The organism is Paenibacillus sp. FSL H7-0323, from assembly GCF_038002725.1.
GTDB lineage: Bacteria > Bacillota > Bacilli > Paenibacillales > Paenibacillaceae > Paenibacillus_AQ > Paenibacillus_AQ odorifer.
In genome coordinates, this window is the sequence record NZ_JBBODB010000001.1 from 4,843,973 (window position 1) to 5,074,658 (window position 230,686).

A 230,686-nucleotide genomic window follows, 5' to 3' on the forward strand; every position below is an offset into this window, starting at 1 on the left:
CTTGTGCTGGCCAGACTCCATGATCATACGGTTATACTCCGGTATTTTACCAATTCCCTTCTCGATAGCTCCCCAGGTATTGGTGTTCGCATAAATCGGAAGATCGTATTTACGGGCCATGGCCCCGAGTCCCTTGATATGATCGGAATGTTCGTGTGTAACTAGAATCCCGTCTATATCATTACCCGTTAGTTCACGCATGGCCAACAGCTCATCGATCCGCTTGGCACTAAAACCTGCGTCAATCATAAGTGTTGTCTCCCCGTTTCGTACCACCGTTACATTGCCGGTAGAACCACTGGACAGTACTGTAAATGAAATCCCCATTTTCCTTACTCCTTCTACTCTGTTGTCTTAGGACTGATGATGTCCGCACTAATAGCATCCACATAATAGGCATTGCCGTTCTCCAGCATAAACCGCCACATCGGCGAAGCTACCTGACTTTCCGAGTTGAACAGCTCACCGTAATATCCCAGCTCAATCTCCTTCACTACGGAATCTGCCGGGAAATACTTCTCTATCAAACTACTAAGTGCTTGCGATGCTGGAAGCACCTTCTGTTCTTTATCGCTGCTGCTTGTCCCTATTTCAATCTTCGGCCAGCGGTAAGCTACGATTTTTTGATCACTGTTAATCAACTCTAGCCTAACACGGAACAACGACCACTGATTTTGAACCAGCGGATGAAGAACGAACTTCCCAACCTCACTTTCCTGTGAATCAAAGCGATAATTGGAAATGTCAGGAATCTTATCCTCAAGCGCCTTGCTAAGCTCTGAGAAGGAAGAATAGATCAGCTTGCTGTCTATAGGTACATCTAATTTAATTGGTGGTTCAGTCTGCTCTTCAGCAGAATAACGATAAGTAATGTTAGGAAGCTGCGGGGTAGAAGCCGGAATGGGACACAATACACGAATCCCTTTCTGCTCCATTACGGCTTGGGTCTCAGCAGACAGGGAAGTAAAATCAAGATTAGCACTAACCTGATCGCGTAAATCGACCCACAGCTGGTAACATAGCAGCAGATTCAGACCTAAAAAGGCGCAAATCAGTACATTTTTAGCTCTTCCCCAATCCATACCCGAACCTCCTAAATGTTATATGAACCACTTGCCCATTAATTCAAAGTAAGCACGCTGCCATCACTAAGTGTAACTTTCCAGACAGGTATCAGCTCCAGATGATCTTCCTTCACCTCAGGCACATAAGCAGGCGTTAAATCCTTCACTGCCGAAGTTTTACTGACCAGAGACAACCTATACTCCAGATCCGCACCTCCAGATAGCTCCACTACCTTTTTTACGGCCTTACTTTCATCTATATAGATTAGAGAACGTTCATAAGAGGATACTGTTCCCTGCTGCAGTTCCAGATTTATTACACCATACTGTAATGATGAATGGCTCATTATCGGATAGGAGCCGTACGGGTAGGAGCCATAATATTGTTGAAAAGAGACCTTTCTCTCCTGTCTGCCTTCCTCTGTAGCCTCCAAACGGTAAGTCCCATTCCATCCGCCATGCTGGTTCACAAATTCTACAGCTTCCAAAGCATCCTTGGCAGGGGTACTTTCTCCAGCTGGAAGAGCCGCAGGGTCGCTATAGCTCATCCAGTTCTTACCCTGGTCCACCTGAAGGCTTCGTTTGCTGTCCGTATAAATCTCCGAGCCGTTTTTCTCCCGGATATATCTAGTACTTCCAACATCGAAGAAAAGATTACTCTGCATTTGCTCTATGGTGTACATCCCGGAAGGCATGTCTACCTGAACCAGAGAAATCTTACTGTCTGGCACATAATAATCCCCGCTTACGGTCTTGTAAGGCGTCCAATTCTTACCGAAATCAACATGCTGCTGCACATCCTGAACCGTTAAATCCGCTTTTGCCGCTTCGTATATGATGTCGCCTCTCGTACTGAAGAAAATAGCATGGGCCTTGGAATCGTTCTTAATGTTATAGATCCAAATGCGATCGATGCTTTCTCCTTCAAAAAGGGAATCTGGCGATAACTGCATCACCCGCTGCAATAACGTTACCGGAATGCCCGCTCCGAACGAAAGCTCAATCCCAGGATTCTCATTGCGGATCTTATCCCAATCATAATCCTGTACCGAGTGCCGCTGAAAGCTTTCAAAGCCACGACCTTTTAAGCGATTCATGATCAAGCTATAGAACGTAGAGTCCGGATAAAAAAGCGTATGCTTGCCTTCCCCCATATGGATGATCATTTTGTCAGGGTATAACAGGTTCTCTACCTTCTCTTCCGGACCCATATTATCTGTCTTCACATACAGGTTCTCAGAAAGCACCGCAGAATCAGCACCAGGCAAGCGGTAGATCAAATAATAGCTTTCAACCAGGCTTCCGAGCACGAGCAAGGCTAGAATGCATGATTTGATTCGTTCCTTCACGCCTCACTCCCCCTTTGCTCGTTCAAAGGCAGGGTAAAGGTTACCTTTGAACCTTCATTTAGCTCGGATTGCAGGGAAATGGAGCCTCCATGTGCCTTCACAATTTCCCGGGCAATGGAAAGGCCAAGTCCAGTGCCTCCCATGTTCCGCGAACGTGCCTTATCCACGCGATAAAATCGTTCGAAGATCCGCTCGATATCTTTTTTCGGAATCCCTATCCCCGAATCACGTACAGAAATGGAGAGCATTCCATCCTCATTCTTCAACGCTTCCAATTCAATTGTACCGCCTTCTGGCGTATATTTTAGCGCATTGGAGACCAAATTCCCCAAGACCTGGTCGATTTGATCACGATCAAGCCACGCCGTAGTAACATCTTTGCGGACCCTTGTACTGATATCGATACGCTTTTGCCGAATTTGAAAAGAAAAACGATCCGCAACATCCTCCAGCATCTCGGTAATATCTGTCTGCTGAATTCGAAGAAGAGCTTCCTTGGAATCCAGACGGGAAAGATGCAGTAAATCCGTAACCAGACGAATCATCCGTTCCGTTTCGTTGCGAATCACCCCAACAAACCGAACCGCCAGCTGCGGATCTTCAAGTGCTCCATCATCCAGTGCTTCAACATAGCTTTTAATAGTGGTAAGTGGTGTTCTTAGCTCATGCGAAACGTTCGCCACGAACTCCCGGCGTGATTCCTCCAGATTCTCCTGTTCGGTGACATCCTGCAACACAGCAATTGTGCCGGCAATGCCACCCTCACGACGATGAATCGGAGTAAACGTCACTCTTACGATATTAGAATCTTCTCCACCCATATGGGTCAGATGAAGCATTGCAGATTGGGCATTGCCTTTAGCCAGAGATCCGCTTTGTTCGTAATCTAAGCCCAACAGTTTATCTAGAGGAGCGCCTTCCGGCAACGGACCTTCATTTCCGAGCATCAACGCTGCCCGCCGATTCATCAGAATCACTACTCCGTTCTCATCTGTAGCCACAACACCATCACTCATGTTCGTCAGAATAGAGGTAAGCTTCTCCTTCTCCTCTTCATTCTGCGAGAGTGCTTCCCGCAATCTACCGGTCATATAATTGAACGCCTGACTGAGTTGTCCAATTTCATCATTGCCCAATACGGGCATTTTACGATTGAATCGGCCTTCAGCGACCGCCGTAGCATGCCTCGTCATTTCCTTAATAGGCTGCGTGATAGTGTGCGCCAGAATGACGCATAAAACAACCGTTAACGCTAGAGCTAACAGCAAACCTGAGATAAATACACTATTGATCCGGCCCATCGTGGCGTATAGATCCTTCATGTCAGCAGCAATATAGATTGCGCCCACTACCTTGTCCCCCGAGAGCACAGGCTTAGCCACAACCTTTTTCCGCACATTATCATCCGCAATAATATATTCCTCGTTATCACTGATGCCCTGCAAGGCCCGATTCACAACTGTCTGGGTGTTACGCTGCCCGACATAATCATTCTGCGAGGGAACAGAAGTGGTGATGATTTTGCCGCTGGCATCCAGTACCTGAATTTCAGCCCCGTTAATGTACAGATTATTGACCATCCCGCGCAGACTTTCCACAGCCGTTTCCTCATCAGCCGTTCCAGCCTCACTACCAAATTTATCAGCAGTCAGGATGGACAACATCTCAGCACGTGCTTTAAGGTCCTTGGTGAAATTATCTGTTAACGAGTTCTTCATCGAGCTGACAAAATAAACCCCGATCAACTGCATAGCTATCAGAATCAGCAACACGTAAATAATAATAAGTTTTGCCTGAATTGTCCGGATAAAGGACCGCCACTTCATCACAGTCCTCCATTTTTAGGGCTATGCATCAAATAGCCAAGTCCACGCCGAGTATAAATATATTCGGGCTTGCTGGGGTTCTCCTCAATTTTCTCTCTTAGACGACGGATCGTCACATCAACGGTCCGCACATCACCGAAATACTCAAATCCCCACACTGCCTGCAGCAAATGCTCCCGAGTCATCACCTTACCGGCATGTTTGATCATATAGTAGAGCAGCTCATATTCACGATGGGTCAAGTCAAGCGGCTCCCCGCCCTTATAGACCATATACATATCTGTATCTATAAACAGATCAAAATGATAAATGCCCTGCTTATTCTCTGCTGGTTCACTCGCCATCCCCTGTGGTGACGGTTTATGCTGTCTCCGCATCTGGGCTTTAACTCGGGCCAGCAATTCACGTGTACTAAAAGGTTTGGTCACATAGTCATCAGCACCAAGCTCCAGGCCAAGTACCTTATCAATCTCTCCGTCCTTGGCTGTAAGCATAATGATAGGAATGTCCAAGTGCGCAGAACGCACCTCGCGGCAGACGTCCATGCCATCTTTGCCGGGCAGCATAAGATCAAGCAGCATAAGATCGGGCCTTTTGGACAATGCCAGCTCCACTGCGCTGTTACCATCAAAAGCACAAATAACCTCGTAGCCTTCTTTTTCTAAATTAAATTTCAATATATCAGCAATAGGCTGTTCATCATCTACTACCAGAATCGTTCCCATCTGCATGTCCCAGCTTCACCTTCCTATCCTTACTTAATGATCATTCCTTTATTTTAACATACCTGTCTAACCGTCACATCCTACGAAATAAGCAATCCCCCTGCCCAGCAAAAAGAAACGGCTTTGCCGTCACTCGTAGATTAAAAAAAATAAAAACCGCCCGATTAAAATCGAGCAGTTAAAGGATTAAGTATGAATTATTGCAAATACTTCATTGGATTTACAGCAGTGCCATTCTTCCGAATCTCAAAATGCAGATGTGTACCCGTCGAACGTCCGGTGCTACCCATTACGCCAATCTTGCCACCCTGCTCCAAGCGTTGGCCTGTAGAAACCGAGATGCTTTTTAAATGACCATAATAGGTCTGGTATCCGTTGCGATGATCCACAATAACTACATTCCCGTATCCATTCTGCACCCCTGCAAAGATTACGGTCCCGGCATCAGAAGCTTTTATATTCCGATTGCTAGATACCATATCAATACCCTTATGGGCACGGCTCCAACGCTCACCGAAGCTACTTGTCAGGGTTGCCCCGCTTACCGGCCAACTGAACATGCCTGTTCCTTCACCAACAACCTTCGTTCCCCGATAAACAACTTCTGGCAGCGAGGCTTTTATAACGGTCTGGCCTAACCATTCTTCTTGAACAACCATGCCATTTTCCTTTGTTACCCGATACTCCATTTCTTTAAGTCCAGTTTGTCCTGGACGAACCACTTTGCTTTTGCCTGCCGCTAGCTGATCGCTCGAACGCACAACCACTTCCGGCTCAGTCACTATCTGCTCAGTCACTTTTTCCACAGTTACTACTGTAACATCTGGTTGGGGTACCTTCAGCTTCAGTGTATCTCCAATCTTCAACGTCAGCTCTTTCACGTTAGGGTTGTTACTATAAATCTCTTTTTGGGTGATTTCAAACCGTTTGGCAATCCCCGAAATCGTATCACCCTCTTGAACGGTATAAAGAAGAGGCGCCTCTTTACCTTCAGTAAGTGTCTGGACCGCTGCCTCCACATCCAACACTTTATTAGGATCTGCTTTGATAGGAACGATAGAAATATCTTCACTAATCTCTACCGACTCTACTTGCTCTGGAGCCTTCGCTTTTGCAGCAGATGAGCTGGAAGCAGCCGTTCTTGTTAGCTTACTAGCCGTCGTTGCTACTTCTGCTTGTGGGACATAATGATTTTTTACCCCTTCGAGCACAGCATTAGCAGTTTCCTGATCCTTAACTATGCCAACGGCCTTGCCATCTACCATCAATTGGACGCCTACCGCATAAGCTTTCAGCATTCCATCTAGTTTAGTAAGTGTCGCCTCACTATCAACTTCTGGCTTGTATGCCTTCTGCTCTTCTATTGTTATGCCCTCTGTTTGCAGCACCATGGTTGAATTCGGATATTTCTCCTGATATTCTCGTTGTTTCTTATCGTATAGCTGGTTAAGCTGCGTCTGATCGGTAAGTCTTCCGACTTCTTCGCCCTTCACCAACACTTGATAATAGGTAACCGTGTTAGCGGCTACATACTTTTTCTCTGCTCCAACCAACACCGTAGCTAGAAGCACAAGGCCGACAGATCCCAAAATCCAAGCACGCCGAAATCTGCGAGTACCTTTCTCTTGTTGAAAGTGTTTGGAGTCGTGATCGAAATTGTGGCTCTGTTGAACATTCGCCTCGGATTCTGCTGGATGTCCATCCTGCAGCTTGCTCATCCGACGCATGAACTTAAATCCCTTCATGAAACTCTCCCTTTCAGTCCGCTTTTACTTCCGACAAAAGCGGCCAAGCTAATTGTACGACCTCGATTATATAGATTACGTCCATGTAAATTTCTGCGTATACTAGTGCTTAATTCCTGCTTCTAATGAACCTATAAAAAGGCTGTTAAGGAGGTTACAAAAATTTAACCTCTTGAGGTCCTTGTTTACTGTACCATAGCTTAGAGAAAAATTTCAACTTTAGACATGACAAAAAACCCGCCAAATACGCGGGTTTTTTGCGCAAATATGAAATTTTAACCTTTTTCTTGTGTCTATAAAGTGACAATTATAAAAGCTATTGCGTAGATTCTGTAGTTGGTGTAAGCATTTTCATTATGCTCTCATATTCGTCTGCATCAACATATTTTGCAATTACCTGTTGCAGCTCTTTAACCTCATCTTCTGTTAATCCATCCTCCATCGCTGTTGAAATTTTTGCCATCTCATCCTGGGGTAGTTTGGACATCAAAATATTGAATATATTTACCTTCTCTTCCGATGGAAGATTATCTTTGAAGTCACTGAGTGCCTCAGGTGTCATTACTAATTGTTGGTCACCAACACTTCCACTTCCGTTATCAGTTGAACTTTCGGTTGTAACTTGCCCCATAACTGGCAAGGCATCAGTCGGAGTATTATCATCTACGGGCTCGCCCTTGCCTTTAGCTGGCGAATCCGTGCTTTTGTCGGTCTCCTTGCTAACTGTACTCCCTGTGGTTACTTCTTTATTGGCTGTATCCGAGTCAGATTTGTTATCCATGCCAATGATGCTCCGAATCATTCCTCCAAATCCCGGACCGGGAGTATTCACTTTAATATCGAAGCTAGCCAGTACCGACTGAATATAAGCATTTACAACCACGCCCGTTGTTAGAATTGAAAGAGTGCTGGCAAGTACCACAATCAGACATACGCTAAGTGCTCGCTTCACGATCTTCATCTTCATTTCTCCTCTCACCTGTGTTCAAGTCTATCTGGTAGATCATGTACATGTTCTTCTATACATCCAGTATTGACTAGAACCGGCCTTGGGAAACGTCTAGGTATAAATCTAGGCCCCAAAAGAGAGAGAGATAGTCCTCAGAACAAAAAAAAGAGCCTCTAACGAGGCTCCTTAGTATAACTAGGTTTTAGATATAAATTGGCAATACTTGATTCGTCTGCTCACGGTTACGACCCACTGAGAAGATAGCAATCGGAATACCTGTAAGCTCAGATACACGTTCAACATATCTGCGTGTATTTGCTGGAAGATCATCCAACGTTTTTGCAGAAGTAATATCTTCGCTCCAGCCTGGAAGCTCCTCATATACCGCTTCACATTCTGCCAGCATTTTGAGGCTAGCAGGGTAATGAGTAATTACCTCACCACGGTATTTGTAGCCTGTGCAGATCTTCACAGTCTCAAGTCCGCTAAGTACATCCAGCGAGTTAAGAGATAGCCCTGTGATTCCACTTACACGACGAGCGTGACTCACAACTACACTGTCGAACCAGCCTACACGGCGTGCACGTCCGGTAACTGTGCCATATTCATGACCTGTTTCACGGATATAATCACCTGTTGCATCATTCAGCTCTGTAGGGAACGGGCCATCTCCAACACGAGTGGTATAGGCTTTTGCAACCCCAATAACCTGTTTGATTTTGGACGGTCCCACACCAGAACCTATGCACACCCCACCGGCAGATGGGTTGGATGAAGTAACAAACGGATACGTGCCTTGATCGATATCAAGCATTACTCCTTGCGCACCTTCAAACAACACTTTGCGATCCGCATCAATGGCATCATTAAGAATAACAGAGGTGTCTGTTACATAATTACGCAGCACTTCTGCATATTCCAGGTATTGAGTCAGAATCTCTTCTACGTTAAGAGCTTCGGCACCATAGACCTGCGTAATCACTTGGTTCTTCTCTTGCATCAAGGGGCGGAGTCTCAGTTCGAATTCCTCAGCGTCCATCAAGTCAGCAATACGGATACCGTTGCGTGCTGCCTTATCCATATAACAAGGACCGATACCTTTACGTGTAGTACCAATCTTGTTCGGACCCTTACGGTCTTCTTCGAGAGCATCCAGCACCATATGGTATGGCATAATGACATGAGCACGATCACTGATCACTAAGTTCTTAGTATCAAAACCGTTCTCATGAATATAATTAATTTCTTGGATCAAGGCAGCCGGATTAATAACCATTCCGTTACCAATTACACAAGTTTTCTCTTTATAAAATACACCCGAAGGGATCAAGCTGAGCTTAAACTTCTCACCGTCAATCAGAATCGTGTGACCGGCATTATTGCCCCCTTGATAACGGGCGACCACATCTGCACTTTCCGCTAGAAAGTCAGTGATTTTCCCTTTACCTTCGTCTCCCCATTGTGTTCCCACGACGACTACCGTTGACATGTTCATTCCTCCGTAGGTGCTACTTAGCACCATTATTTTTCATAATATGGACCCTATACGTCATTCTTATGTACGTGGCCCTCCGGACGCCAAGCAGATTTAACCCGCTAAAGGACAATTCTCAGTGTAACAGCGGTTTTTTTCAAAGTCAAATAAAACGAACGATTACACAAAGAAATGTGCAATCGTTCGGGAATTATACATGTCAGGTTTAACCAGCAAATGGTTCCGCATGTGCTCGCTCGTAGTTAACGAACTTGTTGAAATTTTTAAGAAAGACCAGTTCTACCGTGCCTACGGGACCATTACGCTGTTTAGCTATAATGATCTCAATAATATTCTTCTTCTCCGTATCCGCATTGTAATAATCATCACGATACAGAAACGCAACAATATCGGCATCCTGCTCGATAGAACCCGATTCACGCAAGTCACTCATCATTGGACGTTTATCCTGGCGCTGCTCTACACCCCGGCTTAACTGCGACAGGGCAATAACCGGCACATCTAGCTCACGGGCAATCTGCTTCAGTGTACGAGATATATCCGATACTTCCTGCTGACGGTTCTCTCCGCCTTTACCGCGGCCCTGAATGAGCTGCAAGTAGTCGATGACGATCATGCCAAGTCCTTTTTCCTTCTTCAGTCTCCGGCACTTTGCACGAATATCGGTTACCGTGATACCTGGTGTATCGTCGATATAAATCTCCGCTTCAGATAGAGACTGAATACCCATCGTCAGCTTGGACCAATCATCATCACTCTTGAAGTCACCGGTACGCATAATATTGGCATCTAAGTTGGCTTCAGCACAAATCATCCGCTGTACCAGCTGTGGCGCTGACATTTCCAGACTGAATATCGCAACAGTTTCTTTAGCGCGTACTGCCACGTTCTGTGCAATATTCAGGGCGAATGCAGTCTTACCAACAGATGGACGAGCCGCAACAATGATCAGATCGTTACGTTGGAATCCGTTAGTCATATGATCTAAATCCACAAATCCGGTTGGGATACCTGAGGTACCCCCCTTATTTTGATGAAGCAACTCAACCTTGTCGAACACTTCCATCAAGACATCGCGGATCGCAATAAATCCACTGCCGCTCCGCCGGTTGGAGATTTCAAGAATGCGCCGCTCTGCATCACTCAGCATATCGGCTACATCTTCACCGCCAGTATAACCTTCGCTCACAATTTGCGTGGCTGTGCGAATCAAACGGCGCAGCATGGCTTTCTCTTCGATAATCTGGGCGTAGTATTCTACGTTAGCAGCAGTAGGCACGGCATGCGCCAGCTTAGCTAAGTAGCTAACCCCACCAATATCTTCAAGCTCTCCTTTGTCCTGCAGTCTGGACGTAAGTGTAACAAGATCAATCGGCTGGCTCTCTTCTCCGAGCTGCACCATCGCCTCAAAAATCATTTGATGCGCTTTATCGTAGAAGTCTTCGGTATTCACCCGTTCCATTGCAGTAATGAGCGCTTCATCCTGCAACAGAACCGCACCAATTACCGCCTGCTCGGCTTCAAGATTCTGCGGGGGAACCCGATCGAAAAAGAGATCTCCACCCATGTTACTCCTCCGTTACCTCAACCTTAAGTGTGGCCTTTACTTCAGTATGCAATTTTACGCTTACTTGAAATACTCCTATATGGCGAATTGGCTCACCTAATTCAATCTTGCGCTTATCAATAGTAATTCCTTTGGTGGAAGCCAGTGTCTCAGCAATCTGTTTGCTTGTAATAGCACCGAATAAACGTCCGCCTTCACCTGATTTTGCTTTCATTGTCAGTGTTAGCTCGTCAAGCTTCTTACCCAATTGCTGTGCTTCTTCTTTTTCGTTATCTTTACGGCGTTGTTCAGCAGCCGCTTGATTCTCCAGCGTCTTCACGTTACCTTCCGTTGCCGGACGAACCAATCCACGTGGCAATAAGAAGTTAGAAGCATAACCTTCGGATACCTCTTTAACCTGACCTTTTTTACCTTGACCCTTAACATCTTTTATGAATATGACCTTCATTCGAATAACCCCTCTTTCGATTCGATTTCAGCCAGCACCTGCAGTAATCTGGCTTCTGCTTCTTTACATGTTCCTTCAAGCTGTACCGCGGCATTGGACAGATGCCCTCCGCCGCCTAATTTCTCCATCACGACCTGTACATTCATACGTCCTAGTGATCGGGCACTAATGCCAATCAGGCCGTCAGGCCGCTCGCTGATGACGAATGAAGCGACTACGTTGGTCATCCCAAGCAGCGTGTCCGCAGTCTGAGCAATAAGAAGCTGCGGAATTTTCATGCCTGGTGCCGTAACTACGAGCGCGATTTGGTCATACACCATCCGCGCATGTTTGATAATTTCGGCTTTGGAAATATACTCCTGTAAATCCTCCTTGAGCATGCGCTGAATAAGTACGGTATCGGCACCATTCCGGCGCAGGAAGCCTGCGGCCTCAAAGGTACGCGACCCCGTATGAAGCGCAAAATGCTTCGTATCCACCGTGATCCCCGCTAACAACATTGTAGCATCCAGCGGACTGATCTTTACCTTCTCATGAATATACTGAAGCAGCTCTGTCACCAGCTCACAAGTCGATGAAGCGTATGGCTCCAAATACACCAATACAGCATCGTTAATGAACTCTTCACCTCTGCGGTGATGATCCACCACTACAATTCTGCTGGCATATTGCACTAACCGCGGCTCCATCGTCATAGACGCCTTATGTGTATCCACAACAATTAGCAGGGTATGCTCTGTCATGATCTGTAGGGATTGCTCCGTTGTGATGAATGACTTATACAATTCATCGTCCTTACGAATCTGCTCCATCATGTTAGTTATCGATGGATTAGGAGTCTCCATCACAATGCTAGCCTCTACATTATACATCTGCGCAGCCCTTAACAGGCCGATTGCAGCACCCACAGCGTCGATATCCGGTGTCCGATGACCGAGGATCAGCACACGATCGCTCTCCTGCATCAGATCCCGCAAAGCATGCGCAATGACCCGCGCCCGCACTCGGGTACGCTTCTCAGCAGCATTACTCTTGCCACCGTAGAAGGATAACCGTTGGCCTGCTTTTACAGCCGCCTGATCACCACCTCGGCCAAGCGCCATATCTAGACTGGATTGGGCCAATGCCCCTAATTCACTTGCAGAGTCTGCGCCAAAGGCCAGACCAATACTCAGTGTCATGGGTACCTTAAGATCAGCAGTCATTTCTCTGACTTCATCTAGAATCACGAAGCGGCTCTCTTCCAACGCTTGCAGGCTACGATGATTAAGCAGCATTAGATAACGTTCCGAGGACAACCGCCGCAGATAAACCTCAAACTGCTTACTCCATTCAGTGATTTCACTCGTCACCTTAGCAATCAGCGAGGTTCGCTGTTGATCATCCATCCCTTGAGCAGATTCATCCAGGTTATCCATCATCACTATGCCGATCGCCAGCTTCTCATCCTCATACCGCTCACGTAACACCACAAGCTCAGTGATATCATACAAGTAAAGAATACGCTCACTCGGAATAATGACAGCTTGATAAAATCGTTCATCCACGGTGATCTCAAGACGGGTGTCATGGAGCACACCTTCTTTGGCGACCTCCCGCTTACCCGCTGCAGCACCTGTGAAAAAAGACTGCATATCAGGCAATAATTCTTGCAGTGATTCCCCGACTAAAGACTTGCGTGCGAAAATATCGCCGGCATAGCGGTTATTCCATTCCACCGTTCGATCCTCGCTAAACAGAATGATTCCAAGCGGCAGCATGCTGACTGCTTCGCCCTCTACCCGCTTAATGCGGAAAGATAGCCCATTAATATATTCCACCAGATTACGGCGGAACGAGATCTCCGCTTTCAACATATAGAAGCATAAAGTACCTGAGAGAAACAGGCCGGCGACCCCAAGCGCCCAGTTATAAACACTGACAATTATAATAAGGACCAACAGCAGCATGAACGCCCATACGGTATGATAGCCGTGCCAGCGTCTTTGCAGAAATTTAGGCATGAACTCTCACCCTATCGTTTCGATTTGGTCACATACTCCCGCAGTGGGAACGCAAGATCAATAATACCAATAATGCGCAGCGGCGGCAGTAAAATAACCGGTATCGCTAACAAAACGGCAGACATCTTGTTCCATTTGCGTTCATGCGCCAGGAAGAAGAAAAATCCGATGGCCTGAATCATAAAGCCAATTCGCAGCAGTGGCAGAAGATTGGCAGAAATCATGAGGATGAAATTGTTCTCCGACCCTGAGAAGAAGAGCTGTAGAACAACACCAATCAGATAGTACCAAATAAACGATCTCGAAAGTCTCCATTCACGTGCAGGCTTCATCTTAGGTACTGCATAATTCATACTGTTCAGAATCGGGCGGGCAATAGAATGCGTAATCACAGCAATCATGAAGGAGCTTACGATTAGAGTCATAGGGATCATTTGAACCGTCATATGACTTATCTTGTTTACATCCTCAGTTGAAAATCCAATATCAGTGAGCAGAGGATTGGTAGTTCCGAGCTCAGACAGAGGTGAATTAACCATTTGCAATACATCGTTCACATAGGTAGACAGGTCAAAATTAAATAATGCCGTACCCAGCAGCAAAAGCAGCAGGAACTGTGCAAGAATCGTAACCGTACCTGCAATCACGGTAGACATGGCCGGGGCATGTCTTTTATACCAGCGCCCCATAACCAGAGCCGGTATTAAGAAATACGCAGCTATCAACAGATAAATTGGTGTAATCAAGCCTACAATCAGCAACACCGGCAATACATGCAGCACAAATTGTCTCGTGTTCAGGGTAGTAAACAACACTACTGCCGGAACAATCATAAAAAGGGTAGTGATGATGAGGAGTGGAGTCGTTAAACTAAGCAGCAAAAGTAAGTATGCTACGCTCCAAGCCACAGATGACCAGCGAAATTTCAACAGTATTCACCTCTTACGCATATGTTCTTCTAAAGCAGATATATCTTGGTACCAATCTTCCAGTTGATGCCCTTCCTGCTTGTGCTTTCTAAGCTTCTCCAGTAGCAAGTCATCTAAAGAACGATAAGGAATCCCTAGTCTGCGGCCCAAAATATAAGAGCTCATAATCAAGCTAGCCAGACTGTCACCGACACGGGTAGTACTGCCTTCCCATAACGCTTTAAATAACCTTGAAACTTGATCAATCACTTCGGTTTTCAGCCATTCAATTACCTTGGCGCGCTTGGCTACATCCAGATCCTTCGGCACATTGGACACGTCTCTCTACCTCCGGCAAAAAGCTTTATTCTCCATTATAGCATAAAAAATTCGGTGTCACACTGGACGCCCCGCGCCCCTTAAGTATGCTTCAATCCATGCTGACTATGCCTCTTTTTGGAGAGGAGCTTTCTTTAAAAAAGACCCGCATTCCGTTATCGCCGGAAATACAGGCCTTGTTCCGATAGCTTCTATAACCGCGAATACACTGGGACTATAATGATTCCTGTGATTGTCTTGTTACAAATTTCTCGCAATATTCTATGACTTGACTCCGGCGAACAATTCCAATAAACCGGTTCATATCATCGACCACAGGTACAAAGTTCTGCACCTTAGCCAAATTAATTAGATCTTCCATATCCGCATCAATTGAGACCGGCTTGTTATTCATACGTAATGGAACGTCCTTCAGCAAAAATTTTGAAGCGTTCTCAAACGAAACCTTACCCTCCGACTCTTTCATGTACCAGAGCAGATCACCTTCCGTTACCGTGCCGGCATACTCTCCATTACGGTTAAGAATCGGGACTGCTGTATAGCGGTGAAACTCCATCCTCTCAAGCGTTTGGCGCAGCGTAGAATCGAGCGTTACGCAGGCCACCTCCTGTTTCGGAAGTAAAAAAAATGCAATATTCATCTCTTGATCCTCCTCAAAGAGTTCCGAAGGAATTACGGTTCTTTAACTTCCTTTTACTGCCATGCCAATGTGATTATACGTAGCAGCTAAATAATAGTTCCAACTCATTATAACATGAAGACAGTAAGCAGCAGCCATGAGAATGTTTATGGCTGCTGCAATTTATTTATATGAGTTTAGCTTTCCAATTAGAATTACTGCGTAACTGCTGTTGCTTTGGGCTCGAGTGCATTACTTGCTTTTCCCGGCTCAATCAGTTGATCTACAGGTGTTCCTGCATTCATCCAATTATCAATCAGCGCCTTAGCTTCGCGCAAGTCCTCTTCATCAACGATATCATAATAAAGTCCGTCAATACGTTTTCCTTCGCCCATTACCGTAAAGCTTGAGATATCCATATCTTTGCCGCCCATAAATTTCTTGGCCAGACTAATAATCATTGAAGGCTCAATATCGGTCTTAAAATTATCGCCCATAATATCCAGCAGCTTAGGAATATTGCCGATTTGGCTGATCGATAACATTTTATTAGCTACGACATCAATAAAAACCTGTTGGCGTTTGGTCCGGTTAAAGTCACTATCTTCACGGTAGCGTGTATAGTTGAGTGCTTCTTGACCGTTATAATTCGACTTTCCACCCTCGATCGTAAACTTTTCATGGTCCTTACCCTTGTTTACAATGTCCTTCTTGATTGGCAGCGGAACGCCTCCAATAGCATCAACGGCATCCTTGAGCCCTTGAAAGTTAATGGTGGCATAATACTGAATATCATGCTCCAGCAGTGCTTCCAGAGTATCCTTAGCCATTTGCTGCCCACCAAAAGCATAAGCATGGGTAATCTTATCTTTTTTATTATCGTTATGCCCAATAATCTCGGTATACGTATCACGTGGAATAGAAATAAGCAGAATTTTGTAATCCTCAGGGCGAACAACAGCATACATCATAGTGTCTGAACGTGCGGTTTCATTGTCGCGTTGATCAGTCCCGAGCAGCATCAGCGAGAATGGATCGCTTTTGTATACAACCGGCTCTGGCTTAACCTTATTCTCATCCTTAAGTGGCTGGTAAGATTCTTCTTTCAGCTTGCTTTCTACCCGATCGGACAAAAAGAGGTCAAAGGCTAATACGGCCAAAGAATTCCGAAACAGAAAGCCTCCCGCTATAACAACGACGAGAACAATTAGCGCAATGTATCTTTTCTTTATTTTTTTCATCTTTGATTCCTTCTTTATTGTAGAATAATTACACATACCATATATTTACAATGCCTCCTGATCGTTCTCAGGCAGTCATGGTTTTATTTCTCTCGGCGGCGAATTTACTGTCCCTTATTCCATTATCTTATTGTCCCCCCTTTCAGGAAATTCGGGTCATTCTAAATTATAGAAAAAAGTTTTTTTGCGTTTCTAAAATAATATGGGATAAAACAATATTTCTATTGTAATCACTAAATGGATAAAAAGAAACAACAAATACCGACATGAATAGGGAAAAAGCACCATACCAAGTAATAATTACTGGTATGATGCTCCAAATTTAACTTCGAATTCCAAGGGCATGTATAATATGTTTTACCCGTTCTCCATAATGTAAACCTCGGAAAAACCCATAATCGAACAATTTAGCAGCACCCTCAAATCGGCTGCCATAGGTCTCTGCCCCCATAACGACCGCAATAAGCCGGTGCCCCTCTCGCTGGGCTGATCCCGCAATACAATATCCCGTCTGGCTATCATATCCAGTCTTCAACCCATCTGCTCCATCGTATGCGTAAGCGCCGCCCATACCTGGAAGCATAAGGTTGCTATTACTAACATATAACCCTTTATCCTTTAATTGCATCTGAGTACGACCGGAAATATTCAGTACATCAGGATGATTATGGATTAGCGCAGCTGCCAATTTGGCTGTATCCCTCGCTGTCATCATCGTCTGGCCACCGATATGCGTAGGCTGACGAATGATACCAAGATCCTTGCTCGACAATCCAGAGGCGTTGGTAAATACCGTATTAGGAGATAAACCTAAACTACGTGCTCTATCATTCATCATAAGTACAAAAGAATCCTCTGATCCTGCCATATATTCTGCCAATGCAACTGCAGCATCATTAGCAGAATAGATGGTAATGCCTTCGAATAGCTCCCTTACTGTATAGAAATCTCCTCGTTTTAATGAGAGACTCATACCTCCCATTTGACTGGCGTAAGCACTAATAGGGACTCTATCCTCCCACCTAAGGGTTCCAGAGGTTATGTGATCCAGCACAATCATTTCAGTCATTAATTTAGACACACTGGCCGGTGGCATAGGCACATCGCCGTTTATATTGACCCATATGTCTCCACTATCCATATCTAGCAGCACTGCTGAACCCGCGTCAATATCCGGTTTAAAGCCCAGCTCGATAGGCCTCCACACCGTAATTAAGACAACGACTATCAAAGCTGCACCAGCCCATATCAATATCCGTCTCTTCATCGTTGTCATCCTCCATAATATATATGACGAATGAAACAGCAATTTGATTTCACTTTTTGCGTAATTTTTTTTATTTTTTTTAATTTAGTCCTTTATCCACCATTTATTAGGCTCAATTATGGAGCCCAAAGAATCAACACGCACACCTTGTAGACGTTTATTAACAGCAGTAATGCTTTCTCTTTCCGCAAAAAAGATCATTGGAACCTCTTCATTCACTAGCTTCTGCCATTCATAATAGATTTGTTGTCGATAATCTCTATCATATGCCTTCATACTTGTGCCATCGCGAATCAATTCTTCATTCCGCTCCGAGGACCAACGTGGGTAGTTCCACAAATCATTCTCCCTCCAGAGACCTGAAGGATCAGGATCATTAGCTAATCCCCATACCCCGTTAAACAACTCAATGGACGGATCATCAGCCTCTACTGCTTCATAGAAGGTATTGAGCTCTTTTAACGCCCCACCATTAAGCTGCACATCGAGTCCCACATTTCGCCAATCCTCCAGAATAGCAGCAGTTCGTAACTCCGCTGAATGACTGCCTAGCATAGAATCATAATGAATAACTAACTTTTCTCCTTTTTGATCCTCACGCAGCCCATCTCCATCAACATCTACAAAACCAGCCTCATCAAGCAGCTGCTTCGCTTTTTCCGGATCATAGGGATACGTATTAATCTGACTGTCAGGGATCTTCGCCCAGCTTGCACTGGAAACCGGAGTTTCTATAGGCTTGCCTAACCCATGAGAAAATGATTGAATGATCCCCTCCCGATCAAGTGCATAATACATCGCCTGACGTAATCTTTTATCCGCAAATTTAGGGTTATCCATTACGATTTTTTCAGCTTCACTATCCCAATACCCAAATTTAAACCCTATATACTCATAAGCAAGCTCATTTGATTGTAAAATATTAATATTATCGAGTTCGCTCAGCTTTTCATAAGTATCTCGTGGGGCATTCTCTATATCAATTACGCCTTGTTCAAACAGGCTGATGATTTCCTTGTCATCAAATACCTTATACAACACACCATCCAATAAAGCCTTACCTTTATAGTATTGATCAAAGCGCTTCATCTCCACCCGCTGGCCAGGTTCAATAAGGCTCACCTCAAAGGGGCCAATCCCAATCGGATTTTTTCGCATCTGATCACTCTCAGGCATATCCTTAACAGCGACTCCAGTATAATATTTTTTATTCATCGGATACGGCCATAGATTATCAATCGTATTTACGCGGGCAGCTGTCATTGTTATTTTCAAAGTATAAGGATCTATAACCTTAAGACCTGTTATATTCTTCGCCTCACCTTTATGATAGGCTTCTGCACCTTGAATCATTTCCACACTATAATAACGCGATCCGGTGTAGTCTGGACTAGCAATAGTCTCCATCGCAAATTTCCAGTCCTCTACGGTCAGTTCATCTCCATTATGCCAACGGATTCCCGGTTTAATTTTAAAGGTAAATATTCTATGATCCTCGGACTCCTGCCAAGTGGCGATATTAGGAACCGTTGATAAATCATCATCTATCGTAAACATGGCCTCAGTAATAAACTCCAGCACATGAAAGTCATCTTCACCTTCATAAAAAGCAGGCTCAAAGAAGCCCATAAACGGCGATGAGTATCCATAAGTAACTACTCCGCCAGTCTGTGGCTTTTCGACCACCTCATTGTGATGTAAAGATAATGAATTACTGCTGGTACCTGCTCTGCTGCATGCTGACAATACAGTAGTCATCACGAGCATTGTTAACAAGAACCCGCATATCTTCTTATTCTTCATGTGTTCCTTCCCTTCTCTAGTTGAACGTATATCTACATATAAGCTATGGAATAAATATTTACTGTAACAAAGTTTTAGAATGGTTACAATAACTTCTAAGCTTTAGGCCTATACTCCTGCTTGAATTTACGCATATTTCATAGTATTTATAAAAAAAGAGGGACCTACCTCATAGGCAGATCCTTTTATTACATTATTCTTCATCCTTATGCGTAATTCTCAGGCCTTCGACATGCTTACGCTGCATCAATTTCCGCTTTTTACGGGTATCCTTGCTCTCAAAAATTATATCAAAGTCATATTCCTCAGGATACAGCTCATCTTTGGATAGATATGGTTTTAAACGTTTATGATTAATCCGCATTTTTTGCTTCTGGATCATCACTCCGACCATTCCTAAGTGATCTCTTTTCTCATAAACAATGCCTATCCGCCCTAGTGAAGTTACAAGAACAGCATCACCAATTTCATATTGGGTCTGCTTCTCCTTATCGCTCAGTGATTCCGCAGACTTTTCTTCTTTTTCAAAATCCTCTATAACAGGTGCAGTCTTCCCTTTCTCTCCCTCTTTGCTAAAAAGACTTGCCCATGCCGACCCATCACCTTTCTGCAGCCTTTGCTGCTGCGCCTCAACGATCTCCCACGATCGCTTGATAACGTTATCCTGGATACCCAGCTTTTTGGCAATTTGCAGAGCGTAACTCTCCCCCGCTTCTCCGATAGTCAGACGATACAACGGCTGCAGCGTTTCTTTGTCGAATTCCATTCTTGCATTTTGAAAACCGGCTGTCGCAGCGGCAAAGGCTTTTAGCTCATTAAAATGGGTTGTGACGATAATATTGGCCCCTTTACGGCTCAGCTCTTCCAGAATGGCGATTGAGAGGGCGATTCCTTCACCAGGGTCTGTACCTGCCGCCAGCTCGTCAATGAGCAGCAGCACCCCTTTAGAGGCATCTCTCAGCATTCCCTCAATACTCTTCATTTGTGCCGAAAATGTACTGAGTGATTGGGCCAAACTTTGTCCGTCTCCGATTACACTGATCACATCCGTAAAGACCGTAAACTCACTCCCCTCCTCGACCGGAATCAACAACCCGGATTGAGCCATGAGGGTCAGCAGCCCGAGGGTCTTGAGCACCACCGTTTTCCCGCCTGTATTTGGACCTGTAATGATTAGGGATTTATATCCCTTCCCTATCTCCAGGCTAATTGGAATCATGCCCTGCAGCATGGGATGTCTGCCTCCGTTCATCCTTAGAAAACCCCTATCATTTAGAGTAACCTCAGATGCTCCCAGCGTTCTTGCATATTTTGCTTTGGCAAAAATAAAATCATAGGTGCCTGTAACCTCGATATTTAGGCGCAGTGCAGTTTGTTCCTGTTCTACCATGCTGGTCAGCATACTGAGGATCACAGCTTCTTCACGCGCCTCTTCTCCTAATAACAAATCCAGCTCAATCTGCATGGAGGCGATCTCATCTGGTTCGATGAACACCGTCTGTCCACTTGTGGATTGATCAAGTACCGATCCCTTTATTTGCTTATGATACTCCCGCTTTACGGGGATAACGTAACGTCCACCACGCTGACTATAAATATTCTCTTGCAAAATCGATTGATGGCGCGACATGATCCCGTCAATTTTTTTATGAAGACGTTCTTTAGCTACGCCAATCCGTTTACGAACCCGCTCTAACCCCTTACTAGCTCCATCATCAATCGCCCCAAAGCGGATACAACGATCAATTGCTTCCCGCACATGATTTAATTCCAGCAGCGAGGAAGCATAAGCAGCAATCCGGGGAGCACTTTGCTCTTTAGAAGCCATATATTTGCGCAATTGACTACAGCTCTTTAGAAATGTAGCCACTGCAGTGAAGTCTTGCTCACTGTACAAATATCCAGTCCCCATTAGTGACATGATCCACTCAATCCCCTCCAATGAAGGAATCGGTACACTGGACCCCCGCTCGAGCAGTTCTTTAGCTTCAGACGTTTCCTCCATCGCTCTTTGAATCGAAGGTAAATAGGTCATAGGCATAAGCTCTTCTACAGTTTTCTTTCCTACATAAGATACCGCATGACGGCTAAGCTCGGTTTTAATAATTTCGTATTCCAACGTGTTTAGACTTTGTAAATTCACAGCAAATCCTCCTTATTGATCTAACTTTTTTTGGAACTAAATCTCCCTAACGCAAAAAGGACAAAGAATGCCACTATGGCAGTCCTTGCCCTTCTTTTTGAGCTATTGTTCTCTGGCGTCTTAAGGTCCCCATAAAAGCCAGGGTGGCCGAAAAACAAAAAAACCGTGCTCTAAGAGCACGGTTAATTACAAAGAGAACAACAGCCGTAAAGAGGCCATATGACGCTTCGTGTGTTCTTAACTAAATCATCCACTGTTAGGAACAACAGACCTCTGCGCGAAACGAACTCAAATAGAGCACGTAAACGCCAAAAGACGAGCCTGCTAAAGCCTTCCTAATCCAGTGTTATGAAATTGCTAGTTAAGAACGGTCACCAACATCAATATTTCCCCTTTTGTTATAGGATAGCTGTAATTTAACACATTCCAGATGGAACGTCAACGTAATCCACACGCTGGCTTTTCACAACAAAAAAGCAGCCGGTTTCCCGACTGCTTCTATAAAACGTCCTATTCCGTTGTGTAAGGAAGCAACGCGATTTGACGCGAGCGTTTTACAGCAATGGTAAGAGCGCGTTGGTATTTTGCACTTGTACCCGTTACACGACGTGGCAAAATCTTTCCACGTTCGCTGATGAACTTCTTAAGAAGTTCAGTATCTTTATAATCAATGTGAGTAATCTTGTTCACAGTGAAAAAGCAAACTTTTTTACGCTTGTTACGTCCACCACGACGTGCTGGTCTTTTGTCGTTGTCAGCGCCTTCTCTTGGTTTAAAAGCCATATTCTTTTCAGTCCTTCCTAATTAAAATGGCAAATCATCATCCGATATATCAATCGGTTTACCATCGCCCGAAAAAGGATCTTGAGTATTGTTGTTACGCGAGAAATTATTGTTGTTATTTCCGCGTCCAGCGTTACCACCGCCACCATATGCTGGCTCTTCAGGCATACTACTTGCACCACTTGAAGTATTTCCACCTTCACGGCTTTGTGAAGATTCCAGGAAACGAACATTATCAGCAATAACTTCAGTTACGTATACACGTTTACCTTCGTTATTCTCATAGTTCCGCACTTGGATGCGTCCTTCCACTGCTGTCAGACGACCTTTGCGCAAATAATTGGCACAGGTTTCTGCTAGCTGTCTCCAGGTAACAACCGGGATGAAGTCTGCCTCACGTTCACCGTTCTGGCCCGTAAAGTTACGATCTACGGCAAGCGTAAATTGAGTTACGGCAACACCAGCGGGAGTATAACGAAGTTCCGGGTCACGGGTCAACCGTCCGATCAAAATGATACGGTTCAACAATTCTGGTCCCCTCCTTTAGAGCGATTCATTACAAAGCTTGTCAAGATCTTAAGCAACGTCGTTCGTAATGAGATAACGAATAACTTCGTCAGAAATCTTCATAAGACGTTCTAATTCAGTAACTACTGCAGGTTCTGCATTGAAGTTAACCAAAACATAAACGCCATCACGGAATTTCTTGATCTCATACGCAAGACGGCGTTTACCTTGCACTTCGTGCTTTGTAATTTCCCCGCCATTGGAGATGATGCCTTGGAATTTATCGACTGCTGCTTGAACAGCTTCTTGTTCAATGTCAGGACGAATAATGTACATCACTTCATATTTGCGCATAATTTTCACCTCCTTATGGTCTGAGGCCCCTAATCACGTCAGGAGCAAGGAACGAGCACAAACATAGACTCGCACCTGATTAATATACCAAAACGAGCAGCAGAGTGCAAGCAATATTAATACCGGACAACCTTCCACCCTCTTTTTACATGAAAAAAACCCTACCTGCGCACAATAATCGGTGAATTCATCTGCACTTAAGGAAGGAGCGATAATGATGGGCGAAAAGACAGAATATGAAAAAGGCGACAAGGCCCCCAATCCAGGCATGTATACAGAGGTAGGTGAAGCGCGAAGCTTCCATACCGAAATTCAGAATCCACAGCATATTAAAATGGAAAAAGGAGACACCTTCCCCGAGACCAGTAACAAAAATCGGAAGTGGAAAAAGGTTGAAAAAGCACGTGTACATTAAATAAAAATAAATGTGTATAAAAAAAACGACATTACACATACTATACTCAGGCAGTACAAAAGAGAGGTGTGGTTCCGTTGGCCGTCGTAGACGAACACAATCACAGGATATCTGATTCAGCATCTATTGTTAGCTGGGAATAGTAGTGGGTTATTGTCTAAAAAGCAGTAACCTCAGCAACGCCTAAATCACTTTAGTCGCTATATACAGAGAAATTCCAACATCATTGATGTACTGCCTCTTGAAGAAGGACCCGAAAGGGCCCTTCTTTTTGCATGTTATGATCTTTTGCAAACAGCTCAGTGGACACAAAAAAACCTCCGTTACAGGAACGAAGGATTCATTAAAATGTTATATTATGCTGAGTGGCGGAGAGGGTGGGATTCGAACCCACGCACGCTGTGACACGCCTAACTGATTTCGAGTCAGCCCCCTTGGGCCTCTTGGGTACCTCTCCGCAGCAAAAATAATTGTATCATGCAGACATGCCATTTGCAAGCTTAATTATTGTCTGTATTTCCCTCTGCAGAACGCAGTACCTTCTTCATATTCTTCTCGAATTTCGCCCGGGGAATCAGAACACTATGCTGACATCCTGTACACTTAATGCGGATATCCATCCCCATACGAATGATCTCCATCTCATTAGAACCGCAAGGGTGCTGTTTCTTCATCTGTACAATATCTCCAAGCTGAAAAACTTTACGTTCCACTACCCTTCCCCCTTTTTCCCCTCTTGTGTAGCTGCGATTTGGCGTCTTGATCCAGTGTCAGGCGTATCCGATACTTCCTGCTCATTTTCTGTTTTTTCCAGTTCAATTTCAGCCTTTGCTTCTTCTTCTTCTGCCTTCAAACGCGCTTCCTCTTCGGCTTGAGCAGCTTGGGCCTGCTCTAGACTGCTTAGTTTCTCTAGTGCCTGCTTAATATCATTCTGAATCTGTCTCTCCGCAACCTCTTTTGCATTAGGTAAACAGCTAGCCGCTATACGAATTACATATTCCGAAGTACTCATGGACTGTATACCGAGCACATTAGGATAAGCAAGAACATTAGAGTTACGCTCTTCTATTCCTTTTAGCGCTTCTCCAATCAAACCTAGCGTGGCCTCCAAGCTCCGCTCCATTTTTACAGGAACATCAACTACAGCCAATGCATTCGAGAGAGAATAATTGGTTACGTTCGTGATTAATCCATTCGGGATAATAAATACTTCTCCCGTTGTGCTTAACAGTCTGGTTGTTCGCAGTCCGATTAATTCTACCGTTCCTTTATAGGTCCCCGTTTGAATTACATCACCCACTGCAAATTGATCCTCTAAAATAATAAAGAAACCTGTAATAACATCCTTCACCAAACTTTGTGCCCCAAAACCCACTGCTAGACCAAGCACACCCGCTCCAGCCAACAATGGTGCCAAATCGAAGTGGAACTCAGAAAGCACGAGCATGATCATCACAAAATTACAGATAACTGTCACTACATTTTTCATCAATTCCCCAACCGTAGTAAACCTTCGTGTGTTGGACAGAAGTCTGCCACCGGTTTTACGCTCAAGCGAACGATCAATAATATTAGAAACAATTTTAATAATAACCCGGGTTAAGAGAAAAATAACAAGAATCCGTAGACCCGCAAATAATACATCCGCCCACATATCAGCATCGGTAAACCAATTCCACACCTTATCTTTAAAGCGAATGGCATCTTTTAATGTATCCGCACCGGGTGTATCAGCCTCCAGTATCCACATATTCATCGCATGTACTCCTCCCTACCCCTAAATCAGTATGTAGTTCTCGTTGTGTTTTCCGTAGATGCCGCGTATTTCTATTTCTTGCTCAACTATAATTCTTTTTACCTCTTCCAGCGCATTTTGAAAAAACTGAATTGAAATTGCACAGCCTGCGGTGATCTCCTTCGGAGTTGGAAATATATCAATTTCTATTTCAGCATACTCAAGCAGCATTTCAGCACGAAGCGCCTGCTGGGTGGAGTCAAACGCTATTAACATCTCATCCTGCATATACGTCAAGCCTCTCCATAGGTTTATCGTCCTATCTCTTGCTGCTGGAGTATAAAACCCCTCTTCTATCCATATACTAGATACCAACAAATAGAATCACCCTTAGAAAGGAAGATGGTATGAACTCCTCATCCAAGGCTACAGCAGCGCAAGAAACGTCCTGTTTAAAAATATCACATACAGATCCCGATATCTATTCCGCAATTACTCATCGGCTACTTTTTCACTTTTCACGCACGCGTCCAGAGACTCAAATTATCGTCATCTGTGTAGGCACTGACCGCTCCACCGGAGATTCTCTCGGTCCTCTTGTTGGTACTGCATTATCCCGTTTTCATAGTCCATTGTTTCATTTATACGGTACCCTTGAAGAACCGGTTCATGCCGTCAATCTTGAAGAGACTTTGTCTCTAATTAATGAAAAATATAATAACCCGTTTGTCATCGGAATAGATGCCTGCTTAGGTCACTCTACTAGTGTTGGCTGCATCCAAGTCGTTGAAGGTCCCCTCAGACCAGGGGCTGGCGTAAATAAACAATTGCCGCCGGTTGGAGATATCCATTTGACTGGAATCGTTAATGTCGGCGGCTTTATGGAGTATTTCGTATTGCAGAATACACGGCTAAGTCTAGTCATACGATTATCTGATATTATCGCTACAAGTCTATATTCTGCTCTAAAACAATGGAACCTGCATGCTACTTCTGCTGCAACGCGAGAGTTATAACTTCTTTTTCTTCAGGCGATAAGGCATATTGTGATTCCCCATTTTGCATAGGCTTGGAGTAAATATATGAGTTCTCACGATTATGAAGGCTGGTTAATACAATGCCACTGCTATTGTCATCCAGAATAGCCACCGAGAAGCTCAAATCATTACCACGTTCACCGAAGGCATTATAACGCTTCAGAGCGATATTTGACTTCATGCCGCGGATTTTGACTTGGGTAGCTTCTATCAACGCTTTTTGCTCACGTTGTTCTTCTTCCAGCATGTCGCTTTGGTTCTTCAGATCAACCAGAAGGCCTTCCAGATCCTCCACACCGCTTCCTGCCATCATGGCCTCATATTTGCGCCGTATAGTCCGCAGCTTAGCTCCCTGGGCGATTACAGTCACTATCAATACTAGCATAATTACTACGAAACCAAACACAAACCACTGCAACTGTTCATTAATTAATTGATTCATTTCAGACATGAATGGACCATCCTTTTTATTTATCTGCTGCGGGCATCAGCCATATAACTCATCCATAGCAGCTAGCATTCTGCTTATATTATGCTCTGTTGTATCTACGCCTACACTCGCCCGAACAGCACCACTTTCTAGTGTATCAACAGCCTTATGTGCCAGTGGGGTACAATGCATACCCGCTCTGACGGCTATTTTATACTCACGATCTAGACGGTGGGCTATATTCGCCGATTCTTCCCCATCCACTACAAACGACACAATTCCAGTTCTCGGAGCCCCTAATGTGGGCCCTAATAGTTTAATGTTTGGAATATGGGACAAGCCCTCCATCAGCAGTTGAGTCAGCTTCCACTCTCTTTCGTGGATAACGTTTGTCCCTATCGATTTTACCTTTTGAACACCAGCTAGTAAACCAGCAATTCCTACCGCATTTTGCGTTCCCGCTTCATACCGATCTGGGCGAACAGAGGGTTGTTCACTATTCTCAGATTGACTGCCTGTCCCTCCATGCACTAAGGGCTCGAGATCCAATTCAGGTGATATATATAGCCCACCAGTCCCTTGTGGTCCAAGCAATCCTTTATGCCCAGGAAAAGCTAATAAGTCAATATTCATCTTTTTCACATCAATATCAAGCGAGCCTGCACTTTGAGCAGCATCCACTAGAAATATAGCACCGTTTGCTTTAGCTAGATCTCCGATTTCACCAATAGGAAGTATACTACCTAGTAAATTGGAGCTATGATTACAAATTACCATTTTAGTGTTTGGTCGAAACGTTTTGCCCAATTCGTTCAAATCCAATTGCCCTGCTCGATCCACCTTCAGATAATCAACACTTATCCCTAGTGACTTACGTAAATATTCCAAAGGTCTCCGCACAGAATTGTGTTCAGTCATTGTAGAGATTACATGATCCCCTGCTTTGAGCGTACCTCTAATCGCCATATTTAATGCCATCGTAGTGTTTTGGGTAAACGCTATGTCTTGTGCATTAGAAACCCCAAACAACTCCGCCAGCAAACTCCGGGCTCTCACCAACACCCGTCCGCTTCCCATGGCCAGCGAATAATTCCCTCTGCCAGCATTTGCTCCCGACTGCAAAGCATTCATCATCGCAGCTGCCACCTCTGGAGGTTTAGGCCAGGACGTAGCCGCATGATCCAAATATACGAAGTCTTCCATAACCCCGCTCCTCGTCCCATACTCTTTTTCATTAAGAAGAAACAACGTTGTCGCCCTTTATTGATAATAACCTTATCTGTAGAAAATATAAGAATAATATTCAGCTGCACTTTATACATCCTTATATTTTGAAAAAACATACCCCTACTCATCCGATTACGGATAGCTCAGGATATGTTCTCTTGGCATAGATACCCATTTAGTTACCCAATAATTCTAACAATCTTTCTAAGTCCTGCGCACTGTAGTAATTTAGTTCAATCTTCCCTTTTTCCTTACCTTGTTTTATCTTAACCGTTGTTTTAAACCGTTCACGTAATACTTCCTCTACATTATCAATATAGGGATCACGTTTAACAACTTTAATCTTTGTACCGTTCGTTGGCTTTCGATCCAGATTTTTCACTGTTTCTTCAAGCTCTCTTACGCTCCATTGCTGTTCCACGCATTGTTCAGCCAATTGTTTAATAACTTCCGGATCTTTCAGGGCAACAATAGCTCGTGCATGTCCCATAGACATTGTTCCACGTGAAACATATTCTTTTACTTCTTCCGGTAAAGTAAGCAATCTTAGGAAGTTAGCGATGTGTGATCTGGACTTTCCAACTTTAAGTGATAGCTCTTCTTGTGTGAGTGAAAATTGATCCATCAAACCTTGATAAGCAACTGCGATTTCCATTGCATTTAAATTTTCACGTTGCAAGTTCTCAATCAGGGCGATCTCCATGACCTGTTGATCACTTAGATTTCTTACGACTGCTGGAATCGTAGGTTTACCACAATATTGCGATGCCCGGAATCTGCGTTCACCGGCAATGATTTCATACCCCTTCAAAACACTCCGTACAATGATCGGTTGAATCACGCCATGTTGTCTGATGGACTCAGCCAATTCCTGGATTGCTTCTTCATTGAAATCCTTGCGTGGTTGATAAGGGTTAGCCCGTAATTGAGCTAATGGGATTTCTACTACCTTATCATCTTCATTAATAGATAAAGAAGGAATCAGAGCATCCAGACCTTTTCCTAAACGTTTACTCATAAGAAATCACTTCCTTTGCCAACTCTAAATACACTTCTGCTCCCTTTGAGCGAGGATCATAAGTAATAATGGATTGTCCATGAGACGGTGCCTCACTTAAGCGGACATTCCGAGGAATGATAGTTCTGTAAACTTTTTCCTGGAAATACTTTTTAACCTCTTCGATGACTTGGATCCCTAGATTCGTACGGGCATCCAACATGGTTAATAGTACTCCCTCTATTTTTAAATGCGGATTAAGATTTTTTTGTACTAGACGCACGGTGTTTAAAAGCTGACTCAACCCTTCGAGCGCATAATATTCACATTGAATCGGAATGATTACCGAATCAGCAGCTGTAAGGGAATTGATCGTCAAAATCCCAAGGGATGGAGGACAATCAATGATGATGTAGTCATAATTATTTTTAACCGCATTTAGGGCTTTTTTCAATTTCAACTCTCTGGAAATCGTTGATACTAATTCGATCTCCGCCCCTGCTAATTGAATGGTCGCCGGGATGATGTGCAGTCCTTCATTTTGAGTTTCAAGTATCGTTTCTAGAGAATTTACTTCATTAATGAGAATGTCATATATACAATTCGCTACGTCCGCCTTGTTGATGCCAACGCCGCTGGTAGTGTTACCTTGAGGATCGATATCAACTAGAAGCACTCTTTTTCCTAATGTAGCCATACCGGCACCTAGGTTCACAGAGGATGTTGTTTTACCGACACCGCCTTTTTGATTTGCTATGGCAATAATCTTGGACACTAATTTCACCTCGAATAGTTAGGAAGAATCTTCTCGTAGATCGCAAGTACAAACGGCCAAACTATGTTACTTTATATGAGCTAAAACTCTAAAATGCAGGACTGAGCAATACATCCTGGTTTAAGTCACACAAAAGGCGGCCAATCACTTTAAGGCCGCCTTCAGCTTTTGAAACAATTTATCTTTTGGGGATCTGGATTACAATCTCGTAATGGTCACCACGGTCATTTTCTGACGTTTTGATTTCCATACCTGAGCCTGACACCATATCAATAGATTGACGAATTGTATTAAGAGCTAGACGAACATCCTTGGTATAGGAGACCCGTTTTGACTTTTTAGTTTGCGAAACTTGTTTATAGAAAGCAATACGAGCTTCCGTCTGTTTAACATTTAATCCTTTTGCAATAATCTCTGCCAAAACTTTTAATTGCATTTCCACACTATCCAGTGATAAGAGTGAACGCGCATGTCTTTCGGAAATCTGACGTTCCATCAACGCTGTCTTAACCTCTTCAGGTAAGTGGAGTAAACGAATCTTATTCGCAATAGTCGACTGACTCTTGCCTAAGCGTTGTGCTAAGCTTTCTTGTGTTAATTGATGAAGATCAATTAACTTCTGATAAGCGACAGCTTCTTCTATGGAGGTCAAACCTTCACGCTGTAGATTTTCTATGAGCGCAATAGATGCAGCCTGAGAATCATTGAACTCACGGACAATAGCAGGGATCGTCTCTAAACCAAGCTTTTTAACTGCCCGCCAGCGCCGTTCACCTGCGATGATCTCATATATGGAATCTCGCATACGTACAACAATAGGCTGAATGACACCATGAGTTTTAATTGTCTGACATAACTCATCAATTTTGTCATCATCGAATATAGTCCGTGGTTGGTAAGGACTGCTAACGACCTCATGAACTGGTATTTGTTTGATTTCTTCTCCGCTGCTCCGCTCGTTAAACCCAAATAGCTTGGTAAATTGTTCTTTCATTCCGTTCATAACCACCTAATTTCGTTATAGTACGATCTTCTTGACCTTCTTCACGGAAAGCATATCGTACAGCAATCTAAAACATTCTGATATTATGGAATTACCTGTAATGAACAGGCATCATAATCTCTCCTTCTTTCGAACAAGAGTACAGAGAAGGAGTTATATACAAAATTAAAGTCTACTATGCTATTCTATCACTTTTCTCCACATAATCATATTCTCCGTAAAGACCTATTTTTCCTGCATTTTTACAGGTGCAACAACCAAATCAGCTTATAAATCTAATTTTTATCTAATTTGATATTTATCGATTTTTGTTATCATCATCTTCATAAAAAAAGAGCATTCCCTTTGTTCAAAGAGAATGCTCCTAAAGGAACTTTGAGTATCGGCAATGTTTCACGTGAAACATTATTTTATCAATGGCATTTTGGCAGGAATTCCCGCTTTTCTTGGGTATTTAGCTGGTGTTGCTCCTGTCTTCCGGATCATAACAATATGTCGATCCGACTCCTCCACTGGTAAGCTGAACGACTCCACTTTGCTGAGTTCAGCACGAAGCTCTTTTAAGCTGTACTTAGCTTCGCTTAATTCCTCTGAGGGATCGCTGCCCTTCATTGCAGCGAACACCCCATCTTTGCGTGTGAAGGGAAGACAAAATTCATTCAATAAAGACAGTCTTGCTACCGCACGTGCTGTAACCAAATCATAGGCATCACGATGAGTGAACTTGCGCGCGACATCCTCTGCCCGCCCATGGATCAATTGTACATCAGTTAATCCCAATGTCGTACTTACATGCTGCAGAAATGAAATTCGTTTATTGAGCGAATCAACAATCGTTAGCTTCAAATGAGGAAAACATATTTTAAGTGGGATTCCTGGAAACCCAGCTCCTGAACCGATATCTGCGAGATTGGTGATCTCGTTAATATCAAGGAAAAAAGCTAATGAAATAGAATCATAGAAATGCTTCGTATATACCTGCTCTCGCTCAGTTATACCCGTGAGATTCATTTTTTCATTCCAGGTTACGAGTTCCTTATAATACAGATCAAATTGTGCTAACTGTTCTGCTGTAAGGGATATGCCTCGTTCCTGTAATAGTTGTGTGAATTGAACTTCCGTATTATCCATAGCTTATCCTTTCGCCGCGGTTACCCGGTTGTAATGCTCAAGATATACAAGAAGAATGGAAATATCAGCAGGTGTAACTCCCGCAATCCGAGAAGCCTGCCCGATAGAGATCGGGTGAATCTTAGTCAGCTTCTGCCGCGCTTCCATCGCTAATCCATGGATTTCATTATAATTAATGTCATCTGGAATTTTTTTCTTCTCCATCTTTTGCAGGCGCTCCACATGTTGAAGTTGTTTTTCTATATATCCGGCATATTTAATTTGGATTTCTACTTGCTCCTTCATTTCTGCATCCAGCATCTCTGGTGATGGTGATACTTGATCAACAAAACTATATACAAGCTCTGGGCGCCGCATCAGAACAAGCAAATTACTGCCATCTACAATAGGTGCCGATTCATATTGCGCTAGTACTTGGTTTACATCAACAGGTTTAACCTTTGTTTCTTGCAGACGAACAATTTCACGCTCCACCCGTTCTTTCTTATCTGTGAAGTTATCGAAACGCTCCTGTGTGATCAAACCAATGTCATAACCGATAGGTGTAAGTCTTAGATCTGCATTGTCATGGCGAAGCAACAAACGATATTCTGCACGTGAAGTAAGCAGACGGTAAGGTTCATTCGTTCCCTTAGTCACGAGATCATCAATGAGTACACCAATGTATCCCTGTGAACGATCTAGGATTACGGGTTCTTTGTCTTGCACTTTGCGTGCTGCATTAATTCCAGCCATAACCCCTTGGCCTGCTGCTTCCTCATAACCGGAAGTGCCATTGATTTGTCCAGCAGTGAACAGACCTGGAAGACGTTTGGTTTCAAGAGATGGCCATAGCTGTGTAGGAACCATTGCATCATATTCAATAGCATAGCCGTTACGCATCATCTCTACCTTTTCCATACCAGGAATGGAACGTAAGATAGCTAGCTGTACATCCTCAGGAAGACTAGTGGACAGACCTTGTACATAGTATTCCGATGTATTTTTTCCCTCTGGCTCTAAAAAGATCTGATGCTTAGATTTATCACTGAATCTTACGACCTTATCTTCTATAGAAGGGCAATAACGTGGGCCAGTTCCTTCGATAATACCTGTGAACATCGGCGCACGATGAAGGTTATCATTAATAATCTGATGAGTAACCTCAGAGGTATACGTTAACCAACAAGGAAGCTGTTCGTTATCGGATGATTTCGTTTCGAACGAAAAGAATTTCGGTTCATCGTCCCCTGGTTGAATTTCTGTCTTAGAGAAATCGATCGTATCACGATGTACACGTGGTGGAGTACCTGTTTTAAAACGAACCAATTCAAACCCAAGCTCCCGTAAGTTCTCAGAAAGCTTGACGGATGGCTGTTGATTGTTAGGTCCACTTTCATATGTTAGCTCACCCATAATCACTTTACCACGCAGGTAAGTACCTGTTGTCAGGATAACAGTCTTACTATGGTATTCGGTTCCGGTCTTCGTAACTACACCTACACAACGTCCATCCTCAACGATTAAACGCTCAACCATCCCTTGACGAAGTGTCAAATTAGGCGTTTTCTCCATAGTTTCCTTCATTGTATGTTGATAAAGGAATTTATCAGCTTGTGCACGTAAAGCATGTACAGCTGGTCCTTTACCTGTATTCAGCATACGCAGTTGAATGAATGTCTTATCTATATTGCGGCCCATTTCTCCGCCAAGCGCATCAATTTCACGCACTACATGTCCTTTGGCAGGTCCGCCTATGGACGGATTGCAGGGCATGAATGCAACCATATCCAGGTTAATTGTGATCATTAACGTACTGCAACCCATCCGGGCTGCAGCCAGTGCTGCTTCACAGCCAGCATGACCAGCGCCAATGACGATAACGTCATAGTTGCCTCCATCATAACTCATGTCCTGTTTCCCCCTTGAAATTATAATAAATCGTGAATCTTATTTTCCTAAACAAAATTGTGAGAATATTTGGTCTAACAAAGAGTCAGCTGCAGTATCGCCAATTATTTCCCCAAGCTGTTCCCATGCGAGCCGTACATCGATTTGAATCATATCAATCGGTATATACTGTTCTGCAGCATCGTATGCATCTTGAAGTGATTTATAGGCTTTTTTGAGCAGGGCTATATGTCTCACATTACTCACATATGTCAAGTCACCCGATTCCAGCTTTCCACCAAAAAAGAGTGTCGAAATGGCATCTTCAAGTTTGTCTAGACCTTCCTCTTCCAGAACGGACATCGGTACAATGTTAGACTCTTCAAAAAATGAGAGCAACTTATCCTTATCCAGTTTGGGCGGTAAGTCCATTTTATTCATGATTACTAGGCACTGTCTACCGTGGATTTGTTCCATCAATGCCAATTCATCCTCATGCAGCTCTTCATTAGCATTCAGCACAAGTAGAATCAGGTCGGCGTCACTAACTGCCGCTTTGGAGCGCTCCACCCCAATTTTCTCAACAACATCCATCGTTTCACGAATTCCCGCTGTATCGAGCAGCTTAAGCGGTATATTATTTATCGTTATAAATTCTTCTATTACATCACGTGTTGTTCCTGGAATATCTGTTACAATCGCTTTGTTATCACGCGCTAATGCGTTTAGCAATGATGATTTACCAACGTTCGGACGTCCGACAATAGCTGTCGTAATCCCTTCACGAAGTATTTTTCCTTCATTAGATGTCTTAAGCAGCTTTGTTATTCCCTCCATAACCTCACTGCTTTTATCTTTAATAAATTCAGCTGTCATGGATTCTACATCATGTTCTGGATAATCTATATTCACTTCAATATGAGCCAGCATCTCAATAAGTGTATGGCGTAAAGCATGAATTCGATCCGATAAGGATCCGCTAACCTGTTTTAAAGCTACAGAAAAAGCCCGGTCAGACTTAGAGCGAATCAGATCAATAACAGCCTCAGCCTGCGATAAATCGATACGTCCGCCCAAGAAAGCACGCTTGGTGAACTCCCCCGGCTCGGCTAACCTTATCTCCTGCTGCAGAAGTAAGTCCATCACTCTTCTTACAGAAATTACACCGCCATGAGCACTGATCTCTACTACATCCTCTGTCGTAAAAGAACGTGGTCCTTTCATAACGGTTACCAACACTTCTTCCATCTTCTCTCCGTTATCAGGACTGACGATATGTCCGTAATGAACGGTATGCGATTCCGCTTCAGTTAATGGAACTCGGCTACGAAATAATGGTGCCACTTGGGAAATAGCCTGTGGGCCACTTACCCGAATAATAGCAATTCCTCCCTCGCCTAATGCCGTCGATACGGCAGCAATGGTGTCACTAAGCATGCTGTTTTTCACCCCAAAACTTATATTTTTTGAATAGAAACGTTCTTTTATTTTTAAAAAAACAATGACCCCTTACATTGGTCAAGGAGTCATTGCATCCATATAGTCTTTACTTCAAGGTTATAACGACGCGGCGATTTGGCTCTTCGCCTTTACTGAGGGTACTCACTTGCCGGTGATCCTGTAACCTGGAGTGGATAATCTTGCGCTCCTGAGGAGACATTGGCTCCAATACAACCTCTTTACGAGTGCGAATTACACGTCCGGCTAAACGATCAGCCAGCTCTTCAAGCGTTTTTTTACGGCGCTCACGGAAGTTCTCTGCATCTAACACAAGCCGTATAAAACTGTCGGAATAACGGTTAGCTACAATATTAGCCAAATACTGTAGAGCATCGAGAGTTTGTCCTCTTCTGCCAATTAACAGTCCCAAATCTGGACCGGAAATTTGCAGAATCGTGGATTCCTTGGTGTGGACGATTTCTACCTCCACTTCGAGCCCCATGCTCTTAGCGACATCCACAATGAAATGAACGGCTTCTTGGTAAGCTTCCTCCACCGGTTGTCCGGAATCTTGGCGTGGCACACCGCCGATGGCCTCCTGTTTGCTCTCTCTTGCTGACTGTTGAGGCAGTGACGGAGCACTCGCCGCTGATGCCGGTGCGGCTTCGGCTATCAAGGTTAGTTCAACCTTGGCACCTTTCGCACCGATCAATCCCAGGAATCCTCTTGATGGCTGCTCAAGTACGTTGACCGTTACCCGGTCCTTTTGAACTCCAAGCTGGGTCAGTCCCCGTTCTACAGCTTCTTCAATGGTTTTCCCTGTTGCGACGACTTTGCTCATTTTGACTTTTTGGCTCCCTTCGATGACTTGTTGCCGCCTTTGCTCTTCGGAGCAGGACTGGAGTCATCTGTACTTTTTACAGCACTTGCGATTGCCAATTTGTGTTTATCGTTGTTGCGGTATAAGAAGTAGTTCTGAATAATAGTGTAAAGGTTACTGTACACCCAGTATAATGGCAAGGCTGCAGGGAAGTTGTACGACATCACGAAGATCAGAACTGGATAGATCATCATCATGAACTGCATTGGCCCTTGTTGTTGCACTGGGTTCATTTTGGTCATCATTCTAGTTTGAATAAATGTTGTTAATGCTGCTAGCACTGGCAAGATAAACAGATGATCCGGTTTACCTAGCTCCAGCCACAAGAAGGTATGCTCCCGTAGATGTGGATTATAGTAGATCGAGTTGTAGAGAGCGATAAAGATAGGCATTTGTACGATCAGCGGTAAACAACCCGCCATTGGGTTAACCTTATTTTCTTGGAACAAACGCATTGTTTCTTGCTGCACCTTTTCAGGTGTGTCTTTATATTTTTTCTGGATCTTTTGGAGTTCCGGTTGAATGGCTTGCATTGCACGCGAGCTCTTCACCTGTTTAATAGTAAGCGGAAGAATCAACGTGCGGACAATAATAACCATCACAAGTACGGCTAAACCATATTCTCCGTTAAACCAATCTGCAAACTTGTCCAAGGCAATGGCGAAATAATACACTACATTACTTTGCCAGAAGCCTCCATTCTTCAAATCCTCCGTAGTGTGCGTGACAGCAGTCGACGGAGCGCATCCCGACAGAACAGCTAACGACAACACCATTACCGTGATGAGGAGAAACCATTTTCCTCGTCTAGTCTTCATTAGAGACACTTCAAAACCCCTCTCTTAAACATTCCATTCCACCGTAAATCATACCATAATTATGAATACAAATAAACAAGCCTCTTAAGCACCCTTTATTTGCGGGAAGCCTTGAGTAGCTTGGCTTTACGAAGCACATGCAGCACACTTTTTTCGAGCTCTGCATACTCCATGGAAAGCGCTCCTTTTCTTACGATAAACACCATGTCTAAGCCACCTGCAATCTCAGGTTCATGGTGACGGACGATTTCCTTAACTAATCTTCTCATACGGTTACGGACAACCGCGTTTCCGACCTTTTTGCTAACAGACACACCTACTCTAAATCGCTCTACCTCTTTTTTGCCAAACCAATACACTACAAATTGATGATTCGCAAATGACTTCCCATGGCGGTATACACGACTGAAGTCGGCACGGTTTCGTAAACGTAACTTTTTGTGCACGGGAATCTCCTTCATAAAAATCCGGTTTAAGTGTCCCTCCGAATTTTTTCTTCTAATAGTATAGGCATTTGCAAGCAGCCATAAACGACTACATTTGCTGTGCTGAAATTAAGCTTCTATATATAGTAGGAAAAATAATTTCAACTTCTCACAAAATATTTCTCAATATACGTTAAATAGCCCCGCAAAGTGTAGCTAGCGCATTAAGCGAGATCCTAGACTTTTGCAGAGCAATAATAATAAAAAGCAGTAAAAAAAGACCACCGCAGTGGTCCCTTAGTGGCCTAACTTACGCACTCAAAACTTTTCTGCCTTTCAAGCGGCGAGCTGCCAGCACTTTACGGCCGTTTTTCGTGCTCATTCTTTTACGGAAACCGTGAACCTTACTACGTTTGCTCACATTTGGTCTAAATGTCGGTCTCATAATTGCACCTCCCTTACAGGAACTTAATTACTGTCATATAAGCAGAAACGGACTAAGCCGTCCTTATAGTAGGGACAGTATCTACAAGAATCATCATTTTTATATATCGAGACATATCCTTACAGAAAACACCTTTATATATTTAAACATATTTTATGAGCAAAAGTCAACCTAGTAACCGGCTTGTTCCTCCCCCTCAAGCTCAGGTGTTTATCCACAACTCTCCCCAGGAAAAAAGTAATCCACAAGATATGACAGTTATCCACCTGTGATCAAAAAATAAAGTCGACTACTCACAGTTGAGCACAACCTGTGTATAAAATTATCGAACCTTTGGCGTAAAGTGTCGAACCGTAAACAAATTATCAACAATATGTAGTGGTGTTCCTAATAATTGTACACAAGTGCTTGAATTTGTGGATAAAATAGCCCTGCTCATTGAAAAACAAGGGGCGTTTTGCTATGATGGTATTACTTTTGAATGTGAATAGATTTGTTTGTTCTCTTAATTATCAACAAGCTGTGGATAAAGTTGTGAACAAATCAAATTTATCCATATTTTTTTGTCTCTTCATATTGCCTACTGGGGATAAATATCAGCACCAACCTATTTTCTTCGACATTTCCACTTCATGGCTGATGCCACATTTGGAAGATTTAAAGGAGTGACAGTCTGTGGACAGCCATACTTCCGAATTATGGCAGCAAATTTTATCGATTATTCAAACCAAATTAAGCAAGCCGAGCTTTGATACCTGGTTTAAGGCTACTAAAGCGATAACCTTCAACTCCCAGGTTCTCATTATCTCGGCACCTACAACGTTTGCAGTAGAATGGCTGGAAAGTCGTTACACCAAACTGGTAGGAGCAACCGTCTACGAAGTCACAGGGAAACAAGTGGATGTAAAATTCGTGATTGAAGAAAGCAAGCCGCCTGAGCTTGTGGTTCAACAATCCGCTCCGACTCCCGTAGTATCAAGAGAAGAAGCACAAACGCATCTGCTCAATCCAAAGTACACTTTTGACACCTTTGTAATCGGCTCTGGGAACCGCTTTGCGCATGCAGCCTCACTGGCAGTGGCCGAAGCACCAGCCAAAGCATACAATCCCTTGTTTTTATACGGTGGTGTAGGTCTGGGCAAAACCCATTTGATGCACGCAATTGGGCACTATGTCCTGGAACATAACCCAAATAACAAGGTAATTTACATCTCGTCTGAGAAATTCACGAATGAATTTATCAATTCGATCCGTGATAACCGCGGTGAAAGCTTCCGTAACAAGTATCGTAATGTTGACATTTTGCTTATCGACGACATTCAATTCCTCGCTGGAAAAGAGTCTACACAGGAGGAGTTTTTCCATACTTTCAATGCGCTCCACGAAGAACGCAAGCAAATTATCATCTCCAGCGACCGACCACCAAAGGAAATTCCCACACTGGAAGAACGGCTGCGTTCCCGGTTCGAATGGGGCTTGATTACGGATATTCAACCACCAGATCTGGAGACCCGGATTGCGATTTTACGCAAAAAGGCTAAGGCAGAGAACCTTGATATCCCTAATGAGGCCATGATGTATATTGCCAACCAGATTGACACCAATATTCGTGAGCTTGAGGGTGCATTAATCCGGGTAGTTGCTTATTCTTCGCTTACCAACCAGGATGTAACCACTCATTTGGCAGCTGAAGCGCTCAAGGATATTATTCCTTCCAGTCGTCCCAAGATGATCACCATCGCTGATATTCAGCAAAAAGTCGGAGAATACTACAATTTGCGCCTTGAAGACTTCAAAGCACGCAAAAGAACCAAAGCCGTAGCGTTTCCACGTCAAATCGCAATGTATCTATCCCGTGAACTAACGGATTATTCGCTGCCTAAGATTGGTGAGGCTTTCGGAGGACGTGACCATACAACCGTAATTCATGCGCACGATAAAATTACACAGGCATTAAAGGTCGATCAGGAGTTGTACAAAGTGGTAAATAATCTTGCGGAGAAAATTAAAAATCCTTCCTAAGAGGAACAAAGAGCCTATACACAATCTATACACATGTGGGTAGGCTTAATTTTATGCTGTTTGGTGGGGTTATCCACATATTCGTCGCCCCTACTACTAATACTATTAAATAACTATAATAATTCATCATGTAAAGACGTGTAATTAACAGACTCAAATCCATCGAAATTCCCAATTTTTCAGCTAGGAGTGAAATCATGAAAATAAGCATTCTTAAAAATGAGCTCAACGAATCCATTCAACACGTATCCAAAGCTATATCCAGCAGAACAACAATCCCTATTTTGACCGGTATTAAACTGGAAGTTAGCCATCAAGGCGTCACATTAACTGCAAGTGATACCGATATTTCTATTCAATCGTTTATTCCAGCAGAGAATGACAGCCACACCATCGTGAAGATAGATCAGCCAGGAAGTGTTGTCCTTCCCGCTAAATTTTTCGTCGAGATTATTAAGAAGCTGCCCTCCAAAGAAATCCACATGGAAGTAAAAGAAGGATTCCAAACGTACATTTCTTCCGGATCCACTGAGATTCAGATGGTAGGTTTAGACCCTGAAGAATTCCCAGTGTTACCGAGCATTGAAGAGAATGACACGATCTCTCTACCAGGTGATTTGCTGAAAAATATGATTAAACAAACAGCCTTTTCTATTTCTACCCAAGAGACAACTCCGATATTAACGGGTATACTATGGAATCTGAGCGACAATGAGTTTAAGTTTACAGCGACTGACCGTCACCGCTTGGCAACAAGAGCTGCTAAACTTGAAGGCACGGAAAATGTCAATTTCGGAAATATTGTTATTGCCGGTAAAACCCTTAATGAGCTCAGCAAAATTATCCCTGACCAAAATATGCTGGTTGATATTGTCGTTGCGGATAATCAAGTACTCTTCAAAATCGACAAAGTACTGTTTTATTCACGGATCCTAGATGGGATTTATCCTGATACTTCTAGAATTATTCCAACAACCTACAAAACAGAACTAACTTTAGATACAAAAAAATTAAGCGAATCGATTGATCGTGCTTATTTGCTGTCCCGGGAAGAAAAAACAAATATTGTTCGTATGCAGACGCTTGATCAAGGCGGTATTGAAATTTCTTCAAGCTCATCAGAGCTGGGTAAGGTTCGCGAGGAACTTGAAGTCATTGATTTCAAAGGTGAACCTCTCAAAATATCTTTCAACTCGAAATATATGCTTGATGTATTAAAGGTCATAGAGAGTGAGCAGCTCGTTATTGCATTTACAGGGATGATGAGTCCGATCATTTTGAAACCACTTGACCAAACCAATAGCTTGTATATCATTTTGCCTTACCGTACAACAAATTAATGCCAACATTCATGAACATGTGGATAAGTGGCTGAAAGGATAAAAACCATGAAAAAAATACTTATCCACAGTGGATACATTAAGCTGGACCAATTTCTGAAACTCGCAGATTGTGTATCCACAGGTGGAATGGCCAAAGCTTTATTGCAGGAAGGTCACGTATTGGTCAACGGAGAGGTAGAGGAACGGCGCGGCAGAAAACTTTATCCGGGTGACAAAATCGAAGTGCAGGATAACGGTACCTTTGAGGTTGAAGGCGGAGGAGTAAAAGAGTAGTACGCTAGGGGAGGAACCATTTCGTGTTTGTTAAAAATATCGGTCTGCAGCATTATCGGAATTACGGGCTGCTGCGTCTGGAGAGCCTGGGCGATGTGAATCTGATTCTGGGTCAGAACGCCCAAGGCAAAACAAACCTCATGGAGGCATTGTTCGTCCTGGCGATGACCAAAAGCCACCGCACCTCTAAGGACCGCGAACTTATCTCCTTCGATGCCCCCGGAGATGCAGCTCAGATCGTTGCCGAGGTGGAACGCAAGTATGGCGATCTCAAGCTGGAGCTCACCCTATCTGCCAAAGGTAAAAAAGCCAAGATCAATGGTTTGGAGCAGCGGCGCCTTAGTGAGTTTGTTGGATCTCTGAATGTGGTCATGTTTGCACCGGAAGATTTAGAGATTGTAAAAGGGACCCCTGGTATCAGACGGCGTTTTCTTGATATGGAGATCGGCCAAGTCCAGCCTAGTTATCTATTTCACCTACAGCAGTATCAAAAAATTCTCTTGCAAAGAGGTAATCTCTTAAAGCAATTATGGGGAAAAGAGGCTGCAGGGAAAGAGCTTCTGGAAATCTGGGATGCTCAACTTGTAGAGCATGGTGTTAAAATCGTCAAAAAAAGGAAACAATTCATAAAGAAGCTGCAAATATGGGCTGAAAGCATTCACCGGGGGATTACGAACGGCGGAGAAGAACTGAAATTGCTCTATGTCCCCTCTTTCGGCGATCGGGATGAGGAAGATGAAGCTGTCTTATTAGACAATTTTATGTTAAAGTTATCACAAACGAGAGAACAAGAAATCAGGCGCGGCATGACGCTGACGGGTCCCCATCGGGATGACCTGTCCTTTTTTATCAACGGAAGGGAAGCTCAGGTCTACGGTTCTCAAGGACAGCAGCGTACCACGGCTTTATCGCTTAAGCTGGCGGAAATCGAGCTGATCCATGAGGAAATCGGAGAATATCCTGTGCTGCTTCTTGATGATGTTTTATCCGAGCTTGATCCTTACCGCCAGACCCAGCTTATTGAAACCTTTCAAAGCAAGGTACAGACATTCATTACCGCTACCGGAATTGAGGGTCTGAATGCCGATAAATTAAAGGGCGCCAGCCTATTTCATGTTCATGATGGAAAAGTTGAGTTATAAAAGAGCGGAGGACGATCATGTATATTCATTTGGGCGGGGAGAAGATCATTAGGTCTTCGGAGTTAATTGCTATATTTGATATTTCGATTGAGAAATCTTCCAAGGTATCTAAGCAATTCGTTATTCACTCTGAGCAGGATAAGAAGCTTGAGCGGATTGGCGAAGAGGAAGCAAAATCTATTGTCGTAACTAAAAATATCGTGTATTACTCCCCCATTTCCTCCTCCACTCTTAAAAAAAGAGCCAAAATTTTGCTCGAAATATAACTTGCATTGGGTAACAAAGAGATAATCAGAAAGAAGTAGGTGAAGGCATGTCAATGAATCAACCGACATATGATGAGAGCCAGATTCAGGTACTGGAAGGGCTGGAAGCGGTTCGGAAACGTCCGGGCATGTATATTGGTTCGACTAGTTCTAAAGGTCTCCATCACTTGGTATGGGAGGTCGTCGATAATAGTATCGATGAGGCACTCGCAGGTTATTGTGACCGGATTCAAGTGATTATACATGAGGATAACGCGATCACTGTTATCGATAATGGACGTGGCATACCTGTAGGTGAGAATGTAAAGCTTAAGAAGTCGACGCTTGAAGTCGTAATGACCGTGCTGCATGCAGGCGGTAAATTCGGCGGTGGCGGATATAAAGTTTCCGGTGGTTTGCATGGCGTGGGTATCTCTGTAGTGAATGCCTTGTCTGAAAAGGTCCTTGTTAAGGTCAAACGTGACGGTCATATCTACCAACAGGAATATAGACGTGGTGCACCGCAGTATGACATCAAAATCGTTGGCGATTCAGATGAGACAGGAACGACTACAACCTTTCATCCGGATCCTGAAATATTTACGGAAACCACAGTTTTTGAATATTCGACACTGCTTACTCGTATTCGGGAGTTGGCTTTTCTTAACAAAGGAATCGAGCTTTCACTTCATGATGAGCGGACGGATGTCACCAACGTGTTCAAATACGAGGGTGGTATCGTTGAATATGTGAAATATTTGAATGAGAAAAAAGAAGCACTACATGAGGATCCGATCTACGTGGAAGGCTCACGCGATATGATCCAAGTTGAAGTGGCTCTCCAATATAACGATTCGTATACTGAGAACATCTACTCTTTTGCGAATAATATTAATACGCATGAGGGCGGAACGCATGAATCCGGCTTTAAAAGTGCGCTGACCCGTATCATCAACGATTATGCTCGTAAAGCGGGAGTACTGAAGGATAGCAATTCGAATCTGACTGGTGATGACGTGCGTGAAGGATTGACAGCCATTATTTCTGTCAAAATTCCAGATCCACAATTCGAAGGTCAAACGAAAACTAAGCTCGGAAATAGTGAAGTGCGGGGTATCGTAGAATCACTGTTCGGAGAGAAATTACAAGAGTTCCTGGAAGAAAACCCAGCAGTGTCACGTCGCGTTCTTGAGAAATCACTTTCCGCTTCGCGCGCGCGAGAAGCTGCTCGTAAGGCACGTGAGTTAACCCGTCGGAAGAGTGCGCTTGAAGTCAGTGCTCTGCCTGGTAAACTCGCCGACTGTTCATCCAAGGATGCCTCGATCAGCGAACTATACATCGTCGAAGGTGACTCAGCGGGTGGATCGGCTAAGCAAGGACGGGATCGCCATTTCCAAGCGATTCTACCGTTGCGTGGTAAGATCCTAAACGTTGAAAAAGCTCGCCTTGACCGTATTTTATCTAACGCCGAGATCCGCGCCATCATTACGGCTTTGGGCACAGGGATCAGCGATGACTTTGACTTATCGAAGGCTCGCTACCATAAAGTCGTTATTATGACCGATGCCGACGTCGATGGAGCCCATATTAGAACGCTATTATTAACGTTCTTCTATCGTTACATGCGGAAGCTAGTAGACGCGGGTTATATCTATATTGCACAGCCTCCTCTCTTTAAGATTGAGCGCAATAAGGTTATCCGCTACGCAGGCAGCGAGAAGGAACGCGATGATATTATCGCTTCTTTTGGAGAAAATGCTAAGGTTAACGTCCAACGTTACAAAGGTTTGGGAGAGATGAATGCAACCCAACTTTGGGACACAACGATGGACCCTGAGACCCGTATGATGCTCCAGGTTACGATTGAAGATGCGATGCTGGCAGATAGTATTTTTGATACACTTATGGGTGACAATGTTGAACCAAGACGTGACTTTATCCATGAGCATGCCAAGAACGTTAGATACCTTGATGTGTAAGAACAATATTTAATACAACCTCCGGCTTCTATTCCTAACGGAATGAGAACGCTGGAGGTTCTTTGATTTCAAGCTTTTTTTTAGGCTCTTGTGGATTGTTTATTGCGGGTCGAATAAGGGGATTTTCTTGCTTTTACACGTCCATAGGCTACGGCATAGCGATGTATTTTACGATAGATTGATTTATCAGGAAATAATTTGAATACAGCAATGGACGGAAGAGTGTTGACTTCCAGAAGCCACATATCCAGATGTTGATCCATGGCAATATCCAGACCAATCTCTTTGATTCCTGGATAGGCAGATTGAAGCTGTGTCGCGATTTGTATACCCAAAGCTTTTAAGTGATTGATCGTAACTAGGACTTCAGAGGGCGGCATATAATTTTTTAGTAGAGTACTTACGGAAAGGATACTGCCTCCACTGTGATAATTGGTGACGATTTTTTGAGGGGCAGCTACTCTTCCAAGCATTCCTGTTGTTTCCCATACTCCTGATGGAGTCTTTTGGGTAAGAACCCGAAGATCAAAAGGGCGGTCTTGATGACGCAGAAGGTCAATCCCTTTTTGAATCAAATAGGTTCGATTCTGAATTCGTTTCTGTAAGTTCTCATACAGCTCTTCTGGTGAGAAAAACACTTCCGCAGTCTTCCCATATCTTAAAATATACAAGATCTGTTCTTCAGGCTCTTCTTTATTAACGTTATCGAGGTCGGTACCGTGTTCAGCTTTCTGTTTGCTAGTGCTAAGAGTTACAGTACGCTGCTCAGCTCTCATTACACCGATACCATAACTTCCTCGATCTGGCTTAATATAGACCATTGTATATAACGCAAGCATCTCCTTAAGAGCATTGACATCGAATTTACGGGTATCAGGCACATATTGCAATAGAGAGTGATTTTGAAGGATGACTTTCGTTTTAGCCCATTTGCTTGGGACGCGTTGAATCTTCATTATCTTCCTCCTTATGAGTTTTGTGCAGGAATAGGTCCTTTGGGTTCCTTGTTGTAAAAAATGCAGTGGCAGCATAATCTTTGACAGCTGAAAATCAGGACAAGCTACCTAAACAATGGTATAATATAAGGATATGGGGTTATGCCTTATCGAACGATATTAGGATAATAAAACCGTGTTTCTTGTCTTTACAGTCTATGTAGTAAAGATATTTGCGGAAAGGGCAAATACCCTGATAAGCGCAAAAAGAAATCAATATTAGAAGATAAAAGGCTATCATGTTTAATTGTGCTACTTTTGTGAAAGTAATATAATTAAGGGTAGCGGTTTTTTAACTGAAGGAGGTCCAGCAACTCATGGCTGAACAAAATAACCCACAAGTCAAAGATCGGGACATTGGCGTGGAAATGCGTGAATCCTTTATGGATTACGCAATGAGCATCATTGTTAGCCGGGCTTTGCCAGATGTGCGGGACGGACTCAAGCCGGTTCACCGACGCATTTTGTTTGCGATGTCGGAGCTTGGAATGTCTGCGGATAAGCCTCATAAGAAATCTGCAAGAATCGTCGGTGAGGTTATCGGTAAGTACCACCCTCACGGTGACTCAGCTGTCTATGAAACAATGGTACGGATGGCTCAGGATTTCTCGATGCGCTATATGCTTGTAGACGGTCACGGGAACTTTGGTTCGATTGATGGTGATATGGCCGCGGCGATGCGGTACACAGAAGCCCGTCTCTCCAAGATTGCAGGCGAAATGCTTCGTGATTTGAACAAAGAGACAGTTGACTTCGCACCCAACTATGATGGTGAAGAGAATGAGCCGGTTGTATTGCCAGCCCGTTATCCGAATCTGCTCGTAAATGGGGTATCTGGTATTGCTGTAGGTATGGCTACTAATATTCCACCGCATAACCTTGGTGAAGTTATCGATGGTGTGCAGGCGATGATTAAGAATCCTGATATCACGCCAATGGAATTGATGGAGTTTATCCAAGGTCCGGATTTCCCTACGGCTGGATATATTTTGGGTCGTGAGGGCATTCGTCAGGCTTATCGTACGGGGCGTGGTTCAGTAACCATGCGTGCGAAGGCAACGATCGAAGAGAACAACGGCAAGGCTCGCATCATTGTGCATGAGCTTCCATACCAGGTTAACAAAGCAAGATTGGTTGAAAAAATCGCAGAATTAGTACGTGAGAAACGGATCGAAGGTATAACGGATCTTCGAGATGAGTCTGACCGTAACGGTATGCGTGTAGTTGTTGAGATGAGACGCGATGTTAATCCAAATGTAGTATTAAACAATCTATATAAACATACTTCTATGCAATCCACATTTGGGATCAACATGCTTGCCATCGTAAATAACGAGCCGAAAATTCTTAATCTGCGTGATGTACTTTATCATTATTTGCAGCACCAGATTGAAGTTATTCGTCGTCGTACTATATTTGATCTTAAAAAAGCTGAAGCACGCGCTCATATCTTAGAAGGTCTGCGCATTGCGCTTGATCATCTGGATGAAGTGATTGCGTTAATCCGTGCTTCACGGACAACTGATATAGCCCGCGAAGGATTAATGAGCACCTTTAGCCTCAGTTTAGAGCAGGCTCAGGCTATCCTCGATATGCGGATGCAACGTCTGACCGGTCTGGAACGGGAAAAGATCGAGAATGAATATAACGAATTGATCGTTAAAATTGCAGAGTACCGTGAAATTCTGGCTAACGAGCATCTTGTACTGGAAATCATCAGCAACGAGCTGCAGGATATCCGCGATAGATATTCTGATGAACGCCGGACAGAGATTACGGTTGGTGAAGAAAGTATCCTGGATGAAGACCTTATTCCACGTGAAGAGGTTGTTATCACTATTACACATACAGGATATATCAAACGTCTACCTGTCAGCACCTACCGCAGTCAGAAGCGCGGAGGTCGCGGAGTCATGGGGATGGACACCAAGGACCAGGATTTCGTGGAGCATCTCTTCGTGAGTAACTCTCATAACTATCTGATGTTCTTTACCGATAAGGGTAAAGTTTACCGGATTAAAGCTTATGAGATCCCAGAATTGGGCCGTACAGCCCGGGGGACGCCAATCATCAACCTGATTCAAATCGAACAAGGTGAGAAGATTAGTGCGGTAATCCAAGTGGAAGATGGCGATAGCGACAAATATTTATTCTTTGCTACCCGCGAGGGTATCGTGAAGAAGACGCCTCTTGGGGATTATAACAACATTCGTAAAGGCGGTCTTATTGCTATTAATCTTCGTGAAGAAGATTCCCTAATCGAGGTTAAGCTGACTGATGGACAGCAAAATCTCATTATCGGTACAGCTCGCGGAATGTCGATTACGTTCTCAGAGAATGATGTGCGTTCTATGGGACGTAGCGCGACTGGCGTTAAGGGCATTACGCTTGACGGTAATGACCATGTCATTGGTATGGACTGTGTCGATAAGGAGCTTGAGGTTCTGATTGTTACTACCAAGGGCTATGGTAAACGCACACCAGCCGGTGATTATCGTTCCCAGACTCGTGGCGGTAAAGGGATCAAGACCATTAACCTCACCGATAAGAATGGTCCTGTAGTGGGTCTTAAGGTCGTTAAGAAGGATGAAGACTTAATGATCATTACGACTAGCGGTACCCTGATTCGTACCAGCATGGATGGAATTTCTACTATGGGCCGTTATGCTCAAGGGGTTAAGCTGATTAACATCCGTGAGGATGACGCAGTAGCTACCCTGTGTAGAGCTGACAAGAACGAAGAGGATGAATCTGAGGAAGTGGAAGGTCTGGAAGGCTTGGAAGGGCAAGAAGGCCTGGATGGGCAAGATACAGTCGAGGAATCTGGCAATATTGATCAGCCTGAGATCCTGACTGAGGACGAAGACACTGACTTAGAATAGGTTGAATTCAAAAAAGAGCAAGGGCTTCTTTTACAGAAGTTCTTGCTCTTTTTGTTGCTATTTGAATGACCGATGCTTATAAAAATAAAATAAATATTTTGAAAGAATAGTTTTCACTGCACTAGTGTCTTCCATTTATCCGTACTATAATTAGCCAATAGAATCCTATAAAGTACTAATTTCTCAGAAATTATCTGTCTTATCAATGTGAGGTAATGCTGGGTGTACGGCTTATAGAAATTAAGGGGCTGAGTATATGCCAAATATATTGGTTGGAGAAGTTAAAGCAGGCTCAAAGATAATAAAGGATGTAATTACACCTTTAGGGGGGACTTTATTCACTAAGGGAAAAATATTGCTCCCTCGTGATCTAGATATTTTACAGGCTTTTTTGATTGGGCAAGTGGAAATCGAAGGTGACCAAGGTGAGGCGAGTTCGGATGGAGCCAAAACAACAGCTAAGCAAGCTTCCCCTAAAGCTGGAGCCATTATCAACGAATCGATGTTGGCCAAGACTAATTCTCCTCTACATGATGAATACGATAAAATGCTCACTCTTATTAAGAACAGCTATCGATCGGTAACGGCAGCTTCACTTCCTATTTTTGAGCTTCGCAGTCAGTTAGAGACATTAATAGGTTATTTGAAGGATTATCATGTCTTGAAGTTTACACCGCGCACTTTAAAATATGAGGATTACAACTATCACAATGCTGTGTTGTCCGCGTTGACCTCCTATAAAATCGCTCAGTGGTGTGGGTACCCACAAAAGGATTGGATGCAGATTGCTTTTGCAGGATTATTACATGATATCGGCAATGCAAAAGTAGACAGCTCACTTTTACAGAAACCGGAGTCACTTAACAATAGTGAAATAGAAGAGGTTCGCCGACACACTACATATGGTTATCAATTATTACGCAATGTTACAGCGATTAATGAAGGGGTAAGACTTGCCGCCTTGCAGCATCATGAGAAGATTGATGGCTCTGGTTATCCATTGAAGCTGGACGGCAGTCAGATTCATTTCTACGCTAAAGTAGTCGCAGTAGCAGATATATTCCATGCTATGACCTTAGAAAGAGCCTACAGAAGAGCACAGTCTCCTTATTTGGTACTAGAGCAGATTCTGACGGAAAGCTTCGGTAAACTTGACCCAGTGATTGTGCAGACGTTTATACAGAAGAGTACTGATCTCTTTAATGGCACTAGAATCAAATTAAGTGATGGCCGTCATGGGGAGATTATCTTCACAGATCGCGCAAACCCTACACGTCCGATGGTTAAGATAGAGGAAACAATAGTTAATTTGATGTTGGAACGTGAATTGTATATTCAAGAGATCATTGCTTAGGGCGGTACAAAGGAATAAGGCTGTGCTAGCCATTATATATTGCAGTATTGAGGCTTTTGGCAGCACAGTCTCTCATTTATCTAGTGTATTTCAAAAAAACTCTTGCAATGCAACTCCATACATGATATATTCTAAGTCCGGCCAAGAAGTACACATGCCGAGCTCGAAAAAGAAGTTAAAAAAAGAGCTTGACATTAAATAGCCGAACATGATATAGTATAAGAGTTGCTGCTGAGACATTAAACGGCGCCAACGAGAACTTGATCTTTGAAAACTGAACAACGAGTGAGTGGGAAATCACGTAAGTGAAATCCAAAATTAGAGAATTAATTTTCTCGTCAGATGTTTCAAAATGAGCATATCGCTCTTTTCAATACTAATTGGAGAGTTTGATCCTGGCTCAGGACGAACGCTGGCGGCGTGCCTAATACATGCAAGTCGAGCGGAGTTACTTTGAAAGCTTGCTTTCAAAGTAACTTAGCGGCGGACGGGTGAGTAACACGTAGGCAACCTGCCCTTCAGACTGGGATAACTACCGGAAACGGTAGCTAATACCGGATAATTTCTTTTTTCTCCTGAGAGAAGAATGAAAGACGGAGCAATCTGTCACTGAGGGATGGGCCTGCGGCGCATTAGCTAGTTGGTGGGGTAACGGCCCACCAAGGCGACGATGCGTAGCCGACCTGAGAGGGTGAACGGCCACACTGGGACTGAGACACGGCCCAGACTCCTACGGGAGGCAGCAGTAGGGAATCTTCCGCAATGGGCGAAAGCCTGACGGAGCAACGCCGCGTGAGTGATGAAGGTTTTCGGATCGTAAAGCTCTGTTGCCAGGGAAGAACGTCCGGTAGAGTAACTGCTACCGGAGTGACGGTACCTGAGAAGAAAGCCCCGGCTAACTACGTGCCAGCAGCCGCGGTAATACGTAGGGGGCAAGCGTTGTCCGGAATTATTGGGCGTAAAGCGCGCGCAGGCGGCTATTTAAGTCTGGTGTTTAAACCTTGGGCTCAACCTGAGGTCGCACTGGAAACTGGGTGGCTTGAGTACAGAAGAGGAAAGTGGAATTCCACGTGTAGCGGTGAAATGCGTAGATATGTGGAGGAACACCAGTGGCGAAGGCGACTTTCTGGGCTGTAACTGACGCTGAGGCGCGAAAGCGTGGGGAGCAAACAGGATTAGATACCCTGGTAGTCCACGCCGTAAACGATGAGTGCTAGGTGTTAGGGGTTTCGATACCCTTGGTGCCGAAGTTAACACAGTAAGCACTCCGCCTGGGGAGTACGGTCGCAAGACTGAAACTCAAAGGAATTGACGGGGACCCGCACAAGCAGTGGAGTATGTGGTTTAATTCGAAGCAACGCGAAGAACCTTACCAGGTCTTGACATCCCTCTGAATCTGCTAGAGATAGCAGCGGCCTTCGGGACAGAGGAGACAGGTGGTGCATGGTTGTCGTCAGCTCGTGTCGTGAGATGTTGGGTTAAGTCCCGCAACGAGCGCAACCCTTAACTTTAGTTGCCAGCAGGTAATGCTGGGCACTCTAGAGTGACTGCCGGTGACAAACCGGAGGAAGGTGGGGATGACGTCAAATCATCATGCCCCTTATGACCTGGGCTACACACGTACTACAATGGCCGGTACAACGGGAAGCGAAGCCGCGAGGTGGAGCCAATCCCATCAAAGCCGGTCTCAGTTCGGATTGCAGGCTGCAACTCGCCTGCATGAAGTCGGAATTGCTAGTAATCGCGGATCAGCATGCCGCGGTGAATACGTTCCCGGGTCTTGTACACACCGCCCGTCACACCACGAGAGTTTACAACACCCGAAGTCGGTGGGGTAACCCGCAAGGGAGCCAGCCGCCGAAGGTGGGGTAGATGATTGGGGTGAAGTCGTAACAAGGTAGCCGTATCGGAAGGTGCGGCTGGATCACCTCCTTTCTATGGAGAATCGTTCTCTGCAATGAGAACATTCAAATCGGAAGCTAAGCTTCCAAAACTCAGGTTTAGGCCTGTTACTCACTCGTTGCTCAGTTTTGAGAGTTTAAGCTCTCAAGTAAGACTTGATCCTTGAAAACTGGATACCGAAACGAATTTGCGTTTTAGAACATCTTTTAGCAACTTGTGTAAACAAGTAAATGTTATTAGTGAGATGATTCCAAAGAGAATGTCATCGTATGATATTTTCCTGCGGAAAAATCAAGGTTAAGCTAATAAGAGCACACGGAGGATGCCTAGGCGCCAGGAGCCGACGAAGGACGTGGCGAACAACGAAACTGCCTCGGGGAGCTGTAAGCAAGCTTTGATCCGGGGGTGTCCGAATGGGGAAACCCAGCTGTGGTAATTCGCAGTTACTCATACCTGAATACATAGGGTGTGTAGAGGCAGACCAGGGGAACTGAAACATCTAAGTACCCTGAGGAAGAGAAAACAATAGTGATTCCGTCAGTAGCGGCGAGCGAACGCGGAACAGCCTAAACCTAAGAGCTTGCTCTTAGGGGTTGTGGGACGTCTCACATGGAGTTACAAAGGAATATGGTAGGTGAAGAGGTCTGGAAAGGCCCGCGATAGAGGTAAAAGCCCTGTAACCTAAACTGTATTCTCTCCGAGACGGATCCCGAGTAGTGCGGGGCACGTGAAACCCCGTATGAATCCAGCAGGACCATCTGCTAAGGCTAAATACTACCTGGCGACCGATAGTGAAACAGTACCGTGAGGGAAAGGTGAAAAGCACCCCGGAAGGGGAGTGAAATAGAACCTGAAACCGTGTGCTTACAAAAAGTCAGAGCCCGATCTATGGGTGATGGCGTGCCTTTTGTAGAATGAACCGGCGAGTTACGTTTAACATGCAAGGTTAAGCCGAGAAGGTGGAGCCGCAGCGAAAGCGAGTCTGAATAGGGCGAATTAGTATGTGGACGTAGACCCGAAACCGTGTGATCTACCCCTGTCCAGGGTGAAGGTGCGGTAACACGCACTGGAGGCCCGAACCCACGTACGTTGAAAAGTGCGGGGATGAGGTGGGGGTAGCGGAGAAATTCCAATCGAACTCGGAGATAGCTGGTTCTCCCCGAAATAGCTTTAGGGCTAGCCTCGGTATAAGAGTAGTGGAGGTAGAGCACTGATTGGGTGCGGGGTCCGCAAGGATTACCAAGCTCAGTCAAACTCCGAATGCCATATACTTATTGCCGGGAGTCAGACAGTGAGTGCTAAGATCCATTGTCAAAAGGGAAACAGCCCAGACCATCAGCTAAGGTCCCCAAGTGTGTGTTAAGTGGGAAAGGATGTGGAGTTGCACAGACAACCAGGATGTTGGCTTAGAAGCAGCCACCATTGAAAGAGTGCGTAATAGCTCACTGGTCGAGTGACTCTGCGCCGAAAATGTAACGGGGCTAAACACACCACCGAAGCTATGGCTAGATACTATGTATCTGGGGTAGGGGAGCGTTGTGTAGGGGTTGAAGGTGTACTGAAAAGAGCGCTGGACACTACACAAGTGAGAATGCCGGTATGAGTAACGAAAAGATCAGTGAGAATCTGATCCGCCGAAAGCCCAAGGTTTCCTGAGGAAGGCTCGTCCGCTCAGGGTAAGTCGGGACCTAAGGCGAGGCCGAAAGGCGTAGTCGAAGGACAACAGTTTGAAATTACTGTACCACCGTAATCCGCTATGAGCGATGGGGTGACGCAGGAGGGTAGTGACGCGGACTGATGGATGTCCGTCTAAGCAGTGAGGCTGATGTGTAGGCAAATCCGCACATCGATAAGGCTGGGCTGTGATGGGGAGCGAAAATTGTAGTAGCGAAGGTCATGATCTCACACTGCCAAGAAAAGCCTCTAGCCAGGAGAAGGTGCCCGTACCGCAAACCGACACAGGTAGGCGAGAAGAGAATTCTAAGGCGCGCGGAAGAACTCTCGTTAAGGAACTCGGCAAAATGACCCCGTAACTTCGGGAGAAGGGGTGCCCCGGTAGTGTGAATAGCACGAGGGGGCCGCAGTGAAAAGGCCCAAGCGACTGTTTAGCAAAAACACAGGTCTGTGCGAAGCCGCAAGGCGAAGTATACGGGCTGACGCCTGCCCGGTGCTGGAAGGTTAAGGGGAGTGGTTAGGGGTAACCCGAAGCTATGAACCGAAGCCCCAGTAAACGGCGGCCGTAACTATAACGGTCCTAAGGTAGCGAAATTCCTTGTCAGGTAAATTCTGACCCGCACGAATGGCGTAACGACTTGGGCGCTGTCTCAACGAGAGATCCGGTGAAATTTTAATACCTGTGAAGATGCAGGTTACCCGCGACAAGACGGAAAGACCCCATGGAGCTTTACTGCAGCTTGATATTGAATTTGGGTACGATCTGTACAGGATAGGTGGGAGCCGTAGAAATCGGAGCGCAAGCTTCGGTGGAGGCGCCGTTGGGATACCACCCTGATCGTATCTAGGTTCTAACCTAGTACCCTTACCGGGTACGGGGACCGTGTCAGGCGGGCAGTTTGACTGGGGCGGTCGCCTCCTAAAGAGTAACGGAGGCGTTCCAAGGTTCCCTCAGAATGGTTGGAAATCATTCGCAGAGTGCAAAGGCATAAGGGAGCTTGACTGCGAGACCTACAAGTCGAGCAGGGACGAAAGTCGGACTTAGTGATCCGGTGGTACCGCATGGAAGGGCCATCGCTCAACGGATAAAAGCTACCCTGGGGATAACAGGCTTATCTCCCCCAAGAGTCCACATCGACGGGGAGGTTTGGCACCTCGATGTCGGCTCATCGCATCCTGGGGCTGAAGTAGGTCCCAAGGGTTGGGCTGTTCGCCCATTAAAGCGGTACGCGAGCTGGGTTCAGAACGTCGTGAGACAGTTCGGTCCCTATCTGTCGTGGGCGCAGGAAATTTGAGAGGAGCTGTCCTTAGTACGAGAGGACCGGGATGGACGTACCGCTGGTGCACCAGTTGTTCCGCCAGGAGCATGGCTGGGTAGCTACGTACGGACGGGATAAGCGCTGAAAGCATCTAAGCGTGAAGCCCCCCTCAAGATGAGATTTCCCAATTAGTAAGACCCCTTGAAGACGACGAGGTAGATAGGTTGGAGGTGGAAGTGCAGCAATGCATGGAGCTGACCAATACTAATCGGTCGAGGGCTTATCCTATACGTAGAATGCAGATTCGTTTCGGATTCAGTTTTCAGGCATCAAGCCTGTAACACGCTTAGAAATTCATTCTCACTTCTGGTGAAGAACCGAATTTCACGCGGCAGCGTCTGTTTCACAGACGCATGTTTGGTGGCGATAGCGGAGGGGTTCCACGCGTACCCATCCCGAACACGACCGTTAAGCCCTCCAGCGCCGATGGTACTTGGACCGAAGGGTCCTGGGAGAGTAGGACGTTGCCAAGCACGCAAGACCACTGTTGATTAATCGACAGTGGTCTTTTTGTTATGTATATTTACTTAAGGATTGTTGCAAATTAAATTATGTTTGACAGACTAGAGTGTTTAACCCATAATACAATTCATACTAAACATATAAGAATTATAGGGGGAGCGAATTATGTCGTACTTTAGTGTATCTATTAAGAAACCGATTCTGTTGGGGGCAATAGCAGTTTTGCTATTGATGTTAATTGCAGGGTGCTCGGGGTCTAATAATAAGGCTGATTCAAATAAAGAGGCACAGGAAAGTGCGAGTCCGGCAACTCAAAGTCCTCAAACTGCAGAACCTGCAACGGGAGGGACTTTCGTCTATGGACGACCTGCTTCTGTAACTTCGCTGGATTTGCATAATCAGATTACGTCCAACAATGCTTTTGCAATCGACAAAGTTTTTGAATCATTAGTCGCTTTTGACAGCAAAGGTGAAATTGTAGATTGGCTTGCTAAGTCACATAATATCAGTGAAGATGGTCTGACGTATACATTCGAGCTTCGTGATGGGTTGAAGTTTTCCAATGGTACGGATGTGACCGCAGAAGATGCTGTATTCTCTCTTGAGCGGCACTTGAAGGTAGGCGGCCCGCTGGCAATATCCGCAAAGGTCGACACAATCAAAGCGCAAGATAACAAAACGCTTGTTATTACACTTAAAGAGCCTTATACACCATTTATCTCGGAGCTATCTAATTTCTCAAATGGTATCGTTCCTAACAATTTCGGGGGAGTATCCGAAGAGGAATTCTTCAAGAAACCAATCGGTACGGGACCTTTTGTTGTTGAAACATGGGACACTGCTGGTGATCTGACCTTCACTAAGAATACATTCTACTGGCAAGAAGGTAAACCCTATATTGATAAGCTCGTTTATAAGCTGATTGAAGATGACAGCCAAGCGATTAACCAGCTGAAGGCTGGAGAAGTTAATGCTATTGAATCTTTGGCTCTGCAAAATGCCAATGAGATTAAAGATGGGGCTGACACTAAAGTAGTTACTAACGGTAGTTGGGTGACAGAGCAATTGTTCTTTAATACGTTGGATGAACATTTTTCTGATGTGCATGTCCGTCGCGCTCTGGCGCTGGCGCTTGATCGTGAGGGCTTGACCAAGGCGCTAACCTTTGGTTATGCACAAACAGCAAACTCATTGCTGCCAACAACGATTCCTTATAACGCAAATGATACAATCAAAGCACTGAACTTTAATATCGAAGCAGCCAAGGAGGAGCTTGCCAAATCTGCCTTCCCTAATGGCTTCACTACCAAATTACTTGTAGCATCCGGTAATAGCACAAGAGCTCAAGAGGCACAAATTATTCAGGCAGCGGGCCAAACGATCGGGATTAAGATTGAGATTGAATCGATTGAACTTGCCACTTTCCGTGAACGTTTCTTCGCATATGATTTTGCGGCAATGCTGAACAGCGGCCAAGCGGATTCCCCTGAAGCGAACTCAATTATTGCTTTCCAGACCGATCCGGAAGGCTTCAGCAAATCATATTGGACGCATTATACAAATGATGAAGTAACGAAGCTTCTATATGAGGGACAAAAAACTGCGGATGGAGATGAACGTGCACAAATCTATACTAAGCTGCTGCAGACCCTTGCTGATGAAGTTCCTTATATTCCGCTTTACTATCCAGATGTTTTAAAAGGTATTCGTTCTTCAGTTGACGGTCTCGTTGTTCTACCAAACGGCAGTGCCCGTTTCGAAGATGTCCGCATCAGCCAATGATGAATCCTAAGCAGGTGTTAAATCAACCGAAAGGAAGCAAGGGTTCTTACAACTGGCTTTTGATATCTCTTATAAAAGCATTGGCAGTGATCTTCTGCGTAATGATAGCGGTCTTTTTCATCATTCGAATCGTGCCGGGAGATCCAGCAAAAATGATTTTGGGAGAATACAGCACCCCTGAGGCGCTCAAGAGTATGCATCATACTCTTGGGCTGGACCTCCCTTTATGGGAGCAATTCATCCGATTTGTGAAGACGCTGTTTACTCAAGGAGATACTGGAAACTCCATTATTATGGGGACATCAACAAGAGAGTTGATTACACAACGGGCCCCTGTTACTTTGCTGCTCATCGTGATGGCTTGTGTGTTGGCGATTTTCGTATCCCTTCTGCTCGCTACGGTAGCCGCTACGCATAAGGATAAACTGCTGGACCATTTGATACGTATTTTTCCTACAATTACTCTAGGTATGCCAATCTTCTGGGTTGGCTTACTTTTAATTTTGCTCTTTAGTGTCCGGCTTGGCTGGTTCCCTGTTGGGGGAGTAAGTGAAGGGTGGGTCGGAACCTTGCATAGTCTTGCACTTCCAGCAATCACTGTTGCTTTTTCACAGGTTCCTACGCTTGTTCGTTCATTAAGAGCGCAGATGCTTGAAGTGTTAGAATCGGATTTTGTAGTCACCCTTAAGGCTGCGGGCATACCAAACAGGGTTATTTTATTTAAACATGTGCTGCGCAACTCTGCTCTTCCTACGTTAATGCTGCTGGGTGTGAATATTTCTTATTTAATCGGAGGCACCTTGGTCGTTGAGCAGGTATTTGGAATTAAGGGAATTGGCAGCTTATTGTTCACTTCAATTTCGAAACGGGACTTTCCGGTTATTCAAGGAATAGCACTTTACTGTGCGCTATCTGTTGTGATCATCAGTCTCTTGATTGAAATCATTTCCTGGTGGCTTGATCCCAGAACGAAAGGAAAACAATGAAAACTATAAGACTAGACTCGCGATTGTATGAAGACGGTAAGATAACAAGTGGCTTAAAGCGAATTTGGAATACCCCATCACTTCTAGTGGGAATTATTATGTTTGCAGCTCTTATTCTCTTGACTGTGTTTATACCTTATATAAGTCCTTATGACCCCTCTGAGCAAAATTTGAGTGCCTTTTTACAGCCTCCGTCAGCCGAACATTGGTTGGGAACTGATCAATTAGGGCGTGATCTGTTTACCAGACTGGTTTATGCAGCGAGGACTGATTTGAAAATCATGGTCTTGGCAGAAATCATTCCCTTTTGCACAGGTGTATTTCTAGGAATGCTGGCAGGATATTACGGCAAATGGATCGATACAGTTATTACGCTGTTGTCAGATACATTCATCGCCTTTCCTTTTTATCTGATCGTTATTATCGTGGCTTTTGCCAGTGGAGCAGGAGAACGAGGCATTTATATTACTTTTATCTTTGTAGGATGGATTGTCTTTGCCCGTGTCGTCAGAGGTCTTAGTGCTTCTTTTCGTAATCAGGAATGGGTGGCGTCCGCTCAAACCTTAGGGCTACCAGGAGTGAAAATTATTTTGCGTCATCTCCTGCCGAATGTACTTCCGCAAGCCGTGGTCGTCCTTATGACAGATATGATTGGATTGCTTGTTGCCATTGTTACACTCGGGTATCTTGGTATCGGCATTACACCGCCAACTCCTGACTGGGGGACAATGATTTCAGATGGACAGCCCTTCATCACTACAGCTTGGTGGCTCTCGGCCGTTCCGGGATTTGCAGTGGTGTATACGGGGATAGCTTTGTCGCTCCTAGGTGATGGTTTGGCAGACATATGGAGGAAAAAATAATGTCTATACAACCCATTTTAGAAATAGAGGCGCTATCGCTGGCAGCTAAGTCAAATGAGAGATTGGTCAATAATGTTAGTTTTTCGCTGGGTAGAGGGGAGAGTCTGGGATTAGTAGGTGAATCGGGATCAGGAAAATCGCTTACGCTGCGTGCAATTTTAGGCTTGCTTCCAAATGGTGTTGAACAGACTGGTGGCACCATTAAAAGTGACGTAAGCAGTGCGATGGTATTTCAAGATCCAAGAGGTGCGCTTGATCCGCTCTGTACGGTTGTCAAACAACTGGCTGAAGTTGTGTATTACAGACAGAAAGTAAGCCGTAAGACTTCGCGGGTAATTGCACTGGAACTGCTCGAAAGGCTTGGTCTCCCCGATTCATTGAAGAAAAAGGACCGGTATCCGAGTCAGCTGTCAGGCGGTCAGTGTCAACGGGTAGTCATCGCTCTGGCACTGGCGTGCAAGCCAGGCATACTTCTCTGTGATGAGCCGACAACGGCACTGGACGTCACGGTTCAACGGCAAATTATTGAGACGATCACGAGCCTCCAGCATGAGCTCAGTTTTGCCATGGTATTTGTTACGCATAACCTAGCGATTGCAGCAAACTTGTGTTCACGGCTATGTGTAATGAAACAGGGACAGATTGTTGAGCAGGGCAATACCCTTGATATTTTGCGAAATCCGAAAGACCCTTACACACAGATGCTGATTGATTCGGTGCTTCCTTTGCCAGAGCTTGAAGGGAGTAGAGACTCATGGAATTAGCCTTACAAATAAAAGATTTAACTGTTCATTATGGCGGCTTTACTGCACTGGATCATATCAATCTGAATCTTGAGCAGCACACCACCCTTGGGCTTGTTGGAGAATCCGGATCAGGGAAATCTACGCTGGCGCGAGTAATTGCTGGACTGATTGCCCCAAATGAGGGACAGATTCTGTTGGGAACCCAAGAATTAAAAAAGAAAAGAAGCCGTGAGCAGCACAAAACAATCCAGATGATTTTCCAAAATCCAGATGCTTCGCTAAATCCTAAACATTCGATTAGGCAAATTCTTTCCGAGCCCTTATTGTTTCATAAAATAGTGGGGCGTACAGATGTTGAACAAAGATGCAAAGAGCTTTTGAATCAAGTTCATTTAGGACAAAAGGCGTTAGACAAATTCCCGCATGAATTTTCCGGCGGCCAGCGTCAACGGATAGCGATCGCTCGTGCATTAAGTGTTGAGCCAAACATCCTGATCGCGGATGAACCTACAAGTGCGTTGGATGTATCTGTGCAGCTTAGTGTGCTCGAACTGTTCAATACGCTGAAGGCTGAGCTTAATCTCACCATGCTTTTTATTTCTCATGATCTAGGAGTAATCAATGCAATTAGCGATACGGTAGCAGTTATGCGGCAAGGAAGGCTCGTGGAGCAGAGTCCGCGGGACCAATTCTTCATCCGTCCTAAACATGAATACAGTTATGAGCTGTTGTCGGCGGTTCCGAAAATGCCAAAATAAAGTACATCAGGAGGTTTTTTTATGAACCGAGAACATAAAGGATACGTGCCACTTTCACTGGCTGAGTACAATAAGCTAACACATTTAATTTCCAAAGTCTTGTTTACTGAGCACCCTCCAGTTATTATTCCGGCTGAGGCAATCCTTGGAATCGAGGCGGTAGCCGCCGGAATAGCTGCACCCGGTCGAACCATTGTAAATATAGTAACAGGTCCTTATGGAAGTTTATTTGGAAAATGGCTTGAGCGGGGTGGAGCAACGGTTGTTGAAGTAAAGGTTCCTTTTGATGAAGTGGTCACTAGCGACCAAGTTGCTTCTGCGATTAAGGAGTTTAAACCTTGTGCCCTTTCTTTTGTTCAAGCTGAAGTGGTTACTGGAGGCTCTAATCCTGCTAAAGAAATATTTGAAATTGCAAAAGAATTCAATCTAATTACTGTGTCGGACTCCGTATCTGCGGTTGGGGGGGAGGCCCTGCTGGTGGATGAATGGTCCGTTGATTTTGCAGTTATAGGTGCGCAAAAAGCCTTAGCTGGACCCAACGGTGTTAGTGCCGTAAGTATTTCTCCACGTGGCTGGGAATTTCTTGAGTCGAATGAAAATGCTCCACGCAATTCTATCTTATCCTTGCTGGATCTGAAACCATCACTTGGAGACGCCGCGCCATTGCGGGTTGCCCCAAACATTCCTACGCTGGAGGCTAGAGCCTTGACTCAAGCTTTGACACGAATTGAAGAAGAAGGATTGGATCAAGTAATCAAACGCCATGAGCGAGCCGCAGCAGCTGCTGTAGCTGGTATTAAATCCTTGGGGCTTGAGCCTTGGCAAAAGGACAGCAGACATTATTCTACGCTGACTACAACGGTGCGGATTTCTGGAAAGCAAGAGTTGCGGATTGAGCAGCCTATAGGCATTGTGGCTCCCGGAGACGGAGAATTATTTGGCCATCTTCTACGGATCAACCATTTTGGAACGAATGCTGAGCGGCAAAGTGTGGAGAAGGCTATATCCACGCTTGCCGAACTGTTGAAACAAGACCCAGTTCAGGCATTAGCAGCTGTTCGGCTGGCATGGGGGGAATGAAGATGATTCATAAGCATCCAGAGCTGCAGACGTTCAATGATATTTTTATAGCAGGTATCGAAGGCAGACGTTTTGATGTCGTGATAAAGGATGGGCGTTTTTCATCCATTACTGAAGCGGAGCCGCATCAAGTAGAGTCAAATCTTGCAGGAACAGATCTGTGGCTAAGTCCGGGTATTATTGATCTACATACGCATTTAGCTTGGACAGATTTTGACCACTCTGATCAATTGAAGCGCGATGCCAACCAGATCGAAATTATGCAGGCACAAGCTTTTGAAGCTACTCTTAGAACGGGTGTAACGACTGCCCGTGATGCAGGTGGGATTCTGCCGAGCACAGTGCAGCATCTTGTTCAGCAATATCAGCATCCATTAAGAGTGCAGACCAGTAGCGATATGATTGGAGCAGCAGATGCCCGTGGTCTCAAGCATTTAGAACAACGCATGGCGGAAATCTTTGCTACAGGAGCGGGTTGGATAAAAATCATGGCCACAGGCGGGCTTGGAGCACCTACCGAGAAAGTCGTTGACCCGATCTTTTCTGAAGAAGAGTTCTCGTTCATTGTTCGTAATGCACATGCCCATGATAAGAAGGTACTGGTTCATACCTGGGGCGGAGTGACGATAGACTGGTCCATCCAGGCCGGCGTGGAATCAATAGAGCATGGGATGTTTCTAACTGAGGATCAGGCAGGAAGACTTGCTAACTCGCGGGTAGCGTTTGTACCCACCACATCAATTTATCGTATTGCTGCAGACCCAAAAGGCGTTCTAGCGTTGAACCCGATCATTTGCGACCGAGCTGCCCGCGCTGCCGAATGTCATTCCAAGGCCATTCATTATGCAAAAAGAGAAGGCGTTCGTATTGGATTCGGTACAGATTATGCCACACCTGCACTACATGGCTATAACCTTCAAGAACTGGATACATTGATTGATTATGGCTTAACTCGGAGAGAAGCGTGGCAGGCTGCGACTAAAAGTGCTGCAGATATTCTGGGGAGCGGTAACGAGCTGGGACAAATTGCAGAAGGTTTTATTGCAGATGCTGTTGTTTTCAAAGTGGATCCATATGAAGCGCACAATGCGGAGGCACTTCGAAGCAATATCATTGCCGTAATTACTGGAGCGAAGGAAGCGGAATTAATCTAGAATCGTCTAAGCTTCTTCTAAAAAACAACTGTTATCTTCTGCAGTTGTTTTTTTACTTTCTAGATAATTAGATGATAAGGGGAGGTAGTTATTATAATACGATAATACATAGATGATGTTTTATGCTTTTGATTATATATAAAAAAACTCTTGCAATGCAACTCCATACATGATATATTCTAAGTCCGGCCAAGAAGTACACATGCCGAGCTCGAAAAAGAAGTTAAAAAAAGAGCTTGACATTAAATAGCCGAACATGATATAGTATAAGAGTTGCTGCTGAGACATTAAACGGCGCCAACGAGAACTTGATCTTTGAAAACTGAACAACGAGTGAGTGGGAAATCACGTAAGTGAAATCCAAAATTAGAGAATTAATTTTCTCGTCAGATGTTTCAAAATGAGCATATCGCTCTTTTCAATACTAATTGGAGAGTTTGATCCTGGCTCAGGACGAACGCTGGCGGCGTGCCTAATACATGCAAGTCGAGCGGAGTTACTTTGAAAGCTTGCTTTCAAAGTAACTTAGCGGCGGACGGGTGAGTAACACGTAGGCAACCTGCCCTTCAGACTGGGATAACTACCGGAAACGGTAGCTAATACCGGATAATTTCTTTTTTCTCCTGAGAGAAGAATGAAAGACGGAGCAATCTGTCACTGAGGGATGGGCCTGCGGCGCATTAGCTAGTTGGTGGGGTAACGGCCCACCAAGGCGACGATGCGTAGCCGACCTGAGAGGGTGAACGGCCACACTGGGACTGAGACACGGCCCAGACTCCTACGGGAGGCAGCAGTAGGGAATCTTCCGCAATGGGCGAAAGCCTGACGGAGCAACGCCGCGTGAGTGATGAAGGTTTTCGGATCGTAAAGCTCTGTTGCCAGGGAAGAACGTCCGGTAGAGTAACTGCTACCGGAGTGACGGTACCTGAGAAGAAAGCCCCGGCTAACTACGTGCCAGCAGCCGCGGTAATACGTAGGGGGCAAGCGTTGTCCGGAATTATTGGGCGTAAAGCGCGCGCAGGCGGCTATTTAAGTCTGGTGTTTAAACCTTGGGCTCAACCTGAGGTCGCACTGGAAACTGGGTGGCTTGAGTACAGAAGAGGAAAGTGGAATTCCACGTGTAGCGGTGAAATGCGTAGATATGTGGAGGAACACCAGTGGCGAAGGCGACTTTCTGGGCTGTAACTGACGCTGAGGCGCGAAAGCGTGGGGAGCAAACAGGATTAGATACCCTGGTAGTCCACGCCGTAAACGATGAGTGCTAGGTGTTAGGGGTTTCGATACCCTTGGTGCCGAAGTTAACACAGTAAGCACTCCGCCTGGGGAGTACGGTCGCAAGACTGAAACTCAAAGGAATTGACGGGGACCCGCACAAGCAGTGGAGTATGTGGTTTAATTCGAAGCAACGCGAAGAACCTTACCAGGTCTTGACATCCCTCTGAATCTGCTAGAGATAGCAGCGGCCTTCGGGACAGAGGAGACAGGTGGTGCATGGTTGTCGTCAGCTCGTGTCGTGAGATGTTGGGTTAAGTCCCGCAACGAGCGCAACCCTTAACTTTAGTTGCCAGCAGGTAATGCTGGGCACTCTAGAGTGACTGCCGGTGACAAACCGGAGGAAGGTGGGGATGACGTCAAATCATCATGCCCCTTATGACCTGGGCTACACACGTACTACAATGGCCGGTACAACGGGAAGCGAAGCCGCGAGGTGGAGCCAATCCCATCAAAGCCGGTCTCAGTTCGGATTGCAGGCTGCAACTCGCCTGCATGAAGTCGGAATTGCTAGTAATCGCGGATCAGCATGCCGCGGTGAATACGTTCCCGGGTCTTGTACACACCGCCCGTCACACCACGAGAGTTTACAACACCCGAAGTCGGTGGGGTAACCCGCAAGGGAGCCAGCCGCCGAAGGTGGGGTAGATGATTGGGGTGAAGTCGTAACAAGGTAGCCGTATCGGAAGGTGCGGCTGGATCACCTCCTTTCTATGGAGAATCGTTCTCTGCAATGAGAACATTCAAATCGGAAGTTTAACTTCCACAATCTCAGGTTTAGGCCTGTTACTCACTCGTTGCTCAGTTTTGAGAGTTTAAGCTCTCAAGCAAGACTTGATCCTTGAAAACTGGATACCGAAACGAATTTGCGTTTTAGAACATCTTTTAGCAACTTGTGCAAACAAGTAAATGTTATTAGTGAGATTTTTCTTCGGAAGAATCAAGGTTAAGCTAATAAGAGCACACGGAGGATGCCTAGGCGCCAGGAGCCGACGAAGGACGTGGCGAACAACGAAACTGCCTCGGGGAGCTGTAAGCAAGCTTTGATCCGGGGGTGTCCGAATGGGGAAACCCAGCTGTGGTAATTCGCAGTTACTCATTTCTGAATACATAGGAAATGTAGAGGCAGACCAGGGGAACTGAAACATCTAAGTACCCTGAGGAAGAGAAAACAATAGTGATTCCGTCAGTAGCGGCGAGCGAACGCGGAACAGCCTAAACCTAAGAGCTTGCTCTTAGGGGTTGTGGGACGTCTCACATGGAGTTACAAAGGAATATGGTAGGTGAAGAGGTCTGGAAAGGCCCGCGATAGAGGTAAAAGCCCTGTAACCTAAACTGTGTTCTCTCCGAGACGGATCCCGAGTAGTGCGGGGCACGTGAAACCCCGTATGAATCCAGCAGGACCATCTGCTAAGGCTAAATACTACCTGGCGACCGATAGTGAAACAGTACCGTGAGGGAAAGGTGAAAAGCACCCCGGAAGGGGAGTGAAATAGAACCTGAAACCGTGTGCTTACAAAAAGTCAGAGCCCTATTAATGGGTGATGGCGTGCCTTTTGTAGAATGAACCGGCGAGTTACGTTTAACATGCAAGGTTAAGCCGAGAAGGTGGAGCCGCAGCGAAAGCGAGTCTGAATAGGGCGAATTAGTATGTGGACGTAGACCCGAAACCGTGTGATCTACCCCTGTCCAGGGTGAAGGTGCGGTAACACGCACTGGAGGCCCGAACCCACGTACGTTGAAAAGTGCGGGGATGAGGTGGGGGTAGCGGAGAAATTCCAATCGAACTCGGAGATAGCTGGTTCTCCCCGAAATAGCTTTAGGGCTAGCCTCGGTATAAGAGTAGTGGAGGTAGAGCACTGATTGGGTGCGGGGTCCGCAAGGATTACCAAGCTCAGTCAAACTCCGAATGCCATATACTTATTGCCGGGAGTCAGACAGTGAGTGCTAAGATCCATTGTCAAAAGGGAAACAGCCCAGACCATCAGCTAAGGTCCCCAAGTGTGTGTTAAGTGGGAAAGGATGTGGAGTTGCACAGACAACCAGGATGTTGGCTTAGAAGCAGCCACCATTGAAAGAGTGCGTAATAGCTCACTGGTCGAGTGACTCTGCGCCGAAAATGTAACGGGGCTAAACACACCACCGAAGCTATGGCTAGATACTATGTATCTGGGGTAGGGGAGCGTTGTGTAGGGGTTGAAGGTGTACTGAAAAGAGCGCTGGACACTACACAAGTGAGAATGCCGGTATGAGTAACGAAAAGATCAGTGAGAATCTGATCCGCCGAAAGCCCAAGGTTTCCTGAGGAAGGCTCGTCCGCTCAGGGTAAGTCGGGACCTAAGGCGAGGCCGAAAGGCGTAGTCGAAGGACAACAGTTTGAAATTACTGTACCACCGTAATCCGCTATGAGCGATGGGGTGACGCAGGAGGGTAGTGACGCGGACTGATGGATGTCCGTCTAAGCAGTGAGGCTGATGTGTAGGCAAATCCGCACATCGTTAAGGCTAGGCTGTGATGGGGAGCGAAAATTATAGTAGCGAAGGTCATGATCTCACACTGCCAAGAAAAGCCTCTAGCCAGGAGAAGGTGCCCGTACCGCAAACCGACACAGGTAGGCGAGAAGAGAATTCTAAGGCGCGCGGAAGAACTCTCGTTAAGGAACTCGGCAAAATGACCCCGTAACTTCGGGAGAAGGGGTGCCCCGGTAGTGTGAATAGCACGAGGGGGCCGCAGTGAAAAGGCCCAAGCGACTGTTTAGCAAAAACACAGGTCTGTGCGAAGCCGCAAGGCGAAGTATACGGGCTGACGCCTGCCCGGTGCTGGAAGGTTAAGGGGAGTGGTTAGGGGTAACCCGAAGCTATGAACCGAAGCCCCAGTAAACGGCGGCCGTAACTATAACGGTCCTAAGGTAGCGAAATTCCTTGTCAGGTAAATTCTGACCCGCACGAATGGCGTAACGACTTGGGCGCTGTCTCAACGAGAGATCCGGTGAAATTTTAATACCTGTGAAGATGCAGGTTACCCGCGACAAGACGGAAAGACCCCATGGAGCTTTACTGCAGCTTGATATTGAATTTGGGTACGATCTGTACAGGATAGGTGGGAGCCGTAGAAATCGGAGCGCAAGCTTCGGTGGAGGCGCCGTTGGGATACCACCCTGATCGTATCTAGGTTCTAACCTAGTACCCTTACCGGGTACGGGGACCGTGTCAGGCGGGCAGTTTGACTGGGGCGGTCGCCTCCTAAAGAGTAACGGAGGCGTTCCAAGGTTCCCTCAGAATGGTTGGAAATCATTCGCAGAGTGCAAAGGCATAAGGGAGCTTGACTGCGAGACCTACAAGTCGAGCAGGGACGAAAGTCGGACTTAGTGATCCGGTGGTACCGCATGGAAGGGCCATCGCTCAACGGATAAAAGCTACCCTGGGGATAACAGGCTTATCTCCCCCAAGAGTCCACATCGACGGGGAGGTTTGGCACCTCGATGTCGGCTCATCGCATCCTGGGGCTGAAGTAGGTCCCAAGGGTTGGGCTGTTCGCCCATTAAAGCGGTACGCGAGCTGGGTTCAGAACGTCGTGAGACAGTTCGGTCCCTATCTGTCGTGGGCGCAGGAAATTTGAGAGGAGCTGTCCTTAGTACGAGAGGACCGGGATGGACGTACCGCTGGTGCACCAGTTGTTCCGCCAGGAGCATGGCTGGGTAGCTACGTACGGACGGGATAAGCGCTGAAAGCATCTAAGCGTGAAGCCCCCCTCAAGATGAGATTTCCCAATTAGTAAGACCCCTTGAAGACGACGAGGTAGATAGGTTGGAGGTGGAAGTGCAGCAATGCATGGAGCTGACCAATACTAATCGGTCGAGGGCTTATCCTATACGTAGAATGCAGATTCGTTTCGGATTCAGTTTTCAGGCATCAAGCCTGTAACACGCTTAGAAATTCATTCTCACTTCTGGTGAAGAACCGAATTTCACGCGGCAGCGTCTGTTTCACAGACGCATGTTTGGTGGCGATAGCGGAGGGGTTCCACGCGTACCCATCCCGAACACGACCGTTAAGCCCTCCAGCGCCGATGGTACTTGGACCGAAGGGTCCTGGGAGAGTAGGACGTTGCCAAGCACATTAAGCCATTGTTGATTTATCAGCAGTGGCTTTTTTGTTTTTTTTGGACAAGAGTGTTATTCGAAGGGGAGTACAACATCTGAAGGGGCTGTAATTGAGTGACATTTTTGTTACCGACGCTGAGGTCGATACAAGTATAATAGATAAGTGCAAATAATAAGCAACATCTCTAATACGAAGGAACTACTCATAAATTCTAACTTTGAATTTTCTTGTGTCTTTAGATGCATTGTGGAGGTAAGGAGGATTTAAGGCATGAAACAAACAAGAATTATTAAGATATTAATTTTTTCGTGTATAGTAGCTTTAATACTGGCAGGCTGCGGTACGAAAGCGCCCAGCTGGGATGCTTTTGAGGGTGCGCTAAACGAGAAAAATTTCCCTGTGCCCCAAGAGGCGTACTCACCAGACCAGACTACGACAAACGTTGCTATGGATTATGTGCGTTATTCTTTACCTGGATTAAAGGAGAAGAACGGCATCCCAGAGGAGTATATGGATACTATTAAGGCCTGGGGATGGGTTGAACAGGAAGAGGAGAATACCGATTCATCTGGTGTTTTTCAGAAGGATGGAGTAACGGTTCATTTAACAGTGCATGATGATTATTTTATAGTTATGATTCCTAAAGAAAAGAAGGCCTTAATTAAAGGTCTTAAGACAAAATAAATAATCGCCGTCCTTTATGGATGGCGATTATTTATTTATATGCGAACACAGGTTAACTGTACTCTATTGAGAGTAATAGGAGGCATCGGATGGATTAAACTTCAGCATGCCTTCCTTGTTGCGTTGATTTATTTTGAACAGTGTATAGAGACGGGGCAGTAAAAGCCACAAGTGGCAAATAATCAGGGATACTGTAAATGCCGGTGGTGACCAAAAAATAAAGAGAGCTGCAATACAAAGACCAATATAAAAATTATGTAACTGTACTTTACGGAAAATGCGGTAACTAATGTGTTGATCTGGCATGAAGCCAAGCCACGGGATTTTAAATGAGATGGACCATCTTTTTGAAATAGGATGCCCGGAGATTAGAAGTACTGAGCGTGAAATAACATATTGAACCCAGAACATAACCGGAGCAGCTATAATTAAGTAGAGAATACTCCACCAAGAAAGAAAGACTGTCTCGAGCACAAGGACCAAAAGAGGGAGCAAAATATAAACACGCAGCAGAGGTGCCGTTAGATTAATTTTTTTGATTAATTTATATTGATAGAATGTAGCAGCGCCTTTGGTGTTGGGTTCCATATAAAATAGACTAACCTCCTCACAGATTCATATGTTCTTAATATCGGCGAATGAAAGCATTTTATTAAACTATGGGCGAATATTCACCGATATAGGGGCAGCGGAATATATATAATACACGAAACGAAGGATATGAAAAAACTATGAAAAGGTTTAAAATGATAGAAGGTGTATCATACTGTTCTTAAAAGAGTCAAGGTGGGATGGTTATGGAACAGCAAACCGGGCAAGCTTGTATCATTTGTGGGCAGGAAAAAGAAGAAGGTATTGTGATTGTCTCGCATTTTATTTGTGAGGATTGTGAGGCAGAAATGATCCGTACCGAGGCAGAAGATGCTAAGTACCGTTTTTTTATTGGCCAGATGAAGAAGATCGGATTGCAAAAGAACGCTTAAGTAGAGTAACTCTGTTAATTGATGCGGATAAGAGAGCAGTCTGGATGAAAGATATAAGGGCTGCATTAGAGATATTCATATACGGCTTCCTCGTTGTTTAAGCGGGGGGAGCCGTTTTGCTGTTCAGTCAGATGCTTTTATGAGGAAACATAGGAGTTTCTGAATATTTACGTTAAAATAGAAGGAACCCTATGGGAAGGAATTTAATATGAATAAATTACAACGATGTAGGGCACCTGTATACGAAATGCTGGAGCAATATAGAATTGTGGGTAATATATCTTATCATGTGCCGGGACATAAAAATGGAGCGGCATATGACGGCGTAGAAGGCGCTGGGTTTCTAGATGAGGTCATGAAGTACGATGTTACGGAGATTACCGGTACGGATGATCTTCATCATCCTGAGGGAGTCATTAAGGAAGCACAGGAGTTGGCTGCGGATTGCTTTGGAGCAGAGGAGAGTTTTTTTCTAGTTGGCGGAAGTACGGCGGGTAACCTGGCGCTGATTCTAACGGCTTGCCCCGAGCCAGGAATGATTCTGATTCTTCAACGAAATGTGCATAAATCAGTGATTCATGGTCTTATGTTAGCTGGAGTGAGGGCTGTTTTCGTCGAGCCGCTAATTGATCCACTCAGCGGCTTGGCAGTAGCGCCGGCGGCAGAAGCTGTTGAGGCTGCACTTGCAGCCTATCCGGAAGCCGCCGCTGTATTTGTCACCATGCCCAATTACTACGGCATGGGCAGTGACCTTGCGCCCCTCGCGCGTATTTGCCACGACAGCGGTGTACCGCTGCTTGTCGATGAAGCGCATGGGGCGCATTACGGGCAGCACCCGGCACTGCCTGCCGGGGCGCTTGCTTGTGGCGCGGACGGCGTAGTGCAGTCCACGCACAAGATGCTCACTGCGATGACCATGGGCGCTATGCTGCATGTTCAAGGGCAGCGGCTCGACCGTGCCCTGCTCTCGCAGCGGCTCGCCATGGTGCAGAGCTCCAGCCCATCATATCCTATGATGGCGTCGCTTGATCTTGCCCGGCGGCTGCTGCACAGCCGGGGCAGCGATGCATTCACGGCGGGGCTGGCCGCCGTGGATGTCCTGCGGCGCGGTCTTGCCGAGCTGCCGCGCTATGGATTGGTGCAGCCGGCAGAGCCGCTGCACGACGGTACGCCGCTGCATAAGGCGGCGTACGAGACGCAGGACCCCTTCAAAGTCGTCATTTATGACGCCACCGGGGTCCTAGGCGGTTTCGAGCTGCAGCGCAGGCTCGAGGCTAAGGGCTGTGTGCCGGAGATGAGTGACGACCGGCACGTAGTGCTGCTGTTCAGCCTCGGTTCGAAGGCTGAAGATGCAGCAAGGTTATTGCAGGCGCTGCGGGAAATAGAGTCGGAGGATACATCCGAATCACCGCACACCGCTGGCATTTTAGAATCTCAAAATATTTCCACGTGGAACAATTTGAATGTTTTACAAATCTCAGCACCCGTTCCCTTCTCTTTGAAGCCGGTGTCAGCCAATGAGGTAGAAAGTATTAATCTTGAACACAGCGTGGGGAGAGTAGCTGCAGAAATGGTAATTCCCTATCCACCAGGCATTCCATTATTATATCCGGGTGAGGTCATCACAGATCAGATACAGCAAAGACTGACTGGTTTAGCTTATGGAGGCGCGAAGTTCCAGGCTTGTGCTGATCCGGTCTTACAGCGTATTAAGGTATACAACATTCAGAAGGGCGGAGAAGTATAAGTGGGCAAAGAAGGTTTCTTCATAACATTAGAAGGGGGCGAAGGCTCCGGAAAAACAACGGTACTGGGCAGAGTAGCAGCATATTTGCAGAATCGGTCCATGCCCTATCGAATTACACGTGAACCTGGAGGCATAGAAATCGCCGAAAAAATTCGCTCTATTATTCTGGATCCTGCCCATACTGCAATGGATGCACGTACTGAGGCATTGCTGTACGCTGCATCAAGAAGCCAACATCTCGCTGAAGTAGTAGAGCCAGCTCTTAGAGAAGGGCTTACAGTCCTCTGTGACCGCTTTGTAGACAGCAGTCTCGTTTATCAAGGACATGCAAGAGGATTAGGTATGGAAGAGGTGTGGAGTATTAACCGTTTTGCTATTGGAAATCGCATGCCCGATCTAACCTTTTATCTGGATGTAGACCCTGAGATTGGATTATCACGGATTGCGGCCAATCAAGATCGCGAAGTCAATCGTCTGGATATGGAGAGTCTTGCCTTTCATCAGAAGGTTCGTGAAGGTTATCATTTATTAATTAAGGCGAATCCGGAGAGAATAGTAGTTCTTGATGCAAACCGCCCTATTCATCTGGTAGAACAAGATATCGTGAGAACTCTTGAAGAGAGAGTATTAAAGGGTTTTTAGGGTGTTTTGTCTAATATAATAAGAGAAGTGGCATATAACTAAGCGTTTGCTTATGAAGTGAGGTTACTACTAAGAACACATTAAGTAGTAATACTCCATAAAACTTTTTTGGGAGGGAATGCGAAGATGAAGTTGATCATTGCAATTATCCAGGATAAAGACAGTAACCGGTTATCCAGTGAGCTAGTAAAAGCCAATTTCCGTGCTACCAAACTCGCAAGTACAGGTGGATTTCTGCGGGCGGGAAATACGACATTTATGATTGGGGTAGAAGACAGTCAGATCGAAGCTGTATTGAACGTTATCCGTAACAGCTGTAAAGTGCGTGAACAACTAGTCACTCCAGTAACTCCGATGAGTGGCACGACGGATTCCTATTTACCGCTCCCTGTTGAAGTACAGGTCGGTGGCGCTACTGTATTCGTGCTTCCTGTAGATCGTTTCGAACATTATTAAGTATAATATAAATGAGTAAGTCATTTACAAAAAAGGGGCGGTAGATAACCTTTGAAGATCAATCCGGGATATAGGCCCTTAAAGAGTGAGCTTCCAAATGCAGAAGGGGCTAATAAGCCTGTTCAGCAGAAATCGTTCTCTGACGTTTTTCAGCAGCAAGGTGAACAGAAAACCAAAGATGAACTAAACCGCCAGATCAAAGAAATACAGTCACAAGGCGACCGTTTATCTAAGTCTATGACCATTCGTGAACTCACCATTTACCGGATGATGATCAAAAGGTTTCTGGAAGAAACCGCTCGTAGAGGCGTTATACTGAAAGAGACACGTGGATGGGATAGACGTGGGCGGGGTAAGCGTTACAAGCTGCTTGAGGAAATTGATGCGGCTTTGCTATCTATGGCAGACGATCTGCTGAATAGTGAGCAGGGCCGAATAGATCTGTTGGGACGTGTTGGAGAAATTCGTGGGTTGTTAATCAACCTTTCTTTTTAAAGTTTTGGGAGGAAATTATGCCTTTTCATGATATAGTAGGCCAGGAGCATGCTAAACGGCTACTCCAAAATGCCTTGCGCAAGGATGCTGTGAGCCATGCTTATTTATTTACAGGACCAGCAGGCAGTGGACAAATGAAGACGGCGCTGATGTTTGCCCAAGCAATTTTTTGCACGGAAAGCAAGGATGACGCCTGTGGCGAATGTCTAGAGTGCCGAAAGGTTGAGCATGGAAACCATCCTGATTTGTCATTGCTGCAGCCCGACGGTGCAAGCATAAAAATAGACCAGATCCGTGAGCTGCAGCGTGTCTTTTCCTATCGATCTGAGGGTGTGAATCCAAAGGTTTATATTATAGATGGGGCAGACAAAATGACGGTACAAGCTGCCAATAGTTTGTTGAAGTTTCTGGAAGAACCGCCAGCTCCGGCAGTAGGAATCCTAATATCTGATAATAGTCGTTCTTTATTGCCGACGATTCAGTCACGGACTCAGCGGATCCCATTTAGTCCGTTAAATCCGGATATTATGCTTCAAGCGCTAGCAAGTGAGGGTGTGCCGATTCCCTTAGCTCGATGTGCAGTATCACTTAGTTCGGGACTTGATGGTTGCAGGGAACTTTTGGAACAGAATTGGTTTGCAGAAATGAGAAATCTAGTGTTACAATTAGCTAAGGAGTCCTTAAGCAAGGGCAGCTCCACGGTAGCAACTGCCGGGCAGAAGCTGTTCAAGACTGGGCTCGCTGAACATTTGGATATCCTTTTCAGCATGTTCCATCTATGGTTTAAAGATATGCTCTACTTCCTGTACCGCAAGCACGAAAGTATCGTTTTTATAGATCAGTTAGACTTTATTTCCAGGCATGCCCGTGGGCGCAGTGCGGAACAATGGGTGGCTTATATGGGATATGCTGCAGAGAGTACTAAGAAGCTGCGTTCCAATGCCAATGCCCAGTTGTGTCTGGAGCAGTTCTTAATCCGACTGGAAAGTTAAAGGATTAGCAATGATATATCCTCCGGATGTCGCTTTACCTGGAAGTATCGTTTTAACAGACGAGGAAGGACAAGCATGGATCATCAGGGAGCGGACATGCCCATAGGTTCCTTTTACCGGCAAACAAGGGGGTTAATTTTTGTACAGCGTAGTAGGTGTCCGTTTTAAAAAAGCGGGTAAAATATATTATTTTGATCCACTTGATTTTCCGATTGAACGAGATCAATGTGTTATTGTTGAGACAGCACGTGGGGTGGAATACGGTAAGGTTGTCGTAGGCAAAAAAGAGGTGGAGGAGTCCGATGTTGTACTACCCCTCAAAAAAGTGATGCGTATTGCCGGAGAAACCGACGCACGCGTTGTTGAGGAGAACAAAAGCGCCGCTAAGGAGGCTTTTACCACCTGTTTAAATAAAATACGCGACCACGGTCTCAAAATGAAGCTCGTAGATGTAGAGTTTACTTTTGACCGTAATAAGATTATATTTTACTTTACGGCTGAAGGACGCGTTGACTTTAGAGAATTGGTTAAGGATCTGGCAAGTATTTTTCGGACCCGCATTGAGCTTCGGCAAATTGGGGTACGTGATGAAGCTAAGATGCTAGGTGGCCTTGGACCTTGTGGACGAGTGCTTTGCTGCTCCTCTTGGTTAGGGGATTTTGAACCCGTATCCATAAAAATGGCCAAGGACCAGAACCTTTCACTTAATCCGACGAAGATTTCCGGACTTTGTGGACGTCTGATGTGTTGTTTGAAATTTGAGCATGACAATTATGAGAGTGTAAAGGAAGAAATGCCAGCGGTCGGCAAGATTGTCGTGACCTCATTGGGGGATGGCAAAGTAGTAGGAATCAATGCCGGAAACCGTACGGTTCATGTACAGTTGTTTGAAGTGGGCAAAGTTAAGGAACTTCCAATGGATGATGTTGTCGTCAAGTAAACCATATAAGGTTACTTTCGGGGTGGAAACTTGGAGAAGAAAAATATATTTGCACACATGCAGGATATGGAAGCGCAGATGGAAACGATGCGCGCCAATCTTGGAGAATGGAAACAGACGGTAAAAGAACTGATGGAAGCTAACCAGAGGTTAACTCTGGAGAATGAACAGCTTCGCAAAATTTTAAAGCGGGATGCACCTTTGGATCCTACCGTAGATTCTGCGGAGGCGGAAGCTCTTTTAGCTACCGGAGAGGGAACAGAAGAGGTTGTCGGGGAAGGTTATGACAACTTGGCTCGACTTTACCACGAAGGCTTTCACATCTGTAATGTTTATTTTGGACATTTACGCACGGAAGGTGACTGTCTGTTCTGTCTTTCTTTTCTTAATAAATGAGGATATCCAGCCGTAGGAGATTAATCCTACGGTTTTTTTTGAATTTTAGCCCATAGGCATATGGCTTTGAAGCAAGTTTTTCTCAACAAAACCTTTAGGAGATTATTACATGACGAATTCTTTTAATGATATATCTGTCCCCTTGTTACCGACGGAGCGGGTGGATGATTTACTAACACATGATCTGCGCATTATTCAAAGTGATGAAGTATTTAGTTTTTCTATGGATGCTGTATTGCTTGCTCGTTTCGCCAGTGTTCCGCCACGTGGAAGAGTTCTAGATCTTTGTACGGGAAATGGTGTAATACCGATTTTAATGACTACCCGGACAAAAGCTTCTATAGAAGGTATTGAAATACAACCTCGTTTAGCTGATATGGCTCGTCGTAGCGTGGCTCTAAATGGCCTTCAGGATCAGGTTGTAATTCATGAAGGTGATTTGCGCGAGTTATATACTACCGCAGGACATGGTGTGTATGATGCAATAACGGTGAACCCTCCTTATATGCCGCTTAATGGCAGTGATCTGAAGCTGAACAGCCATCAGGCTATGGCTCGCCATGAGATAGGCTGTACACTGGAGGAGGTCATTCAGGCTTGTGTGCGATTGGTTCGGACGGGCGGAAAGGTAAGTATGGTTCATAAACCACAACGGTTGGTTGATATTATCAGTCTTATGAGACAATATAGACTCGAGCCAAAGATTATTCGGTTTGTACATCCACGTGCCCATCTGGAGGCAAATATGGTATTAATCGAAGCCGCACGTGATGGAAAGCCTGAGGTTCGTTTACAACCACCGCTCATCGTATATAATGAGGACAATCAATACTGTCCAGAGATTATGGACATCTACTATGGTGCTAAAGAGGGTAAATCATGAAGATATCATGTCAAAGCAGTTTTCAAAACAAGACTAATACCAGTACTCAGGAGACAACAGGGTCGCTTTTTCTGGTGGCTACACCTATCGGTAATCTGGAGGATATGACCTATCGTGCAGTCCGTACATTGCAGGAATGTGATATTATTGCCGCGGAAGATACGAGACAGACCCGAAAATTACTCAGCCACTTTGAGATTTCACCTTCGATGTTGTTTAGTTATCATGAGCATAATAAGGCCGCCAGTGGACCTGAGCTTGTACGCTATATAATAGAAGGAAAAAATTTGGCACTCGTCAGCGATGCCGGTTTACCAGCGATTTCTGACCCTGGAGCGGATCTTGTAGCCCTTGCAATAAGTCATGGAATTCCGGTGATTCCTATCCCTGGAGCTAACGCAGCGTTGTCAGCTTTGATCGCTTCTGGTCTATCTACGAATACGTTCACCTTTATCGGCTTTCTTCCCCGAGAGCGTAAGGACATCCGAGCAGTATTAAGTCCACTTCGTTCGGCTCAAGGCACTTTGTTGTTCTACGAATCTCCCCATCGCGTAGTTAAGACACTTGCTCATCTTCAAGAAGCATTCGGTAATCGCCAGATTGTGTTGGCACGTGAATTAACGAAAAGATATGAGGAGTTTCTACGCGGTTCGATTGAGGAATGTACACTATGGCTGGCTGAACATCCTCCGCTAGGCGAATATGTTATTGTCGTAGAAGGGGAGAGCAAGGAAGATGCAGAAATCGCAGAATCGGCGTGGTGGCGTCAGTTAAGCATTGAAGATCATGTAGCTCATTACGAAGCACAGGATGTACCACGGAAAGAGGCTATGAAAAAAGCGGCATCAGACCGGGGTGTAGCCAAACGGGATATTTATAATGCGTTGCTTGATAGAGCAGAAGAGTAAGTGTTGTAGACGAATTCTTAGAATAACTAAGGATTGTCGGAAACGGCCTGCCCGAGCTTGAATGATTTATCTGTGGGTTAAATGTATTTTGTACAGTTATTTTTGAATTTTTTTATGTATTTGTTCGTTTAGTTGTACTTCATACAGTTATAAAGGTGGAAAGGATTGATTTCACGGAGATATAGGAAATATAAGTGTACAAAATACAATTAATTCGTTTAATGGTAAAAAGCATTTAAAATAACTGTAAGAAATACAACTAAGTATTACTAGTTCCGTCTTGAAGCACATTGCCCTTAGGGAGGGGATAACCAGGAGGGCAAACCCAGACATAAAAAATACCTCCCGCGGTCACGGGAGGTCAAGGAGATATGAAAAGGTTAGAATTAACAATTTGATTAGTTCTATTATATACTATTTAATTTAGTTTGTCACAGGGGTAGGGATGGAAGATATGCATTCATGACAAACTATTTTTCCTTTAAAGTAAGTTACGTTCTCAGCGTTGCCACAGAAAATGCAGGCAGGCTCATACTTTTTAAGCATAATCCGTTCGCCATCAACGTAAATTTCCAGTGCGTCCTTTTCGCCAATGCCAAGTGTACGGCGTAATTCAATAGGAATAACAACCCGTCCAAGTTCGTCTACTTTTCTTACAATTCCTGTTGATTTCATCATAACAATCGTTACTCCTCTCAATGTTCCAAAAACGTCATTATTCGACATTGTTCACTGTTTTATGATACTTATAATACCAACGATTCCCAAATCAGTCAACCTTTTTTCATAGGCTGAATAAGAAAATTTCCATAAGAACTTTGAATGTCCCTATAAAAATTAAGAATTACCCTGAAAGCATTTTGTCGATTTACCAAGACCAAAAATGATACTTTTCGACAAAGTACGACATAATTACTTATTATATACTGATATTAGTTAAAATCATATTAAATTATTAGAAGGAGTTGATCTCATGAAGCAGCCGCTCACGGAAGAAAAAGTTTTCAAGGATCCCGTTCATAATTATATTCACGTACAGGATACGATTATTTGGCGACTAATTAATACAAAAGAATTTCAGCGTTTACGCCGGATTCGCCAGTTAGGTACCTCATATCTCACTTTTCATGGTGCAGAGCATAGTCGTTTTTCTCATTCTTTAGGAGTATATGAAATTACACGGAGAATCATTTCGCAATTTGAGCGCAGCGGGTATAAGGATTGGATTCCTGAAGAAAGTTTGCTTACTTTGTGTGCGGCTTTGCTGCATGATTTAGGGCATGGTCCATTTTCACATTCTATAGAAGAAGCTTTTGAAATGAACCATGAGGATTGGACCTGCCGAATTATTTTGGAGGACACGGAGATCACCGAAATATTGCGTGATGTGGAGGAAGATTTTCCTCGTAAAGTAGCCTCAGTTATCTCTAAGACATATGAGCATGAAATTGTTGTCAATTTGGTTTCCAGTCCGCTGGATGCTGATCGTATGGATTATTTGCTGCGTGATGCGTACTATACAGGTGTAAACTATGGAACCATCGATATTGATCGGATTTTGAGAATGCTTCGTCCTTATAATGGGCGGATTGTAGTAAAAGAATCAGGTATGCATGCCATTGAAGATTATTTAATGTCGCGTTATCAAATGTACTGGCAGGTATATTTTCATCCGGTGACGCGCAGCTCTGAAATTATTTTGCGTCAAATCTTCCGTAGAGCTAAAGAATTGTTCCAAGAGGAGTACAAATTTCGCTTTATGATCGCTCCGCTGGAAGATCTCTTTCGAGGAGAAGTAACAGTGAAACAATATTTAATGCTTGATGAGGCACTGGTACAGACTGCTTTTATGCAATGGACACTTGAAGAAGATGAGTTATTAAGCGACTTGTGTACCCGTTTTATTCATCGTAAACTGTATAAATATGTAGAGATCGAGAATTTGGATACAGATATGATTACGGAAATCCGCAGCAGTTTTGCGGGAGCGGGACTTAACCCAGAATATGACTTAGAGATTGATTATCCGACAGATTTGCCTTATGATGTGTTCCGTCCAGGAGCAGCCTTCGACAATAATCAAATTTTACTGCTTGATCGCAATGAGCAATTGCGGGAAATTTCAGAGGTATCGGATATTGTGCGCTCAATAAGCGGAATTCATCGTGGCAGATATCACCTATATTTCCCACAGGATAAGCTGAAAAAAGCCCTTACACGGTTGCCCTTTTCTGTAGCAGAGATTTTTGCAAAATAATACAAATATTTATGGAACTATTGATAAAAACAACAAGGAGTGAGCTTTAAAATGTATCTGTTCGACACACATACACATTTAGATGCGCCTCAATTCGACGAGGATCGCGAGGAAGTTATAGCTCGTGCAGTAGAGGCCGGAGTTAGCAAGATGATCAATATTGGATTTAATCGGGAAACGATCCCTTCAACGATGAAGCTGGCTGAATCTTATGATTATATTTATGCAGCGGTGGGCTGGCATCCACAGGATGCGATTGATATGAAAGAGGGGGACCTCGATTGGATCGCCTCTCTTTGCAGCCATGAGAAAGTGGTGGCCATCGGAGAGATTGGGTTGGATTATTATTGGGATACCTCTCCCAAGGATGTGCAGCAGGAGGTCTTCCGCAAACAAATTGGACTAGCCCGTGAACTAAAAATGCCAATCTGTATACATGACCGTGATGCCCATGAAGATGTCGTACGGATTTTACGGGAGGAAAAAGCAAATGAAATTGGTGGCGTAATGCATTCTTTCTCAGGCAGCTGGGAAACCGCAAAAATGTGTCTAGATCTAGGATTTCATTTGTCATTTGGAGGACCGATCACGTTCAAAAATGCCAGAGTGCCTAAAGAGGTGCTTGCACAGACGCCATTGGACCGATTATTGATCGAAACAGACGCTCCATATTTGACTCCACACCCCTTCCGAGGCAAGCGAAATGAGAGTGCTCATGTGAAGTTAGTAGCAGAGGCTGCGGCTGAAATTAAAGGGTTAACATGGGAAGAATTGGCTAAAATTACGTATGCAAACGCACTGGAACGATTTGGGATTGTCTGAAAACTGGAGTAAAACGGGTGAAAAATAGAGAATGGCCGATATATTAAACTTTTTTAATATAAAAACGGCTGATTATTACAATATTTTAACCATATATTTGCGTAAACGTGGTTGAATCGTCCTTTACAACATGCATCAAAACAGGATATCATCTTTTCAGTGATGTGAGCTGTTGTTATTGTGACAGCCATTGATTCATGGATCGTCTCGCTGAGTCTCCGTATGGAGAACGGGGGAACCAATATTGAACTGCCGCATGCCTGTATCTTGAATACGACTAGGAATTGCCGCAGAACAATATTTGATTTCTTCACGTGGTCTTTGGGGTGAATTTAAGGGCAACCGCCGTGAGCGGGTGACCTGAAATAGGGCGTCTCTCTTTCGTCCGAACCCGACAGCTAACCCCGTAAGCGCAAGTAAGAGAGGCAACCTCGTGCACAAACATTCCCGCGTATTCTGACATCGGAGAAGCCACGAAAGAGTCCTCAAGAGAACTCTTTTTAGGCTTCTTTATTTTTGAATAAACTGAATGTTGCCCGCATACTGTTATATAACAGGTGTAGGAGTAGCTGTGCCGAGCAGGCGATCCATGAGCAGGAGACGCTAAGTTAATACGTGCGTATCCTGTGACAATCTCAAATAGTTTCGTCAAAGAAATTCAGTCCTCATGATATACAAATTGACGACGAGGCTATGTAAGGAGGATGGAGAGAATGGGCTTATTCCAACCAGAGGTATCCCATGATTCGCAGTCATCCAGCAGGTCTTTCGCATTACGGTGGGAGCAAGTAAATACTCGCGTACTTTTACTTGCAGGTGTGATTTCAATCGCAATCGCGCTGTTAATTCTGCTGTACGTACACGGTCAAAGTAATAAACAATTAGTTTTAGTAATAGACGGGCAAACACAGATACTTGAAACGCGAGAAGCACTTCTTGGTGATGTGTTGGAGAAAGAGCAAATTTCGCTGCAGCCGCATGATGAATTATCTTTAGGTCTGAGTGATGAAATAAAAGACGGTGACCGTGTCGTTATCAATCGTGCGCAGAAATTTAGCCTTACTGCGGACGGAGCAACAAAAACGTTATATACGACCGAAGACACTATCGGTCAAGCGATTGACAAACTGGGTATCAACCTAGAAGGCTATGATAAGATTTTTCCTTCGTTAGACACCACCATCTCTGCTGACATGGAGATTAAGATCGTTCGTATCAACAAGCAAACGGTACAGCGAACAACTAACTTACCTTTCCGTGTTATTAAGACAGCAGATCCCTCCCTTACTGTGGGAACAGTTAGAGTGGCACAGGCAGGCAAACCAGGCGTCATGGTTCAGCATATTGAAAAGATCTATCAAGACGGAGAACTGGCCTCTATGCGCATGATCGGCAAGGAAGTACAAACGGTAACAAAAGATAAGATCATTGCCGTTGGTACTAAAGCACTTCCTAAGCCTACTGTAGTTGCTAAAGCTACAACAACTTCCAAATCAAGCACTACCTCCAAAACGACTAAAGTTAGCGCTAAGACTAAGAACGTCACAAGCAAGGCTGGCGTAGACTTTGAGTACAAGAAGATGATTAAGAACGTCTCCATGACAGCTTATTCGTCAGAAGAGCCAGGGATAGGTACTAAAACTGCCTCCGGAACACGCGTAACGGAAGGTCGTACAATTGCAGTAGATCCGAATGTAATTCCTATTGGCTGGTGGGTTTATATCGATGGGCTTGGATTCCGCCGTGCAGAGGATACTGGCGGTGCCATTAAAGGCAATAAAGTGGATGTCTATTATGATTCCCTGAGCCATGCTCGTAATTTCGGCCGTAAATCACGTACCGTTTATGTGATTGGACCTGTGAAACCAGAGCTTAACTAGAATTGAAGCTTTTGCAAAAAATCCTTTGATAAGCTATAGTGATGATAACCGTTAAGGAACGCTGGATGATCATTTCGTTGATCGCAGAGCAACCGCTCATCACTTATACATTCTTTAACCAAAAGAAGAGGAGCGAATCCTCTTCTTTTTGCTTTTTTTGGAAGGAGTCAAGAAATATGATTAAGGAATTAATCGTCGTTGAAGGCAAAAGCGATACCGTAGCCATTAAGCGTGCTGTAGAAGCGGATACCATTGAGACAGGCGGCTCTGCTGTAAACCGGACTGTAATTGCTAAGATCGCGCTTGCTATGGAACGTAGAGGGGTTATTATTCTTACGGACCCGGACCATGCTGGGGAGCGAATTCGTAAAATCGTTTCAGCGAAGGTGCCGGGCTGCAAGCATGCTTTTATTCCAGAGAAGGACGCAACTCGAAAAGGGGATATCGGTGTAGAGAATGCATCACCAGAGGCGATTCGTCATGCGCTGCGTAATGTACATACCTCTTTTGAAGGAGCACCTGCTTTGATTGGTATTGATGATCTTATGGCCGCTGGAATGCTTGTACACCCTCGGGCTGCTGAAAGACGTATGGCACTTGGTAATTTGCTTGGAATCGGATATTGTAACGGCAAACAGCTGTACAAGCGGCTGGCGATGTTTGGGATTACGCGGGAGGAATTTGCCGGGGCTCTCGCCCAAATTGATCAGGGAGGCATTACTTCATGAGTGGTAGAGAGGAAATTTCGACTCCAAAACGGACCAAAGAGATTATTCAACGTTATGGATTCAAGTTCAAGAAAAGCCTGGGACAGAATTTTTTGATTGATCAAAATATTTTGGACAAGATTGTAGACGCTGCTGGACTAGATAGCGATTCTGGGGCGCTGGAGATCGGGCCGGGAATTGGAGCGCTGACGGAGCGTCTGGCACTAACAGCGGGTGCTGTAACTGCCGTAGAGATTGACCGTAGACTGATTCCAATATTAAAAGACGTACTTTCCCCCTATCCCCATGTTAAGGTTCGTAACGATGATGTCCTCAATGTGAACTTGCAGGAAATGTTCAAGGAAGATTTCACCACTGTGAACAAGGTCAGTGTGGTTGCTAACCTGCCTTATTATGTGACTACTCCGATTCTGATGAAGCTGCTCGAAGAGAAGCTTCCCCTTGATAACATCGTTGTAATGATTCAGAAGGAGGTTGCGGAGCGTATGGCTGCATCTCCAGGTGGAAAGGAATACGGAAGTCTTAGCATTGCCGTGCAGTACTACAGCGAGCCTGAGCTCGTCTGTATCGTGCCACGTACGGTATTCATCCCTCAACCTAATGTGGAGTCTGCTGTTATCCGACTGAAGGTTAGAGAGCATCCTCCGGTAAAGGTGGAGAGTGAGAAGCATTTCTTTGAAGTGGTTCACGCTTCTTTCACACAGCGCCGCAAGACGATTGCTAACAATCTGAAGGCTCGTTACTTCCCTGAACAAGGACGTGAGCAGCTGGAGGCTTTACTCGCAGAAGCGGGTATTGAACCGACCCGTCGCGGAGAAACACTCAGTCTTGAAGAATACGCCCGCTTAAGCGGTGTTTTGCTAGCCGCTGGAATTGAATAAGCAATAGGAAACGGTTGTTGTCTTAAGGACGACAACCGTTTCTCGTAGAAATATAAGGATGTTATTCTGGTGGAGCATTATACATTCTTATATTTTAAAAATATGTTGAGTTATGAACCAACTGAGGCCTTTGCCCATACGATGGGGTAGAGGTGGTGGTTGTAATGAATTTAGGAGACTTGGTCGTTCGCAAATCTTATGGCGGTGATTTAACATTTCGTGTAGATAATATTGTGCAGGATAGAGCCGTCATTAAAGGCACAGATTTCCGCCTGTTGGCGGATTCTCCTCTGGATGACCTGGTTCAAGTGCCTCCTACCCGAATAACGGAACGGGGACAGCAAGCACAGATCAAAGCGAAGGAATCACTGACACAGCTGCGGAAGGACCGTCAGGAGCAAAGTCAGCGGAGCGGGGGAACCCTAACAGAGGGGACATGGGCTCCACCGTCCAAGGAAGCTCCTTATTTTGAAGTGCCAGGTAAAGTACTGCATCTGGATGGCGATCCGGCATATTTGAATAAGAGCCTTAGCTTATACGAGCAGCTGCGGATTCCCGCTGAAGGGCATCATGTTCATGAATCTGCAATGGCTGATACGTTATACCGGCTGTTGCCCCGTGTACGCCCAGATATTGTAGTGATCACTGGTCATGATGGGGTACTGAAGCAACAGCATACTTACGATCTGTATAGTCTGAATAGCTATAAAAATTCGCAAAACTTTATAGCTGCTATTAGGGTAGCTAGGGAGTATGAGCGGAATTTTGATGCGTTGACTATTGTTGCCGGTGCTTGTCAATCTCATTTCGAGGCCTTACTTGGAGCTGGAGCTAATTTTGCCAGTTCACCTGGTCGAATTTTGATCCATGCTCTGGATCCCGTGTATGTAGCAGCAAAATCATCCTTTACTTCCATCAGGGATACTGTAAATCTTAGCGATGTTCTGAATAATACCATCAGCGGTAATCAGGGTATTGGTGGTGTTGAGACCCGTGGCAGCTTCCGCATCGGAATGCCGCGACTGCAGAATCTGTCGGCGCTAAAAGTGACACCATCAGCCATTTAAGCGGCAGAGATAGGTCTATGGTGTCAGGAATATAGGTAATTTGAATGGGCTGAATAGAATATCCGAAAGAAAGGGTGAGCGCTGAGCTTAACCCTTTCTTTTTTTCTTTGTAATGCCTATATTACAGATAACAAGGATATTAGTCCGGCGCTGATTTCTCGCAAAAAAATTCCGTTGACAACGAAATATGCATCAACTATAATTAATTATTTATTTGCTTTGACATTGTCCTGAAAAAGTTGTATAATGGACAAGAAAAGAGGTGGTCGTCAGGTAATGGCTAATAACGCGCTGTTGGAAATCAAACGCAGTCTTGAAGCTCACGTCGGTCATAAGATCACATTGCGTGCAAACGGAGGTCGTCGTAAAACCGTTGAACGCACAGGTGTCCTGGAAGAAACGTACCCTTCTGTATTTATTGTCAAACTGGATCAGGAGCAGCAAACTTTTAAGCGAGTCTCCTATAGCTATGCCGATATACTTACTGAATCTGTGGAAATCACAGTTTGTGAAGACGATGGGCAGATGCGGATTATGTATATTAAAGCTTAATGTTTCACGAACAGTCTCCCTTGGAGGCTGTTTTTTGTTTGCGTTTTTTGGGACAAATATTTGGTGCATGATCCGTGTGCTAAGCAAGCATACTAATTGGGCAACGGGTTAATCATTTATTTTCATAAGGGAGGAATTCCGTAATGAGCCGCAGAAAACGAGGCATGATGTCGGAGGAACTGAAGACAGAGTTAGCCAAGGAGCTGGGTTTTTATGAAACCGTGGAACGTGAGGGCTGGGGTGGAATTACAACTCAAGACGCTGGCAACATGGTGAAAAAAGCGATACAGCTTGCTGAACAGGCTGCGCGGAAATCTTAAATTTTAGGCTATAAAGTGAATATTACTGAAAAAGGGTGCGTCTAAATGGCGACACCCTTTTATTATTGGACTTCATTAGAAGTTTCTCATATAATATGTTAAGTTGTTTTTACGGGAAAAGCTGAAGGTGGGTGAACGCCTTGAAAATGTATGAAAAGGCACCAGCTAAAATTAATTTGATGCTGGATGTGCTGCACAAACGTGCTGACGGTTTTCATGAGGTGGAAATGATTATGACCATGGTAGATTTAGCAGACCGCTTAGAGCTGTCTGAGCTGCCAAGGGATACTATTATAATATCAAGTCAGGCTGGTTATATTCCCCTGGACGAGAAAAATTTAGCTTTCCAGGCGGCAAGGCTTATTAAAGACCGTTATAACGTGAAGAGTGGGGTACATATCCATCTGGATAAAAGAATTCCGGTTGCGGCTGGCCTGGCTGGCGGCAGCAGTGATGCCGCAGCTACGCTACGCGGTCTAAACCGTCTGTGGCGTCTGGGTATTCCTGCGCAGGAGCTACAGGAGCTTGGCGCTGAGCTGGGTTCTGATGTACCTTTCTGCGTCACAGGCGGCACAGCCTTGGCTACAGGACGAGGCGAAAAGCTGACACCAATCAATAACCCGCCACAATGCTGGGTTGTGTTGGCGAAACCACCGATCAATGTATCGACTGCAGAAGTGTATGGACGCGTTCGGAGCAATAATATAGCGGTTCATCCTTCTGCTCGAAAGATGCAGCAAGCGATAGAAGCTGGAGACTTTGGGGGCGTGTGCAACCATCTGGGCAACGTGCTTGAAGATGTTACCCTAAAGCTGCATCCAGAAGTTCAGCAGCTTAAGGAAGCGATGATAAAGCTTGGAGCAGATGGTGTACTGATGTCAGGCAGCGGACCTACCGTATTCGGATTAGTGTCCAAGCAGTCTAAAGTAGCAAGGATTTACAACGGACTGCGAGGGTTCTGCAAGGAAGTCTACGCAGTGAGATCACTGAATTAGTCTGCTTCTCTTGTGTAAACCCGTACAAAAGTGATATATTTTTCTAAAATATTCGGTTTTGGCGAGGAGCATTCCGTGAAGAAATTAAAAAGAAGCCAACGTTTGGTAGACATGACTCAGTTTTTACTTGAGCGGCCGCATGAACTACTGCCGCTGTCTATATTTGCCGATCGCTATGGAGCGGCTAAGTCCTCCATTAGTGAAGATTTGGCAATCATAAAAGAAGTATTTGAAGGTGAAGGCATCGGAGAGCTGCAGACTTTAGCTGGTGCAGCGGGTGGAGTACGTTATATCCCGGTTATGCCTAAAGATATGGCGCTTACCTTTGTGCAGCGCTTATGTGTGCAGCTAGAGCAGACTGACCGGATATTGCCTGGCGGTTATTTGTATATGTCGGATCTACTTGGGTTGCCGTCTTTGATGGAACAGGCGGGTAAGATCATCGCAACGGCCTTTTACGGATCGGAAATCGATGTGGTGATGACCGTTGAAACGAAAGGCATTCCACTAGCCTATGCAACAGCAGCACAGCTAGGCTTGCCGGTAGTGCTTGTGCGACGTGACCATCAGGTTACAGAGGGATCAGCAGTAAGTATTAACTACGTATCAGGATCTCATAAAAGCATACACACAATGTCTCTCTCCAGACGTGCACTCAAGGAGAAATCGCGAGTACTTATCGTAGATGACTTCATGAAGGCGGGAGGGACTGTACGTGGTATGGTCGATCTGCTCGGTGAATTTAATGCCGAGGTTGCTGGGGTAGGCGTTTTAGTGGAATCAGGCGCTGTAGAGACGGAAGAGCGTCTGTTGCACGATTACGTGTCCTTGGTAAAACTAAGTGAAGTAGACTCGAAAGAGCGGAGAATTTCGGCGCATCCGGGCAACTACTTTTCCTCTTGATTAGCCATTCTCTTACATTTTCAAAAAGCGTGGAAATTGTCGAAAACGTAAGGAATATTAAGAAAACTACTCGATGTATGTCGAAAACAACATATCCCAAAAAATATATTTCTTTTTTAGGTATTTTATGGAATCAAAAAGAAGGAATTCGCTTTGCTGTGTGGAATTATACACCAAGTCTCTGATGGAAAAAGGTGGTGAACACACACATGCAAATTACGGATGTCAGACTCCGCCGCGTTAACTCTGAGGGGAGAATGAAAGCAATCGCATCCATTACCATCGATAACGAGTTTGTTGTTCATGACATTCGCGTCATCGATGGCAATAATGGGATGTTTGTTGCAATGCCCAGCAAGCGTACACCGGACGGCGAATTCCGCGATATCGCGCACCCGATCTCTTCGGGAACACGCGAGAAGATTCAATCCGCGGTTCTGGCCGAGTACGATCGCGCCGCTACGGAAGAAGAAGAAGTTATTGAAGAGGGAGCTTAGGCTTCCTCGGAAGACGGCTACCTTTTGGGTGGCGTAGGATCCGCCGTTTTTGATAAGATCACACCGACATACACTTCATGAATTAGCAGCCTGATCTTGCAAGAAAAGCTATTGCTGGTGAAGGATTTGACGACATCTTCGAAAGGCAGCGATAAATGCTTTTCTAACTTGGGGTTTATAGAAAAGAGAACCATGACTTCATGGTTCTCTTTTCTTTTTGCCCGGAATGAGATATATTCAGTAGTGAGTTCAAGAGTAGGAGGTTGGCATTCTTGAAAAGAATGGCTGTAGTACTTGCCGCAGGTCAAGGCAAGCGAATGAAATCTAAATTATATAAGGTGCTGCACCCCGTTTGCGGTAAGCCGATGGTAGGGCACGTGCTTGATACAGTAAAAGCGACCGGATGCCAGCGCACCGTTGTTGTTGTTGGGCATGGCGCAGAGAAAGTTAAGGCCTATGTAGGTGAAGGAGCGGAATACGTTCTGCAGGAAACTCAGCTCGGCACTGGCCATGCTGTCAAACAAGCAAAGGATTTACTTGCTGGCGAAGAAGGAACAACTATAGTTATTTGTGGAGACACACCACTTGTTACCACGGAGACCCTGGAAGGACTCATGGCGCTTCATGAACAGCGTAATGCGGCTGCAACCGTATTGACAGCTGTTATGGAAAAGCCTACAGGCTACGGAAGAATTATTCGTGGTGAAGATGGCGGCGTTCTGAAGATTGTAGAGCAGAAGGATTGCACTACTGAAGAAGATGCGGTTCAAGAAATCAATACAGGCACTTATTGTTTTGATAATGCTAAATTATTTGCTGCACTCGAGAAGGTAACGAACAGTAATAACCAGCAGGAGTATTATTTGACTGATGTGATTGGGATTCTTCGTTCACAAGGGGATACCGTATTAGGATATCAGACCCATGACGCAGCTGAGTCTATCGGCGTTAATGATCGTTTAGCTTTGTCCGAAGCGGAAGCCTTTATGCGTCAACGTATTAATCGTAAACACATGCTGGGCGGTGTGACCATCATTGATCCAGCCTCGACTTATATCGGAGCAGATGTAGTTATCGGATCAGATACTACGCTTTATCCAGGAACCATCCTGAAAGGGAAGACTGTAATCGGGGACAATTGTGTGATCGGACCGGCTAGTGAAATCGAAGACTGTCAGATTATGGATGATGCAACGATTAAGCAGTCCGTATTGAATCAAGCTCAAGTCGGCGCACGGACAACCGTTGGGCCTTTTGCCTATTTGCGTCCAGGCTCTGTGCTTGGAGAAGAGGTTAAGGTTGGAGATTTCGTCGAAATCAAGAATGCTACGATTGGTGACGGTTCAAAAGTGTCACATCTTAGTTATGTCGGCGACGCATCTGTAGGTAAGAATGTAAACGTCGGGTGCGGTGCGATTACCGTTAACTACGACGGGTATAATAAATTCAAGACAACAATCGCAGACGATGCCTTTATTGGCAGTAATGTTAACCTTATTGCTCCAGTTACTGTGGGCAAAGGGGCTTTTGTTGTAGCAGGTTCGACAATTACACGTTCCGTTTCCGAGAACGATCTGGCTGTAGCTAGAGTAAGACAAGAGAACAAACCGGGATATGCAGAGAAGATCCGTTCCCGTGCAAAAGCGAAGAAAGACCACTCGAGTCCATCGTAAAGCGTTGCTAAGAAGCGCCGGACGGACTTATATTTCCGCGCCGGCGCCTTTGGAAAGCTAAATTCCGTCACGGAGGGTTTATATTTTATGACTTATTGTGATTCCAAGTTAAAGATTTTCACCTGTAACTCCAATCCTAAGCTAGCTAGTCAAATTGCTGATTACATCGGGATTCCGATGGGTGAATCACACACCACAAGTTTCAGCGATGGAGAAATTCAGGTCAAGCTGTCAGAAAGCGTTCGGGGATGCCATGTTTATATTGTTCAATCCACTTGTGGCCCTGTAAATGATAACCTGATGGAGCTTTTGGTTATGGTAGATGCGCTTAAACGTGCCTCCGCAAAAAGCATCAACGTGGTTATCCCTTACTACGGATATGCCCGTCAAGATCGTAAAGCCCGTTCCCGTGACCCCATTACCGCTAAGCTGGTAGCGAATCTAATTGAAAAGGCTGGCGCTCACCGTGTAATCACGATGGATCTTCATGCCATGCAGATTCAAGGATTCTTCGATATTCCAGTGGATCACTTGCTTGGTGTACCGATTCTGGCTCAGTATTTCCGTTCCAAGCAAATCGAGAACCCAGTTGTCGTATCGCCGGACCATGGCGGTGTAGTACGTGCAAGAAAGCTTGCTGATTTCCTGAACGCTCCACTGGCTATTATAGACAAGCGTCGTCCAGAACCTAACGTCAGCGAAGTTATGAACATCATCGGTAATATCGAAGGCAAAACAGCCATCCTGATCGATGATATCATCGATACCGCTGGAACGATCGTACTTGGTGCTAATGCTTTGATGGAAGGCGGCGTGAAGGAAGTATACGCATGCTGTACACACCCAGTATTGTCTGGTCCTGCACACGAGCGTCTGGAGAATTCTCCAATCAAAGAAATTATCGTGACGGATACCATTCCAATTCGCAGCGCGAATCCAACCTCTAAGCTCAAGGTGTTGTCCGTGGCTCCACTTATGGGTGAGGCAATTATCCGCGTTCATGAAGAGTTGTCGATTAGTAAATTGTTCGAGATTGAATAAATATAACGAATGAATAGTACAAAAGGGTTACACCTCCGTTCTCGGAGATGTAACCCTTATCGGCGTGCTACAGGTAGAACTACTGGATTTAATATCCGGGACGGGAGACAAAGGTGAATAAACTGCGGTTATATAGTGTCCCTTGTAGCTCCACGAAAGCTTCGTCTACCGCTGTTAATACACCGATATCAATATGCACGTCGCCCTTGTATATTTCCACGGGCACAGCATATTGGATGTGGTACTGAAAATGGCGTTGATGTGTCAATAATTCGCCTTTGTGCGGCATGGGTTATCACCTGTCTTCGGAGTATAATTTCGCTCTGGTTGCACAGAGATATGTAGATTAGATCTATTGTACCAAAAACGGACTCCTCTTGCCGGAGAGCCCGAACGGAAAGGAAAGGTTCGATAATGAAATGGATTGTCGGATTGGGGAATCCCGGAACACAGTACGCGAAAACAAGGCATAATGTTGGCTTTATGGCTTTGGATGAGCTTGCTGCCCAGAACGGAATTGCCTTCAACCAGAGCAAATGTAAATCCGTCATCGGTGAAGGGGTCATTGGTGGCGTCAAAACCGTATTGATTAAGCCCATGACCTTTATGAACTTATCCGGTGAGGCCGTTCGCGCTTATATGGATTATTACAAAGTTCAACTTGAAGATATGATCGTCGTTTATGATGATTTGGATACAGAAATCGGAAAAGTCCGCTTGCGTTATCAAGGAAGCGCTGGTGGACATAATGGAATTAAATCCATCATACAGCATGTAGGAACACAGAATTTCAATCGGGTACGAATGGGTATTTCTCGTCCTGAGCCAGGTTTTGCTATTGTCGATTATGTTCTTTCTACTTTTCCTAAGAAGGAAAGCGATCCGCTTAAGCAAATGATCCTTAATACTTGTGATGCACTGGAATACAGCTTACAGCATTCATTTGAGCAGACGATGGCTAAGTTCAATGGTTAATCTGTAAACCCTGTTGTTTTTAAGGCTAAAGATGAAGCTGCCCGGACATACTGAAGGTATATAGTACCTTCAGGAGGCATATAGATGGCAATAAACTATGTTTGTAGGCACTGTAAGACATCTCTAGGCAGTATTAATAGAAGTGATGTTACAGAAATGCAGTTGGGCCTTCATTCCTTGACCCCTGCGGAGCGCAGAGATATAATAGCGTATAATTCAGAAGGTGAAATCACGGTAAAGGTTACTTGCGACTATTGCAAGGAGGCTTTAGAGAACAATCCGGAGCTTAGCCTGCTGACAAGTCCGCTTCAGTAAGGTGGAAGCGCCTGTCTCTATCGTCATCCGCAAGCCTTGGCGTTACAGCTGAGGCTTCTTTTCGATTCCAATCATAATAGGTGACGGTGGCTATGCCACCGTTAGCCTGTTTAGTAAGAGAGGTGCGCCTGTTGTTACAAGGTCTTATAGAAGCTTTTTCCAAGGATCCCGATTTCCAGTCTATCACCCATGGTGTTGCTGCAGGTATGAAAGAGCAGCTCATATCGGGGCTTACAGGTTCTGCTAGACAGATTATGCTTGCAGCATTACATGAAGAGACAACTCGTCCCTTACTTGTAGTGACTCATAATATGTTTTCGGCCCAGAAGATGGCCGATGATTTGCAGGAAGCGCTTTCTCCTGACCGGGTTCTGCTCTATCCCGCCAATGAACTAGTGGCTGCAGAAGCGGCTGTATCAAGCCCAGAGACACTGGCTCAGCGTATAGATGTGCTGACCAAATGCGCTCAGGGCTTCCGTGGTATTGTTGTAGTTCCTTACTCAGGAGTGCGTAGATTGCTGCCAGCCCCAGAGGTTATGGCAGAGGCACAAGTCACCGTTTCCCAAGATGGAACGCTTGCTCTGGATGAATTTTTGATGTCCATGATTGAAATGGGCTATGAAAGAGTAGAGCGGGTTGAAAATCGTGGTGAACTGAGCGTACGGGGTGGAATAATTGATTTTTATCCAATGACATCTCCTTTGGCTTATCGGGTTGAGTTATTTGACGATGAGGTTGATTCCATAAGAACTTTTGATCCAGTGGATCAGCGTTCTATTGATAAGGTACGTAGTGTGAAGATTACACCGGCTAAAGAGATTATAGCTAGTAGATTGCGCCAGGAATCTGCTTCTGCTGAAGCCTCAGCTATGATGGAGCGACAGTTGGAGAAGATGGCGGATCGCCAGGCGAAGCTCAGGCTGCGGGAAGAAATTGGCCGTGAGCTGGAAATGCTGCGGGAAGGTACTTATTTCCCGGAGATCTATAAATATATCAGTCTTTTATATCCTGAACGCTCTCATTTATTTGATTACATGGCCCAGGATACCATTCTTATTCTAGATGAGCCGACAAGACTGCTCGAAACGGCGAGACAGCTTGAACGGGATGAATCGGAATGGAACCTGCATTTGCTGCAAAACGGCAAATCATTGCCGGATCTAGATCTCTCTGTCGATACGGATGTTGTTATGTATCAGCGCCCGTTCCAAAGCCTGTTTATGTCAATCTTTTTACGTCAGGTTCCGCATATTCAGCCTCAGAACATTCTTGGATTTATCAGTCGTGGAATGCAGGATTTCCATGGCCAGATGAATGTGCTGAAATCGGAAATGGAGCGTTGGCAGAAGTCCGGTGTTAAGGTAATGATGCTTGCGAGCAGTGAGGAACGGATTGAACGAGTGCGCAGAGTTCTTTATGATTACGGCATTAACGAGCCGATGATTGTACAAGGAAATCTGGGTTCTGGTTTTGAGCTGCCCTCTATTCATCTAGCTGTTATAACTGAGGGAGAAATGTTCTCTCAGAAGCAGCGGAAGGCACGGAAGATCTCCAAAGGAATAGATAATGCAGAACGGATCAAGAGTTACACAGAGCTGAAAATCGGTGATTATGTCGTCCATCAGAACCATGGTATCGGAAAATATATGGGAATCGGCACGCTTGAGGTCAGCGGTATTCACCGTGATTACATGCATATTTTATATGCTGGCGGCGATAAGCTCTCAGTTCCGATTGAGCAGATTGACCTGATTCAGAAATATGTCGGTTCCGAAGATAAAGAGCCGAAAGTATATAAACTAGGCGGCAATGAATGGACACGAGTGACCAATAAGGTTCGTTCCTCCGTTCAGAATATTGCTGATGATTTGATAAAGCTATATGCTGAGCGCCAAAGTGCCGCAGGATATGGTTTTGAAAAGGATACACAGGAACAGCATGAATTTGAAGAAATGTTCCCTTACGAGGAGACCCGAGATCAGCTTCGGGCTATCGAAGAGATTAAGAAGGATATGGAACAAAACCGGCCAATGGACCGATTGCTTTGCGGTGATGTTGGGTATGGTAAGACTGAAGTGGCTATTCGGGCGGCTTTTAAATCAGCGATTGAAGGTAAACAGGTGGCGGTGCTAGTCCCGACAACGATTTTGGCTCAGCAGCATTATGAGACCTTCCGGGAACGTTTCGCTAATTACCCGCTCAATATTCAGGTCTTAAGTCGTTTCCGCAGCCGTAAAGAGCAGAACGAGACGATTAAAGGCGTTAGGGCAGGAACTGTCGACGTAGTTATCGGTACACATCGTCTGTTATCTCAGGACCTTGTATTCAAGGATCTGGGGTTATTAATTGTGGATGAAGAACAGCGTTTCGGCGTGACTCATAAAGAAAAGCTGAAAAAACTGAAAACGAATGTAGACGTTCTTACGCTGACTGCAACTCCAATTCCTCGTACGCTACATATGTCGATGCTCGGAGTGCGGGATTTGTCTGTCATTGAGACCCCGCCAGAGAACAGATTCCCTGTACAGACGTATGTAGTGGAGCATAGCCAGACCCTTACGCGGGAAGCTGTAGAGCGGGAATTAGCTCGTGGTGGTCAAGTCTATTATCTCTATAATCGTGTGCAGGGCATTCAAGAAATGGCTGCTCAAATCTCTATGCTTGTTCCTGAGGCTAGAGTTGGCATCGGACATGGTCAAATGTCGGAATCTGAGCTGGAGAAGACCATTCTCGATTTCCTTGACGGAGAATACGATGTGCTCGTCAGCACAAGTATTATTGAGACGGGCGTAGATATTCCGAACGTTAATACACTTATTGTGCATGATGCGGATAAAATGGGCTTGTCTCAGCTCTATCAGCTGCGTGGACGTGTAGGCCGGTCCAATCGGATCGCTTACGCTTATTTCACGTATCAACGGGACAAGGTGCTGACAGAGGTTGCAGAGAAACGTCTGCAGTCTATTAAGGAATTTACGGAGCTGGGCTCTGGTTTCAAAATAGCGATGCGAGATCTGTCTATTCGCGGTGCAGGTAACTTGCTGGGTGCAGAGCAGCATGGCTTTATCGCATCCGTGGGGTTTGATCTGTACTCACAAATGCTGGCGGAGGAAATTCGTAAGCGTAAGGTTACTGTGCTTGGGGAGGAAGATACATCCCTGAAAGAGGGCAATACAGTCATTGATTTGTCGATTGACGCGTATCTGCCGTCAGAGTATATTTACGACAGTATCCAAAAAATTGAAATTTATAAAAAAGTGGCGGCAGTAACCTCCTTCGATGATGCTTCCGAGCTTGAAGATGAGCTCTTGGATCGGTTCGGTGAGTTACCTGAAGCCGTGGTGAATCTACTATCGGTCGCTCGTTTGAAAGTGTATGGAAAAATGTATGGCATTGATTCCATGATTAGACGCGGAGATGATGTTACCTTGAATTTCTATGAGGGAAGTCTCGGCGCTTTAGACACAGCGAAACTCGCCAAAGTTGGAAATAGCTTCGAAAGACGTGTACAATTTGATAGGGATGCGAAAGCCAGTATCCGGGTCAAATCGAAAGATTTAAGTGATAAACAGCTGCTTGACTTGCTTGAACAGTTTCTTAAGGAAGCTAAACAGTCTTTTAAATCGAAGGGAGAACTACACAATGTCGTTAAATAAAACAAAATCATGGAAAGTGCTGCTCGTTTCATTGGCAGCGGCAGTTTCCTTTTCTATGCTAGCAGCATGTGGAAATAGTGCGGATGATAATCAAGCTGTGGCCACTTATAAAGGTGGAACGATTACACAAAAGGAATTTGCAATGGATCAGAAAATCATGAAATTTCTCTCTCCACAACAAGCGCAATATTTAGAAATCGATGCGTTTAAGGAGTCCATTCTGAAGCAAGAAGTGGGCTTTGAATATTTGGCTTCCCAAGCAACGGATGAAGCGAAAAAGCAAGCGGAGAAAGAAGCCGATACTCAAATCGCAAGCATTAAGGAACAGTTGGGCGATACCTATAAGAAGACATTGAAAGATGCTGACGTTACAGAGAAAGATATTCGTACTTATATGGAGCGTGTGCTGACAGTTTATCAGGATATGCTGCTTAAAGTGACTGATGATGAAGTTGTCAAAGAATTCGAAGCGACTAAAGGCGACTTTACGGTTGCCACACTGCGTCATGTGCTAATTGGTCTGACAGATGCAGACAACAAAGAGCGTACCAGCGAAGAAGCGCTTAAAATAGCGAAAGAAGTTAAGGCGAAGCTGGATGGCGGTGCTGATTTCGCAGCCATCGCTAAGGAATATTCTGACGATACTGGCTCTAAAGAGGCAGGCGGAGAATATAAAGATAAAGCTGTAGGTACTTATGTGGAGGAGTTTAAGAAGGCTGCTCAGACCTTGCCTCTAAATACCATCAGTGATCCTGTAGAAACTTCTTACGGTTACCACATCATCAAGGTGGAGTCCCGTACAGACAAGACTTTTGACCAGTTAACGGATGAGCAAAAAGAAGGCATTAAGAGCTCAATTGTATCCAAGAACCTAGAAACGTTCATGGAAAAGGATCTGGAAGGCATTATTGAGAACATCAATCTGCCAAAAAGCTCTGCTGCCGCCGATGAAACCGGAACAAATAGTGGAACAGAAGCCACTACAGCTCCAAGCGCATCCCCAAGTGCTTCTCCAAGTGCTACAGATGCCGCTGAATAAACATCGGTAAATATGGACAAGCTTACCTTAGAAAAGCCATCTTCACTTAAAGTGAAGATGGCTTTTTATTTCGCAGAAACGGTTGTAGAACTACCTTTATCTTGATGCAGATATTAATACATGTCAGCTTATGTATAAGGATCTGGGAAGAGATGAATACTATGGTCAGATATTACGATAAATCACTGGGATTATCCTTTCCCATAATGGACAGTAGTAAGACCATACTTCTTAAGAAAGCGGGGCACATGTGAAATGAAAGCTACTGGAATTGTTCGCCGTATTGATGACCTCGGACGCGTGGTTATTCCCAAAGAAATTAGACGTACTCTTCGTATTAGAGAAGGAGACCCACTGGAAATATTCGTCGATCGGGACGGTGAAGTCATTCTCAAGAAATATTCTCCGATTGGTGAGTTGGGTGACTTTGCAAAAGAGTACGCGGAGTCATTGTTCGAAGGTACTGGACACATTACGATGATTGCTGATCGTGACACCTTCATTGCCCTTGCAGGCGGCTCCAAAAAAGATTATTTGGAGAAACAGGTAGGAGTGCTGCTGGAGAAAGTCATGGACAGCCGTAAGACTGTGTTAGAAACCAATGAAGGCAGTTATGAAATTGCTAAAGATCATCCGGATTTGGTGTCCTCATATGTAGCCTCACCGATCATTTCCGGTGGAGATCCTATTGGTTGTGTAGTGATGGTGAGCAAGGATGATTCGGCGAAGATGGCGCAAATGGAAATAAAAATGGCCGAAACGGCTGCCGCTTTCCTGGGCAAACAAATGGAGCAGTAATCTTAATTTAGACCCCGCTTTCCTTTTGGTAAGATATACAAAGGGCAAACGGGGTTTTGTCGTTTACACAAAACCGTTTCTACTTGTGGGCATACATACGTTATAATATAGAAATTCATCCCATCAAAGTTGTAGAAGCAGGTATTATATGAAATCTAATACACAAACATCACGATTGCTGCAAGGCGCATTTATCCTTAGTGCCGCGGCCATTATCTCAAAGCTTATTGGCACACTTCAAAAAATTCCGCTGCAAAATCTAGGCGGAGATGCTGTATTTGGTATATACAACACAGTGTATCCCTTGTATACAATGCTGTTAACGGTAGCTATGCTAGGTCTGCCTGCGGCGATCTCCAAATTTGTCGCCGAAGCTTCGGCTGGGAGACGCGATGAAGAAGGCCGCCGGATTCTACTATTATCCGCGCTAATTACAGGCATCAGCGGCTTGATTATCGGCGCCATCACCTATGCAGGTGCACCCATCATTGCCGAATGGGTAGGTAACTCACATGTAATGCCTGCCTTGCGGACAAGCGCCTGGGGTTTGGCAGTTGTCCCTGTCATGTCAGCCATACGCGGGTATTTTCAGGGGCTGCATAATATGGTTCCTACTGCCGTGTCACAGATTGTAGAGCAGTCTGTACGGGTTACAGTGATGATTGTTCTTCTTTTATATCTCACTTCGCAGGGAGCAGGAGCTGAGAGCATCGCTGCTGGCGCGCTGCTTGGTTCTGCCGGAGGGGGAGCCGCAGGGCTTGTAATTATGCTGCTGTACTTGAGACGTCACCGCCGGAGGGTAAAACAGGAAGCTGCTGCTGAAGTAGTTGCTGCTGTCGAAAGTCAGCGTGTAAGAGCGCTGGATGCAGGACATGGACTAGGTTCCAAACAAGGGTTTATGGGCATTAAAGCAGGTACACTGCTGGCTTATGGAATTCCCGTAATGCTAGGTGCACTGGCTATGCCTCTTATCGGTCTTGTAGATGTATTCACTGTGCCTCGACTGCTGTCGTCTGACGGAAGTGAAGTAGCTGCGATGGCCCAGTTTGGTGTGTACAATCGGGGTTTGCCACTTGTGCAGATTATAACGATGATTGCCACCTCACTGTCTGTTGTGTTCATTCCAGCTTTGGCGGAAGCGAAGTACAAGGGAGATATGAAGCTGATTGAGACCCGCTGCAGCTTGTCGCTGCGTTGGTTCTGGCTGTTAGGTCTAGCGGCCTCAGCCGGCCTTGCAGTGCTTGCTGAGCCGATTAATATGGCTCTTTACGGCGATACCGCTGGCAGCAGCACAATGACTTGGCTGGCTTTTACCGCTGTTGGCGGTACAGTCAGCATCATCTCTGCTGCGCTCCTGCAGGGCCTCGGCTACGTGCGCGCCCCGGCCCTGCACCTTTTGGCCGCCGCGCTGCTCAAGGCGGCCCTGAACCTGCTGCTGGTTCCGCAGCAGGGCATTACCGGCGCGGCCATCGCTGGCGTGGCCGCGCATTCGTTCGCAGCAGCGCTTAACGTGCTGCTGCTGTACCGCCAGGGCCATCTGCGGCTTCGCCTCGCAGATGCCCTGGCACGGCCCGCGCTGCTCACAGCGGGCCTGGCTCTTGCCGCCGCAGCTGCCAGCTGGGGCACTGGCGCCGCAGCTACGGCCGCTGGCATCGGCGGCGGACGCACCGCCAGCTTGGCGCAGAGCCTGCTCGGGGTGCTCGCAGGCTGCGTTGTCTTTGCCGTAGGTGCGGTGGTGCTGCGGCTGCTCAGCGAAAGCGAGCTTCGCCAGCTTCCGGGCATCGGCCCGTCTCTGGCGGACAAGTTCAAAAAGCTGCGTTTATTTCCATAATTAACCCGCTTAAAAGGAGGAACAGATATGAGTGCAACATTAACAGTTGTTGGTCTCGGGTCAGGTAATCCCGATCGGCTGACACTAGGAATTATAAAAAAACTGAAGGCAGCATCCGTTGTCTACGTTCGTACCCAAGAGCATCCAGTTATGGCTGCTCTCAACGAGCTTGAAATCGCCACGCAATCCTTTGATGGACTGTATGAAACATTAGCTTCGTTTCCTGAGGTCTATGCTGCAATTACTTCAAAATTGATTGAAGAGGCTCGCTCCGCCGCAGACGGTACAGATATTGTCTATGCGGTTCCGGGGCACCCCATGGTTGCAGAGTCAGCTGTTTCACAGCTGCGTCAGCGTTGCCCGGAAGAAGGAATAGAACTGCAAATATTAGGCGGGGAGAGTTTTCTGGACGAGGCGTTTGTGCGACTGGGGTTCGACCCTATTGAAGGCTTCCAGTTATTAGATGCTTCAGGCATTCGCAGCGCTCAGCTTCAACCTGAATTGCATACTCTGATTGGCCAGGTTTATGACAGCTTTACAGCTTCGGAGACAAAGTTATGTCTGATGGAGCTGTATCCGCCCGAATATGAAGTGGTGGTGGGTCATGCCCTTGGCGTGGAGAACGAAGAAAACATTGTGACTGTTCCTCTATACGAATTGGATCGGCTTGAGGGTTATGGTAATTTGTCTCTGGTCTATGTACCTGCGAATCGTGAGGAGAAGCTAAGAAATCGTACTTTCGCTCGCTTGCATGAGATTGTCGATATTTTGCGTAGTCCGGACGGTTGTCCGTGGGATCGGGAGCAGACTCATGAATCTTTGCGTAAAAATCTAATCGAAGAAACCTACGAAGTGCTTGAGACGATTGATGAGGATGACCCAGACCATATGAAAGAGGAGCTGGGCGATCTTTTGCTGCAGATCATGCTGCACTCCCAAATGGAAGAGGAGCTGGGCACGTTTGACGTATTTGACGTCATAGAAGGACTGAATGATAAGCTTATCTTCCGCCATCCCCATGTATTTGGTGACAAGAATGCGAATGATGCTGAAGAAGCTCTGATCAATTGGGAGGGCATGAAGGCAGAGGAGAAGCGGCGTAAAGGCGTGAAGCCAGAGGAATTATCCGCCCTCAGTGGGGTTCCGCGTGATTTGCCCGCTCTTATGAAGGCGTACAAGCTTCAGAAAAAAGCATCCAAGGTGGGCTTTGATTGGGACAACGCTACGGATTGCTTAGCTAAGGTTCGTGAAGAAATAGAAGAGCTGCAAGAAGCCATCGATACTGATGCAGCCGCCGAGGATCAAATTCTGGAGCTGGGCGACCTGTTATTTGCTGTTACCAATGTTGCCCGATTTATTGGCGCAGATCCGGAAGAAGCTTTAACCCGGACCAACCGCAAATTTGTGCGTCGGTTTCAGTATATCGAGCAAAGTCTGCGAGCCAAGGGTATGAGTGTAGAAGATAGCAGCTTGGAAGAGATGGAAGAGTTGTGGCAGGAGGCAAAGACTGAGGAACGAAAAGTATAGTAATTTTCTCAGACTATGTACGGTATACGGACCTTAAGATGAGGCAATGCTGTGAAAGTAGCATTCATCTCTGATTTAGATTATGGCGAGTAGTTTAATAGTGCTATAGAATAGATTCTGCGACGATTTCTGAGAAATAACTGTTTCTTTTTTTAAAAAACGACGATTCGTGGCAGGATTTTAAGATGACATCAAGAATATCATAAAGACGAAATGACGGCTTGCCCCATAATATGGCGGTGAATCTCGTTTCATTTATTTTTTCGTATCCTAGGAGGAACTTTAAATTATGAACAAGACAGATCTGGTAAACAACATTTCCGAGAAAAACGGATTGGCAAAAAAAGATGTAGAAGCAGTATTGAACGGATTCTTGGGTGAGATCACAGAAGCTTTGGCAAAAGGCGATAAAGTTCAACTGATCGGTTTCGGTACATTCGAAACTCGTAAACGTGCAGGACGTACTGGTCGCAACCCGCAAACGGGCACAACGATTGAAATTCCAGAATCAACTGTACCGGCATTTAAAGCTGGTAACAAGCTTAAAGAAGCCGTTAACTAATGCGTCTTGACAAATTCCTGAAAGTGTCCCGATTAATCAAGCGCCGTACAGTGGCCAAGGATGTGTCCGAACAAGGCCGGGTGCTGATTAACGGGCGGGAATCTAAGCCAAGTAGTGCAGTTAAGATCGGTGACGAGATTACTGTGCAATTTGGACAAAAGCTTGTAACGGTCAAAGTCGAAAAGCTAGTCGAAACGACACGCAAGGACGAAGCCGCTGGTATGTATACTCTACTTCGGGAAGAGCCTGTTGCCAAAAGCACCGGCTTGGACTGGTAGGAGTAACATAGTTAATAGTAAAAAAGAAGGCACAACTTTACATATTGTAGAGTTGTGCCTTCTTTTTTCTTTTTTTATCTCTCTTATTTTAGTGGATTGGAATGTTCTATAACTTCTTCTACTGCCATAGATTAGAGGTAAGAAGGAGGGGTACATGCTATGATCGAGCCAGGAAAGGTAAATAAACAGCATGATCTGCACATGCGCAGTCGTAAACAGCTAGAGTTGACGGGCGTGCAAAATGTGGAGAGCTTTGATAGCGAGGAATTTTTGCTTCGTACAGAACTCGGCCATCTCACCATTCGCGGGAATCATTTACATATCAAAAATTTAAGTCTGGAGAATGGACTGTTGTCCTTGGAGGGCAATGTACATTCCCTGATTTATCTAGATCCCGGATCGCAGGGCAAAAATAAAGGTCTACTGGGTAAGCTATTTAAATGAATCCTGCAGTTCAGTGGCTGACGCTGTTCTACATGATATTGGCCGGGGTGACAATGGGACTGGCCTATGACAGCTACCGGGTGCTGTCGCTCAAGTTCAATTTTCCCAAATGGCTGAATGCCATGCTTGACCTGCTGTATTGGCTTTGTGCTGCTTTGTTTGTTTTTAGAATGCTCTATGCCGGAAATCAGGGGCAATTGCGATTTTATGTCTTTTTAGGTTTATTTCTAGGAATATGGATCTATTTTTTGATCTTCAGTGTTACGGTGCGGCGTTTTGTGTTAATGTTAATTCAATCGGTTCAGTATATGTGCAGATTGCTATGGAGACTTGTGGAGATTCTAATAGGTAAACCTCTTCGCTGGCTTTGGCGCCTTATTATAGGGTTGCTAGTGCTGCTAGGTCGTATTCTATTATTCATCCTTAAGCTTCTGCTGCGTCTAACGAAGCCAATTTGGGTATTACCAGTAAGGTGGATTTCTCCATGGTTATCTCGGCTTAAGCATAGCGCCTGGATCGTGAAGATTACTGGATGGATTACCAAATGGCGGAAACGCTGACCTTTGAATTAGGGGGTACGCTGCATGAACAGATTCACTGCGGAAGAGAAAAGTAATCCCAGCAAAAATTCGGCCGCAGGCGCGAAGAGAAGAAGAGTCATGTGGATTCTCTTTGTGGCAGTATTTTTTGGCTGGGCGGGTTATACTTACTTCAATCAAAGTGCGGCAATTACGGACAAGGGCGAGCAACTCGCCAAGAAACAAAAGACTAGTGAGAGTGTCACAGCATCTTTGAATCAACTGAAATATGAAGTGTCCAGACTTAATGATGATGAGTATATTGGCCAATTAGCGCGTAAATGGTACAATATCTATCCTCAAGGGGAAACTCCTATTCGAACAGAGCAATCAGAGCAATAATACTGGCTAAAAGAGGCTTTTACTCTGTTGCCTTGCTTTGCTCTTTACTGTATAATCAAATCACCGCAGACAGGATGACCTTAATATTCGTCTGTATATTTTTAAGGGAGGATCATTTTATTCTATGGCAATTGAAGTGGGCACCAAGTTAGAAGGCAAAGTGACAGGCATCACGCATTTCGGAGCATTTGTGGATCTGTCAGGAGGTGTCACAGGTCTCGTTCACATCTCGGAAATCGCCGATAATTACGTCAAGGATGTTAACGATCATCTGAAGATTAGTGATGTAGTAACCGTCAAGGTGATCAACGTCGATAAGGACGGCAAGATCGGACTTTCCATTAAGCAGGCTGTTGACAAGCCAGCATCGGAAGTACGTCCGCCTAGAGCTCCAAGACCAGAACGTCCTAGCGGCGGAGACCGTTTCGGCGGCGGTGGCGGCAGTGGTGGAGGCGGCGGTGGATTCAATCGTGAACGGGGTGGGCGTCCATTTAAGCCTGCAGCCGGTAAACCTTCATTCGAGGATAAAATGTCGCGATTCCTGAAAGACAGCGAAGAACGGATATCTTCGATTAAGAAGAACACAGAAGGAAAGCGCGGAGGCCGTGGAGCCAAACGCGTATAATCCAATACCTGTACATCATAAATAACCGCAAGGGCATTTCGCCCTTGCGGTTTTTTTGTCGTGTCATATAAACTTGCCGACAGCATCCATGTCATTCTCACATAACTCTAGGGCAATCGCTGGCGAATGACCGCCAGGCTTGCGCCTAAAACTGCACTGGAAACAAGCTTAAGGAGAAGCAACCTACTGCGCCGCAAGGGATCGATCTATTTTTTTAGGAATAATGAACAAAGGCTTTTTTGTCGGAAATTTCTTATGACTGTCCCTCCATTTCTGACAAACTTTCTCAAATGACCCGCTATATAATGAGAACCATAAATTCTTAAACGGGTGGTGTAGGGAAATGAGTAAAAGCAATGTGGTGAATTTGCCAGAGTGGACAAGAGTGGGAAGCGAAGATAAGAAGCAGAGACAAGCCTTAGGCACGCGTATTATAGCTTGGGGTCAGAAGCAGCGATATATTCAGCTTATTACAGCGAAGAAGTGGATGCTTCTGTTAGGCTTTATGGGGTTTCTGCTAGGTAGAGCTATGATTCTGGACGAGCTGTCCCCTTTTGCTGTCGCATATTTTGCCGTCATTGTGTTTATGCGTCGAGACTCTATGTTACCTGTAGCAGGTGCTATTATAGCTGGAAGTCTCTTCACTCCGTTTCCGGGTGCCTTGGTTACTACGGCTGAACTAATTATATTTTTTCTTGTTTATAGAGGGCTTGAAAGTTTCGAACGAATAGATTTGTCTTATGCACCCCTTATGGTATTCGTATCCTCGTTTATGGTTGGCCTGTTCAAGATTGTTCTCGGACCGTCTCTTTCCTGGTACCCCTTTATGATGACAACTCTGGATGCTTTACTTGGGTTTGTTCTTACCCTTGTGTTCATTCAGGCACTTCCTCTACTAACTTACAAACAAAAGAGCAGATCGCTGAGGAACGAGGAGGTTTTATGCCTTATTATTCTGTTAGCCTCCGTAATGACAGGCCTTGTGGGCTGGACCCTTAATGGTTGGTCATTAGAGCATATATTGTCTCGTTATTTAATTCTGCTCTTTGCCATGGCGGGGGGCGCTCCCCTCGGTGCAGCTGTTGGGGTGGTGACGGGGTTGATCCTCAGCCTGGCCGATATCAGTGCTATCTATCAGATGAGTCTGCTTGCTTTCTCCGGAATGCTAGCGGGAATGATGCAGGGTGGGCGAAAGGGTGCGGTATCTATTGGCATGTTGCTAGGATCAACGATCCTTTCCGTCTATTTTACGGGTCCGGGTGATATGATGGCCTCAACATGGGAGACCTGCGCAGCAATAGTGCTGTTTCTAATAACGCCTAAGGCGATGATATCGGCGATTGCAAAATATGTACCGGGCACGTCAGATCATAGCCGATCTCAACATGAATATGCCCGCAGGGTCAGGGATCTGACTGCAGAACGGGTCACTCAATTCTCACAGGTATTCCAACAGCTCTCCAGTAGCTTTGGTCAGATTCCACGTGCCGGAGAAGTGGGCAAATCGGATCGTGAAATGGAAGATTTTATGAATACGGTCACAGAAGGCGCCTGTGCTGGATGCATTCGCCGTACCCACTGCTGGGATGCAAAATTCTATCAGACATATAGATACATGACAGATATGATGACAACTGTTGAGGAATGCCCTGATATTACGGCTGCTCAGCTGCCACCGGAATGGAGCCGTATTTGTGGCAAAACCGGAGAAGTGCTTGAGGTCATGAAGGGACAATATGATCTCTACCAACATGATATGCGGTGGAAAAGACAAATATACGATAGTCGCCAATTTGTTGCCGAGCAGTTGTCAGGCGTGTCACAGGTTATGGAAGACTTGGCCAAGGAAATTAAGCGTGAGGGACAGGCCATGTATCGGCAGGAAGCGCAAATCCGCGAGGCTCTTGAGAAATTGGGACTGTCTATTCATGGCATTGAAATTTTAAGTCTGGACCCAGGACGCGTAGAAATAGAAGTAGTGCACGCTTATAATCGCGGTTTTGATGAATGCCGTAAAATGATTGCCCCACTCCTCTCCGACATTCTGGATGAGAATATTGCTGTCATGAGTGAGACGGCGGTTCATCCCCGGGAAGGACTCTCGATGGTTACCTTTGGTTCAGCCAAAGCCTTTGAGGTAAACACGGGTGTGGCAGTTGTTTCTAAAGGTGGAGATATGCTATCTGGCGATAGTTTCAGCACCGTAGAGCTTGGAAATGGCACCTTTGCAGTATCCATTAGTGATGGTATGGGGAATGGTGAGCGGGCAAGGATGGAGAGCAGTGCCGCACTCGGCATGTTAGAAAAGCTGCTGCAATCCGGAATGGATGAGAAGCTGGCTGTAAAGTCGGTCAACTCAATTCTTTTATTACGCTCCCCTGATGAATTCTATGCTACTGTGGACATGGCTTTAATCGATCAATATTCTGCGCAGACAACGTTTATGAAGATTGCTTCAGCACCAAGCTTCATCCGGAGGGGGAGTGAGGTCATTCCAATAACCTCTAGCAATCTGCCGATAGGAATCATTAAAGATATTGATGTGGATTTAATCAGTATGCAGCTTCGCCCCGGCGATATTTTAATTATGATGACCGATGGTATTTATGATGCGCCTGGATATGCCGTTAATAAGGAGATATGGATGAAACGGATGATCCAAGAGCTTGAGGGTGATGATCCTCAGGATTTAGCGGACAGCCTGTTGGAGAAAGTGATCCGTTATCAGGGCAATGAGATCCTTGATGACATGACTATTGTCGTCAGCCGTCTTGATCATTTCCATCCGGAATGGTCCAGCCTGCATATGCCGGGCATCGGCCGTATGGAGCGTCCGCGTACGGTAAGTTAGTTATTTTAGGTTTAGTAGGTTTTAATGTTGGGTACGCGCGAAGCGTCGTATTGCTTGTATAGTTTAAGGCACGTGCAAGATATCGTGCTGCTTGGGGGGGCACGCGCGAAGCGTCGTGTTGCTTGTGAGTTTGTAGCACGCGTAAGGCGTCGTGCTAATGGAGGCAGTCGAGGCGAGTCCGTGATGTGTAACTCGCCGGCCTCTACTATTCTCGTTTCAATGGTCGGTTGACTTGGGGCGGAATCTGTAGATCTAAACTGTTTACTAGTGAAGGTATGGAACGGAGAGAAAGTTTGGAGCTGTAGAAGCGGAGCGTTCGCCTTTGTCCTCGGATTCCAACCGCGAGAGGCGGTTCTAATCAAGGAATCTGAGGACAACAGCGATCGAAAGCCCAAACATTTCTCGCAGTTCCACTATTCACTAACCCCCCTATTTGATCGAAATTCCCCCACTTAATATCGACCGTTTGAAATCTCTCATTTCTGGATATGCTAGAAACAGAGGTTCAAACAAAGGGGGAGTTGAGGGTTATGAAGCAAATTATGCTCATTACTGACGGTTGTTCGAATGTAGGAGAAAGTCCGGTGTTGGCAGCGGCGCATGCCCTGCAGGAGGGAATCACCGTAAATGTGGTCGGTGTAGTTGATTATGGTACGATCGGTGAAATCGGCAGCCGGGAGATTGCTGACATTGCCAAGGCCGGGGGAGGCCTTAGCCGAATAGTCGGAACACCACAACTGGCGCAGACGATTCAGATGATGACACGCAAGACCGTGGTTCAGACGATCCAGCAGGCGGTTAATAAAGAGGTAAAAAAGATACTAGGCGACGGCTCACTGGATCAGCTGCCTCCTGTTCAACGTTCACAGGTTGTTACAGTTGTAGATGAACTGACAGAAACAACGCCGCTGCGCATTGCACTTCTTATCGATGCCAGTGCCAGTATGAAGCCTAAACTGGGTGCTGTGGAAGATGCAATCCGCGATTTGGCACTCAGTTTAGAAGCACGGGAAGGCAAGAGTGAGATCGCTGTGTTTCATTTTCCCGGAAATAACAGCAGTGAAGATGCCAAGCTTGACCTGGATTGGACGCATGACATGTCAGGTATTCGTACGCTATTCTCTAAATTACACATGAGAGGCGCAACACCGACTGGCCCAGCTATTTTCAAGGTGCTTGAACATTATCGTTATGATACACTGGATGAACATCGTGGACGCCGACTAAGCGATGACCACGACGAAAGAGAAGGGATGATTGGTGGGTATGTCGTCTAATCCGTCCTATCCTACTGGTACCTTAATTAACGGCAAATGGCGGGGTAACCGTTATGTCGTTGAGCGGATGCTGGGAAGGGGCGCGAACGGAACCGTATATCTTGTGCAAAGAGAAGGCAGACGGGAAAGGTACGCGCTAAAAATCGGATACGATACACTTGAACTTCAATCGGAGATCAATGTACTGACCTCGCTGCAATCGCGACGAAAGCGGAATGAACATCGGGCTCGTCGTGAGAATCCATTGTCTTCTTATTTTTTGGAAGCGGATGATTTTGCGAATGGGGATAATATCCCCTTCTATGTGATGAGGTATGTTGAAGGCAAACCGCTGCATCATTTTTTATCGAAAAACGGTCCCGATTGGTTAGGCCTGGTAGGTCTTGGTCTGCTTGAAAAGCTGCGCACACTGCATGAATGTGGATTTGTGTTCGGTGATTTGAAGCCCGAGAACGTCATGGTATCTAAATACGGTGAAGTGGAACTGATCGACTTTGGGGGCACAAGCCCTATTGGTCGTAGCGTGAAGCAGTTTACCGAATGGCATGATCGTGGTTTCTGGAATGCGGGCAGTCGAATCAGCGATGAGGGTTACGATCTTTTCGCATTTGCTGTGCTGTGTCTTCGTTTGCTCAATGAAGAAGGGCTCAAAAAGGCAGCCTTACAGCTGCCGCAGACGAGAAGTGTGGACGAATTATTTAAGCTGGCTAGAAATTTACCCAATAAGAAACTATCCTCCTGGATTTGTATGGCGTTAAAAGGGGGGTTCTCAGGCTCTGCGGATGCTACTGAGGTCTGGCGAAACCATATTTATAACTCGCGCAGAAAGCGCCCGGATAGTATGGACACCCCCCGGTGGTTAAAAAATGCATTCGCATTGTCTTTGTTTTTGCTCGCCTTTACGATTTATTGGGTATTCCGTTTTTGAACTCATACATATAGTTGGAGAGAGAGGGGGGCGCATATGGAGCAAATGAATGGACTGGTGGAGTCTGTATTGGAGTCAGCAGCCGAGCATGAGCTGTGGGCGCCCCATGACACCATTGTAGTCGCAGTTTCCGGCGGCCCGGATTCTGTGGCTCTTTTGCATGTTTTACATGAAATATCTTTAAAATTTATACCGCTTACCTTAATATGTGCTCATGTGAATCATGGATTTAGGCCGGAGTCGAAGGAAGAGGCAGAGCTCGTACGTGGTATGGCTGAAGAATTGGGACTGCCCTTTGAGTTTGCGGAATTCGATATTCCCTCCTTGGCTAAAGAGAGTGGACTTGGTCCTGAGGGTACTGCACGTGAGAAGCGGTACGAATTTCTGATTGATACGGCTCACCGATATGGGGCGCGTTCTGTTGCTCTGGCTCATCATGCTGATGATCAGGCAGAAACTGTAATTATGCGTCTATTACGCGGAAGTGGCTTATCTGGACTGTCGGGTATCAAGTGGAAAAGAACAGAAAAAAAGGTGGAACTCATTCGCCCATTCCTACGTATTAACAAAACAGCACTTTTAGGGTTATGCCAAAATGAAGGTTTCACTTATGCTGAGGATGCCACCAATCTGCTGACGAAATACAAGCGGAATGCCATTCGTTTGGAAGTTCTTCCTTTTCTGGAAAAGTATAATGGCAGAGTGAGGCAATCCCTCGTACAGCTTGCGGAAATTGCGGGAGCTGAAGATGAGTATATGGAGACGTCTGCGGCAAAATGCTTTGAAGAGCTAGTTTCGGAAGGGGATGGGAAATACACCTTTAACAGAGCTTCATTTGCTGCCATACCCTCCGCTTTACAACGGCGTTTGATTAAACTAATATTAAATTATCTGTCGGCGGATTTATCTGCCCTTGATTTCCCCAAGATTGAAGCTGTACGTCGGGGAACGCTGCAGAGCTATCCCACCACCTGGAGCTTGGATTTGGGTGGAGGCCTGACTTGTGTGCGGCAATATGATAGTATCTTGTTCTCGTCCAAGCCCACGACGCCACAGGCAAGCTATACATATCGTCTGTTTTTACCGGACTCTGAGCTTAAATTGGAGGAAATAGGTAAGGTGATGTCGATGGCGGTACTGGAGAGAGAAAACTTTTTTGTACAGGGGGAGGATTATGGGAAGATGTCGGCTTGGTTTGACCGTGATGAACTGGTCTTTCCACTGACGATACGATCCCGATTGCCTGGAGATACCATAAGGATCATGGGATTAAACGGAAGCAAAAAGGTAAAAGATATTTATATTGATGATAAAATACCTGCTTCCGAACGGTCATTGATTCCCCTCGTTTGTGATGGTTTGGGCAATATCGTCTGGATTCCGGGCGTAAGACGCTCGATGCATGCCGCAGTAGGGCGGCACACGACCTCCGTACTTCTATTGTCTCTGGCAGAGCTGGATGACCACGAAGTCACGTAATGGTCGAAGTAAGTCTTTCATAGTATAACTTAGGAGGTTTCGCAAGTTGCAAAACGATATTCAAGAAGTATTGATCACCGAAGAGGAACTTCAGCAGAAAATTAAGGAGCTCGGTCGAACACTGAGCGAAGAATACGCAGGTCGTACCCCTTTAGTAATTTGTGTACTAAAAGGTGCGTTTATATTTATGGCAGATTTGGTTAAAGCCATTACAGTACCTGTTGAGATGGATTTCATGGCAGTGTCCAGCTATGGAGCATCCACCAAGTCCTCTGGAGTAGTCAAAATTATTAAGGATTTGGATGTATCGGTAGAAGGCCGCGATATCTTGATCGTTGAAGATATTATTGACAGTGGTCTTACACTCAGCTATTTAATTGAGTTGCTCCGCAACCGGAATGCTGCTACTATCTCTGTGGTTACCTTGTTTGATAAACCATCAGGCCGCACTGTTAATCTTGAAGCCAGCTACACAGGCTTCGTGTTACCTGACGAATTTGTAGTAGGCTACGGATTGGATTATGCCGAGCGGTATCGGAACCTCCCATATGTTGGAGTACTGAAACCTGAGATTTATTCCAATTGAACTAAGGACTGCCTCGATCATACGGATCGGATACCCACAACTTCCTTTATTTGAGGTGTCCCAAGAGGCTATGGTACAATAACTTGAGTGTTGTGAGAGGAGGTAGGGGATGAATCGGTTCATCCGGAATTCTGGTTTTTATTTGATTTTATTTTTAGTCGTGGTGGGTATTGTCCAGTTTGTGAGCAATGGAAATGAAGCCGCCGATTTCCCTAGATACGACGAGTTACGGCAGGAGATCAAGAACAACAATGTGAAGGATTTGACGGTTCAGTTTGAGGGTAATGCCTTTCTGGTCACAGGCGAGTATAGAGAGCTGCCTGCCGATACTAAATCGAAAAGCTTCTCCACATATATTCCTCCTACAGATGCCGCTATCAATGAACTGATTCAAGCCAGTGATGTTAATGGGATTGAATTAACTCAGAAGAAAATGGAAGGTACCAGCATTTGGCTGACATTCCTTTCTTCAATTATCCCGCTGGTAATTATGTTCATCTTGTTCTTCTTCCTGTTTAACCAGGCGCAAGGTGGCGGCGGTAAAGTCATGAATTTCGGCAAGAGCAAGGCTCGGTTATATAATGAAGAGAAGAAGAAAATCAGCTTTGAGGATGTTGCAGGGGCGGACGAAGAGAAGCAAGAGCTTGTCGAAGTCGTTGAGTTCCTGAAAGATCCACGCAAATTTGCAGCTGTCGGCGCACGTATTCCTAAGGGCGTATTGCTTGTAGGTCCTCCGGGAACAGGTAAAACATTGCTTGCCCGTGCGGTAGCAGGTGAAGCTGGCGTACCTTTCTTTAGTATTTCCGGTTCTGACTTTGTGGAAATGTTCGTGGGTGTCGGTGCTTCTCGGGTACGTGATTTGTTCGAGAATGCTAAGAAGAATGCTCCATGTATTATCTTCATTGATGAAATTGATGCTGTGGGTCGTCAGCGTGGTGCCGGTCTTGGTGGCGGACATGACGAGCGTGAACAGACGCTTAACCAATTGCTGGTTGAGATGGATGGATTCGGTGGTAACGAAGGCATTATTATTGTAGCGGCGACTAACCGCGCTGATATACTTGATCCGGCATTGCTTCGTCCAGGACGTTTTGACCGTCAAATTACGGTTGACCGTCCTGATGTGAAAGGCCGTGAAGCTGTACTTAAGGTTCACGCTCGTAACAAACCGCTTACGAAAGATGTAAGACTGGATGTTGTTGCTAAACGCACAACCGGATTCACAGGTGCTGATCTGGAGAATCTGCTGAATGAGGCAGCTTTGCTAGCTGCACGTCGTAACCGTAAAGATATTTCCATGATTGAAGTGGATGAAGCTATTGACCGTGTTATCGTAGGTACTGAGAAACGCAGCCGTGTGATCAGTGACCGCGAGAAACGTATTGTAGCTTATCATGAAGCAGGCCATACTATTGCTGGTTACTTCCTTGAGCACGCCGATATGGTGCATAAAGTTACTATTATCCCACGCGGACGTGCAGGCGGATATGTTATTATGCTTCCGAAGGAAGATCGGATGATCGTTACCAAGCAGGAGCTTTTGGATAAGGTTACTGGATTACTTGGTGGACGTGTTGCTGAAGAATTGTTTATTGGTGAGATCGGTACGGGTGCATACAGTGACTTCCAACAGGCTACGCGCATCGTGCGTGCCATGATTATGGAGTATGGTATGAGCGATAAGCTTGGACCTATGCAGTTCGGATCTTCTCAAGGTCAAGTATTCTTGGGTCGTGATATTGGGCATGAACAGAATTACAGTGACTCCATTGCTTATGAGATTGATCAGGAAATGCAGAACTTTATTACTTCGAGTTACGAACGTTGTAAAGATCTGTTGATCAAACACTCCAAAGAAATGCACTTGATTGCCAATACATTACTTGAGAAAGAAACACTTGAGCTTGATCAGATCACACAACTGATTGAACAAGGATTCCTTTCCGAGGATGGTAAACCAGAGGGTGGCGAAGGTGTTGCCCATGAAGTTGGCGAGCCTGTCATCGACAATATCGGTGATGTGCGAGTTCGCATTCAAGGCAAGCCTGAGGATGAACAGTCCACACTTCCTGACCTGTCGAAGGATATCCCGAATAACCCTGATTCTGAGGGTAATGACGGTTCCGGTGATGACAACAAAGGTGGGGGCACTAGCCTTACCTAATTGGGTCCACCATTCATATGATGTAAATTTATCCGGAGAACGTAACTGTTCTCCGGATTTTTTATTTTAATTTTTAAGGGATTCTATGCCTTAAAGCCTGTCCAGTTACATTGACAGAGGCTGGAACGTTGTGTACATTAGTGATTAATATTACTTACTATTTATATCAGCATGTTCATTTTTTCACCATGATGGCGCATGCCATTTGATAACATCATGTCGGCGAAAAGCCGCGAGGATTTAAGGGGGAGAACAATCGGTGGAAGCTCTGGCGCTTGAGCGCAAGCAGGAACAGAATCGAGAACTTCGTATACGTCTTGAACAGCTTAAAAAGGAACGAAACGCAATCATTTTAGCTCATTATTATCAACGTGATGAAATTCAGGAGGTTGCCGATTTCCGGGGCGACTCTTTTTTACTCGCTCAGAAGGCTGCAGAGACAGATGCAGAAGTTATTGTATTCTGCGGTGTTCATTTCATGGGGGAAAGTGCAAAAATTCTAGCCCCGAACAAAACCGTCCTTATTCCTGATGAACGTGCAGGCTGTCCAATGGCAGATATGGTCAATGTAGACGGTTTGCGTAAGCTAAAAGCTCAACATCCAAATGCTAAAGTAGTCACTTATATCAACTCGTCCGCCGAGATTAAAGCAGAAACCGATATTTGTTGTACCTCTGCTAATGCTGTGAAAGTAATCGAATCCCTTGACGCCGAAGAGATTATTTGGGTCCCAGATAAGAATCTTGGTCAATATGTACAAGATCAGACGGGCAAGAAGCTGATTATTTGGGAAGGCTATTGCAACACTCACGACATGTTGACCGTCAAAGATGTAGTAGAAATGAGAGCAAAATATCCAGATGCGGAATTTGTAGTTCATCCAGAGTGTCGTCCTGAAGTAGTCGCCATGGGTGACTATGTAGGCAGCACTACATCAATTCTGGAGTATTGCCGGAAATCGGATCGTAAGCAATTTATCGTTGGAACGGAAGATGGTACCGGATATCAGCTTCGTAAGGATAGTCCAGATAAAGAATTCCATTTTGCTACCAAATTTCTTGTTTGTCCTAATATGAAAGTTAATAATCTAAAAAAACTGGTGAAATGCCTGGAGACGATGAAGCCACAAATCTATGTACCGCCTGCTGTCGCCGACAAAGCCAGAACATCCCTAGAGCGCATGCTACAAGTCCGGTAGCATGCGCTACTCTTTCGTTGAAACAGGTGAAAAGCGGTCATGATTCCACAATATTTGGTTGATTTTGATCTTCGGGATATTCCTACGGTAAAGACAGATTGTATTGTTATTGGTTCAGGGATTGCCGGGTTATTCACAGCTATTAAAGCCAGTGAAGATCGGCGTGTCATAATGATCACAAAGAAATCAGTAATGGAAAGTAATACTCGCTATGCACAGGGGGGGATCGCAGCTGTTATAGCTGAGGATGATTCCCCTGCTTACCACCGGCAGGATACCTTAATGGCCGGAGCAGGTCTTTGCTCCTCAACAGCTGTCGATGCACTTGTTAATGAAGGGCCGGAAGGCGTTCATGAGTTAATTCGCTTAGGAACTCTGTTTGATAAGGAAGATGGGGTACTGGCTTTGACTCAGGAAGGTGCGCACAGCCACCGCCGTATTTTACATGCTAATGGGGATGCTACAGGTTATGAGATTGTTCGTGCATTGGCGGAACAGGTAGCCGAACATGAGAATATTGAGGTCTGGGATGATCATTATGTTATCGATCTCATCACTGAAGGTGGAGAATGTGTAGGCGCATTATTGCAACGGCCCGGTGGTGGAAGGTTGTTCCTGCAAGGGGATGCGACCATTCTGTGCTCTGGTGGAGCAGGACAATTATATCGATACACTACCAACCCAGAAGTAGCTACAGGAGATGGAGTAGCAATCGCCTATCGCGCTGGGGCTCATATACGAGATATGGAATTTATTCAATTTCATCCTACAGCACTTAGTTACCCGGGAGCTCCTAGATTTTTAATCTCCGAAGCTGTGCGTGGGGAAGGAGCAGTCTTGCGCAATATTAATGGAGAACGGTTCATGGAACGTTATCATGACCTGCTTGAGCTGGCTCCGCGGGATATTGTAGCACGAGCTATTGTAAGTGAAATGGAACATACTAAATCAACGTTCGTTTATTTGGATATTACACATGAATCTCCAGAGATGGTGAAGCATCGGTTTCCCACAATATATGAGACATGTATGGGCTATGGACTGGATATTACAAGTGATTGGATTCCAGTGGCTCCCGCTGCGCATTATATGATGGGGGGGATTAAGACCGATCTGAATGGAGAGAGCACCATCCCACGTCTGTTTGCTTGCGGAGAGGTTTCCTCCACAGGCCTGCATGGCGCTAACCGTTTAGCTAGTAATTCATTATCTGAGGCCATTGTATTCGGACAGCGTATTATTGATCGGATTCATGAGCTTTCCCCGCTGGACCGTGATGTTTTATCGGTTAACAGTAACGAGGGACGTGTAGATTCGCCAACTCAAGCTATTGTGGAACGTCGTTTGAAGCTACAGAAGGTAATGGTTCGATATGCCGGACTACGTCGTAACGAAGAGATGTTACTTAAAGGACTAGATGAATTAAAACGACAGCTGCCAATCTTTGGATCAGCATTGTCCAAACGTGAGGAATATGAATTTGCTAATATGCTGACCTGCTGTTTGCTTGTGACAGAGTCTGCTCTGGCACGGGAAGAGAGCCGTGGGGCGCATTACCGTGAGGATTATCCGCAGCGGGATGATGATCAGTGGCGTAAGCACCTGCTTCAAATTCGCGAACTGGGAATAGTGGAGGAATTAAGCGATGATGTTTAATGGTTACAATGAAGAGCTAGTACAATCCATCAAGGCTTGGTTGCGGGAAGATGTTGGTTCCGGAGATGTAACCACGCAGATGACGATTCCAGTGGGCCATGAGTCCAAAGGGATTATTCATGCCAAGGAAGACGGTATAATTTGTGGCATTCCAATTGCAGAGCTGGTCTTTGAAATTGTGGATCCGGCACTTAGTTTTACAGCCCTTGTCGAAGAAGGCCAAGCTGTAACTAAAGGGACAGTAATTATTGAGGTTGAGGGCAGCACACATGCGATTCTAACAGGTGAGCGGCTTGCGCTTAACTTGATGCAGCGTCTTTCGGGTGTGGCATCACGTACAGCTTCTTTCGTGCAGGTGTTGGAGGGATTACCAACTCGTCTAGTGGACACACGTAAGACAACACCAGGTCACCGGATGCTGGAGAAATATGCTGTTCGTATTGGTGGAGGCTTTAATCACCGTTTTGGGTTATATGATGCAGTTATGATCAAGGATAATCATATCAAAGGCGCAGGTGGTATTCGGCAGGCTGTAGGTCGTGCCCGGAAGAACATCCCGCATACGATGAGCATCGAAGTGGAGACCGAGAATTTAGAGCAAGTCGAAGAGGCGCTGGCAGCAGGTGCTGATATTATAATGCTCGATAACATGTCTAACAATATGATGAAGCAAGCCGTGGCTAGGATTAAATCGAAAGCTCCGCATGTTAAGACAGAGGCTTCTGGCAATGTATCGTTAGAAACCTTACGCGGGATTGCTGAAACGGGTGTGGATGTGATTTCTGTCGGGCGCCTTACGTACTCCTTCTCCAGTCTGGATATCAGTCTAGACCTTAATGCCAAGAAGGAAGGGCCTTTGTCATGATGCTTGCTGTCGATATCGGTAATACCAATATTGTTCTCGGTGTATATAGAAAACGCGAATTGCTGCATCATTTTCGGCTAAGTACTGCGCGTCAATCGACCGTGGATGAATATGGAGTAATGATACACAATCTTTTTCACATGTCAGGTGTATCTGTCAAAGACGTTGAAGGTGTAATTATATCTTCGGTTGTTCCGCCACTGGTTAAGACTATTGAGGATATGTGTATTAAATATATAGGGAAAGACCCATTGATTGTTGGACCAGGGATTAAGACGGGGCTTAACTTACGTTATGAGAATCCGCGTGAAATTGGCGCAGACCGGATTGTTAATGCAGTTGCTGCGATTGAACAATACAAATGTCCACTTGTCGTTGTTGATTTTGGTACGGCTACGACTTTTGATTGCATTGATGCAGGTGCTAATTATCTTGGTGGGGCGATTGTCCCCGGCCTAGGCATTTCAACAGAGGCATTATACCAGCGGGCATCTAAGCTGCCGCGAATTGAATTGGAAAAGCCTAAAAAGGTCATCGGACGTAATACGGTGCACGCGATGCAGGCCGGGATTATTTTTGGTTATGCGGGTCAGGTTGAGGGCATTGTTAAACGAATTAAAGTCGAGATGAACGCTCCCGAACTGAAGGTTATTTCGACCGGAGGCCTCGCCTCGCTAATTGCGGGTGAAACGGACTGTATCGATGAAGTAAATCCTATGTTAACGCTAGAAGGATTAAGAATTATTTACGATCGTAACCAATAAAGATAAAGAAGCCTAAAAGGCGAAGAGATAGGAGGGCTATGCACCCAATGGAAAAAAAGAAGGATCGACTAATCCGCGGCACGGCTCTTAATGGTAAAGTGAGAGCGTTTGCTGTCCGCACAACTGAATTGGTTGAAGAACTGAGACGCAGACACGATACGTATCCAACGGCTACAGCCGCAATGGGACGTACAGTTACCGCTGCAGCCATGATGGGCGCTATGCTCAAGGGTAGTGAGAAGCTGAGTATTATGGTTAAAGGGAATGGACCGATCGGACAAATCGTTGCAGAATCCAATGCATTGGGAGAAGTGCGTGGTTATGTGCATAATCCTCACATTCATTTACCGAGCAATAGCATGGGGAAGCTGGATGTAGCTGGAGCGGTGGGAACTGAAGGGTTCATTGATGTTATAAAAGATTTAGGTTTGAAAGAGCCATACCGCGGTAGTATTCCTATTATCTCGGGGGAGCTTGGCGATGATTTTACTTATTATTTTGCGGTTTCTGAGCAAACTCCAGCTGCGGTTGGCCTAGGTGTACTGGTAGATACCGATGAGTCAGTAATTGTGGCTGGAGGCTTTATTGTTCAGCTTCTTCCTGGTCTGACTGATGCGGAGATCACAGAGATTGAAAAAGCTGTAGGGGCAATGCCTTCAGTAACGGCGCTTCTCGATCAGGGGCTGGAGCCAGAAGAAATGCTGCGCTACCTGTTGCCGGATGCAGTGGTTATGGATGAACTGGATATTAACTTTGCTTGTCAGTGTTCGCGTGAGCGGGTAGAGCAGACATTGGTTAGCTTAGGGCGGGATGAACTGGAGAGATTAATTGCAGAAGATGAACAGGCTGAAGTCGTATGCCATTTTTGCAATGAGGCTTATGTTTTCAATAAGGACGATTTACAGGTCATTTTAGAACAAGCGAATTCGTAGGGCATTGGGATGATGACGAGACAGGAACGTGCACTTCGCAATACGGTTATTATTCTAGCTGTTGCAACTTTAATGCTCGGGGGTCTATTATTCTGGAGTTTACGCGCCATGGCCCTTCTTAAAGGAGATACAACAGACAATGAATCACCGGATGTAGCGACTGCAGGCGGACAACCGATAACGGATCAGCAGTGGATGGATGAGCTCAAAAGAAAGCATGGAGAAGAAGTGTTAATCAGTATGCTTAACCATATTGTCGTGAACATGGAAGCTAAGGCATTAGGAATTACCGTGACAGACGATGAGGTTAAGCAGGAACTGGCACGCACTATAGTTGGGTACGAATCAGAAGCGCAATATTATGCTCAAATGCAATCTCAGCTCGGATTATCTCGTCAGGAAGTGTTCGCAGAGACAGCTTATCGTCTGTCCTTACAAGCGATAGCCACGGTGGGCATTACAATCAGTGATGCCGATATAGATGCTTATTTAGAGCAAAATGCCGAGCGCTTCATTCCAAAAAAGGAAATGCAGCTTTCTATGATCAAGGTCTCATCCTATGAGGAAGGCCAGCAGGTAATGGATCGCTTGGAACAGGGTGAGGATTTCGCTGATTTGGCTAGGGAAGTGTCTATTGATGATGAGAGTCGGCAGCACGGAGGCAGCTTAGGTAAAGTAGAGGAAGACGACCCTTTTTGGCCAGAGGGAATGTTAAAGACTGCCGCTGGATTGGATGTGGGTGATATAGCCGGTCCGATCGAGACAGGGGAAGACTTCGCCATTATCCGCTTGGAGAGTATTCACTCTCCAGAAATGCCGGATCAGAAAGAAATTCGGGCGCTTGTACGTCAAGAGCTGGCTTTGGAGCAAGCCCCACCCTTGCAGCAGGTGGAAAGCGATTTACGCAATAAATATGAGGTATCAATAAATATTGACAACAGCCTGCAAGATTGATAATATGATATTAACGTAAACCCTACCGTTTTAGTCGGAAATAACTGACGGTGGTCAACAATTTAAACTCCATACACAGAAGCATAAAGTCATAATTTACGTTCTTATATCGCATTTATCATTCTAAGGAGGTTTTTGCTCATGGCTAAAGTCGTTAACAACGTAACAGAATTGATCGGAGGTACTCCGCTCGTTCGTTTGAATCGTCTGGCACAGGAAGGCTCCGCAGATATTTATTTGAAATTGGAATATCAGAACCCGGGATCAAGCGTAAAAGACCGGATTGCAATCAGCATCGTGGAAGAAGCTGAGCGTGAAGGTCTACTGAAACCGGGAGGTACGATTGTAGAAGCTACTAGTGGTAACACTGGTATCGGCCTGGCACTTGTAGCTGCTGCTAAAGGTTATAAAGCAGTTATCGTAATGCCGGAAACAATGAGCTTGGAGCGCCGTAATCTCCTTCGCGCATATGGAGCGGAATTGGTGCTGACCCCAGGATCGGAAGGTATGAATGGTGCGGTTAAGAAAGCAGACGAAATTCTGAAAGAAAACCCAAGCTATTTCCCATCCGAGCAATTCAAGAATAAAGCGAACGTGAAGATTCACCGTGAGACTACTGGACCTGAAATCATTGACGCTATTGAATCCATCGGCGGTCCTTTGGATGCTTTTATTGCAGGTATCGGAACAGGCGGAACGATCACTGGTGCGGGTGAAGTGCTGAAAAGCCAATATCCTGATATTAAGATCTATGCTGTGGAGCCTGCTGCTTCCCCAATCTTGGCTGGAGGCAAACCAGGCCCTCACAAAATCCAGGGTATCGGAGCTAACTTCATCCCTGAGATTCTGAACCAAGATATCTATGATGAAATCATCCACGTTGAGAATGATGAAGCTTTCGAAACTGCACGTCGTGTAGCTAAAGAAGAAGGCGTCTTGTCTGGTATTTCTTCAGGTGCTGCTGTATTTGCCGCTCTTAAAGTAGCTAAAGATTTAGGCCCTGGCAAAAAAGTAGTAGTCATTATCCCAAGTAACGGCGAACGTTACCTGAGCACACCACTTTACAATTTCGAAGCGTAATTGTTTGCAATAACGTAAATCTATAAGAGTCTTCATACCACTTTTTTGGTGGTGATGGAGACTCTTTTCGTTGATTTAAAAGGCATTTGGTACTTTGCATATATGGCAGGCTAGACGTGGTAATTTTATTATTGTTGAAAAAAGCTCTGGTTTTTGCAGAAAACGAAAAAATCATAATAATTTCCTATCGCTGAGGGCTTTTCAATAATGCCTTAAGTACAGTATACTGACAGGCAATATACTACTGACGATTGGACAAAACTAAGCAAATGCTTACGAAGCGAGTTTTATTGCGAAGTGATGTCTACGAAGTAATGGCTTCATAAAACTTTTAGGAGGATGGCTTTGGAAATCATAACAACCTGGAACGAGTGGGAACAATGGGCTGCTGAAGACTGGAGCATGTTTCCCTTGATTATAAAATCCCCCCGGTGCACCAACGAATTACCCGCGTCCTGGGAGAAAGCCTGGGAGTTAGCTTCCCAGTATTCTGTAGTTTTAGAAAGTGGTAAGGGTGGCCGTTATACGTACTTGGGCTTAAATCCTGTTTCGATATTGAAGGGCAAGGAGGATAACGCGGAAGTATTTAGCTTCCCTACTGAATCTTTGGAATCAGCATCAGTGAACGAGGAGAGGACACCTGAGGCAACAACACTGCATGGACAACCGCTGGAGCTACTGCAGCAATGGATGTCGGATTTTACGTCGCCTAAGTTAAAGGTTGAAGATGTTCCTCCTTTCTCTGGTGGATGTATTGGATTCCTTGGTTATGATGTGGTTCGTTCTTTGGAACGATTGCCGTCTCTTGCCCAAGATGATCCTGATTTTCCTGATTATCTTTTTATGAGGTTTGACGAGATATGGATTTATGATCACGAAGAGCATGTGCTGTATTGTGCTGTCCACGTTCCAGTTCCAGCAGACTGTGGGCTGGAGGATCTGCAAAATCTCTATCTTGGCAGTATAGAACAGGCTGGACAAATGGTAGAGCAGTGGCAGCTGATATCTTCAGCTGCAGGATTGGATGATGAGGCCGTGGGCAGCATTGAGGCCCTTACAGTTTCATCAGGAGAGTGGCCGGGCATGGCCTCGGCTTTCTCGCCTGAGAAGTTTCAGCAGGCAGTGGTGGACGTTCAGGAATACATCCGCCAAGGCGATGTCTTCCAAGTGAACCTCTCGCTGCGCCAGGAGACGCAGCTGAAGTCCTCGCCGGAGGATGTTTACGAGTGGCTGCGCAAGCTCAACCCGTCCCCGTACATGGGGCTCTTGCGGTCGCCCGGCTTCGCGCTGTCTAGCGCTTCACCGGAGCTGCTCGTCAAGCTGCACGGTGACAAAGTGAGCGCCCGGCCCATCGCCGGCACCCGGCGCCGGGGACTCACTCCCGCGGAGGATGCCGCCATGGAGGCGGAGCTTCGCGGGAGCGAAAAAGAGATCGCCGAGCATATCATGCTTGTCGATCTGGAACGCAACGACATCGGACGTGTCGCTGCATACGGTTCCGTCAGCGTGCCGGAGCTGATGACGGTGGAGCGCTACTCTCATGTGATGCATCTCGTTTCGCAGGTAGAGGGCCAGATTGCGCCGGATAAAGACGCTTATGCGGTTATTGCAGCTTTATTCCCGGGGGGAACCATCACAGGGGCTCCCAAGGTAAGGACAATGGAGATTATCGAAGAACTGGAGCCGGTTCGACGGGGACCCTATACAGGTTCGATGGGTTTTATTGACTATAACGGCAATATGGAATTAAATATTATTATAAGAACGCTGGCTGTAAAAGACGGGGTCGGATATATTCAGACAGGTGCCGGCATAGTGATCGATTCTGATCCCTACCGTGAATACCGTGAATGCCATAATAAAGCCAAAGCGGTAGTGAAGGCAGTACTCTGTAGTGAACTGCAGCAGGAATTGCCAGCTACCAGCGGAGCCGAAGGGGGAGTAGCACTGTGATCTTGGTCATCGATAATTATGATTCCTTTACGTATAACCTCGTACAGTATTTAGGTGAGCTTGGGGAAGAGGTTAAAGTGCACCGCAATGATGAAATTACCATCGAAGAGATTGAAAAACTGGCACCTGACCATATTCTGATTTCACCAGGCCCATGTACACCAAATGAAGCGGGAATTAGTCTGGAATTGTTGCATCATTTCAAGGGGATCATTCCGATCTTCGGCGTATGCCTTGGACATCAAGCGATTGGACAAGCATTTGGTGGCAATGTCATCCGTGCTGAGCGTTTGATGCATGGGAAGACATCGCCTATTTACCATAACGGGACCTCAGTTTTTGAAGGTCTGGAGTCTCCATTTACAGCTACCCGATATCATTCACTGATTGTAGAGCGGGAGAGTCTCCCAGATTGCTTGGAGATTACGGCTGAGACTGAAGAGGGGGAGATTATGGCATTGCGCCATAAAGAATACCCTATTGAAGGTGTGCAGTTCCACCCGGAATCTATTATTACGGATCATGGTCATACGATGCTGCGTAATTTCTTGAAACGGAGAGCCGGAGAAACGGCATGAAATATATAGGATTTAACAATGGTGTCATTGACGCCCGAGAAGCCGTGGTTTCTGCCTTGGATCACGGCTTTTTGTACGGCATTGGCTTGTTCGAAACCTTTCGGACCTATGGGGGAGTTCCCTTTTTGCTGGAGCGTCATTTGAAGCGTATGGCAGAGGGGTGCAAGGAACTGGGCATTCCATTTGAGGCAGAAGCGGCACATCTACTTGACTGGATTAAGCGCGTCATGGACAAAAATGAATTAAAAGAAGCTTATATACGCTATACCGTAACAGCCGGTGAGGATATTCTCGGATTACCTGCTGGTGATTATCAAAAGCCCAATCATTTGTTGTACATCAAAGCGCTGCCGAAAGTACCAGATAAGCTTAACAGTGAAGGCAAAGAGCTGCAGCTGTTGTCCTTGCGGCGTAATACTCCTGAGGGAACAGTGCGATTCAAGTCGCTGCATTATATGAATAACATTCTGGCTAAGCGTGAGCTTAGAGGGTATGCTTCTGCGGCAAATGGTGCTGAAGGACTAATGCTGACGGCAGAAGAATTTATTGCGGAGGGCATTGTCAGCAACATCTTTTTTATTAAAAACAACAGGCTCTATACCCCAGATCTCACCACAGGCATTCTTCCGGGAATTACCCGGGAAATGGTGCTGGAGCTGGCTCTTAGTGCAGGCCTTAGTGTTGAAGAAGGAACATATCACTGGGAGCAGTTGAAAGCTGCTGATGAAGTGTTTCTTACCAATTCCGTACAAGAAATTGTTCCTGTTACCGGGGTGTGGCACGGAGATGCAAGATTTACTATAGGTACTGGCCAGTGTGGAACAATTACTGCTGGCTTGATTTCATTATATAGAGATAGGACGGCGATTGCGAAATGAGACCAGTCCTCTTTAAGCGGACATACCGTTGTGGAAATACAGACTTGGAGTTAGGAAATCGAACATTGATTATGGGCATCCTTAATGTTACCCCTGATTCTTTTTCAGATGGAGGACTTTGGGATCATCCGGACAAAGCCGTTGAGCATGCGCTGCGTATGGCTGCAGAGGGTGCTGATATTATTGATATCGGCGGTGAATCTACTCGTCCTGGTCATCAACCGGTGGGACTTGAAGAGGAGTTAGCCCGTGTATTGCCTGTGATCGAGAGTATTCATAAGGCGGCACCTCATCTTCCGTTATCCATCGATACCTATAAAGCTGAGGTAGCCCGCCAAGCTATGGCTGCGGGTGCCCATATCATTAATGATATATGGGGTTGTAAGGCTGATCCGGAAATGGCGGCAGTGGCCGCTGCTGCTGACTGTCCTATTATTTTGATGCATAACCGGCAGGACCGTAATTATACGAATCTGAGTGCGGATATGTCGGCTGACCTTAAGGAAAGTATTGATCTTGCGTTAGCCGCAGGTGTTAAGCCGGCCAATATCATATTGGATCCAGGTATCGGCTTTGCTAAGGATTATAATGAAAACCTGCAGGCAATGATGCTTTTAGACGGGTTGACTGAGTTAGGCTATCCGTTGTTACTGGCGACATCCCGCAAAAAATTCATCCGCACGGTACTTGATTTGCCGTCTGATGATGTTGTGGAAGGCACCGCAGCTACAGTAGCTTTTGGTATTGCTCAGGGTTGCCAGATCGTACGTGTACATGATGTATCTCTAATTAAACGAACGGTTAAGATGTGTGATGCGATGTTGTATGCTGCACCTCCAGTGGTGCGTGAATAGCTATATTTTACGAAAAAGGGCGGATTAATCATGGATAAAATGACAATGCATCGCATGGAATATTACGGATACCACGGTGTATTTGAGGAAGAGCGTAAGCTGGGACAACGTTTTTACATTGATTTAGAGCTTGAGCTTGATTTGCAGGGTGCGGGCTTGAATGATGATTTGAATCAAACTGTGAATTATGCTGAAGTTCATGAATTAGTCAAAAATATTGTCGAAATAAAGTCTTTTAAGTTGATTGAAGCTTTGGCAGAATATATTGCATCCTCCGTACTGGACACTTATACTGTTATCAATGCAGTAACGGTTAAGGTAACTAAACCTCATCCGCCTTTCGACATTCATTTTCAGGGAGTGACTGTAGAGCTGCGCAGAACTAGAAAGTGAGAACAAGGTCCATGAATATACATTCCACCTCTGAAGAATCAGAGGCTTATATTGCTTTAGGGGCTAATTTGGGTGACCGCGAGGGCACACTGTCAGAGGCTTTGAACAGACTGGACGCTCATGATGAAATATCGGTGGTCCGCTGCTCCAAAGTTTACGAGACAGAGCCAGTAGGTTATTTAGATCAGCCGCAGTTTCTCAATATGGCAGCAGCTTTGCGAACGACACTTGCGCCCGAGTCCTTGCTGGAAGTGATGTTGGGGATTGAAACGCAGTTGGGTCGTATCCGGGATATCCGCTATGGACCGAGAACGGTAGATTTGGATTTGTTGTGGGTTGAGGGTCAGGTGCTCGATACACCACATTTAACGTTACCGCATCCACGCATGTTAGAGCGTGCTTTTGTATTGTTTCCGCTCAGTGACATCGTTCCACAGAATGAACAATCTTCCGGACTTCGCAAGCTGATTACAGCAGCGCTTCAAGACATAGACGGGAAGGAAGGAATTCGGTTGTGGACAACAAGCGTTTGGGACGGAGGGTCAGGGCATTCCGTAAGCTAAAAGGGTATACTCAACAGGATCTTGCGGATCTTGCCGGAATTTCCTTGGCTGTGCTTGGTGCAGTCGAGAGGGGTAACAGACGATTAGAAGATCAAATTTTAGATAAAATTGCGAATGTTCTAGGGGTTACAACAGAAGAGCTTGTGGATCCCAACTCATAATTTCCAAGAATTAAAAGGCAGGAAGTGATACGAATGCTGAAGATTGGCGATATTGAGATGAAAAATCAGGTTGTTCTGGCACCTATGGCTGGCGTGTGCAATCCGGCTTTTCGTCTGATCGCTAAGGAATTTGGTACAGGTCTGGTCTGTGCGGAAATGGTAAGCGATAAGGCCATTATTCACGGAAATACACGTACTCGCGAAATGTTGTTTGTAGATGAACGGGAGAAACCGCTTAGTTTGCAGATTTTTGGCGGGGATAGAGCATCACTGGTGCAAGCAGCTAAAGTCGTTGATAAAGAAACCAATGCTGATATTATCGATATCAATATGGGATGCCCAGTGCCAAAAGTGACTAAATGTGATGCGGGAGCCCGCTGGCTTTTGAATCCCGACAAAATCTATGAAATGGTCTCTGCGGTTGTCGATGTTGTCGATAAACCGGTAACCGTGAAAATGCGGATTGGCTGGGATAGCGAGCATATTTTTGTCGAAGATAATGCGCGTGCGGTTGAACGTGCCGGGGGTAAGGCTGTCAGCGTACACGGTCGTACCCGCGAGCAGCTTTACACAGGCCATGCGGACTGGAACTACATCAAGATGGCAAAAGAAGCAGTTTCCATTCCCGTTATTGGCAACGGGGATGTTAATACACCTGAAGATGCTCGGGCTATGTTGGATCAGACTGGCTGCGATGGTGTAATGATCGGGCGTGGAGCACTCGGTAATCCTTGGATGTTGTATCGTACCATTCAATATTTGAGCACCGGCGAGCTTATGCCTGAACCTGGTTTGGATGAGAAGATTAAGGTTGCTATTCTTCATATGGATCGTCTGGTAGCTCTTAAGGGAGAAGCTGTAGCTGTCCGTGAGATGCGTAAGCATATGGCTTGGTATTTAAAAGGCTTGAAGGCTGCCGCTAGAGTGAAGGATGTTCTTATGACAGAAACAAAACGCGATGGAATGGTGAGGATATTGAATGATTTTGTCGTTCAATTAAAGCATGAAGAAGAGAGCAAGGGCATTGAAATGTCTTCTTCTGCTGTATAATTGCCTTTTTTCTGCTGATATTTGAACACATCTGACTTTATATGTGGTGTCATTGACATTTTGTAGCGGTTCCAATATAATTTCACAGTATAAAATCGCCGTTACAGTAAGAGCAATGCAGCAGGGAGGGTTCTTATCCTTCTAGATTAGCATATAGTATGGTGTTTTCAATAATTGTATACGACAGGAGAATCGGTTGAGATGAGCGATAAAGAAGTCATCCTTACGCCGGACGGGCTAAAACGTCTGGAAGATGAGCTGGAGACCCTCAAATCCGTAAAACGCCGTGAGGTTGCTGAACGGATTAAGGTAGCGATTGGCTACGGAGATATCAGTGAGAACTCGGAGTATGAAGACGCGAAGAATGAGCAAGCTTTTATCGAAGGACGCGTTCTCACTTTGGAGAAGATGCTTCGCAACGCGCGTATCATCAATAGCGACGAGATCGTTACTGACGTAGTAAGTATTGGTGTTACTGTAAGTGTCGAGGATTTGGAATATGGGGACACTATGGAGTATACGATCGTAGGTACAGCAGAATCTGATCCACTGAATAACAAGATTTCCAACGAAAGTCCGGTAGGCAAAGCTATTATCGGAAAAAAAATAGGTACGGTAGTTGATGTTTCTACACCTGCAGGAGTTATTCAATATAAAATTCTCGATATCAGAATGAAGTAATATACAGACCTTAATGTCTGTAAATAGATGTGCTGCCATATGTATTAGTCACTTCACTGTACATAGGTAGATAAGGGAACATGTTTGGGAAAGCTTCCTTAGGGAAGCTTTTTTCAAATCATCCAGAAACGATAGGTAAAACAAACTGCTTATATTTTGAGCTGGAACGGGACTGTCCTCTAACTATGGAGACGGAGCCGTTTCTTCTTGTGTATATGATATTACTGAGTTATAAGGGGATGAATCGCATGACCGAGGAAATGAACAATGTGGACAATGCAGAGAATGAACTTAGTGAGCTTTTGCAGATCCGCCGTGCCAAACTGGACGAGCTAAGAGGACTTGGTATTGATCCTTTTGGCAAAAAATACGAGCGCACAGCTAACGCTGGCGATATCGTAGCTAAGTATGATGGACTTTCCAAAGAGGAATTGGACGAGCTTTCTGTTGAAGTGAGCATTGCTGGGCGTATTATGGCAAAACGCGTTATGGGTAAAGCCAGCTTTGCGCATATCCAGGACCTTAGCGGAAGAATTCAGCTTTATGTTCGTCAAGACAGCATTCCTGAAACTCAATACGCGGCGTTTAATGTTCTCGATCTGGGAGATATTATCGGCGTTCGTGGAACAGTATTCAAAACCAAAACAGGCGAGACCTCCATCAAAGTGCATAATCTCGAAGTCTTGTCCAAGTCCCTGCTGCCACTTCCTGAAAAATATCATGGTCTTAAAGATGTAGAACTGCGTTATCGCCAGCGCTATGTTGATTTGATTATTAATCCGGAAGTTCAACAGACCTTTATTGCCCGTTCAAGAATTATTCAATCGATGCGTCGTTATTTGGATTCACTTGGTTATCTTGAAGTTGAAACACCTACACTTCATACGATCGCCGGTGGAGCAGCTGCGCGTCCGTTTATTACTTACCACAACACACTTGAAATGCAGCTGTATATGCGGATTGCTATCGAGCTTCACTTGAAACGCCTTATCGTTGGCGGTTTGGAAAAAGTGTATGAAATCGGCCGTGTCTACCGTAACGAGGGAATGTCGACTCGTCATAATCCAGAGTTCACTATGATTGAGTTGTACGAAGCATATGCCGACTACAAGGACATCATGAATCTCACGGAGAATATGATTGCACATATTGCCCAAGAGGTATTAGGTACACAACTGCTGGATTACCAAGGCAAAGAGGTAAATCTGTCTCCAGGATGGCGTCGTGTAACTATGGTTGATGCTGTTAAAGAAGTAACCGGTGTTGATTTCAGCGTTCACATGACAGATGACGAAGCACAAGCTTTGGCAAAAGAACATCGTGTGCCTGTTGAGAAACATATGACGTTCGGTCATATCCTTAATGCTTTCTTCGAGCAATTTGTAGAGGAAACTCTAATTCAGCCAACCTTTGTAATGGGACACCCTGTTGAAATTTCACCACTTGCGAAGAAAAACGATGAGGATCCACGCTTTACCGATCGTTTTGAGCTGTTTATTGTGGGTCGTGAGCACGCTAATGCATTTAGTGAATTGAATGATCCGATTGACCAACGTCAACGCTTTGAGGCACAGATCCAGGAGAAAGAGCAAGGTAATGACGAAGCTCATGAGATGGACGATGATTTCATCCGCGCCCTGGAATATGGTATGCCACCTACTGGCGGACTGGGAATCGGCGTAGACCGTTTGATCATGCTGCTTACCAATTCTGCATCGATTCGCGATGTATTGCTGTTTCCACATATGCGTAACCGTACTGAATAGTATCTATACAACATAGGGCTTAAGGGAGCTGTCTAAGGGCAGTTCTCTCAGCTACTGTTGATTAGAAGCGGTGCTTTCACTTCATTGCTCCTATAGAATGTAGAGATTTAATATTAGTTTCAAAAAAACTCTTGCAATGCATCTCCATACATGATATATTATAAGTCCGGCCAAGAAGTACACATGCCGAGCTCGAAAAAGAAGTTAAAAAAAGAGCTTGACATTAAATAGCCGAACATGATATAGTATAAGAGTTGCTGCTGAGACATTAAACGGCGCCAACGAGAACTTGATCTTTGAAAACTGAACAACGAGTGAGTGGGAAATCACGTAAGTGAAATCCAAAATTAGAGAATTAATTTTCTCGTCAGATGTTTCAAAATGAGCATATCGCTCTTTTCAATACTAATTGGAGAGTTTGATCCTGGCTCAGGACGAACGCTGGCGGCGTGCCTAATACATGCAAGTCGAGCGGAGTTACTTTGAAAGCTTGCTTTCAAAGTAACTTAGCGGCGGACGGGTGAGTAACACGTAGGCAACCTGCCCTTCAGACTGGGATAACTACCGGAAACGGTAGCTAATACCGGATAATTTCTTTTTTCTCCTGAGAGAAGAATGAAAGACGGAGCAATCTGTCACTGAGGGATGGGCCTGCGGCGCATTAGCTAGTTGGTGGGGTAACGGCCCACCAAGGCGACGATGCGTAGCCGACCTGAGAGGGTGAACGGCCACACTGGGACTGAGACACGGCCCAGACTCCTACGGGAGGCAGCAGTAGGGAATCTTCCGCAATGGGCGAAAGCCTGACGGAGCAACGCCGCGTGAGTGATGAAGGTTTTCGGATCGTAAAGCTCTGTTGCCAGGGAAGAACGTCCGGTAGAGTAACTGCTACCGGAGTGACGGTACCTGAGAAGAAAGCCCCGGCTAACTACGTGCCAGCAGCCGCGGTAATACGTAGGGGGCAAGCGTTGTCCGGAATTATTGGGCGTAAAGCGCGCGCAGGCGGCTATTTAAGTCTGGTGTTTAAACCTTGGGCTCAACCTGAGGTCGCACTGGAAACTGGGTGGCTTGAGTACAGAAGAGGAAAGTGGAATTCCACGTGTAGCGGTGAAATGCGTAGATATGTGGAGGAACACCAGTGGCGAAGGCGACTTTCTGGGCTGTAACTGACGCTGAGGCGCGAAAGCGTGGGGAGCAAACAGGATTAGATACCCTGGTAGTCCACGCCGTAAACGATGAGTGCTAGGTGTTAGGGGTTTCGATACCCTTGGTGCCGAAGTTAACACAGTAAGCACTCCGCCTGGGGAGTACGGTCGCAAGACTGAAACTCAAAGGAATTGACGGGGACCCGCACAAGCAGTGGAGTATGTGGTTTAATTCGAAGCAACGCGAAGAACCTTACCAGGTCTTGACATCCCTCTGAATCTGCTAGAGATAGCAGCGGCCTTCGGGACAGAGGAGACAGGTGGTGCATGGTTGTCGTCAGCTCGTGTCGTGAGATGTTGGGTTAAGTCCCGCAACGAGCGCAACCCTTAACTTTAGTTGCCAGCAAGTGATGTTGGGCACTCTAGAGTGACTGCCGGTGACAAACCGGAGGAAGGTGGGGATGACGTCAAATCATCATGCCCCTTATGACCTGGGCTACACACGTACTACAATGGCCGGTACAACGGGAAGCGAAGCCGCGAGGTGGAGCCAATCCCATCAAAGCCGGTCTCAGTTCGGATTGCAGGCTGCAACTCGCCTGCATGAAGTCGGAATTGCTAGTAATCGCGGATCAGCATGCCGCGGTGAATACGTTCCCGGGTCTTGTACACACCGCCCGTCACACCACGAGAGTTTACAACACCCGAAGTCGGTGGGGTAACCCGCAAGGGAGCCAGCCGCCGAAGGTGGGGTAGATGATTGGGGTGAAGTCGTAACAAGGTAGCCGTATCGGAAGGTGCGGCTGGATCACCTCCTTTCTATGGAGAATCGTTCTCTGCAATGAGGACATTCAAATCGGAAGCTCAGCTTCCAAAACTCAGGTTTAGGCCTGTTACTCACTCGTTGCTCAGTTTTGAGAGTTTAAGCTCTCAAGTAAGACTTGATCCTTGAAAACTGGATACCGAAACGAATTTGCGTTTTAGAACATCTTTTAGCAACTTGTGCAAACAAGTAAATGTTATTAGTGAGATTTTTCTTTGGAAGAATCAAGGTTAAGCTAATAAGAGCACACGGAGGATGCCTAGGCGCCAGGAGCCGACGAAGGACGTGGCGAACAACGAAACTGCCTCGGGGAGCTGTAAGCAAGCTTTGATCCGGGGGTGTCCGAATGGGGAAACCCAGCTGTGGTAATTCGCAGTTACTCATTTCTGAATACATAGGAAATGTAGAGGCAGACCAGGGGAACTGAAACATCTAAGTACCCTGAGGAAGAGAAAACAATAGTGATTCCGTCAGTAGCGGCGAGCGAACGCGGAACAGCCTAAACCTAAGAGCTTGCTCTTAGGGGTTGTGGGACGTCTCACATGGAGTTACAAAGGAATATGGTAGGTGAAGAGGTCTGGAAAGGCCCGCGATAGAGGTAAAAGCCCTGTAACCTAAACTGTGTTCTCTCCGAGACGGATCCCGAGTAGTGCGGGGCACGTGAAACCCCGTATGAATCCAGCAGGACCATCTGCTAAGGCTAAATACTACCTGGCGACCGATAGTGAAACAGTACCGTGAGGGAAAGGTGAAAAGCACCCCGGAAGGGGAGTGAAATAGAACCTGAAACCGTGTGCTTACAAAAAGTCAGAGCCCTATTAATGGGTGATGGCGTGCCTTTTGTAGAATGAACCGGCGAGTTACGTTTAACATGCAAGGTTAAGCCGAGAAGGTGGAGCCGCAGCGAAAGCGAGTCTGAATAGGGCGATTGAGTATGTGGACGTAGACCCGAAACCGTGTGATCTACCCCTGTCCAGGGTGAAGGTGCGGTAACACGCACTGGAGGCCCGAACCCACGTACGTTGAAAAGTGCGGGGATGAGGTGGGGGTAGCGGAGAAATTCCAATCGAACTCGGAGATAGCTGGTTCTCCCCGAAATAGCTTTAGGGCTAGCCTCGGTATAAGAGTAGTGGAGGTAGAGCACTGATTGGGTGCGGGGTCCGCAAGGATTACCAAGCTCAGTCAAACTCCGAATGCCATATACTTATTGCCGGGAGTCAGACAGTGAGTGCTAAGATCCATTGTCAAAAGGGAAACAGCCCAGACCATCAGCTAAGGTCCCCAAGTGTGTGTTAAGTGGGAAAGGATGTGGAGTTGCACAGACAACCAGGATGTTGGCTTAGAAGCAGCCACCATTGAAAGAGTGCGTAATAGCTCACTGGTCGAGTGACTCTGCGCCGAAAATGTAACGGGGCTAAACACACCACCGAAGCTATGGCTAGATACTATGTATCTGGGGTAGGGGAGCGTTGTGTAGGGGTTGAAGGTGTACTGAAAAGAGCGCTGGACACTACACAAGTGAGAATGCCGGTATGAGTAACGAAAAGATCAGTGAGAATCTGATCCGCCGAAAGCCCAAGGTTTCCTGAGGAAGGCTCGTCCGCTCAGGGTAAGTCGGGACCTAAGGCGAGGCCGAAAGGCGTAGTCGAAGGACAACAGTTTGAAATTACTGTACCACCGTAATCCGCTATGAGCGATGGGGTGACGCAGGAGGGTAGTGACGCGGACTGATGGATGTCCGTCTAAGCAGTGAGGCTGATGTGTAGGCAAATCCGCACATCGATAAGGCTGAGCTGTGATGGGGAGCGAAAATTGTAGTAGCGAAGGTCATGATCTCACACTGCCAAGAAAAGCCTCTAGCCAGGAGAAGGTGCCCGTACCGCAAACCGACACAGGTAGGCGAGAAGAGAATTCTAAGGCGCGCGGAAGAACTCTCGTTAAGGAACTCGGCAAAATGACCCCGTAACTTCGGGAGAAGGGGTGCCCCGGTAGTGTGAATAGCACGAGGGGGCCGCAGTGAAAAGGCCCAAGCGACTGTTTAGCAAAAACACAGGTCTGTGCGAAGCCGCAAGGCGAAGTATACGGGCTGACGCCTGCCCGGTGCTGGAAGGTTAAGGGGAGTGGTTAGGGGTAACCCGAAGCTATGAACCGAAGCCCCAGTAAACGGCGGCCGTAACTATAACGGTCCTAAGGTAGCGAAATTCCTTGTCAGGTAAATTCTGACCCGCACGAATGGCGTAACGACTTGGGCGCTGTCTCAACGAGAGATCCGGTGAAATTTTAATACCTGTGAAGATGCAGGTTACCCGCGACAAGACGGAAAGACCCCATGGAGCTTTACTGCAGCTTGATATTGAATTTGGGTACGATCTGTACAGGATAGGTGGGAGCCGTAGAAATCGGAGCGCAAGCTTCGGTGGAGGCGCCGTTGGGATACCACCCTGATCGTATCTAGGTTCTAACCTAGTACCCTTACCGGGTACGGGGACCGTGTCAGGCGGGCAGTTTGACTGGGGCGGTCGCCTCCTAAAGAGTAACGGAGGCGTTCCAAGGTTCCCTCAGAATGGTTGGAAATCATTCGCAGAGTGCAAAGGCATAAGGGAGCTTGACTGCGAGACCTACAAGTCGAGCAGGGACGAAAGTCGGACTTAGTGATCCGGTGGTACCGCATGGAAGGGCCATCGCTCAACGGATAAAAGCTACCCTGGGGATAACAGGCTTATCTCCCCCAAGAGTCCACATCGACGGGGAGGTTTGGCACCTCGATGTCGGCTCATCGCATCCTGGGGCTGAAGTAGGTCCCAAGGGTTGGGCTGTTCGCCCATTAAAGCGGTACGCGAGCTGGGTTCAGAACGTCGTGAGACAGTTCGGTCCCTATCTGTCGTGGGCGCAGGAAATTTGAGAGGAGCTGTCCTTAGTACGAGAGGACCGGGATGGACGTACCGCTGGTGCACCAGTTGTTCCGCCAGGAGCATGGCTGGGTAGCTACGTACGGACGGGATAAGCGCTGAAAGCATCTAAGCGTGAAGCCCCCCTCAAGATGAGATTTCCCAATTAGTAAGACCCCTTGAAGACGACGAGGTAGATAGGTTGGAGGTGGAAGTGCAGCAATGCATGGAGCTGACCAATACTAATCGGTCGAGGGCTTATCCTATACGTAGAATGCAGATTCGTTTCGGATTCAGTTTTCAGGCATCAAGCCTGTAACACGCTTAGAAATTCATTCTCACTTCTGGTGAAGAACCGAATTTCACGCGGCAGCGTCTGTTTCACAGACGCATGTTTGGTGGCGATAGCGGAGGGGTTCCACGCGTACCCATCCCGAACACGACCGTTAAGCCCTCCAGCGCCGATGGTACTTGGACCGAAGGGTCCTGGGAGAGTAGGACGTTGCCAAGCACGCAAGACCACTGTTGAGTAATCGACAGTGGTCTTTTTGTTATGTATATAGAGAATTCATTGGGCTATATTTTGAGATACTAAGATGGAGATAAGCGTGGTTTAAAAAGTGAACAGAGGCGAACTGTAAATTTTTAACACACTAAATTGTCCTCTCAGCACGGACTAACGTCCAATAATTCGCTTACTCGGCGGCCGTTTTTTGAATACCTACTCTGATGATGTAATGTTCTTGACAGTCCAAATGCCCTTTGCTAAGATGGCAATAATATATTTTTGGATAAGCATCTCAAACCTTAATTGAAGATCTACACTTGTTCAGCCCCCAGATGTACAGAATTGTCTGTCGTGAATGGACTGGAGTCAAAGGTTCTTCTTTCATAAAGTTTGTAGGCGGGTATAATTTAAAACAACCGAGGAGGAATGACCCAGGTGTGGAAAGATAAGTTTGGTAAAGAAGGTCTAACTTTTGATGATGTGCTGCTGGTTCCGCGTAAATCTGAGGTACTGCCTAAAGAAGTGGATTTGACCACAGTTCTAAGTAAGAATGTGAAGTTGAATATTCCACTTATGAGTGCAGGTATGGACACAGTCACAGAAGCAGCCATGGCCATTGCAATTGCTCGTGAGGGTGGCATCGGGATTATACACAAGAATATGCCTGTAGAGCAGCAAGCGGAAGAAGTAGATCGTGTGAAGCGTTCCGAGAGCGGAGTTATTACGAATCCATTCTCACTTACGGCAGAACATATGGTATCTGATGCAGAGCTTTTAATGGGTAAATATCGCATTTCCGGAGTGCCGATTGTAGACAGTGACAATAAACTTGTCGGTATTCTGACTAATAGAGACTTACGCTTTATTCATGATTTCAATATTCAAATTAAAGAAGTTATGACACATGAGAATCTTGTAACAGCTGCTGTGGGTACAACCCTTCAGGAAGCAGAAGGTATCCTGCAACGTCATAAGATCGAGAAGCTTCCCCTTGTGGACGAGAATAATATTCTTAAGGGCCTCATCACCATTAAGGATATTGAAAAAGCTATTCAATTCCCTAACGGAGCCAAAGATGCACATGGCCGTCTACTTGTTGGAGCAGCTGTTGGTATCTCTAAAGACACCTTCGAACGTACTGCAGCATTAGTAAAAGCTGGTGTGGACTTGATCGTCGTCGATTCTGCACATGGTCACCACATTAATATAATTGAAGCGGTTCGCCAAATTCGTGAGCTGTATCCTGATCTTACGATTGTTGCTGGTAACGTAGCTACAGGCGAAGCAACCCGTGAACTTATTGAAGCTGGTGCATCTGTAGTTAAAGTAGGTATTGGACCAGGATCGATCTGTACAACACGCGTTATCGCTGGTATCGGCGTACCACAGGTTACAGCCATTTATGATTGTGCCACAGTTGCTCGTGAGTACGGAATTCCTATTATCGCTGATGGCGGTATTAAGTATTCTGGGGAGATCACTAAGGCTATCGCAGCGGGTGCTCATGCTGTAATGATGGGAAGTATGTTTGCGGGTACAGAAGAAAGCCCAGGGGAATCTGAGCTTTATCAAGGCCGTAAATTTAAAGTATATCGTGGTATGGGCAGCATGAGTGCCATGAAACAAGGCAGTAAAGACCGTTATTTCCAAGATGATGATAAAAAGCTCGTTCCTGAAGGAATTGAGGGACGTATTGCTTTTAAAGGGCCTCTTTCTGACACTGTTCATCAATTGATCGGCGGATTGCGCTCAGGTATGGGCTATTGCGGTACGAAGTCATTGGAAGAACTGCGTAACGATACTTCTTTCATTCGTATCACAAGTGCTGGACTTCGTGAGAGCCACCCGCATGATGTGCAAATTACAAAAGAAGCACCAAACTATTCCGTATAATGGACTAACCGTATTATTTTTTGGACAGACAGGACTATTTCGTCCTGTCTGTCTTTTTTTGCGGGTACCCCTGTGTTAGAATAGAACAAGCTATTGATATGAGATTTAAAGGAGAGTCGTAATCATTGAAGCACAAACGAAAATTTAATGGTAAGCAAATTGTAATTAAGACAGCGACTGTAGGTCTGCTTTTAAATATGTTAATGAACCCAGTAATTCCAGCATTGGCTGAAGCGGGCAAAACTCCGGTTACAACCGAAGGTGCCGCAACTGCTACTGAAACTGCACCCAAGACCAACGCAGTTAAGATCCCTTCTGTGGAATCTCTTAACTTGGAATTGAGTTCTGCTATTCTAATAGAACCAACTACAGGCCAAGTACTTATGGCTCTAAATCCAGATACACCACTCCCACCAGCGAGTATGACCAAGATGATGACTGAATATCTTGTATCTGATGCCGTGAAAAAAGGAGACATCTCTTGGGATCAAAAGGTTATCATTCAAGAGAATGCTTCCAAACAGGTCGGATCACGAATTTTTCTGGCGGCTGGAGATGAACATACGGTTAAAGAGCTATACATAGCGATGGCTGTAGGATCGGCGAATGATGCCACAGTTGCTTTGGCAGAATTGGTATCGGGTTCAGAAGAACAATTCGTAGAACTAATGAATCAGACTGCACAGAAGATGGGCATGAAAAATACCTATTTTATTAACTCAACTGGACTTGATCGGGCAGACATGCCGAAGAAATTCCGTCCTGATCTTGATAAAGAGACTGTAATGTCAGCTAGAGATGCAGCTACTCTTGCTAAATTTATAGTTACTGACCACCCGGACTTCACTGAATTTACAACGATTCAGTCTTATAAATTCCGTGATCGGGATACAGCGCCGATCATTAACTACAACTGGATGCTGGAAGCTAACAAAAGTATTCCCAACTTTAAGGCATATGCTTATCCAGGTCTAGATGGACTGAAGACTGGCCATACCACAAATGCAGGTAACTGCTTTACAGGTACTGCTGTGCGTGATGGAATGCGTCTAATCAGTGTTGTTATGGGTGCTAATTCAGAGGCACATCGATTCACAGAAACAAAAAAAGTGCTCGACTACGGGTTTAACAACTTTGAAATCAAACAGGTTGTAGCTCCGAAGGCTGTTATTGCTGGCACGGAAACAGTTCCGGTACTGAAAGGCAAGAATAAAGATGTTTCTATAGTTACTGATGAAGGAGTTTCTTTCATTGTTCCTAAGGGAACGGTTTCTCCTGAAGTTACTACAACTGTTGTAACAAATGACCCTGCAACTTTGGTTGCTCCTATAGCTCAATCCTCTAAAGTAGGTAAAGTTACCTATTCCTACAAGGCTGAAGGCATGCAAGCAGCACAGGAGAAAACAGTTAATCTGATCACAGTAGAGGAAGCTGAGAAGGCTGGCTGGTTCAAGTTGTTCCTTAGAGCGATTGGCGATTTCTTCGGTGATTTATTTTCAGGGATCAAGAACTTGTTCTAATGCAGTTTGGTGTCGAAATCAGCAGTAAATCCGAGTAAATGGGTTGTAGATTTCCCTTCATTGGGGTAAAATTACAAGTTAGATTAAGATAGATCATTCGGGGGGTTAGGACATGGAAACAGGTACATCGCGAGTTAAAAGAGGCATGGCAGAAATGCAAAAAGGCGGCGTCATTATGGACGTCATGAATGCAGAGCAAGCAAAAATTGCTGAGGCTGCTGGTGCAGTTGCTGTTATGGCTCTGGAACGCGTACCTTCTGACATTCGTGCAGCTGGCGGTGTAGCACGGATGGCCGATCCTACAATTGTAGAAGAGGTTCTCAAAGTGGTAAGTATCCCTGTTATGGCTAAGGCTCGTATCGGCCATTATGTAGAAGCGAAAGTTCTAGAATCTTTGGGTGTTGATTACTTGGATGAGAGTGAAGTTCTTACTCCTGCTGATGAAGTATTCCATATTGATAAACATGAGTTCACCGTTCCTTTTGTATGTGGAGCGAAGGATCTGGGAGAAGCACTGAGACGTATTAACGAAGGTGCCTCCATGATCCGTACAAAAGGTGAACCAGGAACAGGCAACATTGTTGAGGCCGTGCGTCACATGCGCTTTATCAACAGTCAAATCCGTAAAGTAACGAATTTGTCCAAGGACGAGCTATATAATGAAGCAAAGAACCTGGGAGTTTCCTACGAGCTGTTGCTCGAAGTACATGAGCTTGGCAAACTGCCGGTTGTTAACTTTGCCGCTGGGGGTGTAGCTACTCCTGCAGATGCTGCTCTTATGATGCATTTGGGTGCTGATGGTGTATTCGTAGGCTCGGGTATTTTTAAATCGGACAATCCTGAGAAATTTGCGCGTGCGATTGTTGAAGCCACTACACACTATACTGATTACAAACTGATTGCTGAAGTATCCAAGAACCTTGGTGCACCAATGAAGGGGATTGATATTGCAACTCTCACCCCGGCTGAACGTATGTCGGAGCGTGGCCGTTAATAGAGAGAAGGTTGTAGGATGAAGATAGGAGTATTGGCGCTGCAAGGCGCTGTTACGGAGCATATTGTTAGTATAGAGAAGACCGGTGCAGAAGGCGTGCCTATCAAGCGTGTGGAGCAGCTAGAAGAGGTTGAAGGCCTGATTATCCCCGGCGGAGAAAGTACAACGATTGGAAAGCTAATGCGGAAATATGGCTTCATAGAAGCCATCCGTGATTTTTCTGATCAGGGTAAGCCTATTTTTGGCACATGTGCGGGTATGATCGTGCTGGCCAAAAAAATTGCCGGTGGTGAACCGGGGCATTTGGAGCTAATGGATATTATCGTAGCCCGGAATGCATTCGGCCGCCAACGGGAAAGCTTTGAATGTGATCTGGAGGTTAAAGGCATTGATGAGCCGGTTCGTGCTGTGTTTATACGTGCACCGCTTATCAACGAGGTAGGACCGGGAGTTGATGTGCTTACAGTCTATAATGATGAGATTGTAACCGCGCGCGAAGGCAACTTGCTGGTATGTTCTTTTCATCCAGAACTGACCGATGATTTCAGACTGCACCAATATTTTGCCGATATGGTAGAGGCGAATAGGGAAGTCCAACAACAAAATCGCATATAAAGAACATCCTGACTCTTTCAAAGCTGTAATCAGCATTTTGAAAGAGTTTAGGCTGTTTTCAGGAGGGAAACTTTGTGTTAGATGTAAAAATACTACGTAGTGATTACGCAAGAGTGGAAGAGGCTTTAGAAAAACGGGGCAAATCACTGGACTTAATTGCTGATTTTCCACAACTTGATTTGCGTCGACGTGAATTACTGCAAGAAACCGAAGGTCTTAAGAACCGTCGTAATACAGTTTCAGGTGAAGTAGCGAAAAAGAAAAAGAACGGCGAACCAGCAGATGATCTAATTACAGAAATGCGTACAGTGTCTGACCGAATTAAAGAGCTTGATGATGAAGTACGTGAACTGGAAGCTCAGATTGCTGATCTTACTATGAATATCCCTAATATTCCTCATGATTCAGTTCCAGTAGGGAAATCCGAGGATGATAACGTTGAATTACGCCGCTGGTCGGAGCCCAAAGAGTTCGGATTCACTCCGAAATCACATTGGGAGCTTGCGCAGCAGCTTGATATTATTGATTTTGAAGCTGCAGCAAAGGTTACAGGATCCCGGTTTGTTTTCTATAAAGGACTTGGAGCACGTCTAGAACGGGCGCTGATTAACTTTATGATGGATCTTCACAGTGGTGAGCATAACTATGAGGAAATGCTGCCGCCTTACATTGTAAACAAAGACAGCTTGTATGGTACAGGACAACTGCCTAAATTCGAAGAGGATCTGTTCAAGCTGCGGGATACCGAATACTATTTGATTCCTACAGCTGAAGTACCGGTAACGAACTACTATCGCGAAGAGATTTTGACGGCAGCTGACCTGCCTAAATACCATGTAGCTTACAGCTCTTGTTTCCGTTCTGAGGCGGGCTCGGCGGGCCGTGATACTCGCGGTTTGATTCGCCAGCATCAATTCAACAAGGTAGAGTTGGTGAAGCTCACCACCCCTGAATCCTCTTATGAGGAATTAGAAAAAATGACAGCAGACGCTGAAAGTGTGCTGCAGCTGTTGGGACTGCCTTATCGTGTACTTGGGTTATGTACGGCTGATATGGGCTTTACATCGGCTAAGACGTACGATTTGGAAGTGTGGTTGCCTGAGAGTGGGATGTACCGTGAGATCTCCTCTTGCTCAAATACAGAAGACTTCCAAGCACGCCGGGCAAATATTCGTTTCCGTAAGGATCCAAAATCGAAGCCTGAATTTGTTCATACGCTGAACGGCTCTGCTTTGGCTGTTGGACGTACGGTTGCTGCAATTCTTGAGAATTATCAGCAAGAGGATGGCAGTGTTCTGATTCCAGAATGCCTACAACCTTATATGCGCAATGTAAAATCGATACAACCAAAAACTATTTAAAGATATAGTTGCTTTTTCTTTGCATTGTATGGTACAATCCTAATGCATGTGAAATTTAAATGCATTTGGAGAGGTACCGAAGCGGTCATAACGGGGCGGTCTTGAAAACCGTTAGGGTGCAAGCCCACATGGGTTCGAATCCCATCCTCTCCGCCATTCCTTTATGAACTTAAAGAATAATTAGATAGAAACCGTTCCCTCTGGGGGACGGTTTTTTGTTTTGTTTGGTAGACCCAGTTCTATTGAGAATAAAAAGCTTCATTTCTCCGCAATGTATTAGAGAAGGAGGATGATCATAATCATGGATAGATCATTAGAAGTTGATCAGCATAAGCTTGTCTCAGCCTGGCAGGAGCGCTTGCCGGCGTTGATGGATGATGGGGATAGTTTCAGTGTGCTGGCGGATAATGGGGATCCGAATAGCTTGCTGATTCATTTTAATGCGGCAGGTCATCAAGGCTATTCGCTGGATTTTCGCTGCAAGTATGTAGATAGCAGAGAAGTGGCAGTGGATCTGCTGGATGTGGAACAGAGCGGTCTCCATATTGATGAGCGTAGTGATGCCGTACAGCAGCTGGCACAGCAATACTCACGGCAAATTCATGAATGTGCTCAGGCTCTTCAGAACTTGACCAATCCTTAGGAGGAATGAAAATGTCGAAACCAAAAAGTATCCCTGTTCCTGGGGCAGAGCCAACAAGTGGTGAGCGGAGAAAAGACCATACTCCTTCAGGCCCAGAACCACTTTCAGGTTCTAAAAAGGTGAAACAAGCGAACCATGTTGACCACCATAATCCACAAGGTTAACAAATAAAAACGTTAAGAATTTTAAAGAAGTGTTTCTTGATTTTTACAAATGGTTTATCATAGGAGGGGGAGAGATTTCTTTTACAATGGGAGAGGAGAACAATAATGAACAAAAAGTGGGGTTTGTCGGCCGCTGCATTGCTGCTTACAGCAGCAGTAATTCTGCCGGGATGTGCAAGTAAACAGGAGGCGCCAAAAGAGGCCTTAAAATCAGCCGCTACTAAAGCGACTACAATGTCATCTTATGAGATGAAGAGTAAATTCACGATCAACGATCTTACGATCGAGACTTCTGACGCTGAATCTGCTGCAATGACTACACAGGTACTTAGTATGCTTAAGAATGCTGATATTACCATTGATGGGGTATATCAAGCAGAGCCAATGCAGACAGAACTAACTATGGTTCTGAATCTGAAAGGCGATATGAGCATGAGCTTTAATGTTCCTATGGTAATGACTGCCGAGAAGTTGTATGTTAAGATTCCATCTATTCCTTTCGTACCGATTCCTGAGACAATCCTCAATAAGTTTGTAGAGGTTGATCTGAAGGCGTTGGCAGAGCAGGAGGGTGCAGAATTTAACCCAAGTACGATGGATACTCAAAAAATGCAGAAGCTGTCTAATGAAGTGGTGGACACTGTCCTAGCTGAATATGACGAAGAAAAATATTTTAACGAGATTGATCCCAAAGATGCTAATTTACCAGAAGGTGTGGAAGCTAAACAAGTCGTTCAGTTCCAAGTGACTAACGATAATGTTAAAGAAGCAATCACTATCTTGGTGAATAATGCCCTGCCAAAAATCATTGATATCGTAAGCAAGGAAGAATACAAGGATATGCTGCAGATTAAAGATGCAGATCTAGCTAAGGCTAAAGAAGAACTGACATCAGGTGAAGCTAGAACTGAATTGGATAAGGGCTTAGCTGATCTTGATAAGTACCTTACCATCAACCAGTTCCACTATAATACTGCGATCAATAAGGACGGATACGCTGTGTATCAGGATTTATTGATGGATGTTAAAGTAAATGATCCGGAAGATGGCACAAAAGTGGCCTTCTCAGTAAATGGAACGGGCCAATACAGCAAGATCAACGAAAAGCCGGTATTCAAGATTGGTATCCCTCAAGGTGATGATGTAATTACAATGGATCAACTTGGAGAAGAATTCGGTGGTTTGGGAACTTATTAATCCCAGTTCGCAAGATAAAGACCCGCATGAGGCGTATATTATACGCCCATGCGGGTCTTTTTTTAGGAAAAAAGTAGCGCTGATTCCTGCGACAATGCAGAATCCTATTTCTGTTCCTGTGTCAGCACATCTTCAGTTAAGATTGCGTAGGTTTGGTGATCCTGCCACTGTCCATTTATTTTAAGATACTGACGGGCAACCCCTTCAGGTTTAAACCCACTCTTCTCCAGGACTCTTCGGGAAGCTTCATTATGCAATAAAATAGCTGCCTGAACTCTATGTAGACCTAAGGCTCGGAAAGCATAGCCAAGGACTAATCCGACCGCTGCTGTCATATAACCTTGTCCTTGCATCCGATGATCCATTAAATATCCTAAATCAGCATATTGTGCTACACCTCGTGAGACGTTGGACAATGTGATCTGACCGATTAGCTGTCCATCCAGCAGATAAATGCCGAACATATAAGCTCTGTCCTGTAGGGCGTCCTCAATACGCTGATTGATGATCTGTTGCTGACTCTCCAGGGTAAAGAAGTGCTCATCACGTTTTGGCTCAAACGGTTCGTGGGTTACCCGGTTATTTAAACGAAGCTCCAGCAGGCTTAGTGCATCCTTAAGCTCAAGTGGAGAAATATAGATCCCTTGAGAGGTATGATATAGAGTAAGGGTCATTTAGGAGTCCTCCTTTTGTTTAATTGGCTTTTTACGTAAACGGCGAAAGAAGGAGGTGAGTAGATCTGCACATTCTTCTTGTAAAACATCCTGTATTACCTCAGTTCTATGATTAAATCGCGGCTCTTCAAGCAAGTTCATGAGGGTCCCGGCACATCCAGCTTTAGGGTCAGGCGTTCCATATACCGTGAGAGGCACTCTGGACTGCACTATTGCTCCTGCACACATCGGACAAGGTTCTAGGGTGACGTACAGCTGGCAATCCAGCAGACGCCAAGAATTCATGACATTGCTGGCCTCGCGAATGGCTACCATCTCTGCATGGGCTGTCGAATCCATTGTCGTTTCTCGTAAATTGTATCCACGTCCTATAATTTCACCATGTCGAACAATGACAGCGCCAATAGGAACCTCACCTAATGCCTCAGCTTTACGTGCTTCTGCGATCGCCTGCCTCATCCAATATTCATGAACCGCTTGTATATCTTCTGGCGATTCATTGGCTTTAATATTCAAGATCATCTTCCCTTCTTCTGTAACCATTGTACAACGAACAAATATTCGTTCTTAACAAAATGTGCATAACTCTGTGGATAACAGCCTACTTATACACATTTTTGTACACACCGGACTTTAATAATTTGTTTATATGTGCATAAGATGTGGATGGTTTCTTATATATTGTAGAGAAACACCTTTTGAATTTCAATATTTCGTGAATTAATAGGCTTGTTTTAAATGTCCTTTTCAAATGAGGGGGCAAAAGGTATGATGTTTATTATAGGCTCCGCAAGGATTTACCAGTGGATAAGAGGTGAATAACAGTTTGTCCATAAAGACAAAACTATCTGCTATTATTTTTGGAGCGGTACTGCTAATTTTAGCATTAAACCTGACATTTAACCTTTATGCCGCTCAGAATAATCTAAGAAATGAAAACGCAAATAATATGCAGATCACCGCTATGCAAATGGCTGTTTCTGTAGAACAAAGTAACTATAGCTCTAACTATGTAGAATATCAAATTGCGCATAACTTAAGAATGGCTGCCATCTTTGCCTCTAAGGAATTGGGTCCGGATTATAAGAATATAACCAATGCTCAACTTAAGGCCCTAACTTCCAAGTTGGGCGTGTCTAATATTTCAATTCTGGTAAAGACTGATAATGATATCGTGGTGACAAAGGCATCAAATCCTATTGATATTGGAATGTCCACTCAAGGTTGGGGGTACTGGTACCTTGCCCTTTTGGAGTTATTTGATAATCAGGAAGTCACTGTGGGGCAAGGTCAGTCATTGGATCATTTTTGGTCAGGCCCATTTGAATATTCAACCTACAATCCCGATTTCATTGAGAAGTGGGGTTATTATCATGATGAAGCAAGCAACTACATCATTAATCCTGTTATTCTCAATACTGCGGCTAGTGAATATGTCAAAATCACCAATCCCGATCAAATTGTAGAGCGAACCAAAGAAGTTAATCCTGGGATTTTAGAGCTTACAGGATTTAATCCAACAACATTTGGTTTAGCGAGTATGGCGGGCGATGGAAGCGATGCATTTAAAAAGAAACTTGGCAACCGCCCAATTAAGTTCGGTACCTATACTTATGGTAATGTGGAGCAAGATAAAGCGGCCATTCTATTAGCTCAGCAGAAGCAGAAGCCAGTTACACTGGAGACGAGAGTACATGGAAAAAGAGTGCTCAAAAGCTTCATTCCTATCCAGACTGCTAAAATGGAACCTTATGTAATCGGTGTAGTTTTGGATTACTCTGTGATTTCATCCGTAGTTCATGAACAATTAACTAATTATTTGACTACGTCTCTGTTGTTGCTGGCATTATTTTTGCTATGTAGTTACATACTTTCGGGTTTTGTTACCCGTCCAATTCAGGCTATACTTGCCAAAGTCAATGATGTAGCGCGAGGTAAGTTCGAACCTCCATTAAGCGTAACCTCTCGTGATGAGTTAGGTCAGTTAGCCTTACGGATTAACGCTATGACTTCTCATCTTATGCAACGCACCAATCGTCTTAAACAGACGCTGGAAGAGAACCGGGCGGTTAAGGAGCATTTGGAATCCGTAATTAACGGTACGTCGGATGCGATTCATACGTTGGATATGGAGGGACGAATCACTAGCACTAACAGAGCCTTTGAGGAGCTGTACGGATGGAGTGCAACAGAAGTGATAGGCAATATGCCATATCTTGTACCCGCGACAGCGCTTAAGCAAGAGGAAGAGCGGCTTGACGCGTTAAGAAATGGTGCAGTTCTGCCGCCGATCGAGACAGTGAGACTTAAACGGGACGGATCATTAGTTGAAGTTAGCGTTAGTACCTCGATAATTCGAGATGAAGAGGGTTATCCCCATTCCTTTATTCACGTTTCTCGTGATATGACGGAACGCAATCGAATGGAGGAGCTGCTTAGACGCTCTGAGAAACTAACTACAGTCGGCCAATTGGCCGCAGGAGTAGCTCATGAGATTCGTAACCCTCTTACCACGTTAAAAGGATTTCTACAGCTTCAACAGGAGAAGGAGCTCTTGGTTCCGCTTCATGTAGAGCTGATGTTATCCGAGCTGGAGCGGATTAATCTTATCGTCAGTGAATTTTTAATCCTGGCTAAGCCGCAAGCCGTTCATTTTCAGGAGAAAGATCTTCGCTACATATTAGGTGATGTAGTTTCTCTATTGGATAGTCAGGCTCATCTACATGATATTCAATTTAGTACGAAATTCTCTGAACAACCTGCTACTGTACATTGTGAAGAGAACCAGCTGAAGCAGGTATTTATTAATATTGTTAAAAATGCAATTGAGGCTATGCCTGAGGGTGGCGTCATTTCAATGGAACTGTGGAACTCTGTGGATTGCGTCTTTATTGTAATCAAAGATCAGGGTGAAGGGATTCCAGAGGACGTGCTGCCTAAGCTGGGTGAACCGTTCTTCACGAATAAGGAATCGGGGACTGGTCTTGGGTTAATGATTAGCCAGCGTATTATTCAGGCTCATAAGGGTCATTTGGAAATACAAAGTGAAGTTGGCCGGGGGACAACCGTTATGATTAAGCTGCCTGCAGCTGGAGGGGTTACACCTTGGCTCAACATTAAGGATGAACGGAGTGAAGAACAACGTGAGAATTAATAAATTCATCAGTGAGACAGGGTACTGTTCACGCCGAGAAGCAGACAAGCTTGTGGATGCCGGCAGAGTGACGATCAACGGAGAGCCTGCTGTGCTGGGCAGTCAGGCTGTTCCGGGCGATGATGTGCGAATAGATGGTATAGCGCTTGAAACCTCGAGCCAGACGGTCTACATTGCTCTAAACAAGCCGGTTGGGATTACATCAACCACAGAACAGCATATCAAGGGGAATATTGTCGATTTTGTAGGTCATCATGAGCGTATATTCCCGATTGGTCGTCTCGATAAGGATTCGGAAGGATTAATCTTGCTTACTAATGATGGTGATATCGTTAATAAAATTTTGCGGGCGGAAGGCCGGCATGAAAAAGAATATGTGGTTACCGTGGACAGACCCATTACGCCTTCATTTATTACCGGCATGTCGAGCGGTGTGAAAATATTAGGTGAGAAGACGCTGCCCTGTGAGGTCACGCGTATTACGGAGCGTGTCTTCCGTATTATTTTGACAGAGGGCAAAAATCGCCAGATTCGTCGTATGTGCAGCGCTTTTGGCTATGAGGTTCGAAAGCTGCAACGCATTCGGATTATGAATATTCGCCTGGGGGCATTGCAAACGGGAGAATGGCGGGAGCTGTCTGCTGATGAGAAGAAAGAGCTTGGAGCTACGCTGAACTACGAGTTACTGTAGGAATGTTATTACAATGTTACAGGTCCATATAGAATGTAGTACTCGCAACAAAAAAAGAGCTGTCCGGGGTCTAAGACCTTTGGACAGCTCTTTTTATTACCTTACGAAATCACTTATTCAGCAGAGGGAACAATCCCTGTAAACTCTTTGGATTCTTGATATTTGCGAATAATGGAAACCTCTACCCGGCGATTCTTGCTTCGGCCGGTAGCTGTGTCATTATCCGAAATAGGATGATACTCGCCGTATCCAATCGCACTAAATTTGCGCGGATTTAGATTCGTGTTCTGCAGCAAAATCTTCATGAACTGAAGTGCCCGATCCGCACTCAGATCCCAGTTGGATGAATAGTTGTTATTGGAAATCGGAATATCGTCGGTGTGCCCTTGCACTACTACATCATAATCCGGGAATTGCTGCAGCATCGTTGAGATGGATTTAGCTAATTGCCGCGAATCATCCTTAACAATGGCTTGGCCAGAGGCGAACAATGCGTTATCACTGATCGTAATCATTAGCTGAGATTGATTAAGCTTCGTACTGAGCAGATCAGTTAGGCCGTTGCTCTTAATATATTGATCGAATTGTTTCTTAAGCTTCTCTAAATCCTCTTGTTCCTTTTGTCGTAGCTTTGCCATTTCTGCTTCTTCAGCTTTCTTGGAAGTAGAGCTACCCATCTTATCATTTTTCCCCAGATCTTCTTGAGTTTTACTAGGCATTGCTGCCCGCTCTTCAAGAATGCCTGTACCGCCATTAAGTGCGGAACTGAAGGCTTGACTCATCTCTTCAAATTTCTTGGCATCCGTTGCGCTCATAGAATACATAACGATGAACAGAGCCACCAGAAGAGTCATGAGGTCGGAATAAGGTAACAGCCACGATTCATCGGCATGTTCTTCATGCTCTTCGTGTCTAGTCTTTTTGCTCACCTGATCCACCGTCCTTCTCATTTAACTTAACGCGTTGCGAAGGTGTTAGGAATACAGCAAGCTTCTGATTGATGGCAATAGTAGATACACCGGACTGTATGGACAAAAGACCTTCGACCATCATCATTCGAACTTCGATTTCTTGTTTGGAGAGACGTTTCAGCTTATTAGCAATAGGATGCCATAATACGTAACCTGTAAAGATACCAAGCAAAGTGGCGATGAAGGCAGCCCCGATTGCCGCAGCCAATTTGTTCATATCACTCATATCAGCCAGAGCGGCGATGAGGCCGATAACCGCCCCGAGCACCCCAAGGGTAGGAGCATACATACCTGCCTGTGAGAAAATGAGCGCTCCTGCTTTATGTCTATCCTCTGTGGCGTGGATATCCTCCATGAGGACATCGCGGACAAAATCCTGATCATTTCCATCAATGATCATCCGCATGCCATTCCTGAGGAAGTTATCTTCTATTTCATCGACCTTTGATTCTAGAGCCAACAGACCTTCACGCCGTGTGATAGAAGCCCATTCCATGAACATAGTGATTAATTCGGGTTTACTGATTAATTTCTTTTTGATAAAAATCATTTTGAACAGACTTGGAATCTTTTTGACCTCGTTGAAAGGAAAGGCCATGAAAATAGACGCTGCCGTACCCACCAAGATAATAACGTAAGCAGCGGGTGTGGCCAAAGCATGAAGTGGAGCGTGCTTGAGGATCATGCCCCAGATTACAGCAACCAAACCAAAAATTAAACCAATTATTGTTGAAATTTCCATTTTGCACCTCGTCCGTGAGATTTAAGATGTGTTCCGACAATGCCGCGTATATCATCCTTGAAACAGCGGCAGGGCACTCTGTGCGAAACCGAATTAACGTATATTCTTATTTATCGACATCATTCGGTTTTTTGTGAAGTCATTTTTTCGGCTATAATGGATAAGGTAAGTAATTATTCATCTGTGAAGAAAACGGAGTGATATACGTGGGTGTAAAGCATGGTAGAGATTACGGTGAAATTCTAACAGATTTGACCGAAGCCGTCGGACGAATTTCCGATGGATATTTATTTTTTGAGATGGATCCGGACGAGTGGCAGGAACTACCCCAAGAATCAAAGCTGGAGGTATGGGAAGCATTGGCTGAGGATCTTTTCTTCGCGCTGGGTAATGAACCTATGATTGAAGTGGGGAGCGGCGTAATTATTTACGATAAGGACACGCATCGCATTAATATTTTAGTTGGCGAAGAGGATTTGGCTTCAGTGGTTTTGATTTAGGCAGAGGAGACGTCTGGACGTAATTTGCCCGTAGTTAGTAGCCCGTGTTAAAATTGATAAAGCCGAGTTATAATCGCTGGGATTTGTGAATACATTAAATCGAAAATATCGCCTTTATCCTGGCACATCCCTTGGACCTCAGAAGCTAAGGGATGTTTTGTTTAACGCCTAAGTCATGTAAAGGGAACTGCGCACTTTACTGCAATTTTTTGTAAGGGAGGAAACGAATTGTTATTTACGGAAGAGGAACTGCGTGAGGAGATCACCAAGCTGGAGGGGTGGAAGCTGGATAATAATGTTATGGTGCGAAAATATATGTTCAGCCAATATATGAAGGGCATTGCGTTCGTTGATGAAGTAGCCACGATTTCAGAAGCCTTCGATCATCATCCACATATTACGATTGATTATAAAACAGTTACCCTGCGACTTGAATCTAATGAAGAAGATGGGATTACGGCTCTAGATCTTCGAGCGGCGCATGAATTTAATGAAGCCTTTGAAAAAAATCATTAGTTTAGCCAAAATCATAAAATAAACGCCCGTGCATAGATAGTCACCTATCTCATACACGGGCGTTTTTAGTTGCTTGATGGGTTACTTTTTCTCTGAGAGCCAGAGTGCGACGTTGGCGATCTCTTCAGGGGCTAGCTTCTCCTTAAAGGAAGGCATTTGACCACGTCCTTTGGTGACGATGCTGTAGATTTCCTCAGCGTCATGCTGGCCGCCTTCATTCTGAAGACTTGGTCCAACTCCACCTTGAAGCTGATCGCCGTGACAGGTGATACAGCTGGCTTTCACGGTTGCTTCTGCCTTTGCTGCGTCCAGTTGAACTACCGGCATCGTGGGCTTATTTTCTTCCGCTACCTCTTCTTTACCCGGAAGTGTAAACATGAGTACTACCGCAAAGGCACAGGCGGCAAAAAACAAACCGCTCATGATCCATTTCTGCATCCCAATTCGTCCCTTCTATGTAAGCTGCTCCCTACATTATAGCTTATGGTGAAGCGTTATCATAGGGTTTGTGACAAAAAAATGAACGAGAATACAATCGTTCTTATGAAATATATGGTATTTAATATCATTTGTCATAGACCATGCAATAAAAAGGTTTGTCTCCTGTAGGTGTGCGGCGTTCATACGTATCTGTAATCGTAAATCCACATTTTTGATAAGTTCGGATGGCGCGTTGGTTCCAGGTCAGGACTTCCAGATCTATCTCACGATCAGGATAACGATTCAAGGCTGTCTGGACGATGGCATCTACGAATAGTTTGCCTAAACCATGGCCGCATAGATCGGGGCGCATCCCAACTCCTAAACGAACGACTCCTTCCATCGGGAACAACTGTGCGAATCCGCACAAAACCTCTTGTTCATTTAATATGGAGATATATTGTTCCTCCCGGAGCTGCGGATCACCAAACTCGATGCCAAGAGCCTGCATCTGCTCCCACGGCATCCAGCCATAAATATTATATGGAGGCGTATAGCTCCACTTACAAATAGCTTCTCCGTGAATTGCCTCCATAGGAACTACATGAAAAGTTACCGAGGGATTTATCATAAAGTCAACGAGCTCCTTTCACGAGGACATTGCTATATTACTAATTATATACAAAATGGGGGAGGTTCGACTCAGAAACTTTATATGAGAGGAATGTTTTACAAATTATGAGAGGGGTAAATAAGTAATAAGACAAAAAAACAAGCTCTCCTCCAAGAGTTACCTTGGAAAAGAGCCTATGTACGTTACTTATTGAACATCATCATTGTCTTCCGATTCAGCAGCAACCGATTGGTAAGCGTCTGTGCTCATAATGCGCTTAGCACCAACGTAGCGTTTCACGTAGTAGCTATCACTCAGAGAGCTAATCGTAACACCGCGTGAGGTAGAAGCGTGTGCGAACTTACCTTCACCGACATAAATGCCGACATGGGAGACACCTTTGCCACTTGTATTGAAGAATACAAGATCTCCGGCTCTTATATCATCACGGGAGATTGCTGTGCCCATTTGATATTGGGAACCTGATTGGTGTGGAAGGTTAATGCCAATCTTATCAAACACATACATTGTAAATCCGGAGCAATCAAATCCGTTAGTGGATATACCGCCGGATACGTATTTAGTACCGATGGCCTTGTCAATCACTTTATCCATTTTGGAATCTGCGAAAGCGCTTCCTGCTCCGATGGTGAGGATGATGGAAAAGCTTAGTACTGCTGCTGCTAACTTCTTCTTCAAAAGTGTATACCCCTTCCAAATGCCTACGAGGTTAGCTTAAGGGTTCGGTTGAAGGTCCCCTATGACCCCTCTATATAATGGAGGTCAATTCACCCAAAGTTGGTTCCCCCGTTTTCCTAATAGTTAGGAAACTCGGCTCATACTGTTGATTAGGATTAGCTTGTAATCAATACATGACAAAACCTTTGTAAATAACAACTTAATGATTACAAAAATGTTACTAAAATCTCACTGCGCTAATTGTAACAAACAGAAAGCCGCTTGGCAATCGTTTTTAACATATTAATGCAGAAAAATTGGCATTTTTACGGTAGAAAGGCATATGTAAGCGTTAATAATGACCTAATTTTTAATATAATTGCAATTTTTATCAAATAAACGTGTTTCAATTGGGCTCTATTAGTGTAAAAATATATTATGGAAAAAAGAAAAACCCGAATTTGATTACGGGAATAATCAGATTCAGGTTCATATAGTTGTAATTATGAGGTTATAGTTGTGAGGAAGGTTTCAATCGAAGGCTACAGCTTGATAAGCTGAAGTACTCATTACTCTTTTAGCGCCAACATAACGATTGGCCCAGTAGGCCTGACTGAGTGAAGTGATGGTCACTCCACGCGAAGAGGACGATTGTGCGAATTTTCCGTTTCCAACATAAATGCCGACATGGGATACTCCATTGCCAAGTGTGTTAAAGAACACTAGATCACCAGAACGCAGATTGCTTTTGGATACAGCAGTTCCAACGCTATATTGAGCTTTTGATGTACGAGGTAAAGTAAGACCCACATTCTTGAATACATATTTTGTAAATCCAGAGCAATCAAATCCGGCAGTGCTTGTACCTCCGGTTTTATAGGCAACTCCAATAGTCTTTGAGATTACAGTGTCCATCTTAGAGTCGGCAAAGGCGCTTCCTCCACCAATAGATAATGCCATTACAAGTCCTAGCGCCGCAGCGACGCATTTTTTTCTTAAATTATGTCTTTTCAAAAGATGTACTCCTTCCAAGGCCTGCGAGGTTAGCTTAAGGGTTCGGTAGAAGATTCCCTATGATCCCTGTAAAGCGAGATCAATTCACCCAAAATATGGTTCCCCCACTTCCCGGTGCAAAGGAATTAGGCGTGTTAAGCACCAAGAGAATGACGTTTCGACAGTTACACTTACGATAAATACATTTAGTTATGTAGGAATCGTTTCAATTGATTACAAAATTGTTACTAATAGCACAGGACTTATTGTAACAGAGCTTTTATGATTTTGCAAATACTCTTAAGTTATCCGTAATGAGAAAAAGTCCCAGCTCCTGAATACAGGAATTGGGACCTTTTTATTATGTCAAATAAGGTTAATTTATTGTGGAAATGCTTTGCTACACCATAGATGATATTGTGCAGAGATTCCCCACATTTTTAAGAGCGTAGAAGGTAGTGGTGAGATTTGCCGTATTATAAGTGCCGGCAGGCCGGGACAGAACAGACCCGTCAGTCCGCACACTAGCAGTAAGAGCAAGCCTCCCGCACCAAGTACAATGGAAACACCTATAGCAGGAATCAGTGACCGCAAGCAGATGAACAGTGAGGAGAACATTCCTGTACCGCCGGTGTAACCAAACTGCATATATAGAAGAAACAGGCGCACGATAAAAATATATATAAGCCATGCCAATACGTATGGTACTAAATGAAGTAACAAAGTGTAGTTAAACAAAGAGGATAAGAACAGCCCGTACATTTTTGGAGCAAGCCAGTAAAGCGGCAGCAGGGTCAGCACCCATTCGATTAGGCTAAAGACTAAGACAGGTAGTCCATAGATCTTCATGCCGGGGAAAAAAAACAGCCCGCGCTCGCCCTTTCGCTCCTGGTGCAGCTCATGCAGCAATCCTGCCCTTATGAAAGGAGAAAGCAGAAGTCGCAAGACAACAAGTCCTAGAAGCATCCATAACCAAGTGCGTATCGCAGGGTCAGTATTCAAGCTGAACTGTCCCTCGATATAATACAACAGTCTGCCCATACCGCTGCCGCCGGCGTCTTTATCTGGATAGCGCAGTAGAATTGGAATAATAGCAGATCGGATGAAACCATACATAAAGTAGCCCCAGAGCAGTCGGTAGATGAAGAGCAGAATTAAAATATAAAATTGCTCCTTCATGCTTTGCCAGCCGCGGGTTATCGATGTTCTCACAATCATTCACCTCACCAGACAAGAGTTCCGAGCACGGTTTCAAGTAGTTTAGTTACACTTAACGTCCAGCGAGAGAGCGTCTTGGGCTCTATTTCCGCCAGCCTAAAGTTGTTTAAATGTTTGCTCTCCAATAAGATGGAATGCTCAGGGTCAATCTCAGCAGAGAGAAGAGGCTTATCGCTTAACAATTGAAACGTAGTCTCTGCTCCTTCACCGTTCCAGACCCGCTGCACCGAAGAGCTGTCGGCGAATGTGAATTTCACGGGAACATCAACGTAATGGCTCCCTTTATTTGAAATCTTCACTAATGATTCGTAGCTTTGAGCATCGCCGCTGTTATTTTTTTTAAAAGTAATCGTATCTACTGAGAAGTCAGGCGCACCATCACCATAAATGTAATCATCGAAATAGGCCTGCCATGATTTTTTGGTTACCTTCTCAACGACTTTCTGAAAATCTGACGTAGCGGGATGCTGGAAACGGAACTTACGAGCGTAGGAGGACATGATGTTGTTCATTGCTTTGGTACCTACCTGGCGTTCGATATCTTTAAGTACAAGCTTGCCGCGGATATAAACATTTCGGCTATAGGAATCCGCCCCTGCATATTTCCACGTTTCCAGATTTAACGGCTCAGGTATAGTTACCAGGCTGGCCTGTAAAGGCAAATTAGACTTGATACCGTATTCTTGTTCCATAAGTCTGTCTTCGGCATAGGAAGTAAAGCTTTCATCCAGCCAGGCCTCCTCGAATTCATTGCTGGCTACCATACCGTAGAAGTATTGATGGCCGATCTCATGAATGACGGTTCTTTCAAGTGAGGTATCTGGAGAAGAATCCGCGGCCCCAAAGGCTGTAATAAGGGTAGGATATTCCATTCCTCCCGCGCCGTTTCCCTCCTTAGGTGGGACGATAATAGACAGCGTAGAGTAGGGATAAGGGCCATACCATTTGCTGAAGTAGGTCAGGGCAGCCTTGGCAGCTTGAAGGTAACGCTCTTGTAAGTCTTTGTGCAGTGGGTCGAGATACACCTTAATTCGTACTCCAGGCACTTCCGGCGTAGAGAAAGCTTCCTCTGCTACTGTAAAATCAGGGGATGCAGCCCAAGCGAAGTCGTGGACATCATCGGCGTAGAACTGATATATTTTTTGATCTTGTTTGAGCTTGGCATTTTTTACAGGAAATCCGGTCGCAGCCACCGTATAGTTGGAAGGAACGGCAATCGTTACATTAAAGATGCCAAAATCACTGTAAAACTCAGAGGTCCCGTGATACTGATGCAGGTCCCAGCCTTCTTCTTTAACTCCGCGTGTGCCCTTAGGCTCGTATACACTAAGCTTAGGGAACCATTGCCCAGCCATAACGAAGTTACCTGAAGCACCCATGCGAGCAAAGATTTTGGGCAACTGGACTTCATACTGAAGCTTAAGTGTTACACTTTCCCCACCATTAACAGGCTGAGGAAGATGTACCTTTAGAAGCGTCTTATCGTTGATATTGCCGTCATCAGGTTGAACATATTGCACTCTTTGCATTAGCGAAGTTCCCTCTGTCGTGCGCAGATCGGTCAGCGTCATATTTCCGAAGCCGTTCTCAGGCATGCTGTCGCCTCTGAGCGTCCCCCCGGATTCCTTCATAAAGGTGGTATCTGATGAGGCAAATGCATTTGGATACATGTGAAAATATAAATCACTTACTGGCTTTACTCCGGGGTGTGTCCAGGTTACTGTCTCAGAAGCTTTTAAGGTTTCTGTGTCAGGAACAAGCTGGACATCAATGTGATACTCGACTACCCGCTGGCTTAAAGCCTCCTCTGCCGGGACAGGCGCGCTCTCAGGCAATACCTGCTGTGGTACGGCTGCAGGCGCTGTGCCGCTGGAGGACTTGGCCTCTTTTGAAGCAAAGCTAGTAACAGAAGCTGTTGAGCTATCCCCTGAAAAGGCCCATATTCCTCCTCCCAGCAGCGCGAGGATGGCCAGGGTCGCAAAGATGATGTACTTTAATGACAGTGACTTCATAGTGTGATTCCTCCCGTGACAAGCATCTACGGGATGTATATGTTTGCAATCGCCGCATTATTAGCTAAAATTAAATTATTCGTAAGAGGAAGGGTGTGCACTCGTGGACAACATACAACCGGAGGGCAAGAAACAGATTGCCTTAAATATTGTGAACGCTAAAAGTAAACATAAAGGCTTTGGAGCAGGCTCTATAGATCTCAACAACGTTTCACCTGTCATTATTGATGGTGATGTGGCGGTTATTGATATCGGTGCCATGCATGCCAAGAGCAAGGTGGAAAAAGGAATTAAATTTTCCATGAATCGTGAAGATGTACCGAATGGAAGACAGGTTTGGGTGGTATGGGTAGCGGTAGACCGTACATTGGAAGCTCAATTTTATGGTGGAATCACAGCCTGTGAAATGTGGATTGATACAGAAGCGCGCCGCGGATGGAAAATTCTTGCCGAGCATGTCAATAAGCTGGATGCAGCTCTTAAACGCAAGATCGATGTGGCAGGGCTTGGAGCCATTGAGAAGTCGGCTCTCAAATCCCTTCTGATCTCTCATAATGAAGCATGGTGGAATGCATCCTCAGATGAGCTTAAAGCTGCACTGACTGAATAGTATAGGAGCCTCCAGAAGGGTTATCCGATATAAAAAAAGCTTCGACCTCCGGAAATAGGAGCGTCGAAGCTTTTTTAATTTATGATTTGCTTGTACTGCTAAGCTTGCGTTTGAGCTGACTCACTCTGGCTTGGCTAATCCCGAGGATTTCTGCAAGTTCTTTTTGGTTGGCATAGGGATGATCTTCAATAGCTTGTTCCAGACGTTGGCACATTTCCTCTGTCTTCGACTTTCGGATGCTGGTGTTGTGCTCTGGTGCCTCAACAACAAAATCCTCACGTGACTCTGGCAATTGAGACATGCGTTCAGGATCGACAATTTCTTTTAGACAGCTGCTACAAATAAACTGCTCTTTATAGTAGGTGACATGGTCGTGGCTTCTGCAAAATGTACACTCTGTCGAGGTGTACTTCCTAAGGACGATGATTTTTTCGTCTAAAACAAAAAATTCGATAGGATCACCAATGTCGATATTACGCGTCATACGGATTTCTGCGGGAACCACAATTCTCCCAAGACTGTCTAAACTCCGGATCATGCCTGTATCCTTCATCCCATGTCCCTCATTTACATCATTATATTTTGGTTTCTAATAACTATTATAGCAGTAATTGTGAGTTAAGAGAATGGGGTAAGCATAATAAATAAAACGGTTACATCCCTTATGCGACAAGTGATATTTGAATTTAGAAATCCTGTTGTTACTACAATATATGACTTATAAAAAAAGAAAAACCCCTTCAATATAAATGAAGAGGCTAATTCAACCACCAGCGTTTAATGTTCTTCCATAGGGAACGATTCTCTTCAGCAGGATCTACCTTGCTTTGTGTGTCATCGACAGCAGGAGCGGCGCCAGTTCCATGCAATTCGCAGTATTCGGTGGGCTCAGTTGCACTAATAAAGGTTTCCAGTTCTTTGTCGGGACATGCTGCTGTAGCAAGTTTACCGGATTGCGGATTGACGTATACGCTGACCACTCCATCTGGAATGGGGAAAATTTTTGGAGGGACATTTTCCAGCGCTTTTTCAGTAAATTGGGCGAAAATAGGAGCCGCACGCCGTCCGTCGGTAGTTGCGATGTCGCGCCCCTTGTCGTATCCAACCCAGACTGCCGTGGATAGCTCCGGGGTGAATCCTACCATCCAGCCATCTGTATCCGTAGTGCCGGTCTTGCCGGCTACCGGACGTTTGATTATGGAAGCCACACGATTGCCCGTCCCCCCAGTCTCGAATACCCCCTCCATTAAACGAGTCAGGACATAGGCAGCTGAAGGTTCTACGACGGTTACTCCTTTGGGTTGAGGTGCTTCATACAGGACCATGCCATTTGAATCGGTTATTTTTAGAATGGCTGTGGTCGGCATTTTCTGACCGCTGTTTCCAATTACAGCAAAAGCCGCAGCCATTTCAAGCGGACTGATCGGTGAAGTGCCTAGTGCCAGCGAAGGTACGCTTTGAAGTGGACTGTCAATGCCCATCTTCGCAGCCATTTCGCTCACTTTATCCGCGCCGATCTTCATAATTGTATTAACAGCATAGATATTGTCCGATGCTGCGATAGCTTGCCGCATATTAATTTCACCCAGATACTTATCCCCAAAGTTTCGGGGCTGATACGTTTTGCGGTTGTTATCATAATGAAACATCGTTGGCTGACTATTGAAGACCGAAAGTCCTGTCATCTCTTTGGAAGAGAGTGCGGCCAAATACATAATCGGCTTAAAGGAAGAACCCGGCTGGCGTGTGGTGGCCAAAGCATGATTGTACTGGTTGGTACGATAATTTTTTCCGCCGACCATTGCTTTGATGTAACCGGTGCGAGGATCGATGGATACAAGCGCAGTCTCCAGATCACTAGTTTGATCCATCTCTGTGTCAACAGCATTTTCTGCGGCATGCTGCATGTCAGGGTCAAGGGTGGTATAGACATTTAGTCCGCCTTGCTCCAGCTCATCATTACTGATGTGGAGCGATTCTATAGCCAAATTGCGGATATAATCCCGGAAATAAGGCGCAGCTACAAGCGTATCCTTTTGCCCTTGCGGCTTGAAGTTTAAGTTCTCTTGGACAGCTTGTCCGGCTTCTTCCTGAGTGATATTACCTAAATTCGCCATGACGGTCAGGATGATTCTCTGGCGGTTTTTAGCATTGTCCATGTGGTTGTATGGTGAATAATAGGTAGGTCCCTTTGGAATTCCAGCCAGCATGGTACTCTCTGCCAGGTCTAAATCAGCTGCAGATTTACCAAAATACATCCGTGAGGCTGCTTCAATGCCGTAAGCACCGTGGCCATAATAGATATTATTTAAATACATGTTCAGGATTTCATCTTTGCTGTATTTCATCTCCAGCTGCATCGTATAGACAGCTTCTTTAGCCTTGCGCGTCCACGTTTTTTCATGGGATAGGTAGAGGTTACGTGCGAGCTGTTGAGTTAGCGTACTAGCACCCTGCGACCGGTTCCCCTCTTCCAGATTGACAAGAACAGCTCGTGCCATCCCTTTCAGATCAAATCCGGAATGCTCATAAAATTTACGATCCTCGACTGCTAGTGTAGCTTCAATGAGCAGGGGAGAAATTTGACTTAATTTGACGGGTTCACGGCTGCGGCCGTCTGAGGTAAAGGTGGCAAGAACATTGCCCCGGGAGTCAAACAGCTTGGAGCGCACATCATCGCTAATCGGTGGAAGATCTTTTTGATATAGATAACCGAGCAGAGCTCCGGTGGTTAATACAAATAATATGATCAAGGCTGCCAGCAGCCGAAATAAACGCCGGAAGCGGCTTTTTCGTTTCGGTGGATTCGTTGATTCGCGTGTCATGGCACCAGACTCCTTTCTTTCATATTATGGGGAAGGATCTGGAAGGATATTCATTAGGGATATGGAGGGTAACAAATTGTTTCTATTTTGTGATTGTTTAAGGTAGATAGGGTATCCTCTCTGGCGGTATAACAGAGTAGGGATTGTGAGTAAGGGTATATACATATTAGGAGGTGTCATCATGAAATGGACGAAAAGGATTCATAAGACGACAATAACCGCCCTCTCGGCGACGCTTATTATGGTTTCAGGCTGGAGTGCACCTGTAACTTCTGTACATGCTGCACCAGCACCAGCGACTTGCGGCACGGGAGATCACGGCTTGCTACAGGCCCTGCAAAACAAGCATTCAGGCGATGTATCCACACCGCTTAGCTTTTCTGATGTTCAGTTTTTGAATGGGAATATTGGACGGGCAGCAGGTAATGGATTTATGATTGGTACCTCTGACGGAGGTTGCCATTTTCAAGAGATCTATCAAGGCCAATGGAGCTTCAAACAATTTGATTTTCCCGATAATGTACATGGCTTTGCTCTTGCTTCTGTAGAGGAGGGGCAGGCTCAATATTTAATTGGTACCTCTAACGGTGGCTCGGAGTGGAAGAGACTTTCGAACAATGCCGTCAGCTTTGAAAGAATAAATTTTATCGATAGTAAGAAAGGTTTTGCTTATGAGAGAGCCGCCACGTTTTACACCAAAGACGGGGGGCTGAGCTGGAGTAAAATTTCCACCCCACCCAATACACGAGGCGCTTATTTTAGTGACCGGAATACCGGCTGGGCGGTTGTAATCGTGCCGGGAAGCGGATATCGGGTAATGAAGACCACAGATGGAGGGGGAACTTGGAGCCTTTCACTGAAGGCGGCTTTTGCCGAGCCCGAGTTTGGACAAATCTCCGCTAAGGGAGATCAGGTCGCTGTAGTGCTCTATGGCGGTACGGGGATGAGTCAGACCTCCTACTCGCTGTATGAAAGTGCGAACAGGGGGAAAAGTTGGAATCGTGTGATCGCTCAGGAAACTGCCGGCGGCGGGCCTGCGCCAGGCAGTGGCAAGGCTGAATTCAATAAAGGGCCAGCCGCTGGCAAACCCGGGAACCTGCAGCTTGTGGGAAACAGCACATCTTTTTTAGTGGGATTTTCTCCAGCAGCAGAGAAAGTGGCAGTTGGACGCTCTTATAACGGCGGTAAGCAATGGACTAATCTTCCGGAGCTCGCTGGTTATGACGGGGTAATCTCCTTCACTAGTAATAAAGAGGGCTGGCTCGCCATCCGTGAGCTTGATTACTCTTCCTTGTATGTGACCAAAGACGGCGGAGCTTCATGGGAAAGCAGGTTTTCTTTAAAAGTGACGACCCAATAATTCTCTTCAATAAAAAAATATAAGGGTCCGAAGTATTGTAAACATCGCAAATAGACAGCAGAGCAGCGATTCTCCGGATACTTGGAGAATCGCTGCTCTGCATTTTTTATCCTTGGTTGCTTGCTTGAATAGTACCCTTATCAGTGGCCTTATCAGATCCCTCATCCTCGGAGGGGTACGGACCCAGTTGACGTTATTTGCAAATTTTCGGCCTTTGGGATAGGGTTTCGGACTCCAGTAACACTATTCCCTAGAAAGAGGTTCAAATGGGTTGTTTTTTATGCCAATAGCGACTAAGGGGTCCGTTATCACACCGAATATGGAATCATCCTGCGTTTAGGGTCATCTATGTCTGATAGGTGCTTGGTAGGTGCAAATATTATCGAAGTAAGTGATATACATAGAGAATGGACGTTCAAAGTGTGCTTTTAATCATCAATATGGTAATATTTTATGTGCTTATGAAGATATGCTTGATTCTGTATTGAAATGCTTCTTTGAACTGGATTATAGTGTACAATGGGAAAGCGAAATAGGCCTTTGATTAATATAAAAATGTTTAAGCTTTGCCATTAGACGTTTTTCTTATGCAGAATGCAGAGGCTTGCAGAATGGAGGAACGTGTGATGCCTGAAATACAGTCTGACAAATATGATGTCTCTATTACGCTCGTGAGCCTTCAAGATGGTCAGCGAAATGTTATGGAAGCGAATGGAGAAGTAACATCCAAGGGACCGCATCTATATATTCAATATGAAGAATTAGAGCAGGGTCCTCGCGGAGAGGAAGTTTCTGTTCGTACAACGATAAAGATTGCAGGCAATCAACTGAAGCTAATCCGCCATGGCGGGATTCAGTCGGAGCAGAGCTTTGAAGCTGGACGGCGTCTGCCAGGATTCTACCGCTCGCCATATACGCAGTTCAATCTTTCTACGGAAACGAACAAGCTGGAAGTTGTGCGCGAAGGGCGTTCTTTAACGGTTGCCTGGGAATATGATTTGTACGTTTACGAGGAATTGACAGGAAAGTTCGCTATTAGTTTGCATATACAGGAGGAACCGAAATTATGACACATAGTAAGAATCCGTTAGAGCTTGTAAATGAACGGGTAAAAGAAGCCATCGCCGATGCGATTGTGAATGCTGGGCTGGTTGCACCGGAAGAGGTTCCGGATATTGTACTTGAAGTACCAAGAGATAAGGCGCATGGTGATTTGGCTACGAACGCTGCTATGCAGCTGACCAAAATTGCTAAACGTAATCCACGCCAGATTGCTGAAGCTATTATTGAGCATTTGGATACGAGCCGAGCTTCTATTGAGAAAGCGGAGATTGCAGGACCAGGCTTTATTAACTTTACCCTGTCTAAGAATTACTTGTACCCAATCATCAGCCTTGTTGCTGAGCAGGGGGATGACTATGGCCGTATTAATCTGGGTCAAGGTCAGAAGGTTGAAATGGAGTTCGTCAGTGCCAATCCAACGGGTAGCCTACATTTAGGGCATGCCCGTGGTGCTGCTGTCGGTGATGCGCTGTGTAATGTGCTTGATTATGCAGGTTATGAGGTGACCCGGGAATATTATATTAATGATGCCGGTAACCAAGTGGCTAATCTGTGTAAATCCATTGAAACCAGATACCTTCAGGAGCTGGGACAAGAGGCAGAAATGCCGGAAGATGGTTACCATGGTGAGGATATTAAGGGTTTTGCGAAGGAGCTTGTGGCAGAAAAGGGCGATACCTTGCTCGAGATGAGCCCTAGTGAGCGCGCTGCTTTTTTCCGGACCTATGGACTTAATAAAGAGTTGGATAAAATCAAACGTGATCTAGGTCTTTTCCGTGTAAACTTCGATATCTGGTTCAGTGAAACCTCGCTGTATGAGAACGGAGAAGTACTGCGCTCGCTGGACGAGCTCCGTGATCGTGGAGAAGTGTATGAGCAAGATGGGGCAACCTGGCTGCAAACGACAAAATACGGGGATGATAAAGACCGTGTCTTGATCAAAAATGATGGCACATATACCTACCTTACCCCGGATATTGCTTATCACAGCGATAAGTATGGCCGCGGTTACGATAAAATGATTAACATTTGGGGCGCTGATCACCATGGTTATATTCCGCGGATGAAGGCGGCAATGTCAGCCCTTGGCAATGATCCTGAGAAGCTAGTGGTTCTGATTGCTCAGATGGTCAGCCTGTTCCAGAATGGTGAAAAGGTCAAAATGTCCAAACGTACCGGCAAAGCGGTTACGATGGAAGATTTGATGGAGGAAGTAGGGATCGATGCGATTCGTTATTTCTTCACCATGCGCAGCATGGATTCTCATCTTGATTTCGATATGGATTTGGCGATCTCTACTTCTAATGAAAATCCTGTATTCTATGTTCAATATGCGCATGCGCGTATTTGCAGTATTTTCCGTCAGGCAGAGGAGCAAGGGATTTCTATCCCTGATTACGCTGAAATTGACTTCTCCAAGCTGACAGCAGTGCATGAATATGACCTGCTGCGCAAAATTGGTGAGCTCCCGGCAGAAATCGCTGTTGCGGCTGAAGGTTATGCTCCACATCGCCTCATTCGTTATGTATATGAGCTGGCTGCGATGTTCCACAGTTATTACAAAGCTGAACGTGTAATTACTGAGGATGCTGCTCAAACCGTGGCGCGTCTTGCACTGCTGGGCGCAACACGTACTACTATTGCCAATGTACTGCGTCTTGTCGGAGTTTCTGCACCGGATCGCATGTAAATCAACAGCAAACGACAAAAAATCCGCCTTCCGGTTTCCTGGGGGGCGGATTTTTCTTTGCTGCCGTTCTTCGTACCGGCATCAGCTGCGCTAACGTCAGAGTGACCCACCCGGTGCCCGGGCGGGGTCTACACGTTCGCGGAGACCGAACGCTTCGCCCTTACTCCTGCTCTCAGCAGGCGTAGGGCATCGGCAGAGCCGCCGCCTAGGGATGTGCGGCGCTGCCCCTTACGTAGCCGCACCGGGGACGCGGTGCGGCGCAAGAGCAGCTTCAGCTCCCTTGGCGTGAGGCCCGGTCGCAGTGCGAGCAGCAGTGCGGCGGCTCCCGTGACATGCGAGGTCGCCATGGAGGTGCCGCTCATTTCTTTGTAGCCCTCCTTCAGCCAGCAGGAGGGCACGCCTTCGCCGGGCGCGTATACATCGATATATGAACCGCGATTGCTGAAGCCAGCAACCCGGTGTCTCTTATCGATGGCACCCACGGCTATCGTCTCGGGATAACGTGCGGGATAGTCCCCGCCACGTTTGCCGTCATTCCCAGAGGAGGCAATGACGGCGATTCCGGCCCGATACGCTTTTATAACCACATTGTGGAGCGCCTTGCTTCTAGTCTTCATTCCAAAGCTCATATTAATGACGTCGATTCGGTTCTGCACACACCAATCAATACCTAGCACAATATCGGATACATAGGCTGATCCACTATGATCAAAAGCCTTGACTGGATATAGCAGCGCTCGCGGCGCCACTCCCATCATTCCGCGATTCCCCCCTGCTGCCGCTAAGGTTCCGGCGATATGAGTTCCGTGCCCATTATCATCCAGCGGCAGCATTCCGCGGTGTAGTAGGTTGACTCCAGTGGCTAATGAATGCTTCAGATCGGGATGACGGTAATCCGCGCCGGTGTCAATGACGCCGATTTTGACGTGAACTCCGGTTGATTTAGACCATGCCTGAGGAGCATGAATCGCTTTCACCCCCCATGGGAGCGCTGCGATTCCGCTTTTTTCGTTAGCTATGGAATGGATTTGGATTTGCAGATCGTCTTCGACATTTAGAAGGTCTGCAAATCGGTTCATCAGCTTTCCGGCGGCAGCGGGCACGAAGAAGGCCCGAATCAGCGGAGATACCTGTACTTGCCGCAGCTCGGGCTGCTTTGCTTTTAGAGCCTTCCATTGGGAGAAAGCTCCGGCATACTGGCGGGGATCGTTGAAGGTAAGAATACGCCGCTCACCATTTTTTGGGGCAACCGATATTTCTTCAAGAAGCATGTTCCAAAATTTGTAATAGTCCATAGGTTTCGCTGTCCCTCCTCGGTGCCCTGCTGCCATATTGTATGAGCGGAGGGAGGGGTCCGAATGGGAACTTGCCCTTTTTTAAGGAAATGGGCTGCCCAGCGTGTCAAAAGACGGCGCTTTACATAAAATAAACAGAAGAGATTAAAACTCTCTTTGTAACATCCCGTAAGGAGCCGATCCTTGGCGTGGATACAGTCATGCGCGGAGGTCTTCCTCCGCCTTTTTAAATCCCATTTCTAAAAACTTTGGGTGCGGCGAACCTTGCTACAATTACATATCAACTCTTCTTGATGAAGACAGGTTTCCTGTATGGATAATAAGCAGGAGGCTTTTTCTGTTGGGCGGTTCTTGCATTTGACTTGCATTTTGTTGTTAAATAGGTTTTACTTAGTTTTGTTAATGGATATTATTGAAATAAACCGTAATGTGAACAATGCGTGAGAGGAAGTGTCCTTTAGTGAGTACGCCACTCAATTTAAAGCTAGACCCTGAGAAAGTTAAAGAAATGCCAATGGTGGATCTTGCCTTTCTGGTGCTTAAAGCAGCCAATACACCGTATTATTACCGTGATCTGATGGTCGAGGTAGCCAAGTTACGCGGCATGACCGATCAAGAAAGCCAAGATACTATTGCCCAGTTATATACCGAGATTAACATTGACGGGCGTTTTGCCTGTGTCGGAACCAACCTTTGGGGACTGAAACGCTGGTATCCTCTTGAGCGCTCCGATGATCCGGTTGGTAACACTAAACGGGTGCGCATCATCAACGATGAAGACGATGATTTGGAAGATGACGATTTTGCTGATGAAGAAGAAAACTACACAGCTGAAGAAGAGGATTTCGACGCTATCGATGAAGATCGCGACGACCTCTATTCTGACGACGACAGCGAAGAAGAAGTCGACGAAGATGTCGTGATCGATGAAGATGACATAGACGAAGACGATACGGACGAAGACGATGCAGAAGATGGCGACGATGAAGATTCCGAGGATGACAAGTAAGATCAATAATCAGAAGAGTCTTGTCTGTGGCATAATTCCTCCCTTGACAGTGGGGGATCGTCAGAGTAAACTATTGCATGGGCTTATCATGTAAGTTAATAAACGTGTTTTCTAAAATAAAAAGTGCCCCGGTTCTACGGGTGTCACTTTTTTGTTTTTTTAGATGCAAAGTAGCTGTAGATTAATGGAATTTGAGGGATGACGGTTTATGTTTTCCCCGGTGAATTAAACTTTTGATTTCCCCTGTTTTGATGATAGTAAAACGGGTTACGATAAACACCATGTGCCGCTTTTATGTTTGGACTTTATTTAGGAGGGTTTTACAGTGACAAAGTATATTTTTGTAACGGGTGGCGTTGTGTCTTCCCTGGGTAAAGGCATTACCGCCGCTTCGCTGGGCAGGCTGCTCAAGAACAGAGGTCTAAAGGTAACGATTCAGAAATTTGATCCGTATCTTAACGTAGACCCTGGAACAATGAGCCCTTACCAGCACGGAGAAGTCTTCGTAACGGATGACGGTGCAGAGACTGACCTTGACCTTGGGCACTATGAACGGTTTATTGATATCAATCTGTCGAAGAACAGCAATGTGACGACAGGTAAGATCTATTCATCCGTAATCAGCAAGGAACGTCGTGGAGAGTACTTGGGTGGAACTGTACAAGTTATCCCGCATATTACGAATGAGATCAAAGAACGCGTGTTCCGCGCGGGCCGCGAGACCAACTCTGATGTTGTTATCACAGAGATCGGCGGTACTGTAGGGGATATTGAAAGTCTTCCGTTCCTGGAAGCGATTCGTCAAATCAAGAGTGATATTGGCCGGGAAAATGTGATGTATATCCACGTAACCTTGATTCCTTATATCAAGGCTGCTGGAGAAGTGAAGACGAAGCCGACACAGCATAGCGTTAAAGAGCTGCGCAGTATCGGTATTCAACCGAATGTCATCGTATGCCGTACGGAATATGAGCTTTCCGCAGATATGAAAGCCAAAATCGCACTCTTTTGCGATATTGATGCTAATGCTGTTGTGGAATGCCGCGATGCTTCGACGTTATATGAAGTTCCATTGAACCTTCGTGATGAAGGATTGGACGAGATTGTTGTTAATCATTTGAAGCTTACAACACCTGCGCCAGATATGCGCGAATGGGAAAGTATGCTTAGCCGGATTCAGAAATTAGAGAAGACAGTAGAAATCGCAATTGTAGGTAAGTACGTAGCACTGCATGACGCTTATTTGAGCGTTGTTGAATCACTTTCACACGCAGGTTTTGCTGCGAATGCAGAGGTTAAGATCCGCTGGGTGAATGCAGAGGAAATTACGGATGAGAACGTGGACGAAATGCTGCGTGGTATTGGCGGTATTCTTGTTCCTGGTGGTTTCGGTGATCGGGGAATCGAAGGTAAAATCTCCGCTATTCGTTATGCCCGTGAGCAATTGATACCTTTCTTTGGCATTTGCCTTGGAATGCAGGTTTCTGTAATTGAATATGGCCGTTCTGTTCTTGGACTACAAGGTGCAAACAGCTCCGAAATCGATCCAAATACACAATATCCATTGATTGATTTGCTTCCTGAGCAAAAAGATATTGAAGATATGGGCGGCACTATGCGTCTTGGGTTGTATCCTTGTAAGATTATTCCGGACTCTCTGGCAATGTCTTGCTATGATGATGAACTGGTATATGAGCGTCACCGTCACCGGTATGAGTTCAACAATGCTTACCGTGACGAAATTGAAAAAGCAGGACTGGTTATCTCCGGAACTTCTCCGGATGGCCGTCTAGTTGAGATCGTAGAGCTTCCAGAGCATCCGTGGTTCCTCTCGGTTCAATTCCACCCGGAATTCACTTCACGTCCGAACCGCCCGCAACCGCTATTCCGTGAATTTGTCAAAGCCTCTTTGACGCATTCCGAGCAGCAATAATTTATACACAGACAGAAAGAACCCTCGGTTCTTAAATAGTCGAAGAGAGCCTTCATCCGAAGGCTCTCTTTTTGTATTACCCTTTAATAGAAATATTGTAACTGACATTTATTTCATTTTAGACTCTTTATTTACCCATTTTATCCAATTAGCAGGATTTGGACAGTAAAGCACGAATAATAGGTTTCGTATGGAGTAGTTTCTAAAGGGGCCGGTCGCTGTGGAGAGCGCGGTATAGTCAATCTGCCTTAATTTCTGGGAGGGTATCGTATGGAAAAGAAGAAAGTATTAATTGTCGATGATCAGAATGGGATCCGGATTCTTCTTATGGAAGTGTTCAATAGTGAGGGATATACAACATTTCAAGCGGCTAACGGAAAATTGGCATTAGACATTGTTCGCAGCGAGTCACCCGATTTGGTCTTACTCGATATGAAAATACCGGGAATGGATGGACTCGAGATTCTGAAGCATCTAAAGGAGATCAATCCGTCCATTAAGGTCATTATGATGACGGCATATGGTGAACTGGACATGATTAAGGAGGCGACCAAGCTAGGGGCGTTAATGCATTTTACAAAGCCGTTCGACATAGACGAAATGCGCGTAGCGGTAAACATGCATCTTCATAACAAGTCTGTGGATCAATGCAGTTAGAACGGTGATTTCTGTATCGGTCCTATTTCGCGTGGTGACTCCGAAGAGGATGAGTGTAATTGTTATATGGGCTGGATAAAAATCGTCCCACCGGGACATTTTTTTGTTTACCCTATTTAGTATTTGACACAGGATGTGCTATAATAAGCCTGTATGTGATGTCGGTTTAAAAACATAGCCAACCAACATTCTTAGGAGGATGAAACCATGCCATTAGTATCTATGACAGACATGTTGAACAAAGCACTTGAAGGAAAATATGCAGTAGGTCAGTACAACATTAACAACTTGGAGTGGACTCAAGCTATTCTTGGTGCCGCTGAACAAGAAAAATCACCAGTAATCCTTGGTGTATCTGAAGGCGCAGCACGCCACATGGGCGGCTTCACTACTGTTGTTAAAATGGTTGAAGGTCTAATTATTGACATGAATATCACTGTTCCTGTAGCTATCCACCTTGACCATGGATCTAGCTTTGATAAATGTAAAGCAGCAATTGATGCTGGATTTACATCCGTAATGATCGACGGTTCCCATCACCCAATCGATGAGAACATCGATATGACTAAAAAAGTCGTTGAATATGCTCACGCTAAAGGCGTTTCTGTAGAAGCTGAAGTAGGTACTGTTGGTGGACAAGAAGACGACGTTATCGGCGGCATCATGTATGCTAAGCTTGATGAGTGCGTACGTATTGTGAAAGAAACAGGTATCGACACCCTGGCTCCTGCACTTGGTTCCGTTCATGGACCTTACCATGGCGAGCCTAACCTCGGATTCAAAGAAATGGAAGAAATCCGTGACGCTACTAACATCCCAATGGTTCTTCATGGTGGTACAGGTATTCCTGAACATGACATCAAGAAAGCCATCTCCCTGGGTACTTCCAAAATCAACGTGAACACTGAGAACCAAATCGTGTTCGCAAAAGTGGTTCGCGAAGTTCTAGCTGCTAAACCTGATGCTTACGATCCACGTACATTCATCGCACCAGGCCGTGATGCAATCAAAGAAACCGTTATTGGTAAAATTCGCGAATTTGGATCCAACAACAAAGCCTAATCATTGTAGCTTCCGCCTCAGGTGGACAAGCAATTTGTTAAAGGATAGGGCTATTACTCTGTCCAGTTGAATAGTTTGATGAGGAAAGCACACCGCTTAGCCGGTGTCTTTCCATTTTCATCACTAAAAGTCCACAGCACGTATTGCCCACCCAGCTGCAATACACGTAGGGGGAAATTGATAAATCTATGGAAAAATTAATGATTGGCGGTGGACGTCCGCTAGAGGGCGTTGTAACCATCAGTGGAGCAAAGAATAGTGCCATCGCGCTTATTCCTGCGGCAATTTTGGCCGAATCTGAAGTTGTTCTGGATAATTTACCGTCCCTTAGTGATGTAGCCGTTTACTCCGAAATCTTGCAAGAGCTTGGCGCTAATGTATCCTGGTCAGGCAATCAGATGAGAATTGACCCTTCACGTATTGTATCTATTCCAATGCCCAATGGGCCGGTTAAGAAACTTAGAGCTTCGTATTATATGATGGGAGCTCTGCTTGGAAGATTCAAAGAAGCGACAATAGGTCTTCCTGGTGGCTGTAATTTTGAACCTCGTCCAATTGATCAACATATCAAGGGATTCGAGGCTTTGGGAGCAACAGTTACCAACGAACATGGTTCTATCCACTTATATGCAAAAGAGCTACGCGGTGCGAAGATTTATCTGGACGTATCAAGCGTAGGTGCCACTATAAACATCATGCTGGCGGCTTCACGAGCCAAAGGCTCTACAATTATTGAAAATGCGGCTAAAGAGCCTGAGATTATAGATGTAGCTACCCTATTGAACTCTATGGGCGCTGTTATTAAAGGCGCTGGTACAGAAACCATCCGGATCGAAGGGGTCTCGGAAATGCACGGTTGCCGTCATTCCATTATTCCCGATCGGATTCAAGCAGGAACTTATATGATTGCCGCTGCGGCTACGCGCGGTAATGTGTTGATAGATAATGTTATTCCTAAGCACTTGGAAGCCTTAACAGCCAAGCTTTTAGAGATGGGCGTGGATATTGAAGAGCTTGATGAAAGTATCCGAGTTATAGGTAGAGCTAATTATGAACATGCAGATGTTAAAGCACTGACCTATCCTGGATTTCCTACAGATTTACAATCTCCTATGACAAGTATGCTGACACAGGCAGAAGGGGTTAGTGTGCTTAGCGATTTCGTCTACAGCAACCGCTTCAAGCATGTGCCAGAGTTGGTAAGAATGGGCGCAAAGATTCGTGTTGAAGGCCGATCTGCAATTATTGAGGGCAGTAAACTTAATGCTGCTAAAGTAAAGGCAGCTGATCTGCGTGCGGGTGCAGCCCTTGTCATTGCCGGGTTAACAGTAGAAGATGGTATTACTGAAGTGACCGGCGTAGAGTATATTGATCGTGGTTATGATAATTTAGTGAGCAACCTTCGGCAACTTGGTGCTCATGTTTGGCGTGAGAATGAATAATATTAGGATATCCCGCTTGGAAGGAGTATTAATTTGCGGCCAAACCGCATATTTCCTTCCATTTGGGGTAATACTAACCTAATGAGCATTTTAATAGAATCATATTTTTGCCTAGTAGATAGACTAGGAAGAACTCATTTAAAAATTGAATAGGTGGTTATTACATGGATCTTCAAATTTCCGATCTGGAAGAAATGAAGCTGACCGAGTTATATAAGCTGGCCAAGAAATACCAGATTCCTTATTACGGACAGCTGAAGAAACGGGAACTGATCTTTGCGATCCTTCGGGCACAGGCAGAGCAGAGCGGTCTCATGTTTATGGAAGGCGTACTAGAAATTTTGCCTGAGGGCTATGGATTTCTTAGGCCGATTAACTATTTGCCCAGTGCTGAAGATATTTACATCTCAGCTTCACAAATTCGTAAGTTTGATCTCAGAAGCGGAGATCTTGTGTCTGGTAAATGTCGGACACCAAAAGAAAATGAACGATATTTTGGCCTGCTTCAAGTCAATGCAGTTAATGGCGAGAACCCTGCTAGTGCAGCGGAGCGTCTTCATTTTCCAGCATTAACACCACTTTATCCGCAAGACAAGCTACCGCTTGAAACATCCCCTACTCATTTGTCTACCCGAATAATGGATTTGCTCGCTCCTGTAGGTTTGGGGCAGCGGGGTTTGATTGTAGCACCTCCAAAAGCAGGAAAAACGCTCCTCTTAAAAGAAATTGCCAATAGTATTTCCACTAATAATCCTGAGATTGAGCTCTTTGTATTGCTGATTGATGAACGTCCTGAAGAAGTAACCGATATGCAGCGTTCTGTAAAAGGCGAAGTGGTTGCATCGACGTTTGATGAGCTTCCAGAGAATCATATTAAAGTGGCTGAGCTTGTGTTGCAAAGGGCACTTCGTTTAGTTGAGCACAAGAAGGATGTAGTTATTCTTTTGGATAGCATTACGCGTCTGGCGCGTGCTTATAATCTGGTGGTTCCACCATCTGGACGTACACTTAGCGGGGGGATTGACCCGGCGGCTTTTCACCGTCCGAAGCGGTTTTTTGGTTCTGCACGGAATGTGGAAGAAGGCGGATCATTAACTATTTTGGCAACAGCATTAATAGATACTGGCTCGCGTATGGATGATATTATATATGAAGAATTTAAGGGTACCGGTAATATGGAGCTTCATTTGGACCGCAAATTGGCGGAACGCCGGATATTCCCAGCTATCGATATTCGTCGTTCAGGTACACGTCGCGAAGAAGTGCTCTTGAGCAAAGAAGAACTGGATACGATTTGGGCGATTCGCAAAAATATGAACGAGTCCTACGATTTTGTGGAGGGATTCATCAAAAAGCTGCGTGATACGAAGACTAATGCTGAGTTCTTGGCATCCTTTGACGTTGCTGGGGCAAAAACAACACCAAACGGGACTGCAAGTAACGGAGGCACCTCCAACAGCGGTACAGCTGCTCGTCGTACCACACGGGCGAAGACACCTTCAGTACCTACAACTTGAGAATTGATAATAAGAGGAGACTAACATGTATTTGGTATATGCCGACGGGCAAGGAAACGTATATGATCATCCCGAACTGTACGGGCTAGCCCGTAGTGGGGATATGATTGTTGAAATGCTGGAGGAAGAATTAATTCCATTACCAGAAGGTGCTACGCTCGTGGGCTTGCCTAGTACACGTGCTGTGGGTATGAATCCTGAGACGGGTGAAATGATGTCTTTGCCGGAAGGTTCGCAGGCTGTCGGAGCGCTGCTGCCGCAAGGCTACACTCGTCTATGTCTTCCTGGTTATGTGAAGACAGATAAGTCTTATAAGCTTCCTCTGTTTGGGTATTCGGCTGTAGTGTGGAAGGATGGCGGGTTCTATGTTGCGGCAGACCCTACCGATAATCCAGAGAAATGGAATCCACTTAATTGTGACAAAGAAGATCTTGAAGTCAGTGTTGGTGAGATGACAGCCAAATATCCTGATAACCGCCTCTATGAGCATCTTTCTAACTGTGCGCTTGGCTATGAATGCCTGACTTCCTCCAATACCTTTTTAGGGCGTTGGGAGGGCGGTGTACCCGTCTCTTATTCATGTAATGCTGGATGTTTTGGTTGTATTTCTGAGCAACCTGATGATAGCGGCTTTGTATCTCCGCAGACTCGGATGAATTTCCGGCCTACGGTCAACGAAATTTCACAAGTTATGTTGGAGCATTTAAAGACGCCTGAATCGATTATCAGCTTTGGACAAGGCTGTGAAGGGGAACCTTCCACGCAGGCAAAACTTATTATAGAAGCTATTCGTGAAGTGCGCTCGATTACTGATATGGGCTATATCAATATCAACACCAATGCGGGATTAAGCGATCATATGCGAGGAATCGTTGATGCTGGGCTCGATTTGATGCGTGTCAGCACAATCAGTGCCCTTGATGACCATTATAATGCTTATTACAAACCACGCGGTTATACATTGGCCAATGTTGAAAAATCTTTGAAATACGCTGCTTCGCAGGGCGTTTACACATCGATCAATTATCTGATCTTCCCTGGAGTGACTGATCGCGAAGAAGAGATTGAAGCGATGCTGGAGTTTGTAAGACGTACTGATCTGAAGCTTATTCAGATGCGCAATCTAAACATTGACCCGGAGAGTTATTTAGAGTTGATTCCTCCTGCCCAGGGTGAAATCCTTGGGATGAAGACGATGCTTGATATTTTCCGCGATGAACTGCCGGATGTAGTTATAGGCTCTTATACACATGTGCCACCAGCAGATATGGCGCGGGCTAAGCGGCGGGGAATCAATATTTAAGCAGCTAAAATGTAAAAATGAAACATATTGCCCAATTTGATATTTCGTGCTAAAATACCACAGTGTAATCATATAACTCTGGGTCCGCATGAGGCTTAGGGCATGAGAGGTGAAATTCAAAATGCAAGAAGCAATTCAACCAAAGTATAATGTAACTAAGGTAACCTGCGCATGTGGCAACACTTTCGAAGCTGGCTCTGTTAAACAAGAGCTTCGTGTCGAAATTTGCTCCAACTGCCATCCGTTCTTCACTGGCAAGCAGAAGTTCTTGGATGCCGGCGGTCGCGTTGATAAATTTAAGAAGAAATATGGTATCTAATTCGAACAGTCGCTTTGCGGCTTAACAGTTAGATTGAGCCCCCAGCTGTATAGCTGAGGGGCTCATTTTATGTCTTAGAGTTGATTTTTGTCCGAGCGTGAGCTATACTTATCTTCGCCGTGCTAGACGGGGAGGTAGCGGTGCCCTGTAACTCGCAATCCGCTGTAGCGAGGTTGAATTCCTGTTAGAGGTGCTATCGATGTGAGGCCTTGGTTCCTACGGGCTGTGTTGACAGTTGGGTCCTCCGCAATGAGTGCTTATGAACCTGGTCAGGTCCGGAAGGAAGCAGCCATAAGTAAGATTACTCTTGTGCCGGAGGGTGGCCTAACTCGAGCAGTCATGTAGGGTTGCCGCTTGGATCGTAGCCATCAATAACAGGTGCACGGTTTATAATTCTGTTTATCATAGCATCTTTGCCACAAGCAAAGATGCTTTTTGTTTTTGGTCAATAGCCGATGAATATAGTATAATAAATTTGCGACAAATGCCGGGAAAGCGGCAGCTTAAGAGAGGGTAATGCATAGTGGAACATATCGCGCTGTACCGTGCTTGGCGGCCGCAGTCGTTTCAAGACATGGTTGGACAACAGCACATTATCCAAACGCTGCAGAACGCAATTCGTGAACAGCGGGTTTCGCATGCCTATCTGTTCAGCGGTCCGCGGGGAACTGGTAAGACAAGTGCTGCTAAAGTCTTAGCTAAAGCGGTTAACTGTGAACGTGGGCCAGGTCCGGAACCTTGTAACGAATGTCCATCCTGCTTGCGAATCGCTGCGGGTAATGTAATGGATGTGCAGGAAATAGATGCGGCATCAAACCGGGGCGTAGAGGAGATTCGTGATCTGCGTGAGAAGGTGAAGTATGCACCTACCGAGGTGCGCCGTAAAGTGTATATCATTGATGAAGTGCATATGCTGACGACAGAAGCTTTTAATGCTCTATTAAAGACTTTGGAGGAACCGCCGTCACATGCGATGTTTATTCTTGCGACAACGGAACCTCACAAATTGCCGGCGACAATAATTTCCCGTTGTCAGCGTTTTGACTTCCGTAGAGTGGCGTTAGAAGAACAGACCGCCCATCTGACTGCTATTTGTGAGAAGGAAGGGATTACAGCGGATAACAACGCATTGCAGTATATTGCCCGTCTATCTGATGGTGGTATGCGTGATGCATTGAGCTTGCTGGATCAGATTTCATCCTTTACAGATGGTAATGTTACGTACGAGCAAGTGTTAGGAATGACAGGGGGAATTCCCTCCGAGCAATTTGCACGTCTTGCCACTGCCATATTAGAAGGTGATATGGGTCTTCTTCTGGAGCTCGTTGAGCAGCTTATGCATGAAGGTAAAAGTGCAGATAAATGCCTAGAGAATCTCATGTATTATTTCCGTGATTTATTGATGATTAAGATGGTACCCGAGGCCGATCAATTAACAGAGCGGGTGCTGAATCCTGCTGAATTTAAAGATATGGCCACCGCATTTTCTCGGGAGCGTCTATTTCAGATTGTAGATACAATCAATAAATACCTAGGTGAAATGAAATACGCAACACATCCTCAGACACTGTTTGAAGTGGCGCTGATGAAGCTTTGCAGCTTGCAGCAAGAGGTAAGTCAGAGTGCCGCATTTGCTCCGTTAGGTGAAACAAATGCCGGAGTAAGCGCGAATAATTCGAGCATTGACTCTGGTGAACTGGATCTTCTCAAAAGACAGATCGCAGCACTGGAGAAGAAGCTGGAACAGGCAATGCAATCCGGTGGTATTTCCGGAGGAGGGCGTGATGGTTCTCCTGCACCGAAATCGCACGCGGTTCCAACACCGCGGGTTTCTTCAGCCTCCAAAATGCCTCCTAACGTAGATAGGTTTATTGCTGGTAAGGATAGTCCCGATTTTGCAGCTATCTATAAACAGTGGAGCCTTGTCCTGCAAGGAGTAAAAGAGGAAAAGGTAACGGTTCATGCATGGTTTGTAGACGGTGAGCCAGTATCGATTATGGAGGATGCGGTACTTGTTGCATTCAAGAACACGATTCACCGCGATACTACTGAGAAGCCGGCAAACAGACAGGTTATTGAGAGTGTGCTTGCAGCGCGTCTAGGCAAACCTTATAGACTTGTAACCATGATGCTTCGTGACTGGAATGAAGCTGCCCAGAAGTCTGTGGGACAGACTGGCAAAGAAGAACTGCAGCTGGAGCATGAACACGATACTGCAGAAGCTAAACCTGAACCTTGGATTGATGAGGCTATCCAGCTTTTTGGAGAAGACCTTGTTGTCATAAAAGAGTAATATAAACATACTAGCGCTAATTGCGCATTCCAAAGGAGAGACGATGTATGAATAATATGAACCAAATGATGAAGCAAGTTAAGAAAATGCAGGAGCAAATGCTTAAAGCTCAAGAGGAACTCGGAGGCAAGGTTATTGAGGGTTCATCAGGTGGCGGCGTAGTTACTGTTCAAGTAAACGGCCACAAAAAATTGCTGTCTATTCAAATTAAACCGGAAGCCGTTGATCCGGAAGATGTTGAAATGCTGCAAGATCTTGTAATCACTGCTGTAAATGATGCATTGACTCAAGCTGAAGAGCTTGCTAACAATGACATGGGTAAATTCACTGGTGGAATGAAGATCCCAGGCTTGTTCTAATAGCCCACTCCACTTCAGTCTAAAGGAGAATTATTAATTTGTATTATCCCGAACCGCTAGCTAAGCTGATCGATGCTTTTACGCGTTTGCCCGGGATTGGACCGAAGACAGCCGCCCGGTTAGCTTTTCATGTGCTTAACATGAAAGAGGATGAAGTCATTGATTTTGCAAAAGCGCTAGTAAGCGTCAAACGCAATCTTCACTATTGCTCGGTCTGCTGTAATATTACGGATACGGACCCATGTAAGATATGTCAGGACAAAACTAGAGATCCTTCAGTGATATGTGTGATTCAAGACTCTAAGGATTTGGTGGCTATAGAACGAACCAAGGAGTTTAATGGATATTACCATGTTCTTCAGGGTGCTATTTCACCTATGGAAGGTATCGGCCCTGATGATATTCGCCTGAAAGAATTATTGACCCGTCTGAGTGATGAGAGAGTAAGTGAGCTTATAATGGCGACTAACCCCAACATTGAGGGAGAAGCAACGGCGATGTACATTTCTCGTCTTGTTCGGCCGTTTGAGATTAAAATCACCAGGATAGCTCATGGCTTGCCTGTAGGTGGCGATCTTGAATACGCTGATGAAGTTACTTTGTCCAAAGCGTTGGAAGGCCGTCGCGAGCTATTCTAGCAGCTCTATAGTGGTATTTTTCAAAAAGGAAGCCCTCGGGTTTCCTTTTTTTTTGTTCTAAGTTTGTCCCTATCCCGATATGAATGAGAATAACGAGATGTGTATTTTGCATCAGAATTATTCTGAGGAGGAATTGAAATGGGATGGTGGAGAGAGCTGTGGTGGGGAGTGGATAAGGAACAAGGCGCAAAGGAAAGTGAGGGATGGGAAACCCTCTTAGAGGTCCGTAAGGCGCATTCAGAGTGGGAGAGGGCGTACCTGATGTTCGACGAGGCGTTGGGACAGGATCAGATAGATTACGCGATATATATTTTGGAGGCTGCAGAACGTAAATATCAGATACATCTCAAACATGCAAAAAGCTTGGGGTTGAACAGCAGTCAAATATAAGGGCTTATAAATAAATGTATAAGGGGGATCTACATGCTTAGAATGATAGCTATGGGCGTATTGATATTATCCGTTATCTTATTAGGTTTAGTTGTATTTAGAAAAAAGCTGGGTTTTGGGTGGCTAAGTTTATTTGGGGTTCATTTGGTATTGGCTGCACTCGGGATATATGTAGTGAACTTCTCAGGTTTGCTCACGCAGGTGTATCTCCCTTTGAACCCTGCAACTATAGGCGCAGTAACGGTTCTTGGGCTTCCTGGCGTGGTTATGTTACTCGGATTAAGAATAATTTTATTTTAATGCTTGACGTGGCTTTGAAAAATATGATACATTAAGTCTCGCCCGTTTGGACAAGCTGTTGATTAACAACTTGCTGAAATGGTCAAGCAAAAAAAGAAATTAAAAAAATGCTTGACGAAAACAAAGGCGCTGTGATATATTATAAAGGTCGCTGCTGACAAGCAACGACGACGAAAGATGAGACATTGATCTTTGAAAACTGAACAACGAGTGAGTGGGAAATCACGTAAGTGAAATCCAAATTAGAGAATTAATTTTCTCGTCAGATGTTTCAAAATGAGCATATCGCTCTTTTCAATACTAATTGGAGAGTTTGATCCTGGCTCAGGACGAACGCTGGCGGCGTGCCTAATACATGCAAGTCGAGCGGAGTTACTTTGAAAGCTTGCTTTCAAAGTAACTTAGCGGCGGACGGGTGAGTAACACGTAGGCAACCTGCCCTTCAGACTGGGATAACTACCGGAAACGGTAGCTAATACCGGATAATTTCTTTTTTCTCCTGAGAGAAGAATGAAAGACGGAGCAATCTGTCACTGAGGGATGGGCCTGCGGCGCATTAGCTAGTTGGTGGGGTAACGGCCCACCAAGGCGACGATGCGTAGCCGACCTGAGAGGGTGAACGGCCACACTGGGACTGAGACACGGCCCAGACTCCTACGGGAGGCAGCAGTAGGGAATCTTCCGCAATGGGCGAAAGCCTGACGGAGCAACGCCGCGTGAGTGATGAAGGTTTTCGGATCGTAAAGCTCTGTTGCCAGGGAAGAACGTCCGGTAGAGTAACTGCTACCGGAGTGACGGTACCTGAGAAGAAAGCCCCGGCTAACTACGTGCCAGCAGCCGCGGTAATACGTAGGGGGCAAGCGTTGTCCGGAATTATTGGGCGTAAAGCGCGCGCAGGCGGCTATTTAAGTCTGGTGTTTAAACCTTGGGCTCAACCTGAGGTCGCACTGGAAACTGGGTGGCTTGAGTACAGAAGAGGAAAGTGGAATTCCACGTGTAGCGGTGAAATGCGTAGATATGTGGAGGAACACCAGTGGCGAAGGCGACTTTCTGGGCTGTAACTGACGCTGAGGCGCGAAAGCGTGGGGAGCAAACAGGATTAGATACCCTGGTAGTCCACGCCGTAAACGATGAGTGCTAGGTGTTAGGGGTTTCGATACCCTTGGTGCCGAAGTTAACACAGTAAGCACTCCGCCTGGGGAGTACGGTCGCAAGACTGAAACTCAAAGGAATTGACGGGGACCCGCACAAGCAGTGGAGTATGTGGTTTAATTCGAAGCAACGCGAAGAACCTTACCAGGTCTTGACATCCCTCTGAATCTGCTAGAGATAGCAGCGGCCTTCGGGACAGAGGAGACAGGTGGTGCATGGTTGTCGTCAGCTCGTGTCGTGAGATGTTGGGTTAAGTCCCGCAACGAGCGCAACCCTTAACTTTAGTTGCCAGCAGGTAATGCTGGGCACTCTAGAGTGACTGCCGGTGACAAACCGGAGGAAGGTGGGGATGACGTCAAATCATCATGCCCCTTATGACCTGGGCTACACACGTACTACAATGGCCGGTACAACGGGAAGCGAAGCCGCGAGGTGGAGCCAATCCCATCAAAGCCGGTCTCAGTTCGGATTGCAGGCTGCAACTCGCCTGCATGAAGTCGGAATTGCTAGTAATCGCGGATCAGCATGCCGCGGTGAATACGTTCCCGGGTCTTGTACACACCGCCCGTCACACCACGAGAGTTTACAACACCCGAAGTCGGTGGGGTAACCCGCAAGGGAGCCAGCCGCCGAAGGTGGGGTAGATGATTGGGGTGAAGTCGTAACAAGGTAGCCGTATCGGAAGGTGCGGCTGGATCACCTCCTTTCTATGGAGAATCGTTCTCTGCAATGAGAACATTCAAATCGGAAGCTAAGCTTCCACAATAGAACCCTCGGGTTCGAACACTCACTCGTGTTCAGTTTTGAAAGAGCAAGTCTCTTTCGTATGCGTTTGGTGGCGATAGCGGAGGGGTTCCACACGTACCCATCCCGAACACGACCGTTAAGCCCTCCAGCGCCGATGGTACTTGGACCGAAGGGTCCTGGGAGAGTAGGACGTTGCCAAGCGGACAACCAATTCATTGGTTGATTCACAATGTTATATATGTTATATGGGCTTTTAGCTCAGTTGGTTAGAGCGCACCTCTGATAAGGGTGAGGTCGGTGGTTCGAGTCCACCAAGGCCCACCATATAACATTATAGAGTAATTTTATGGGGCCATAGCTCAGCTGGGAGAGCGCCTGCCTTGCAAGCAGGAGGTCAGCGGTTCGATCCCGCTTGGCTCCACCATAAATTTTTAAATGAATAACTTTTTCAACTTGATCCTTGAAAACTGGATACCGAAACGAATTTGCGTTTTAGAACATCTTTTAGCAACTTGTGCAAACAAGTAAATGTTATTAGTGAGATTTTTCTTCGGAAGAATCAAGGTTAAGCTAATAAGAGCACACGGAGGATGCCTAGGCGCCAGGAGCCGACGAAGGACGTGGCGAACAACGAAACTGCCTCGGGGAGCTGTAAGCAAGCTTTGATCCGGGGGTGTCCGAATGGGGAAACCCAGCTGTGGTAATTCGCAGTTACTCATACCTGAATACATAGGGTGTGTAGAGGCAGACCAGGGGAACTGAAACATCTAAGTACCCTGAGGAAGAGAAAACAATAGTGATTCCGTCAGTAGCGGCGAGCGAACGCGGAACAGCCTAAACCTAAGAGCTTGCTCTTAGGGGTTGTGGGACGTCTCACATGGAGTTACAAAGGAATATGGTAGGTGAAGAGGTCTGGAAAGGCCCGCGATAGAGGTAAAAGCCCTGTAACCTAAACTGTGTTCTCTCCGAGACGGATCCCGAGTAGTGCGGGGCACGTGAAACCCCGTATGAATCCAGCAGGACCATCTGCTAAGGCTAAATACTACCTGGCGACCGATAGTGAAACAGTACCGTGAGGGAAAGGTGAAAAGCACCCCGGAAGGGGAGTGAAATAGAACCTGAAACCGTGTGCTTACAAAAAGTCAGAGCCCGATCTATGGGTGATGGCGTGCCTTTTGTAGAATGAACCGGCGAGTTACGTTTAACATGCAAGGTTAAGCCGAGAAGGTGGAGCCGCAGCGAAAGCGAGTCTGAATAGGGCGATTGAGTATGTGGACGTAGACCCGAAACCGTGTGATCTACCCCTGTCCAGGGTGAAGGTGCGGTAACACGCACTGGAGGCCCGAACCCACGTACGTTGAAAAGTGCGGGGATGAGGTGGGGGTAGCGGAGAAATTCCAATCGAACTCGGAGATAGCTGGTTCTCCCCGAAATAGCTTTAGGGCTAGCCTCGGTATAAGAGTAGTGGAGGTAGAGCACTGATTGGGTGCGGGGTCCGCAAGGATTACCAAGCTCAGTCAAACTCCGAATGCCATATACTTATTGCCGGGAGTCAGACAGTGAGTGCTAAGATCCATTGTCAAAAGGGAAACAGCCCAGACCATCAGCTAAGGTCCCCAAGTGTGTGTTAAGTGGGAAAGGATGTGGAGTTGCACAGACAACCAGGATGTTGGCTTAGAAGCAGCCACCATTGAAAGAGTGCGTAATAGCTCACTGGTCGAGTGACTCTGCGCCGAAAATGTAACGGGGCTAAACACACCACCGAAGCTATGGCTAGATACTATGTATCTGGGGTAGGGGAGCGTTGTGTAGGGGTTGAAGGTGTACTGAAAAGAGCGCTGGACACTACACAAGTGAGAATGCCGGTATGAGTAACGAAAAGATCAGTGAGAATCTGATCCGCCGAAAGCCCAAGGTTTCCTGAGGAAGGCTCGTCCGCTCAGGGTAAGTCGGGACCTAAGGCGAGGCCGAAAGGCGTAGTCGAAGGACAACAGTTTGAAATTACTGTACCACCGTAATCCGCTATGAGCGATGGGGTGACGCAGGAGGGTAGTGACGCGGACTGATGGATGTCCGTCTAAGCAGTGAGGCTGATGTGTAGGCAAATCCGCACATCAATAAGGCTGGGCTGTGATGGGGAGCGAAAATTATAGTAGCGAAGGTCATGATCTCACACTGCCAAGAAAAGCCTCTAGCCAGGAGAAGGTGCCCGTACCGCAAACCGACACAGGTAGGCGAGAAGAGAATTCTAAGGCGCGCGGAAGAACTCTCGTTAAGGAACTCGGCAAAATGACCCCGTAACTTCGGGAGAAGGGGTGCCCCGGTAGTGTGAATAGCACGAGGGGGCCGCAGTGAAAAGGCCCAAGCGACTGTTTAGCAAAAACACAGGTCTGTGCGAAGCCGCAAGGCGAAGTATACGGGCTGACGCCTGCCCGGTGCTGGAAGGTTAAGGGGAGTGGTTAGGGGTAACCCGAAGCTATGAACCGAAGCCCCAGTAAACGGCGGCCGTAACTATAACGGTCCTAAGGTAGCGAAATTCCTTGTCAGGTAAATTCTGACCCGCACGAATGGCGTAACGACTTGGGCGCTGTCTCAACGAGAGATCCGGTGAAATTTTAATACCTGTGAAGATGCAGGTTACCCGCGACAAGACGGAAAGACCCCATGGAGCTTTACTGCAGCTTGATATTGAATTTGGGTACGATCTGTACAGGATAGGTGGGAGCCGTAGAAATCGGAGCGCAAGCTTCGGTGGAGGCGCCGTTGGGATACCACCCTGATCGTATCTAGGTTCTAACCTAGTACCCTTACCGGGTACGGGGACCGTGTCAGGCGGGCAGTTTGACTGGGGCGGTCGCCTCCTAAAGAGTAACGGAGGCGTTCCAAGGTTCCCTCAGAATGGTTGGAAATCATTCGCAGAGTGCAAAGGCATAAGGGAGCTTGACTGCGAGACCTACAAGTCGAGCAGGGACGAAAGTCGGACTTAGTGATCCGGTGGTACCGCATGGAAGGGCCATCGCTCAACGGATAAAAGCTACCCTGGGGATAACAGGCTTATCTCCCCCAAGAGTCCACATCGACGGGGAGGTTTGGCACCTCGATGTCGGCTCATCGCATCCTGGGGCTGAAGTAGGTCCCAAGGGTTGGGCTGTTCGCCCATTAAAGCGGTACGCGAGCTGGGTTCAGAACGTCGTGAGACAGTTCGGTCCCTATCTGTCGTGGGCGCAGGAAATTTGAGAGGAGCTGTCCTTAGTACGAGAGGACCGGGATGGACGTACCGCTGGTGCACCAGTTGTTCCGCCAGGAGCATGGCTGGGTAGCTACGTACGGACGGGATAAGCGCTGAAAGCATCTAAGCGTGAAGCCCCCCTCAAGATGAGATTTCCCAATTAGTAAGACCCCTTGAAGACGACGAGGTAGATAGGTTGGAGGTGGAAGTGCAGCAATGCATGGAGCTGACCAATACTAATCGGTCGAGGGCTTATCCTATACTTAAAATGCAGATTCGTTTCGGATTCAGTTTTCAGGGAGTCAAATTCCTGTTTGGATTGCTGTGGTACTGATATCGTTTGGAGAGATACCCAAGTGGCTATAAGGGGACCCTCTGCTAAGGGGTTAGACTGCGTAAGCGGTGCGTGGGTTCGAATCCCACTCTCTCCGCCATTTTCAATCCATAGCAATACTAATTATTGTGGCGGTGTAGCTCAGCTGGCTAGAGCGTACGGTTCATACCCGTGAGGTCGGGGGTTCGATCCCCTTCGCCGCTACCATAATACCTGGAGGCTTAGCTCAGCTGGGAGAGCATCTGCCTTACAAGCAGAGGGTCGGGGGTTCGATCCCCTCAGCCTCCACCATTTTCATCTTTTTAGAATTGCTTTTACACCGTGCCGGTGTAGCTCAACTGGTAGAGCAACTGACTTGTAATCAGTAGGTTGGGGGTTCAAGTCCTCTCGCCGGCACCATTTTTAATTAATGCGGAACCGTGGTGTAGTTGGCCTAACATGCCTGCCTGTCACGCAGGAGACCGCGGGTTCGAATCCCGTCGGTTCCGCCATTTTTTCCACAAAATGAGTGGGAAGTGTAAGACTTTTCCGCTTAATTGTCATGTAATCTTATGGCTCGGTAGCTCAGTCGGTAGAGCAGAGGACTGAAAATCCTCGTGTCGGCGGTTCGATTCCGTCCCGAGCCACCTTTTTTGGGGGATTAGCGAAGTGGCCAAACGCATCAGACTGTAAATCTGCTCACGTACGTGTTCGGTGGTTCGAATCCATCATCCCCCACCATTTATGAGCCATTAGCTCAGTTGGTAGAGCACCTGACTTTTAATCAGGGTGTCGAAGGTTCGAGTCCTTCATGGCTCATCCCAAACAGAAAGTCATCACCTTAGGGTGGTGGCTTTTTTTGTGTTTTTATGTCGTATTATAGTAGCGCGCTGCTGCAGTGATTAACATAATATTAGAGAATATGCTAAAATAGGCGAAAAGAGCAAAAGTGGTGGAGTATGGTGACTATGGATAGCGAAACATTGCGAAAAAAGTTAGAGCAGCTCACCGGAAAGAAAACCGGAATCAAGCAGTTAGGGAGGCAACATTCAGCTTCTCTTTTTAGCCTGGGATTGGAAGCACAAGAACAGCCGGTAATCCATGAAGGTCATCTTTGGGCACCATTATATGAGACTGATGGACGTGTAACCGCTGTCTGGGTGGAATTGGATGGACTTAACTCTTTGGAAATACAATTAGTGAATTATGCAGTTCGAAACTTTGCAATTGCACTAAAAGCTACTGGGGTTAGAGAAGAAGGGGAAGCGGAGGCTCGGCAGCTGGGTACCTGGTTGAACACCGAACTTGAGCAAGAGAAAAATGACTCTGAGATACCCGATGAGATGGCTCTAAAGGGACGTTTATTCGGAGATATGGTTCCATTCCTACTTAGCAGTGAGAATGCACATAGCCCGCAGATCACTTATCGTTCCTTAATGAAGCTGCTGCGCAGCTATTTTGAGAATGAAATTCTGCTTATACCTCTTCAAGAAAAAGAATGGTTAATATTGGCCCGGAAGGAACTACTCACGGGCGGAGATGATAAGGATGAGGAAGAAGAGAGTGTAGATGAAATTCTGGCTCAGACCAGTATGGGTTTACACGAACTGATAGCCAGCGAATGGGTAGGTGTATTCCATTTGGCTGTAGCTCCGGCTATCGTTCCTGTTAAGGGATTGACGGGATCCGTGGCCTTGCTGAGGGAGACTATTGTACTCGGACGTATTTTCCAAGTGGGTGAATATATTCATTTACCTTGGGAGCTGCATTTGGAACGTTTGGTTAACAGCATTCCTGATGCACGGCGTAAACAGTTACTTGGACAGATTGGCGACTATTCTTCCGTATTATCGGATAAAGAGATGCTGATGACCCTGGAGACGTTTTTTGAGATGGATTGTAATGTAAGTGAAACAGCCAAGAAGCTATATATTCATCGCAACACGCTTTTATACCGTCTGGACAAGATAAAACAGGAGACGGGTGCCGATGTGCGTAGCTTTGGGGACGCTGCTATTGTGAAGCTTACTATGCTTTTGTATAAAGTGACGAAAAGGAAATAGGTTTTTTGTGAACGTTACAAATAGCCACCGTGTCCCGTCTAGGGTAATATAAATGTACAAGGAAAAAAGAATTTTTCAATTAATCAATAATTAACTCGAGGGGGAAATACAATGGCAGGCGTACGTTTAGAGCATATTTTCAAAAAATACCCGGGTTCAGATAAAGCAACAGTAATGGATATCAATCTTGATATTAAAGATAAGGAATTTCTAGTATTGGTTGGACCATCCGGATGCGGTAAATCCACAACTTTGCGTATGATCGCTGGTCTGGAAGAAATCTCCGAAGGTAAAATGTACATTGGCGATCGTGTAGTCAACGACGTTGCACCTAAAGACCGCGATATCGCGATGGTATTCCAATCCTACGCCCTGTATCCGCATATGAGCGTATACCAAAACATGGCTTTCGGTTTGAAACTTCGTAAAGTGAAGAAAGATGAAATCGACAAGAAAGTACGTGAAGCTGCTAGAATTCTCGATATCGAGCATTTGCTAGATCGTAAACCAAAAGCACTTTCCGGTGGTCAACGCCAACGTGTCGCTTTGGGACGCGCTATCGTACGTGATCCACAAGTCTTCTTGATGGATGAGCCTCTTTCCAACTTGGATGCTAAACTTCGTGGTCAAATGCGCGCTGAAATCACTAAACTGGTTAAACGCCTTGAAACCACTTGTATCTACGTAACGCATGACCAAACAGAAGCTATGACAATGGGTGACCGTATCGTAGTTATGTATGATGGTATCATTCAACAAGCTGCTTCCCCTGAAGAGTTGTACAATGAACCAACTAACCTGTTCGTAGCTGGATTTATCGGATCCCCTACAATGAACTTTATCAATGGTACTTTGTCCGAAGCAAACGGTTCTATCCGTTTCCGCGCAGAGAACCTTGATGTTGAAGTACCAGGCGGAAAAGCTCAAATCATCCGCAGCAAAGGCTACATTGGCAAAGAAGTAATTATGGGCGTTCGTCCAGAAGATATCCATGAAGAGCCAGTATTCTTGGAAGCTTCCCCGAACACAATCTTTACTTCATTGGTTGATGTAACTGAAAACCTTGGTCACGAAATGCTCCTTTACTTGAGCGGCCTTGGTAAATCTACTGTAATCGCTCGTGTAGATGGACGTTCCACTACTCGCGAAGGCAGCAAGCCAAAATTGGCTATCGATATGAACAAAGTTCACTTCTTCGATAAAGAATCCGAAGTTAACATTCTGTTGGGATAAGATCGCAGGATCTTTTCTCTCTTGATAAAGCCACCCGAAAGGGTGGCTTTATTGTTTAATTAGGGTCGTAATGGATAGGCGTTAAGATTGCATTCACAAGCGTTATCAATTAAGATAGCAGGAGAATTACCTCCGGAATTGTAATGAGATCGCTGTCAACCGGACGCAGTAAGCGGACATATACCGCAGGTGACGAAAGGACGAATTTACATGGCTAAGAAAGTAAAAGTATCTGAATTGGTACAACATTTTCAATTAGAGGTTATTTCCGGCCAGGAAGGTCTAAAACGACCTATTACGGTCGATGACCTGAATCGCCCTGGACTAGAGATTGCTGGTTATTTCGAATATTATCCGGAAGAACGTGTTCAATTATTAGGTAAGACAGAACTCGCATTCTTCTCCATGCTGCCTGAAGCTGAACGTAAAAGTAGGCTTCGTGGAATCTGTAATGACAATACCCCTTGTATCGTAATTACCCGTAGTTTGGATGTGCCACAGGAGTTAATTGATATAAGTAATGAAAAGGGACTTCCTGTGCTTCGTAGCTCGATGGCTACGACTATTTTCTCCAGCCGTTTGACGAGCTTCTTAGAAGGGAGATTAGCCCCTACAGCAACGATTCATGGTGTACTCTGTGATGTATATGGTGTAGGTATGCTGATTACTGGTAGTAGTGGTATTGGTAAGAGTGAGACAGCCCTTGAACTTGTAAAACGTGGACATAGACTGATCGCTGATGATGCCGTGGAAATCCGCCAGACTTCAGATAACCAGCTGCATGGTACAGCCCCTGAGTTGATCCGTCACTTGTTGGAAATTCGCGGAGTAGGTATCATTAACGTAATGACACTTTTTGGTGCGGGTGCTATCCGTAATCATAAACGGATTACACTTGTCGTTAGATTAGAGGCTTGGCAGCAAGACAAGCAGTATGACCGGCTTGGACTTGATGAGGAAACAACGCGGATTATTGATACCGATGTTCCACTTGTAACCATTCCTGTACGTCCAGGACGTAACCTTGCCGTTATTATTGAGGTTGCTGCGATGAACTATCGCCTGAAGCAAATGGGCTTTAATGCAGCCCTGCAGTTTACGAATAAGTTAACTGCGACCATATCTGAGGATATGGACGATCTCGATTAGGAGTGTGAGACAATGTTCCCATTAGCAATAGATCCTATTGTATTCTCAATTGGATCACTGCCTGTACACTGGTACGGGTTAATACTAGGGGTCGGTGCACTCGCGGGATTATTTCTTGCGATCCGCGAGGGCAAACGGTTCGGAATCCCGCAAGAATTCTTTATGGATATGCTGCTACTGGGTGTACCCTCGGCAATTATAGGGGCACGGATTTATTTTGTAGCTTTTAAATGGGACGATTATAAGCATAATCTGATAGACGTCTTTAAGATCTGGAATGGCGGCATCGCCATTTACGGCGCATTAATAGGAGCGATTATTTGCGGAATTATTTATTTCCGTTATAAGGGTTACCCTTTCTGGCGTATTGTTGATATTTGTGCACCTGGACTACTGGCGGGTCAAATGATTGGCCGCTGGGGAAACTTTGTCAACCAAGAGGCATACGGCAGCGTAGTTGAGGAATCTTTTTTACGGGATAAACTGCATTTACCTGACTTCATCGTTAATCAAATGTACATAGGAGATGCTTTTCATCATCCGACCTTCCTGTATGAATCTCTTTGGAGCTTACTAGGGATTGCGTTATTGATGGTTCTCCGTCGTCAGAAGTTTGTACGTGCTGGAGAAATCTTCATGTCTTACTTTATATGGTATTCCATCGGTCGGTTCTTCATCGAGGCTGTGCGTACTGACAGTTTAGCTTTTAACGGAAGTGCAGGACTGGCTTCGTTTATAAACGGCTTATGGAGTCCGATGGAATGGTTAGGTTTTGAACAAGGATATCTGGATCCTGCCTATGGTAATATTCGTATTTCTCAGCTGCTTTCTCTACTTATTATTGTGGCAGCTATATTGCTGATCGTTATTCGCAGAGTAACCGGAGAGCCTAAAGCACATTATTCTGACCCTATCGTATGTACTAAACCGATCCAAGCAGATACTGTAGTGCCAGAAAGCGCAGTAAATACACCGCAGAAAACTCGTCAAGGAACACAACCTGAGCAAGGACAGCCAGCGGATGGAGATAAGAAGGAGCAGTAAAACTTATGATAGAATGCGTTCTTTTTGATCTGGATGGAACGATTGTCGATACGAATGAGCTAATCATTAGTTCATTTATGTACGCGCTGAAGGACAATGGTCTGGCTCCACTGACCAGAGAAGAGATAATTCCGCATATGGGAACAACCCTTCAGCAACAGATGAGAGTATTCTCTGGACTAGAGGATGTAAATGGTACGTTAGAAAAGTCCTATCGTTCTTATAATAATGAGCATCATGATGAGTTAGTGCGTTCCTTTCCGCTTGTAAAGGAGACCATTGAGGAGCTCTCGCGTCGTGGGATCAAACTTGGGATTGTAACTACTAAGATCCGTCCAACAACGATCAAGACCCTGGAAAGGTTCGATTTACTTAAGTACATGGATACGATTGTGACTGTGAACGATGTTACTGAACCAAAGCCACATCCGGAGCCCGTACTGACAGCGGTCTACAACCTTGGTGTTGATCCTCGCAAAACCTTAATGATAGGTGACAGTGCAGTTGATATTCAATCAGCCAAAGCTGCCGGTGTATACGCTGCTGGAGTATCTTGGTCTTTGAAGGGCGAGGATACGCTCCGCAAGTATGATCCGGACTTTATCATCCATAACATGAAGGATATTATAGAAATTATGGAGCGAGGAACGAATGAATCGTGAGAAACGTAACCCGTTATCCAGTAGAAGGTCATAACTCACTTTGGTATATTTACCGTACGGTCAGCCCTTGGAAGGGTGTCCGCAACTTTATTTTTATTCAGATTGCCCGCTATTGTCCGATTCTACCGTTAAAGAATTGGATCTATCGACGGATGCTGGGGATGAAGGTTGGTAAACACACGGCTTTTGGTCTTATGGCAATGGTGGATGTGTTTTTTCCGGAGAAAATAACGGTAGGTGAGAATTCTATTATTGGTTATAACACGACGATTCTGGCGCATGAGTATCTGATCAAGGAATATCGTCTGGGCGAAGTGGTGATCGGTGAAAATGTATTGATCGGCGCGAATACAACGATTCTTCCCGGTGTAACCATTGGAGATTGGGCAGTTATAGCTGCTGGCTCCGTGGTGCACAAAAATGTGGCGGCTGGCTCTTTTGTCGGAGGCAATCCTCTGCGAGAGCTGCGCCCCTCTTCAACGGAAGAACATTCGGAACAAGTGTAAACGATGCTTTTTTAACCCTGCAGTTACATATTGCGTTTTTTTAGCGCAGGTTCTGCAGGGTTTCTTGCGTCTTAGAGAAGATTATTAAGGAAACTTTAAGTTCTTCTTAAGTTTTTAGAACAGATACATTCGATATAATTAGCGTTAGTAATAAGGCGAATCCCACGCTAGGCATTCAGCTTCAAATATCAGAATGTAAAATCAGCAGGTGCAGGCTTCCTGGTATTTTCAGTTTCCACATTCCGCTTAGCGTCTCTATGAACAACCATCATAGTAGAGAAGAGGAATATAATATGAACACTGCGAGACAGGAAAGGCTGCCCCAGCTGGATATTTTCAGAGCATTAGCGATCTTAGGCGTATTGCATGTGCATTCCTCATCTTTTGCCGCTGGAGAGCAGGCACTGCATTCCCCTTATTATTACTGGCTGAACTGGATCAACATTTTCTTTAAATTCGGTACGCCCTCATTTATTTTTCTGAGCAGCTTTGTATTGTTTTATAATTATTATGGGCGTCCTGTGACACGCAGCTTGATTATTAATTTCTACCGTCGTCGATTAAAGTATATTTTATTACCTTATCTGCTAGCCTCTATGGGCTATTACGCACTAACCTTATATGTGAACGGACGATTGACCCAGAACCTCGGTGGCAACCTGTACAGCTTTATTAGAGCGTTATTCTCAGGTTCCGCATATGCGCATTTGTATTTTGTATTTATCAGCATTCAGTTTTATTTGCTTTTTCCAGTACTGCTTAAGCTACTCCAGAGTTCCCGCTTTTTAATTAAATGGGCGGTTCCGCTCGGATTGGCACTTCAGTGGGGGTTTATTTTCTGGAATAAATACGAACTGCACATTGTTGAAAAAGGGAGCCTCGCGATCTCTTATCTGGCTTATTATATGATGGGTGCTTATATCGCAATTCACTTTGAGAAGGTGAAGACTTGGCTGATGAAGCCATGGAGGGAGCTAACTGCCAGGCAAAAAGGATGGACTGCCCTGTTAGTGAGCGGGTGGTTAATTGCAGCCTTTATCCATGTGCAGCTATGGTATGTGGCCCGCCATTTTGGGGTGTGGACGGATTCGCTGTGGTACGAGCTATTATGGAATGTCCATACGATGTTATCAGCATTGGTTCTGTTGTATGCTACATTCCTGATCTATCGTAAGGCCTCTCGCGGGATTGTTGCTTTTTTAACACGTTTGGGTGAACTCTCATTTGCGATATATTTGATTCATCCGCTATTGCTGGCGGTATATCGCAGGTTCCGATATCAGATTCCCCTAGAGTCGCTAACATATGTTTTGTTCATCTACGGAGGGCTTGTGGTCGCACTGGGAGGGAGCTGGCTTATTGTGCAGTTTGCTTTCCGGCGAGTTCCGGGTTCATGGATTATTTTTGGAAGCGTGCCTCGCTCTTTGGAATCCAGTCCGCAGGAAAAGTCAGGTTATATCCCTGAGGAACGGGCAAAGGGGTTCGTGCAGCAGGAGAAATAGCGTTAGAAGAAGGTCTGATACACACACACGCTTAAACGTGGGGAAGTAGCCTTCATAATATTTGATTAAAAAGGCATCACTTCGATGCGGAGCTTAACAGGAGGAAAGATTATGAGACAAAAAGAAAGAATTCCGCAGCTGGATATTTTTCGGGCGATTGCTATTTTTGCAGTGCTGGCTATTCATGCTACTTCACGAACGTTGGCGGAGACACTAGGTACAAACATGTTTCATCCGTTCTTATTTATTAATAAATTCAGCCAGTTCGCCGTACCTTCATTCATATTTTTGAGTGGGTTCGTGCTCTTCTATAACTATATTGACCGTCCGCTGGGTGGCAAAACGCTAGGAAAGTTCTACACTAGAAGGCTGCTTTATATTATTGTGCCTTATGTAGTATTTTCACTGCTGTATTTTGCGTTAAAAATGAATGCCGGGAATACTTGGGGCTTACCTCCGGGGGAGATGGCTTCTAAGCTATGGAAGTATTTATGGACAGGAACGGCATATACGCATCTGTATTATATTATTATCATTATTCAGTTTTACGTGTTATTTCCGCTCATTTTGTGGTGTTTGCAAAAGGTTCGTCATCTGGCGGCTTGGGCGCCGCTGATCGGGTTATTACTACAGTGGGGTTTTGTGCTGCTGAATAAATACATGACCAATCACGGGTATTGGCAGTTATCCAAGGGGAGTCTGGCGATCACTTATTTCTCGTATTTCCTGCTGGGTGCTGGGATTGCAGTGTATTACTCTTCTTTGAAAAAATGGTTAGTGCCTTCACGTGAAGGCTGGCGCGCCGGTAAAGGTCCGGTTTGGATTACGTTGTGGTTGTTATGGATTGTAGCAGGGGTTGTTCATGTTGAGCTATGGTTTAATAATTACACGAAAAAAACTGTCATCAACAGCTTATGGTATGAGGGTTTCTCTAATCTACATGCGCTGCTCTCTTGTGTGGTGCTGTTGCAAATCTCCTTCTTGCTCTATGGAGCGGGTCGTAGCTTGCTGACAAGACTTTTGGTATCCGTAGGAGCATGCTCCTTCGGAATTTATCTATTGCACCCTATGCTGCTGTATTTCTATAGAAAATTACCGTTTCACGGGGGTTCTCTTGCGTACATCGCAGCGATTGTAGGAGGATGGCTTGTTGCGCTGCTGGTTTCATGGCTGGCAGTGGCTCTCGTCTTCCGGTATGTGCCTGCGTCTTGGATTATTTTCGGATCAGGCGCACAAAAGAAAGCAAAAACAGGCTCCATAAGCGCATAGTCTACTGCTAGGTAATATAAAAGCGCCGGTCTCCCGTATATGCGGGTTGACCGGAGCTTTTATTTTTTGTCTATTCTCCAGCTTGTTCCCGCTGAAACTCCGCAATAGCTTGATACTGGCTTTCCAGACTACGGTAGACGGAAATATAAATCGGCAGCAGCTGCTTGTACACTTTGGTATGTTCATCAATTGGATCATGCTGGTAAGTTGAACCGATCATGTCGAATACAACATCGAAGGAGTCCACGCGGCCCGTTGCGTAAAGACCAAGCACTACTGCTCCGAGGCAGGAGCTTTCAATACTCTCCGGAATGATGACCTCTTGATCAAAAATATCAGACATCATCTGCCGCCAGACTGAGGAACGGGCGAAGCCGCCTGTAGCCAGAATTTTGCTAGGACGCCCGATTTGCTCTTCCATAGCCAGCAGAACCATATACATATTGAAGATTACGCCTTCTAGTACCGAGCGAATCATATGCTCCTTATGGTGATTCATAGAAAGGCCGAAGAAGGAGCCACGAGCATCAGGATTCCACAGCGGTGCCCGTTCACCAGTTAAGTAAGGATGGAATAGAAGACCACCGCTACCTGCCGGAACTTGTTCCGCGATGCGCGTTAGAACCTCGTAAGGGTCAATGCCAAGACGTTTGGCGGTTTCGACTTCAGAAGCAGCGAACTCATCCCGTACCCAGCGGAACAGCATACCACCGTTATTAACGGGCCCTCCGATCACCCAATGTTTTGGGGTTAAGTTATAACAGAAGGTCCGTCCTTTAGGGTCGGTAAGCGGGTGGTCCACTACGGTGCGAATCGCTCCGCTTGTTCCAATCGTTGCGGCCACTACACCGGGTTTAATCGCGCCTACGCCAAGGTTGGACAAGACGCCATCACTGGCTCCTACGACAAAAGGTGTCGTCGGGAGCAGTAACAGCTCCTCTGCTAGACCGGGAAGCAGGCCTTGCATGATCTCTGTGGTGGGAACAAGCCGTGAGAGTTGATCTGGTGAAATATGGGCTATCTCCAGGGCCTCTTTATCCCACTCCAAAAGTTCAAGGTTGAGCATGCCTGTAGAAGAGGCAATGGAATGATCGATGATGTATTCGCCGAACAGCCGAGCGAATATGTATTCTTTTATAGAAATGAATTTATAGGTTTGTTGAAACAACTGAGGCTGCTCTTCCCGAAGCCACATTAGCTTGGTAATCGGTGACATAGGATGAATAGGCGTTCCTGTGCGCAAATACAACTCATGTCCGTTGAACTCGTTCTTCAGGCGAAGTGCAGATCCGGCACTACGGTTGTCAGCCCAAGTGATGCAGGCAGTAAGTGGTTTACCCAGCTGATCAATTGCAATGACACTGTGCATGGCTGAACTGAAGGAGACGAATAGGATCTTATCTGGAGTTACGGCGCTTTGCCGCATGACATTAGAGAGGGTATGAAAGACTGCACGTAGGATTTGCTCTGGGTCCTGCTCCGCTATAGAAGGGGAGGGTTGATGCAAGGGATAACCCATATTCGCTTGTGCAACTATGGCTCCATTCTCCTCGAAGAGAACTGCCTTTGTACTTGTAGTACCAATATCAACGCCAATCATATAGGATTTAGTCAAGCGTTAGCCCTTCTTTCTAGGTGAAAGTATATTTTTAGAACACCAATTACAAAATTATGAAGTACAATCGTATTAGCTCATTATAGTATTCGATAAGCGGGGAGGCAAAAATAAAGAAAATGCCAAACGCTCGACTAAGGGTTTGATTGACGAAAAAGCAGTGAACATGATACGATATTGAAAATACTTTAATTTGCTACCACTTTACCATAGTAAAGTAAACATAAACAGTATCTAATGATAACTGACGAGGTGAACAATGAAGATGTCCAAACCAAAGGGATTTGAGAAGCCGTCTGGCGTTCGGGACTATCTGCCCCGGGCCGTAACGAAATTGCGCAAAATTGAGAATGATGTACTGCATTGCATGAGTCGCTGGGGATATCAGCAAATGATGACTCCAACGTTGGAATATTACGATACAGTTGGCGTGGCTAGCTCTACGTCGGACCAGAAGCTCTATAAATTACTTAACAATCGTGGTCAGGCTTTGGTGCTTCGATCAGAAATGACTGCCCCGGTTGCCCGTGTTGTTGCCTCTCTATTGAAGGATGAGCCACTGCCATTGCGTCTGTCATATCACGCGAATGTATTCCGTGCCATTGAGGAAGAAGCGGGGCGGGAAGCGGAGTTCTTCCAGACAGGTGTAGAGCTGGTAGGTGATGATTCACCTGAGGCCGATGCGGAGGTAGTGGCGCTTGCTATTTCTTCGCTGCAAGCCGCGGGTGTGAAGTCTTTTAAGATCGCTATGGGGCATGTAGGCTTTCTGAATGGGTTATTTCAAGAGGTACTTCCTGAACTGCCCGAGGCTCAAGAGGAGCTGAAAAGTCATTTGCTGGGCCGTGACTATGTTTCTTTCCGGGAGACTTTACAGCGGCTGGATCTTACAGAAGCGCAGAAGAACGAACTGGATGGGCTGCTGCGTCTGCGCGGAGGCAAGGAGATTTGTGGACAGGCGCTAGAGCTGAGCAATCATCCGCTCGCGCGTCATTCGATTGATCATTTGTGCAAGGTGTGGGAGGTGCTGGTCTCTTACGGCGTATCACAGCATGTACTGATTGATCTGACGATGATCGGGGACTTTTCCTATTATACAGGCATGACTTTTGAAGGTTATGCAGCGGAGTTAGGATTTCCGGTATGCAGTGGTGGTAGATACGACAATCTGCTGCAACAGTTTGGGCGTCCGATCCCATCCACAGGATTTTCCTTAAAAACGAATCGCATCCTGGATGGTGTAACTGGAGTGGTCGAAGAGGAAGAGCTGCCTATTTTGATCCAATATGATGCGATTCGCAGAAAAGAAGGCTTGGAAGAGGCAACACGCCTGCGGTCAGAGGGTCATGCAGTCGTTACTAGACTTGCTGCAGGTCCAGAAGAGCTTGAAACGGTGAAGCGTTTGGATACGGACACGGTTGAAGCAGAGGGTGTACGGTACGGTGAGATCTATACATTCGTATCTTTTGTAAGTGAGCATGGCTGAGGATATCGTTAGTACAAAAAGCGATTAACATAAATTTTGCATGGAGATGGAAAAGGAGGCAACTTAACAATGGCACAGATATTGAAGGTGGCTATGCCAAAAGGCCGGATTTACGAAAAGGCTGCTGAGCTGTTCCGCCAGGCAGGTCTTCCGATTCCACCGGACGGTGAGGCATCACGCAAGCTTGTTATTCCGCTGCCTGAGGCAGGGATGGAGTTTATATTGGCGAAACCAGTAGATGTACCTACATATGTAGAATATGGCGTGGCGGATATTGGGATCGTGGGCAAGGATGTTTTGCTGGAGGAAGATCGTGATGTATACGAGCTGCTTGATCTTGGCATTGCCCGCTGCCGGATGTCGATCATCGGATTGCCGAACTGGCAGCCGGGAATTCAGCAGCGTGTAGCGACGAAATATCCGAATGTAGCTTCAAGGTATTTTAGGGAGCAGGGGCAACAGGTCGAGGTAGTGAAGCTAAATGGATCCATCGAGCTTGCACCACTGATTGGTCTGGCCGATCGTATTGTGGATATGGTAGAGACCGGGCAAACGCTGCGGGACAACGGATTAATCGAAATGAAGAGTATATTCGAAATTACAAGCCGCCTGGTGGCAAATCGTGTGAGCTATCGGATGAAAAATGAAGAGATACAGCAACTGTGTGACCGACTACAGGCAGTTATAGGGCAGCCTAATTTGCGGTAGGCGGCAACAGATGTTAGGGGTAAAGGGAGGAACCAGCGATGAAGGTTGTGTCGAGCAAGGACTTTAAGCTAGAGCGGGAAGTGGAGTATGGTACGCCAGAGCAAAATCAGGCGGTAAAGGAAATTGTGGCCGCCATTAAAAAAGAAGGAGACACAGCGCTTCTTCGCTATACGGAGCAATTTGACCGGGTTGCACTTACGCCGAATCAACTGCGGGTAACGCCGGAAGAGCTTCAGGCAGCGTATGGCCGAGTAGAGCAATCTTTCGTATCTGCTATTCAAGCAGCTGCAGCCAATATCCGGGCGTTCCATGCCAGACAGAAACGGAATTCATGGATGGATTTGCAGCCGGATGGCACGATTCTGGGGCAGATTATTCGTCCGCTGAAGCGGGTAGGGGTATATGTACCTGGTGGCAAAGCAGCTTATCCCTCCTCGGTGCTGATGAACGTGATCCCAGCACAGATCGCGGGTGTGCCGGAGATCGTCATGGTGACTCCGCCATCCACCGGCGGCAAGGAAGGGATTGACCCTTATATCCTGGTTGCTGCCGCAGAAGCAGGTGTGAATGAAATCTACCGTGTGGGCGGAGCACAGGCGGTAGCTGCTTTGGCTTTTGGTACGGAGAGCATAGCGCCGGTAGATAAAATATGTGGGCCTGGCAACATATACGTTGCGCTGGCTAAACGCGAGGTATATGGCGCCGTGGATATCGACAGTATCGCGGGTCCAAGCGAAATTGTCGTGCTGGCAGATGAGACCGCTGAGCCGGCTTATGTCGCAGCGGATCTGCTCTCGCAGGCCGAGCATGACGAGATGGCCTCGGCGATTCTGGTCACGCCATCGCAGAGCCTGGCGGATAACGTGGCGGCCGAAGTGGAGCGTCAGCTGCAAGAGCTGCCGCGTCAGGCGATCGCCCGTTCTTCGGTAGAGAATTACGGCGCGATCATTGTTGTGGAATCTATGGAGGAAGGGATCTCCGTAGTGAATAGACTGGCACCAGAGCATCTGGAGATTGTTGTCGAAGATCCTATGGGCCTCGTAGGCAGCATTGAGAATGCTGGAGCCATCTTCCTGGGAGCGTATAGCTCCGAGCCCGTGGGTGATTATTTTGCCGGGCCAAATCATATTATCCCAACCAATGGGACCGCACGTTTCTCGTCACCAGTGGATGTGGATGATTTTATTAAAAAATCAAGTCTGATCTATTACAGTAAGGAAGCACTCTTGCGTGATGGGAAGACCATTATAGAGCTGGCACGTCGCGAAGGCTTAGAAGGCCACGCACGAGCCATTGAGATTCGAATCAAGAACGAAGGAAAAGGTGGAGACGGATATGGAGAACAATAATGAACAAGCCCTGCGCCAAGCTGGATTAAGCCGTAAAACAAACGAGACGGATATAAAGTTGTCTCTTAATGTAGATGGAAGTGGAGTTTCAGAGCTGGAGACGGATGTTCCTTTTCTGAATCATATGTTGGATCTGTTCACGAAGCACGGCCAGTTTGACCTGTCTGTACAGGCGCGTGGAGACATCGAGATTGATGACCACCACACGGTTGAAGACATTGGGATCTGCCTAGGGCAGGCACTGCACGAAGCACTGGGTGATAAAATAGGAATCAAACGTTATGCGAGTGTTTTTGTACCGATGGATGAGGCGTTGGCGCAGGTTGTGATCGATATCAGCAATCGCCCGCACTTTGAATATCGTGCAACCTATCCTTCACAGCAGGTGGGCAGCTTTTCGACGGAGCTTGTTCAGGAGTTCCTGTGGAAGTTTGCGCTCGAAGCACGGATTACGTTACATGTTATCGTACACTACGGTTCTAACACTCATCACATGATTGAGGCTGTATTCAAAGCGCTTGGACGGGCGCTGGATGAGGCAACTTTGATTGATCCCCGTGTGAAGGGTGTGCCTTCTACGAAGGGAGTGCTGTAGGATGACTGTTGCAATCGTCGATTATGGCATGGGCAACCTGCACAGTGTGAGTAAGGCGGTAGAACGTCTCGGTTATGAGTGTGTAGTGACGGGTGATGCCGAGCAAATTCTCGCTGCTGATAGTGTCATTCTGCCAGGTGTCGGTGCATTTGGCGATGCGATGGGGCATTTGCGGGAGAATGGTTTGGATCTTGTCGTCAAACAGGTAGCCGCTGGAGAGCAGCCTCTGCTTGGGATCTGTCTTGGCATGCAGCTGTTGTTTAGCACCGGTGAAGAGCATGGCAGCCATGAGGGGCTAGATATTCTCTCGGGTTCAGTGGTGCGGTTCGCTCCTAGAGATGGCTATAAGGTGCCGCATATGGGGTGGAACAAGCTCAGCTTTAGACAGCCGGAGAATCCGCTTTTTGTTGGCCTTGAGGAGGGGCATGTGTATTTTGTCCACTCTTATCACGCGCTTGTAGCAAAAGAGAGTGATCTGCTGGCTGTCACGGATTATGGTTACCCAGTCACGGCTATTGTCGGGCAAGATAATGTGTTCGGTATGCAGTTCCATCCGGAAAAAAGCGGAGAGCTGGGAATCAAGCTGTTGGGTAATTTTTTGAAGATTAAGAGAGAGCGGGCGTAAGCCACGCTATAAATATAACGGAACGAAAGTGGGGAGCGTCAAATGTCTTCTTTTATTGTATATCCGGCGATTGATATTCGGGATGGAAAATGCGTCAGGCTGCAGCAGGGGGATTACAATCAGGAAACGATATACAATGATAGTCCACTAAAGGTGGCAAAATCATGGGAAGAGCAAGGTGGAAAGTTCATTCATTTGGTGGACTTAGATGGTGCGAAAGCGGGTCATCCTGTGAACGATGCGATTATCGGTGCTATTGCTGCTAATGCTAACGTTCCTGTGCAGGTGGGCGGCGGTCTTCGCAATCTTGCGGACGTAGAGAAATTGCTCGGACTTGGCGTTAGCCGCGTCATTATCGGTACTGCTGCGATTAATGATCATGCTTTTACCGAAGAGGTATTGGCAAAATACGGCGATAAAGTCGCGATCGGCATTGATGCACGTAACGGCTATGTTGCGACACACGGCTGGCTGAACACCTCTGAAGTACGTGCTGAAGCTCTTGCCAAGGAATTGGCGGCAAAAGGAGCCGAGACATTCATTTACACCGACATCTCCCGCGACGGGATGATGCAGGGGCCGAACGTGGACGGTATCCTGTCCATGGCGCAGGCCAGCGGTAAAACTGTGATCGCGTCCGGCGGAGTCACCAGTCTTGATGATCTGTTGCGTCTGAACGTACACAGCGGCAGTGGTGTAGGTGGAGCTATTGTTGGCAAGGCGTTATACACGGGCAATATTGATCTTTCTGGAGCTTTGCGAGCGCTCGGGCAGAAATAGCGTTGGGCGAACGCGCTAATTGATGAGCGGATGAACAAAAAGACGACGTGAGCTAGCCAAGGAATAGTGGATCAATGAAACAGACAGAACCAACGGTTAAAGAAATAGACTTAACAGTAACGTAGTGAACAAAAATCACTAAATCACCAAACTAATTAATAAACGAGCGAATGAACAAAAAGACAACAGTTGAGCAAGCCATGAGCAGTGGATAAAAGAAATAGACGTAACAGTAAATGAGTAACTAATAATAATTAAATGAACGCACAGAGAAGCAAACTAGCAAAAGTTAAACGAACAAACCAGCAAACCAGCAAACCAGCAAAAGGGCTTAATAACAAAGCAACAAAGCAATAAACCAACAAAAGAGCTAAAACAAGCCAGCTGGCCAATAAAGCAACAAACCCAACTAGCTAATGTGTTTTCACTTTGCAAAAATCTCATCTCATTACGAATGGCGTAACGACTTGGGCGCTGTTTCAACGAGGGATCCGGTGAAATTTTAATACCTGTGAAAATGGAGGTTACCCGCTAGCTAAAACCCGCTGCACAATCTGCTACAATAGGCGTAATGAGGCGGCGGGAAGGGTATTTTTCCTCGGATGATGATTTAAGTGTACTTTATACAGCTATTTTTCACATTTAGAGCTGATTAGCTAATTTAGTTGTATTTCGTGCAGCTATAACTCAGAGATGAGTTGATTTATAAGCTCATCCCCAGATTTAGTTGTACGAAATGCAGTTAAAAGAGTAGCTTGCAAAAAGGCTGATAAAATAACTGCACGTTGTGCAACTAAATACTCGTGGGCTTGCAGGTGGCGCGAGCCCTTCCGACCATATAAGGGCCAAAACCGCGGAACATGAAGGTGTTATGGGTCAAGGAAGCGGCTACGAAGGGGTTAGCGATCATAGCACATGTTCAGCCGTGTGGGCTATGGTTCAGCCGGATGGGCTATGATCCGCCATGCCTTCAATCGAGGTTTCCAAAGGGCAAAGGCCCTTGGGCTCCCCCTGGGCTAAGAGGGCTTTAGGGGGACGGACACACTTTAGGTGCTTGAAAGGCTTTTTAAAGAAAGGGGGATTTCATAATGTTAGCAAAACGTATCATCCCCTGTCTTGACGTTAAGGATGGACGGGTAGTCAAAGGCGTTAACTTTGTGAATCTGCGTGATGCTGGAGATCCGGTAGAGCTAGCGGCGCTGTATGACCGTGAGGGCGCAGACGAGCTTGTGTTTCTCGATATATCGGCTTCCGTAGAAGGTAGAGCAACGATGATCGAGGTTGTGCGGCAGACCGCTGGTGAGATTGCCATTCCTTTTACAGTGGGTGGAGGGATCTCTACAACTGATGATATGAAAAGGATTCTTCGTGCAGGCGCAGACAAAATCGGCATTAATACGGCAGCCATCACTAATCCTCAGCTCATTCTGGAGGGTGCTCGCCGATTTGGCTCCCAGTGTATTGTAGTAGCGATAGATGCTAAATATAATGAGGCTTTTGGTGAATGGGAAGTGTACACTCATGGCGGGCGTAAGCCCACCGGCATCCGTGCTCTGGCTTGGGCTAAAGAAGCTGAGAAGCTGGGCGCAGGCGAGATTTTGCTCACTAGCATGGATGCAGATGGCACAAAAGACGGCTTCGACCTGAAGCTAACCTCGGCAGTATGCGATTTGCTCAGTATTCCTGTGATTGCTTCTGGCGGCGCTGGGAAGAAGGAGCATTTTTACGATGTATTTACGGAAGGGAAAGCCGATGCGGGACTTGCGGCGACCATTTTTCACTATAAAGAGATTGCAATTAATGATTTAAAGGCAGATTTGAAGCAAAAAGGGGTAGAAATCCGATGAGCGAAACACAAAACAATACCACATTAAGCCAAAAAGAAGCTCTGGCAGGCATTCGCTGGAATGAAGCGGGTCTGGTGCCTGCCGTTGTTCAGGATGCTAGCAGTTTAGAGGTACTGATGGTTGCTTATATGAACTCCGAATCGTTACAGCTCTCACTGGAGAGTGGCCAGACTTGGTTTTGGAGCCGCTCGCGCAGCGAACTTTGGCATAAAGGCGGAACCTCAGGCAACACACAAGCTATTACCTCCATATCCTATGATTGTGATAGCGACACACTACTCGTGAAGGTTGTGCCTGAAGGACCAGCTTGCCATACTGGAGCTACGTCATGCTTTTTCCGTGAGATTCCTTTGAATAACCCAACAACGGATGCTTCGAAATCAGTGTCTAGTCTGACGGATGGTGAGCGTTTTGCTGTTCTTGGTGAGCTGGAGCGTGTGATTGCTGAACGGGAAGTGGAACGCCCGGAAGGCGCGTATACCACTTATCTGTTTGATAAAGGCGTGGATAAGATCCTCAAAAAGGTAGGCGAGGAAGCTTCCGAAACCATAATTGCCGCCAAAAATAAAGATAATGCCGAGCTGCGTCTTGAGGTCAGTGATCTGATCTATCATCTGTTGGTATTGCTGCAAGAGCGCAAGCTTCCACTGGATGAGATTATGGAAGAGTTGAGTACCCGTCACGAACGCCCACGCCGGGATCAGTACTAAGGGAGGACTGAGTGATGCATATTGATTACCACACGCATCATGAACGCTGTGGTCATGCCGTGGGTAAGCTTGAGGAGTATGTACAGCGCGGGATAGAGCTTGGACTTCAGCAGCTGGGATTATCCGACCACTTGCCGCTCATCCACGTAGATCCCGCCAGCTATTATCCTGAAATGGCTATGCCAATGGCTGAACTGCCTCGTTATGTGGAGGAATGTCTAACCCTAAAGGAGCGTTACCGTGGAGTCATAGATCTGCGGGTGGGGCTGGAAGCCGATTATATCGAAGGCTATGAAGAGCAAATTCGCGAGATTTTGTCGCCGTATCCATGGGATTATCTTATAGGTTCTGTGCATTTTCTCGGGGAGTGGGATATTACGGATCACCGCCAGGTTCATGGTTGGGAAAGCAGAGATGCGCTAGAGGTGTATCGTCTTTATTACGATGCGGTAAAGAAGTCGGCGTTATCGGGATTATATGATATTATAGGACATATGGATGTTATTAAACGGTTCGGTTATGGTCCACAAACACCGGAGGGCAAGGCTGAGGTGAGGGCGCTAGAGCTAGAGACCTTAAAGGTTATAGCGGATAGCGGAATCGCCATGGAGCTGAATGCTTCCGGACTTACGAAGCCTTGCGCTGAGATGTTCCCGGCGGAGCATCTGCTACAGGAGGCCCTAAAGCTCGGCATACCGCTGACATTAGGCTCTGATGCACATGATCCTACCAAGCTGGGGGACGGGCTGCAAGAGGCGCGTAGTATGCTTTGGCAGACTGGTTTTCGTGAGCTGGTTGTATTTGAGGGACGCCGCCGTACCACTGTTCAGTTCAAACTATAATAATTTATAATCCGCAGGAGGGTATTATGCATCATCAACAATTACGTATTTTTTCCGGTTCGTCGAATCCAAAGTTAGCGGCTGATATTGCGGAGCGACTTGGTGTTGAATTGGGGCAGATAAAGCTGACCCGCTTCATGAGCGGCGAGATTTACGTGCATTACGAAGAAAGCATCCGGAACTGCGACGTATTTTTGGTGCAATCCCTTTCGCATCCCATTAATGAGATGTTCGTGGAGCTGCTGGTGATGATAGATGCTGCCAAACGGGCTTCAGCTCGTACAGTGAACATTATTGTGCCGTATTATGGGTACGCTCGGCAGGAGCGGAAGTCCGCACCTCGTGAGCCGATCTCGGCTAAGATGGTGGCTGATGTGCTGACGACCGCTGGAGCAACCCGCGTAATCACCATCGATTTGCACGCAGCGGCGATTCAAGGCTTTTTCAACATTCCGGTCGATCATCTGACTGCACTCGATTTGATCAGCAGCCATTTGAAAGCCAAGGCAATGTCTGATCTGGTCATTGTTTCCCCGGATGCAGGGCGTGCGTCTATGGCTGAGAAGCTGGCGAATAAGCTGGATTCACCTTTTGCCATTATGATCAAGAAGCGCCCAGCCCATAATGAATCGGTAATCACTCATGTCATTGGTGATGTCGAGGGACGGACACCTATCATTATTGAGGATCTGATCGATACTGGGACGACCATTGTGAATGTGGTAGAAGGTCTGAAGGAGAGAGGTGCGAAGGACAGTATTGTCTGCGCGACGCACGGATTATTCTCAGGGCCCGCGCTACAGCGGCTTGACCATCCTTCTATTCAGGAAGTGGTTACGACAGATTCTATTGCACTGCCTGATGACCATTCAAGTCGGTTTACAGTATTATCTGTTGCACCGATGCTTGCTCAGGCCACACACATCATCCTCGAGGGTGGTTCGATCGATAAGCTATTTAGAGACGCGGGAATTTAATTCCCCGTCTTTTTTATTTTTTGTCAAAAAAGATGTTGTAAGCAGAGTGGTAGAGTCTTTCTCAACTTGAGATTCTCACTGTCACATGTGGTATACTGTGTGGAGATACCCGCGCCCAATAAGGGAACGGAATAGCGATTAAGGATGGAGCTCCGGCATACCCCATAGGGCGCCGCCCTCCTATTTTTCGTTAGTATAAGGAAGCTTCTTATAAGGGAGGTGCCTTGCTTCCATGATTGAGAGAACTTCAGAGTATGAACTGGGGAATGATAATGTGATTCCTGTAACTCTGAATGCCAATTTTTTCTTTGAAAGAGCCGTTCGGTCCTTGGATCGCTTTCAATATGATAAGGCATTAAAGAATTTTCGCAAAGCTGTAGAGTACGAGCCGGAGAATCCGGTCAATCATTGCAACGTGGCTGGCGTATTATCAGAAATGGGCAATTATGAAGCGTCCAACGACATTTTAACCCATGTACTGGAGAATATTGATCCGGCAATGACGGAATGTTATTTCTATATGGCTAACAACTTCGCCAATATGGAAAGCTATGAGGAGGCAGAACGCTCACTCGTCACTTATCTCGAAGAAGATGTGAACGGTGAATTTCTGGCCGAATCGGAAGAATTGATGGAGCTGCTGCAATATGAGCTGGACCGTCCTGCTCCACTTATCCGGATTAGAAGCCGGGAAGGTGTAATAGAGCATGAGCGAGCCCGAGCACTGTTGGAGGAGGGCAAGTTTACACAAGCCGTCACTTTGCTTGAAGAGATTGTGAGCAATACGCCTGACTTCCTGGCGGCACATAACAACCTAGCCCTAGCGTATTTTTACATGGGTCGTTTTACCAAAGCTAAGGAATGTATTATGCGGGTGCTGGAGCTGGATTCCGGGAATTTGCATGCACTCTGTAACTTAGCGATCTTCCTTCAGTATGAAGGTGACCGCGGGCAACTGGATGGATTGTTACGCCTTCTGGAGACCACCATTCCGTTTCATCAGGAGCATCTGTTCAAAATGGCCACCACCATGGGGATTCTGGGACGCCATAGAACCGCCTATGGCCATTTTAGACGTCTGTTGAAGGATGAAGAGGTCGGTGGCGACGCCAGTCTCTATCATTACTGTGCGGCAGCTGCCAGCAATAGTGGCCTGTATACAGAAGCCCAGCGCTGCTGGCAGAAGGCGGCTAAGCTCGATCCGGAATCGGCTGTGCCGAGATTTTTTCTGGCTCAGCTGCAGCAGGCGCAGGGGGAAGGTAAAACGCTGTCGCTGGTCAGCTACAACTATCAGCTTCCTTTTCAGGAGCAGCTGAAGCTGTGGAAGGACAACAAGGGCAGCTTTACCGAAGAGGTGCGGAACAATCCGCTGCTTCGCTCTTCCTTCTTCTGGGCGCTCCGCTACGGGGATGCCAATACGAAGCTTCAGGTTACAGAAGCTCTGCGGTGGATCGAAGATGAAGAGATGTCCGAAATTCTGCAAGGACTTCTAAAGCAGCAGCCCTTGCAGGAAGAAAAGCTGCAAGAAGCGGCACTTCTTAGTCTGCAGCGGCTGATTGGAAGTGTTCCTGAAGAGAATGTGCTTCAGGAAGTCAAAGAAACCTCTTCCCCGCGTTTGAAGGGACTGCCGGAATGGAGAGAGGATTGGCAGAAAGTTATCGACCAGACCCTTAGTATGATGGATCGAAGATATGATGCAATCCACAAAAAAGATGCTGAATTACTGTGGAAGCAATTTCTGAGCAGCCTTTATCCGGATGTTCCGTTTATCCGTCATGCGAATGGCTGGTGTGCTGCCTTAGAATATCTAATCGCTAAAACGCATAACCTGCCGGTCACCTACCGTGAAGTAGCCCAGCGTTACAATGTTTCCGTTTCTATGGTCAGTCGTTATGCTCGGCGCATAGATGAGGAATGTAGTTTCGAGGGAAGTGTGAGCGACAGCCTTCCGCCATTTACCGAGAACATCTAAATCGATCATGTAGTATTTCGTAGAAACGGAGCCCTTTTTATATGTCTTGCGTAACGCTAATGTTCCTTATAGGGGCACCGAAGGCGGCTATGCTTGCCAAAAAAGGGCCCGTTTCTTCTAAATAAACCCTATTGTGAGGAGGCCACTGTTATGTACAAAACGATTGTAATCGGAACAGGCCCAGCCGGGCTTACTGCTGCAATTTATTTGGCACGTGCCAACCTAAACCCACTTGTGATTGAAGGTATGCAACCAGGTGGACAACTGACAACGACAACAGAAGTCGAGAACTTCCCAGGCTTTCCTGAAGGAATTCTAGGCCCGGATTTAATGGACAACATGCGCAAGCAGGCTGAACGTTTTGGGGCTGAATTTAAGAATGGTTGGGTGGATTCAGTTGATTTTTCACAGCGTCCATTTAAAGTGACTGTAGATGGATTGGGAGTATTAGAGGCGGAGTCAGTGATCATCTCAACCGGTGCATCTGCCAGATATTTAGGAATCCCCGGGGAGCAGGAGAATGTGGGCCGTGGGGTCAGCACTTGTGCTACTTGTGACGGATTCTTTTTCCGTGGCAAAAAGATTATTGTCGTCGGTGGTGGAGATTCTGCGATGGAAGAAGCCAGCTTTTTAACCCGATTCGCTTCCAATGTAACATTGGTTCACCGTCGTGATGAGCTTAGGGCTTCGAAGATTATGCAGGCTCGCGCACGGGATAACAGTAAGGTATCGTGGGCTCTTAACCGTACACCGCTAGAGGTTACAACCGACGAGTCTGGCGTTAAGGGGCTGACGGTTCGCAATAATGAGACGGGAATTGATGAACTCATCGAAGCGGACGGAGTGTTTGTCGCGATCGGGCACACGCCGAACACCGGATTTTTAGGGGGGCAAATTACGACCGATACCAACGGCTACATTGTGGTCAACCCTGGAACGACAGAAACGAACATCCCGGGCATATTCGCTTGTGGCGACGTGCAGGATACCCGTTATCGTCAGGCAATTTCCGCAGCGGGATCCGGCTGTATGGCAGCAATGGATGCTGAGAAGTACCTAGAGGGCACGATGGTGCATGACTGGAGCGAAACACTGGATAGTTAATTTTGCGAGAAATCGTAGTCGATGACATATAAGCAGGTAATCCTTTTTCTAAAGGGTTGCCTGCTTTTTTCAATATTGGCGGGGCCGTGTCCGGATATTAAATATGTTGTTTATTTATTACCGCTCGGAAGTTAAAATAACTGTAACAATGTCTTTATAAAAAGACTTGCGCATTTTAAAAATACGTTTACAATGAAGATATAATGTTAACGTGAACAATTTACACAAACCCTATTATAAGCAATAATTTTAAGTTTAAAATATTTATTAAGAAATCGACCGATTGAATAAATGTTCACGTTAAACTTTGTGTAACTCCCATTCGAACTTAAAGGAGAGCAGCAAACCTCATGAGTAAAAAATTCATGGATGAGAACTTCCTATTGTCGAGCGAGACCGCAATTAAGCTGTTTCATCATCATGCGAAAGACATGCCCATTATCGATTATCATTGCCACCTCAGTCCAAAAGAAATTTATGAGAACAAAACGTTCAACAATATCACCGAAGCTTGGCTGTATGGCGACCATTATAAATGGAGAGTGATGCGCGCTAACGGTATAGAAGAGAAATTCATTACTGGCGATGCCAGTGATTATGATAAATTTTTAGCTTGGGCTAGAACGGTTCCGATGATTATCGGGAATCCGCTATACCATTGGACGCATCTGGAGCTGCAACGTTTCTTCGGTGTATATGAGTTGCTGAATGAAGCTAACGCACCAAAAATTTGGGATGAAGTGAATAGACAGTTACAGGGTGAAGGATACGGAGCAAGAGATTTGATCATTAAATCGAAGGTGACTACGGTTTGTACTACCGATGATCCTGTAGATAATCTGGAATATCATGAGAAAATCAGTAATCTGAGTGGATTCAATGCTAGCGTTGTGCCGGGATTCCGGCCAGATAAAGCGCTTGAAATCAACCGTCCTACCTTCCAGCCTTGGGTAGCTCAGCTAAGCGAAGTTTCGGGAATGGCTGTTAAGAATTACGGACAGTTTCTTGCAGCATTGGAGAGCAGAGTGAGATTCTTCCACGCCAGAGCCGGCCGTGTATCTGACCATGCTTTGGATGCGGTAATGTTTGAGCCTACTACCTTGGAGGAAGCTACAGCTATATTCGCTAAAGCACTTTATGAAGGCACTGTAAGTGAGAGTGAAGAAAAGAAATATAAAGGATTCACGCTAGTATTCCTCGGCAAATTGTATAACGAGCTGGATTGGGCGATGCAATTCCATATTCATGCGCTACGGAATAACAACAGCGTAATGTTCGGACGTCTCGGACCTGACACGGGTTATGATTCTATCAATGACGGCGTGATTGCTAAGCCTTTGGCGGGTCTGCTCGATGCGCTGGATCGTGAGAATGCGTTGCCTAAGACCATTTTGTACTCATTGAACCCTAATGATAATCATGTTATTGCCAGTCTAATGGGTAGCTTCCAGGGCGGCGGTATTCCAGGGAAGATTCAATTCGGAACCGCATGGTGGTACAACGATAATAAAGACGGCATGCTGGAACAGATGAAGACACTTGCTAATCTAGGCGTACTTAGCCAATTTGTTGGGATGTTAACAGACTCCAGAAGCTTTTTATCGTATACCAGACATGAGTACTTTAGAAGAATCTTGTGTGATCTAGTAGGCTCTTGGGTAGAAGCTGGAGAAGCCCCGGATGATATGGAGTTACTGGGCAGTATGATTGAGAACATCTGTTACAATAACGCTGATCATTATTTTAATTTCTCGAAACAGGCATTGGTGACTAGGTAATCGTTATGATATCCTTACATGGAAGAGCCAAACCCGTTTAATAAGGAAGGTTGACCCATGGCACCTACAATCAAGGATATCGCCAAATTGGCGAATGTATCGCATACAACTGTATCGAGAGCACTTAACAATAGTCCACTAATTAAAGAGGTCACACGTAAAAAAATTGCCGAGATCGCTGCGCAAGTGGGTTACGTCCCTAATTACAATGCCAAAAGCCTTGTGATGCAGCGATCCTATACCATTGGTCTGTTCTTCACGAGTATTGCCAACGGCACAACTTCTGGTTTCTTCTCTGATACGATTCGTGGTGTAAATAGGGTCATAGATGTAGAGTACAATCTGTTCATCCGTGGGATCGACGATTATGCGGATTACTCCTCTATTCATCGCAAACGTTTTGATGGAATTATTCTAATGAGCCAGAGTGAAGCAGATAATAAATTCATTTACCATGTTGTCCAGCAAGGCATTCCAATCGTTGTGCTGAACCGGGAAATTGATGACCGTTCCATTATCAACATCATCTCGAACGACCGGGAAGGTGCTTATAATGCAGGCAAATACCTGATCGAAAACGGGCATCAAGACATTGCAATTATTGAAGGTGTCGAGGGCTTTAAATCCACACAGGAACGCAGAGATGGCTTTATAAAAGCTTTGATTGACCATAATATCCCTGTTCGTAATGACTACATGATAAGCGGTAGTTATGATATGCAAAGTGGATATGAGGCGATGGGCAAGCTGCTGGATCTCGAGAAGCCACCGACTGCTGTATTTTGCTCCAATGATGATATGGCGATCGGGGCTATGAAAGGCGTGTTTGAGCGAGGGCTGCAGGTGCCAAATGATATCTCTGTTGTTGGTTTTGACGACATTGGGTTTTCACTTTTTGCCAATCCTTCACTCACCACGGTCAAACGTCCTATTGAGAAGATTAGTGAGCAAGGCGCTCGCCAGCTGTTAAGCTTGGTCAAGGAACCCTCAGAAAAAGACGGGCGGATCTCGATCGAGACAGAGCTTATTGCCAGAGAATCAGTCAGGAAGTTGCAGAAGTAGAGGCTGCGCATAGCAGCCTAATCCTTTACCTTCGTAAAGGGTTGCTATCTAAAATTTTCACGTGTGCATCTATTTAATTGATTAGTAATATAAATATGATTTTATATAGTTTATTTAACAAGTTTATCGTGTGCATTTACTATTAGGAGGCGTTAATATGAAAAGATTAAATAGTGATAATTGGACAGCTTACAAGCAGTATCCTGAGAAGGTTCTACAATTTGGCGAAGGCAATTTCATGCGCGCCTTTGTAGATTGGCAGATTCATACCATGAATCAAAAAACGGATTTCAATGGTGGAGTGGTTGTTGTACAGCCATTGGCTAACGGACTGGCAGAAATGCTGAATGATCAGGATGGGCTGTATACCCTTTATCTGCAAGGCATTAAAGACGGAGCGGCTGTAAAAGAACACGAGGTAATTAATTGTATTACGCGGACGCTTAATCCCTATTCACAGCATGAGGAGTATATGAAGCTGGCTGAGAACCCTGAGCTGCGCTTTATCGTGTCTAATACTACTGAAGCGGGAATTGCTTTTGAAGCTGGCGACAAGTTAACCGATACGCCGCAGAGTAGTTTCCCAGGCAAGCTGACGGCCTTATTGTACAAACGTTATCAAACTTTTAATGGGGATGCTTCTAAAGGTTTTATCATCATTCCATGCGAGCTGATTGACCGGAATGGTGATGAGCTCAAAAAGGTTATTTTGAAATATGCTGAGCTGTGGAATCTTGGAGAAGGTTTTGTGAACTGGTTGAATGAAGCTAATACCTTCTGCTGCAGTCTGGTGGACCGCATTGTTCCCGGTTATCCAAGAGACAGCATTGCCGAGATTACAGAAGAGCTGGGTTATGAGGATAAGCTGGTCGTTGTCGGCGAGCAATTCCATCTTTGGGTGATTGAAGGACCACAGTGGATTAAAAAGGAGTTTCCGGCTGAACTAGCAGGTCTTAATGTGCTGGTGGTGGATGATATGGCCCCTTATCGGACTCGTAAAGTGAGGATTTTAAACGGAGCTCATACAGCTATGACACCAGTAGCGTATTTGTACGGTATTGATACGGTTGCTGAAGCCATTGAGCACGAAGAGGTTGGGGCGTACGTGAAGTCCTTAATCTATGATGAGATTATTCCAACGCTGGATCTGCCGGCAGAGGAATTGAATTCTTTTGCAGACGCGGTATTAGAAAGATTCCTGAACCCTTATGTGCAGCATTACTTGATGAGCATTTCCCTTAATTCTATATCGAAGTTTAAGACAAGAGATCTGCCTTCTTTACTGCAATATGTAGAGGCCAAAGGACAATTGCCTGAAAAGCTTGTCTTCTCATTGAGCGCATTAATTGCCTTCTATAGAGGACGCAGAGGGGAAGAAAACATTCAACTGGCTGATGATGCGGATATTTTGGAATGGTTCGCCTCCTTATGGGGAGGATGGGATGGCACAGACACCGGGCTGCGCGCACTGGCCGTCGAAGTACTTGCCGCAACCAATCGCTGGGGCTGTGACCTGAATGAAGTGTCTGGACTTACTGACAAGGTGACAGAAGGACTGATTGCGATTGAGAAAAATGGCATGAAGCAAGCCTTAAAAGCGTTCGTGAAGAGACCGGCACACAACTAATACCCTGGAGGTGACAATGATATGATCAAGACGATGAAAGAAGTATTGCAGATTAATGAGGCTGATAATGTCGCTGTTGCACTAAAAGACTATAAAGCAGGCGACACCATTGTGATTGGTTCAAAAGAGATTAAAATTACTGAAGATATCGCTAGAGGCCATAAAATTGCACTATCCAGCATTAGCGAAGGTGAAAACGTATTGAAATATGGTTACCCCATTGGTCATGCTATAGCGTCTATCGCGCCGGGGCAGTGGGTGCATACCCATAACACTAAGACAAACCTAACAGGGGTAGAGGAATATACCTTTGAGCAGAAGCTGACGCCGAATCCTTTTGCAGCGGAGAATTTGACCTTTAAGGGGTATCGCCGCTTTGATGGATCTGTAGGTATCCGCAATGAGCTGTGGATCGTCCCTACTGTTGGTTGTGTGAATGGAGTGGCGGAGCAGATCATCAATATTTTCAAAGCAGAGGTTGGAGATATCGCACCTTTCGATAACGTGCTCGTGCTTAAGCATAACTACGGTTGCTCCCAGCTGGGCGATGATCATGACAATACACGTACGATTCTGGCTAACGCGGTTAAACACCCGAATGCGGGCGGCGTGCTTGTGCTCGGATTGGGCTGTGAGAATAACAATTTGCATATTTTTAAAGACATGCTGGGCAGCTATGATGAGGATCGTGTGCGTTTCCTTGTCTCCCAGGAGGTTGGGAATGAGATTGAAGAAGGCGTGAAGCTGCTGAAGGAAATCTACAATAATGTACAAGGTGATCAACGGGAAGAGGTATCACTCTCCGAGCTGAAGATCGGTCTGAAATGTGGAGGCTCCGACGGGTTATCCGGTATTACTGCGAATCCGCTCCTTGGACGTCTGTCTGATTATATGGCTGCTCAAGGCGGGACCACTGTACTGACAGAAGTGCCTGAAATGTTTGGTGCCGAAAAAATTCTAATGGAACGTGCTGCGGACGAAACTATTTTCAACAAAATTGTCGATCTCATTAATGACTTTAAGCAGTATTTTATGGACTATAAACAGCCGGTATATGAAAATCCTTCTCCAGGGAATAAAGCTGGAGGAATTACTACGCTTGAGGATAAATCATTGGGTTGTACTCAAAAATCGGGGAACGCTACAGTTATGGATGTCCTCAAGTACGGGGAGCTTATCACTAATAAAGGCTTAAATCTCCTTAACGCACCTGGCAATGATCTTGTGGCTTCCTCTGCACTGGCTGCTGCTGGCTGCCAATTGGTGATCTTTACGACCGGGCGGGGAACACCATTTGGTACATTCGTGCCTACGATGAAGGTATCTACCAATACCCCATTGTATGAAGGCAAACGTCATTGGATCGATTTTAATGCAGGTGTGTTGGTGGAAGATGGTTCTCCAGATGAGGTCCTGCGCAGCTTCATAAACTATATTATTGCGGTGGCCAGCGGTGAATGGGTTAATAATGAAAAGAATAATTTCCGTGAGATCTCCATATTCAAAACAGGAGTAACGCTATAATAAATCATTAATTAATGACAAATCAGGCTGTCTCTTATGCTTTTTAAGCGTAGGGGGCAGTTTTTTTAGGTTCACAGCATACATAATCCGTCTTAAAAAGAACGATAATTGCTTTCTTTTGAATTAGTGATTGCAATCACAATGGTCCTGTACGGCCTGTGCTAATCTTTTATTGAGAATAGTTCTCACATAAAGGAGAAGAGTCAGATGGAAAAAGTGCTGAGTTTGGATGAATCTATATTCGAGATGGTATCACGGCATCCGGAGGTCATCGAGATTATGGTAGAGCTGGGCTTTAAGGATATTGCCAAGCCTGGCATGCTGCAGACTGCTGGCCGTTTCATGACCTTATCCAAAGGAATTAAGCTGAAAAAAATGGATCTCGAGCACGTGAAGCAAACTTTTGAACGTCATGGTTTCGGGATTATTTAATAAAGGAGTGTTAATATGAGCGAACTGATTAACAACCGTGAAGTTGATGTGCCGGAACAGACTCGTCGCCAGGCTATGCTTAAGGAGATTATTAAAGAGCTGCATGCAGGGAAAAGTGTAGAAGAGGTTAAGGCGCGATTCGCCGAAGCTGTGGGTGATGTTACCGTAGCGGAGATTTCCGCGATGGAGCATTCATTAATGACCGAAGAAGGAATTCCGGTATCCGAGGTCCAACGTCTTTGTTCGGTGCATACAGCCATCTTTAAAGGCTCTATTGAGCAAATTCACCGCTCGTCCCAGCCCGAGGAGCAGCCAGGCCATCCAGTACACACCTTCAAATTGGAGAATCGTGAGATCGAAAAACTTGTTAACTTCCGCATGGATCTGCACGCAACAAAGTTTCAAAAGAATGATAGTGAGGAACAAATCTTCAAATTGTTGGAGGATCTTAGCTTGCTGCTGGATCTTGATAAACACTATAGCCGAAAAGAAAATCTGCTGTTCCCATACCTCGAAAAATACGGCATTTATGGCCCAACCAAGGTAATGTGGGGAGTGGATGATAATATCCGCCGTATGATTAAAGAGGCAAAAGCAGCGCTCAGCACTTATAGCGGAAACGCAGCAGAAATAGGCGTTCAGCTTGAGGAGATCATCAAGGAAGTTAATGAAATGATCTTTAAGGAAGAAAATATTCTATTGCCTATGGCCCTGGACAAACTGACGGAAGATGAATGGGTCAAAATCGCCCGGGAGAGTGATGAGATCGGGTTCTGCCTAACCGCACCGGAGCAGGAGTGGATCCCTGAGCGGGCCGCTGAGCCGGACGGCGCAGTGCTGGAAGAAACAGAAGGAGCTACGCCGCAAGGCGGGTTCATCCGTTTTGAGACAGGGTTGTTGTCACTGCATCAGCTGGAGACCGTACTCAACCATCTTCCTGTAGATCTAACCTTCATTGATGAGAATGATGTTGTCCGATATTTTTCACACGGGAAGGAACGTATCTTTGCCCGAACTAAAGCGGTTATCGGCCGTACAGTACAGAACTGTCATCCCCCGCAAAGTGTTCATGTGGTAGAGAAGCTTTTGGAAGACTTTAAGGCAGGCCGTAAGGATGCTGAAGACTTCTGGATCAATATCAAGGATAAGTTTATCTACATCCGTTACTTCGCTGTACGAGACGAGTCAGGCCAATATATGGGCACGCTAGAGTTCACACAGAATATCGCTCCAATCCGAGCATTAGAGGGCCAAAAGCGCATTTTATCAGAATAAATCGGTGCGGTGGGTTATTTTCCAGATAATAATATAGGTACAAGACTCTCTTACTTAGGCGTAAGGGGGTCTTTTTAGAATATAATAGAGTATACTCTTAAAATAAGGAATTCCCGGGTGTGTTGTCTTTCCTTGACCACAGAGAGGGCTTCTATTATAGTTGGTACTTAGGATTAACTATTTTAGTATAAAAAAAGGTGGCTTGTTACATGTCTGAGAATATCTACGTTGGCGTGGATTTGGGTGGAACTGCAATTAAGGTTGGAATCTGTAATGCTGAAGGTACCCTGCTACATACTTATGAGGGACCTACAGGAACTGCAGAGGGTGTCGATACTGTTATCGATAATATCGAGAAGTATGTACGCCAAATTGTGGAGGATTCCCCGTACTCTTGGGATCAGCTTGCAGGTGTAGGAGCGGGTGTAGCCGGGTTCACAAATATTCGTGAAGGAATCATCATCCTTGCGCCTAACATAGGATTTAGAGATGTGCCGATCCGTTCCATTTTGGAAGATCGTTGGAACAAGCCTGTCAAAATAGACAATGATGCGAATGTGGCTGCACTGGGCGAAGCTTGGAGCGGTGCGGGACGTGGCGTTGATAACTGTGTCTGCTATACGCTTGGAACAGGTGTCGGTGGCGGAATCATTATTAATGGAAAGATTTATCAAGGCTTTGCGGGATTAGCTGGTGAGCTTGGTCATATCACAGTAGTGCCGGATCTGGAAGCTATTCAATGCGGCTGTGGCAACATGGGCTGTCTGGAAACCGTTTCCTCCGCTACAGGTATTATCCGCATGGCTAATGATGCAGTAGCTCGTGGCGATCGTACTTCCCTCTCTATGGTAGAGAAGATTGCTGCGAAAGAAGTCTTTGATGCGGCTAAGGCTGGCGATGAAGTAGCTATCCGTATAGTGAATCGTGCAGCGTACTATCTGGGTAAATCCATGGCTTCTGTTGCGGCTGTGCTTAACCCTGAAGTATTTATCGTTGGCGGCGGTGTGTCTAAGGCTGGAGATATTCTATTTGACGAGGTTCGTCGTGTGTTTGCGAAATTGACACCGGCTCCGCTTCAAACTGGTGTTTCGATTATTCCAGCTGAGCTTGGCAATGACGCAGGTATTGTTGGGGCTGCCGGCCTTTTGCTGCGTTCTTAAAAGACGGGAAGTATTCATATACTAAATCTAGGGAGGGGACGCTTTTATGACCGAATTGGACAATACCCCAACGGCTGGAGCCACCCTGATTATTATTACGGGAATGTCAGGTGCGGGGAAGACAATTGCTGTACAGAGTCTGGAAGACCTAGGGTTCTTCTGTGTCGATAATTTACCACCGGTGCTGATTCCCAAGTTCGCAGAGCTAATTGAACAGTCAAAGGGTAAGATTGCCAAGGTAGCCCTTGTAATTGACCTGCGTGGTCGAGAATTCTTCACTGCTTTGTCTGAGTCTCTTGCCTATATCAAGGATGAGTCAACCATTGGCTGTGAGATCTTGTTTTTGGATGCTACAGATTCAGTACTTGTTCAGCGTTACAAGGAAAGTCGACGTCATCATCCATTAGCACCTAAGGGGCTGCCGCTTGATGGTATCAAGCTAGAACGTAAAATGCTTGAAGAATTGAAAAATTCAGCTACGTTATGTTTAGATACCAGCAGTATGAAGCCCGTGCAGCTTAAGGAGAAGATCGTTTCACGGTTTTCGCATCTAGGAAAAAGTACGCTTTCCGTCAATATTACATCCTTCGGATTTAAGTACGGTATCCCTATTGATGCAGATCTTGTCTTTGATGTCCGCTTCTTACCTAACCCACATTATGTGGACCATCTGCGGCCTAAAACCGGCCAGGACAGTGAAGTCTACGATTATGTAATGAAGTGGCCTGAAACACAGGTGTTCCTGACCAAACTGCTCGATATGCTTCATTTTCTAATTCCGCAATATCGCAAGGAAGGTAAGTCCCAGATTATCATTGGCATTGGCTGTACGGGAGGTAAACACCGTTCCGTAGCCATATCTGAGTATTTGGGTAAAATGCTGGGCGTTAGCGAGACGGAATCCGTAACCGTTAGTCATCGGGATTCCGAGCGTGATCGGCACTAGAGAGAAGGGGTCATAGTGGCTGAAGAACAAAGACAGCGTCCACGTATCGTCGTTATGGGCGGTGGCACGGGGTTATCTGTTATGCTTCGTGGTTTAAAAGAGAAGCCATTAGATATTACTGCTATTGTTACCGTTGCCGATGATGGGGGAAGCTCAGGTATTTTGCGCAGTGAACTGCAAATGCCTCCTCCTGGGGACATCCGCAACGTATTGACAGCTATGGCTGATGTTGAGCCGCTCATGGCAGAGATTATGAGATACCGTTTCAACACGGGTGAGGGACTAGCTGGTCATAGTCTCGGCAACTTGATTCTTGCTGCGCTCACGGATATATCCGGCGATTTCGTTACAGCTGTACGGGAGCTCAGTCGATTATTCGCTGTTCGCGGCCGGGTATTGCCTGCGGCCGGTGAGGCTGTAATCCTGCATGCAGAAATGTCGGACGGCACGATTATCACGGGGGAGTCCAAAATCCCTGAAGCTGGCGGGATCATCAGACGAGTGTCCTTGGAGCCGCCAGATGTAGAACCGTTGCCCGAAGCGCTTGAGGCGATTCGGAATGCAGATGCGATCCTGCTGGGTCCTGGCAGTCTGTATACGAGCATTCTTCCCAACCTGCTTGTTCCGAAACTGGCAGAAGCGGTTGTATCTTCGAATGCTATCAAAATTTTCGTCTGCAACGTAATGACTCAGCCGGGTGAAACGGATAACTATACCGTCAGCGATCATCTTCAAGCTGTATATGATCATATCGGGATCGATTTATTCGATTATGTTATTGTTAATGACGGTGAGATTCCGGAACAGGTCCAGACGAAGTACGCCGAAAAGGGCGCGCGCCCGGTGCAGCTTGATAAAGAAGCGCTGGATGGCAATGGATACAAGGTTATAGCCGATAAACTGGTTTTATTCCGAACTTATTTGAGACATGATACCGATAAGCTTAGTCATCACATTTATCAGCTTGTGCAGGATTGGATAAACAGAAACCCTAGGGTATAACTTATAGATGAGAACGAAGTACTTATCAAGAAAGAGGTGAGACCCTTGTCTTTTGCGGCCCTTACCAAAAAAGAGCTGACGATGGTGGAGAGTGAACCCTGCTGCGAGAAGGCGGAAATGTCAGCGCTTATCCGTATGAATGGATCTGTGCAGCTTTCAAGCAAAAAGGTTATTCTCGACATTTCGACGGAGAACGCCGCGATTGCAAGGCGGGTATATTCTTTACTTAAGAAATATTACCAGGTCCATATTGAGCTACTCGTGCGTAAAAAAATGCGTTTGAAGAAAAATAACGTCTATATCGTCAGAATCCCAAACCGTGTACAAGAGATCCTAAAGGATCTTAGAATTGTGTCGGAAGGATTTATTTTTACCGATGGTATTGATGATGAGATTGTTGGGAATAACTGCTGCAAGCGTGCTTATTTACGCGGTGCCTTTCTGGCTGGCGGATCGGTTAATAATCCGGAAGGCTCCTCCTACCATTTGGAGATTTCCTCGATGTATGAGGAACATTGTAAAGCATTAGTGGATCTGGCTGGGGAATTCCACCTAAACGCACGCTGTATTGAACGTAAAAAAGGGTTCATTCTTTACATTAAAGAAGGCGAGAAGATTATTGAATTCTTAAGTTTGATTGGAGCGCATCAGGCGCTGTTCAAATTTGAGGATGTAAGAATTATGCGCGATATGCGTAATTCCGTGAATCGGATCGTGAACTGCGAGACCGCAAATCTCAACAAAACAATAAGTGCTGCGGTGCGGCAGATTGAAAATATCAAGCTGTTGCAGCGAGAAATGGGACTGGAGAATTTGCCGGATAAACTGCGTGAAGTAGCAGAAATTCGAATGGCGCATCCAGATATCAACCTCAAGGAGGTTGGTGAAATGCTCAAAGGTACAGTCAGTAAGTCGGGAGTAAATCATCGGCTTCGTAAGATTGATGAGCTGGCGGACAAGGTTCGAGGCGGCTAATTACTTTTTTTCTAGTGTGGTTTACGTTATAATGATATAATAATATAAAATTAATGTGAAACTTTTGGGGAGAACTCAATTAGGGGGTAAGCGTTTCATGACAAAGCACCCGGTAGTTGTTCGGTTGAAGACAGGGCTTCATGCCCGACCGGCAGCATTGTTTGTGCAAGAAGCTAACAAGTTTTCGTCGGAGATTTTCGTGGAAAAAGATGATAAAAAAGTAAATGCTAAAAGTATTATGGGGATTATGAGCCTCGCTATCAGTTCCGGCACGGAGATTTACATTAGCGCGGACGGTGCGGATGCCGATCAAGCTGTAAACGCTTTGACAAGTCTGGTCAGCAAAGAAGAGCTTGAGAACCAATAATAGGAAGACAACATCGTTTCTGCTAGGAAGACTTTATTTATCGCATGACCAAAAGCCCTTCGGGGCTTTTTTTAATACCAAAAAATAGATGGAGAACGTGCAACATTTACCAAAAAGACTCGTCTAGAGGATAATAACAAATCACAAGAAATGAAAGGGGCTGGCAAATATGAAAGGTTTATTGAAGAAAATTGGTTCAGTGATGATCGTAGGGAGTTTGTTAATTGGAGGGATCAGCATGAGTGGTGTTTTCCAAGGTCCTGCAAAGGCTTACGCAGATGAAGTGCAGAAAAATGTCGTTAGTGTAGTAGGTAAAGGCGAATTGTCCCTCAAGCCGGATATCGTATACTTGTCCATCGGTGTGGATACTACGGCCACAACTGCGCAAGAAGCGCAGAAGACCAATGCCGCTAAAATTCAGAAGATTATGACTTTACTGAAGAATACTTGGAAAATTGCAGATAAAGATATTCAAAGCACGCAGTTTTATGTGCAACCCAATTATAGTTACAGCGAAAAAGAAGGACAGCAAGTGAAGGGGTACAACGCCAATCATACGCTGTTAGTGTCTTATAGAGATCTGACCAAGGTTGGTGAATTGCTGGACGCTGCATCTGCGGCAGGGGCGAATAATATCGGAAATGCACGTTTTTCTGTGGAAGATACTTCTGCATTTGAAGCTCAGGTGATTGAAAAAGCGATGGCGAATGCAGATGTTAAAGCAGGGGCTATTGCTAAGGCAGCTAAACGCAGCTTGGGTCAAGTGATCACGGTCAGCCAAAATGATGGCGATATCACTCCGGTTTATTTTGAACAGAATCTAAAAATGAATATGGCTGCAGCAGATGCTGGTGCAAGCACATCCGTGCAACCCGGAGTAGTTAAAGTTACAACTCAGCTGAGCGTAATGTATGAATTGAAATAGTATCAGAACAAGGTGAATGCAGAGAGGAGAGGTGTCTTCCACTAGTAATAGTGGGGGGCGCCTCTTTTTTTGTGTAAGTTCTCTACGATTCTGTTTAATAAATTGGAAAGGAGAGGAAAAATAAGATGATGAATATTATTTCAAAAGAATCAGCACGCAAATGGGGCATAGGTCTGATGTCAGCAGGTTTATTGTTTGGTGGAGGTCTGCTGCCCAGCGAAACGGGTTATGCAGCAGCTAGTAAAACGGAGAATATAGCTATTGATTCGCGTATCGTTTTAAAGGCAAACGGGATAAATTCGTTGCAGGAAGGTATTTTGAAGGAAGGACTGGCCTGGATTCCCCTAACTTTTATGCGAGATGTGTTGGGATTACCGCTTGTGTATGATAAGAAGGAAAATGCGTACATGATTGGAAAAGGATCGGCCAAGGCCAAGTTGATGTTATCCAGCTACGGTACTTCTGTGTGGGTGAACAACTATTTCATTCGAGAGTATGAAGGGAAGTTAATTAATAATCGCCTCTATGTTCCATCAGGATTGTTAAATGATTATATGGGTTATAAGGTAGATTGGAGTCGGGCCGCCAGTATGCTGAATGTGGTGAACAGACCGCAGAACGCGCTGACGGTAACCACGGAAACTTATGCTAAAGATCGGGCAGAAGCTTTTATTCAGCTTGATTATCCGAAGATCAGTGGATTGGGCAACTCCAGTGCGCAACAAGCTATTAATAATACTTTGAAGGAAAGTGTTATGAAATTCGCGGCGGGTGCAGAACAGGATATCTCCGATCGAGATGGAGCAGAGCCCAAATACACCTATGATTCAGGTTATGTAGTGACCTACAATCAGAATGGTGTGATCAGCATAGTGATGCATCAGTATAGTGATACGGGCGGCGCCCATGGAATGACTAACCGTGAAGCCTTCACCTTCTCGCTTAAGGATGGTAAGCGTCTACTGTTGGGCGACCTGTTTGGAGCTAATCCAAACTACAAAAAACAGCTGAATGCAAAGCTGAGCAAGCTACTGAAGGCAGAGGATAGTTATTTGGGAGGATTCAACGGATTGAATACGGAGAAATATTTCTATCTGAAGGACGACAAGGTTGTTCTGTTCTTCCAATTATATGAGTACACAGCGTATGCTGCAGGCTTCCCTGAGTATACTTTTAGTTTCAAAGAGCTTTTGCCGGATGGCAGTAGCCCGTTTGCTGGCATGAAATAAATGGAAACTCTTCGTCTCCGCTAATGTCGGCACAAGACATCTCCCCCTTACCAGAGTTGTCTCTTGTTCATATGCTAAAGGGAGTAACTAGTTTATGAACGGGGGAGAGCTATGGGCTACCAATATACTGCAATTGGCGATTCCTTGACGACTGGATTTGGTGCTCTGCCAGGTAACGGTTTTGTTCCGGTGTACCGTAGAATGGCAGAAGGGAGACTGCGGACTACTGTAGCCTCTACGAATTTAGGCGTGAACGGAATGACTACTTCAGAGCTGGAGCAGAGGCTGCGCGGAAATTCCATGATGCGTGAAGCCGTTCGAGAAGCCGATATCATCACTGTGTCTATCGGTGGTAATGATTTGATTCACGCGGCCAAATCAGCAGCAAGACAGCAAGGCAACTTATCCGCAGAACTGCGCAGATCGCTTCAGGAATGCAAACAAAATTTCTCTGCAATTATGAATATCCTTATACAATTGAAGGCGAGGACGCGTAGACCTTTTATCATTAGAATTGTGGGATTATATAACCCCTATCCTCAGGTGGTTGGTGCGACAGAGTGGGTCAGGCAGTTTAATCAATACGCAGCACAGTACAGCAGCCGAGTATGTGGATTTGCTTCGATTTACAGTGAGTTCGCAGGAAATGAGAGAGGGCTGTTATCCATTGATCATTTGCATCCGAATGGCCGGGGTTATCGCGTAATTGCCGAGAAGCTGGATGCGCTAGGTTATGGCGGGCTGGCTTAATTGGATTTAGGTCTTCTATAAAATATAAAGAGGCTGTGCTCTAACCATAACGGATAGAGCACAGCCTCTTTATATTTTTACTTTATAGCTTACACACCGCTAGGCAATGTCTTCTCGATTACTTTATCTACGATACCGTATTCAGCCGCGTCTGCAGCAGTCATGAAGTAGTCGCGATCTGTATCCTTCTCAATACGTTCTAGAGGTTGGCCCGTACGTTCTGCTAGAATACGGTTCAGCTTATCGCGCAATTTGAGGATGCGGCGGGCACGGATTTCAATGTCCGTTGCTTGACCTTGAGCACCACCCAGAGGCTGGTGGATCATGATCTCGCTGTTAGGCAGTGCGAAACGTTTGCCTTTGGCGCCAGCGTTTAGCAGGAAAGCTCCCATGGAAGCTGCCATACCCACACAGATGGTGGAAACGTCTGGTTTAATGTACTGCATTGTATCAAAAATAGCCATACCTGCAGTAATGGAACCGCCTGGGCTATTCACGTAAAGGTGAATGTCCTTGTCAGGATCTTCGGCAGCCAAGAACAGCATTTGTGCGATGATAGAATTGGCTACCACGTCATTAACCTCCGTTCCAAGGAAAATGATGCGGTCCTTCAGCAGGCGGGAATAGATGTCATAAGCGCGCTCGCCGCGGTTGCTCTGTTCTACTACCATAGGAATATAACTCACGTGGAAAACCTCCTTGATATTGGTTCTTCAAATGTATTCATTTTTACTCTTGCCGTATTACCCACATGATAAACAAATTCAAACAAAAAGTCAAAGAAAGTCAAACTTATATTCAAAAAAAAGAGCCGACAAGCGGCTCTTTGGTTAAGTAGTAGTATAGGCACTACTAAATTATGTGCAAAAATGAAATTAATGGCGCGCCCGCCAAGAATCGAACTTGGATCTCAGGCTTCGGAGGCCTACGTCATATCCATTGGACCACGGGCGCAACAAAAATGATTATAATACAATTTTTACACAATTGCAATGTAATATTAATACTGGACAAGCGCTCTAGGGACAGGCATCGGGCGCTATATCTTTTTCTGACCTTATTAATGTATAAGAAGACAAGCGCTTGAGAATTCTACTCTCGGAAGACTTGCGCTTCGAGCAATATTTGGTTAGAATATGGGTGGGACTTAAAAAGTTTACCCGGGACGTTTTGAGACCATGAACAAGGGAATAGAGGAAGACGAAGTTGCAGGAGTGAAAGTATGCGTAATTTATTAGATATCCAAAAGCAGCTTCTGCCTGATCTCATGGAAACCCTTAAGAGACGGTACACGATTCTTCATCAGATCATGCTGTCCGATATTATTGGGCGCAGAACGCTAGCCGCTTCGCTAGATATGACTGAGCGGGTACTGCGTGCCGAGACGGATCTTCTGAAATCGCAAGGGCTTATTGAGATCGAGAGTGTTGGCATGCGCATTAGCGCTGCTGGACGTAGACTGCTTGATTTGCTAGAGCCGGTTGTTAAGAGCCTATTTGGTCTGGATGAGCTGGAAGAGAAAATTCGAGCAACGTATGGTCTGGATAAAGTTATTGTAGTACCGGGTGATTGTGAGTCATCGCCGTTCACCAAACGAGAGCTTGGCCGAGCGGGTGCGAAAGCGCTGCTGAGTATACTTCGCGCAGATGATACAGTTGCCGTCACAGGTGGATCGACGCTTGCCGATATGGCTGATCAACTGGCACCGCCGTTGTCCCTTTCCTATAAGAACGCTTGGTTTGTTCCGGCGCGTGGAGGATTAGGAGAGAGTATGGAGATTCAAGCCAACACGATTGCCTCAACCATGGCAAAGCGGGTTGGAGCCAACTACCGGTTGTTGCATGTCCCTGATTTGCTTAGCGGGGATGCATACCAATCGCTGGCACTTGACTCTAATATTGGAGAGATTGTACAAACCATCCGTAGTTCGCGTATTATTGTACATGGGATTGGGGATGCCATTGAAATGACCCGCCGCCGCAAACTGGACGAGGCTACAGTCTCGGAAATCCAGGGTGAAGGGGCAGTGGCCGAATCTTTTGGCTATTATTTCAATGAAGAGGGTCAGGTTGTCCATACCATGCTTACGATGGGTCTACGTCTAGAAGATATTATCCGGACAGAGAAAGTCATCGGTATTGCAGGAGGCAAACCCAAGGCCAAAGCCATTCATGCCATGCTGCGTTTCGGGCAGGAGAATATTCTCGTCACGGACGAGGCTGCTGCAGTAGAAATAGGCAAGGAAATTGACAATCAACTACAGCTATCTTCGTAGTTTTTAGATTGCAGGCAATAACATACTTCTTGCATCATACTTAACATTGTTGTCATGACAGACCTCACCGTCTGTTTTGAATAAATAAAACGAATTCTAGGAGGAACTATTCAATGAGTGTAAAAGTTGGAATTAACGGTTTTGGACGTATTGGACGCCTTGCTTTCCGCCGTATTCAAAATGTAGAAGGTATCGAAGTGGTAGCAATCAACGACTTGACTGACGCTAAGATGCTTGCTCATTTGCTTAAATATGATACAACTCAAGGTAAATTCCAAGGTGATGTTGAAGTGCATGATGGCTTCTTCAAAGTCAATGGTAAAGAAGTTAAGGTTCTTGCTAACCGCAACCCTGAAGAATTGCCATGGGGCGACCTAGGCGTTGATATCGTACTTGAGTGCACAGGTTTCTTCACAACTAAAGAAGCAGCTGAAAAACACTTGAAAGGTGGAGCTAAGAAAGTAGTTATCTCCGCTCCAGCTACTGGCGACATGAAAACTGTCGTTTACAACGTTAACGATGACATTCTTGATGGTACTGAGACTGTTATTTCCGGCGCATCTTGCACAACTAACTGCCTAGCTCCAATGGCAAAAGTACTGAACGACAAGTTCGGTATCGTTGAAGGCTTGATGACTACAATTCATGCTTACACTGGCGACCAAAACACTTTGGATGCTCCACATGCTAAAGGTGACTTCAGACGCGCTCGTGCAGCAGCTGAGAACATCATTCCTAACACTACTGGTGCTGCTAAAGCAATCGGTCTGGTTATTCCAGAACTTAAAGGTAAATTGGATGGTGCAGCTCAACGTGTTCCAGTTGCAACTGGTTCCCTGACTGAACTTGTAACTGTTCTTGATAAGAGCGTTACTGTTGAAGAAATCAACGCAGCAATGAAAGCAGCTTCCGATCCAGACACTTATGGTTACACTGAAGATGAAATCGTATCTTCCGACATCAAAGGTATGACTTTCGGATCCCTGTTCGATGCTACACAAACTAAAGTATTGACTGTTGGCGACAAACAACTGGTTAAAACTGTTGCTTGGTATGACAATGAAATGTCCTACACTGCACAATTGGTTCGTACTTTGGAGAAATTCGCTAAAATCGCTAAGTAATTGACTTGATATAAGCAACATCTATAGAGCGGAAACAGAAATTCCTTGTTTCCGCTCTTTCTAAATGTATTTCTTGTTTCCTGCTAGAAACAATTTTGGGTGTGGAGGAATTAATCATGAACAAAAAAAGCGTCCGTGATGTAGAAGTAAAGGGTAAGCGCGTATTTGTACGCGTGGATTTCAACGTACCTGTAGAAGACGGTAAAATTACTGATGATACTCGTATTCGCGAAACACTTCCAACCATTAAATATTTGATCGAGAACGGTGCAAAGATCATTCTTGCGAGTCATATGGGTCGTCCTAAAGGCGAATTCGTAGATTCCATGCGTTTGACTACTGCTGCTGAACGTCTGTCCGAGCTCCTTGGCAAACCAGTAGCTAAAGCTGACGAAGCAATTGGCGAAGCTGTAAAAGCAAAAATCGCTGAGCTAGGCGAAGGCGACGTACTTGTACTTGAGAATGTTCGCTTCTACCCAGGTGAAGAGAAAAACGATCCTGAACTGGCTAAACAATTCGCTGAATTGGCTGATTTGTTTGTTAATGATGCGTTTGGTGCGGCTCACCGTGCACATGCATCGACAGAAGGTATCGCTCATTTCTTACCAGCTGTATCCGGTCTTTTGATGGAGAAAGAATTGTCCGTTCTTGGTAAAGCTCTTTCTAACCCAGAACGTCCTTTCACTGCGATCATCGGTGGTTCGAAAGTTAAAGACAAGATTGATGTTATTGATAACTTGTTGTCTTTGGCTGATAACGTCCTGATCGGCGGTGGATTGTCTTATACATTCACTAAAGCACAAGGCTTTGAAATCGGTAAATCACTAGTAGACAACGACAAACTTGACGTTGCTCTTGGATTCATCGAAAAAGCAAAAGCACTTGGTAAAAACTTCATGCTTCCTGTTGATGTTGTTGTTGCTGATAAATTTGGTGCTGACGCTAACACTAAGATCGTTGATTACAATGAAATCCCAGAAGGTTGGGAAGGACTTGATATCGGACCTAAGACTCGTGAACTTTATGCCGATATTATCAAGAACTCCAAGCTGGTTGTCTGGAATGGACCTATGGGCGTATTCGAAATCGATAAATTCGCTGAAGGTACACTTGCAGTAGCAAAAGCTTGTGCAACTACTGAAGGTTACACTGTTATTGGTGGCGGAGATTCCGCAGCAGCAGCAGAGAAATTCCACCTGGCTGATCAAATGGATCATATCTCCACTGGTGGCGGTGCATCCCTTGAGTTCATGGAAGGCAAGGCGCTTCCTGGCGTAGAAGCACTGAACGATAAGTAAGACCTAAGAAGGAGGCAACATAAGTCATGAGAACACCTATTATTGCAGGTAACTGGAAAATGTTCAAAACAGTTCCTGAAGCAGAAAGCTTTATTGCTGAAATTAAAGGCAAAGCAGAAGTAGAAGGCGTTGAGACTGTAATCTGCGCTCCATTTACTAACCTGCCTGCACTCGTAGCAGCTGCAAAAGGTACTGACATCAAGATTGGTGCACAAAACCTACACTTTGAAGATAACGGTGCTTACACAGGCGAGATCAGTGGTGTAATGCTAAGTGATCTTGGTGTGGACTATGTTATCATTGGCCACTCTGAGCGTCGTGCTTATTTTGGCGAAACGGATGAAATCGTGAATAAGAAAATGCATGCTGCATTCCGTCACGGAATTACTCCTATCGTATGTGTTGGCGAAAAGCTCGAAGAGCGTGAAGCTGATCAAACTAAAGCAGTATGTAAAGTACAAACTGAAGCTGCATTCCAAGGTCTTAGTGCCGAGCAAGCAGCAAAAGTTGTTATTGCATACGAACCTATCTGGGCTATTGGCACAGGTAAATCTTCCACTTCCCAAGATGCTAACGAAGTTATTGCTTACATCCGCAGTCTTGTAAAAGATCTGTATGATGCAGCAACAGCTGAAGCTGTTCGTATTCAATACGGCGGCAGCGTGAAGCCTGAGAATGTAACTGAGTACATGGGCCAAAGCGACATCGATGGTGCGCTTGTTGGCGGTGCCAGCTTACAACCGGATTCCTTCGTTCAATTGGTTGAGGGGGCGAAGTAAGATGTCAGCTCCAAAACCCGTAGCTTTGATCATCATGGATGGTTTTGGTTTGCGTGGAACGACAGAAGGTAATGCCGTTGCTCAAGCCAACAAACCTAACTATGACCGTTACCTGAAACAATATCCTAACACTACACTCACTGCTTGCGGTGAAGCTGTAGGCCTTCCGGAAGGGCAAATGGGCAACTCCGAAGTAGGGCATTTGAATATTGGTGCAGGCCGGATCGTTTATCAGGATTTGACTCGTATCGATAAATCGATTCGCGAGGGTGAGTTCTTCGATAACGAAACCCTGGTTAGCGCAGTTAGAAATGCTAAGAACACTGGCAAAAAGCTTCACCTTTATGCGCTTGTATCCGACGGAGGGGTACATAGCCATATTAACCACCTGTTTGCTATGCTTGACCTGGCTAAAAAAGAAGATATGCATGAAGTGTATATCCATGCTTTTATGGACGGTCGTGACGTAGCTCCTGATAGTGGGAAGAAGTTTGTCCAAGATCTAGTAGCTAAAATCGAAGAGGTTGGCGTGGGTACAATTGCAACGGTGTCCGGACGTTATTACGCAATGGATCGTGATAAACGTTGGGAACGTGTAGAGAAAGCCTACCGTGCTATGGTTTATGGTGAAGGCCCTAAATACACGGATGCTGTGCAAGCCATCACTTCATCTTATGAAAACTCGGTATTTGATGAATTCGTTGAACCTAGTGTAATTGTAAACAGTGAAGGCAAACCTGTAACGGCAGTAGAGAGCGGCGATTCCGTCGTATTCCTCAACTTCCGTCCTGACCGTGCTATTCAATTGTCACAAGTGTTCACGAATCAAGATTTCCGCGGTTTCGATCGTGGTCCTTTGTTCCCGCAAAACCTGCACTTCGTATGCCTAACTACTTTCAGCGAAACGGTACAAGGTTATGTAGCCTATTCACCGAAGAACCTGGATAACACATTGGGTGAAGTGCTTGTTCAACAAAACAAGAAGCAACTGCGCATCGCGGAAACTGAGAAATATCCGCATGTAACCTTCTTCTTTAGCGGTGGACGTGACGAGGAGCTTCCTGGTGAAACTCGGATCTTAATCAACTCTCCTAAAGTGGCAACCTATGATCTTCAACCTGAGATGAGCGCATACGAAGTGGCTGCAGCCTGCGTAGCGGAAATCGAAGCGGAAAGACAGGATGCTATCATTCTTAACTTTGCCAATCCTGATATGGTTGGACACTCCGGCATGCTGGAACCAACAATCAAGGCTGTAGAAGTGACGGATGAGTGTGTAGGTAAAGTAGTGGATGCGGTTGTTGCCAAAGGTGGCGTTGCCATTATTATCGCTGACCATGGTAATGCAGATATGGTATTTGACGAGAACGGTCGCCCGTTCACAGCTCATACAACCAATCCTGTTCCGTTCATCGTGACTACTGAGAATGTTGTATTGCGTGAATCCGGTATTCTTGCAGACGTAGCACCAACAATCCTAGATTTGATGGGACTTCCGCAACCTGCGGAAATGACCGGACAATCCATGATTGCTAGCCGTAAGTAAGGTAAGGTATAACGCCTTTGATTTTAAGCTATACAAGTAAGACCAAAACAATGTTAAAAGGAGATTAACTTACATGACTATTATTTCTGATGTATATGCTCGCGAAGTCCTTGACTCCCGTGGTAACCCTACTGTAGAGGTTGACGTTTATCTGGAATCCGGTGCTAAAGGCCGCGCTATCGTTCCTTCCGGCGCTTCCACTGGTGCTCACGAAGCTGTAGAACTTCGTGATGGCGACAAATCCCGTTACATGGGTAAAGGCGTTCTGAAAGCTGTTGAGAACGTAAATGAAATCATTGCTCCAGAAGTTATCGGTATGGACGCTCTTGACCAAGTGGGCATCGACAAATTGATGATTACTTTGGACGGAACTCCTAACAAAGGTAAATTGGGCGCTAACGCAATCCTAGCTGTATCCATGGCAGTAGCTCGTGCAGCTGCAGCAGCTTTGGATATTCCTTTGTACGTATACCTGGGCGGATTCAACGCTAAAACTCTACCAGTACCAATGATGAACATCATCAATGGTGGTGAGCATGCGGACAACAACATCGACGTTCAAGAGTTCATGGTTCTTCCTGTAGGAGCTCCAAGCTTCAAAGAAGCTCTTCGCACAGGTGCTGAAATCTTCCACAACTTGAAATCCGTACTTCAATCCAAAGGTCTGAACACAGCTGTAGGTGACGAAGGTGGTTTCGCACCGAACCTTGGTTCGAAT

201 protein-coding genes, 13 tRNA genes, 12 rRNA genes, 1 other RNA gene and 3 riboswitches (2 of these 230 cut by a window edge) are annotated in these 230,686 nt (G+C 45.7%); of the genes, 170 read left to right on the forward strand and 57 right to left on the reverse strand.

Going from position 1 to position 230,686, the window contains the following annotated elements; translation table 11 throughout:
* The 21 genes from MHH89_RS21855 to rpsF all read right to left on the reverse strand — a co-directional run.
* Positions 1 to 327: the 5' portion of an MBL fold metallo-hydrolase gene (locus tag MHH89_RS21855; protein WP_036677825.1), read on the reverse strand. It extends 480 nt beyond the left edge of the window; the window shows 327 of its 807 coding nt (coding positions 1-327); its start codon is at positions 325 to 327; its stop codon lies beyond the left edge, outside the window.
* A 14-nt stretch (positions 328 to 341) separates the two neighbouring features.
* Entirely contained in the window at positions 342 to 1,082 is a 741-nt protein-coding gene (yycI, locus tag MHH89_RS21860; protein WP_036677823.1) for a two-component system regulatory protein YycI, read from the reverse strand.
* A 38-nt stretch (positions 1,083 to 1,120) separates the two neighbouring features.
* Positions 1,121 to 2,413, reverse strand: coding sequence for a YycH family regulatory protein (locus tag MHH89_RS21865; protein WP_076124306.1), 1,293 nt, complete (start codon positions 2,411 to 2,413; stop codon positions 1,121 to 1,123).
* Entirely contained in the window at positions 2,410 to 4,239 is a 1,830-nt protein-coding gene (walK, locus tag MHH89_RS21870; protein ID WP_036677817.1) for a cell wall metabolism sensor histidine kinase WalK, read from the reverse strand. The genes MHH89_RS21865 and walK overlap by 4 nt, the downstream gene beginning before the upstream one ends.
* Complete coding sequence (gene yycF, locus MHH89_RS21875) at positions 4,239 to 4,970, reverse strand: response regulator YycF (RefSeq protein ID WP_076124308.1); 732 nt, start codon at positions 4,968 to 4,970, stop codon at positions 4,239 to 4,241. The genes walK and yycF overlap by 1 nt, the downstream gene beginning before the upstream one ends.
* Positions 4,971 to 5,161: 191 nt before the next feature.
* Entirely contained in the window at positions 5,162 to 6,709 is a 1,548-nt protein-coding gene (locus MHH89_RS21880) for a M23 family metallopeptidase (protein ID WP_076307602.1), read from the reverse strand.
* 316 nt (positions 6,710 to 7,025) lie between these two features.
* Positions 7,026 to 7,670, reverse strand: a complete 645-nt coding sequence (locus MHH89_RS21885; protein WP_339189048.1) for a hypothetical protein — start codon at positions 7,668 to 7,670, stop codon at positions 7,026 to 7,028.
* A 190-nt stretch (positions 7,671 to 7,860) separates the two neighbouring features.
* Positions 7,861 to 9,147 carry an adenylosuccinate synthase gene (locus MHH89_RS21890; RefSeq protein ID WP_076105178.1) on the reverse strand — a complete coding sequence of 429 codons (1,287 nt, stop codon included), beginning with the start codon at positions 9,145 to 9,147 and terminating at the stop codon, positions 7,861 to 7,863.
* Positions 9,148 to 9,358: 211 nt separating this feature from the next.
* The gene (dnaB, locus tag MHH89_RS21895) at positions 9,359 to 10,720 is read right to left on the reverse strand and encodes a replicative DNA helicase (RefSeq protein WP_036677807.1); all 1,362 of its coding nucleotides are present in this window, start codon (positions 10,718 to 10,720) and stop codon (positions 9,359 to 9,361) included.
* Between the two features lies 1 nt (position 10,721).
* On the reverse strand, positions 10,722 to 11,168 hold the full coding sequence (gene rplI, locus MHH89_RS21900; protein WP_036677804.1) for a 50S ribosomal protein L9: 447 nt from the start codon (positions 11,166 to 11,168) through the stop codon (positions 10,722 to 10,724).
* A complete protein-coding gene (locus tag MHH89_RS21905) occupies positions 11,165 to 13,171 on the reverse strand; it encodes a DHH family phosphoesterase (RefSeq protein ID WP_076124313.1) in 2,007 nt (668 codons plus the stop codon). The genes rplI and MHH89_RS21905 overlap by 4 nt, the downstream gene beginning before the upstream one ends.
* A gap of 11 nt (positions 13,172 to 13,182) precedes the next feature.
* Positions 13,183 to 14,100, reverse strand: a complete 918-nt coding sequence (locus MHH89_RS21910; RefSeq protein ID WP_076124314.1) for a DUF2232 domain-containing protein — start codon at positions 14,098 to 14,100, stop codon at positions 13,183 to 13,185.
* 6 nt (positions 14,101 to 14,106) lie between these two features.
* Positions 14,107 to 14,409, reverse strand: coding sequence for a MazG-like family protein (locus tag MHH89_RS21915; RefSeq protein ID WP_170914153.1), 303 nt, complete (start codon positions 14,407 to 14,409; stop codon positions 14,107 to 14,109).
* 223 nt (positions 14,410 to 14,632) lie between these two features.
* On the reverse strand, positions 14,633 to 15,058 hold the full coding sequence (locus tag MHH89_RS21920) for a CBS domain-containing protein (RefSeq protein ID WP_036677795.1): 426 nt from the start codon (positions 15,056 to 15,058) through the stop codon (positions 14,633 to 14,635).
* Between the two features lie 194 nt (positions 15,059 to 15,252).
* Positions 15,253 to 16,278: an LCP family protein gene (locus MHH89_RS21925; protein ID WP_076099795.1), complete on the reverse strand. Its 1,026-nt coding sequence runs from the start codon at positions 16,276 to 16,278 to the stop codon at positions 15,253 to 15,255.
* A 322-nt stretch (positions 16,279 to 16,600) separates the two neighbouring features.
* Positions 16,601 to 17,545: a D-alanyl-D-alanine carboxypeptidase family protein gene (locus MHH89_RS21930; protein ID WP_036677789.1), complete on the reverse strand. Its 945-nt coding sequence runs from the start codon at positions 17,543 to 17,545 to the stop codon at positions 16,601 to 16,603.
* A gap of 84 nt (positions 17,546 to 17,629) precedes the next feature.
* Entirely contained in the window at positions 17,630 to 19,348 is a 1,719-nt protein-coding gene (gene opp4A, locus MHH89_RS21935) for an oligopeptide ABC transporter substrate-binding protein (protein ID WP_076191470.1), read from the reverse strand.
* A gap of 193 nt (positions 19,349 to 19,541) precedes the next feature.
* Entirely contained in the window at positions 19,542 to 21,491 is a 1,950-nt protein-coding gene (locus MHH89_RS21940) for an endonuclease MutS2 (protein WP_076181710.1), read from the reverse strand.
* A 510-nt stretch (positions 21,492 to 22,001) separates the two neighbouring features.
* The gene (gene rpsR / locus MHH89_RS21945) at positions 22,002 to 22,274 is read right to left on the reverse strand and encodes a 30S ribosomal protein S18 (RefSeq protein ID WP_036651767.1); all 273 of its coding nucleotides are present in this window, start codon (positions 22,272 to 22,274) and stop codon (positions 22,002 to 22,004) included.
* Between the two features lie 21 nt (positions 22,275 to 22,295).
* Complete coding sequence (gene ssb / locus MHH89_RS21950; RefSeq protein ID WP_036677780.1) at positions 22,296 to 22,802, reverse strand: single-stranded DNA-binding protein; 507 nt, start codon at positions 22,800 to 22,802, stop codon at positions 22,296 to 22,298.
* 48 nt (positions 22,803 to 22,850) lie between these two features.
* Entirely contained in the window at positions 22,851 to 23,135 is a 285-nt protein-coding gene (gene rpsF / locus MHH89_RS21955; protein ID WP_036677776.1) for a 30S ribosomal protein S6, read from the reverse strand.
* Between the two features lie 217 nt (positions 23,136 to 23,352).
* Between rpsF and MHH89_RS21960 the strand changes: the two genes are divergently transcribed.
* Complete coding sequence (locus MHH89_RS21960; protein WP_036677774.1) at positions 23,353 to 23,550, forward strand: YjzC family protein; 198 nt, start codon at positions 23,353 to 23,355, stop codon at positions 23,548 to 23,550.
* Between the two features lie 366 nt (positions 23,551 to 23,916).
* On the opposite strand, the gene MHH89_RS21965 is transcribed toward MHH89_RS21960, so the two are convergent.
* The 4 genes from MHH89_RS21965 to MHH89_RS21980 all read right to left on the reverse strand — a co-directional run bounded on the left by MHH89_RS21965 (position 23,917) and on the right by MHH89_RS21980 (position 25,573).
* Positions 23,917 to 24,007, reverse strand: a tRNA-Ser gene (locus MHH89_RS21965).
* A 43-nt stretch (positions 24,008 to 24,050) separates the two neighbouring features.
* The gene (locus tag MHH89_RS21970; protein WP_036677772.1) at positions 24,051 to 24,263 is read right to left on the reverse strand and encodes a DUF951 domain-containing protein; all 213 of its coding nucleotides are present in this window, start codon (positions 24,261 to 24,263) and stop codon (positions 24,051 to 24,053) included.
* Positions 24,263 to 25,306, reverse strand: a complete 1,044-nt coding sequence (locus tag MHH89_RS21975) for a mechanosensitive ion channel family protein (protein ID WP_076282220.1) — start codon at positions 25,304 to 25,306, stop codon at positions 24,263 to 24,265. Before MHH89_RS21975 ends, MHH89_RS21970 begins: the two co-directional genes overlap by 1 nt.
* 21 nt (positions 25,307 to 25,327) lie before the next feature.
* Positions 25,328 to 25,573: a DUF3343 domain-containing protein gene (locus MHH89_RS21980; RefSeq protein WP_076124321.1), complete on the reverse strand. Its 246-nt coding sequence runs from the start codon at positions 25,571 to 25,573 to the stop codon at positions 25,328 to 25,330.
* Positions 25,574 to 25,692: 119 nt separating this feature from the next.
* Between MHH89_RS21980 and yyaC the strand changes: the two genes are divergently transcribed.
* On the forward strand, positions 25,693 to 26,301 hold the full coding sequence (gene yyaC, locus MHH89_RS21985; protein WP_076218355.1) for a spore protease YyaC: 609 nt from the start codon (positions 25,693 to 25,695) through the stop codon (positions 26,299 to 26,301).
* Here yyaC and MHH89_RS21990 read toward each other — a convergent pair.
* The 12 genes from MHH89_RS21990 to rpmH all read right to left on the reverse strand — a co-directional run bounded on the left by MHH89_RS21990 (position 26,273) and on the right by rpmH (position 37,762).
* On the reverse strand, positions 26,273 to 26,773 hold the full coding sequence (locus MHH89_RS21990) for a DUF4446 family protein (RefSeq protein WP_036677768.1): 501 nt from the start codon (positions 26,771 to 26,773) through the stop codon (positions 26,273 to 26,275). The two genes, yyaC and MHH89_RS21990, sit on opposite strands and share 29 nt — an antisense overlap.
* 36 nt (positions 26,774 to 26,809) lie before the next feature.
* Positions 26,810 to 27,955 carry an aminotransferase class V-fold PLP-dependent enzyme gene (locus MHH89_RS21995; RefSeq protein ID WP_076278203.1) on the reverse strand — a complete coding sequence of 382 codons (1,146 nt, stop codon included), beginning with the start codon at positions 27,953 to 27,955 and terminating at the stop codon, positions 26,810 to 26,812.
* Between the two features lie 199 nt (positions 27,956 to 28,154).
* Positions 28,155 to 28,997, reverse strand: coding sequence for a ParB/RepB/Spo0J family partition protein (locus tag MHH89_RS22000; RefSeq protein WP_036677764.1), 843 nt, complete (start codon positions 28,995 to 28,997; stop codon positions 28,155 to 28,157).
* Positions 28,990 to 29,751, reverse strand: coding sequence for a ParA family protein (locus MHH89_RS22005; protein ID WP_341088140.1), 762 nt, complete (start codon positions 29,749 to 29,751; stop codon positions 28,990 to 28,992). The genes MHH89_RS22000 and MHH89_RS22005 overlap by 8 nt, the downstream gene beginning before the upstream one ends.
* 178 nt (positions 29,752 to 29,929) lie before the next feature.
* Positions 29,930 to 30,745 carry a nucleoid occlusion protein gene (gene noc, locus MHH89_RS22010; RefSeq protein ID WP_036677760.1) on the reverse strand — a complete coding sequence of 272 codons (816 nt, stop codon included), beginning with the start codon at positions 30,743 to 30,745 and terminating at the stop codon, positions 29,930 to 29,932.
* 414 nt (positions 30,746 to 31,159) lie between these two features.
* Positions 31,160 to 31,885 (reverse strand): 16S rRNA (guanine(527)-N(7))-methyltransferase RsmG, encoded by a 726-nt coding sequence (gene rsmG / locus MHH89_RS22015; protein ID WP_076218353.1) that lies wholly within the window; start codon positions 31,883 to 31,885, stop codon positions 31,160 to 31,162.
* Positions 31,886 to 31,888: 3 nt separating this feature from the next.
* Positions 31,889 to 33,775, reverse strand: coding sequence for a tRNA uridine-5-carboxymethylaminomethyl(34) synthesis enzyme MnmG (gene mnmG / locus MHH89_RS22020; protein ID WP_036677754.1), 1,887 nt, complete (start codon positions 33,773 to 33,775; stop codon positions 31,889 to 31,891).
* A gap of 39 nt (positions 33,776 to 33,814) precedes the next feature.
* Positions 33,815 to 35,191, reverse strand: a complete 1,377-nt coding sequence (gene mnmE / locus MHH89_RS22025; protein WP_076124328.1) for a tRNA uridine-5-carboxymethylaminomethyl(34) synthesis GTPase MnmE — start codon at positions 35,189 to 35,191, stop codon at positions 33,815 to 33,817.
* A gap of 109 nt (positions 35,192 to 35,300) precedes the next feature.
* Positions 35,301 to 36,035, reverse strand: a complete 735-nt coding sequence (gene jag / locus MHH89_RS22030; protein WP_036677749.1) for an RNA-binding cell elongation regulator Jag/EloR — start codon at positions 36,033 to 36,035, stop codon at positions 35,301 to 35,303.
* The gene (locus MHH89_RS22035) at positions 36,032 to 36,901 is read right to left on the reverse strand and encodes a YidC/Oxa1 family membrane protein insertase (RefSeq protein ID WP_036677747.1); all 870 of its coding nucleotides are present in this window, start codon (positions 36,899 to 36,901) and stop codon (positions 36,032 to 36,034) included. Before MHH89_RS22035 ends, jag begins: the two co-directional genes overlap by 4 nt.
* A gap of 86 nt (positions 36,902 to 36,987) precedes the next feature.
* Entirely contained in the window at positions 36,988 to 37,338 is a 351-nt protein-coding gene (gene rnpA, locus MHH89_RS22040) for a ribonuclease P protein component (protein WP_036677842.1), read from the reverse strand.
* 289 nt (positions 37,339 to 37,627) lie between these two features.
* Positions 37,628 to 37,762 carry a 50S ribosomal protein L34 gene (gene rpmH, locus MHH89_RS22045; RefSeq protein WP_036677745.1) on the reverse strand — a complete coding sequence of 45 codons (135 nt, stop codon included), beginning with the start codon at positions 37,760 to 37,762 and terminating at the stop codon, positions 37,628 to 37,630.
* A 675-nt stretch (positions 37,763 to 38,437) separates the two neighbouring features.
* Here rpmH and dnaA point away from each other — a divergent pair.
* The 6 genes from dnaA to gyrB all read left to right on the forward strand — a co-directional run bounded on the left by dnaA (position 38,438) and on the right by gyrB (position 44,766).
* Positions 38,438 to 39,784 carry a chromosomal replication initiator protein DnaA gene (dnaA, locus tag MHH89_RS22050; protein ID WP_036677741.1) on the forward strand — a complete coding sequence of 449 codons (1,347 nt, stop codon included), beginning with the start codon at positions 38,438 to 38,440 and terminating at the stop codon, positions 39,782 to 39,784.
* A gap of 197 nt (positions 39,785 to 39,981) precedes the next feature.
* Complete coding sequence (gene dnaN, locus MHH89_RS22055; RefSeq protein ID WP_036677739.1) at positions 39,982 to 41,124, forward strand: DNA polymerase III subunit beta; 1,143 nt, start codon at positions 39,982 to 39,984, stop codon at positions 41,122 to 41,124.
* Between the two features lie 48 nt (positions 41,125 to 41,172).
* Positions 41,173 to 41,400: a S4 domain-containing protein YaaA gene (yaaA, locus tag MHH89_RS22060; protein WP_036677736.1), complete on the forward strand. Its 228-nt coding sequence runs from the start codon at positions 41,173 to 41,175 to the stop codon at positions 41,398 to 41,400.
* Between the two features lie 23 nt (positions 41,401 to 41,423).
* The gene (recF, locus tag MHH89_RS22065) at positions 41,424 to 42,542 is read left to right on the forward strand and encodes a DNA replication/repair protein RecF (RefSeq protein ID WP_036677733.1); all 1,119 of its coding nucleotides are present in this window, start codon (positions 41,424 to 41,426) and stop codon (positions 42,540 to 42,542) included.
* Positions 42,543 to 42,559: 17 nt separating this feature from the next.
* Positions 42,560 to 42,808 carry an extracellular matrix regulator RemB gene (gene remB / locus MHH89_RS22070; protein ID WP_036677731.1) on the forward strand — a complete coding sequence of 83 codons (249 nt, stop codon included), beginning with the start codon at positions 42,560 to 42,562 and terminating at the stop codon, positions 42,806 to 42,808.
* Positions 42,809 to 42,855: 47 nt separating this feature from the next.
* Positions 42,856 to 44,766, forward strand: a complete 1,911-nt coding sequence (gene gyrB / locus MHH89_RS22075) for a DNA topoisomerase (ATP-hydrolyzing) subunit B (protein ID WP_036677726.1) — start codon at positions 42,856 to 42,858, stop codon at positions 44,764 to 44,766.
* 80 nt (positions 44,767 to 44,846) lie between these two features.
* Here gyrB and MHH89_RS22080 read toward each other — a convergent pair whose 3' ends face one another.
* A complete protein-coding gene (locus MHH89_RS22080) occupies positions 44,847 to 45,722 on the reverse strand; it encodes a YheC/YheD family protein (protein WP_076282221.1) in 876 nt (291 codons plus the stop codon).
* A 356-nt stretch (positions 45,723 to 46,078) separates the two neighbouring features.
* On the opposite strand from MHH89_RS22080, the gene gyrA reads away from it, so the two are divergent.
* From gyrA to MHH89_RS22160, 16 genes are all read left to right on the forward strand, one after another.
* On the forward strand, positions 46,079 to 48,643 hold the full coding sequence (gene gyrA / locus MHH89_RS22085; RefSeq protein WP_076191454.1) for a DNA gyrase subunit A: 2,565 nt from the start codon (positions 46,079 to 46,081) through the stop codon (positions 48,641 to 48,643).
* A 256-nt stretch (positions 48,644 to 48,899) separates the two neighbouring features.
* Positions 48,900 to 49,997: an HD-GYP domain-containing protein gene (locus MHH89_RS22090; protein ID WP_076124333.1), complete on the forward strand. Its 1,098-nt coding sequence runs from the start codon at positions 48,900 to 48,902 to the stop codon at positions 49,995 to 49,997.
* Positions 49,998 to 50,374: 377 nt separating this feature from the next.
* Positions 50,375 to 51,932 (forward strand): 16S ribosomal RNA (locus MHH89_RS22095).
* A 262-nt stretch (positions 51,933 to 52,194) separates the two neighbouring features.
* A 23S ribosomal RNA gene (locus MHH89_RS22100) occupies positions 52,195 to 55,120 on the forward strand.
* Between the two features lie 128 nt (positions 55,121 to 55,248).
* Positions 55,249 to 55,365 (forward strand): 5S ribosomal RNA (gene rrf, locus MHH89_RS22105).
* The 16S, 23S and 5S rRNA genes sit together here, the layout of an rRNA operon.
* A gap of 154 nt (positions 55,366 to 55,519) precedes the next feature.
* Positions 55,520 to 57,136 (forward strand): ABC transporter substrate-binding protein, encoded by a 1,617-nt coding sequence (locus MHH89_RS22110; protein ID WP_341088146.1) that lies wholly within the window; start codon positions 55,520 to 55,522, stop codon positions 57,134 to 57,136.
* On the forward strand, positions 57,133 to 58,122 hold the full coding sequence (locus tag MHH89_RS22115) for an ABC transporter permease (RefSeq protein ID WP_341088147.1): 990 nt from the start codon (positions 57,133 to 57,135) through the stop codon (positions 58,120 to 58,122). The genes MHH89_RS22110 and MHH89_RS22115 overlap by 4 nt, the downstream gene beginning before the upstream one ends.
* Complete coding sequence (locus MHH89_RS22120) at positions 58,119 to 58,985, forward strand: ABC transporter permease (RefSeq protein WP_139330225.1); 867 nt, start codon at positions 58,119 to 58,121, stop codon at positions 58,983 to 58,985. The genes MHH89_RS22115 and MHH89_RS22120 overlap by 4 nt, the downstream gene beginning before the upstream one ends.
* Positions 58,985 to 59,749 (forward strand): ABC transporter ATP-binding protein, encoded by a 765-nt coding sequence (locus MHH89_RS22125; protein ID WP_076195269.1) that lies wholly within the window; start codon positions 58,985 to 58,987, stop codon positions 59,747 to 59,749. The genes MHH89_RS22120 and MHH89_RS22125 overlap by 1 nt, the downstream gene beginning before the upstream one ends.
* A complete protein-coding gene (locus tag MHH89_RS22130; RefSeq protein WP_341088151.1) occupies positions 59,740 to 60,489 on the forward strand; it encodes an ABC transporter ATP-binding protein in 750 nt (249 codons plus the stop codon). The genes MHH89_RS22125 and MHH89_RS22130 overlap by 10 nt, the downstream gene beginning before the upstream one ends.
* Before the next feature lie 21 nt (positions 60,490 to 60,510).
* Positions 60,511 to 61,569 (forward strand): pyridoxal-phosphate-dependent aminotransferase family protein, encoded by a 1,059-nt coding sequence (locus MHH89_RS22135; RefSeq protein ID WP_076195264.1) that lies wholly within the window; start codon positions 60,511 to 60,513, stop codon positions 61,567 to 61,569.
* 2 nt (positions 61,570 to 61,571) lie between these two features.
* Entirely contained in the window at positions 61,572 to 62,723 is a 1,152-nt protein-coding gene (locus tag MHH89_RS22140; protein WP_076195262.1) for an amidohydrolase family protein, read from the forward strand.
* Between the two features lie 425 nt (positions 62,724 to 63,148).
* Positions 63,149 to 64,706 (forward strand): 16S ribosomal RNA (locus tag MHH89_RS22145).
* Positions 64,707 to 64,939: 233 nt separating this feature from the next.
* Positions 64,940 to 67,865, forward strand: a 23S ribosomal RNA gene (locus tag MHH89_RS22150).
* Positions 67,866 to 67,993: 128 nt separating this feature from the next.
* A 5S ribosomal RNA gene (rrf, locus tag MHH89_RS22155) occupies positions 67,994 to 68,110 on the forward strand.
* A 258-nt stretch (positions 68,111 to 68,368) separates the two neighbouring features.
* Positions 68,369 to 68,782: a hypothetical protein gene (locus MHH89_RS22160; RefSeq protein ID WP_036678856.1), complete on the forward strand. Its 414-nt coding sequence runs from the start codon at positions 68,369 to 68,371 to the stop codon at positions 68,780 to 68,782.
* Positions 68,783 to 68,845: 63 nt separating this feature from the next.
* Here MHH89_RS22160 and MHH89_RS22165 read toward each other — a convergent pair whose 3' ends face one another.
* A complete protein-coding gene (locus tag MHH89_RS22165) occupies positions 68,846 to 69,370 on the reverse strand; it encodes a hypothetical protein (RefSeq protein WP_076194944.1) in 525 nt (174 codons plus the stop codon).
* A gap of 209 nt (positions 69,371 to 69,579) precedes the next feature.
* On the opposite strand from MHH89_RS22165, the gene MHH89_RS22170 reads away from it, so the two are divergent.
* The 10 genes from MHH89_RS22170 to rsmI all read left to right on the forward strand — a co-directional run bounded on the left by MHH89_RS22170 (position 69,580) and on the right by rsmI (position 77,224).
* Positions 69,580 to 69,765: a sigma factor G inhibitor Gin gene (locus MHH89_RS22170; RefSeq protein WP_036678851.1), complete on the forward strand. Its 186-nt coding sequence runs from the start codon at positions 69,580 to 69,582 to the stop codon at positions 69,763 to 69,765.
* Between the two features lie 208 nt (positions 69,766 to 69,973).
* A complete protein-coding gene (locus MHH89_RS22175) occupies positions 69,974 to 71,512 on the forward strand; it encodes an aminotransferase class I/II-fold pyridoxal phosphate-dependent enzyme (protein ID WP_341088156.1) in 1,539 nt (512 codons plus the stop codon).
* Positions 71,513 to 72,154 carry a dTMP kinase gene (gene tmk, locus MHH89_RS22180; RefSeq protein WP_036678846.1) on the forward strand — a complete coding sequence of 214 codons (642 nt, stop codon included), beginning with the start codon at positions 71,513 to 71,515 and terminating at the stop codon, positions 72,152 to 72,154.
* Between the two features lie 126 nt (positions 72,155 to 72,280).
* On the forward strand, positions 72,281 to 72,610 hold the full coding sequence (locus tag MHH89_RS22185; protein ID WP_036678844.1) for a cyclic-di-AMP receptor: 330 nt from the start codon (positions 72,281 to 72,283) through the stop codon (positions 72,608 to 72,610).
* Positions 72,611 to 72,661: 51 nt separating this feature from the next.
* Entirely contained in the window at positions 72,662 to 73,105 is a 444-nt protein-coding gene (locus MHH89_RS22190; RefSeq protein ID WP_036678842.1) for a YaaR family protein, read from the forward strand.
* Positions 73,106 to 73,122: 17 nt separating this feature from the next.
* Positions 73,123 to 74,097: a DNA polymerase III subunit delta' gene (gene holB, locus MHH89_RS22195; protein WP_076099912.1), complete on the forward strand. Its 975-nt coding sequence runs from the start codon at positions 73,123 to 73,125 to the stop codon at positions 74,095 to 74,097.
* A 139-nt stretch (positions 74,098 to 74,236) separates the two neighbouring features.
* Positions 74,237 to 75,037: a PSP1 domain-containing protein gene (locus tag MHH89_RS22200; RefSeq protein ID WP_036678838.1), complete on the forward strand. Its 801-nt coding sequence runs from the start codon at positions 74,237 to 74,239 to the stop codon at positions 75,035 to 75,037.
* 30 nt (positions 75,038 to 75,067) lie between these two features.
* Positions 75,068 to 75,433, forward strand: coding sequence for a DNA replication initiation control protein YabA (yabA, locus tag MHH89_RS22205; RefSeq protein WP_036678835.1), 366 nt, complete (start codon positions 75,068 to 75,070; stop codon positions 75,431 to 75,433).
* Positions 75,434 to 75,542: 109 nt separating this feature from the next.
* On the forward strand, positions 75,543 to 76,316 hold the full coding sequence (locus MHH89_RS22210; RefSeq protein WP_341088159.1) for a tRNA1(Val) (adenine(37)-N6)-methyltransferase: 774 nt from the start codon (positions 75,543 to 75,545) through the stop codon (positions 76,314 to 76,316).
* Positions 76,313 to 77,224: a 16S rRNA (cytidine(1402)-2'-O)-methyltransferase gene (rsmI, locus tag MHH89_RS22215; protein ID WP_076307258.1), complete on the forward strand. Its 912-nt coding sequence runs from the start codon at positions 76,313 to 76,315 to the stop codon at positions 77,222 to 77,224. Before MHH89_RS22210 ends, rsmI begins: the two co-directional genes overlap by 4 nt.
* Positions 77,225 to 77,647: 423 nt before the next feature.
* Here rsmI and MHH89_RS22220 read toward each other — a convergent pair whose 3' ends face one another.
* Complete coding sequence (locus MHH89_RS22220) at positions 77,648 to 77,902, reverse strand: AbrB/MazE/SpoVT family DNA-binding domain-containing protein (RefSeq protein WP_036678829.1); 255 nt, start codon at positions 77,900 to 77,902, stop codon at positions 77,648 to 77,650.
* Positions 77,903 to 78,197: 295 nt separating this feature from the next.
* On the opposite strand from MHH89_RS22220, the gene MHH89_RS22225 reads away from it, so the two are divergent.
* The 13 genes from MHH89_RS22225 (at position 78,198) to MHH89_RS22285 (ending at position 90,840) form a co-directional block, all read left to right on the forward strand.
* A complete protein-coding gene (locus tag MHH89_RS22225; protein ID WP_076130066.1) occupies positions 78,198 to 79,481 on the forward strand; it encodes an HD domain-containing protein in 1,284 nt (427 codons plus the stop codon).
* 51 nt (positions 79,482 to 79,532) lie between these two features.
* Complete coding sequence (locus MHH89_RS22230) at positions 79,533 to 80,303, forward strand: TatD family hydrolase (RefSeq protein WP_036678823.1); 771 nt, start codon at positions 79,533 to 79,535, stop codon at positions 80,301 to 80,303.
* 198 nt (positions 80,304 to 80,501) lie between these two features.
* Positions 80,502 to 80,731, forward strand: a riboswitch (cyclic di-AMP (ydaO/yuaA leader).
* Positions 80,732 to 81,016: 285 nt separating this feature from the next.
* Complete coding sequence (locus MHH89_RS22235) at positions 81,017 to 82,183, forward strand: ubiquitin-like domain-containing protein (protein WP_341088163.1); 1,167 nt, start codon at positions 81,017 to 81,019, stop codon at positions 82,181 to 82,183.
* A gap of 176 nt (positions 82,184 to 82,359) precedes the next feature.
* Positions 82,360 to 82,911, forward strand: a complete 552-nt coding sequence (gene rnmV / locus MHH89_RS22240) for a ribonuclease M5 (RefSeq protein ID WP_036678817.1) — start codon at positions 82,360 to 82,362, stop codon at positions 82,909 to 82,911.
* Complete coding sequence (gene rsmA, locus MHH89_RS22245; RefSeq protein ID WP_036678815.1) at positions 82,908 to 83,792, forward strand: 16S rRNA (adenine(1518)-N(6)/adenine(1519)-N(6))-dimethyltransferase RsmA; 885 nt, start codon at positions 82,908 to 82,910, stop codon at positions 83,790 to 83,792. The genes rnmV and rsmA overlap by 4 nt, the downstream gene beginning before the upstream one ends.
* Positions 83,793 to 83,956: 164 nt before the next feature.
* Complete coding sequence (gene yabG / locus MHH89_RS22250) at positions 83,957 to 84,859, forward strand: sporulation peptidase YabG (protein WP_036678813.1); 903 nt, start codon at positions 83,957 to 83,959, stop codon at positions 84,857 to 84,859.
* A 276-nt stretch (positions 84,860 to 85,135) separates the two neighbouring features.
* Positions 85,136 to 85,411: a biofilm formation stimulator Veg gene (veg, locus tag MHH89_RS22255; RefSeq protein WP_019914493.1), complete on the forward strand. Its 276-nt coding sequence runs from the start codon at positions 85,136 to 85,138 to the stop codon at positions 85,409 to 85,411.
* Positions 85,412 to 85,554: 143 nt separating this feature from the next.
* Complete coding sequence (locus MHH89_RS22260; RefSeq protein ID WP_036678812.1) at positions 85,555 to 85,731, forward strand: small, acid-soluble spore protein, alpha/beta type; 177 nt, start codon at positions 85,555 to 85,557, stop codon at positions 85,729 to 85,731.
* 140 nt (positions 85,732 to 85,871) lie between these two features.
* Positions 85,872 to 86,726 carry a 4-(cytidine 5'-diphospho)-2-C-methyl-D-erythritol kinase gene (gene ispE / locus MHH89_RS22265; protein ID WP_076138497.1) on the forward strand — a complete coding sequence of 285 codons (855 nt, stop codon included), beginning with the start codon at positions 85,872 to 85,874 and terminating at the stop codon, positions 86,724 to 86,726.
* A 75-nt stretch (positions 86,727 to 86,801) separates the two neighbouring features.
* Positions 86,802 to 87,629: a pur operon repressor gene (purR, locus tag MHH89_RS22270; RefSeq protein ID WP_036678807.1), complete on the forward strand. Its 828-nt coding sequence runs from the start codon at positions 86,802 to 86,804 to the stop codon at positions 87,627 to 87,629.
* Between the two features lie 209 nt (positions 87,630 to 87,838).
* A complete protein-coding gene (spoVG, locus tag MHH89_RS22275; protein ID WP_020425826.1) occupies positions 87,839 to 88,126 on the forward strand; it encodes a septation regulator SpoVG in 288 nt (95 codons plus the stop codon).
* Positions 88,127 to 88,398: 272 nt separating this feature from the next.
* The gene (gene glmU, locus MHH89_RS22280) at positions 88,399 to 89,799 is read left to right on the forward strand and encodes a bifunctional UDP-N-acetylglucosamine diphosphorylase/glucosamine-1-phosphate N-acetyltransferase GlmU (protein WP_076138495.1); all 1,401 of its coding nucleotides are present in this window, start codon (positions 88,399 to 88,401) and stop codon (positions 89,797 to 89,799) included.
* A gap of 87 nt (positions 89,800 to 89,886) precedes the next feature.
* Entirely contained in the window at positions 89,887 to 90,840 is a 954-nt protein-coding gene (locus MHH89_RS22285) for a ribose-phosphate diphosphokinase (protein ID WP_036678796.1), read from the forward strand.
* 88 nt (positions 90,841 to 90,928) lie between these two features.
* Here MHH89_RS22285 and MHH89_RS22290 read toward each other — a convergent pair whose 3' ends face one another.
* Entirely contained in the window at positions 90,929 to 91,129 is a 201-nt protein-coding gene (locus MHH89_RS22290; RefSeq protein WP_036678792.1) for a hypothetical protein, read from the reverse strand.
* Between the two features lie 125 nt (positions 91,130 to 91,254).
* Here MHH89_RS22290 and pth point away from each other — a divergent pair, with 125 nt between their 5' ends.
* From pth to MHH89_RS22530, 48 genes are all read left to right on the forward strand, one after another.
* Positions 91,255 to 91,815, forward strand: a complete 561-nt coding sequence (gene pth, locus MHH89_RS22295; RefSeq protein ID WP_076130069.1) for an aminoacyl-tRNA hydrolase — start codon at positions 91,255 to 91,257, stop codon at positions 91,813 to 91,815.
* Between the two features lie 84 nt (positions 91,816 to 91,899).
* Positions 91,900 to 92,130: an anti-sigma-F factor Fin family protein gene (locus MHH89_RS22300; protein ID WP_036678789.1), complete on the forward strand. Its 231-nt coding sequence runs from the start codon at positions 91,900 to 91,902 to the stop codon at positions 92,128 to 92,130.
* A gap of 131 nt (positions 92,131 to 92,261) precedes the next feature.
* Complete coding sequence (gene mfd / locus MHH89_RS22305) at positions 92,262 to 95,786, forward strand: transcription-repair coupling factor (RefSeq protein WP_038568019.1); 3,525 nt, start codon at positions 92,262 to 92,264, stop codon at positions 95,784 to 95,786.
* Complete coding sequence (locus tag MHH89_RS22310; RefSeq protein ID WP_076307260.1) at positions 95,773 to 96,825, forward strand: peptidylprolyl isomerase; 1,053 nt, start codon at positions 95,773 to 95,775, stop codon at positions 96,823 to 96,825. The genes mfd and MHH89_RS22310 overlap by 14 nt, the downstream gene beginning before the upstream one ends.
* Before the next feature lie 255 nt (positions 96,826 to 97,080).
* On the forward strand, positions 97,081 to 97,623 hold the full coding sequence (gene spoVT, locus MHH89_RS22315; RefSeq protein ID WP_036678783.1) for a stage V sporulation protein T: 543 nt from the start codon (positions 97,081 to 97,083) through the stop codon (positions 97,621 to 97,623).
* Between the two features lie 148 nt (positions 97,624 to 97,771).
* A complete protein-coding gene (locus MHH89_RS22320; protein ID WP_076307261.1) occupies positions 97,772 to 99,454 on the forward strand; it encodes a putative polysaccharide biosynthesis protein in 1,683 nt (560 codons plus the stop codon).
* Between the two features lie 27 nt (positions 99,455 to 99,481).
* Positions 99,482 to 100,981 carry a nucleoside triphosphate pyrophosphohydrolase gene (gene mazG, locus MHH89_RS22325; RefSeq protein ID WP_076307262.1) on the forward strand — a complete coding sequence of 500 codons (1,500 nt, stop codon included), beginning with the start codon at positions 99,482 to 99,484 and terminating at the stop codon, positions 100,979 to 100,981.
* A gap of 289 nt (positions 100,982 to 101,270) precedes the next feature.
* The gene (locus MHH89_RS22330; RefSeq protein ID WP_036678778.1) at positions 101,271 to 101,543 is read left to right on the forward strand and encodes an HU family DNA-binding protein; all 273 of its coding nucleotides are present in this window, start codon (positions 101,271 to 101,273) and stop codon (positions 101,541 to 101,543) included.
* Positions 101,543 to 101,821 carry an RNA-binding S4 domain-containing protein gene (locus tag MHH89_RS22335; RefSeq protein ID WP_076130073.1) on the forward strand — a complete coding sequence of 93 codons (279 nt, stop codon included), beginning with the start codon at positions 101,543 to 101,545 and terminating at the stop codon, positions 101,819 to 101,821. Before MHH89_RS22330 ends, MHH89_RS22335 begins: the two co-directional genes overlap by 1 nt.
* Positions 101,822 to 101,980: 159 nt before the next feature.
* On the forward strand, positions 101,981 to 102,265 hold the full coding sequence (gene yabP, locus MHH89_RS22340) for a sporulation protein YabP (protein ID WP_036678773.1): 285 nt from the start codon (positions 101,981 to 101,983) through the stop codon (positions 102,263 to 102,265).
* Complete coding sequence (gene yabQ / locus MHH89_RS22345; RefSeq protein WP_076186815.1) at positions 102,262 to 102,825, forward strand: spore cortex biosynthesis protein YabQ; 564 nt, start codon at positions 102,262 to 102,264, stop codon at positions 102,823 to 102,825. Before yabP ends, yabQ begins: the two co-directional genes overlap by 4 nt.
* 24 nt (positions 102,826 to 102,849) lie before the next feature.
* Positions 102,850 to 103,185, forward strand: a complete 336-nt coding sequence (locus MHH89_RS22350) for an FtsB family cell division protein (protein WP_076130075.1) — start codon at positions 102,850 to 102,852, stop codon at positions 103,183 to 103,185.
* 124 nt (positions 103,186 to 103,309) lie between these two features.
* Positions 103,310 to 103,810, forward strand: a complete 501-nt coding sequence (locus tag MHH89_RS22355; RefSeq protein WP_036678766.1) for a S1 domain-containing RNA-binding protein — start codon at positions 103,310 to 103,312, stop codon at positions 103,808 to 103,810.
* A gap of 343 nt (positions 103,811 to 104,153) precedes the next feature.
* A complete protein-coding gene (spoIIE, locus tag MHH89_RS22360; protein ID WP_076307263.1) occupies positions 104,154 to 106,661 on the forward strand; it encodes a stage II sporulation protein E in 2,508 nt (835 codons plus the stop codon).
* 530 nt (positions 106,662 to 107,191) lie between these two features.
* Positions 107,192 to 107,938 (forward strand): VWA domain-containing protein, encoded by a 747-nt coding sequence (locus tag MHH89_RS22365; RefSeq protein WP_038568031.1) that lies wholly within the window; start codon positions 107,192 to 107,194, stop codon positions 107,936 to 107,938.
* The gene (locus tag MHH89_RS22370) at positions 107,928 to 108,866 is read left to right on the forward strand and encodes a serine/threonine protein kinase (protein WP_036678862.1); all 939 of its coding nucleotides are present in this window, start codon (positions 107,928 to 107,930) and stop codon (positions 108,864 to 108,866) included. Before MHH89_RS22365 ends, MHH89_RS22370 begins: the two co-directional genes overlap by 11 nt.
* Before the next feature lie 36 nt (positions 108,867 to 108,902).
* On the forward strand, positions 108,903 to 110,345 hold the full coding sequence (tilS, locus tag MHH89_RS22375) for a tRNA lysidine(34) synthetase TilS (protein ID WP_076303348.1): 1,443 nt from the start codon (positions 108,903 to 108,905) through the stop codon (positions 110,343 to 110,345).
* Positions 110,346 to 110,391: 46 nt separating this feature from the next.
* The gene (gene hpt, locus MHH89_RS22380; protein ID WP_036678757.1) at positions 110,392 to 110,931 is read left to right on the forward strand and encodes a hypoxanthine phosphoribosyltransferase; all 540 of its coding nucleotides are present in this window, start codon (positions 110,392 to 110,394) and stop codon (positions 110,929 to 110,931) included.
* A 109-nt stretch (positions 110,932 to 111,040) separates the two neighbouring features.
* Positions 111,041 to 113,095 carry an ATP-dependent zinc metalloprotease FtsH gene (gene ftsH / locus MHH89_RS22385; RefSeq protein WP_036678755.1) on the forward strand — a complete coding sequence of 685 codons (2,055 nt, stop codon included), beginning with the start codon at positions 111,041 to 111,043 and terminating at the stop codon, positions 113,093 to 113,095.
* A 259-nt stretch (positions 113,096 to 113,354) separates the two neighbouring features.
* On the forward strand, positions 113,355 to 114,293 hold the full coding sequence (nadA, locus tag MHH89_RS22390) for a quinolinate synthase NadA (RefSeq protein WP_036678753.1): 939 nt from the start codon (positions 113,355 to 113,357) through the stop codon (positions 114,291 to 114,293).
* A 39-nt stretch (positions 114,294 to 114,332) separates the two neighbouring features.
* A complete protein-coding gene (gene nadB / locus MHH89_RS22395; protein ID WP_076130078.1) occupies positions 114,333 to 115,949 on the forward strand; it encodes an L-aspartate oxidase in 1,617 nt (538 codons plus the stop codon).
* Positions 115,939 to 116,814 (forward strand): carboxylating nicotinate-nucleotide diphosphorylase, encoded by an 876-nt coding sequence (gene nadC / locus MHH89_RS22400; RefSeq protein WP_076186819.1) that lies wholly within the window; start codon positions 115,939 to 115,941, stop codon positions 116,812 to 116,814. The genes nadB and nadC overlap by 11 nt, the downstream gene beginning before the upstream one ends.
* Positions 116,811 to 117,578 (forward strand): type III pantothenate kinase, encoded by a 768-nt coding sequence (locus MHH89_RS22405; protein WP_076186821.1) that lies wholly within the window; start codon positions 116,811 to 116,813, stop codon positions 117,576 to 117,578. Before nadC ends, MHH89_RS22405 begins: the two co-directional genes overlap by 4 nt.
* A 47-nt stretch (positions 117,579 to 117,625) precedes the next feature.
* Positions 117,626 to 118,510: an Hsp33 family molecular chaperone HslO gene (hslO, locus tag MHH89_RS22410; protein WP_076282732.1), complete on the forward strand. Its 885-nt coding sequence runs from the start codon at positions 117,626 to 117,628 to the stop codon at positions 118,508 to 118,510.
* Positions 118,511 to 118,519: 9 nt separating this feature from the next.
* A complete protein-coding gene (locus tag MHH89_RS22415) occupies positions 118,520 to 119,464 on the forward strand; it encodes a peptidylprolyl isomerase (RefSeq protein ID WP_081386466.1) in 945 nt (314 codons plus the stop codon).
* 141 nt (positions 119,465 to 119,605) lie between these two features.
* A complete protein-coding gene (gene cysK, locus MHH89_RS22420; RefSeq protein ID WP_036678737.1) occupies positions 119,606 to 120,544 on the forward strand; it encodes a cysteine synthase A in 939 nt (312 codons plus the stop codon).
* A 339-nt stretch (positions 120,545 to 120,883) separates the two neighbouring features.
* Positions 120,884 to 122,497 (forward strand): anthranilate synthase component I family protein, encoded by a 1,614-nt coding sequence (locus MHH89_RS22425; protein ID WP_076282733.1) that lies wholly within the window; start codon positions 120,884 to 120,886, stop codon positions 122,495 to 122,497.
* Positions 122,494 to 123,075, forward strand: a complete 582-nt coding sequence (pabA, locus tag MHH89_RS22430) for an aminodeoxychorismate/anthranilate synthase component II (protein WP_036678733.1) — start codon at positions 122,494 to 122,496, stop codon at positions 123,073 to 123,075. Before MHH89_RS22425 ends, pabA begins: the two co-directional genes overlap by 4 nt.
* Complete coding sequence (locus MHH89_RS22435; RefSeq protein ID WP_076130082.1) at positions 123,072 to 123,953, forward strand: aminotransferase class IV; 882 nt, start codon at positions 123,072 to 123,074, stop codon at positions 123,951 to 123,953. Before pabA ends, MHH89_RS22435 begins: the two co-directional genes overlap by 4 nt.
* On the forward strand, positions 123,950 to 124,807 hold the full coding sequence (gene folP, locus MHH89_RS22440) for a dihydropteroate synthase (RefSeq protein ID WP_076186830.1): 858 nt from the start codon (positions 123,950 to 123,952) through the stop codon (positions 124,805 to 124,807). Before MHH89_RS22435 ends, folP begins: the two co-directional genes overlap by 4 nt.
* A gap of 30 nt (positions 124,808 to 124,837) precedes the next feature.
* Complete coding sequence (gene folB, locus MHH89_RS22445) at positions 124,838 to 125,200, forward strand: dihydroneopterin aldolase (protein WP_076138480.1); 363 nt, start codon at positions 124,838 to 124,840, stop codon at positions 125,198 to 125,200.
* A gap of 11 nt (positions 125,201 to 125,211) precedes the next feature.
* Positions 125,212 to 125,763, forward strand: coding sequence for a 2-amino-4-hydroxy-6-hydroxymethyldihydropteridine diphosphokinase (folK, locus tag MHH89_RS22450; protein WP_036678725.1), 552 nt, complete (start codon positions 125,212 to 125,214; stop codon positions 125,761 to 125,763).
* Positions 125,715 to 125,924 carry a helix-turn-helix domain-containing protein gene (locus MHH89_RS22455; RefSeq protein WP_076099929.1) on the forward strand — a complete coding sequence of 70 codons (210 nt, stop codon included), beginning with the start codon at positions 125,715 to 125,717 and terminating at the stop codon, positions 125,922 to 125,924. Before folK ends, MHH89_RS22455 begins: the two co-directional genes overlap by 49 nt.
* A 33-nt stretch (positions 125,925 to 125,957) precedes the next feature.
* Entirely contained in the window at positions 125,958 to 126,974 is a 1,017-nt protein-coding gene (dusB, locus tag MHH89_RS22460; RefSeq protein ID WP_076130084.1) for a tRNA dihydrouridine synthase DusB, read from the forward strand.
* A gap of 201 nt (positions 126,975 to 127,175) precedes the next feature.
* Positions 127,176 to 127,655 (forward strand): transcription elongation factor GreA, encoded by a 480-nt coding sequence (gene greA / locus MHH89_RS22465; protein ID WP_036678719.1) that lies wholly within the window; start codon positions 127,176 to 127,178, stop codon positions 127,653 to 127,655.
* A 248-nt stretch (positions 127,656 to 127,903) separates the two neighbouring features.
* Complete coding sequence (gene lysS / locus MHH89_RS22470) at positions 127,904 to 129,421, forward strand: lysine--tRNA ligase (RefSeq protein ID WP_038573979.1); 1,518 nt, start codon at positions 127,904 to 127,906, stop codon at positions 129,419 to 129,421.
* A gap of 406 nt (positions 129,422 to 129,827) precedes the next feature.
* A 16S ribosomal RNA gene (locus MHH89_RS22475) occupies positions 129,828 to 131,385 on the forward strand.
* Between the two features lie 232 nt (positions 131,386 to 131,617).
* Positions 131,618 to 134,543, forward strand: a 23S ribosomal RNA gene (locus MHH89_RS22480).
* Between the two features lie 128 nt (positions 134,544 to 134,671).
* Positions 134,672 to 134,788 (forward strand): 5S ribosomal RNA (gene rrf, locus MHH89_RS22485).
* A 432-nt stretch (positions 134,789 to 135,220) separates the two neighbouring features.
* Positions 135,221 to 136,678 (forward strand): IMP dehydrogenase, encoded by a 1,458-nt coding sequence (guaB, locus tag MHH89_RS22490; RefSeq protein ID WP_036679982.1) that lies wholly within the window; start codon positions 135,221 to 135,223, stop codon positions 136,676 to 136,678.
* Between the two features lie 125 nt (positions 136,679 to 136,803).
* A complete protein-coding gene (locus MHH89_RS22495; protein WP_076187220.1) occupies positions 136,804 to 138,198 on the forward strand; it encodes a D-alanyl-D-alanine carboxypeptidase family protein in 1,395 nt (464 codons plus the stop codon).
* A gap of 112 nt (positions 138,199 to 138,310) precedes the next feature.
* Positions 138,311 to 139,192 (forward strand): pyridoxal 5'-phosphate synthase lyase subunit PdxS, encoded by an 882-nt coding sequence (pdxS, locus tag MHH89_RS22500; protein WP_036679980.1) that lies wholly within the window; start codon positions 138,311 to 138,313, stop codon positions 139,190 to 139,192.
* A gap of 18 nt (positions 139,193 to 139,210) precedes the next feature.
* A complete protein-coding gene (pdxT, locus tag MHH89_RS22505) occupies positions 139,211 to 139,807 on the forward strand; it encodes a pyridoxal 5'-phosphate synthase glutaminase subunit PdxT (RefSeq protein ID WP_076220098.1) in 597 nt (198 codons plus the stop codon).
* 74 nt (positions 139,808 to 139,881) lie between these two features.
* Complete coding sequence (serS, locus tag MHH89_RS22510) at positions 139,882 to 141,168, forward strand: serine--tRNA ligase (RefSeq protein WP_038568043.1); 1,287 nt, start codon at positions 139,882 to 139,884, stop codon at positions 141,166 to 141,168.
* Positions 141,169 to 141,235: 67 nt separating this feature from the next.
* A tRNA-Ser gene (locus MHH89_RS22515) sits at positions 141,236 to 141,324 on the forward strand.
* A 145-nt stretch (positions 141,325 to 141,469) separates the two neighbouring features.
* Positions 141,470 to 141,811, forward strand: coding sequence for a hypothetical protein (locus MHH89_RS22520; RefSeq protein ID WP_036679977.1), 342 nt, complete (start codon positions 141,470 to 141,472; stop codon positions 141,809 to 141,811).
* 11 nt (positions 141,812 to 141,822) lie between these two features.
* Positions 141,823 to 141,975, forward strand: coding sequence for a small acid-soluble spore protein P (locus MHH89_RS22525; protein ID WP_076138623.1), 153 nt, complete (start codon positions 141,823 to 141,825; stop codon positions 141,973 to 141,975).
* A gap of 105 nt (positions 141,976 to 142,080) precedes the next feature.
* Entirely contained in the window at positions 142,081 to 143,172 is a 1,092-nt protein-coding gene (locus MHH89_RS22530) for a hypothetical protein (RefSeq protein WP_076130388.1), read from the forward strand.
* A 104-nt stretch (positions 143,173 to 143,276) separates the two neighbouring features.
* Here the strand turns inward: MHH89_RS22530 and MHH89_RS22535 are convergent, their stop codons facing one another.
* Complete coding sequence (locus MHH89_RS22535; protein ID WP_341088178.1) at positions 143,277 to 143,846, reverse strand: GNAT family N-acetyltransferase; 570 nt, start codon at positions 143,844 to 143,846, stop codon at positions 143,277 to 143,279.
* Complete coding sequence (gene tadA / locus MHH89_RS22540; RefSeq protein WP_256716154.1) at positions 143,847 to 144,362, reverse strand: tRNA adenosine(34) deaminase TadA; 516 nt, start codon at positions 144,360 to 144,362, stop codon at positions 143,847 to 143,849.
* 310 nt (positions 144,363 to 144,672) lie between these two features.
* Here tadA and MHH89_RS22545 point away from each other — a divergent pair, with 310 nt between their 5' ends.
* Together MHH89_RS22545 and rluF are read left to right on the forward strand one after the other, a co-directional pair.
* Positions 144,673 to 147,000, forward strand: a complete 2,328-nt coding sequence (locus MHH89_RS22545) for an ATP-binding protein (protein WP_312150937.1) — start codon at positions 144,673 to 144,675, stop codon at positions 146,998 to 147,000.
* Positions 146,990 to 147,691 (forward strand): 23S rRNA pseudouridine(2604) synthase RluF, encoded by a 702-nt coding sequence (rluF, locus tag MHH89_RS22550; protein ID WP_036679985.1) that lies wholly within the window; start codon positions 146,990 to 146,992, stop codon positions 147,689 to 147,691. The genes MHH89_RS22545 and rluF overlap by 11 nt, the downstream gene beginning before the upstream one ends.
* A gap of 113 nt (positions 147,692 to 147,804) precedes the next feature.
* On the opposite strand, the gene motB is transcribed toward rluF, so the two are convergent.
* Together motB and motA are read right to left on the reverse strand one after the other, a co-directional pair.
* Positions 147,805 to 148,620 carry a flagellar motor protein MotB gene (gene motB / locus MHH89_RS22555; protein ID WP_312150936.1) on the reverse strand — a complete coding sequence of 272 codons (816 nt, stop codon included), beginning with the start codon at positions 148,618 to 148,620 and terminating at the stop codon, positions 147,805 to 147,807.
* Positions 148,604 to 149,404 carry a flagellar motor stator protein MotA gene (gene motA / locus MHH89_RS22560; RefSeq protein WP_036679967.1) on the reverse strand — a complete coding sequence of 267 codons (801 nt, stop codon included), beginning with the start codon at positions 149,402 to 149,404 and terminating at the stop codon, positions 148,604 to 148,606. Before motA ends, motB begins: the two co-directional genes overlap by 17 nt.
* Before the next feature lie 206 nt (positions 149,405 to 149,610).
* On the opposite strand from motA, the gene MHH89_RS22565 reads away from it, so the two are divergent.
* Positions 149,611 to 149,904, forward strand: a complete 294-nt coding sequence (locus MHH89_RS22565; protein WP_036679966.1) for a hypothetical protein — start codon at positions 149,611 to 149,613, stop codon at positions 149,902 to 149,904.
* 228 nt (positions 149,905 to 150,132) lie between these two features.
* Positions 150,133 to 150,420, forward strand: coding sequence for a 4a-hydroxytetrahydrobiopterin dehydratase (locus MHH89_RS22570; RefSeq protein ID WP_076130383.1), 288 nt, complete (start codon positions 150,133 to 150,135; stop codon positions 150,418 to 150,420).
* 81 nt (positions 150,421 to 150,501) lie between these two features.
* On the opposite strand, the gene MHH89_RS22575 is transcribed toward MHH89_RS22570, so the two are convergent.
* The 6 genes from MHH89_RS22575 to MHH89_RS22600 all read right to left on the reverse strand — a co-directional run bounded on the left by MHH89_RS22575 (position 150,502) and on the right by MHH89_RS22600 (position 156,354).
* Positions 150,502 to 150,858 carry a c-type cytochrome gene (locus tag MHH89_RS22575; RefSeq protein ID WP_036679962.1) on the reverse strand — a complete coding sequence of 119 codons (357 nt, stop codon included), beginning with the start codon at positions 150,856 to 150,858 and terminating at the stop codon, positions 150,502 to 150,504.
* Positions 150,859 to 150,985: 127 nt separating this feature from the next.
* Entirely contained in the window at positions 150,986 to 151,471 is a 486-nt protein-coding gene (locus tag MHH89_RS22580) for a GNAT family N-acetyltransferase (protein WP_076138618.1), read from the reverse strand.
* A 189-nt stretch (positions 151,472 to 151,660) separates the two neighbouring features.
* Positions 151,661 to 152,152 (reverse strand): C40 family peptidase, encoded by a 492-nt coding sequence (locus tag MHH89_RS22585; RefSeq protein ID WP_036679958.1) that lies wholly within the window; start codon positions 152,150 to 152,152, stop codon positions 151,661 to 151,663.
* A gap of 5 nt (positions 152,153 to 152,157) precedes the next feature.
* A riboswitch (cyclic di-AMP (ydaO/yuaA leader) is annotated at positions 152,158 to 152,300 on the reverse strand.
* Positions 152,301 to 152,662: 362 nt separating this feature from the next.
* Positions 152,663 to 153,091 (reverse strand): C40 family peptidase, encoded by a 429-nt coding sequence (locus tag MHH89_RS22590; protein WP_076130394.1) that lies wholly within the window; start codon positions 153,089 to 153,091, stop codon positions 152,663 to 152,665.
* A gap of 57 nt (positions 153,092 to 153,148) precedes the next feature.
* Positions 153,149 to 153,287, reverse strand: a riboswitch (cyclic di-AMP (ydaO/yuaA leader).
* Positions 153,288 to 153,505: 218 nt separating this feature from the next.
* Complete coding sequence (locus MHH89_RS22595) at positions 153,506 to 154,336, reverse strand: hypothetical protein (protein WP_076130393.1); 831 nt, start codon at positions 154,334 to 154,336, stop codon at positions 153,506 to 153,508.
* A gap of 11 nt (positions 154,337 to 154,347) precedes the next feature.
* Complete coding sequence (locus tag MHH89_RS22600; RefSeq protein ID WP_076187210.1) at positions 154,348 to 156,354, reverse strand: M1 family metallopeptidase; 2,007 nt, start codon at positions 156,352 to 156,354, stop codon at positions 154,348 to 154,350.
* A gap of 103 nt (positions 156,355 to 156,457) precedes the next feature.
* Here MHH89_RS22600 and MHH89_RS22605 point away from each other — a divergent pair, with 103 nt between their 5' ends.
* Entirely contained in the window at positions 156,458 to 156,964 is a 507-nt protein-coding gene (locus tag MHH89_RS22605; RefSeq protein WP_036679953.1) for a YwhD family protein, read from the forward strand.
* A gap of 79 nt (positions 156,965 to 157,043) precedes the next feature.
* On the opposite strand, the gene MHH89_RS22610 is transcribed toward MHH89_RS22605, so the two are convergent.
* Together MHH89_RS22610 and MHH89_RS22615 are read right to left on the reverse strand one after the other, a co-directional pair.
* On the reverse strand, positions 157,044 to 157,517 hold the full coding sequence (locus tag MHH89_RS22610) for an AbrB/MazE/SpoVT family DNA-binding domain-containing protein (protein ID WP_038568063.1): 474 nt from the start codon (positions 157,515 to 157,517) through the stop codon (positions 157,044 to 157,046).
* 205 nt (positions 157,518 to 157,722) lie between these two features.
* Positions 157,723 to 159,789, reverse strand: a complete 2,067-nt coding sequence (locus tag MHH89_RS22615) for a transglycosylase domain-containing protein (protein WP_076282743.1) — start codon at positions 159,787 to 159,789, stop codon at positions 157,723 to 157,725.
* A gap of 181 nt (positions 159,790 to 159,970) precedes the next feature.
* On the opposite strand from MHH89_RS22615, the gene MHH89_RS22620 reads away from it, so the two are divergent.
* From MHH89_RS22620 to argS, 3 genes are all read left to right on the forward strand, one after another.
* Positions 159,971 to 161,149, forward strand: coding sequence for a hypothetical protein (locus tag MHH89_RS22620; protein ID WP_340033839.1), 1,179 nt, complete (start codon positions 159,971 to 159,973; stop codon positions 161,147 to 161,149).
* A 626-nt stretch (positions 161,150 to 161,775) separates the two neighbouring features.
* Entirely contained in the window at positions 161,776 to 162,219 is a 444-nt protein-coding gene (locus MHH89_RS22625; RefSeq protein ID WP_036679946.1) for a DUF1934 domain-containing protein, read from the forward strand.
* Positions 162,216 to 163,901 carry an arginine--tRNA ligase gene (gene argS / locus MHH89_RS22630; RefSeq protein ID WP_036679944.1) on the forward strand — a complete coding sequence of 562 codons (1,686 nt, stop codon included), beginning with the start codon at positions 162,216 to 162,218 and terminating at the stop codon, positions 163,899 to 163,901. Before MHH89_RS22625 ends, argS begins: the two co-directional genes overlap by 4 nt.
* Before the next feature lie 128 nt (positions 163,902 to 164,029).
* On the opposite strand, the gene MHH89_RS22635 is transcribed toward argS, so the two are convergent.
* Positions 164,030 to 165,196 carry a S8 family peptidase gene (locus MHH89_RS22635; protein ID WP_076282745.1) on the reverse strand — a complete coding sequence of 389 codons (1,167 nt, stop codon included), beginning with the start codon at positions 165,194 to 165,196 and terminating at the stop codon, positions 164,030 to 164,032.
* Between the two features lie 460 nt (positions 165,197 to 165,656).
* Here MHH89_RS22635 and rpoE point away from each other — a divergent pair, with 460 nt between their 5' ends.
* The 35 genes from rpoE to MHH89_RS22810 all read left to right on the forward strand — a co-directional run bounded on the left by rpoE (position 165,657) and on the right by MHH89_RS22810 (position 193,287).
* Positions 165,657 to 166,205, forward strand: coding sequence for a DNA-directed RNA polymerase subunit delta (gene rpoE, locus MHH89_RS22640; protein WP_036679939.1), 549 nt, complete (start codon positions 165,657 to 165,659; stop codon positions 166,203 to 166,205).
* A gap of 325 nt (positions 166,206 to 166,530) precedes the next feature.
* On the forward strand, positions 166,531 to 168,138 hold the full coding sequence (locus MHH89_RS22645) for a CTP synthase (protein WP_076130377.1): 1,608 nt from the start codon (positions 166,531 to 166,533) through the stop codon (positions 168,136 to 168,138).
* A gap of 270 nt (positions 168,139 to 168,408) precedes the next feature.
* On the forward strand, positions 168,409 to 168,795 hold the full coding sequence (locus MHH89_RS22650; protein WP_036679935.1) for a response regulator: 387 nt from the start codon (positions 168,409 to 168,411) through the stop codon (positions 168,793 to 168,795).
* A 207-nt stretch (positions 168,796 to 169,002) separates the two neighbouring features.
* The gene (gene fba / locus MHH89_RS22655; RefSeq protein WP_036679934.1) at positions 169,003 to 169,857 is read left to right on the forward strand and encodes a class II fructose-1,6-bisphosphate aldolase; all 855 of its coding nucleotides are present in this window, start codon (positions 169,003 to 169,005) and stop codon (positions 169,855 to 169,857) included.
* Positions 169,858 to 170,045: 188 nt separating this feature from the next.
* Positions 170,046 to 171,299, forward strand: coding sequence for a UDP-N-acetylglucosamine 1-carboxyvinyltransferase (locus MHH89_RS22660; protein WP_036679932.1), 1,254 nt, complete (start codon positions 170,046 to 170,048; stop codon positions 171,297 to 171,299).
* Between the two features lie 164 nt (positions 171,300 to 171,463).
* On the forward strand, positions 171,464 to 172,816 hold the full coding sequence (rho, locus tag MHH89_RS22665) for a transcription termination factor Rho (protein WP_036679930.1): 1,353 nt from the start codon (positions 171,464 to 171,466) through the stop codon (positions 172,814 to 172,816).
* A 25-nt stretch (positions 172,817 to 172,841) separates the two neighbouring features.
* A complete protein-coding gene (locus MHH89_RS22670; protein WP_038568079.1) occupies positions 172,842 to 174,119 on the forward strand; it encodes a radical SAM protein in 1,278 nt (425 codons plus the stop codon).
* Between the two features lie 121 nt (positions 174,120 to 174,240).
* Positions 174,241 to 174,438: a 50S ribosomal protein L31 gene (rpmE, locus tag MHH89_RS22675; RefSeq protein WP_036679927.1), complete on the forward strand. Its 198-nt coding sequence runs from the start codon at positions 174,241 to 174,243 to the stop codon at positions 174,436 to 174,438.
* Positions 174,439 to 174,555: 117 nt separating this feature from the next.
* An RNA gene (gene ffs / locus MHH89_RS22680) (signal recognition particle sRNA large type) lies at positions 174,556 to 174,824 on the forward strand.
* A 137-nt stretch (positions 174,825 to 174,961) separates the two neighbouring features.
* Entirely contained in the window at positions 174,962 to 176,731 is a 1,770-nt protein-coding gene (gene dnaX / locus MHH89_RS22685) for a DNA polymerase III subunit gamma/tau (RefSeq protein WP_076280419.1), read from the forward strand.
* A 47-nt stretch (positions 176,732 to 176,778) separates the two neighbouring features.
* The gene (locus tag MHH89_RS22690; RefSeq protein ID WP_036679924.1) at positions 176,779 to 177,090 is read left to right on the forward strand and encodes a YbaB/EbfC family nucleoid-associated protein; all 312 of its coding nucleotides are present in this window, start codon (positions 176,779 to 176,781) and stop codon (positions 177,088 to 177,090) included.
* 38 nt (positions 177,091 to 177,128) lie between these two features.
* Positions 177,129 to 177,728 (forward strand): recombination mediator RecR, encoded by a 600-nt coding sequence (gene recR / locus MHH89_RS22695; RefSeq protein WP_036679922.1) that lies wholly within the window; start codon positions 177,129 to 177,131, stop codon positions 177,726 to 177,728.
* Between the two features lie 138 nt (positions 177,729 to 177,866).
* On the forward strand, positions 177,867 to 178,118 hold the full coding sequence (locus tag MHH89_RS22700; protein ID WP_076130375.1) for a DUF2508 family protein: 252 nt from the start codon (positions 177,867 to 177,869) through the stop codon (positions 178,116 to 178,118).
* A gap of 42 nt (positions 178,119 to 178,160) precedes the next feature.
* Positions 178,161 to 178,418, forward strand: a complete 258-nt coding sequence (locus MHH89_RS22705) for a pro-sigmaK processing inhibitor BofA family protein (RefSeq protein ID WP_438269383.1) — start codon at positions 178,161 to 178,163, stop codon at positions 178,416 to 178,418.
* Between the two features lie 301 nt (positions 178,419 to 178,719).
* Positions 178,720 to 180,277, forward strand: a 16S ribosomal RNA gene (locus tag MHH89_RS22710).
* 124 nt (positions 180,278 to 180,401) lie between these two features.
* A 5S ribosomal RNA gene (rrf, locus tag MHH89_RS22715) occupies positions 180,402 to 180,518 on the forward strand.
* Between the two features lie 46 nt (positions 180,519 to 180,564).
* A tRNA-Ile gene (locus MHH89_RS22720) sits at positions 180,565 to 180,641 on the forward strand.
* Between the two features lie 24 nt (positions 180,642 to 180,665).
* Positions 180,666 to 180,741 (forward strand) — tRNA-Ala (locus tag MHH89_RS22725).
* A 139-nt stretch (positions 180,742 to 180,880) separates the two neighbouring features.
* Positions 180,881 to 183,806 (forward strand): 23S ribosomal RNA (locus tag MHH89_RS22730).
* A gap of 82 nt (positions 183,807 to 183,888) precedes the next feature.
* A tRNA-Ser gene (locus MHH89_RS22735) sits at positions 183,889 to 183,980 on the forward strand.
* Between the two features lie 30 nt (positions 183,981 to 184,010).
* Positions 184,011 to 184,087, forward strand: a tRNA-Met gene (locus tag MHH89_RS22740).
* Positions 184,088 to 184,095: 8 nt separating this feature from the next.
* A tRNA-Val gene (locus MHH89_RS22745) sits at positions 184,096 to 184,171 on the forward strand.
* Positions 184,172 to 184,203: 32 nt separating this feature from the next.
* Positions 184,204 to 184,279: transfer RNA gene (locus tag MHH89_RS22750), tRNA-Thr, on the forward strand.
* Positions 184,280 to 184,293: 14 nt separating this feature from the next.
* A tRNA-Asp gene (locus tag MHH89_RS22755) sits at positions 184,294 to 184,371 on the forward strand.
* 62 nt (positions 184,372 to 184,433) lie between these two features.
* Positions 184,434 to 184,506 (forward strand) — tRNA-Phe (locus MHH89_RS22760).
* 8 nt (positions 184,507 to 184,514) lie between these two features.
* A tRNA-Tyr gene (locus MHH89_RS22765) sits at positions 184,515 to 184,600 on the forward strand.
* A 5-nt stretch (positions 184,601 to 184,605) separates the two neighbouring features.
* A tRNA-Lys gene (locus MHH89_RS22770) sits at positions 184,606 to 184,678 on the forward strand.
* Positions 184,679 to 184,827: 149 nt separating this feature from the next.
* Positions 184,828 to 185,922 carry a PucR family transcriptional regulator gene (locus tag MHH89_RS22775; RefSeq protein WP_036687042.1) on the forward strand — a complete coding sequence of 365 codons (1,095 nt, stop codon included), beginning with the start codon at positions 184,828 to 184,830 and terminating at the stop codon, positions 185,920 to 185,922.
* Between the two features lie 111 nt (positions 185,923 to 186,033).
* Positions 186,034 to 187,155, forward strand: a complete 1,122-nt coding sequence (locus MHH89_RS22780) for an ABC transporter ATP-binding protein (protein WP_076126826.1) — start codon at positions 186,034 to 186,036, stop codon at positions 187,153 to 187,155.
* 210 nt (positions 187,156 to 187,365) lie between these two features.
* Complete coding sequence (gene hprK, locus MHH89_RS22785) at positions 187,366 to 188,304, forward strand: HPr(Ser) kinase/phosphatase (protein WP_036687047.1); 939 nt, start codon at positions 187,366 to 187,368, stop codon at positions 188,302 to 188,304.
* 12 nt (positions 188,305 to 188,316) lie between these two features.
* Positions 188,317 to 189,348, forward strand: a complete 1,032-nt coding sequence (gene lgt / locus MHH89_RS22790; RefSeq protein WP_076126827.1) for a prolipoprotein diacylglyceryl transferase — start codon at positions 188,317 to 188,319, stop codon at positions 189,346 to 189,348.
* A gap of 5 nt (positions 189,349 to 189,353) precedes the next feature.
* The gene (gene ppaX / locus MHH89_RS22795) at positions 189,354 to 190,010 is read left to right on the forward strand and encodes a pyrophosphatase PpaX (RefSeq protein WP_341088198.1); all 657 of its coding nucleotides are present in this window, start codon (positions 189,354 to 189,356) and stop codon (positions 190,008 to 190,010) included.
* Positions 190,007 to 190,516, forward strand: a complete 510-nt coding sequence (locus tag MHH89_RS22800) for an acyltransferase (protein WP_172628771.1) — start codon at positions 190,007 to 190,009, stop codon at positions 190,514 to 190,516. The genes ppaX and MHH89_RS22800 overlap by 4 nt, the downstream gene beginning before the upstream one ends.
* 293 nt (positions 190,517 to 190,809) lie before the next feature.
* The gene (locus MHH89_RS22805; protein WP_076186883.1) at positions 190,810 to 192,018 is read left to right on the forward strand and encodes an acyltransferase; all 1,209 of its coding nucleotides are present in this window, start codon (positions 190,810 to 190,812) and stop codon (positions 192,016 to 192,018) included.
* Positions 192,019 to 192,129: 111 nt separating this feature from the next.
* Complete coding sequence (locus MHH89_RS22810) at positions 192,130 to 193,287, forward strand: acyltransferase (protein ID WP_076126832.1); 1,158 nt, start codon at positions 192,130 to 192,132, stop codon at positions 193,285 to 193,287.
* A 70-nt stretch (positions 193,288 to 193,357) separates the two neighbouring features.
* On the opposite strand, the gene gntK is transcribed toward MHH89_RS22810, so the two are convergent.
* The gene (gene gntK / locus MHH89_RS22815) at positions 193,358 to 194,887 is read right to left on the reverse strand and encodes a gluconokinase (protein WP_076186889.1); all 1,530 of its coding nucleotides are present in this window, start codon (positions 194,885 to 194,887) and stop codon (positions 193,358 to 193,360) included.
* A gap of 280 nt (positions 194,888 to 195,167) precedes the next feature.
* Here gntK and MHH89_RS22820 point away from each other — a divergent pair, with 280 nt between their 5' ends.
* The 26 genes from MHH89_RS22820 to MHH89_RS22945 all read left to right on the forward strand — a co-directional run bounded on the left by MHH89_RS22820 (position 195,168) and on the right by MHH89_RS22945 (position 222,946).
* Positions 195,168 to 196,385, forward strand: a complete 1,218-nt coding sequence (locus MHH89_RS22820) for an ATP phosphoribosyltransferase regulatory subunit (protein ID WP_076282658.1) — start codon at positions 195,168 to 195,170, stop codon at positions 196,383 to 196,385.
* Positions 196,386 to 196,454: 69 nt separating this feature from the next.
* On the forward strand, positions 196,455 to 197,093 hold the full coding sequence (gene hisG, locus MHH89_RS22825) for an ATP phosphoribosyltransferase (protein ID WP_036687062.1): 639 nt from the start codon (positions 196,455 to 196,457) through the stop codon (positions 197,091 to 197,093).
* A gap of 38 nt (positions 197,094 to 197,131) precedes the next feature.
* Positions 197,132 to 198,442 carry a histidinol dehydrogenase gene (gene hisD / locus MHH89_RS22830; RefSeq protein ID WP_076219569.1) on the forward strand — a complete coding sequence of 437 codons (1,311 nt, stop codon included), beginning with the start codon at positions 197,132 to 197,134 and terminating at the stop codon, positions 198,440 to 198,442.
* The gene (gene hisB, locus MHH89_RS22835) at positions 198,429 to 199,037 is read left to right on the forward strand and encodes an imidazoleglycerol-phosphate dehydratase HisB (protein WP_076219568.1); all 609 of its coding nucleotides are present in this window, start codon (positions 198,429 to 198,431) and stop codon (positions 199,035 to 199,037) included. The genes hisD and hisB overlap by 14 nt, the downstream gene beginning before the upstream one ends.
* A gap of 1 nt (position 199,038) precedes the next feature.
* Positions 199,039 to 199,662 (forward strand): imidazole glycerol phosphate synthase subunit HisH, encoded by a 624-nt coding sequence (gene hisH, locus MHH89_RS22840; protein ID WP_076126837.1) that lies wholly within the window; start codon positions 199,039 to 199,041, stop codon positions 199,660 to 199,662.
* A gap of 42 nt (positions 199,663 to 199,704) precedes the next feature.
* Positions 199,705 to 200,442 carry a 1-(5-phosphoribosyl)-5-[(5-phosphoribosylamino)methylideneamino]imidazole-4-carboxamide isomerase gene (gene hisA / locus MHH89_RS22845; protein ID WP_076126839.1) on the forward strand — a complete coding sequence of 246 codons (738 nt, stop codon included), beginning with the start codon at positions 199,705 to 199,707 and terminating at the stop codon, positions 200,440 to 200,442.
* A 1,088-nt stretch (positions 200,443 to 201,530) separates the two neighbouring features.
* The gene (hisF, locus tag MHH89_RS22850) at positions 201,531 to 202,289 is read left to right on the forward strand and encodes an imidazole glycerol phosphate synthase subunit HisF (protein WP_076101059.1); all 759 of its coding nucleotides are present in this window, start codon (positions 201,531 to 201,533) and stop codon (positions 202,287 to 202,289) included.
* Positions 202,286 to 202,999, forward strand: a complete 714-nt coding sequence (gene hisIE, locus MHH89_RS22855; protein ID WP_076220888.1) for a bifunctional phosphoribosyl-AMP cyclohydrolase/phosphoribosyl-ATP diphosphatase HisIE — start codon at positions 202,286 to 202,288, stop codon at positions 202,997 to 202,999. The genes hisF and hisIE overlap by 4 nt, the downstream gene beginning before the upstream one ends.
* A 14-nt stretch (positions 203,000 to 203,013) precedes the next feature.
* Positions 203,014 to 203,841, forward strand: a complete 828-nt coding sequence (gene hisJ / locus MHH89_RS22860; RefSeq protein WP_341088204.1) for a histidinol-phosphatase HisJ — start codon at positions 203,014 to 203,016, stop codon at positions 203,839 to 203,841.
* Positions 203,842 to 203,867: 26 nt separating this feature from the next.
* Positions 203,868 to 204,818, forward strand: a complete 951-nt coding sequence (locus tag MHH89_RS22865; protein WP_036687083.1) for a ribose-phosphate diphosphokinase — start codon at positions 203,868 to 203,870, stop codon at positions 204,816 to 204,818.
* A 232-nt stretch (positions 204,819 to 205,050) separates the two neighbouring features.
* Positions 205,051 to 206,790, forward strand: coding sequence for a tetratricopeptide repeat protein (locus tag MHH89_RS22870; protein ID WP_076186874.1), 1,740 nt, complete (start codon positions 205,051 to 205,053; stop codon positions 206,788 to 206,790).
* 150 nt (positions 206,791 to 206,940) lie between these two features.
* A complete protein-coding gene (gene trxB, locus MHH89_RS22875) occupies positions 206,941 to 207,894 on the forward strand; it encodes a thioredoxin-disulfide reductase (RefSeq protein WP_312151413.1) in 954 nt (317 codons plus the stop codon).
* A gap of 350 nt (positions 207,895 to 208,244) precedes the next feature.
* A complete protein-coding gene (uxaC, locus tag MHH89_RS22880; protein WP_076192647.1) occupies positions 208,245 to 209,672 on the forward strand; it encodes a glucuronate isomerase in 1,428 nt (475 codons plus the stop codon).
* Positions 209,673 to 209,729: 57 nt separating this feature from the next.
* The gene (locus tag MHH89_RS22885) at positions 209,730 to 210,734 is read left to right on the forward strand and encodes a LacI family DNA-binding transcriptional regulator (RefSeq protein WP_076105201.1); all 1,005 of its coding nucleotides are present in this window, start codon (positions 209,730 to 209,732) and stop codon (positions 210,732 to 210,734) included.
* 157 nt (positions 210,735 to 210,891) lie between these two features.
* Complete coding sequence (locus MHH89_RS22890) at positions 210,892 to 212,361, forward strand: tagaturonate reductase (protein WP_341088213.1); 1,470 nt, start codon at positions 210,892 to 210,894, stop codon at positions 212,359 to 212,361.
* Between the two features lie 33 nt (positions 212,362 to 212,394).
* Positions 212,395 to 213,885, forward strand: coding sequence for a UxaA family hydrolase (locus MHH89_RS22895; RefSeq protein WP_076219204.1), 1,491 nt, complete (start codon positions 212,395 to 212,397; stop codon positions 213,883 to 213,885).
* Between the two features lie 207 nt (positions 213,886 to 214,092).
* A complete protein-coding gene (locus MHH89_RS22900) occupies positions 214,093 to 214,317 on the forward strand; it encodes a DUF1858 domain-containing protein (protein ID WP_076126852.1) in 225 nt (74 codons plus the stop codon).
* A gap of 15 nt (positions 214,318 to 214,332) precedes the next feature.
* On the forward strand, positions 214,333 to 215,592 hold the full coding sequence (locus tag MHH89_RS22905) for a DUF438 domain-containing protein (protein WP_341088216.1): 1,260 nt from the start codon (positions 214,333 to 214,335) through the stop codon (positions 215,590 to 215,592).
* Between the two features lie 209 nt (positions 215,593 to 215,801).
* A complete protein-coding gene (locus tag MHH89_RS22910) occupies positions 215,802 to 216,752 on the forward strand; it encodes an ROK family glucokinase (RefSeq protein ID WP_036687097.1) in 951 nt (316 codons plus the stop codon).
* Positions 216,753 to 216,798: 46 nt separating this feature from the next.
* Positions 216,799 to 217,698: an RNase adapter RapZ gene (rapZ, locus tag MHH89_RS22915; RefSeq protein WP_076126855.1), complete on the forward strand. Its 900-nt coding sequence runs from the start codon at positions 216,799 to 216,801 to the stop codon at positions 217,696 to 217,698.
* Positions 217,699 to 217,752: 54 nt separating this feature from the next.
* Positions 217,753 to 218,700, forward strand: coding sequence for a gluconeogenesis factor YvcK family protein (locus tag MHH89_RS22920; protein WP_169744815.1), 948 nt, complete (start codon positions 217,753 to 217,755; stop codon positions 218,698 to 218,700).
* A gap of 45 nt (positions 218,701 to 218,745) precedes the next feature.
* Positions 218,746 to 219,675: a DNA-binding protein WhiA gene (gene whiA / locus MHH89_RS22925; protein ID WP_036687104.1), complete on the forward strand. Its 930-nt coding sequence runs from the start codon at positions 218,746 to 218,748 to the stop codon at positions 219,673 to 219,675.
* Positions 219,676 to 219,772: 97 nt separating this feature from the next.
* Positions 219,773 to 220,042, forward strand: coding sequence for an HPr family phosphocarrier protein (locus MHH89_RS22930; protein WP_036687106.1), 270 nt, complete (start codon positions 219,773 to 219,775; stop codon positions 220,040 to 220,042).
* 169 nt (positions 220,043 to 220,211) lie between these two features.
* Positions 220,212 to 220,967 carry an SIMPL domain-containing protein gene (locus tag MHH89_RS22935; RefSeq protein ID WP_076126857.1) on the forward strand — a complete coding sequence of 252 codons (756 nt, stop codon included), beginning with the start codon at positions 220,212 to 220,214 and terminating at the stop codon, positions 220,965 to 220,967.
* Between the two features lie 125 nt (positions 220,968 to 221,092).
* Positions 221,093 to 222,196, forward strand: coding sequence for a PdaC/SigV domain-containing protein (locus MHH89_RS22940; protein WP_076307318.1), 1,104 nt, complete (start codon positions 221,093 to 221,095; stop codon positions 222,194 to 222,196).
* A gap of 111 nt (positions 222,197 to 222,307) precedes the next feature.
* Complete coding sequence (locus MHH89_RS22945) at positions 222,308 to 222,946, forward strand: GDSL-type esterase/lipase family protein (protein WP_076126860.1); 639 nt, start codon at positions 222,308 to 222,310, stop codon at positions 222,944 to 222,946.
* Positions 222,947 to 223,035: 89 nt separating this feature from the next.
* On the opposite strand, the gene clpP is transcribed toward MHH89_RS22945, so the two are convergent.
* Positions 223,036 to 223,632 (reverse strand): ATP-dependent Clp endopeptidase proteolytic subunit ClpP, encoded by a 597-nt coding sequence (clpP, locus tag MHH89_RS22950; protein WP_036687113.1) that lies wholly within the window; start codon positions 223,630 to 223,632, stop codon positions 223,036 to 223,038.
* A gap of 193 nt (positions 223,633 to 223,825) precedes the next feature.
* Positions 223,826 to 223,900, reverse strand: a tRNA-Arg gene (locus tag MHH89_RS22955).
* Between the two features lie 268 nt (positions 223,901 to 224,168).
* Between MHH89_RS22955 and MHH89_RS22960 the strand changes: the two genes are divergently transcribed.
* The 6 genes from MHH89_RS22960 to eno all read left to right on the forward strand — a co-directional run.
* Positions 224,169 to 225,221, forward strand: coding sequence for a sugar-binding transcriptional regulator (locus MHH89_RS22960; protein WP_076126862.1), 1,053 nt, complete (start codon positions 224,169 to 224,171; stop codon positions 225,219 to 225,221).
* A 113-nt stretch (positions 225,222 to 225,334) separates the two neighbouring features.
* Positions 225,335 to 226,345 carry a type I glyceraldehyde-3-phosphate dehydrogenase gene (gap, locus tag MHH89_RS22965; RefSeq protein WP_036687120.1) on the forward strand — a complete coding sequence of 337 codons (1,011 nt, stop codon included), beginning with the start codon at positions 225,335 to 225,337 and terminating at the stop codon, positions 226,343 to 226,345.
* A gap of 116 nt (positions 226,346 to 226,461) precedes the next feature.
* Positions 226,462 to 227,643 (forward strand): phosphoglycerate kinase, encoded by a 1,182-nt coding sequence (locus MHH89_RS22970; protein WP_036687122.1) that lies wholly within the window; start codon positions 226,462 to 226,464, stop codon positions 227,641 to 227,643.
* 26 nt (positions 227,644 to 227,669) lie between these two features.
* On the forward strand, positions 227,670 to 228,422 hold the full coding sequence (gene tpiA / locus MHH89_RS22975) for a triose-phosphate isomerase (RefSeq protein WP_076126864.1): 753 nt from the start codon (positions 227,670 to 227,672) through the stop codon (positions 228,420 to 228,422).
* Between the two features lies 1 nt (position 228,423).
* On the forward strand, positions 228,424 to 229,968 hold the full coding sequence (gene gpmI / locus MHH89_RS22980; protein WP_076305439.1) for a 2,3-bisphosphoglycerate-independent phosphoglycerate mutase: 1,545 nt from the start codon (positions 228,424 to 228,426) through the stop codon (positions 229,966 to 229,968).
* A gap of 73 nt (positions 229,969 to 230,041) precedes the next feature.
* Positions 230,042 to 230,686: the 5' portion of a phosphopyruvate hydratase gene (gene eno, locus MHH89_RS22985; protein ID WP_036687130.1), read on the forward strand. Its footprint extends 642 nt past the window's final position; the window shows 645 of its 1,287 coding nt (coding positions 1-645); its start codon is at positions 230,042 to 230,044; its stop codon lies beyond the right edge, outside the window.

Coding starts and splice junctions, on each gene's coding strand:
- yycI (WP_036677823.1), bottom strand. CDS start 1,082: ATGGATTGGGGAAGAGCTAAAAATGTACTGATTTGCGCCTTTTTAGGT.
- walK (WP_036677817.1), bottom strand. CDS start 4,239: ATGAAGTGGCGGTCCTTTATCCGGACAATTCAGGCAAAACTTATTATT.
- yycF (WP_076124308.1), bottom strand. CDS start 4,970: ATGCAGATGGGAACGATTCTGGTAGTAGATGATGAACAGCCTATTGCT.
- MHH89_RS21880 (WP_076307602.1), bottom strand. CDS start 6,709: ATGAAGGGATTTAAGTTCATGCGTCGGATGAGCAAGCTGCAGGATGGA.
- MHH89_RS21885 (WP_339189048.1), bottom strand. CDS start 7,670: ATGAAGATCGTGAAGCGAGCACTTAGCGTATGTCTGATTGTGGTACTT.
- MHH89_RS21890 (WP_076105178.1), bottom strand. CDS start 9,147: ATGTCAACGGTAGTCGTCGTGGGAACACAATGGGGAGACGAAGGTAAA.
- dnaB (WP_036677807.1), bottom strand. CDS start 10,720: ATGGGTGGAGATCTCTTTTTCGATCGGGTTCCCCCGCAGAATCTTGAA.
- rplI (WP_036677804.1), bottom strand. CDS start 11,168: ATGAAGGTCATATTCATAAAAGATGTTAAGGGTCAAGGTAAAAAAGGT.
- MHH89_RS21905 (WP_076124313.1), bottom strand. CDS start 13,171: ATGCCTAAATTTCTGCAAAGACGCTGGCACGGCTATCATACCGTATGG.
- MHH89_RS21920 (WP_036677795.1), bottom strand. CDS start 15,058: ATGAATATTGCATTTTTTTTACTTCCGAAACAGGAGGTGGCCTGCGTA.
- MHH89_RS21925 (WP_076099795.1), bottom strand. CDS start 16,278: ATGAAAAAAATAAAGAAAAGATACATTGCGCTAATTGTTCTCGTCGTT.
- MHH89_RS21930 (WP_036677789.1), bottom strand. CDS start 17,545: ATGAAGAGACGGATATTGATATGGGCTGGTGCAGCTTTGATAGTCGTT.
- opp4A (WP_076191470.1), bottom strand. CDS start 19,348: ATGAAGAATAAGAAGATATGCGGGTTCTTGTTAACAATGCTCGTGATG.
- rpsR (WP_036651767.1), bottom strand. CDS start 22,274: ATGGCTTTTAAACCAAGAGAAGGCGCTGACAACGACAAAAGACCAGCA.
- rpsF (WP_036677776.1), bottom strand. CDS start 23,135: ATGCGCAAATATGAAGTGATGTACATTATTCGTCCTGACATTGAACAA.
- MHH89_RS21960 (WP_036677774.1), top strand. CDS start 23,353: ATGGGCGAAAAGACAGAATATGAAAAAGGCGACAAGGCCCCCAATCCA.
- MHH89_RS21975 (WP_076282220.1), bottom strand. CDS start 25,306: ATGAATATGTGGATACTGGAGGCTGATACACCCGGTGCGGATACATTA.
- MHH89_RS21980 (WP_076124321.1), bottom strand. CDS start 25,573: ATGCAGGATGAGATGTTAATAGCGTTTGACTCCACCCAGCAGGCGCTT.
- yyaC (WP_076218355.1), top strand. CDS start 25,693: ATGAACTCCTCATCCAAGGCTACAGCAGCGCAAGAAACGTCCTGTTTA.
- MHH89_RS21990 (WP_036677768.1), bottom strand. CDS start 26,773: ATGTCTGAAATGAATCAATTAATTAATGAACAGTTGCAGTGGTTTGTG.
- MHH89_RS21995 (WP_076278203.1), bottom strand. CDS start 27,955: ATGGAAGACTTCGTATATTTGGATCATGCGGCTACGTCCTGGCCTAAA.
- MHH89_RS22000 (WP_036677764.1), bottom strand. CDS start 28,997: ATGAGTAAACGTTTAGGAAAAGGTCTGGATGCTCTGATTCCTTCTTTA.
- noc (WP_036677760.1), bottom strand. CDS start 30,745: ATGAAAGAACAATTTACCAAGCTATTTGGGTTTAACGAGCGGAGCAGC.
- rsmG (WP_076218353.1), bottom strand. CDS start 31,885: ATGGATAATACGGAAGTTCAATTCACACAACTATTACAGGAACGAGGC.
- mnmG (WP_036677754.1), bottom strand. CDS start 33,775: ATGAGTTATGATGGAGGCAACTATGACGTTATCGTCATTGGCGCTGGT.
- mnmE (WP_076124328.1), bottom strand. CDS start 35,191: ATGCTTAGTGACACCATTGCTGCCGTATCGACGGCATTAGGCGAGGGA.
- jag (WP_036677749.1), bottom strand. CDS start 36,035: ATGAGCAAAGTCGTCGCAACAGGGAAAACCATTGAAGAAGCTGTAGAA.
- rpmH (WP_036677745.1), bottom strand. CDS start 37,762: ATGAGACCGACATTTAGACCAAATGTGAGCAAACGTAGTAAGGTTCAC.
- dnaN (WP_036677739.1), top strand. CDS start 39,982: ATGAAAATAAGCATTCTTAAAAATGAGCTCAACGAATCCATTCAACAC.
- yaaA (WP_036677736.1), top strand. CDS start 41,173: ATGAAAAAAATACTTATCCACAGTGGATACATTAAGCTGGACCAATTT.
- remB (WP_036677731.1), top strand. CDS start 42,560: ATGTATATTCATTTGGGCGGGGAGAAGATCATTAGGTCTTCGGAGTTA.
- gyrB (WP_036677726.1), top strand. CDS start 42,856: ATGTCAATGAATCAACCGACATATGATGAGAGCCAGATTCAGGTACTG.
- MHH89_RS22080 (WP_076282221.1), bottom strand. CDS start 45,722: ATGAAGATTCAACGCGTCCCAAGCAAATGGGCTAAAACGAAAGTCATC.
- gyrA (WP_076191454.1), top strand. CDS start 46,079: ATGGCTGAACAAAATAACCCACAAGTCAAAGATCGGGACATTGGCGTG.
- MHH89_RS22090 (WP_076124333.1), top strand. CDS start 48,900: ATGCCAAATATATTGGTTGGAGAAGTTAAAGCAGGCTCAAAGATAATA.
- MHH89_RS22110 (WP_341088146.1), top strand. CDS start 55,520: ATGTCGTACTTTAGTGTATCTATTAAGAAACCGATTCTGTTGGGGGCA.
- MHH89_RS22115 (WP_341088147.1), top strand. CDS start 57,133: ATGATGAATCCTAAGCAGGTGTTAAATCAACCGAAAGGAAGCAAGGGT.
- MHH89_RS22120 (WP_139330225.1), top strand. CDS start 58,119: ATGAAAACTATAAGACTAGACTCGCGATTGTATGAAGACGGTAAGATA.
- MHH89_RS22125 (WP_076195269.1), top strand. CDS start 58,985: ATGTCTATACAACCCATTTTAGAAATAGAGGCGCTATCGCTGGCAGCT.
- MHH89_RS22130 (WP_341088151.1), top strand. CDS start 59,740: ATGGAATTAGCCTTACAAATAAAAGATTTAACTGTTCATTATGGCGGC.
- MHH89_RS22135 (WP_076195264.1), top strand. CDS start 60,511: ATGAACCGAGAACATAAAGGATACGTGCCACTTTCACTGGCTGAGTAC.
- MHH89_RS22140 (WP_076195262.1), top strand. CDS start 61,572: ATGATTCATAAGCATCCAGAGCTGCAGACGTTCAATGATATTTTTATA.
- MHH89_RS22160 (WP_036678856.1), top strand. CDS start 68,369: ATGAAACAAACAAGAATTATTAAGATATTAATTTTTTCGTGTATAGTA.
- MHH89_RS22165 (WP_076194944.1), bottom strand. CDS start 69,370: ATGGAACCCAACACCAAAGGCGCTGCTACATTCTATCAATATAAATTA.
- MHH89_RS22170 (WP_036678851.1), top strand. CDS start 69,580: ATGGAACAGCAAACCGGGCAAGCTTGTATCATTTGTGGGCAGGAAAAA.
- MHH89_RS22175 (WP_341088156.1), top strand. CDS start 69,974: ATGAATAAATTACAACGATGTAGGGCACCTGTATACGAAATGCTGGAG.
- MHH89_RS22185 (WP_036678844.1), top strand. CDS start 72,281: ATGAAGTTGATCATTGCAATTATCCAGGATAAAGACAGTAACCGGTTA.
- holB (WP_076099912.1), top strand. CDS start 73,123: ATGCCTTTTCATGATATAGTAGGCCAGGAGCATGCTAAACGGCTACTC.
- MHH89_RS22210 (WP_341088159.1), top strand. CDS start 75,543: ATGACGAATTCTTTTAATGATATATCTGTCCCCTTGTTACCGACGGAG.
- rsmI (WP_076307258.1), top strand. CDS start 76,313: ATGAAGATATCATGTCAAAGCAGTTTTCAAAACAAGACTAATACCAGT.
- MHH89_RS22220 (WP_036678829.1), bottom strand. CDS start 77,902: ATGATGAAATCAACAGGAATTGTAAGAAAAGTAGACGAACTTGGACGG.
- MHH89_RS22225 (WP_076130066.1), top strand. CDS start 78,198: ATGAAGCAGCCGCTCACGGAAGAAAAAGTTTTCAAGGATCCCGTTCAT.
- MHH89_RS22230 (WP_036678823.1), top strand. CDS start 79,533: ATGTATCTGTTCGACACACATACACATTTAGATGCGCCTCAATTCGAC.
- MHH89_RS22235 (WP_341088163.1), top strand. CDS start 81,017: ATGGGCTTATTCCAACCAGAGGTATCCCATGATTCGCAGTCATCCAGC.
- rnmV (WP_036678817.1), top strand. CDS start 82,360: ATGATTAAGGAATTAATCGTCGTTGAAGGCAAAAGCGATACCGTAGCC.
- rsmA (WP_036678815.1), top strand. CDS start 82,908: ATGAGTGGTAGAGAGGAAATTTCGACTCCAAAACGGACCAAAGAGATT.
- yabG (WP_036678813.1), top strand. CDS start 83,957: ATGAATTTAGGAGACTTGGTCGTTCGCAAATCTTATGGCGGTGATTTA.
- veg (WP_019914493.1), top strand. CDS start 85,136: ATGGCTAATAACGCGCTGTTGGAAATCAAACGCAGTCTTGAAGCTCAC.
- MHH89_RS22260 (WP_036678812.1), top strand. CDS start 85,555: ATGAGCCGCAGAAAACGAGGCATGATGTCGGAGGAACTGAAGACAGAG.
- spoVG (WP_020425826.1), top strand. CDS start 87,839: ATGCAAATTACGGATGTCAGACTCCGCCGCGTTAACTCTGAGGGGAGA.
- MHH89_RS22285 (WP_036678796.1), top strand. CDS start 89,887: ATGACTTATTGTGATTCCAAGTTAAAGATTTTCACCTGTAACTCCAAT.
- MHH89_RS22290 (WP_036678792.1), bottom strand. CDS start 91,129: ATGCCGCACAAAGGCGAATTATTGACACATCAACGCCATTTTCAGTAC.
- pth (WP_076130069.1), top strand. CDS start 91,255: ATGAAATGGATTGTCGGATTGGGGAATCCCGGAACACAGTACGCGAAA.
- MHH89_RS22300 (WP_036678789.1), top strand. CDS start 91,900: ATGGCAATAAACTATGTTTGTAGGCACTGTAAGACATCTCTAGGCAGT.
- MHH89_RS22310 (WP_076307260.1), top strand. CDS start 95,773: ATGTCGTTAAATAAAACAAAATCATGGAAAGTGCTGCTCGTTTCATTG.
- spoVT (WP_036678783.1), top strand. CDS start 97,081: ATGAAAGCTACTGGAATTGTTCGCCGTATTGATGACCTCGGACGCGTG.
- MHH89_RS22320 (WP_076307261.1), top strand. CDS start 97,772: ATGAAATCTAATACACAAACATCACGATTGCTGCAAGGCGCATTTATC.
- mazG (WP_076307262.1), top strand. CDS start 99,482: ATGAGTGCAACATTAACAGTTGTTGGTCTCGGGTCAGGTAATCCCGAT.
- MHH89_RS22330 (WP_036678778.1), top strand. CDS start 101,271: ATGAACAAGACAGATCTGGTAAACAACATTTCCGAGAAAAACGGATTG.
- MHH89_RS22335 (WP_076130073.1), top strand. CDS start 101,543: ATGCGTCTTGACAAATTCCTGAAAGTGTCCCGATTAATCAAGCGCCGT.
- yabP (WP_036678773.1), top strand. CDS start 101,981: ATGATCGAGCCAGGAAAGGTAAATAAACAGCATGATCTGCACATGCGC.
- yabQ (WP_076186815.1), top strand. CDS start 102,262: ATGAATCCTGCAGTTCAGTGGCTGACGCTGTTCTACATGATATTGGCC.
- MHH89_RS22350 (WP_076130075.1), top strand. CDS start 102,850: ATGAACAGATTCACTGCGGAAGAGAAAAGTAATCCCAGCAAAAATTCG.
- MHH89_RS22355 (WP_036678766.1), top strand. CDS start 103,310: ATGGCAATTGAAGTGGGCACCAAGTTAGAAGGCAAAGTGACAGGCATC.
- spoIIE (WP_076307263.1), top strand. CDS start 104,154: ATGAGTAAAAGCAATGTGGTGAATTTGCCAGAGTGGACAAGAGTGGGA.
- MHH89_RS22365 (WP_038568031.1), top strand. CDS start 107,192: ATGAAGCAAATTATGCTCATTACTGACGGTTGTTCGAATGTAGGAGAA.
- MHH89_RS22370 (WP_036678862.1), top strand. CDS start 107,928: ATGTCGTCTAATCCGTCCTATCCTACTGGTACCTTAATTAACGGCAAA.
- tilS (WP_076303348.1), top strand. CDS start 108,903: ATGGAGCAAATGAATGGACTGGTGGAGTCTGTATTGGAGTCAGCAGCC.
- ftsH (WP_036678755.1), top strand. CDS start 111,041: ATGAATCGGTTCATCCGGAATTCTGGTTTTTATTTGATTTTATTTTTA.
- nadB (WP_076130078.1), top strand. CDS start 114,333: ATGATTCCACAATATTTGGTTGATTTTGATCTTCGGGATATTCCTACG.
- nadC (WP_076186819.1), top strand. CDS start 115,939: ATGATGTTTAATGGTTACAATGAAGAGCTAGTACAATCCATCAAGGCT.
- MHH89_RS22405 (WP_076186821.1), top strand. CDS start 116,811: ATGATGCTTGCTGTCGATATCGGTAATACCAATATTGTTCTCGGTGTA.
- hslO (WP_076282732.1), top strand. CDS start 117,626: ATGGAAAAAAAGAAGGATCGACTAATCCGCGGCACGGCTCTTAATGGT.
- MHH89_RS22415 (WP_081386466.1), top strand. CDS start 118,520: ATGATGACGAGACAGGAACGTGCACTTCGCAATACGGTTATTATTCTA.
- cysK (WP_036678737.1), top strand. CDS start 119,606: ATGGCTAAAGTCGTTAACAACGTAACAGAATTGATCGGAGGTACTCCG.
- MHH89_RS22425 (WP_076282733.1), top strand. CDS start 120,884: ATGGCTTTGGAAATCATAACAACCTGGAACGAGTGGGAACAATGGGCT.
- MHH89_RS22435 (WP_076130082.1), top strand. CDS start 123,072: ATGAAATATATAGGATTTAACAATGGTGTCATTGACGCCCGAGAAGCC.
- folP (WP_076186830.1), top strand. CDS start 123,950: ATGAGACCAGTCCTCTTTAAGCGGACATACCGTTGTGGAAATACAGAC.
- folB (WP_076138480.1), top strand. CDS start 124,838: ATGGATAAAATGACAATGCATCGCATGGAATATTACGGATACCACGGT.
- folK (WP_036678725.1), top strand. CDS start 125,212: ATGAATATACATTCCACCTCTGAAGAATCAGAGGCTTATATTGCTTTA.
- dusB (WP_076130084.1), top strand. CDS start 125,958: ATGCTGAAGATTGGCGATATTGAGATGAAAAATCAGGTTGTTCTGGCA.
- greA (WP_036678719.1), top strand. CDS start 127,176: ATGAGCGATAAAGAAGTCATCCTTACGCCGGACGGGCTAAAACGTCTG.
- lysS (WP_038573979.1), top strand. CDS start 127,904: ATGACCGAGGAAATGAACAATGTGGACAATGCAGAGAATGAACTTAGT.
- pdxS (WP_036679980.1), top strand. CDS start 138,311: ATGGAAACAGGTACATCGCGAGTTAAAAGAGGCATGGCAGAAATGCAA.
- pdxT (WP_076220098.1), top strand. CDS start 139,211: ATGAAGATAGGAGTATTGGCGCTGCAAGGCGCTGTTACGGAGCATATT.
- MHH89_RS22520 (WP_036679977.1), top strand. CDS start 141,470: ATGGATAGATCATTAGAAGTTGATCAGCATAAGCTTGTCTCAGCCTGG.
- MHH89_RS22525 (WP_076138623.1), top strand. CDS start 141,823: ATGTCGAAACCAAAAAGTATCCCTGTTCCTGGGGCAGAGCCAACAAGT.
- MHH89_RS22530 (WP_076130388.1), top strand. CDS start 142,081: ATGAACAAAAAGTGGGGTTTGTCGGCCGCTGCATTGCTGCTTACAGCA.
- MHH89_RS22535 (WP_341088178.1), bottom strand. CDS start 143,846: ATGACCCTTACTCTATATCATACCTCTCAAGGGATCTATATTTCTCCA.
- motA (WP_036679967.1), bottom strand. CDS start 149,404: ATGGAAATTTCAACAATAATTGGTTTAATTTTTGGTTTGGTTGCTGTA.
- MHH89_RS22575 (WP_036679962.1), bottom strand. CDS start 150,858: ATGCAGAAATGGATCATGAGCGGTTTGTTTTTTGCCGCCTGTGCCTTT.
- MHH89_RS22580 (WP_076138618.1), bottom strand. CDS start 151,471: ATGATAAATCCCTCGGTAACTTTTCATGTAGTTCCTATGGAGGCAATT.
- MHH89_RS22590 (WP_076130394.1), bottom strand. CDS start 153,091: ATGGCATTATCTATTGGTGGAGGAAGCGCCTTTGCCGACTCTAAGATG.
- MHH89_RS22600 (WP_076187210.1), bottom strand. CDS start 156,354: ATGAAGTCACTGTCATTAAAGTACATCATCTTTGCGACCCTGGCCATC.
- MHH89_RS22610 (WP_038568063.1), bottom strand. CDS start 157,517: ATGAAGGATACAGGCATGATCCGGAGTTTAGACAGTCTTGGGAGAATT.
- MHH89_RS22615 (WP_076282743.1), bottom strand. CDS start 159,789: ATGACACGCGAATCAACGAATCCACCGAAACGAAAAAGCCGCTTCCGG.
- MHH89_RS22620 (WP_340033839.1), top strand. CDS start 159,971: ATGAAATGGACGAAAAGGATTCATAAGACGACAATAACCGCCCTCTCG.
- MHH89_RS22625 (WP_036679946.1), top strand. CDS start 161,776: ATGCCTGAAATACAGTCTGACAAATATGATGTCTCTATTACGCTCGTG.
- argS (WP_036679944.1), top strand. CDS start 162,216: ATGACACATAGTAAGAATCCGTTAGAGCTTGTAAATGAACGGGTAAAA.
- MHH89_RS22635 (WP_076282745.1), bottom strand. CDS start 165,196: ATGGACTATTACAAATTTTGGAACATGCTTCTTGAAGAAATATCGGTT.
- MHH89_RS22650 (WP_036679935.1), top strand. CDS start 168,409: ATGGAAAAGAAGAAAGTATTAATTGTCGATGATCAGAATGGGATCCGG.
- fba (WP_036679934.1), top strand. CDS start 169,003: ATGCCATTAGTATCTATGACAGACATGTTGAACAAAGCACTTGAAGGA.
- MHH89_RS22660 (WP_036679932.1), top strand. CDS start 170,046: ATGGAAAAATTAATGATTGGCGGTGGACGTCCGCTAGAGGGCGTTGTA.
- rho (WP_036679930.1), top strand. CDS start 171,464: ATGGATCTTCAAATTTCCGATCTGGAAGAAATGAAGCTGACCGAGTTA.
- MHH89_RS22670 (WP_038568079.1), top strand. CDS start 172,842: ATGTATTTGGTATATGCCGACGGGCAAGGAAACGTATATGATCATCCC.
- rpmE (WP_036679927.1), top strand. CDS start 174,241: ATGCAAGAAGCAATTCAACCAAAGTATAATGTAACTAAGGTAACCTGC.
- MHH89_RS22690 (WP_036679924.1), top strand. CDS start 176,779: ATGAATAATATGAACCAAATGATGAAGCAAGTTAAGAAAATGCAGGAG.
- MHH89_RS22700 (WP_076130375.1), top strand. CDS start 177,867: ATGGGATGGTGGAGAGAGCTGTGGTGGGGAGTGGATAAGGAACAAGGC.
- MHH89_RS22705 (WP_438269383.1), top strand. CDS start 178,161: ATGATAGCTATGGGCGTATTGATATTATCCGTTATCTTATTAGGTTTA.
- MHH89_RS22775 (WP_036687042.1), top strand. CDS start 184,828: ATGGATAGCGAAACATTGCGAAAAAAGTTAGAGCAGCTCACCGGAAAG.
- MHH89_RS22780 (WP_076126826.1), top strand. CDS start 186,034: ATGGCAGGCGTACGTTTAGAGCATATTTTCAAAAAATACCCGGGTTCA.
- hprK (WP_036687047.1), top strand. CDS start 187,366: ATGGCTAAGAAAGTAAAAGTATCTGAATTGGTACAACATTTTCAATTA.
- lgt (WP_076126827.1), top strand. CDS start 188,317: ATGTTCCCATTAGCAATAGATCCTATTGTATTCTCAATTGGATCACTG.
- ppaX (WP_341088198.1), top strand. CDS start 189,354: ATGATAGAATGCGTTCTTTTTGATCTGGATGGAACGATTGTCGATACG.
- MHH89_RS22805 (WP_076186883.1), top strand. CDS start 190,810: ATGAACACTGCGAGACAGGAAAGGCTGCCCCAGCTGGATATTTTCAGA.
- MHH89_RS22810 (WP_076126832.1), top strand. CDS start 192,130: ATGAGACAAAAAGAAAGAATTCCGCAGCTGGATATTTTTCGGGCGATT.
- gntK (WP_076186889.1), bottom strand. CDS start 194,887: ATGATTGGCGTTGATATTGGTACTACAAGTACAAAGGCAGTTCTCTTC.
- MHH89_RS22820 (WP_076282658.1), top strand. CDS start 195,168: ATGTCCAAACCAAAGGGATTTGAGAAGCCGTCTGGCGTTCGGGACTAT.
- hisG (WP_036687062.1), top strand. CDS start 196,455: ATGGCACAGATATTGAAGGTGGCTATGCCAAAAGGCCGGATTTACGAA.
- hisD (WP_076219569.1), top strand. CDS start 197,132: ATGAAGGTTGTGTCGAGCAAGGACTTTAAGCTAGAGCGGGAAGTGGAG.
- hisB (WP_076219568.1), top strand. CDS start 198,429: ATGGAGAACAATAATGAACAAGCCCTGCGCCAAGCTGGATTAAGCCGT.
- hisH (WP_076126837.1), top strand. CDS start 199,039: ATGACTGTTGCAATCGTCGATTATGGCATGGGCAACCTGCACAGTGTG.
- hisA (WP_076126839.1), top strand. CDS start 199,705: ATGTCTTCTTTTATTGTATATCCGGCGATTGATATTCGGGATGGAAAA.
- hisF (WP_076101059.1), top strand. CDS start 201,531: ATGTTAGCAAAACGTATCATCCCCTGTCTTGACGTTAAGGATGGACGG.
- hisIE (WP_076220888.1), top strand. CDS start 202,286: ATGAGCGAAACACAAAACAATACCACATTAAGCCAAAAAGAAGCTCTG.
- hisJ (WP_341088204.1), top strand. CDS start 203,014: ATGCATATTGATTACCACACGCATCATGAACGCTGTGGTCATGCCGTG.
- MHH89_RS22865 (WP_036687083.1), top strand. CDS start 203,868: ATGCATCATCAACAATTACGTATTTTTTCCGGTTCGTCGAATCCAAAG.
- MHH89_RS22870 (WP_076186874.1), top strand. CDS start 205,051: ATGATTGAGAGAACTTCAGAGTATGAACTGGGGAATGATAATGTGATT.
- trxB (WP_312151413.1), top strand. CDS start 206,941: ATGTACAAAACGATTGTAATCGGAACAGGCCCAGCCGGGCTTACTGCT.
- uxaC (WP_076192647.1), top strand. CDS start 208,245: ATGAGTAAAAAATTCATGGATGAGAACTTCCTATTGTCGAGCGAGACC.
- MHH89_RS22885 (WP_076105201.1), top strand. CDS start 209,730: ATGGCACCTACAATCAAGGATATCGCCAAATTGGCGAATGTATCGCAT.
- MHH89_RS22890 (WP_341088213.1), top strand. CDS start 210,892: ATGAAAAGATTAAATAGTGATAATTGGACAGCTTACAAGCAGTATCCT.
- MHH89_RS22895 (WP_076219204.1), top strand. CDS start 212,395: ATGAAAGAAGTATTGCAGATTAATGAGGCTGATAATGTCGCTGTTGCA.
- MHH89_RS22900 (WP_076126852.1), top strand. CDS start 214,093: ATGGAAAAAGTGCTGAGTTTGGATGAATCTATATTCGAGATGGTATCA.
- MHH89_RS22905 (WP_341088216.1), top strand. CDS start 214,333: ATGAGCGAACTGATTAACAACCGTGAAGTTGATGTGCCGGAACAGACT.
- MHH89_RS22910 (WP_036687097.1), top strand. CDS start 215,802: ATGTCTGAGAATATCTACGTTGGCGTGGATTTGGGTGGAACTGCAATT.
- rapZ (WP_076126855.1), top strand. CDS start 216,799: ATGACCGAATTGGACAATACCCCAACGGCTGGAGCCACCCTGATTATT.
- MHH89_RS22920 (WP_169744815.1), top strand. CDS start 217,753: ATGGGCGGTGGCACGGGGTTATCTGTTATGCTTCGTGGTTTAAAAGAG.
- MHH89_RS22930 (WP_036687106.1), top strand. CDS start 219,773: ATGACAAAGCACCCGGTAGTTGTTCGGTTGAAGACAGGGCTTCATGCC.
- MHH89_RS22935 (WP_076126857.1), top strand. CDS start 220,212: ATGAAAGGTTTATTGAAGAAAATTGGTTCAGTGATGATCGTAGGGAGT.
- MHH89_RS22940 (WP_076307318.1), top strand. CDS start 221,093: ATGATGAATATTATTTCAAAAGAATCAGCACGCAAATGGGGCATAGGT.
- MHH89_RS22945 (WP_076126860.1), top strand. CDS start 222,308: ATGGGCTACCAATATACTGCAATTGGCGATTCCTTGACGACTGGATTT.
- MHH89_RS22960 (WP_076126862.1), top strand. CDS start 224,169: ATGCGTAATTTATTAGATATCCAAAAGCAGCTTCTGCCTGATCTCATG.
- gap (WP_036687120.1), top strand. CDS start 225,335: ATGAGTGTAAAAGTTGGAATTAACGGTTTTGGACGTATTGGACGCCTT.
- MHH89_RS22970 (WP_036687122.1), top strand. CDS start 226,462: ATGAACAAAAAAAGCGTCCGTGATGTAGAAGTAAAGGGTAAGCGCGTA.
- tpiA (WP_076126864.1), top strand. CDS start 227,670: ATGAGAACACCTATTATTGCAGGTAACTGGAAAATGTTCAAAACAGTT.
- gpmI (WP_076305439.1), top strand. CDS start 228,424: ATGTCAGCTCCAAAACCCGTAGCTTTGATCATCATGGATGGTTTTGGT.